Below are 226,979 nucleotides of genomic sequence, written 5' to 3'. Positions count from 1 at the left end.
GGGCGCGCGTGCGATGTATCTCGGCTCGACGCTCTACCGCATCCATGGCACCAACGCGCCCTGGACGATCGGCAGCGCCGTGTCTTCCGGCTGTATCCGCCTGCGCAACGAAGACGTGGCTGACCTTTACGGACGCGTAAATGTCGGCACCCGTGTCATCGTCATGTAACGGCCAAACATCCGGCCAGATTAGCCGAGAATAGACGCTTCTTCGGGCGCAAATTGAGGGGCTCGTAAACGCAACACTTTGAATCGGATCGAAGTTCGGCTAGCTTCGGTCCGATTTTTGCTTTGAGGGGAATCACATATGATGAAAATTACGACGGCCTTGGCGGCCGCCGGGCTTGTGCTCTCTTTCCTGTCCACGACTGCCAGCGCACGGCCAAATGCTCCTTTGCAGTCGGGTGCTCCTGTTGTCCGCGTGGCGCAGATGCCGAAGACGGTCAAGCCGCAGTTCAAGCGCCAGCACGTTCGCCTGGTGACAGACGAAGCTCCCGGTACGATCATCATCGATACCAACAACAAGTTTCTCTATCTCGTTGAAGGCAAGAACCGCGCGACCCGCTACGGCATTGGTGTCGGCCGCGAAGGCTTCGGCTGGTCGGGCGTGGTGAAGATCGGCCGCAAGGCGGAATGGCCGGGCTGGACGCCTCCGGCCGAGATGCGCCGCCGCGAAGCCGCCAAGGGCCACATCATTCCTGCCTATCAGGAAGGCGGCGAAGACAACCCGCTCGGCGCACGCGCAATGTACCTCTACAAAGGCGGCCAGGACACGATCTTCCGCATCCACGGCACAAACCAGCCCTGGTCGATCGGCCTCAACATGTCTTCAGGCTGCATCCGCATGATGAACCAGGATGTCATGCATCTCTACGATCGTGCGCCTGTCGGCACGAAAGTGATCGTCGTCGGCCCCGGCGACAAGCAGGGCGAAGTTAGCTTCGACGATCGCGGCATCGACGTGCTGCGCACGCTCTTCGGCGGCTGATAGAAGATCAAGGCGGCGGGTTTCGACCGGCCGCCTACTTCGAACCGCAGCTGACCTTGCCGCTTGCGGAAAGCGGCTTGGTCGCACCAACCGCGGTCAGCTCGTAGGTGCCCGAGAAGGCAGCGCCCTTGCCGCGTTCGCTTGCTGCGACGACCAGATTGATCGTCTGCTCGCCGGCGTTCTCCCCACCATCGTAAAGCACTTCCAGGCGAAGCTCGCCGGCGTGAGACCAGCGATTGGTCAGGCTGTCGGAATCAAGCGTGATCTTCTTCAGGGACTGCGGCGCGTCGGCGCTCTTCAGCATGATCGCCCCCCGGAAATGGTTGAGCTTGTGGCCGCCATCGGCCTCGAAGCCGCTTTCGACCGTGAAACGCACATCCTTGTCGTCGGCCGAACAGAAGAAGCGGCTATCCGCATGAGCAGCCTGGGCAGCGCCGAGCAGGACCGCCAGCGCAAGGATTGTACGACGCATTTCCATCTCCTGAATCGCCGGTGATCGGCTGCGCTAACGTTGCGCAATATCTCTTAATTTTTCAGGTACGTCGCCGCCGTGCGCCCAGTCGAGAAGCTCAACGGTGTGGAGGATGGGGATGGAGGTCGCGGTTGCGATCTGCGTCATGCAGCCGATATTGCCCGTCGCAATGACATCGGGCCTGGTCGCCTCGATATTCTTGACCTTGCGCGCCTTCAACGCGGCCGAAATATCGGACTGCAGGATGTTGTAGGTGCCCGCCGACCCGCAACAGAGATGGCCTTCCGCGGGCTCGCGCACGGTGAAGCCCGCAGTCTTCAGCAACAGCTTCGGCGCTGTCGTGATTTTCTGGCCGTGCTGCATCGAGCAGGCGGAGTGATAGGCGACCGTCAGCCCCTTCGGCATTTCGGCTGGAATATCTAGTGAGGCAAGATACTCGGTTATGTCTTTCGCCAGTTCGGAAACACGCCGGGCTTTTTCCGCATAGGCAGGATCGAGCCGCAGCATATGGCCGTAGTCCTTGATCGTGGTGCCACAGCCGGACGCAGTGATCACGATGGCATCCAGACCGCCGGTCTCCACCTCGCGCATCCAGACGTCTACGTTGGCGCGGGCGCTATCGAGCGCCTGTTGCTCGCGACCCATGTGATGGACGAGCGAGCCGCAACAGACTTCTCCCTGGGGAACAATGACCTCAACGCCGAGGCGATTGAGAAGCCGGATGGTGGCTTCGTTGATCGCGGGATCGAGCACGGACTGCGCGCAACCCGTGAGGATCGCGACGCGGCCGCGTTTCTCGCCGGCTGGCTGATGCAAGCCTGAAGTTTCGAGCTTGGAGGGTCCGGGTATCGCGCTAGGTGCAAGGGCGAGCATCGCGGCAAAGGGCTTGAGCGCGGGGCTCTTTTGCAGAGCGCCGGCGAACGGGCGGCCAAGTCGGGCAAGCTTGAGGGCGGCACGGAACCGGGCGGGATAAGGCAAGACAGCGGCCAGCAGACTGCGGATCAGTCGATCGAGGAACGGGCGCTTGTAGGTTTTTTCGATATGGACCCGCGCGTGGTCGACCAGATGCATGTAATCGACGCCTGAAGGACAGGTCGTCGTGCAGGCGAGACAGGATAGACAGCGATCGATATGGGTGACGACCTCGGTATCGGCAGGTCGATCATTCTCGAGCATGTCCTTGATCAGATAGATCCGGCCTCTCGGGCTATCGAGCTCGTTGCCAAGGGTCACATATGTCGGACAGGTGGCCGTGCAGAAGCCGCAATGCACGCATTTGCGCAAGATGCGTTCGGACTCCGCGACATGCGGATCTTCCAACTGAGCGGGGGTGAAATTGGTCTGCATGGCTCAGCTCCCCGCCATCTTGCCCGGGTTCAGGATACCGGCGGGATCGAACTTCTCTTTCAGTCGGGCGGACAGGAGCTCCACCGCTTGCGGCTGCGGCTGAAATGCCGCGGTCGCGGCGCGCATCCGTTGCGGTGCCCGCAAGAGCGCGGCATGACCGCCGCCGAGCGCCTTCAGAAACCGGCGGACAAGGTCAGCCTCGGCATCGGCTTCCATTCGCATCCAGACCAGACCACCCTGCCAATCGTAAAATGCGTCGACACCGGTCTCCAGCCGCAGTGCCGCGACGAGCTGATGCCCGACGCTCGGCGCGGTCGAGACCCGCCATACCGGCCGCGGCGTGCCGTCCGCATAGGGTAGAACATCACGAATTTCCCGCCACAACTGCACGCTCTCGTCCCTGCTGAAGCGCGTGACCGTGCCGAAGGCAGCCATCGCGGCGGCGAGCTTCGTTGCCCTCGCTTCGACAGAACCGGGCAGCCCCTCGATGCGCAGAACGGTCGCCTCGCTCCCCGGCAGCGTTCCGTCGAGGAACTTCCAGGTCACGGTCATCGGCAGGTGCGCGGCACCGGATACCTCGACCGGCAGAGCCATGGCCGCTGCCATCGCAAGCGCGGCCTCGGCATCATTGAGGCCTTCGATCGCGACGGTGGCCTCGTCTTTCGGCCTGGGCGGGACGCGGAAGGTGACTTCGGTGAGGAAGCCAAGGGTGCCGTAGGAGCCCGCCATCAGCTTGACCAGATCAAGGCCGGTGACGTTCTTCATGACGCGGCCGCCCGCCTTGATCGCCTCGCCCTTGCCATTGATGAAGCGGACACCAAGAAGGCTGTCGCGTGCGGCACCCGCGATGAAGCGGCGCGGGCCCGATACATTGGCGGCAAACACACCGCCGATCGTCGGCTCGCCTGTCGTTGCCATTACCGGCCGGTGATCCATCGGTTCAAACGCCATCATCTGCCCGTTGCGGGCAAGAGCGTCCTCGATTTCCGCCAGAGGCGTCCCCGCCCGGGCGGTCATGACCATCTCGCCCGGATTATAGGCGACGATGCCAGCAAGGTTGGTGGATCGCAGGCGGCTTTCGGCCTCCACCGCGTTGCCAAAACCGGAGCGGGTGTCGCCGCCACAGATCGCGAGCCTCCGGCCGCTTGCGGCATGCTCACGCACGATGGCGGCAGCATCCTCTTCGCTGATAGGAAACAGATCGATCATGCGGCGGGGCGTCCCTCGAGCGGGAAGACCTTCGACGGGTTGAGTATCCAGCCCGGATCGAAAGCCGCGCGCGCCGCCATCTGCTGTGCCAGATCCGCCTCGGAAAACTGGTGGCGCATGAGATCGCGCTTCTCGATCCCGACCCCGTGCTCACCGGTGAGACAGCCGCCGGCATCAACACAAAGCTTCAGGATGTCCATCCCCGCAGCTTCGGCGCGGGCAGCATCCTCGGGGTCGTTCGCATTGAACAGGATCAGCGGGTGCATGTTGCCATCGCCGGCATGAAAGACGTTAGCGACGCGAAGCCCGTAGCTGTCGACGATTTCGGACGTCCGCTTCAGCACGAAGGACAACTGGCTGAGGGGAACCGTGCCATCCATGCAGATGTAATCGGCGATGCGGCCGGTGGCGCCGAAGGCCGACTTGCGGCCCTTCCATATCAGCGCCGCCTCGGTTGCCGACTGGCATTCGCGTACGGTCTTCACGCCATGCTTGCGCGCAATCTCGACGACGTTCGCCAGCATGTCGTCCATTTCGGCTTCCGACCCCTCGACCTCGACGATGAGGAGCGCGCCGACATCCAGAGGATAGCCGGCGCCGGCAAAGGCCTCGCAGATCTCGATCGCCGGCTTGTCCATGAATTCGATGGCGACCGGGATGATGCCGGCCGCGATCACGTCGGAGACACACGCGCCTGCCTCCTCCGAGGTCTCGAAGCCGAAGAGCACGGGACGCGCGCCTTCCGGCTTCGCGATCAGCCGGACCGTCGCCTCGGTGACGATGCCAAGCTGACCTTCATGGCCGCAGACGAGGCCGAGCAGATCGTAGCCGGCCGCATCCAGGTGCTTGCCGCCGAGATCGATGACGGTGCCGTCGGTCAAGACCATCCTGACGCCGAGCAGATTGTTCGTCGTAACGCCGTATTTCAGACAGTGCGCGCCGCCGGAGTTCATGCCGATATTGCCGCCGATCGTGCAGGCAAGCTGGGAGCTCGGATCGGGAGCATAGAAGAAGCCATCGGCGGCAACGGCGTCGGAGATATTCAGGTTCGTCACGCCGGCCTGCACGACGGCGGCACGGTTCGGCAAATCGATATCGAGGATCTGGTTCATCTTGGAAACGCAGACGACGACAGCATCTTCCTGCGGGATCGCGCCACCCGAAAGCGAGGTCCCGGCGCCGCGCGGAACCACCGGCACGCCATAGCGATGGCAGTATTTCATGACAGCAACCACTTCGGCGGTGCTGCGCGGCAGGGCGACCGCCAGCGGCACGCGCCGGTAGGACACAAAGGCATCGGTTTCGAAAGGAACCAGCCCGCGCGCTTCGTGGACGAGGCATTCGGGCGGCAGGAGGTCGGCAAGATCGGCCACGATCTGCTTGCGGCGAGCGATCACATCGGCACGGGGAGCGAGAAATGAAATGGCGTCCGACACGGCTCTCTCCCTTGCCTGGCAGCGGCGAAATCCTGGCGCATCCTCCCTGCGCGCAAGGGCTTCGGCTTAGCACTTTCCCGATTGCGGCGCAAATGCTAAGCACTTATGCCAAAAGAATAAAATATCAGGGTAACATGACCAATCTGGGTGATCTCGAGATCTTCGCCAAGGTCGCGGCGACAGGCAGCATGTCGCTTGCCGGGCGGGCACTGGGCTTTTCGCCGGCCGTCGTTTCAAAGCGCATAAAGCGGCTTGAAGACCGGTTGGGAACACGGCTGCTGCAGCGAACGACGCGGCAGATTTCGCTGACGGAAGCCGGACAGGGCTTCTATGACCGTGTTCTCGGCATCCTCGCCGGGCTTGAGGAAGCCGAGTTCTACATTTCGGGTCGCTCGGCGCAAATGCACGGGACGCTGAAGGTTTCCGCCCCGACATCCTTCGGACGCATGCACATCGCTCCGCATCTCAAGGCATTCATGGAGGAGCATCCGGAGCTGGCGATCAACCTCGTGCTCAGCGACGAATTCAGCGACATCGTGGGCGGCGGCTTCGACCTCGCCATCCGCATCGCTGAACTCACCGATTCCAGCCTCGTGGCGCGGCGCCTCGCTCCGGTGCGCCGGCTGCTCTGCGCGTCCCCGGATTACGTCGCGACCCACGGCATGCCTCAGAGTATCGACGAATTGAAGCAACATCGCTGCCTGCCCGCCCACAACAATGATGTCTGGCGGCTCGAAGGACCGGATGGTGCGCTCTCGATGCGGCCGGAAGGAATGCTGGTGACCAACTCCAGCGAGGTCATCCGCGAGGCTGTCATCGCCGGGCTCGGAATTGCCCTTCGCTCGACCTGGGACATCGGTGAGGAGCTGAAACAGGGGCGATTGGTGCAGGTGCTTCCAGCTTACGAAGGATCCCGCAATGTCACCCTCTCGGCGGTCTATCCAAGCCGCCAGTTCCTGCCGGCAAAGGTTCGGCTGTTCATCGACTATCTCGCAGAACTCTACGGTCCGACTCCCTACTGGGAGCGATGATTGAACGGTGGCGTCATCCGGCAAGCCGCTCGATGACGAGGTCGAGCAGCGCGCGCAGCCGAGCGAGCCGTCTGATGTCGCGGTGATAGCCGAGCCACGTATCGCGGCCGGGCGGTGGCTCTCCGAGATCGACCCGCTCGATCGTCGATATCGCGTCGCCCAACGGGCGCGGCAGGACGGCAAGCCCGGCGCCGCCGGCACAGAGGCTTGCCTGCACATCGCGATTGTTGCTGCGAAGCACGATGTCCGCCTTTGGCAGGAGGCGCTTCAGCCATTGCACATCCGGCATGCTTTCAAACGCTTCGTCCATGACGACGAGACGCGATCCCTCACCATCGAAGGCGACCGGGTGATCGATGCCCTTTCGGACATAGAGGCCATATTCGATGCGTAACAGCCTTCGCGAAATCACGTCCGGCTCCGAGAACGGTGCGATGCGGAAGACGAGATCGGCCTCGCGACGCGACAGGCTCAGCAGGCGGCTGTCAGTCAGCAACTCCACCACCACCTTTGGATAGGCCTGCGAAAACTCAGCCAGAACCGGCGACAGGACATGCGTCCCGAACCAGTCGGACGACGAGACGCGCAGAAATCCGCTCAGCTGTCGTCCCTGCCCGACGAGCTCGCGTTCCAGGGAAAGCGCTTCCTCCTCCATGCGCTCGGCGCGGGAAAATACGATCGACCCCTCGTCGGTGAGGACGAACCCGTCAGGTGTTCGCTGAAAGAGCGTTTGCCCAAGCGACGCCTCCAGCGCACGCAGCCGCCTTCCCATGGTCGGCTGCGTCAAACCGAGCGTTCGGGCCGCCGCGCCGAGCGTGCCTGACCTGGCGATCGCCAGGAACACTTTCAGATCGCTCCACTCCATCCCACCGCCAAACAATTTTGCATGAATTTCAGACAATCTCTTTCATTTCCATTCCGTTTTCAACGGTCCATCTTGTTGCCATCCAACGAAAAGGAAAAACCAGATGTCCACGGAAACTATGATGAAGGCCGCGTTGCTTGACGCCCCAAATGCAGACTTCCGCCTTGCCGAGGTTGCCCGGCCGGTCGCCGGCGAGGGCCAGGTGCTGGTGCGGATTGCTGCAAGCGGGGTCAATCCGCTCGACACCAAGATCCGGGCCGGCAAGGCGGCGCACGCCCGTCATCCGCTTCCCGCTGTTCTCGGAATAGACATGACCGGCATCGTCGAAGCCGTCGGCCCAGGTGTTTCGGGCTTTCGCCGCGGTGATGAGGTCTATGGCATGACCGGTGGCGTCGGTGGCGTCCAGGGTTCGCTGGCAGAGTTCGCCGCCGTCGACGCACGACTGATCGCGCCGAAGCCGCACAATTTCTCGATGCGCGAGGCCGCTGCGCTGCCGCTGATCGCCATCACCGCATGGGAAGGTCTCGTCGACCGCGCCCAGGTGAGATCCGGCCAGCGCGTCCTCGTCATCGGCGGCGGAGGCGGTGTCGGGCATATCGCGGTCCAGATTGCCAAGGCGAAGGGCGCCGAGGTCTATGCCGTCGACAGCGCCGGCAAGGCGGAGTTTCTCCGCAGCCTCGGTGGAACGCCCATCGATCGAGCCACGGAAAGCGTGAGCGACTATGTTGCGACCTACACCGGCGGCCGTGGGTTCGATATCGTCTATGACACGGCAGGCGGGACCGGACTCGACGACGCTTTTCAGGCCGTCGGTCGATTTGGCCATGTGGTGACGGCGCTCGGCTGGGGCACGCACGCGCTGGCGGCGCTCTCCTTCAAGGCTGCGAGCTACTCCGGTGTCTTCACGCTGCTGCCGCTGCTGACAGGCGAAGGCCGCGAACATCACGGAGAGATCATGAGAGAAGTGACCAGGCTTGCCGAAAGCGGAAAGCTGGTTCCTAAACTCGATGACCGGCGGTTCGGCCTTGCGGACATCGCCGCAGCTCATGCCCAGATCGAGAACAAGCAGGCGAACGGCAAGCTGGTGATCGATATCGCCTGATGCGATCCGGCTTCTACCGTGCCAGATCGAGGTAGGCGCTGGCGACGGCAGCGTCGATGTCGGCAGGCACCGGCACGACGCAGGCATCAGCACCTGCGCCGCGCCGGGCGATACGTTCGAGGCACCTGGCCTGAAGCGTGAAGCCGAGATCCATCGATTCCACCGAATTGCCGAGTGGTCGCGGGCCGGCTAGATTGGCCATGTGGCCGCCGCCGAGGATATGGATCGCACGACCATCCTTCAGATGCAGGGTTTCGATGCCATCCACCGCGTAGACGCTACGGCCTGCGACGTCGGGATGGTTGCGGAAGGCGGCAACGTCGATCTCGGTCGGGAAGTGCCCGCCATTCATCAGGATGACGCCATCTTTCAACAGCGGCAGATCCTTGGCGGTGACGATATCGGGGTGACCGGTCACTGTGACCAGTACGTCGGCAGAGCTGATGGCCTGTTCCCACAGCGGCGTCAGAAACCCGTCGAGATGGGCTTCCAGCAACGTCACGGGGTCGATATCGACAACGCTGACCTGCGAGTAGGCGTTCCGGAAGCAGGCGGCGGTGCCCTTGCCGCAGGCGCCGTAGCCGAAGACCGTCACGCGCTTGCCGTTGGTGGAGCGGTTGGTGAAGCGCATATAGCTCTCGAACAGGCTCTGGCCGACGGCGTGCCTGTTCTCCGCAAACTGCTTGATCGGGCTGTCGTTGATGACAAGGATCGGCATGCTGAGCTTGTCGCGCAGCGGCATCAGCCGGGTGCGGCCGGATGTCGTCTCCTCGGTGCCGCCGAGCAGCTCCGGATAGGGACGCTCCGCGGCGATGGCGAAGAGATCGCCGCCATTGTCGAGCAGCAGATCCGGCTTTTCGGCAATCACTGCCTCCAGGCTTTGGTGATGGGCCTCGGCGTCCGTCGTCTGCGTGGCGAAAACGGTGAGGCCCTCGGCGCGGAGGAAATCAACGGTTGCCGGCTGCGTACTGTTGAGGTTGCCGGTGCAGACGAGACGCGCACCCCCGGCCTTCAGCGTCATCAGAAGTGCCACCGTCTTCGGCTCAAGATGGATGCCGGTTCCGATCGTCAGCCCTTCGAAAGGTTGCGTTTCACGAAATTCGGTCGCCGTAGCGTTGAGCAGACGGCAGCTGCCGCCGATCCAGTCGATGCGAGTTGCCTGTCTTTCCATGGTCGTTCCTTTCGCGGTCGGCCATTGTTAAACGGATCGGCGTTTGAAAGGCACGGACATTTCCGTTTCTCGACAGAAAAAGCGTCCCCAATCCGGCCACCAACATTAGCCGGCAACCTTTTTTGGGCGGATAAGCCGTAGAATCACCACAGTATTCAGATATCGGTGCATCATCAAAAAGCGCGATTGATTGCGACAAGGCAAAGGAACATATTAGTTCCTGTGCATGCGACGGAATCAGACTATTCGATGACGGTTTCCTTAAACCGAAATCAAAACGAAACCATTTATTGGTATGTTTGAAGCCTCCCGCGAAAGCAAAGCAATAAACAGGGATCGCGCAAGCTTCCTGCAAGATACTGACAGGACGATAAACACAGCAAACCGTAAAGGTGACCCGACCATTGACTCTTCTTACCCGCCTGGCCTCCGATGTGCAGCTCATGTTCCGGCGCCCCCCGCGCCAGCAATATGCCGCGCTTTGTTACCGGGTAAGCAAAAAGTCCGGTTCGCTGGAGGTCCTGCTGCTGACGAGCCGTGACACCGGCCGCTGGGTGATCCCGAAGGGCTGGCCGATGGACGGTAAGACCTCCTACGAGGTGGCCGCCCGCGAAGCCTACGAGGAAGCCGGCGTCCGCGGCACGGTCGAGAGCGAAACAATCGGCTGCTATCACTATCCAAAGGTTCTCAAGAACGGTCTCAAGGTGACCTGCAAGGTTCAGGTGTACGTGCTCGAGGTTTCGACGCTGGCGAAGAACTTCAAGGAGAAGGGCGAGCGCCGCACCGAATGGGTGTCCTGCGAGGAAGCGGCGAAGCGCGTGCAGGAGTCTGAACTCAGCGCCTTGTTCCTGCTGTTCAAGCGGCGCATGGCCGACAGGCTGACACAGTCCATGCCGGAGCAAATTCCCGCGGAATGAACGCCACCATCTTGCGCTGCCGGACTCGGCAGCGTTAAAGCAGCGTTCAACAACAGGGAACAGCATGGCGGACCGTCCAACAGTCCTCAGGAAACGAACGCTCGACAAGGATCTCGACAAGCTTACGCATGTCGAGGATGCGTCGAAATACGTCTCGCGCAAGCTGATCGCCCCCGGTATCGGCATGGTGTTCCTTGGCCTCGCCATGCTGTTTGCGGGCGTCTACGTTCTTGATCGTCCTGGCGCCGGGCTGGTCATCGCAGCCGCCGCGCTTGCCGCGTACATGGCCATGAACATTGGCGCGAACGACGTGACCAACAACGTCGGCGCTGCTGTTGGCGCCCGCGCCATCACGATGGGCCAAGCGCTTATCATCGCCGCCATCTTCGAGATCCTGGGTGCGACGATATCAGGTGGCGAGGTCGTGAAGACGATCTCGTCGAGCATTGTCGATGCGGTCCAGATTCCGGCCGGCACGCTCGGCTGGATCATGATGGCGGCGCTGATGGCCGCCGCATTGTGGATCAACCTCGCGACCTGGATGAATGCGCCAGTCTCGACCACGCACTCCATCGTAGGCGCGGTTATCGGCGCCGGCATCGGCGCTGTCGGTCCGGAGCCCGTCAACTGGCGTGTCATGGCGGAAATCACCTCAAGCTGGATCACCTCGCCGTTGATCGGCGGCGTGATCGCAGCAGGCCTGCTCTACCTGGTGAAGACCTTCATCATCTACCGCGAGGACAAGATCTCGGCCGCAAAGCGCTGGGTGCCCGTGCTGATCGCGATGATGATCGGCGGTTTTACGAGCTACATGGTCCTTCAGCTCGAGACCGCCCATAGCTTCTCGTCACTGACCATCGTCCTGTTGGGTTTGGCGGCCGGAGTGCTTGGCTGGCTTGTCGTCGCCCCGTTTGTGCGCAGGCAGGCGGAAGGACTCGAGAACCGCAACAGTTCGCTTCGGGTTCTCTTCCGGCTGCCTCTGATCGGATCGGCGGCCCTGCTTTCCTTCGCCCATGGCGCAAACGACGTTTCCAACGCCGTCGGGCCGCTATCGGCGATCGTGCGCGTCTCTATCGGGCATCCTCTCGGCGAGAGCGTGGCGCCGCCGCTCTGGGTCATGCTCATCGGCGCCTTCGGCATCTCGGTCGGTCTATTGCTGTTCGGCCCACGCCTGATCCGCCTGGTCGGTGAACAGATCACCAAGCTCAATCCGATGCGCGCCTACTGCGTCGCATCGTCGACCGCGTTCACGGTTATCGTCGCGTCGTGGCTCGGCCTCCCCGTCAGTACCACGCATATCGCTGTCGGCTCGGTCTTCGGCGTCGGCTTCTTCCGCGAATGGTACACGCGTCACTCCAAGCAGCGGCTCGCCTATCTCAAACGGCGAGCGGAGGTCTGGGTGATCGACGAGCCCGAGGACCCGAATACCCACGAGGTCCGTCGCCGCTATCTGGTCCGCCGCTCGCATTTCATGACGATCATCGCGGCCTGGGTTATCACCGTGCCGGCATCCGGTGCGCTTGCGGCGGTGCTTTACTGGCTTATGGTCTTCCTCTTCGTCTAAGCGGGATATTCTTTATGCGCGCCAATTTTCGGATGCAGCGGCTCTTCGTTGACGCACCTCTGTCGCTCGGCAACGGCGTGGAAGTCAGCGCCGACCAGTACAACTATCTGGCCAATGTTCTGCGCATGGCCGATGGCGCCGAGCTTCTCGTCTTCAACGGGCGGGACGGCGAGTGGAAAGCCCGCGTTGCGTTTCCGACGCGCAAGCGCATCGTGCTTGTGCCGGAGGAACAGACACGGCCGCAGCCTGCGCCTTCAGACCTGCATTATCTCTTTGCGCCGCTGAAGGTCGGCCGCCTCGATTATCTTGTCCAGAAGGCGGTCGAAATGGGCGCCGGCGTTCTGCAGCCTGTGATGACGCAGCATGTTCAGGGCAAGATCACCAGCCTCGACAAGCTGAAAGCCAACGTCATCGAGGCCGCCGAACAATGCGGGATCCTCGGCATCCCCGACGTTGCCGCCCCTGTCCGGCTCTTCGATCTCCTCGACACGTGGCCGCGTGAGCGGCGCATCATCTATTGCGACGAAGGCGATGCCGGGCAGAATCCGCTGCCGCTTCTCGCCAAGGTGTCCGAGCGCAAGCTGGCATTGCTCGTTGGGCCCGAGGGCGGCTTTTCGGAAGAGGAGCGTGCGCGGCTTCGCAGCCTGGACTTCGTGACCGCAATCCCTCTCGGGCCGCGAATCCTGCGTGCGGATACCGCTGCGGTTGCAGCACTCGCCGTCATTCAGGCGTCAGTCGGCGACTGGAACTGAGGGCCGTGATATTCCGAGCAAAAGCGGCTACTAAATTTTTGAAGAACCGTTGAAACAATTTCACTTGCAACATACGTGGGACGGGCCCTAATCACCCTTCCCTATCCGCCCAATTCCGGGCGCCTTCCGATACAGGTACTTTGAATGGCTCGCGATACCACCGACCAGACGCCGCTCTCTTCGGTTCAGGAGCTGACCGATTATCTTGCTGCCGGCAACAAGCCAGAAGAGGCATTTCGGATCGGCACCGAGCACGAGAAGTTTGCCTTTTTCCGGGCAGACAACACGCCTGTTCCTTATTTCGGCGAAAACAGCATTTCCGGCCTGTTGAGGGGCCTGCAGCAGAAGAGCGGATGGGATCCGATCGTCGACGACGGCAACATCATCGGCCTTGGCGCACCGAACGGCATGGGCGCCATCTCGATCGAGCCCGGCGGTCAGTTCGAACTGTCCGGCGCGCCGCTGCAATCGATTCACGAAACCTGCAAGGAATCGAATACGCATCTGGCGACGCTGCGCGAAATCGCCGAGCCGATGGGCATCCGGTTTCTCGGAATTGGCGGCAGCCCGAAGTGGACGCTGCAGGAAACCCCTGTCATGCCGAAGTCGCGCTACGGCATCATGAGCCGCTACATGCCGAAGATCGGCACGCAGGGTCTCGACATGATGTACCGGACATGCACGATCCAGGTGAACCTCGACTTCTCGTCCGAAGCCGACATGCGCAAGAAGATGCGCGTCTCGATGAAGCTTCAATCGCTCGCGACAGCCTTGTTTGCCTCGTCGCCATTTACCGAAGGCAAGCTCAACGGATTGCTTTCCTGGCGCGGCGACATCTGGCGCGATACGGACAACCAGCGCTCCGGCTTGCTCGACTTCACCTTCCGCGATGACTTCGGCTTCCACGACTACGTCGAGTGGGCGCTCGACGTTCCGATGTACTTCATCGTGCGTGACGGGCGCTATCACGACTGTACGCATGTCACCTTCCGGCAGTTCATGAACGGCGCCCTGAAGGGTGAAGTCGCTGCCTGGGAGCCGACCATGGGCGACTGGACCAACCATCTGTCGACGCTGTTCCCCGATGTCCGGCTGAAGCGGTTCCTGGAAATGCGCGGCGCCGATGGCGGACCATGGCGGCGCATCTGTGCGCTGCCGGCCTTCTGGGTCGGCCTCCTCTATGACGACGCAGCGCTCGAGGCTGCCGACATGCTGACCAAGGACTGGACCTTCGACGAAGTGAACGCGCTACGAAACGCGGTTCCTGCCCAGGGTCTGCGAGCCCGGTTCCGCGGCCACGAACTCTATGACACCGCCCGCGAAGTCATGGCTGTCTCTAAGGCTGGGCTGAAGGCACGCGGCAAGCTTAATCAGGAAGGCCAGGACGAGACGATCTTCCTAGGTCCGCTCGACGAAGTGCTGGCCAAGCGCGCCACGCTCGCTGAGGATCTCGTTGCCCTCTACAGCGGTCGCTGGAACGGTTCCGTCGAGCCTGTCTTCACGGAATACCAGTACTAGAGGAACTGCCGAGGAGCAGCGCCGGGTTTCCGGCGCTGGCTGCTTAAAGCCTTCAATAAAAAGCCGTTTGCGCATTCCTTTTTCCGGCTATAGTGACGCAATCATGCGTCGCAAACCGGGGGATTTTCCATGCTGCCACTCTTCGACATGATGATGCAGGCACAGAACGGCGCTGCAATGGACGCGGTTTCCAAGCAATTCAACCTCGCGCAGGAGCAGGCCACCAAGGCGATGGCAGCCCTGATGCCGGCGTTTTCCGCAGGGCTCAAGCGCAACAGCAACAATCCCTATGACTTCATGGGCCTGATGCAGTCGGTCGGTTCCGGAAACTACGCCAAGTATTTCGAGGACATGAGCAAGGCCTTTACACCTCAGGGCATTTCCGACGGCAACAATATCCTGGCGCAACTCTTCGGCTCGAAAGAGGTTTCACGTGCTGTTGCCGCGCAGGCTGCGCAGATGACCGGCATCGGCCAGGAAATTTACAAGCAGATGCTGCCTGTCATTGCCGACACGCTGATGGGAGGCCTGTTCAAGCAGTCGATGGGCCAGATGTCGGCGCCGGTCAATCCGTTCGTCAACACGGCGATGGGCGAGACAATCCAGCGATGGCTGGAGAGCACCGGCTTTGCGCCGAAGGCAAAGGCGGCGCCTGAGCCGAGCATCTTCGACAATCCCTTTACCCAGGCGATGCAGCTGATGTTCAGCGTGCCGAAGCCCGAGCGGGAAAACGCGCCGGTCAATCCATTTCTGGACAATCCGTTCGCCAAGGCATTTCAGGAAATGATGGGCAACGTCGGCAAGCCCGCCCCCGAAAAACAGACCGAACCCAAGGACGAGGGAACGGCAGCCACAGAGAGCTACGTCAACATGCTGAGCACCATGTTCGACAGCGGGCTCGAGGTGCAGAAGAGCTACCAGAAGAACATGGAAGCGATCTTCGAGAGCTATATGCCGAAGCCTTCCTCGCCGGCCCCGAAGGCATAAAAAAACCGGAGACGGCTGGGAGGCCGATCACCGGGCAAGAGGCAGGGTTATTGGCTATCACCCTGCGGGGAAAACTCGCGGAACCTACTCGTCGTTGGTTCGTAGAAGTGCGTTGCGGCCGCGGTTGCGGGCAACACGGGAGAGATCGTCGGACGGATCTTGAAAGAAGGTCGAGGCAAGGAACGCCGACGTCAGATCGGCGCGCGAAAGTCCGATGTCCTTCAGTTGATTGTCGTCGAGATCATGCAGCCGGTTGATATCCATGCGGTTGCGGAAAGCGCGCACAACGGATGCCAGCCATGCATAGACGTTCACGAGACGCTGGGAAGACGTCGTCGTCGTCTGGGTGCAGTCGAGTTCCAGTATCCGGTCTGTCGTGCGCATAGGGTTTCCTTTCGTTAAGCGCGCAACAATCCGCCCCTCCCGCGAGGTCGAGCGGAAAGGAGGAAGGTTGAATTTCTGAAGCGGACAGGCAGGGCGTCTGTCCATACATGCCTGATTTGCAGCCCGAAGATGCCAAACCCCTATTGATCAGTCCAACGAATGTTTCTAATGATTATCATCAGAGAACTTTATGGGTGACCTGATGTCCGCGCCTCTTGATATTGATCAGTTGCAGACTTTCATTGCGATTGTGGATTCCGGCAGCTTCACCAAGGCGGCCGACAGGGTCTACAAGACGCAATCGGCCGTCTCCATGCAGATGCGACGGCTGGAAGAGCGCATCGGCAAACAGCTTTTCATCAAGGATGGCCGCGGCAACCGCCTGACCGCCGAGGGCGAAAAGCTGCTGAATTATGCGCGGCGCATGATCCGCCTCAACAACGAGGCGATCGCGGCCTTCGACGACAACCGCCTCGAGGGAACGCTGCGCATCGGCACGCCCGATGACTACGCCGACCGCTACATGCCTGAAATCATCGGCCGCTTTGCAAAGACGCATCCGAACGTCGAGCTCTACATCGTCTGCGAGCCCTCGGTGGACCTCGCGGAGCGCATGCATCGCGGCGAACTCGATATCGCGCTGGTGACGCATAACCCGCGCGAGCGCATGTCCGATGTCGTGCGGACCGAGCCACTCTGCTGGGTCGGCTCCGCCAACCATCCGATCCGTGACGATGCACCGGTGCCGCTTGCGGTCGGTCGCCGTGACTGCCAGTGGCGCCAGCTTGCCTGCTCGGCGCTCGACGCCGTCGGCCGCGAACATCAGATCCTGTTTACCAGCTGGTCCTGCACCGTGGTCGCGGCCGCCGTTCTTGCCGGCATGGCGGTCTCCGTGATGCCGGAATCGGCGTTGCGCACCGGCATGAAAGTGCTGAGCCAGGCGGACGGGTTCCCCGCCCTTCCCCGGTCCAGATCGGCATCATGAAGCGGCCGGGTGTTTCGATTTCGCTGATGAACGCGATCACGGCGCACATCACCGCCTGCCTCGACAACATCACGCCTGCCGTCGTCGACGACAATCTGGAGCCGGATGTGAAGAACGCCTACGGGCGGGCTCAGCCCCGCCTCAAGGTCGCGAACGTCGTACCGAGCTGGTAGGTCTCAGGCAGCCATCGGAGCGAAGAAGGACGTGCGGATGACGTTCTTCCACTCGTCGAGAATGCGCCGGGCGAGCGATGCTTCCGTCACGACGGCAAGCCGGATCGACGCTCCGATCAGATGGCTGAAGAGATAGGTGCGCGCTTCCATGTCGGCATTCGCGAGTTCGGGAGCGATGCGACGAACCGTATCATGGAAAATCCCGGCGATCCGGCCGCTGTGCTCGATGTTGAGTTTCAGCAGATCCTGGTCGGTCTCCGTTCCCATCCAGATGCCGAGATAGGCGGCATCGTTGCGATAGTCGTCGTAGTGCCAGTCGATGGTGCTTGCCAGCACTTCGAGCGCATCGTCGACAGACGTGACATCGGAAAAGGCGTTTGCAATTCTACACTGGATCGCCAATGCGTTCCGGTCGAACAGCGCCTTAACGATCGCGGCTTTTTCGGGGAAATATTGATAGACGGAACCGATCGGGACATTGGCGGCAATTGCCAACTCCGTCATGCGCATCGCGTTCACGCCCTTCTCGGCAATGATTGTTTCGGCTGCTGACAAGATCAGATCCAGCCGCTGAATACTGCGTTCCTGCTTCGGCTTCCGACGGAGGCCAATGCGATCCAAACTTCCGACCTTCATGTCGTTCCCATTTGTTCTATGTGGAGCGACGGAAGTGGTTCATGCCGGCGCCGTTTGGCCGATATGGCATCTCAGTTCTTCACGACTCGTAAACGCGATAGTTCGGATTGTATGCATCGGTAAAAGCTAAATCAAATCTGCGCGATACACCCGAATTTGGTCTCTGTTGACGCGTGCGTCTGGTCAGGAAAATGCGCTTTTCGGCATGCTAATTCGGGCTCCCGATGGCGGCCGCGGACTGATTCGCTGATGGTCCGGAAACCGGCAACGTTTTCGGACGCTGACCGACGTGTCGCGGCCGCGCGTTTGTCGCTTCGCGGGTTGACCGACGATAATTTCCAGTCGTATCTACCCATGGACAACGATTGGAATAAATTATCATGCTGACCCTTCGACAGATGCGCTACTTCGATGCCCTCGCGACGACGCGCCACTTCGGCCGCGCCGCCGAGATGGTGCACATCAGCCAGCCCGCGCTGTCGACGCAGATCATGGAGATGGAAGACTATCTCGGCGCCAAGCTGGTGGAGCGCACCCGCCAGAGCACGATCCTGACGCCGAAGGGCGAAGAGGTGCTGCACCACGTCCGCTCGATCCTGCATCAGGTCGACCTGCTGGAGCAGACGGCTCGAAAAGGCGGGGGAACGCTGGAAGGGTTGATCCGGATCGGGATCATTCCGACGGTGGCGCCCTATCTCGTTCCGCAGTTCATCCCGCATCTTCGCGCGAGCTACCCTGATGTCGAGGTGGAGCTTCGCGAAGCAGTCACCGATCGACTGATGGCGGATCTCTCGGCCGGCAAGCTTGATGCCGTCATCGCAGCGCTGCCGCTCGACATCGAGGGCATCCAGACACGACCTCTGTTTACCGACCGGTTTTTCATGGCCGTTGCGGATAATGGCGAAGCCGTGCTGATGTCGCCGCTGACCGAACACGAGGTGAATGTCGACCGGCTGCTGCTGCTGGAAGAAGGACATTGCCTGCGCGATCAGGCGCTCGCCGTCTGCAGCGCCGGCAAGCGGAGCCTCGTCAATTTTGGGGCAACGTCGATGGCGACCCTCCTGCAGATGGTATCGCACGACATGGGCATGACGCTGATCCCAGAGATCGCCATTCCGACAGAAACAAGCCGCAACTCCATCCGCATCGTGCCGTTCGCCGATCCGCAGCCCGCCCGCGAGATCGGCCTTGCCTGGCGGCGCAGTACCCATCGCGGCAAAGAGATGGAAGCGCTGGCAGAGACGATCGTTGCCGTCGCCCCTGCTCCGCGCGACGCGGTCGCCTGATCAGGCGAGGTTCTTCTTCAGGAATTCGACCGTCCTGCCCCAGGCGAGATCGGCTGCCTTCTTGTCGTAGCGGGCAGACGACGTATCGTTGTTGAAGGCGTGGTTGACACCGTCATAGACGAAGATCTGGAAGTCCTTGCCGTTGTCCTGCAACGCTTTCTTGTAGGCATCGATGCCGGCGTTGATGCGCTCGTCCAGACCGGCATAGTGGAGCATCAACGCCGCCTTGATGTTGGGGACATCAGCGGCCTTCGGCTGGGCGCCATAATAGGCGACACCCGCTTTCAGCTCCTGCGACTTGGTGGCGAAGTCATTGACCAGCCCGCCACCCCAGCAAAAGCCGATAACCCCGACCTTTCCGTTGGAATTGTTGAGCTTGCTCAGATAGGCAAGCGTCGCTTCGGCGTTCGCCACCGTCGCCGGACGGTCGAGTGCGCTGAACATCTCGCGCGCCTTGTCCTCGTTCTCAGGTGTTCCGCCTTGTGGCGAAAGAAAATCCGGCGCCAGCGCGATGAAGCCCTCGAGGGCCATGCGGCGGGCGACGTCCTTGATGTGCGGATTGAGGCCGCGATTCTCGTGGACTACGATGACCGCGCCGAGCTTGCCCGATGCGTCTTTCGGCTCGACCAGATAACCCTTCATTTCGCCGGATCCGCCGGGATAGGTTACGTCCTTCGCGACCAGCCTGGGATCCTCGGCTGCAATCATCTCCGCGCTCGCCTTGTTGGCGGCAAGCATTGGGGCGATGACCGCCGCCGCGCCCGCGGAGCCGGCCAGCTTCGTCAGCTTGTCCATGAAGTTGCGGCGGTCGAGGGTCAGATGCGTGTATTCGTCGTAGGCGTTGATCATCGCCTGCGTGATTTCCGGCTTGTCCATTTGGGGGCCTCCTGTTCCCTACCCAGAGTTTCCGAGGGAAAACATAGGACAGCCACGGGTAACGCGATTACAAAACTGCGTTACCTCAACGCCCCACTGACTGCTCAGCCGTTGGGAAAGGTCATCCAGACCGCAAGCCAGATCCACATGACGCCGAGGACAACATAACCCGCGCCAAACAGCGGGCTGCGATAGCGCATGTTGTTGCTGGTCACATGCACGGCCGCATGGAGATAGCGAAGGGCCACGAAGATCCAGGCCAGCACCACGGCAACGATGTTGTCGGCTTCGGTGATGTAGAGCAGAACGCAGCAGGCATAGAAGAGCACCGGCAATTCGAACTGGTTGGCGAGGCTGTTCTTCACAAACAGGCTTTCCTGGGGCTCCGACCGGTTCTCGCGGTAGTCGGAGATCTCAACCTTTCCGGCGCGAACCATCCGCATGCGGCGGAAACCGAGGAGCATGTACAGTCCATAGACCAGCGCTGCGTGGGCTATAATGGGCCAAAACATCTCGTAGCCGGTCATATGGTCTTCTCCTTAACGCCTTTGCTTTGAGCTGTGCGCTGTAGAGGAAAAGAGATGGGCTTTCCAGTCACATGGTGGAGATTGCGGCAATGCGCCCCTCACCCGGCGTCAGCGGTCCTCTCGCGGGCCAAGGGCCATGTAGCGAATGATCGCGAAGCGCACGATGAGGATCAGGCAGACGGCGAGGCTGGCGAACTTCAGCTTTGTCATCCACGGCAGGATGGCAGCGGCGAATGACGCCGAGGTACTGTCTCCGAACGCGATCAGGCTCGATATGTTCTCGCCATAGTCCGTAACACCGTAGACGAACGGCAACGCATAGATCGCCTTCAGCACCAGAGAACCCGTCGGGCGCGCCTGATCCGGTATTGCTGTCCGCAGCCGCAGAATGACGAGAAAAAGGAGCGTCGCCAGGAGGGCTGGAAAGATCAGCTCAGGGCCAAAATACATCGCCCTCAGCAGATTGTCGGCGACCTCGTTCTGTTCGAGCAATCGCTGCATCCGCCCGACGGTCAGTTCGTCGTAACCGGCGAAATAGACATCCAGGACCGCCTGGCCGGTTTCGTGCTTGAAGGGGACGACAAAGCCGAATGTCGTCCACGCAAGCACGCCCAGGCAGAGGGCTGCGAGCAGCGCGATAATCCAGAGCGGAATACGGCTGCCCGCGTTCATTCTCAGCCGCCAGCGCTCGGATAGTTCGGGCTTTCGCGGGTGATCGTCACGTCGTGCGGATGGCTCTCACGGAGGCCAGCGCCGGAGATACGCACGAAGGTCGCGCGCTCCTGGAAATCCTTGATGTCCTTGCCGCCGACATAGCCCATGGCCGCCTTGAGGCCACCTGCGAGCTGGTGCAGGACGCCGGATACCGGACCCTTGTAGGGAACCTGGCCTTCGATGCCTTCAGGCACGAGCTTCAGCGTGTCGCGCACTTCGGCCTGGAAGTAACGGTCTGCCGAGCCGCGGGCCATGGCGCCGACGGAGCCCATGCCGCGATAGGCTTTGAACGAGCGGCCCTGGTAGAGATAGACTTCGCCCGGGCTTTCATCCGTGCCGGCGAGCAGCGAACCGATCATCACAGCGGAAGCGCCGGATGCGATCGCCTTGGCGACGTCGCCGGAGAACTTGATGCCACCATCAGCGATGACGGGGATATCCTGCGCGCGTGCTGCCTCGACGGCCGACATGATGGCGGCGAGCTGCGGAACGCCGACGCCGGCGACGATGCGCGTGGTGCAGATGGAACCGGGACCGATACCGACCTTGACGGCATCGGCACCGGCATCGATCAGCGCCTTGGTGCCATCAGATGTCGCAACGTTGCCGGCCATGACCCGCACGGAGTTGGAGAGCTTCTTGACCCGCGCCACGGCATTCAGAACGCCTTGCGAGTGGCCATGCGCGGTATCGACAACGAGAAGGTCGACGCCCGCTTCGATCAGGCGCTCGGCGCGATCGAAACCATCGTCACCGACGCCGACGGCGGCAGCAGCGCGGAGACGGCCCTGGGCGTCCTTGGATGCGTTCGGGTTCAGCTGCGACTTTTCGATGTCCTTGACGGTGATGAGACCGACGCAGCGACCTTCGCCATCCACCACCAGAAGCTTCTCGATGCGATGCGAGTGCAGCAGGCGCTTGGCTTCCTGCTGGTCGACGCTTTCCTTGACGGTGACGAGGTTTTCGCGCGTCATCAGTTCGTAGATCTTCTGCTTCGGATCCGAAGCGAAGCGAACGTCGCGGTTTGTCAGAATGCCGACGAGACGGCCGGTCTTTTCAACGACTGGAATACCGGAGATGCTGTGGATCTTCATGAGCGCCAGCGCATCGGCGAGCGTCGCGTCAGGACCGATCGTCACCGGGTTGACGACCATGCCGCTTTCGAACTTCTTGACCTGGCGGACCTGCTCGGCCTGCTCGGCAGGCGTCAGGTTCTTGTGGATGACGCCGAGGCCGCCGGCCTGCGCCATGGCGATGGCAAGACGGCTTTCCGTGACGGTGTCCATGGCCGAGGAGATGATCGGAATGTTCAGCTCGAAATCGGTTGCGATGCGGGTTGCAACGCTCGTCTGACCCGGCAGAACCTCGGAATGACCGGGCTGCAGGAGCACGTCATCGAAGGTGAGTGCGTCCAAACCGGTTGGCGTTTCTATGATGCGAGCCATGGCCAATTTCCTTCAATTAAGAAAAATGCAACGCCTCCCGGAACGAATCGTCCGCACCGGCGGTGTGCAAGGGTTGCTTTGGAAGTTGGCGAGGGCTGGTAACACGTCTATGACAGGAAGGGAATAGCAAAAAGCCCGGCGTCTCCGCCGGGCCTGGTATGGCTGCCATGCAGCGACTTCACAGGTCGAACTGATAGGTCTTCGGAACGAAGCGATAGCCGTCTTCATAGGTCTCCACGAAGCCGACCGAAGGGAACGGCATGTGGTAGCCGATAAAGGCGATCTTCTCGGCGGCGATCATGCCGAACACCTTGCGACGGGTGGCGGCGGCCTGGGCTTTGTCCATATCGAAACGGACCTCCCAGTCTGGCTTCTGCAGCGACAGGATATAGTGGTTGGCGGTATCGCCCGTTGCCACGAGGCGCTTGCCCTCGGATTCGACGTGGAAAACCATGTGGCCCTGCGTGTGACCGGGTGCAAGCATCGCCGTGATACCGCCTGCAATGGTCCCGCCATCGCCAATGAACGTCGCCTTTTCGGCAAGGGGCACCACATTGGCGAGAACCGCCTTGTGGCCGCCTTCGGCCGGCGTGCCCTCGCGAGCCTTGTCCGTCCAGAAGTCATACTCGATCTGGCCGATGACATAGCGGGCATTCTTGAAGGCAGGAGCGCCGCCTTCCAGCAGACCGCCGATGTGATCGCCGTGCAGATGGGTCAGCGCGACCACCGTAATGTCGTCAGGCGAATATCCGGCTGCCTTGAGCCCGGAAAGAAGCAGCCCACTGCCGCGGGCGCGACCGCCTTCGCCAAAGCCGGTATCCACAAGGATCACATCCGAACCGGTGTCGATCAACGTCGGAGCGTAAGAGTTGACGAACTTATCAGCCGGCAGGAAATTCTTCGTGAGCAGTTCCTGGACGGTCTCCGGCTTCTGGTTGGTCCCGAAGGTTTCATAGGGTTTGTCGGCAATCGTTGCGCCGTCCTTGAAGACGGTGAACTTGTAGGAGCCCAGCTTGAACTGATTGAACTGGGGCTGCGGTGTCGCATCCATCTTGGCGTTATCTCCACTTGCGGCCATCGCGGCCGTTCCTTTCAAAATCATCGGCGCAGCCAGCAGGCCAATGCCTGCAGCAAACAGCGTACGCCGTCTCATCCCCAGCGGTGCGGTCATGTCCCCATCCTTCCAATAACGTGCGGCGTCTTCGCCGCACCCCCCAAAATCGGAACCGGCCCGCCGCTTATCGCAACGAGCCGAAACAAACAGATGTCAATTTCGGGCACTACAACCTGAGCGCAAGCCGTCTCACGCAGACGTGATGCAAACGTGTTGCCGAACGGGAATGAAGGGTTGGCAGCGGCGCTACCTAGGACTACAGAGCACTGGCTTTCCGAGCCGCCTTCGCAAGACCTTCAAGGCATTCGCGCATGAACCGCATCGTTCCGCTGATCCTCGCCGTCGCTCTCTTCATGGAGCAGATGGATTCCACCGTCATTTCGACAGCCCTTCCCGCCATCGCCAACGATCTCCACGTCGGGCCGATCACGCTGAAGCTGGCGCTGACCTCCTACATGGTGTCGCTTGCGGTGTTCATTCCTGTTAGCGGATGGATGGCGGACAGGTTTGGCGCCAAGCGCATCTTCCGCCTCGCCATCTGCGTCTTCGTCGTCGGGTCGATCTGCTGCGCGGCCTCGTCCGGCCTGATCGAGTTCGTCGTCGCCCGCTTCCTGCAGGGCATGGGCGGAGCGATGATGACGCCGGTCGGACGCCTGGTGCTGCTCAGAACAACAAAGCGCAGCGAGCTGGTTTCAGCAATGGCGTTGCTGACCATTCCGGCACTGGTCGGGCCGCTTGCCGGACCGCCACTCGGGGGCTTCATCACCACCTACTTCACCTGGCACTGGATCTTCCTGATCAACGTGCCTGTCGGCATTATCGGCGTCTGGCTCGCAACGATCTTCCTGCCGGAAGTCGAAGCGACCGCGCCGCCGAAGCTTGACGTCGTCGGCTTCGTGCTGACGTCGTTTTCGGCGGCCGGCGTGGTCTTCGGTCTCTCCGTCGTCAGCCTGCCAGCACTGCCGCCTGTGATCGGCATTACGGCAACCGTGATCGGTCTCGCTTGCGGATTTCTCTACGTGCGCCACGCCAAACGGCATCCGGCGCCGATCCTCAACTTGAAACTCTTCAAGAACCCGACGTTCCGGGCATCGACCACGGGCGGCACGCTGTTTCGTATCTGTATCGGCGCCATGCCCTTCCTGACGCCGCTGATGCTGCAGCTCGGTTTCGGCCTGACGCCGTTTCAATCGGGCCTTATCACCTTTGCCGGCGCGATCGGGGCGATCACTACCAAGTTCATGGCGCGTCGTGTCTTTGCCGCGGCTGGCTTCCGCACGACGCTGCTTTCGGCGGCGGCTGTCACGACCATCGTCACCGTAGCGACCGGCTTCTTTACGCCGCAGACGCCGCATCTGGTGATTATCGCGATCCTTCTGGTCGGAGGCTTCTCACGGTCGTTTTTCTTTACCGGCGTCAATGCGCTGGCCTTTGCCGACATCGACGATGCGCAGGCCAGCCAGGCGACGTCGATGAGTTCTGTCATGCAGCAGATCAGTCTGGCTCTCGGCGTCGCCGTTGCCGCCGCGATTCTGGAAACCTCGATCTACTTCCGTGGCGAAGCGCTGCAGGTGGCCGACTTCCACGTCGCATTCTATGTGATAGCGATCCTGACGGTCGTGGCGACCATCCCCTTCATCCGGATGGACAAGAGCGCCGGCGCGCTCGTCTCCGGCCATCGCGCCGCGCGGGTGACGCCGGCGACGATCGAAGCCGAACAGCAGGCCGTGAAGTAAGCTATTCCGGGTTCTCGCAGACGGCGCTTAGCTTGTTGCCATCGGGATCACGGACATAGGCAGCGTAGAAATTGGCGTGGAACGGCCGCAAGCCCGGCGCTCCCTCGTCAACGCCACCGGCCGCCAGCGCCGCGGCATGAAACGCATCGACATCGGCGCGCCGCTCGGCGTGGAGTGCCACCATCGAGCCGTTGCCGTTCGAGGCCCGCCTGCGGTTGAATGGCGTTACAATCCACAGCCGGCAGCGCGTGTCGCCGTCGGCGGAGTAGCCGATCTCCTCTTCCGAGTGGCGTTGGCGTCGATAGCCGAGAAGCGGCAGGACGATATCGTAGAACCGCCGTGCCTGATCGATGTCGTTGGTTCCGAGGGTAACGTATAGAAGCATGATGGCCGGGCATTCCAAGTCTTGGGAGATCATCATCGCCCAAGAACAGCCCAAAGATCAAGCTTCCGTAACGTCAGGTTCGGCTTGCCGCCCCTTGAAGTGCTTCGCGAGCAGGAACATTTCGACTGATTCGGCCCGCGACGATGCCGGCTTGACGTGGACGACCTGCTTGAAATGCCGCTTCAGCATGTTGAGAAGGTCGCGCTCGGTGCCGCCCTGGAAGGTCTTCGCCAGGAAATGGCCACCCTCACCCAACACTTCGACAGCAAAATGGGCAGCCACCTCGCAAAGATGCATGGTGCGCAGGTGGTCGGTGCGGTGGTGGCCGGTCGTCGGCGCCGCCATATCCGAAATCACCAGATCCGGCGTACCGCCAACGGATTCGATCAACTGTGCCGGTGCCGAGGGGTCGAGGAAGTCCAGCTGCAGGATCTTGACGCCCGGCAGCGGAGCCATCTCCAGGAAGTCGATCGCCGCGACGCGGACATCCTCATCCGTGGACCCCGTGACCTTGGCAGCGATCTGCGACCAGCTGCCAGGCGCGGCGCCAAGATCGATGATGCGGCGCGCGCCCTTCAGGATGCTGTGCTTCTCGTCGATCTCCAGCAGCTTGAAGGCGGCGCGTGCGCGATAGCCTTCCAGCTGGGCACGCTGGACGTAGGGATCGTTGATGTGACGCTGCAGCCACTGCCGCGACGACGCCTTCATCTTCTTGTTCTTGACGCGCTGGCCGAGTTTGCGGCCGGTGCGGTTGCCCGCAATCGTTGGCTTCGCCATTGCCTGTCCCCTATTTGCCGCGCTGGCCGCGGCGGTTGCGGTGGCGCCGCCAGACGCCGTCGTCCGCCATCATGTCTGTCAACAGGCCTTCCCTCAAGCCGCGATCGGCCACCCGCATGCGCGGGCTCGGCCAGCGGCGACGGATCGCCTCGAGAATGGCGCAGCCGGCGAGCACCAGATCGGCGCGATCCGGCCCGATGCACGGATTGGCCGCGCGGCTTTCGAAATCCCAGGACAAGAGCTTTGCCTGCATGGCCGAAACCTCGTCGTCGGAAAGCCAGATACCGTCTACCTTGCGGCGGTCGTAGCGAGGCAGATCGAGATGAACGCCCGCAAGCGTCGTGACCGTTCCCGATGTGCCGATCAGATGAAAATCATCCGCGTGACCGATGTCGATCGCGGGCAATCGAAGCTGGAAAGCATGCCTGCCACTTCCACCACCATGCCTTCAAAGACATCCGGCGTCACATCCCGGCCGCCATGGCGTTCCGACAGCGTGACGACGCCAACGGGCAAGGAGGTCCAGTGGGTGATGTGATTGGCGAGGCGATTGAAGCGGCTATCGCCGATACGGATGACCGCGATCTCAGAAGAGCCGCCGCCGATATCGAAAAGAACGACCGACCGCGTTTCACGACCGACGAGCGACGAGCAACCGGAAACGGCAAGCCGTGCTTCGGTCTCGCGATCGATGATCTCGAGCTCGAGGCCGGTTTCGGTGATGACGCGCTCAAGAAACTCAGCGCCATTGCTTGCCTGCCGGCAGGCCTCGGTCGCGATTAGCCGCATGCGGCGGATTTCGCGATTCTTCAGCTTGGAGGCGCAGACGCGCAATGCCTCGACCGCGCGATCCATGGCATCGTCGGAGAGCCGGCCGCTTGCCGCGAGCCCTTCCCCGAGGCGTACGATCCGCGAGAAGGCATCAACGACACGAAACTGCCCTGGCCGCGTCGGCTGCGCAATCAGCAGGCGGCAATTGTTGGTGCCGAGATCGAGAGCGGCATAAAGCTCGTCCGGCCAAGGATGCTGCGCCGGTGTGGACCGCTGCTGATCGCGCTCTGTCGGCCGCTGGGTGCGCCCCGGTGTTTCCGCGGGACGGTTGTCACCGCCAGATCGCGCGACGGGAGCCGATTGCTGCGGCTGTACCTGGGCGGCAGGCTTCTGCTGAGCGAGAGGCCGTCCCTGCAGGCCGCGCTTGCCGCGATGCTTGCGACGATTTCGACGGCTGGGTGACGATTCGCCGTCATTGCGCGCAGGCTGGCCAGCCGCGACAATCTTGTCTTCACCCTGAGGTCTTTTGGACGCAACGTCTGGAGGTCCACCCGCACCACGGCGGCGCTTGCGCTTTCGGGCCGGATTCCCGGCGACATTATCTGTTGGGCGCGCGGTCTCTCCGAGTTCACCGGAGGAGACATGCTGGGCGGGATGAGCCGCGTTGCGGGAATGCCCGCCTCGCTTGCCCTTGCGGCGCCGGGATTTCTTGCCATCCCCGCGACCTGCCGCCGACGCCCCGTCAAGTTGCGGCTTCACACCGCCTTCGGGTCTTTCACGTTCGTTATCCACCGCGCCGCGCAAGTCCAGAAAGGTATGCAGCTGGCGCTCATTCGATTTTGCGTTGCGGCAAGAATACCAGTGCCGGGCCGAAACGCCAACCTCTTTTTAGGATGCCTTTACAAAGGGGTTACAATCGCTCCACAACAAGGTTCGATTTTTTTCAAAACAGGTATTTGCATTCCGCCAAGTTTTGTTTATAAGCGCCGCACACCAGCGGAGCGCTTCGAGCGCCGCACCTGCTGGGGAATAGTTCAATGGTAGAACGACGGACTCTGACTCCGTTAATCTTGGTTCGAGTCCAGGTTCCCCAGCCAAATTTCTTCTTAAATAAAGCTTTTCGGAATGGCAGGCCGCGGGCCTGATGTGGTTTAGTGCATCATCGTGATTTGATGCCATCATTCGGAAAACCGCCATGTCAGATACCGTTATCGATCGCTTTCTCCGCTACGTCGTGATCGACACCCAGTCCGATCCACAGTCTTCCTCACAACCTTCGACTGAAAAGCAGAAGACCCTCGGCGCCATGCTGGTGGACGAGCTTTTGCAGATGGGGCTGGAAGATGCGCATCTCGATGAGCATGGTTATGTCTACGCAACAGTTCCCGCCAACGTCGGGAAGGCCGTGCCAACCATCTGCTTCTGCTCGCACATGGATACGGCGCCGGATTTCAGCGGCACAGGCGTCAAACCGCAAGTCCTGCGCAACTATCGCGGTGGCGATATTGTTCTGACGGGCGATACTCAGCAGGTCATCCGGGTGAGCGACCACCCCGCGCTCAGCGATCAGATCGGCAATGACATCATAACCACCGACGGCACGACGCTCCTCGGCGCCGACGACAAGGCTGGTGTTGCCGAGATCATGACCGCCGCAAAGTTTCTTTTGGACCATCCCGAAATCCCTCGTGGGACAGTCAAGTTGCTGTTCACACCTGACGAGGAGATCGGGCGCGGTGTCGACAAGGTCGACCTCGCCAAGCTCGGTGCGCAGTTCGCCTATACGATGGACGGCGAGACGGCTGGCCACATAGAAGACGAAACCTTTTCCGCTGATGGCGTCCAGATCACCATTGTCGGCGTCGCCATGCATCCGGGTTTTGCCAAGGGGAGGATGGAGAACGCTGCCAAGATCGCTGCGTCGATCGTCGACCGGTTGCCCAGGGACATCGCCCCTGAGACCACAGCAGGAAGGGATGGGTTCATTCACCCGACCGGCATCGAGGGATCCATGGAGAAGGCGACGATCAGCCTTATCGTTCGTGATTTTACGGAAGATGGTCTGGCTGCGAAAGAAGCTCTGCTCGAGAGCATCGTGAAAGACGTGCTGTCCGGTTATCCCGGCTCGACCTACAGCTTCGAGGTCAAACAGCAATACCGCAACATGAAGGCGATCCTCGACCGCCATCCTGACATCGTCGACAATGCGATCGAAGCCGTTCGCCGGGCGGGCCTCAAGCCTGTGAGGGGCAGCATTCGCGGCGGCACAGACGGTTCGCGGCTGTCGTTCATGGGGCTGCCCTGCCCCAACATTTTCGCCGGCGGCCATGCGTTTCATTCGCCGCTCGAATGGATCAGCCGGCAAGACATGGAGAAGGCGGTTCAGACGATCGTCGAACTCGTGAAGGTCTGGGAAGAGCGCGCCTGAGGCGCGCTCCCCGTTCGGACATAATCTTAGCTGCGCAGGCCAGGTGCTTCCTGGCCAGTGCTTGCCACATATTCCGTGTAGCCGCCAGGATACTGATGGATGCCGTCAGGCGTCAGTTCCAGCACGCGGTTCGACAAGGCCGCGAGGAAGTGGCGGTCGTGCGAGACGAAGAGCATCGTGCCCTCGTATTCGGAGAGCGCCTTGATGAGCATTTCTTTCGTGTCGAGGTCCAGGTGGTTGGTCGGCTCGTCGAGGACCAGAAGGTTCGGCGGGTCGAAGAGCATCTTGGCCATGACCAGGCGGGCTTTCTCGCCGCCTGACAGTACGCGGCACTTCTTCTCGACGTCGTCACCGGAGAAGCCGAAGCAGCCGGCAAGGGCTCGCAGCGGCGCCTGGCCCGACAGCGGGAAGGACTCCTCCAGCCATTCCAGAACGGTAAGCTCGCCGTCGAGAAGGTCCATGGCGTGCTGGGCGAAATAGCCCATCTTGACGCTTGCTCCGATCGCCACGCTGCCCGTATCCGGTTCGGCGGAGCCCGCGACCAGCTTCAGAAGCGTCGACTTGCCGGCGCCATTGACGCCCATGATGCACCAGCGTTCCTTGCGCCGTACCATGAAGTCGAGCCCTTCATAGATCACGCGGCTGCCGTATTTCTTGTGGACGTTCTTGACGTTGATCACGTCTTCGCCGGAGCGCGGCGCAGGCAGGAACTCGAAGGCGACTGCCTGACGGCGCTTGGGCGGCTCGACGCGATCGATCTTTTCGAGCTTCTTGACGCGGCTCTGCACCTGCGAGGCATGCGATGCGCGCGCCTTGAAGCGCTCGATGAACTTGATTTCCTTGGCAAGCATCGCCTGCTGGCGCTCGAACTGCGCCTGCTGCTGCTTCTCGTTCTGGGCCCGCTGCTGTTCGTAGAAGCCGTAATCGCCGGAATAGGAGTTCAGCGATCCGGCATCGATCTCGATGATCTTGCCGACGATGCGGTTCATGAACTCGCGATCGTGCGAGGTCATCAGCAGGGCGCCCTCGTAGCCCTTCAGGAATTCTTCGAGCCAGATCAGGCTTTCGAGATCCAGGTGGTTGCTCGGCTCGTCGAGCAGCATGACATCGGGGCGCATCAGCAGGATGCGGGCGAGCGCGACGCGCATCTTCCAGCCACCCGACAGCTTGCCGACATCGCCGTCCATCATTTCCTGGCTGAAGCTCAAGCCCGCCAGCACCTCGCGGGCACGCCCCTCGAGCGCATAGCCGTCCAGTTCTTCGTAGCGTGCCTGCACTTCGCCGTAGCGTTCGATGATGCGGTCCATTTCATCGAGCTTGTCGGGATCGACCATCTCGGCTTCCAGCTGCCGCAGTTCGGCGGCAACGACGCTGACGGGGCCGGCGCCTTCCATGACCTCTGCGACCGCGCTGCGGCCTTCCATCTCGCCGACATCCTGGTTGAAATAGCCGATCGTCACGCCCTTGTCGGCGGAGACCTGGCCTTCATCCGGCGTCTCGTCGCCGGTGATCATTCTGAACAGGGTCGTCTTGCCGGCGCCATTTGGGCCGACGAGGCCGATCTTCTCGCCTCTGTTGAGGGCAGCCGACGCCTCGATGAAGAGAATGCGGTGGCTGTTCTGCTTGCTGATATTTTCGATACGAATCATATAAGGAGGAATTCCGGAAAAACGCGTTTGGGCGCCCTTATGCCATGCAATTGGCATGCTGTCCCGTGCTTTTGCGCAGTGCACAAGAGACAGCGACGGCTGCCAGCGGCTCAAACGATCTTCCCACGACGCGCCGACACTGCTACGTTCCATATTTGTTCCGAGTCGTGCGCATTGCGGCTCGGGCGACATGAAGGAAAAGACATAGATGCAGGCAGCCGCCTATCTGGACAAGCTGAACGACCAACAACGGCTGGCTGTCGAACATGGAATTGGCGAAGGCAAGGCGTCCGGACCGCTGCTGATCATTGCCGGCGCCGGCTCCGGCAAGACAAACACGCTTGCCCATCGGGTCGCGCATCTGATCGTCAACGGCGCCGATCCACGCCGCATTCTGCTCATGACCTTCTCCGGCGTGCCGCTGCCGAAATGGCGCGGCGGGTCGATCGCATTTCCAGACAGGTACTCGGCGCCCAGGCGGGTGCCCTGAGCGAGGCGCTGACCTGGGCCGGCACCTTTCACGGCATCGGCGCCCGGCTGCTGCGGATCTATGCCGAGCAGATCGGCCTGAACGTCGATTTCACCATCCACGATCGCGAGGACAGTGCCGACCTGATGAACCTCGTCCGGCACGAACTCGGGTTTTCCAAGACGGAGAGCCGTTTTCCGACCAAAGGCACCTGTCTTTCCATCTATTCGCGCGCGGTGAACTCCGAGGCGCCGTTGAACGAGGTGCTGAAGACCTGGTATCCCTGGGTATCAGGATGGGAAGAGCAGCTGCGGGAGCTGTTTGCCGGTTATGTCGAGGCAAAGCAGTCGCAGAACGTCCTCGATTACGACGACCTCTTGCTCTACTGGGCGCAGATGGTCAGCGACGACGAGCTTGCGGCCGACATCGGCGGGCGCTTCGACCATGTTCTCGTCGACGAATACCAGGATACGAACAAGCTGCAGTCCTCGGTGCTGATGGCGCTCAGGCCGCAGGGACATGGGCTGACGGTCGTTGGCGACGATGCCCAGTCGATCTATTCGTTCCGGGCAGCCACGATCCGCAACATCCTCGACTTTCCGAAATCGTTCTCCCCGCCGGCCGATATCGTCACGCTCGACCAGAATTATCGCTCGACGCAGACGATCCTTGCGGCGGCAAACGGGGTGATCGATCTGGCGCGCGAGCGCTTCACCAAGAACCTGTGGACCGACCGGCAGTCGGAGGAGCGCCCGAAGCTTTTGACGGTCAAGGACGAGACCGACCAGGCCAACTACATCGTCGAACAGATCCTCGCCAATCGCGAGGTCGGGATGCCCCTCAAGCAGCAGGCCGTGCTGTTCCGTACGTCAAGCCACAGTGGCGCGCTGGAAGTGGAGCTGACGCGCCGAAACATTCCTTTCGTCAAATTCGGCGGGCTGAAATTCCTGGACGCCGCTCATGTGAAGGACATGCTCGCCGTCCTCAGGTTTGCGCAGAACCCGCGAGACCGCGTCTCCGGGTTCCGGCTGCTGCAGATGTTGCCCGGGATCGGGCCGCAAACGGCGAGCAAGATACTGGACACCATCGCGGCCGATCCGGAGCCGCTGGTCGCGCTTGCCGAGATACCGCCGCCCGCAAAGACCGGAGAGCATTGGCCAGCATTGATCCAGCTGCTTGAGGGATTGCGTCGATCCGATGCCGCGTGGCCGGCCGAAATCGCTCAGGCCCGCACGTGGTACGAGCCGCATCTCGATCGCATCCACGAGGATGCCGAGACGCGCAAGGCCGATCTGTTGCAGCTCGAGCAGATTGCCGCGGGCTATGCCAGCCGCGAGCGGTTCCTGACCGAACTGACGCTCGACCCGCCGGATGCGACGAGCGACCAGGCCGGCGTACCGCTGCTCGACGAGGACTATCTGATCCTCTCGACCATCCACTCCTCCAAGGGGCAGGAATGGCGGGCGGTCTTCATGTTGAATGTCGTCGACGGCTGCATCCCGTCGGATCTTGCCGTCGGAACCACTCACGAGATCGAAGAGGAGCGACGGCTGCTCTATGTCGGGATGACCCGCGCCAAGGACAGCCTGACGCTCATCACGCCGCAACGTTTCTTCACCAGCGGCCAGCACGGCCAACGCGACCGGCATGTTTATGCGTCACGCACGCGCTTCATTCCGGTGACGCTGCTGCAGTATTTCGAGGCCGCCAGCTGGCCGCTCGTCAAGGCCGCCTCGACGGAACGGAGCACAAAACAGATCAGGGTCGACGTCGGGGCGCGCATGCGAACGATGTGGAGATAATCGGGACGGCGGCGGCTGTTTATGCCGCCACCCTGTTTTCGACGTCGCCGGCGATCTCCTGCATCCTTTCCGGCGAGGCGTGGCCGATCAGCATGAAGGCATGCGAGCCGCTCGACCAGTAGACCACGTTCATGCCTTTTCGCCCTTCCATGCGGAGCGGCTGCGCCCCGTCATCGGTGCGAACTATGCAGAGCGCAAGCGGACCCGTTTCGGGATCGAGATAGGCTATCTGGGCAAGCGGCTTGCCGTCATATTGCAGGACAAGCGCACGCTTGAATTCGACCCCCGACAGCGCGACCGAGGCCGGCGACAGGGACAGACCGAGCTTGTCGCGGATGATGGCGAGTTCGGCGGTCTGCGTCTCGATACCGGGCGTCGGGCCCGAAAGGGTATCGGCCGTGTAGAGATCGATATATTCGGCGACGACCGCGCGCCATTCGCTGCTTTCATCCCGGTCGAGATGCCGGCGCAGGCCGATGTAGCTGCGGTCGACGACAATGCCGGCAACGAGGCTTGCAGCGAGTGCGCCGAGGAAGGCGCGGCGTCCCACTTTTGCAGGCCGGGCCTCCGGCAAAGGTGAAAGCTTGGCCAGCATCGCCTGCAAATCGTCATGAGGAGCGGCGGCGAGAAGCGGAGCGAAAGCCTGATCGAAAGGAAGACTGGCGCGCGACAGGAATTCGACGCGTTCGGCAACACCGCCATCGGCTGCAATCAGAGCTTCGATCCGGCGGGCCTCATCCGGGGGAGTTCGCCATCGAGGAAGGCAGTCAGTTCTTCATCGGAGGGGTATTTTCTTTCGTCGCTCATCCTGCTGCCTCCCCTCCTGCGAGACCCTCTGCGAGCTTGGCGCGGGCCGCAGCAAGGCGGCTCATCACGGTTCCGATCGGGATATCCAATATTTCCGCCACTTCCTTGTAGGACAGGCCTTCCACATAGGCCAGGAAGACCGCCGCGCGCTGCGCGTCGGGCAACCCGTTCACCAGACGCAATATCTGACCCCTCATCACGTGGCCTTCGACCTCGCGGGCGCCGTCGACCACGAGAGCGTCTTCGGCATCGACAAAACCATGCCCCTGACGCACCCGCATCGAGCGGATCTCGTTCAGCCAGATCGAGTGCAGGATCGCAAACAGCCAACGGTCCAGCCGCGTGCCCGGCTGGAATTGGCCAGCTCGCTCCAGCGCACGCATGCACGTCTGCTGCACGAGATCGTCGGCCACATCACGCCGGTGCGACAGGACGAGGCCGTAACGCCACAGCCGGGTGAGGTGCCCGGCCAGCCCGCCCCTGATATCCGCTTCGCTTGCGATGACTGCCTCCGCCACGGGTTTGCCGTCAGGGCCCGCAGATACAACCTGCGGGCCTCGTCTTGCAGGACTATAGGCGGGAAACTCGGTGTAAGCGACCGGCATCGAAAAGCTCCCTGCGCACCGTATTTCCGCTCGGTCGATCAGATCTTCGAAGGATCGGCGATTGCTTCGTTCAGATCGCGATATTCCTCGCAGTCCGTACCGCAGATCGTCTTGATCGTGCTCAACTGGTCCTTGGCGAGGTCGATCTGACCCTTGATGACATAGGCCTCGCCGAGATACTCGCGCACCTTCGCGTAGCCGGGGTCCAGCTGGACGGATTTGAGATAGTAGGAAATCCCCTCGTCCGTCCGTCCGAGCTTGCGCGTTGCGTAGCCGCGATAGTTCAACGCTTCGGCAGTGTTGGGATTCTGCAGCGTGTCTAGCATGGCAAGAGCCTCGTCGTAGCGCTTGGCCTTGGCGAGAGCATAGGCGTAATCGGCCCGATTTTCGTCGGTGACGTTGGCGCTATGCTGCTTGACGCATTTCTGCGTCTTCTTATCGTACATCTCACCCTTCTTGCACACCGGCATGGTCGCGCCGTCATCGCTTCCACCCGCCGCGAAAGCAGGCATCGACAGGGCCAGAGCCGCCATGCAGCCGCCGGCGAGGACGGACGCAATCTTAACGCTCACAGTCGTCATGGATTCATCTCCTTTGAATCGAGTTGCAGCGAATGAACACGCGGGCGGCGATTTTTATTCGCGGGCGGCGCGCATCATTTCCATCACGCCTTTGTGAGCATCTCCGGCGAATAAAGAGCCGGGCGAGGTGTTTGCTGTCTGCCGGGAGCAACAGGAGCATTTCGTGGACAAAAACGTGAAACTGCTCAGTATCGCCACAGCGGTGCCTGAGCACATCATCCAGCAATCAGACGCGGCGGAAACGGCCGCACGACTGTTTTCAGACCGCTTTCAGGATTTTCGCCATCTCGCGAGCGTCTTTACCAACGCCGGCATTCGAACCCGGCACGCCACGCGTCCGCTTGACTGGTTTGCCGAACCGCATGGCTGGGAGGATCGCATGTCCGCCTATGTCGATATGGCGCGGCGCCTGTTCGCGGAGGCGGCGGCGAAAGCACTCGCTGACGCCGATCTGGCGGCTGAAGACGTCGATTGCATCGTCACCGTCTCGTCAACGGGGCTCGCAACACCCAGCCTCGACGCCCAGCTTGCGCGCCAGATGGGGTTCCGCGCCGACATCGAGCGCGTGCCGGTCTTCGGCCTCGGCTGCGCTGCCGGGGTTTCGGGTTGGCGGTCGCGGCGCGGCTGGTGAGGAACCGGCCCGGCGCTACCGTGCTTTTCGTCGCGATCGAACTCTGCACGTTGGCTTTCCGGCTGGACGAGCTGACGCGCGCAAACATCATCGCGACAGCGCTTTTTGCCGACGGCGCGGCCGCCTGTGTGCTGAGAAATGGCGGCAATGACGGCCTCATTGAGATCGAGGCGACCGGCGAGCATCTGTTCCCCGACACGCTCGGATCATGGGCTGGAAGGTCGATGACGGCGGGTTCGGCGTGGTGCTAGCGCAGTCTCTGCCACCGTTTGTCGAGGCAGAGCTTGGCGGAGCGCTCGATGCCATCCTCGATCGCAACGGGCTTTCGCGGGATGACATTGGCCGGTTCATCTGCCACCCAGGCGGAACGCGCGTGCTGGCAGCCCTTGAGACAGTTCTTTGTCTGCCGACGGGAACTCTCGATGTCGAGCGCGAGGTTCTGGCCGAATATGGCAACATGTCGTCGCCAACTGTGCTTTTCGTGCTGGAGCGGGCGTTGCGACAGGGATTGCCAGAGCGATCCGCGATGCTGGCGATGGGGCCGGGCTTCTCGGCAAGCTGCATGACGCTACGGAGGGTCGCATGATGTCTCCGGCGATCATCCTTCTCAGCTTCGTCACGCTGCAGCGGCTGGCGGAACTTGCACTTGCGCGACGCAACACTGATGCTCTCCTTCGAAAGGGCGGCCATGAAGTCGGCGCGCGCCACTATCCGTTGATGGTCACGCTCCACGCGCTCTGGCTTGCCGGGCTATGGCTGCTTGCGCCCGGACACAGCGTCAATCCCATCTGGCTCGTGATCTTCTGCCTGCTGCAGGCGGGGCGGATCTGGGTCATCGCGTCTCTCGGTGAACGATGGACGACACGGATCGTCATATTGCCGGGGACGCCGCTGGTTCAGCGGGGACCTTACCGGTTCATGTCACATCCGAACTACGCAATCGTGGCGGGCGAGATTGCCACCCTTCCGCTCACTTTCGGCCTACCGTTCTATGCTCTCGGCTTCTCGCTGCTCAACGCCCTTATGCTCCGCGTCCGCATCGCTGAGGAAAGCACCGCGCTCAAGCGGGAATGTTTTTGAAATAAAAACGAAATTCCGTTTGCACGCCAAGTTTTCCGGAGGCATCTTCCTCGCCAGAACAGGATGAGCTGCACGGAAAATGACGAAGACGGTAATTGTACTTGGTGCCGGCATTGTAGGCGTATCGACTGCCATTCATCTGCAACGCCGCGGGCGACAGGTTGTACTGATTGACCGCAAAGCTCCGGGACGCGAAACGTCCTTCGGCAATGCCGGCCTCATCCAGCGTGAAGGTGTGGTTCCATACGGCTTCCCACAGCAACTCGGCCTTCTGATCCGCTATGCCTTCAACAACCGGATCGATGCGCACTATCATCTCAAGGCGCTGCCGAAGCAGCTCTCCTTCCTCGCGCGCTACTGGTGGCATTCCAACGCCAAGCGCCACGAGATCATCTCGAAAGCCTATGCGCCGCTGATCGAACACTCGATTTCCGAGCATCACGACCTGATCGAGGCGTCGGGCGCGCAGCACCTGATCCGGAAGAACGGCTGGATCGAGGTGTTTCGCACGCCGGAGAAGCGCGACGCGGAATTCTCCGAGGCGGAGCGGCTGCAAAGGGAATTCGGCGTCGGCTTCGATCGGCTCGACACCAGCGATCTGGCGCGGCTGGAGCCGGACCTGAACCTCGGTTTCGTCGGTGCGCTGAAGTGGACGGACCCGTGGTCGGTCACCAATCCGCAGGCGCTGACCGCAAGCTACCTCACATACTTCGAGAGCCTCGGCGGACGCTTCATCACGGGCGATGCGAATTCCTTCGGCAGATATGGCGCCGGCTGGAAGGTGGCGACCGACGAGGGCCCCATCGAAGCCGACGAAGCCGTCATGGCGCTCGGACCATGGGCAGCCGTCGCCACGCGCCGGCTCGGCTACGCCTTCCCGCTCGGCGTCAAGCGTGGCTATCACATGCATTATTCGGCCAAGGGCGACGCGGTGCTAAACAACACGGTGGCCGATACCGAGCTTGGCTATCTGATGGCTCCTATGGAAAACGGCATCCGGCTGACGACGGGGGCCGAGTTCGCGGCGCTCGACGCGCCGAAGACGCCGGTGCAGCTCGACCGCGCCGAAAAGGTGGCGCGCACGGTGTTTCCGCTTGGCGAGCGTCTGGATCCGGAACCGTGGATGGGAGCACGCCCGTGCACTCCGGACATGATGCCGATTATCGGCAAGGCTTACAGGCATGATGGATTGTGGTTCGCTTTCGGCCACGCCCATCACGGGCTGACGCTGGGGCCAGTCACCGGCCGAGCGCTCGCGGAACTACTCACCGGCGAGAAACCGTTTATCGATATTTCGGCCTATTCGCCGAAGCGCTTCGCCTAGAGCGCCATGCGTCCTCAAGGACGCACAAAGGACGCTCTATTTTACCGGATCTAGGCAAGCAGCTTCCTGAGATCGCGAAGAGCCGTGGCGACAATGCCATCGATCGTGTCGTCGATATCCACCGTTACGACACCCGCCTCGCCGGTCGGCACCTCGAGCGTTGCAAGCTGGCTTTCGAGCAGCGACAAGGGCATGAAGTGGCCCTTGCGCTCGCCCATGCGTCTTGTCAGCAACTCCCTGGAGCCGGAGAGATAGACGAAGAAGAGATTACCACCGACGGCGTTGCGCAAACGGTCGCGATAGATACGCTTCAATGCCGAGCAGGACACGACAATGCCCTGCCCGCTCGCGATCGACGCTTTCATCGCATCGCCGATCAGATCGAGCCAGGGCATACGGTCATCGTCCGTTAGTGGAATGCCCTTCGACATCTTCTCGACATTCGAAGCAGGATGGAGGCGATCGCCCTCGACGAAACCGACGCCAAGCAGCTCAGCCAGCTTTTCAGCTATCGACGTCTTCCCTGAACCGCTCACCCCCATGACGATAACGGCATGGGGGTGGTTTTCGATCTCTGGCATTGCTTCGTCTCGCTCGTTAAGCCGGCCCGATCGGACGCGGCAAACGCGCCCTACGATGCAGCCGACAGGGATGCATTCTTGCGAGCCAGGCGTGCCTTGATGGTATCGACATCGGCACGCGGCGTGGCCGCAAACAGGGTCTTTGTATAGCTATGCTGCGGATCACTGAAGACCTGATCTCGCGACCCGTACTCGACTGCCTCGCCGTAATACATGACCATGACGTCGTCTGCCATGTAGCGGACGACCGAGAGGTCGTGGCTGATGAAGACGTAGGTCAGGTTCAGCTCGTCCTGCAGATCGGCGAGCAGGTTCAACACCTGAGCCTGCACAGACAGGTCGAGCGCCGAGACCGGCTCATCCAGTACCAGAAGCCGCGGCTTCAGCATCAGCGCGCGGGCAATCGCGATGCGCTGGCGCTGACCGCCCGAGAACATGTGCGGATAGCGGTTGAAGTGGACGTCCTGAAGGCCGACCTTCTTCAGCATCGCCATCGCCAATTCGCGGCGTTCGGCCGCCGGCGTGTCGGTGTTGATGATCAGCGGCTCCATCAGGATATCGCCGATCTTCTTGCGCGGGTTCAGTGAACCGTAGGGGTTCTGGAAGACGATCTGCACCTTGCGGCGCATCTCGGGCGTCAGGTCACCGGCAGCGATATCAACCTTCTTGCCGTCGATGAACAGCTCGCCGCCGCTCGCCGGATCGATCATGGTGATGATGCGCGCCAGCGTGGACTTACCGCAGCCACTTTCGCCGACGATCGCCAGCGTCTTGCCCTGCTCCACCTTGAAGCTCACGCCCTTGACGGCGTGCACGGTCTTCTCTTTCTTGAAGAGGCCGCCCGGCAGGTAGTAGTTGCGGACGATATTCTTTCCTTCGAGAACTGACGTCATTGGGCAGCTCCCTGCACAGCCTTGGCTGGATTGAAAAGCTCGCCGATCGTCGGCAGACGGTCGCCTGTCGCATTGTCGGGCAAGGCGGCGAGCAGTGCGCGGGTATAATCGCTTTTCGGCGCTTCAAAGAGCGAGAGCACGTCGGCCTCCTCCATCTTGCGACCCTTGTACTGGACGATCACCCGATCGGCCGTCTCGGCGACGACGCCCATGTTGTGCGTGATCATGATGAGACCCATGCCGTGCTCCGTCTGCAGGCGCATCAGGAGATCGAGGATCTGTTTCTGAATGGTGACGTCGAGCGCGGTCGTCGGCTCGTCGGCGATGAGAAGCTTCGGATTGCAGGCAATCGCGATGGCGATCATCACGCGCTGGCACTGGCCGCCCGACATCTGGTGCGGGAAGTGGCCGAGGCGTTCCGCAGGATTGGGAATGCCGACGGCCTCGAACAGCTCGACAGCACGCTTGCGCCGCGCGGCCTTGTCCATGCCCATATGGATTCGCAGAACTTCTTCGATCTGGAACCCGACGGTGAAGCAGGGATTGAGGCTTGCGATCGGCTCCTGGAAGATCATCGACATATCCTTGCCGATGATGTTGCGCCGCTCGCGCGCGGACATGCCAAGCAGGTTGCGGCCGTCGAAGACCATCTTGTCGGCGGTGACCTTTGCCGTCCACGGCAGGAGACCCATCGCGGCGAGCATGGAGACCGACTTGCCGGAACCGGACTCGCCAACGATGGCAAGGACTTCGCCGGCGTGAACCTTGAGCGATACACCATCGACGGCGCGGAACGCACCGGTCGAGGTCTGGAACTCGACGACGAGATTTTCGATTTCGAGAAGTGCCATATCAGGACCTCTTCAGTTTGGGATCGAGCGCATCACGCAGACCGTCGCCCATCAGGTTAATGGCGAGAACGGTGATGAGGATGCAGAGACCCGGGAAAGTAACGAGCGACGGCGAGCTCTGGAAGAATTCGCGTGCGTCGGCAAGCATCGTGCCCCACTCGGATGTCGGCGGCTGCGCGCCCATGCCGAGGAAGCCGAGAGCGGCCGCATCGAGGATCGCCGCCGAGAAGGCGAGCGTTGCCTGGACGATCAGCGGTGCCAGGCAGTTCGGCAGGATCGTCTTGAACATCAGACGCAGCGTGCCTGCACCGGCGACACGGGAAGCGACGACATATTCCTTCTCGCGCTCGCTGATGACGGCGGCGCGGGTCAGGCGGACGAAGTGCGGCTGGTTGACGATCGAGATGGCGATCATGGCGTTCAGCAGGCCCGGGCCGAGCACCGCGACCAGCACGAGTGCCAAGAGCAGCGACGGGAAGGCCAGGATGATATCCATGACGCGCATGATGATCGTGTCCGTGCGGCCGCGGAAATAACCGGCGATCAGGCCGAGCAGGACACCGGCGACGGCCGACAGCGAGGCGACGACGAGACCGATGAACAGAGAGAAGCGCGTGCCGAAGATCAGGCGGGACAGCATGTCGCGGCCGACGGCATCGGTGCCGAGCAGATAGGCGCTGTTGCCGCCTTCCGACCATGCCGGCGGCAGGCGCTGGAAGCCCGACGGTACATTCGGATCATGCGGGGCGACGACGGATGCGAAGATCGCCAGCAGCAGAACGAAGAGGAAGATGACGAGGCCGATGACCGCGCCCTTGTTGCGGGAGAAGTAGTACCAGAACTCCGACAGGCCGGAGGGAGTGGCAGAGGTTGTGTTTACCGTGCTCATGAGCCGCTCCTAGTGCCTGATGCGTGGGTTGATGAGACCGTACATGAGGTCGACGATCAGGTTGACGAGCATGATGATGGCCGCGATCAGGAGCAGACCGCCCTGGACCACGGTGTAGTCACGCTTGAACACCGCATCGACCATCCACTTGCCGATACCCGGCCAGGAGAAGATGGTTTCCGTCAGGATGGCGCCGCCGAGGAGGACACCGACCTGCAGGCCGATCGAGGTGACGACGGGGATCATCGCGTTGCGCAGCGCATGGACGCCGACGACACGGAGCGGCGCAAGGCCCTTGGAGCGGGCGGTACGAACATAGTCTTCGCCGAGCACTTCGAGCATGGCCGAGCGCGTCTGGCGCGCGATGACGGCAAGCGGAATGGTGCCGAGCACGATGGTCGGCAGGATCAGCGAAACGAAGGCCGACTTGAATGCGCCGGCCTGGCCGGAAAGCAGACTGTCGATTAGCATGAAGCCGGTAACCGGCTTGAAGAAATACATCAGCGAGATACGGCCGGACACGGGCGTCCAGTGCAGCGTATTCGAGAACAGAACGATGAGCAGCAGGCCCCACCAGAAGATCGGCATCGAATAGCCGACGAGGGCGACACCCATCACGCTCTGGTCGAACCAGGTTCCTCGCTTGACCGCGGCAAAGACGCCGGCGGGAATGCCAAGCACGATGGCGAAAATGATCGCACAGAGCGAAAGCTCAAGCGTCGCCGGGAAGAGCGCGCCGAACTCCTGCAGAACCGGGCGCTTGGTGACGATCGACGAACCGAGGTCGCCCTGCACCACGTTACCGAGGTAATCCAGGTACTGAACGTAGACGGGTCGATCGAGGCCGAGATCGTGCATGACCTGGGCATGGCGTTCCGGCGCCATCACGCGCTCGCCCGACATCAGCATGACCGGATCGCCGGGCAGCAGTCGGATGAACGAGAAGGCGATGAGTGAAACGCCGATGAAGGTTGGGATCAGGATCGCAAGGCGTCCGATGAGAAATCGCAACATTGGCAAGTGTCCATAGTGTTCCGGCGGTCAGGTATCAAACCTGACCGCCGGCCAGCCCGGGTTGCCGGGCATCTTTGCATATTTTTGATTACTCGGCGATATCAACGCCGTCGAAGCGGTGAACGCCGACCGGATCCTGGACGTAGCCAGAAACCTTGGCGCTCATCGGCACGAATTCCGTGGAGTGATCGAGCGTCGCCCACGGAGCTTCCTTCTTGAAGACAACCTGTGCTTCTTCGTAGAGCTTGGTGCGCTCGCCGAGATCAGCGGTCTTCTTGGCCTTCTTTACGAGGGCGTCGAATTCCTTGTTGCACCACTGAGCGCGGTTGTTGCCGCCGACAGCTTCGCAGCCGAGCAGGGTGTCAAGGAAGTTGTCCGGATCGCCGTTGTCGCCGGTCCAGCCGAGGATCGCAGCGCCGTCACGGGCCTTGTCCTTGGAGAGCTTCAGGTATTCGGCCCATTCGTGGGTGACGATGTCAACCTTGACGCCGACCTTGGCGAGGTCTGCCTGCATCAGTTCAGCGGCGCGACGTGCGTTCAGCATGTACGGACGCGAAACCGGCATTGCCCAGATCTTCATCGAGAGATCCTTGACGCCAGCCTTTTCGAGAGCCTTCTTGGCTTCTTCGGGGCTGTATGGATCATCCTTGATGCTGTCGTTGTAGGACCACATCGTCGGCGGGATCGGGTTCTTGGCAACCTGGCCAGCGCCCTGGAAGACAGCATCGACGATCGCCTGCTTGTTGATCGCCATGTTCAGCGCCTTGCGCACTTCAGGCTTGTCGAACGGAGCCTGCAGCGTGTTGTAGGCGAGGTAAGCGACGTTAAGGCCCGGCTGTTCCAGAACCTTGAGGCTCGAGTCTGCCTTCAGGTCCTTGATGTCAGCCGCGTTCGGGTACGGCATGATGTGGCATTCGCCGGCCTTGAGCTTCTGAGTACGGACGGAAGCGTCAGGCGTGATCGCGAAAACGAGATCGTCGATCTTTTCCTTGCCCTTGAAGTAGGTCTCGTTGGCCTTGTAGCGGATGACGGCATCCGGCTGGTAGGCAACGAAGGTGAACGGACCGGTGCCGAGCGGCATCTGGTTCATCTGTTCCATCTTGCCGTCAGCCTGCAGCTTGTCGGCGTATTCCTTCGACAGAACCGACGCAAAGTCCATTGCGAGGTCGGCGAGGAACGGAGCTTCCGGATGGTTCAGCGTGAACTTGACGGTCAGGTCGTCGACCTTTTCGACCGACTTGATCAGTTCAGGGAAGCCCATGCCGGCAGCGTATTCGTAGGAAACGCCTGCGACGTACTTGGCCCACGGGCTGTCGGCCTTCAGCTGGCGCTCGAACGAGAAGACGACGTCGTCAGCATTCAGATCGCGGCTCGGCGTGAAGAACTCGGTGGTCTGGAACTTGACGCCTGGACGCAGCTTGAAGGTGTAGCTCGTGCCGTCGTCGGAAACCGTCCAGCTTTCTGCCAGGCCCGGCTCGATTTCGGTCTTGCCGTGCTTGAATTCGACGAGGCGGCTGTAAACCGTACGCGAGGAAGCGTCGAAGGTGGTGCCTGCAGTGTAGATGCCGGGATCGAAACCTTCCGGTGAGCCCTCGGAGCAGTAAACAAGCGTTTTTGACCAGGCTGCGGATGCCATGGCCGAAGCCAGGACCGTCGCGGCCAACAAGACAGACATCTTTTTCATGAGATCGTTTCCCAGGTTTGTTCTTTTATTTGAGATGCCGGGCATCCGCCCGGGATCGGCGGCAGATGGAACGATATTTATCTGCTGAAATCAACGACCAGATTGGAAAATTTTTCCAGCTGGACAACTTTAGTAATTTTCCGCCGAAAATGGGCCGTATTTCGAAATATTCGCACTGGATAAGTCCAGATTTTGTCGCATTTGGTATAATTTCGCCTACACGGGCGACAAAGCGGCACAAGCTTGCCGCGAACTGGACAAGCCTACCCTGGAAACAAAACAACCGCAGGCACCCAAGGCGACTGCGGTTGCGAAATGCTAGAAACGGAAGCTTAGGCCGCTGGTGCGGGAACTGCCGGCTTGCGGTACGCCTGCTCGCCGGTAAGGCCGAGGAGGAAATTGATCTGCGGGCGTGCCTTGACAAGATCGTCGATCGAATACTGGGTCAGCACGTCGAAGAAGGCGTTCAGTGCCTTTCGAAGCGCGGAGTTCAAGCCGCAGCTATCGACCAGCGGGCACTCGACCACGCCGTCATCCTCGAAGCATTCCGCCATCGCGAAGCTATCCTCGGTAACACGGACGATGTCGAAAAGGCTAATGTCTTTGGCAGGCCTGCCAAGACGAACACCGCCGTTGCGACCTCGGACGGTTTCAACCAGGCCGGCCTTGTTCAGGGGCTGCAGGATTTTGAACAGAAAGAGCTCGGAAACGCCGTAAGCTCGGGCGATTTCGGGGATACGGCTGAGATGCCCGTCGTTGGCCGCGCAATACATCAACATGCGTACCGCATAGTTGGTCTGTTTCGTCAAACGCATGCCGATCTCCAGAATCGTTCCCGTGTAGGTCGTCTATATAGTGGCTTTGGTAGTTTTGAACAATTCCAAAATATGAAATTCGCAATCACGTTTATGCGGCCCCTCGCCGCACAACCCAAAAACAAAACCGGCCCCACGAAGGAGCCGGTCGCAATGGGTTGAGGCTAGTTCTATTACTTCATCGTCGGCATGACGAATTCGGCACCATCCTTGATGCCTGAAGGCCAGCGAGCCGTGACCGTCTTGGTCTTGGTCCAGAACTTGATCGAGTCCGTGCCGTGCTGGTTGAGGTCGCCGAAGCTCGAAGCCTTCCAGCCGCCGAAGGAATGGTAGGCGAGTGGAACCGGAATCGGAACGTTGATGCCGATCATGCCGATGTTGATGCGCGAGGCGAAGTCGCGGGCCGCATCGCCATCGCGGGTGTAGATCGCAACGCCGTTGCCGTATTCGTGCTTCATCGGCAGGTCGAGAGCTTCTTCGTAGTTTTTCGCGCGGACGACCGAGAGAACCGGTCCGAAAATCTCGGTCTTGTAGATCTCCATGTCGGGCGTGACGTTGTCGAAGAGCGTGCCGCCGACGAAGTAGCCGCCTTCGTAGCCCTGCAGCTTGAAGCCGCGGCCGTCGACGACGAGCTTGGCGCCTTCCTCGACACCCTTGTCGATCAGGCCGCTCACGCGGGCCTGTGCTTCCTTGGTAACGAGCGGGCCGAGATCGGCCTTGTCATCCGTGTATGGACCGATACGCAGCGCCTCGATCTTCGGCGTCAGCTTCTCGACCAGACGGTTGGCCGTTTCTTCGCCCACCGGAACGGCAACGGAGATCGCCATGCAGCGCTCGCCGGCAGAGCCATAGCCCGCGCCCATCAGAGCGTTGACGGCTTGATCCATGTCGGCATCCGGCATGATGATCATGTGGTTCTTGGCGCCGCCGAAGCACTGGGCGCGCTTGCCGTTCATGGCAGCGGTGCCATAGACATAGCGGGCGATCGGGGTCGAGCCAACAAAGGAGACGGCGCCGATATCGGGATCGGTGAGGATCGCATCGACGGCAGCCTTGTCACCGTTGACGACGTTGAGGATGCCTGCCGGCAGGCCAGCTTCGATCATCAGTTCGGCAAGGCGCATCGGAACGGACGGGTCACGTTCGGACGGCTTCAGGATGAAGGCGTTGCCGCAGGCAATCGCCGGAGCGAACATCCACATCGGGATCATGGCCGGGAAGTTGAACGGGGTGATGCCGGCGCCGATGCCGACAGCCTGGCGCATCGAGTACATGTCGATTGCCGGGCCGGCACCTTCTGTGAATTCGCCCTTCTGCAGGTGCGGAATGCCGCAAACGAATTCGCAGACTTCAAGACCGCGAACGATATCGCCCTTGGAGTCTTCGACCGTCTTGCCGTGTTCGCTCGACAGGAGGACTGCGAGTTCATCCATGTGCTTGTTCAGAAGTTCGACGAACTTGAAGAAGACGCGGGCGCGACGCTGCGGGTTGGTGGCAGCCCACTTCGGCTGCGCGGCCTTGGCGTTCTCGACCGCGGCGCGGAGCTCGGCGTTGCTCGCCAAGGCGACCGTCGCCTGCACTTCGCCGGTTGCCGGGTTGAAAACGTTGCTCGAGCGACCGCTGGTGCCAGCGACATGCTTGCCGCCGATAAAATGACCGATCTCACGCATGGGTGTGCCTCCTCTAGATTTATTGGATGCCGCACAATCGCACTTCAATTTACACAAATCAATGAACTGATATAAGGAACCGTTGTGCAAAAATTAAAGCTATGGGCGGCGCTGTGGCTCCTGAGGAGCTATATAGAGCGCCAGCCAATTTGAGAGGATGGTCTCCGTGAGCGCAAAGCCTATCGTCAGAATGGCCGAGATCGAGATCGATCCGGCCCAGCTTGAAGCGTACCGCGCGCTGCTTTCCGAGGAGATTGAAGCGGCGGTTGCCCTGGAAGACGGCGTTCTTTCGCTCAGCGCCGTCGCGATCAAGGATAGCCCCCACAAGATCCGCATCCTCGAAGTGTACGCGGATCGCGACGCCTATGAGGCGCATCTGCTGACGCCGCATTTTCTGAAATACAAGAATGGAACGGTGGGGATGGTGACATCACTGACGCTCGTCGATGTCGAGCCGATCGCGATGGCGGCCGAGGCATGAACTGGGACGACGTCCGCATCTTCCTTGCCGTCGCCCGAACCGGGCAGATCCTCGCGGCCTCCAAACGGCTGGCGCTCAACCACGCCACGCTGTCGCGACGCCTGACGTCTCTCGAGGAGTCTCTGAAGACGCGGCTCTTCGTTCGCCGTACGAATGGATGCGAGCTTACCACTGAGGGTGAGGTCTTCCTGGTTTCGGCAGAGCGGATGGAAACGGAGATGCTGGCAGCGCAGGCCAATCTTGGCCGCACCGATACCGCGATTGCCGGCACCGTTCGTGTCGGAGCGCCCGACGGCTTCGGCGTTTCGTTCCTCGCGCCGCGTATGGGCCGGCTGATCGAGCGCCATCCAGAGCTGAAGATCCAGCTGGTGCCGGTGCCGCGCTCCTTTTCGCTGTCGCAGCGCGAGGCCGATATCGCCATCACCCTCGAACGCCCCCAGCAAGGTCGCCTCGTCTCGTCCAAGCTTACCGACTATACGCTCGGCCTCTATGCCTCGCGCGACTATCTGAAAAAGCATGAAGCGCCCTTCGATGCCGATGCGCTCAAGACGCATCCCCGGATCGGCTATGTCGAAGACCTCGTTTTCACGGCCTCGCTCAATTTCAGCTCGGCAGTGATGCGCAGCTGGGATGCCTCATTCGAGATTTCGACCGCGATCGGCCAGACGGAGGCCGTGCGCTCTGGCGCCGGCATCGGCATCCTCCACGACTACATCGCGCGGCAATACCCTGAACTCGTACAAGTGCTTCCCGACGTTTCCATTCACCGGGCCTACTGGACGACCTATCACGAGAGCGCACGGGATCTCGTTCGTGTCCGCACCGTGGTCGATTTCCTGCAGGAACTCGTCAGCGCCGAGCGCAACATATTTCTCTGAGCGTTCGGCAGAGGCTCAAGACTGATCCTTTGCATCAGCGGCTTCCGCCGCTCTGACCGGCATCGCGTCGATGATCGCAAAGAGCTCCCCGCTACTGACTGGTTCACGAACGTTAAGCTTGACGGTCCCGTCCTTGCCGACGAGAACCGCTGCGAACTCACCGGCCGACAAGCCGATCAGTTCCTGTTCGAGAACTCCGGCATCGAGGCTCTCGGCAGCGCCAAAAATGGCGCGCACACTGCCTTCTGCGACCTTCAGGACAACAACATCACGCTCGCTCAGACCCTCCCGGTCGGCGAGCAGCATATTCTCCTGGCGGGCCGCGCGCGCGTTGTCGGTATCTGGGAAGATCACCACCACGCGGTTTTTCCATTGAAATTGCTCAAGACTGCCAACGGCCGCATAGGCGGCGTTCGTCTCATCAACCTTGGTCGCGCCATATAAGAGTGTCTTTGACATTCGATATTCTCCCGCTGCTGACGACAACGCTGCCCCGTGGGAACGGTTCCATGGTCAGGCCAGTTGGGAAAAGCGCCACTTGGTGCTCCGGCAAGGAAACCGGTTTAGAAGACGGTCGGCATTGCCGGACCGAAAGGTGGCAGGGGCGGCCGGAAAATCCAGGCCAGCCCCATTGCATGCATTCACTCGGGAAGCAGTTCCGTAATCGGTAGCTGCAGCGCTGCTGCGATCCGCTTCAACTTGGCGGGATCAGCATCGGCGCCGCTTTCGACATCCTGGATCTCGCTGACGACCAGGCCACAGGTGACAGCAAGATCGTCAATCGAGTAACCAACGGCCTCGCGAGCATTCTTTATAGCAGCTGCGATATTAATGGTGGATACGACCGTGGCCTTGGTTTCATCCAGATTGTTGAGCGAAATGGACATCCAAGTCTCCTTCTAAAATCACTCTGAATTAACCCCCGCTTAAGAAATGGCATTCTCAATCACATTTTGCAACGCAATATGACGGCTGACAACCAAATTGTGATGCATTGAAACGATTAGCGCGCGATCTTTTCCCGCTTACGCTTCTGATCGGAAGATGCCCGCTTGCGGCATCAATAACCCTACATCGCTTGGTGGGTAGGGATCATATATTCGTTGCAGCGCAGGGGGTAGAGGCGTAGGATTTGAGGTGCGGCGCCGCCAATCACAAAAAGCAGATTTGGGCGCGGAAGGGCGACAAGACTGCGTTTGTGGAGGCAGATCCCGCCATGTTCACCATGCGACTGAGACAACAACAACCCGACCGAAGCCCGGAGGGAATGCAATATGTGGAGCCGCGCCTGGCGCGGGCGGACGTGCTGGCCCTGCTCTCGGATCCCGCATGCGCGCATTCGTGCCTCGAGATGGCCGAACAGGCGGCGCACTCGATCAACGGGAGTATGGGGGCTGCCCATCTCGGCACACGGCCTGTCGGCATGATCACCGCGCCTGAAGAGATCGACCTGATGGTGTTGCGCGAGATCTCGGAAGGGTCTTCGCGGGAGCGCTTCGAACATGTGAGCAAGGTGTTTCGCGCATGGCGGCGCAACTCTCCGGAACGGCGGACCTTGCCGATGGGCGACTATAGCGGTGATATGGAGCGCTGCATGGCGCGCGAGGTTCACGACAGCTCGATCGTGGTGGCAGCCTATCACGGCAACCTCGACGCTCGGGATGCGTTCTACGACCTCATCTTCAATGAACAGAAGCTGGTGCTGGTGCCGCCGCGCGGCGGCTATAGTGGCAACCTGCTGCGTCACGTCGTGATCGCCTGGAAGCCGCAAAATCATGCCCAGCGCGCTGTCATCGCCTCAAGGCAATGGCTGGCAGCAGCGGAACGCGTAACGATCCTCTGCGTCAACGATACGCCGGCCGCCGTATCGCAAAACAAGGCAAAGGACCTGATGGCTGAGATCGGCATCGGGGCTGAGATCGTCGCCGTCAATTCAGGAGGCCGATCGGTCGGCGAAACGATTCTCGATTTCGCCTGCGCCGAAAACGCCAGCTGCCTGCTGCTCGGCGCCTTCAAGCACAGCTATTTCCTCGAACTGCTGCTTGGACGGGTCACACGCTATCTATTGCAGAACGCGCCAATGCCGTTGCTGATGAAGCATTAAGCCAGTCAAATCGTGATGAAAAGTGGAAGAATGGTACGGTTGGGGGGTCTCGAACCTCCGACCTCAGGTGCCACAAACCTGCGCTCTAACCAACTGAGCTACAACCGCACAAATCGCGTCCGACGCGACGGGGCTCACATACGAGGACTTGAGAATTAATTCAAGCCCTATCTCCCCTCAATATACAAAAAGGCCGGACGAACGGTCCAGCCTTTTGTTGTCTCGGTGATTAGATCAGGCCGCCTTGAAGGACGCCATAACCTTTTCCGCGGCTTCCTTGCTCGGCTTGGCGAGCTTTTCGGCAACCTGCTTGGAGGTCTCTTGCATCGACTTTGCCTGCTCGATCGTCAGCTCGGTCTGCTTGCGCAGAAACGAGGTCTGGAGTTCGATCAGTTCGGCAACCGACTTGACGGACAGAAGAGCGTCCATGTGCGTCAGGGAGTGTTCGGCGTTCACGCGCAGCGCGTCGATGGCCTTATGGCCGATCTCAGCAACGCCAGCCTGGGCCGTCTGCACGGTCGTTTCCAGCGTCTTACCGGCTTCCTCGCCCGCGACCTTCATCTTCGCGTAGGCCTCGCGGGACTGCTGAGCCCCCTTCTCGGCGAAATCACGGAAAGAATCCGCGAACTTTGCAGGGTCGAAGGAAGAGATCGAAAAAACGTCGTCGATTTTCGCCATGGGTCTGCGCTCCTTTGGTCTGGGCATGGGCTAAGCCTCATTCGTTAGATGACCATTATATATAGCAGATCCTTGTGCATTGCAATATCATTGTGCACTGCACAACGCATTAACCTTTCCGCTCGAAACTCCGGGCCTCTGCTGGACCCTCATGCAGCCTGTCGTTATTAATAGAGCGTTAATTTCAATGCCCGAAGCCCGAAGGTGCGAGCATGCCGGCAGTCCAGTATCCGTTCATCGATATCGCCGTTCACCCGCGCGTGAGGGAACGTTTTGCGCGTGGCGAAGCGCTGGTCCTGCTTTCCGCCGATCTCACCCGCGCGCTGTGGGCCAACGGTTCGGGCGCCGAGCTTTTCGGGTATTCTGCCGTCTACGACCTTGTCGAACAGGGCATCAGCCGAACAGACATTACCTTTCGACAGCTTGAGGCAACCGCGCGGCAACTTGCAGCCGTTGGTGACAGCCGCAACTTCATGATCCGCATCGCGGAAGGCTTTCAGCGCGTTGCCGTCCAGGCCGGCGTCGAACTTCTTAATCTCTCCTCCGGCGAACAGGCCATTCTGGTCTTCCTACCGGCTTCGGCGAAACCGCCCTTGCGCGACAGCGCCAAGCGGATGCTGAGCGGTCTCGACGACCCTGACACCCATATGGCCGTGATCGGCGACGATGGTGAAATCATCGCCTCTTCGCCTGGCTTTGCGTCGCTCGGCGTCACCCAGCAGACGGCACGTTCGCTGGCGATTATGGCTGGTGAAAGCGCGCATGGTCTCGTGAAGCGACCGGTCGCGACGGGTAAAGGTTATCTTCCTGCCGCGGTCGGGCGAATCAGCGACACACCACCGCTCAATCTTCTCTTTGCCGTCGAGACCGTTCTCGGACGACTCGACCCGATGGAAGCGCCGGACTTATCCACAAGCGCCGTTAACCATGTTGTTGACGCGCCCGCACCCGACTTCGCCGATGCGATCGACGCCGTTGCCGGGATCGAGGACATAGAGGACGAACCGGAAGAGCGTATCGACGCTAGCGACGATGCCGCCGAGGCCTCTGTCGTTGCTGAAGAAGCCGTCGAAGCAGAGCTAACGGAAACGGCACCTGAGGTGATCGAGGAGCCTGTGCTCGAGGTCGTCGAGGAGCCTGCCACTGACGCTACGGATATTGTCGTCGATGACGCTGCGGATGAGTCGGCAGAGGTTGCAACCGAAGCCGAGCCGATGCCATCAGACATCGAACTCACTGCGGATCAGGCGACGGATCAGCCGGCCCAGGCAGTGGCCGAACACGAAGACGAGATCACCGTAGTCGATCTCGCAGCGTCGGAAGCACCGGCCGTGCAGGCAGCATCCGACAATACTGCCTTCGTGTTCAGGCCGAACAGCCGGGCGACCCGCTTTGTCTGGAAAATCGATGCCGAGGGGCGTTTCAGCGAAGTCTCGGACGAGTTCGCGGAAGCCGTCGGCCCGCATGCTGCCGACATCATCGGCGTTGCGTTCAGCGACATCGCCGCCCTCTTCAACCTCGATCCGGAAGGCAAGATCGCCGAAGCGTTGGCGCGCCGCGACACGTGGTCGGGAAAGACGATCAACTGGCCGATCGAGGGAACGAGCCTGGCCGTTCCCGTCGATCTCGCAGCCTTGCCGACCTATACGAGAAGCCGCGAGTTCGACGGCTTTCGTGGTTTCGGTGTCGTGCGCCTCGCCGACGCCGCCGAGGATCCGCTGGCACTCGGCCTGACCTTCCTGGCGCAGGAGCCGACGCCGCCGGAACTGGAACAGGCGAAAGCGGATGAGGACCTGCCTGTCGAAGCGCAGTCCGAGGAAGAGACCGCGCCGGTGCAGGTCGAAGACGAGACGCCTGACGTCGTTGATACCGTCGAACCGGCTGAGGAGGAGTCTGTTTCCGCGAAGCCGGAACCCGATACCGCACGGCCAGAGACTATCGCTCCGGAGTTGGAACCCGTTGCCGCACAGCCAGAGCCTGTCGCCGAAGCACCTGTCCCCGAGGAGCAGCCGACGGAGGCGCCTCGCGTCGAGCCGCCGGCGCTCCGGATCGTAGAAACGCCGAACCGCTGGCTGACCGACAAGATCGTTCAGCTTCACGGCGCCGGGCCGACGCTGACCACGGCTGAGCAGGCAAACTTCCGCGAAATCGCCAAGCGCCTCGAGGCCTTCGGTGTTCGCGCATCGGAAACCGATGAGGATGCTCCGGCTGGCGAGAATGCTGCTTCTGGGGAAGAAAGTCACGCTGCCGAGCCTGTCGCACCGCTCGAGGAAATTGCTGAGCCGTTGGAATCGATGTCCGACAATGCTGCACAGGCGAGTGCTGACGAAGAAGACGATGTCATCGAGGGCCTTGAGGAGACCGTCAGCCAGATGGATATTCTGGCGAGCTTCATTCCGCCACGGGTGAAGATGACGGACGGCTTCTCCGCTGGTGTGATCGACCAGCTGCCTGTTGCCGTTCTCATTCATGCCGGCGACGACCTGATCCATGCCAATCCGGAGTTCATGCGGCTGACCGGTTACGGCTCGCTCGAGGAGCTTTCTGATGTCGGCGGTATCGACGCTCTGCTGCAGCGGCACGAGCTAACAGGAAACGCACGCGGCGGCAGCGCCATGATGCTCGTCACCGCCGAAGACGAACTGGTGCCGGTTTCGGCACGGCTGCAGTCCATTCGCTGGGAAGAATCCAGCGCACTGATGCTGGCGCTGATGCCGACCGCAAACGATGGAACGGTGCCGGCGAAGGATATCGCACCGGCGGAGCCCCGCGCCACCGATCGGATGGTCGAAAAGGTTGCCCGGCTGCAGGTTGAAGTCGAGGAGCTGAGATCGATCCTAGAGACCGCCACTGACGGCGTTGTCGTCATCGGCAGCGAGGGCGACATCCGCTCGATGAACCGTTCGGCCAGCGCTCTTTTCAACTACGATGAAGAAGAGACGCGCGGCAAACCCTTCGTCATGCTCTTCGCTCATGAAAGCCAGCGGGCCGTGCTCGATTATCTCAACGGGCTCTCCGGCCACGGCGTCGCGAGCGTCCTGAACGACGGTCGCGAAGTGATCGGGCGCGAGGCTGCCGGTGGTTTCGTGCCGCTTTTCATGACGATGGGCCGCCTCACCTCGTCGAACGGTTACTGCGCCGTCATCCGCGACATTACCCAGTGGAAGCGCACCGAAGACGACCTGCGCACTGCCAAGAGCGCGGCCGAAACCGCCAATGCCCACAAGACGGATTTCCTCGCACGCGTCAGCCACGAGATCCGCACGCCCCTCAATGCGATCATCGGCTTCTCCGACATGATGGCGACGGAACGTTTCGGCACGATCGGGCATCCGCGCTACGTCGAATATGCCAACGACATCGGTCGCTCAGGCCGTCATGTCCTCGATATCGTCAACGATCTTTTGGATATCTCCAAGATCGAGGCAGGCGAAATGGACCTCGACTTCGATGCCGTCAAGCTCAACGAGGCCATTTCGGAAGCGGTATCGCTGCTGCAGCCGCAGGCAAACAGCCAGCGCGTCATCATCCGGACGGCACTGTCGCAGGCCATTCCCGATGTCGTCGCCGATCTCCGCTCCATCAAGCAGATCGCGCTCAACATCCTGTCGAACTCGATCCGTTTCACGCCGTCGGGCGGTCAGATCGTAGTGTCCACGTCCTATGAGGCCAACGGCAGCGTTGTCCTTCGCATTCGCGACACCGGCGTCGGGATGACCCGCAGTGAGCTCGATCAGGCGATGAAGCCTTTCCGCCAGGTGTCGACACAATCGCGCCATCGCGGCGAAGGGACCGGGCTTGGCCTGCCGCTGACCAAGGCAATGGTCGATGCGAACCGTGCGATCTTCGCGATCAGTTCGACGCCGAACGAAGGTACGCTCGTCGAGATCGCCTTCCCGTCGCAACGCGTTCTCGCAGGCTGAACGAAAAAAGGCAGCCGAAGTGGCTGCCTGTAAAGTTCAGTGCTGTTCAACAAGGGCTTAGTCGTTCAACATCATGTTTCGGGAGCCGGGGCTCCAAGCTGCCTCGTTCATCAGCAGCCCCAAGTTACATTCACCTTTGACAAAGGTTTCTTAACGAAAAGTTGCCGCTGCAAGGCAGCTTTTGAAGGTCAAAGCTTGTAGTTTCGTTCGCATTTTAACAACTAGCCGCGCAGTTCCGGAAGTGCGGCGAAGAGATCCAGCGCCTCGGGATTGGCGAGCGCTTCCTTGTTCTTGACCGGGCGGCCATGCACGACTTCGCGAACGGCGAGTTCGACAATCTTGCCGGATTTGGTCCTCGGAATATCGGCGACCGCGATGATCTTCGCAGGCACGTGGCGTGGCGATGCGCCGGTGCGTATCCGCGTCTTGATCGCCTTCACCAATTCGTCCGTAAGGGCAACGCCAGACGCGAGACGCACGAACAGGATCACGCGAACGTCATCGTCCCAATCCTGACCGATGCACAGCGCTTCGGCCACCTCGCCCATCTGCTCGACCTGATTGTATATCTCCGCCGTGCCGATCCGTACGCCGCCCGGATTGAGCGTTGCATCCGAGCGGCCGTGAATGACGATGCCGTCGTGCTCCGTCCATTCGGCGAAATCGCCATGGCACCAGATATTGTCGAACCGCTCGAAATAGGCGGCGCGATATTTTGCGCGATCGGGATCGTTCCAGAACATCACGGGCATGGATGGGAACGCCCTCGTGCACACGAGCTCCCCCTTCTGTCCACGCACCGGATGGCCTTCGTCATCCCAGACGTCCATCGCAAGGCCGAGGCCGGGGCCCTGTATCTCGCCGCGCCAGACGGGCTGCAGCGAATTTCCAAGGACGAAGCAGGAGACGATGTCCGTACCGCCGGAAATCGAGGCCAGCTGAATGTCCGTCTTGATCCCCTCGTAGACGAAGGTGAATCCCTCGGGCGACAGCGGCGAGCCGGTTGATGTCATTAGCCGCAAGCTGGAAAGATCATGGGAGTTGCGCGGAACAAGCCCGCTCTTACGCACGGCGTCGATGTACTTCGCGGACGTGCCGAACACGGCAAATTTCTCGGCTTGTGCGTAGTCGAACAACACGTTGCCATCAGGCGCGAACGGCGACCCGTCGAACAGGCAGAGCGTTGCGCCAACGGCGAGGCCGCTGACCAACCAGTTCCACATCATCCAGCCGCAGGTCGTGAAGTAGAAGAGTTTTTCGCCCGGCTGCAGTCCGCAATGAAGGCGATGTTCCTTGAGATGCTGCAGCAGCGTGCCGCCCGCCGAATGCACGATGCACTTCGGCACGCCCGTGGTCCCCGACGAGAACAGGATATAGAGCGGATGTGAAAACGGTAGGCGGACAAACTGCAGGTCGGAGGGGGCATAGGGAGCAATGAACGCGTCGAGCGTCCTCGCGTTCGGTGTTTGGTGCGCGACCGCCTCGGCATCGCCGGCATAGTGAACAACGACGACAGGACTGCCGAGCCCCCTGGCGACCGCCACTACCTTTTCCTTCACATCCTGAAGCTTGCCGCCGTACCAATAGGCATCGCAGGCGACGAACAATTTCGGGCCGATCTGGCCGAAGCGATCGAGCACGCCCTGCTCCCCGAAATCGGGCGAACAGGACGACCAGATCGCCCCGATGGACGCCGCCGCCAGCATGAAGGCTACGGTCTCCGGCATGTTCGGCATCATTGCCGCAACACGATCGCCGGCGCCGATACCCTCGGCGCGCAGAGCCTGCTGCAGCCGCGACACCAGATCGCGAAGTCTGTCCCAGCTCCAGCGATCCTCCACCTTGTCCTCGCCGCGGAAGACGATGGCGTCACCATGGCCTTTACCGGCGAGCAGGTTTTCGGCGAAATTCAGGATCGCATCGGGAAAGAAGCGGGCATCGATCATGGTTTCGTCGTTGATCAGCGTGCGGGCACCGCGATCGCCTATCACGCCGCAGAAATTCCAGACAGCGTTCCAGAAATGCTCCCGCTCGGCGACGGACCAGCCGTGGAGATCGGCGTAGCTTTCCAGCCCGAGACCGTGCGCGTCGTTGCAGGCCTGCATGAAGGCATGCATCGGAGAAGCCTTGATCGAGGCTGGCGAGGGCATCCAGAGTGGCTTATCGTCACGCATCCAAGCTTCTCCTGTTCCGTCGCCTATATATCATGCTGCAGCGCGCAAGAAAGGTGGAAACCGGAGGGCAAAGGCGATCGATTTGCAACTGTCCGGCAATTGATATATCCGGCATTTCAGTAGATTAACGGACGAGCGCCGAAAAACGGGCGAAGCTTATGACGACGTCTCGACAGCCGCAGTGGCGGAAGAAAATGAAGCCTGTGTCCCGTTGGTTGCCCGGTATCGCCAGGCTCGCCACAGTGGTGCTGCTCGTCGCGCTGACCGTGTTCGTCTCGCTTCGCGTGGCCGGCCCCTATCTCATCTCCACCGGCATGGTGCGCTCGGGCATCGAAGACGCGCTGTCGAAATGGATCGGCTACAATGCCGAGATCGCAGGCAGGCCGGTCGTCGAATTCTGGCCCACGCCGCGCATCACGCTCAGCCAGATCTCCGTTCGCCAGAAGACCGACGAGAAGAAGCTGCTTGGAACGATCGAGAGCCTATCGGCCGAATTCAACCTGATCGATGCGATCAGAGGCAAGGCGAGCTTCCACGAATTCCATCTGCTGCGGCCCAACCTCCAGCTGACCCGCGAGAAGAGCGGCATGATCGACTGGACGAACGAAGGCCAGCTCGCCAAGGCGATCAATGCCGCCGGAAGCGACGGCAACCAGGAAAAGCTCGATCCCAGGCTGGACGCACGCGTCGGAACGATCACGGTCGAGGACGGCACACTTAATGTTACCGACGTCGCCAGCGGTAAATCCTATCACTTCGAGGGCGTGACTGCCGATGTAAGCTGGTCGAAGCTTTCCAATCCGCTGAGCGCGGTTCTTATCGCCCGCACCAACGGCCTCGACCTGAAGCTGGACTTCTCCTCGCCAAGCCCTCTGCTGGTCTTCGGAGGAAAGCGCGCGCCGATGACTGCCTCGTTGGCATCCAATCTGTTGACTGCGCGCTTCGACGGCGTTGGCAGCATTACCCATCTTCTCGGCTACTCCGGCAGCATGGCGGTGACCATTCCGGACCTCCCGGCCCTGCTCACCTGGGCAGACCGTTCGTTGCCCGGCGTTGCAACGCTCAAGGCTTTTTCGATCGAGAGCGACATGGTCTCGGCGGATAATGGCTTCCGTTTCAACAATGTCAGCATGGGGATGAACGGGGCGAGCGCCACCGGGGCCATGGATGTCACCTTCATGCCCGGCAAGCGACCGAAACTTGGCGGCACGCTCGCTTTTGACGAGATGAACTTCCGGTCGTTGTTCGATGCTTTCGCATTGCGCCTCGCGGCAGGCGAAGCCGGCGGACCGCCGGATGGCGGCGCGTTGCAGCAGCTGGATCTCGATCTTCGTTTCTCGGCGAAACGGGCGGATATTGCCCCATTCGAGCTGACAAACGTCGGCGCCGGCATCATCGTGTCCAGCAACGAGGCCAAGTTCGATATCGGCGACAGCCAGTTCGAGGGCGGATCGCTGACCGCGCATCTGGAAGCGACCCGCGGCGATTTCGACGGCGGCGGTAAGCTTCAACTCTCGATCAGCGGCGCCGATTTCGCCAACCTGATCGAGCGACTGCAGCTGAAGGGACCGCTTCCGCTGACGACAGGCTCGCTCGATCTGTCCGTCCGCACGGCACTTCCGCTTTGGAAGGCCGGACCTGCCGATGTGACCGGAACGATCGGATTTCACGCGCTCTCCGGATCGCTCCCGGGCTTCGATGCCGAAGCCATTCGCAGCAAGGCGGCGACAGGGGAATTTTTCGACCTCAGCGCCGTATCGCACCGGTCATTTGCCTTCGACAAGTTCGACATGGCTGCCGACCTGTCGGACGGCGTCGCAACCATTCGCAACGCCGTGATAGATGGACCGGTCGAGACCATCGTGCTGACCGGCGTCATCCCTTACAAATCAAGCGGACTGGCTCTTTCGGGAGCCATCGGCGCCACGCAGCCAAGCGCGAGCCAGAATTTCCCCGGCCTGCCGTTTTTCGTCGGCGGTTCCTGGCCGGACCCTGTGATTTCCATGGTTCCGGCCTCCACCCAGGGCACGACAAAGTAATCAGGGTGCGTTGGCCGCAGCCCGCTCATCTCGTTCGCGCTGCAGTTCACGGCGCTTGGTGATCGTCGATGCGACGATGACGCCGATGGCGACGATGCCGATAAGGATCGTGCACACCGCATTGATCTCAGGCGTCACGCCAAGACGAACCTGGCTGTAGATCTTCATCGGCAGGGTGGTGGCGCCCGGTCCCGACGTGAAGCTCGCAATCACCAGGTCGTCGAGCGACAGCGTGAAAGCCAAAATCCAGCCGGAGAGAACGGCCGGCGCGATGATCGGCAGCGTCACCTCGAAAAACGTCCGGACCGGCGGCGCTCCGAGGTCCATCGCGGCCTCCTCGATCGAGCGATCGAAGGTCAGCAAGCGGGACTGCACGACCACGGCGACGAAGCACATGGTCAGGGTCGTGTGCGCCAGCGTGATGGTCCAGAAGCCTCGGTCGAAGCCGACGGCGACGAAGAGCAGCAGCAGCGACAGGCCGGTGATAACCTCCGGCATGACGAGCGGCGCATAGACCATGCCCGAGAAGAGCATCCGGCCGCGGAACCGCGTGTAGCGAACCAGCGCGAGCGCCGCAAAGGTTCCGAGAACGGTCGCGGCGGTCGCCGAGAGCAGGCCGACGCGGATCGTCACCCAGGCGGCATCGAGAAGCGCCTGGTTATGAAAGAGCGAGGTGTACCACTTGGTCGAGAAACCGCCCCATACCGTGACCAGCTTCGACTCGTTGAACGAAAAGACGACGAGAAGAACGATCGGAAGGTAGAGAAAGGCAAAGCCAAGCGCCACGGAAGCGATGTTGAAACGGGTCCACTTCAGCATGGCCTACTTCCCCTGCTCGTCGGCTTTGGCTTGCGCGTTCTGGAAGAACACGATCGGAATGACGAGGATCAGAAGCAGGATCGTCGCCACGGCCGAGGATACCGGCCAGTCGCGATTGGCGTTGAACTCGTTCCACAAGGTCTTGCCGATCATCAAGGTCTGCGATCCGCCGAGCAGATCGGGAATGACGAACTCGCCGACAGCCGGGATGAAGACCAGCATGCAGCCCGCAACGACACCCGGAAGCGACAGCGGGAACGTCACACGCCAGAAGGCCGATATCGGCGTGCATCCGAGATCCTGTGCTGCCTCGATCAGCGTTCCGTCCATCTTCTCGAGCGACGAATAGAGCGGCAGCACCATGAACGGCAGGTAGGAATAGACGATACCGATATAGACCGCGATGTTGGTGTTCAGGATGATCAGCGGGCTGTCGATGATGTGCAGCGACTGCAGCAGCTGATTGAACAATCCTTCCGGCTTGAGGATCGCGATCCAGGCGTAGACGCGGATCAGGAAGCTCGTCCAGAACGGCAGGATCACGAGCATGACCAGCGTCGGGCGAATGGTGCGCGGCGCCTGCGCCATGCCATAGGCGATCGGATAGGCGATCAGCAGCGTCAGGAACGTCGATACGCCGGCGATAATGACGCTCGACAGATAGGCGTTGAAATAGAGCGGATCGTCGATCAGATAGTGATAGTTGTCGAACGAGAACGCCGACAGTTTCTCGGATATGCCGGCCCAGCCATCGGACCAGAAGAACACAGGCTCGTAAGGAGGCATCGCGATCGCGGTGGTCGAAAGCGAAATCCGGAAGACGATGAAGAATGGCGCCAGGAAGAACAGCAGCAGCCAGACGTAGGGAACGATGATAACGAGGCGGTTGTAGAAGGCGGAACCGAGCTTGCCCATATCTCAATCCTTCAACAGGACGCCGGCGTCTTCGGCGAAGCTGATCCACACTTCCTGGTCATAGGTGAACGGATCCTCGACCGCCCGCTGGGCATTCAACAGCGAGGCCTTTACGACCTTTCCGCTCTTCAGCTTGATATGGAAAACCGTCATATCGCCGAGATAAGCGATGTCCCAAAGCTCGCCCGATGCAGCGTTCACGCCGGGATTTGCCGGAGGCGTTCGCGTTACCTTGAGCTTTTCCGGACGAATGGCGAAGCCGGCGGCGCTGCCGACGGAGGGAGTGTCGCTGCTTGCGACCTTGACCATCATACCACCGTCAGCGGCAATCTCGACGGTGCCGGCCGCGGCCGCGGTAACCTTGCCGTCGAAGATGTTCACATCGCCGATGAAGTCGGCAACGAAACGCGAGTTGGGCGCTTCGTAGATTTCGGCGGGCGTGGCAACCTGAATGACCTTGCCGTGGCTCATGACCGCGATGCGATCGGCCATGGTCATTGCCTCTTCCTGGTCGTGGGTCACGACGACGAAGGTCAGACCGAGGTTCTGCTGCAGGTCCATGAGCTCGAACTGGGTTTCCTCGCGCAGCTTCTTGTCGAGTGCGCCCAACGGCTCGTCGAGCAGCAGCACCTTCGGACGCTTGGCAAGCGAGCGTGCCAAGGCAACGCGCTGGCGCTGGCCGCCGGATAGCTGGTTGGGTTTGCGCGAGGCGAACTTTTCCAGCTTGACCATCTTCAGCATTTGCAGGACGCGCTCGCCGATCTCGTCCTTCTGCATGCCATCCTGGCGCAGACCGAAGGCGATGTTCTTCTCGACGGTCATGTGGGGAAAGAGGGCGTAGGACTGGAACATCATGTTGACGGGCCGCCGGTAGGGCGGCGTTCCGGCCATGTCGGTCCCATCAAGAACGATTTCGCCTGCCGTCGGCTGTTCGAAGCCTGCAAGCATGCGAAGAAGCGTCGACTTCCCACAGCCCGAGGCACCGAGCAGCGCAAAGAACTCGCGGTGATAGATGTTCAGCGACAGATCATCGACGGCGGTGAAATCGCCGAACCGTTTCGTCACATTCTTAAACGAGATGAAGGGCTTCGACGTCGCGTCCGCCCACGGCGCAAACGAGCGACGGATATTGCCAAGTGACTTCATAATGTTCCCCGAAGTATGAAATTTCGAACCGAAGTTCCCCGCAATCGGCTTAAGAAAAGGCCCGGGCGTTGCCGTCCGGGCCTGTCGATCGATTACTGGCCAGTGACAACCTTTGTCCAGAGCCGGGTCGCGGTGCGCTGCGTTTTCGGATCCCACGGCGAGATCGTGAAGAGCTTCTTCATGGTGTCGGCATCCGGATAGATCGCCGTGTCCTCCAGAACCTCCTTGTCCACGAACTCCTGCGACGCCTTGTTGCCGTTGGCGTAGAAGACGTAGTTGCTGGCCTTGGCAATGACTTCGGGCTTCATCATGTAGTTGATGAATTCATGCGCTTCGGCGACGTGCGGCGCATCGGCCGGGATCGCCATCAGGTCGAACCACATCTGCGCACCCTGCGACGGAATGGAGTAATCCACCTCGACGCCGTTCTTCGCCTCTTCGGCACGGTCACGCGCCTGCAGAACGTCACCCGAATAGCCGAACGCGATGCAGATATCGCCATTTGCCAGAGCATTGATGTATTCGGACGAATGGAACTTGCGGATGTAGGGACGGACGGAGGTCAGCAGCTCTTCGACCTTCTTGAAGTCCTCAGCCTTTGTCGAATTCGGATCGAGGCCGAGATAGTGCAGTGCCGTCGAGATCACATCCTTCGGCGTGTCGAGGACATAGATGCCGCAATCCTTGAACTTGGCAGCGATCTTCGGATCGAAGATGACTTCCAGACCTGGCTTCACATCCGGGCCGAGGATCTCGGCGACCTTCTTGACGTTGTAGCCGATACCGTCAGTGCCCCACATGTAGTCGACGGCATATTCATTGCCCGGGTCGTAGGACGCCGTGCGCTGCTCGATGACATCCCACATGTTCGACAGGTTGGGCAGCTTCGACTTGTCGAGCTTCTGGAACACGCCTGCCTGGATCTGGCGCTGGAGGAAGTCGGCCGTCGGCACGACGACGTCATAACCCGTGCCGCCTGCCAGCAGCTTGGTTTCAACGGTCTCGTTGGAATCGAAGGTGTCGTAGACGACCTTGATGCCGGTTTCCTTGGTGAAGTCCTCAAGGATCGAACTGTCGATATAGTCCGACCAATTGTAGATGTTTACAACCTTCTCCTGCGCAAGCGACGGCGCAGCAGAAAACGCAGCCACGACGGCAGTGGCTGCCAGTCTCGCGATTGTTGACCTCATGATCTCTCCTGTTTGTGAGGCATTTGCGTGCGACAAACACCCTTATTACGGCTTGTGCCCTCTGGTTTTGCACGCAGACTAGAAAGGATTTCAAAAGCCGACAAGCGCAAAATCCTGCACTCTCAATGATTTCACCGTCACTGGAAATCGAAGCCGCTCAAGCCTGCCGCCATCTCGTCGAGGCCGAGGGGACGCGTCACCGGAGGCTCCGCGCGCGACAGACAGCCGCGCCGCTCGCAAAGGCGACAAGCCGCTCCGATCGGCACTGCGGATTGCCCTCCGATGGCACCGTAGACCGTTGCTTCTCCGAGCGATGCGTCGCAGCCTACGAGGACTGCCGTGCGCCTCACTCTTTCGCCAAACGGAACATTCGGCCCCTCCAACGTCCGGGCAACCGTCAGATAGCGTCCGCCGTCCGGCATCTCGACCGTCTCGGCAAGGATCTGGCCTGGCTGCAAGAAGGCCGCATGCATGTTCAGCTTGGGACAGCCGCCGCCGAACCGCACGGAGGGAAACCCTTGCGCGCCAGCGCTGCGCAGACGGTGCCCCGCGGCGTCTATCTCGATCAGGAAGAATGGAATTGCCTGCGCCGCCGGACGCTGCAGCATCGTCAACCGCGTCGCGGCCTGGGCGAAGGACACGTCGAACCGCACGCGGAGAAGATCGATGTCATAGCGGGTGGCCTGTGCAGCGGCGAAGAAGGGGGCGTAGGGCATCAACAGGGAGAGCGCCGCGTATCGGCCGAGTTCGAAGCGGGCCAGCCTCTTCGCCTCGGGCGAGGAGAGGACAAGACCATCGAGTTCGACCGCAAGCGCTTCCCGAAGCGCAAGCGTCGCGACCTCGATGGCGATCTCAAGCGCCTGATCGGCCTGTGACAGGCGCTCCGAAATGAAGAGCCGCATCGAATGGCGATCGAAGCGTCGACGCAGATCCGGCATGACGTGAACAGGAAGGACACGCACACCGATGCCGCGCTCGGTGCGCAGCCAGTCGCGGAGCGCGGAAGGCAGGTCGCGGGCGCCTGAGAACCCCGCCAGAAATGTTTCGGCCGCGGTCTCGATCTGAGGAAAATAAGCTGACCGCCTTTCGAAGAGATCGCGCACCTCGTCGGCCGGGAGGCGCGCGCCTGTGATCGGCACGGTTCCTTCGCCTGCAGTCAGCGACGTGAAATCGGAGAGGCGCGCGGCCTGCTCCCGATAGGCCCGATAAAGCTTGACGATACCGCTTGCAGCGTTGGGTGCGGCTTCGGCAACCTCCACCAGTTCCTGGTCGCCGGGCAATTCGCTTGCCAGCAAGGGATCGGCGAAAACTTCCTTCAGCTGATTGAGATTGCCAGCGCCGTCATCGCGCAACTCTTCGAGATCGACCTTGTAGACGGCGGCCAGTTTGATGAGCAGCTGCACCGTTAGCGGACGCTGATTGCGCTCAATAAGATTGAGGTAGGATGGCGAGATGCTCAATGCCTCGGCCATCGCCGCCTGCGTCACGCCAAGGCCGTTGCGGATGCGCCGCACCTTCGGTCCGGCGAATATCTTTCGTTCCACGCGACAATCCTTTACAGCGACAGAGCCTCGCCGAATTTACAAATATTGACAACAATACCTGAGCATTCTGTCAAGTTCTTTGCATGTAAACCCGTTTACCCCCAGCAGCTCACTTATATTTCTGGCCTTTCCTCTCCGATTTGTAAATCCTGTCAATCAGCCAACGAGACGGCATTTCTGCAATGGAGGATAAAATGACAGGTTTTGACAAAATTCACCGTGATATTCCCGAGGGCCGCTTTGATGGGATCGAGCGCCCCTACTCGGTCGATGACGTCAAACGCCTGCGCGGATCGGTGACGCTTCGCCATACGCTGGCCGAGATGGGCGCGAACAGGCTCTGGCAACTCCTGCACGACGAGCCGTTCATCAATGCACTCGGCGCGCTCTCGGGCAACCAGGCAATGCAGATGGTTCGCGCCGGCCTGAAGGCGATCTATCTTTCCGGATGGCAGGTCGCGGCGGACGCGAACACGGCGTCGGCGATGTATCCGGATCAATCGCTTTACCCGGCAAACGCCGGCCCCGAACTCGCCAAGCGGATCAACCGCACGCTTCAGCGCGCTGATCAGATCGAGACCTCCGAGGGCGAAGGTCTCTCCGTCGAGAACTGGTTTGCGCCGATCGTTGCGGATGCCGAAGCCGGTTTCGGTGGCCCGCTCAATGCATTCGAGATCATGAAAGCCTACATCGAGGCCGGGGTCGCCGGCGTCCATTTCGAGGATCAGCTGGCGTCCGAAAAGAAGTGCGGCCATCTCGGCGGCAAGGTTCTGATCCCGACCGCAGCGCATATCCGTAACCTCGATGCCGCGCGTCTTGCTGCCGATGTCATGGGCGTACCGACGCTCGTCATTGCCCGCACCGACGCGGAAGCCGCAAAGCTGCTGACATCCGATATCGACGAGCGCGATCAGCCTTTCGTCGATTACGCCGCCGGACGAACCGTCGAAGGCTTCTACCGTGTCCACAGCGGCCTCGAGCCCTGCATCGCACGTGCCGTCGCCTACGCGCCGCATTGCGATCTGATCTGGTGCGAGACGTCGAAGCCGGATCTCGATCAGGCACGGCGGTTCGCGGAAGGGGTGCACAAGGTTCATCCCGGCAAGCTGCTTGCCTATAACTGCTCGCCGTCGTTCAACTGGAAGAAGAACCTGGACGACGCGACGATCGCGAAATTCCAGCGGGAGCTCGGAGCCATGGGCTACAAGTTCCAGTTCATCACGCTGGCCGGCTTCCATCAGCTGAATTTCGGTATGTTCGAACTGGCGCGCGGCTATCGTGATCGGCAGATGGCGGCCTATTCCGAGTTGCAGCAGGCGGAATTCGCTGCCGAGGCGAACGGCTACACGGCCACGAAACATCAGCGCGAAGTCGGCACCGGCTACTTCGACGCGGTCTCGATGGCAATCACCGGCGGGCGGTCGTCGACCACCGCTATGAATGAATCCACCGAACACGCACAGTTCAAACCAGCAGCTGAATGACCGAAGGAGGAGAAACGGCCATGCCTACGCTCGCACGTGTCAAGGAACGCGCAGAGGAACAATCAACCACCATGACGGCAGATCAGCAGAGCATGATCCGAATGCTCGCAAACGACCTGCATCGGCTGAACCTGTCGGTCATGAAGGCAGTCGATGCCGGCGTCTCCGTCGAGCTCGTTCGCTCGGCCAGGCATCACGGCGGCGACGGAAACTGGGGAGACCTGCTGATCCCGGTCATTGTCGCCAGCCGTAGCTGACGAGGCCGCGATGGCTGCGCGGCGCCTGAACTAGTTTCGCGTCGCCCGCTTTCCGGCGATCAGATCCGCGTAGCCCTTGAGCAACCTCGTCATTCGATCGGCAACGGTCCGGATTTCCGGCCGGTGCCGATCCTCGTTGTTCATGACGATCCACTGACGATGACGCAGCTCCGGAAGCTCGTCGCCAAGCCGCTGCAGTTCCGGATCAAGGTCACCAACGAAGCAAGGCAACACCGCCTTGCCAACCCCTGCCCTGACGAGTTCCGGCAAGGACCGCGGTCGGTTGACCGTCGCGACGATCGAGGCCGCCGCATTTCGGTACGGCCAGCGGAGATAGTTGGAGATCGCGTCGTCCTCGCTAACGGCAACCCATCGCTCCTCGCTCTCACTTGCGTTTCGCCGTGCGTAGACAGCATAGGCGACCTCGCCGAGCAGGCGGGCGGCCAGATTGCCCTCTTCCGGCTCGAAGGCGCGAATGCCGATATCGCTCTCGCGGTAGCTGAGGCTCGCGCGCGCTTCACCGATGGTCAGCGATACTGCGAAGGGATCGCCGGGGTTACGGATGGCGGAGAAATTCGTTGTCAGAAGCCAGGCGACCCAGGTGCCCGCCGCGACCTTGACCGTTGCAGCCGGCGTGCCGGCGAGCCGCCACGCTTCGACCTTGCGCGCAGCGGCCTCCATGTCCTGCAGATGCTCGAGCAGTGCCAATCCGTCGGGCGTCGGCCGATAGCCGGTCTGGCTCCGCAGAAACAGCGCCTTGCCGATTTCCTGCTCCAGATCGAGCATCCGTCGACCGATCGTTGCGGGGCTCAGGCCGCTGGCGGTACTTGCCCCTGTCAGGCCGCCGAGACGGGCAACCTGCAGGAAGAGCTGAAAGGAATCCCATTGCGTGCTTTTCATGAGTGAAAAACATAATGAGATATCTCTGGTTTATGAAGCAGATTTTGAGGGATAACCAAAGCGATGTTCCATCAAGAGGACATCACCATGATTGAGTATATCGCCTTCTCGTTTCTCGCCGAACGCCAATTCACCCCCAGCGACCGGCAAACACCGGCCGCCGAACAGGCCTTCTACGATACTGTCGGCCAGTCGCTGCCTGTCCGGCTTGCCGCGTTTCTCACGTCGTCACGCCTACGTCGCCGGAAGCGTTCATCAGCAAGTGGACAGGAATGCGACTGCGTCACGCGGCATTCCTGGCGAAGTAATCGGCCGGCGTCGAGGCATCGATGCGGAACTGGCGGATCAACGTCATCAGCGTATCGGCCTCATGGGCGAGCTGTCGGCTCGCCTGTGTCGTATCTTCGACCATCGCCGCGTTCTGCTGGGTCATCTGGTCCATCGCATTGACCGAACCGTTCACTTCCTGCAGCGCTGCGGACTGATCCTGGCTTGCCGTTGCGATCGTTTCGACATGCTTGCTGATGGCGATGATTTCCTGGCTGATCGAGGCAAGCACGGCACCCGTCTTCTGCACCAGCGTCGAGCCGGCGGTGACCTCACGGGTCGACTTCTCGATCAGTCCCTTGATTTCGCGAGCCGCATCGGCCGAACGCTGGGCAAGTTCGCGAACCTCCTGCGCCACCACGGCGAAGCCCTTGCCAGCCTCGCCGGCGCGCGCTGCCTCGATACCGGCGTTCAGAGCCAGAAGATTGGTCTGGAATGCGATGTCGTCGATGACTTCGATGATCTGCTCGATCTGCTTCGACGCCTGCTCGATGCGATCCATCGCCGCGATCGCGTCGCTGACGACTGCGCCGGAGCTATCGGCGGTCTTCTTTGTTTCCGAAACCGCGTCGTTTGCCTCGCGGGCGCGCGCTGCGGACGAACGGACCGTTACCGTGATTTCCTCGACGGCTGCCGCCGTCTCTTCCAGGCTTGCAGCCTGGGCTTCGGTTCGCTTCGAAAGCTCATCGGCGGACGAACGCATTGCTCCTGAATTTCCGTGGATCACGGATGCGTTGTCGCGGATCCGCGAGAGCGTATCCTGCAGACGGACCAGCGACGCGTTGAAATCGACACGCAGCTGTTCGAGACGGCCGACGAACGGCGTCTGGATGGTCTGCGACACGTCTCCCTGCGCCAGGCGTCCGAGGCCCATGGCGAGTTCGGTGACGGCGAAATCGATCTGGCCATCGAGGGTGCGTTTCTCGGCGTCGTTGCGGGCGCGCTCGGCGTCGCTCAACTGGCGCTGTTCGGCAGCCTGTGTTTCCAGCAACTGACGCGCACGGGCGCTGTCCTGGAACTGGGCCAGGGCGCGACCGATGGCGCCGAATTCATTCTGCTTCTCGACACATGGCACGGCGCCGTCGAGCTTTCCGGCAGAGATCCCGTGGATGGTCGCCGTTAGGGCTTCAAGCGGGCGGACGGAAGCGCGTACGGCGAAATAGGCCAAGATGCCCATCAGCGCGAGCACGCCGACACCGACACCCACGACCAACGTCAGCAGCTGGTTCAGGCTGCTGTAATAGACTTCCATCGGAATGCCTATGAAGAGGACACCGATATTGGCCCCGGATGAATTCTTGACCGGGAAGTAGCCGGTCATGAATTTGCGGCCGAACAGATCCGCCGGGCCATAATAGGCTTGGCCATTTGCCAGGACGGCCTGCGCGGGATGATTGGCTGCGAGTTTCGTGCCGACGGCCCGGTCGCCGTTTTCCTTCTTCACGTTCGTCGAGACGCGGACGTAATCGCCACCTTGGCGCTCGAACACCGTCGCGACGCCGCCAATGGACTGGGCCGTGCGGTCGACAAGCGCGTGATCGCCGAGCGAGGGGAGCTTTTCTTCGGTCAGGCCGAGAAGCGCGTTGTCGCTGACATCGACCTTCGCCGCCGGATCGGCAGCACCGTACAGCACCGCCATGGCCCGGCTCGCATCCTTCGCGTCGGAGACGGCGCTCGTCATCACGTAGGAGCTCAGATTGTAATAGGTCACAGAGACGATGGCGACGGTACTGAAGATCAGCAAACCGAGCGCGATGGCGACAATCTGACGAACGATGGATGCGGAGAAGAGCCGGAGCATGGATACCTCGAGAAACAGATGGCATCGACGCTAGCGAAAGAAATTTAAGAAAACCCTGAAAATTGACGATTGTCAAAATTCAACATGGGCACGGCTGCTGAAAAAAAGAAAAGGCCCCGCAATGCGAGGCCTTTCGTCTTTCAGTGGCGACGTTGATTACGCCGCGCGGTAGATCGTGCGGGGTGCCCCGCCTTCGATCTTGAACTGCTGGATCAGGTGCAGCAGCGCATCCGCCTCGTCGGCAAGACCGCGGCTCGCGGCCGTCGTTTCCTCGACCATTGCCGCGTTCTGTTGCGTCATCTGGTCCATCTGATTGACGGTGGCATTGACCTCCTGCAGCGCGCTCGACTGGTCGTTGCTTGCGCGGGCGATCATTTCCACATGCTGGCTGATCGTGACGATCTGCGCGCTGATCTTGGCAAGCACTGTGCCGGTCTCCTGAACGAACTGCGAACCGGAGTTCACTTCCGTCGTCGACTTGTTGATCAGCCCCTTGATTTCCTGAGCTGCCGCCGCGGAGCGCTGAGCAAGCTCACGGACTTCCATGGCGACAACCGCAAAGCCCTTGCCCGCCTCGCCGGCGCGCGCCGCTTCGATACCGGCGTTGAGCGCAAGCAGGTTAGTCTGGAACGCGATCTCGTCGATGACGCCGATGATCTGCTCGATCTGGCGTGAGGCGCCCTCGATCCGGCCCATGGCGTCGATCGCATTGTTGACGACGGTGGCGGAGTCGTCTGCGCTGCGCTTGGCTGCGCGGACGATCTGGTCCGCATCCTTCGCGCGCTCGGCGGACGAACGCACCGTTGCCGTGATCTGATCGACGGCGGCGGCGGTTTCCTCAAGCGAGGCTGCCTGCTGTTCCGTGCGCTTCGACAGGTCTTCGGCAGACTGCGCCATCTGGTTGCCGTTGCCCTGGATCATCTGAACATTGTCGCGGATCTGGCTCATCGAGGCCTGCAGGCGCAGCATCGAGCCGTTGAAGTCCTGACGCAGCTGTTCGAGGCGACCGATGAACGGTGTGTCGATCGTGGTCGAGATATCGCCTTGCGACATGCGCTCGAGGCCGGCGGCGAGTTCGTTGACGGCGAACTCGATCTGTCGATCCATTTCGCGCTTCTCGGCGTCGTTGCGCTGACGCTCTCTGTCGGTCGCGGCGCGCTCTTCCTCGCTCTGCTCCTCGATACGGATTTTCGAGATCGCATTGTCCTTGAAGATGCCGAGAGCACGCGCCATGTCGCCAATCTCGTCGCGACGCTGTTCGCCGGAAATGCTGGTGTCGAGGGCGCCCTCGGCGATACGCCGCATCGCCGCCGTGATCTGGCCGATCGGACGCTGCAGCGTCAGAACCAGCGCGATGCCGCCGATGATCGAAAGAACGATGCCGAGGCCAGTCGTCAGGACCGAGATGCCGTTGGCCTGGGTGCGCTCGGCACCGGCGGTCTGCTTCTGCAGCTCGGCGAAGGCCGTCAACTCACCCCAGACGCTATCGAGCTGCTGACGCGCCGAAGCATAGTCGGCAACGCGCTGGTCGATCGTGTCGACGAGGCTCTGCGCATCCTTGTCCATCGAGGCGAGCGCCGGCGACATCGCGGCAACGATATCTTCCGCGAAATTCATGCCCTTGGCGCTGGCAAGCAGCGTATTCAGATTGGTGCCGAGCGTCGCGATTTCCTGATGCAGGCGGACGCGATTTTCCTTCGTCGGCTTGGCGGCAAATTCGCCGAGCACGAGCTGCAGGGAATAGATCGCGCTTTCAAGCCGGCGTGTGTCCTCGAGCACGGAATTGGTCTGCGCGATGCGGCTGTCGAGCTCCACGAAGGTCGTGGTGGCTTCGCGCATCATCTGCGTGGCCGTCAGCTGTGTGTAGGTCGACATTTGGCGGAAGCGCGATACGAGGCGGCCGAGATTGGCGATCGCCTCATCCGTGCCTGCATCGGCGGCGGTCGCCTGCGCCTTCACGTCGCTGATCGTCTGCGACAGCGATTGCGTCATGCTCTTCTGGTTCTGCGGAACCGAAATCTCGATCAGGCGCTGCGCCTTGGAAATCGCGGGGACCGCATCGGTCACGACCTTCAGCTTGTCGGCTGGAGCTTGCGCCTTGCTGAAATCGGCCATGACGCCGGCAAGGGTATCTCCACCCTTCAACAGGCGATCGGCGGCGCGCAGCGTCGCGGTCGCATTGCCTTCGTCCTTACGGATATTCTCTTCCAGCTGCTGGGCGTCGTAGTTAACGTTGAACCGGCTGCTGATCATGACCTTCTGCGCGTCGTCGATGCTCTTGCGCAGGGAAAGTTCCTGCTCGTGAAGCGTCCAGAGCTTGCCGACGGTATCAGAAATCCCCGCCGTTCCGTCCTTTGCCGCCTGCAGGTTGTCGCGTCCGGCGTTTTCGCCGATCTGCTTCAGGGTCGAGCCCAGCGTATCCTGCTGCGTACCGATGTCGCTGTAGAGCTTGTCACGCGCATCCTGGCTGGTGATGCGCAGGAAGTCGTCCATCGAACCGTAAAGATCCTTGAACCCGCTCAGGGACTGGAGGACGCTGTTGGAAATCTCCATGCGCCCCTGCAGCAAGCCTGAGGCATAAAGACCCGTAAGGCCCACCGCTGAAATGCTGACAACAAAAGGCAGTACAAAGATCAATACTTTTGTCTTGATCTTAAAGCGGGAAAGAATCCTATCAATAAACATGGCGGTTCCGGCCTTCCATACACCACTCCTCCCATCGATGCCGTTCAACGACATCGACCGAGTGCATCGAGCTGCTTTTTTTGGAACAACGGGGATTCCCGGACGCTAGCCCGGACGGCAATCATTGCCATAGCGCTCAACGCCAAGCGTCAAGCGTCCCTATAAATCATCCACCAACTGTCGCAGAGGAGATATTAATTTTCGGATAAGCGTATATGGCAGAAACCGGCATTCAAATCGATTTATCGACCAGATGGCGGCCATTGTTGCCGCCAAACCAGCGTATCGACCTTCCGGAGTGTGCTAGAAAACGCGCGCGAGGAGAAGCGCGGCGATCGCGGAGAAAGCACTGAGAGAAAGCACCAGGTATCGCAAGGCCGTCACGCGGCTGTCAGGCTTGGTCTGGGCAATTGCAATGGCGCGTGCGCGTCGTGTGTTCCTGTTCATCGGCAGAACCTCACTTCTCTCTGACACAACAATCCAACAAAACAGTTGGTACGTAAAGCTTTATTTAGGAAGCTCATTTCAGCTGTCATTGAGGCAGGATGGCGCACCCTCCTTAAGAACTATTGAATCTATACCCTCGCTTTTGCCTCTACAAAGATTCACCGGCGGCAAAACCCGATGCCCAGGCCCATTGGAAATTGTAGCCGCCGAGCCATCCGGTCACGTCGACGCATTCACCGATGAAATAAAGGCCGGAAACGCTCTTCGCCTGCATCGTGCGGGAATCGAGAGCCGCGGTGTCGATGCCTCCGAGCGTGACCTCGGCCGTCCGGTATCCTTCCGAGCCCGACGGCTTGATCTTCCAATTCTGCGCAGCGTCAGCGAGACGCAACAGAGCCTTGTCGGAGAGATCGGCCATATGCCCGGCAATGCCCGCCCGCTCGGTCAGATATTGCGCCAGCCGCTTCGGAAGAATCTCGCCCAATGCCGTCTGCGCCGATTGCCGGCCATTGGTTTTCTTTGCCGCCTTCAGATGCTCGAACAGATCGACGTCGGGCTCGATATCGACGGTGATGTCGTCACCCTCGCGCCAGAAGGAGGAGATCTGCAGGATCGCTGGACCACTGAGGCCCCGATGGGTGAACAACAGAGCTTCCCGGAACCCCGTCTTGCCGTGGCGGATTTCGGCGGGCGCCGATATGCCCGACAGTTCGGAAAGGTTTTCGAGCGTTGCCTGATCCAGCGTCAGCGGCACGAGGCCAGGCCGCGTTTCAACCAGCGGAAGGTCGAATTGCTCGGCGATGCGATAGGCAAAACCGGTCGCGCCCATCTTCGGAATGGATTTGCCGCCGGTCGCGATGACCAGCGAGCTGCACTCATATGCCCCTTCGGAGGTCGAGACGCGGAAGCCATCGCTGCTGCGCTCCACATCACCGATCTCGGTGCGCAGATGCAGCGTTGCGCCAGCGGCCCGCATCTCGTCGAGAAGCATGTGGATGATGTCCTTGGCACTGTCGTCGCAAAACAGCTGGCCAAGTGTCTTCTCGTGCCAGGCGATACGATGGCGATCGACCATGGCAATGAAATCCGACGGCGTGAAGCGCGCCAGCGCCGACTTGCAGAAATGCGGATTGGCGGACAGGAAGCTTTTCGGGCCGGCATGGATATTGGTGAAATTGCAGCGCCCACCGCCTGAAATGCGGATCTTTTCGCCCGGCGACTTTGCATGATCGAGAACGACAACCGAGCGCCCGCGCTGGGCAGCGCGAATGGCGCACATCATGCCGGCGGCGCCCGCGCCGATGACGATCACATCGCTTTTTCGCTGCAAAACCATTTCCCTTGTCGAAAGACGTCTTCTTTTTCCATCAATGGGCGAAAGTCAACGTGCCCTCCCCCCTCGCCAATTGCCAAACTCTGGTTATGATGCCGCCGAGATCAACGCAAACCGGTGTGTCATGTCCCCAAAAAAGACGACGCTGAAGCCTGCCAGAAACGTATCCGCCTCGAAAAAAACACCCCCGGATCCCGGACATCAGCGCGGCGTTGCAAACTGGAAGGAAGCAGCACAGTTCTTGCGGGCACGCGGCATCGAAGACATCGAATGCATCACGCCTGACCTCGCGGGCGTCCCGCGCGGCAAGATGATGCCGAGCTCCAAGTTCACCTCGAACACTTCTCTTGCGCTGCCATCGGCAATCTATCGCCACACCATCTCCGGCGAATATCCGGATGAAACGGAAAGCTTCCGCTACGAGCCGCGCGACAGCGACCTGAAGCTGGTGCCTGACCTTTCAACGCTTTCGGTCGTTCCCTGGGAAACCGACCCGACGGCGCAGGTGATCTGCGATATCGTCAGCGTGGATGGGGAAGAAGTCCCATACACGCCGCGAAACGTGCTGAAGCGCGTGCTGAAGCTTTATTCCGACCGCGGCTGGAAGCCGATCGTCGCGCCCGAGATCGAATTCTATCTCGTCGCCAAGAACGATGACCCTGACTATCCGCTGCATCCGCCGAAGGGTCGCTCCGGCCGCTCTATCCTCGGTGGCCAGGGCTATTCGATCGCCGGCATCAACGAGTTCGACGAACTGATCGACGACATCTATCACTTCTCGGAAAAGCAGGGCCTCGAGATCGATACCCTGATCCACGAGGAAGGTCCGGCGCAGCTCGAAATCAACCTTCGTCACGGCAATCCGATCGAGCTTGCCGACCAGGTGTTCCTGTTCAAGCGCACCATCCGCGAAGCGGCGATGAAGCATGGCATCTATGCCACTTTCATGGCCAAGCCGATGCAGGGGCAGCCGGGTTCGGCAATGCACATCCACCAGTCCGTGGTCAACAGCGAGACGGGCAAAAATATCTTCTCGAACCCCGATGGTTCGGCCTCCCGCGAGTTCTTCCACTTCATCGGCGGCCTGCAGAAATACGTGCCGAGCTCGATGGTGATGCTGGCGCCCTATGTGAATTCGTATCGACGGCTGACGCCCGACATGTCGGCGCCCGTCAACAACGCCTGGGGCTACGACAACCGCACGACGGCATTCCGCGTGCCGGTGTCCGATCCGCAGGCAAGGCGCGTGGAAAACCGGCTGCCGAGTTCGGATGCCAATCCCTATCTCGCGCTTGCGGCCTCGCTTGCTTCCGGCCTGCTCGGTATCATGAAGGGCATCGAACCGACGGCACCGACAGAGGATACGGCCAACGAGGGCTCGATCGACCTGCCGCGCGGCCTGCTGGAAGCGGTCGCGCTGATGGAAGACGAGGAAGCCTTCGAGGAAGTGTTCGGCAAGGAGTTCCTTGGCATCTATGCTGGCGTGAAGCGTGGAGAGTTCGAAACCTTCATGCAGGTGATCAGCCCCTGGGAGCGCGAATTCCTTCTGCTGAACGTGTAGGGAGGGCTCGGTCATGACATCGCAGGAGAGATGGCAGAGCCCCATTGCGCCCGGAATTTCGTGGTACCAGGCAACATCGGGCGAGCGGCCGACCTATTCAGAAATGGACGGGTCGAAGACATGCGACGTCGCCATCATCGGCGGGGGCTACACCGGCCTGCAGGCGGCTTACAATCTCGCCAAGTCGGGCGTCTCGGTAATTCTGATCGAGGCCTGCAGGTTTGGCGACGGCGCCTCCGGCCGGAACGGCGGGCAGCTCGGCACCGGCCAGCGCTGGTGGCCGGAAGAGCTTGAGGAAAAGATCGGCTACGAGCGTTCCCGCGCCCTGTTCGATCTCGCCGAGGCCGCCAAGCAGCACCTCCTCGACTTCGCCACGCAACATCAGATCGACATGGACTACATGCCGGGTCAGATGAACGTGGCGCACAAGGAGAGCTACAAGGCAGACTATTACGAGAACGCCGAGATCGCGGCGATGCGCTACAACTATCCGCATCTGCGCTTCATGGACAAGACGGAGACGCAGGAGCGGCTCGGTTCGACGCGCTACTTCTGCGGCGTTCGCGACACCGGGACCGGCCACATCCACCCGCTGAAGCTGCTGATCGGGCTCGCCCGCGTCGCGGCCAATGCCGGAGCGCAGATCTTCGAGATGACGAAGGCTTCGGCGATCCTGCGCGGCAGCAACAAGGTGATGATCGAGACGTCGCGCGGCACGATCACCGCCGACAAGGCGCTGATCGCCTGCAACGGCTATATCGGCAACCTGGAGCCGGTGACGGCAAGCCACGTGATGCCGATCCGCTCCTTCATCGGCGCCACCGTGCCACTCGACAAGCACCCGGAGGTGCTGCCCGGGGCGGAGGCGGTGGCTGATTCACGCTTCGTCGTGCGCTATTTCCGCAAGTCGAAGGACGGACGGCTGCTGTTTGGCGGTCGCGAAGCCTACACGGCCGACAATCCGCGCGACATTACCCAGCACATCCGCCGGCAGATCGCGGAGATCTATCCGGCGCTCGGCAATATCGAGATCAGCCATGCCTGGGGCGGCTCGGTCGGCATCACCATGCCGCGCCAACCCTTCGTGCGCGAGGTCATGCCGGGCGTGACATCGATCGGCGGCTATTCCGGCCATGGCGTTATGTTGTCCAACTATTGCGGAAAGCTCTACGCGGAAACCGTTCTTGGAAAATCAGCGGATCTCGATCTTTTCAAGTCGCTCGATATTCCGGCCTTTCCGGGAGGTCCGGCGATGCGTGCACCCCTGCTTTTCCTGGCGCTCTCGTGGTTTGCGTTGCGCGACAAGTTTTAGTCAGATTGCGGATTTCATCGCGCGGCAATTCGATCTAAAACCTGTTTCCGAGAGATTCATTGCATCGCACACTGGCTTTTTTAAATCGATTAGATTAAAGAGCCAATAACCCGTCTGATTGAGAGACAAGCTCATGAGCAGCCAAATCATCCCCGTTGAACCCTTTGATTATGTCGTTTTCGGCGGCAGCGGCGACCTTGCGGAACGCAAGTTGCTGCCAGCCCTCTACCATCGTCAGATCGAGGGCCAGTTCACCGAACCCACCCGTATCATCGGCGCTTCGCGCAGTCCGCTGACGCATGAAGAATATCGCAAGTTCGCCCAGGACGCTCTCAAGGAGCACCTGAAGAAGGGCGAATACGACGAGGCTGAAGTCGAGAAGTTCCTGAAGCGCCTGTACTACGTGCCAGTCGATGCGCGTTCGGATGCCGGCTGGGATCAGCTGAAAAAACTGCTCGACGAAGGCAAGGATCGCGTTCGCGCTTTCTATCTCGCTGTTGCACCGGGCATTTTCGGCGACATTTCGCAGAAGATTCATGACCACAAGCTCATCACCAAGTCGACGCGCATCGTCGTCGAGAAGCCGATCGGTCGCGACCTCGCCTCCGCGCTGTCGCTCAACGACACGATCGGCAAGGTCTTCAAGGAAGAACAGATCTTCCGCATCGACCACTACCTCGGCAAGGAAACGGTGCAGAACCTGATGGCTCTGCGCTTCGCCAACGCGCTTTACGAGCCGCTGTGGAACGCCAACCATATCGACCACGTGCAGATCACGGTGGCCGAGTCGGTCGGCCTCGAAGGTCGTGCGGGCTACTACGACACCGCCGGCGCACTGCGCGACATGGTGCAGAACCACATCATGCAGCTCGTCTGCCTGGTCGCGATGGAAGTCCCTTCCTCAATGGATTCCGAAGCCGTTCGGGACGAGAAGCTGAAGGTGCTGCGCGCGCTGAAGCCGATCAACGCTTCGAATGTCGAGGTCAACACTGTCCGCGGCCAGTACCGCGCCGGTGCTTCGGCGAGCGGTCCGGTCAAGGGCTACCTTGAAGAACTCGAAGGCGGCGTTTCCAACACCGAGACCTTTGTTGCCATCAAGGCAGAGATCGGCAACTGGCGCTGGGCCGGCGTTCCCTTCTACATCCGCACCGGCAAACGCCTTGCCGGCCGCATGTCTGAGATCGTCATCACCTTCAAGCCGATCCCGCACTCGGTCTTCGACCAGTCGGCCGGCCGCATCAACCAGAACCAGCTGATCATTCGCCTGCAGCCTGACGAAGGCGTCAAGCAGTCGTTGATGATCAAGGATCCGGGCCCTGGCGGCATGCGCCTGCGCAACGTCTCGCTCGACATGAGCTTTGCGGATGCCTTCCAGGTTCGCAATCCGGACGCTTACGAACGGCTGCTGATGGACGTCATCCGTTCCAACCAGACGCTGTTCATGCGCCGTGACGAAGTCGAAGCGGCATGGCAGTGGGTCGACCCGATCCTGAAAGGCTGGGAATCCACCGGCCAGAAGGTTCAGGGCTACACGGCCGGCACCTGGGGCCCCAGCCAGTCGATCGCGCTCATCGAGCGTGACGGCCGCACCTGGCACGACAACCTCTAAGGATCAAGACGATGGCAGCGACGATGCATGCTTTTGCCGATGGCGCAGAACTGGCTCGCAAACTGGCCGACAACGTCGCTGCGTCGCTTGCCGCAGCAATCACCGCTCGGGGAACGGCAACCGTTGCCGTCTCCGGCGGCTCGACGCCGAAGCGCTTCTTCCAGGAACTTTCGACGCGTGATCTCGACTGGGCCAAAGTGACGGTCACATTGGTGGACGAACGCTTTGTCCCGGCCGACAACCCGCGCTCGAACCATCTGCTGGTTGCCGAAAACCTCCTGCAGAACAAGGCCAAGGCCGCGAATTTCCTGCCGCTCTACCAGGCGGCGGCGTCGGTCGAAGATGCCGCGAAACTGGCGAGCGATGCCACCGCCACGATCGGAAACCCCTTCGATGTTGCGATCCTCGGAATGGGGGGCGATGGCCACACCGCGTCGTTCTTCCCCGGCGGCAGCAACCTGAAAGCCGCCCTCGACCCGAAGACGCCGCGTGGTATCATTACCATGGAGGCTGACGGCGCGGGTGAACTGCGGCTGACCTTCACCTTCTCCAGCCTCCAGGATGCAAAGCTGCTCGTGCTTCATATCGAAGGCGACAGCAAGAAGGACGTCCTGACGAAGGCTGAAGGCGCGGGCGACGAGGCAGAGATGCCAATCCGCGCCATTCTGCGACGGGCAGCGAGCCCGGTCGAAGTCTACTGGGCTCCGTAGAACTCAGCAGCCGCCGCGAACGAAAATTTGAAGAGCAACGAAGGCAGGATACCTCCCATGTCCGCTAATGCACGCATTTCTGCGATCACCGCCCGTATTGTCGAGCGATCGAAGCCGACGCGCGAACTTTATCTGGAGCGCCTGCGCAATGCGGCTTCGAAGAGCGTAAACCGCTCGGTTCTCGGTTGCGCCAATCTTGCGCACGGCTTCGCGGTCTGTTCCCCCGCCGAGAAGGATGCACTTGCGGGTGACCGTGTGCTCAATCTCGGCATCATCACCTCCTACAATGACATGCTTTCCGCGCATCAGCCGTTCGAGAGCTATCCGGCGATCCTCCGCGAGGCAGCGGCGGCGGCAGGCGGTATCGCACAGGTGGCCGGCGCTGTTCCCGCGATGTGCGACGGCGTCACCCAGGGTCAGCCAGGCATGGAGCTTTCGCTGTTCTCCCGCGACCTGATCGCGATGGCAGCCGGCGTTGGCCTGTCGCACAACATGTTCGATGCCGCGCTCTTCCTCGGCGTCTGCGACAAGATCGTACCGGGCCTCGTCATCGCCGCCCTCTCCTTCGGCCATTTGCCGGCGATCTTCGTGCCGGCCGGTCCGATGACCTCAGGCCTGCCGAACGACGAAAAGTCGCGCGTTCGCCAGCTCTATGCCGAGGGCAAAGTCGGCCGCGCCGAACTGCTGGAAGCCGAGTCCAAGTCCTATCACGGTCCCGGCACCTGCACCTTCTACGGCACGGCAAATTCCAACCAGATGCTGATGGAGATCATGGGTTTCCATATGCCCGGCTCCTCCTTCATCAATCCGGGCACGCCGCTGCGCGATGCCTTTACCCGCGAAGCCGCCAAGCGCGCGCTTGCGATCACCGCGCAGGGTAATGAATACACGCCGGCCGGCGAGATGATCGACGAGCGCTCGGTCGTCAACGGCGTCGTCGGTCTGCACGCCACCGGCGGCTCGACGAACCACACGCTGCACCTCGTCGCGATGGCGCGGGCGGCAGGAATTCAGCTGACCTGGCAGGACATCGCCGAGCTCTCGGAGATCGTACCGCTGCTGGCGCGCGTCTATCCGAACGGGCTTGCCGATGTGAACCACTTCCACGCCGCCGGCGGCATGGGCTTCCTCATCAAGGAACTGCTGAAGCAGGGCATGGTGCACGACGACGTGCGTACCGTCTTCGGCCACGGGCTGCAGGCCTACACCATCGACCCGCGTCTCGGCGACAACGGCGCGATCGTGCGCGAGCCGGCGCCGGAGAAGAGCGTCGATCCGAAGGTGCTCGCCAGCATCGAAACACCCTTCCAGGCCAATGGCGGCCTGAAGATGCTTCGCGGCAATATCGGCAAGGCTGTCATCAAGATTTCCGCCGTGAAGGCCGACCGGCATGTCATCGAGGCGCCGGCGGTGGTCTTCCACAGCCAGCAGGAACTGCAGGACGCCTTTAAGGATGGCAAGTTGAACAAGGATTTCATCGCTGTCGTCCGCTTCCAGGGGCCGAAGGCCAACGGCATGCCGGAACTGCACAAGCTGACGCCGCCGCTCGGCGTGCTTCAGGACCGCGGTTTCCGCGTCGCGTTGTTGACGGACGGTCGCATGTCGGGCGCTTCGGGCAAGGTGCCGGCAGCAATCCACGTGACGCCGGAAGCCGTCGATGGCGGTCCGATCGCCCGCATCAAGGACGGCGACATCATTCGCCTCGATGCGATCGCCGGCACGCTTGAGGTGCTTGTCGACGCCGCTGACATGGCAGAGCGCGAGCCGGTCGTTGCCGATCTCTCGGAGAACGAATTCGGCATGGGCCGCGAGCTTTTCGCACCCTTCCGCCGCTCAGTCGGCGCTTCCGATCGCGGCGCCAGCGTTCTCTTCCACTAGACCGCAAGGCAGATCAAAACGACAAAGGCCCGCGAGACAGCTCGCGGGCCTTTTGCTTTTCGGCAGTCGGAAGAAATCAGCCGCGAATATCGAGGACGCGATCGCGATGGGCCGGATGCGTGCTGTAGACGAAGATCTTGTTCAGTTCCTTGTCGTTGACCAGACGCAGGAAGCGAACCTCGACCGTGTTGTTGGCGTTCACGCGCATCAGCATGCAGCCTACCTTGGTGATCCGCGCATCCGGGATATCGAGATAAAACTGCTTCGGCAGGTTGAAATGCGTCAGGATTGCCAGAACCGCGCCGCTCTTCGAGATACGGATGATGTCGCACCGGCGGGACGCCATGTGCATGACACCCTTCTCGGTATATTCGATGCGCGCGGCGTTCATGGTGTCCTCCATTTTGAACCGCGCTTCGCGGTCGTACATGAAGGATTCCTCTTTGTTCAGAAAATGTCCGGAAGGCATTTGATTGGATGCAGCCACAGCCGTATTCCCCACGATATTCAATCAGGAAATACTAACGTCCGTTACTTAACAGATCGTGAGAAGCAACTGCAATCTCCTGCAGTTTCGGCTACTACCGGAACAAGGCGAACCGCCATGGCACAGCTGATCGGAATGCAGCAAAAAGCCCGAAAGCGTCCAGCGCTTCCGGGCGATCTCAGCAAAAACGACTGCTTACTTGCGGTAGGTGCGGCCGTCGGCGTCAAACAGATGCAGCTTCGTGCGATCGGCAGCGAAATGCATCTTCTGGCCCCGCTTCACGTCATAGATGCCCGGCAGCTTGACGATGATCGGCTCGCCCTGAACCAGACCTTCGATATAGAGCAGCGTGACTTCGCCGAGTGCCTCGACGATCGAAACCTCGCCTTCGAAAAGATAATCGTCCATCGGACCTGCGATCCGCAGATCCTCAGGGCGGACGCCGAAGCTGGCGGTCTTGCCCTTCTCCGAAGCCGCGGTCGAAATATCGAGCGTGACTGACTTGCCGCCTGTCAACGTTACCGTCGTGGCCGTTCCCGTTTCGGTGACCGTTGCCGGGATCACATTCATGGCGGGCGAGCCGATGAACTTTGCGACGAAGAGGTTGGCGGGGCGCTCGTAAAGCTCCAGCGGTGCGCCAACCTGTTCGATATTGCCGGCCGACAGAACCACGATGCGGTCCGCAAGCGTCATCGCCTCGACCTGGTCGTGGGTGACGTAGATCATCGTGGTATCGGCCATCTGTTCGTTCAGACGGGCGATCTCGATACGGGTCGCGACGCGAAGCGCGGCGTCGAGGTTTGACAGCGGCTCGTCGAAGAGGAAGACCTTGGGGTTACGGCAGATGGCGCGGCCGATGGCGACGCGCTGGCGCTGACCACCCGACAGTGCCTTCGGCAGGCGGTCCAGGTATTTCGTCAGCTGCAGGCTCTCGGCCGCCGCGCGCACGCGCCGGTCGATTTCCTGCTTGCTTTCACCGGCGATCTTCATGCCGAACGCCATGTTGTCGTAGACAGTCATGTGCGGATAGAGCGCATACGACTGGAACACCATGGCGATGCCGCGCTTCGACGGTGGTACGTCGTTGACCAGCTGGCCATCGATATACATGTCGCCGCCCGTGATGTTCTCGAGGCCGGCGATCATGCGCAGCAGCGTGGACTTGCCGCAGCCCGACGGACCGACGAAGACGACGAATTCGCCTTCCTTGATCTCCAGATCGATGCCGTGGAGCACGTCCACGGAACCATAGGACTTGCGAATGTCCTTGAGCGTCAGTCCAGTCATCTAGTTCCTCCTCCAGATTCCCTTAAGCAAGGCGAGCGAAATACGCTCCCCAAGCCGGCATATCGATCTTGTCGCCATAGTTATTGCTGACGAAGCCGTGACCCGTCAACGCTTGCCAGTCGCCCGCGGGCAAAACAACGTTGCTTTCTGCAGGGCTCATGTTGAAGACGCAGAGCAGCTTCTCGTTGCCGTATTCGCGGACGAAAAGCAGGGCATCATCCTGCGGTTCCATGAACTCGATCTCGCCCTTCGCGAAGGCCGGATAGAGTTTGCGGAAGGCCAGGAAGCGACGATAGTGCTCAAGCACCGAACTCTCGTCTCCCTGCTGAACGCTGACGGCGCGCAGGATATGCTCGACCGGCACCGGGAGCCACGGCTTGACAGTCGAGAACCCGCCTTGGGCGACCTGGCTGTCCCACACCATCGGCGTGCGGCAACCATCGCGCCCCTTGAACTCGGGCCAGAACTGGATGCCGTAGGGATCCTGCAGGTCTTCGTAGGCGAGATCGGCTTCGGTCAATCCGAGCTCTTCGCCCTGATAGATGCAGACGGAGCCGCGCATTGTCATCAGCAGCGAAGCGTATTGCTTCGCGAACGCATCGCGATCGGCAACCAGCGAACCCCAGCGACTGATGTGACGCACGACGTCGTGGTTGGAGAAAGCCCAGCAGGCCCATCCATCAGGCGCAGCCGCCGCGAAGTCCTCCATGACCTCCTCGACGCGCTCGGGCGAGAGTGGATCGGGCGCCAGGAATTCGAAGGCGTAGCACATGTGCATCTTGTCGTTGCCGGACGTATATTCGCCGACGATCTCCAGACCGCGCTGGCTGTCTCCGACTTCGCCGACTGCAGCGATTGCCGGGAACTCCTCGAGGACGGCGCGGAACCGCTTCAGGAACTCCAGGTTCTCCGGCCGGTTCTTGTCGTAGATATGCTCCTGGAAGTTATAGGGATTGACGGCCGGAGCCGTCGAAGCGTTGCGGCGCTCCGGCGCCAGAGCCGGGTTGTCGCGCAGTTCCTTGTCGTGGAAGTAGAAATTGATGGTGTCGAGGCGGAAGCCATCGACGCCGCGCTTCAGCCAGAAGCGGACGACGTCGAGCAGGCGATCCTGCACTTCCGGATTATGCAGATTCATGTCCGGCTGCGAGGTCAGGAAGTTGTGCATGTAATACTGCATGCGCGTTGGATCCCACGCCCATGCGGAGCCGCCGAAGATCGACAGCCAGTTGTTCGGCGGCGTGCCGTCGGGCTTGGAATCGGCCCAGACATACCAGTCCGCCTTGGCATTGGTTCTGCTCGACCGACTTTCGACGAACCAGGGATGCTGATCCGAGCTATGCGAGATGACGAGATCGATCATCACGCGGATGCCGAGGCGATGTGCCTCTGATATCAGCGTATCGAAGTCGACAAGCGTGCCGAAGATCAAGTCGACGTTTTCATAGTCGGAAACGTCGTAGCCGAAGTCGCGCATCGGCGAGGTGAAGAAGGGCGAAATCCAGATCGCGTCCGCGCCGAGGCTTGCCACGTGCGGAAGGCGGGCGGTGATCCCCTTGAGATCCCCGATACCGTCGCCGTTGGAGTCCTGGAAGGAGCGCGGGTAGATCTGATAGATCACCGCACCGCGCCACCAGTCCTTGTCGGCCGTCAAAATGGATTGGGATGCCATGCTCATGTTTCCTGTTGGATGCTCTTGGATGTTCTTGGGTTCTCAACCGCCCTTGACCGAACCCGCGAGCAGACCGCGCACCAGATAACGCTGCAGAGAGAAGAACACGAGCAGCGGTACGATGATGGTGACGAAGGCCGACGCCGTCAGGATTTCCCAGTTGCCACCACGCGAGCCAAGCAGCGCGTTCAAGGCGCCTGTGAGCACGAGATGATCCCTGTCGGTACCGAGGAAGACCATGGCGACAAGCAGGTCGTTCCATACCCACAGGAACTGGAAGATCGCGAAGGACGCGAGCGCGGGGAAGGATAGAGGCAGTACAATACGGGTGAAGATTTCGAAATCGCTGGCGCCATCGACGCGGGCGGATTCGATGATCTCCTTGGGAAGGCCGGCGATATAGGCGCGAAGCAGGTAGATCGCGAGCGGCATGCCGAAAGCGGTGTGCGCCAGCCAGATGCCGGGATAGGTCTTGGACGGCGTGTCGAGCAGCATGCCGACGTGATTGTAGAGGCGCAGAAGCGGGATCAGCGACATCTGCAGCGGTACGACGATCAGGCCGACAACGAGGGCGATCAGCAATGCGCGTCCCGGAAACTCCATCCAGCTTAGCGCATAGGCGGCAAAAGCCGCGATGAGGATCGGGATGATGGTCGCCGGGATGGTGACCGTCAGCGAGTTGATGAAGGACTGGCCGATCCCCTCGCTTGTCAGAACGTTGCGATAGTTCTGCAATGTGAATTCGGCCGGCGTGGCGACCGAAACGTAGACGCGTCGACCGCCGTCATCCGGACCAAAGGCTGCGGTCTTCGTGTAACGATAGGTACCGTCGCTGTTGACCGTGAGGGTGAGGCCATCGCCAAGGTCTGCTGTCTCGCCGGCCTTGTAGGCGGACGGCTGCTGGACACGCGTACCAAAGGCATTGATCGAGCGACCCTGCTGTCCCTCCAGGACATTGCCTGAAATGACATACAGCGCGCCGTCCTGTTGTTGTTGGTCCGGCTGCCCAAGGCGAGAAGCCACCGTTCGCGAGGAACCGGCGAAGGCCGTCCACCAGCCCGATGCAACCAGCTGGTCCTTGTCGCGCAGGGCGCTGACGAAGATGCCGAGCGTCGGGATCAGCCAGAGGATGACGATGACGAGCACTGCGAAGTGAACGAACAGACGGGCCGGGCCGATCTTGAAGAAATCTCGGGTGAGCGTCATCTCAGTGGCCTCCCAGCTCGCGATTGGCGCGGCGAACGTTCCAGATCATGATCGGCGTCACGGCCAGCATGATGATCAATGCGATGACCGCGCTTCGGCCGGAATCGCCGCCGCCGCGGAAGAGCCAGTTAAACATCAGGTTGGCGAGAACCATCGTGTTCCATTGACCGTTGGTCATGGTGAGCACGATGTCGAAGACCTTGAGCACGAGAATGGTGATCGTCGTCCAGACGACGGCGATCGTACCCCAGACCTGCGGAACCATGATGCGCCAGAAGATCTGCCAGCCATTGGCGCCGTCGATGACGGCAGCCTCGATCGTTTCCTCGGGAATGCCGCGAAGGGCTGCGGACAGGATGACCATGGCGAAGCCGGTCTGGATCCAGATGAGGATGACCATCAGGAAGAAATTGTTCCAGAAGGGCACCGAAATCCATACCTGCGGCGTGCCGCCGAACAGCTGCACGATCGCGTTCAGGAGACCGATCTGCGTGTCGTTGCCACCGCGATACTCGTAGATGAACTTCCAGATCACGGACGCGCCGACGAAAGAGATCGCCATCGGCATGAAGACAATGCTCTTGGCGATATTGCCCCACCAGATGCGGTCAGTCATCACGGCGATGACGAGGCCGAAGAAGGTGCAGGCAGCCGGCACGACGGCGAGCCAGAGGATATTGTTGAAGATCGACTGACGGAATTCACGATCGGTGAAGGCCCACTGATAGTTCGCGAAGCCCACGAACTGTTCGCCTGACCGGTCGTAGAACGACAGGATCAGCGTCGCGATGACGGGATAGACGAGGTAGACGACAAGCAGGAAAAGCGCCGGTCCGATGAAAAGCCAGGGACGGATCATCCCGCGGCGATTCAGGTTGCGCGCTGCTGAGTGGATATCACCGTCCCTGACGGGTAGACACCAATCCAGTATCTTGTTCGAGAAATAGAAATAGGCCGAGCAGGCAAATACTGCCACGACCACCACCCCCAAAGCGGAAACTATCTGCGATAGCATTCGTCCCTCCCCTGCTACCCCTGTCTATCTGAAGGGTTTGCGTGCCTCCGGCTGTCGCTCGGCGACATCAGAGGCGACAGTGGCCGGACACCTTCAGTATCCGGCCACGTATTTCGGCCATGCCGCCAAAGCAGGCGGCATGGGACCTCAGGCGATGTTACTTGATGGCATCCCAGGCGCTCTGGATTTCCTTGGCGGTGTCTTCAGCAGACTTGCCACCAACGAAATCGACCATGCCGGTCCAGAATGCGCCCGCGCCGATCTTGCCCGGCATCAGGTCGGAACCATCGAAGCGGAAGGTGGTCGCGGTCGTCAGGATCTCGCCTTCCCTCTTCATCTGGTCGTTGGCGTAAGCCCCGGCGTTCACACCCTTATACGGCGTGAGGAAGCTCGACTGCGCCATCCAGACTTCGTGAGCGATCGGCGTCTTCAGGAAGTCGACGAAAGCACGCGCCGGCTTGGAGTCCTTGGTGATCGTGACCAGCGTGCCCGCGCCGAGAACCGGCTTGCCGAGGTCGGCATGGGCTGCGTAGGTCGGCATGTAGAAGAAGTCTGCATCCTGGCCGAGCTTCGTGCCTTCTGGGAAGAAGGACGGAATGAACGAAGCCTGATGGTGCAGGTAGCACTTCGGCGGAACGCCAAAGAGACCCTTCGGGCTGTCGCGGAAGTCGGTCGCAGCTACAGCGGCGACACCGCCATCAACATACTTCTCGTTCTTCGCGAACGAACCGAATTCCTCGATCGCAGCCACGACGGCCGGATCGGTGAACTTCACTTCGTTGGTCGTCCACTTGTCGTAAACGTCAGGCTTCTGCTGACGCAGCATGATGTCTTCGATCCAGTCGGTTGCCGGCCAGCCGGTCGCACCGCCAGAACCGAGACCGATGCACCACGGAACGCCGCCATCCTTGACGATCTGGTCCGTCAGGGCATGGAGTTCTTCCATTGTTGTCGGAACCTTGTAGCCAGCTTCCTTGAAATTCTCCGGAACATACCAGACGAGCGACTTCACGTCGGCCTTGTACGGGAAGGCGTAGAAGGCTTCCTTCCCATCCTTGCCCTTGTAGGTGCCGTAGCCGACCCAGCTGTCGCCGGCGCCGTAGTTGTCCTTCAACCACTTGGCATTGTCGTCGCCGAGCGGCGTCAGGAAGCCCTTGCCGGCGAGATCGGCGAGAAGGCCCGGCTGCGGCAAGATCGCTACGTTCGGCGGAGAACCCGCCTGCGTGTCGATGACGATCTGCTGCTCGTAGTTCTCAGACGAGGAGTACTTCACGTCGATGCCGGTGGCTTCAGTGAAGTATGCCAGGATGCTGCGGAACAACGCCTCGTCCTCACCGCGCCAGGGACCAAAAATGGTCATTTCCTGGCCCTTGAGGTCGGCATGCGCCGCCTTGAAGTCGTCGTAGCTCTTCCAGTTAAACTTGGAGTCCTGCCCGGGGGCGAACTTGAGATCGGCGGCAGACGCAGCGCCGGAAAGCAGCGCCGCGATCGCAACGCCCATCAAAAACGTCTTCTTCATGTGATCAACCTCCCATCACAATCCCAACCGCGCTCTGACGTATTTCCAAAGCGCTTTGACAAATCACTCATTTCACTTTCCAAGGAAAAGAGTCAAGCTATTTTGCATATCCGGCCGTGGAGCCCCTAAATATCGCAGTGCAGCGCTACTTCACCGGGAATATGGAGCGATTTTTCTTGAGTCAAGCGGGGCAATTGCTAACATAAGTAAAAGCGCTTTGGATGCCGTTTGGGAGAGACGGCTTCAAGGCGCGCTGGAGGAAGCATAACACGTGAATCTCAAACAGCTATCGGAATTGCTGGGCCTGTCGCAGACGACGGTCAGCAGGGCACTCAACGGCTATCCCGAAGTCAATGAAGCGACCCGGGAACGCGTTCTGCGCGCCGTCAAGGAGACCGGCTACCGGCCGAACAAGGCGGCCCAGCGGCTGGCGACCGGCAAGGCGGGCTCGATCGGCCTGGTCATGCCGACCGCCCCCGGCGACTATTCGGACGTGCATTTCGGCGAGTTTCTGACCGGCCTTGGCGAGGAGGCCGTTCGTCACGACTTTCATTTCGTGATCATGCCGGCTGACGCCAATGACGAAATGGGAGCACTGCGGCGGCTTGCGATCAGCGGCAATGTGGACGCATTGTTCGTTGCCTACATGCGGGGACACGATCCGCGGGTGCCGCTGCTGAAATCGCTGTCAGTGCCCTTCCTCGTCCACGGCCGATCCTTCGGTTCGGAGCCGGATTACCCCTATCTCGACATCGACAACGAAGGCGCGTTCTACGATGCGACGAAGCTGCTTTTGCAGCTCGGCCATACGCGGTTCGCTCTGATGAACGGGCCGGAGCCCCTCGATTTCGCGATCCGTCGCAAGAAGGGCGTCATCGCGGCGCTGGCGGAGCGTGGTCTGGAGCTGCCCGAGGAGTGCATCAGCCACACGCCGATGACCGATGAGCCGGGGCAGGCTGCCATGGAACGCTTTCTGCAGTTACCGGAGCGGCCGACCGCGGTGCTCTGTTCAAGCACGGTGCTTGCGCTTGGCGCTATCCGCGCGGTGACGCAGGCAGGCCTGAAGCTCGGCGAGGACATATCGCTGATCGCGCATGACGACGTGCTGCCGCATCTGAAGCCCGAGAATTTTTCGGTGCCGCTGACGACCACGCGGTCGCCATTGCGGGCCGCCGGAGTCCGTATTGCCCAACGCCTGATCGGCACGATCAAGCAGGAAGGCCCGTTCCCCGAGCAGGAGTTGTGGAAGACCGAGTTGATCGTCCGCGCCTCGACGGGCGCGGCACCGTCCCGCTGATCAGAAGACGGGCGGAGTCTGCCCGGCCGAGCGATGCGCGGCGATCACGGTGTTAGCCATCAGCATGGCGATCGTCATCGGGCCGACACCGCCAGGGACCGGCGTGATCACCTCGGCGACATCAGCCACCTCGGCAAATGCGACATCACCGACGAGGCGCGTCTTGCCCTCGCCCTTTTCAGGGGCGGCAATCCGGTTGATGCCGACGTCGATAACCGTTGCGCTCGGCTTGACCCAATCCGCCTTGACCATTTCCGGACGACCAACCGCCGCCACCAGGATGTCGGCGTTGCGGCAGACCGCCGGCAGGTCCTTGGTGCGTGAATGCGCGATGGTCACCGTCGCGTTGGCATTCAGCAGCAGCTGCGCCATCGGCTTGCCGAACAGGTTGGAACGGCCGACGACGACGGCATTCAGGCCAGACAGATCCTCGCCATGGGTGCGGCGCACGAACACCATGGCGCCTGCCGGCGTGCACGAGACGAGACCGGTCTCGAGATCACCGGTCGCAAGCTTTCCGGCATTGACCACATGCAGGCCATCGACATCCTTTTCTGGACGGATCGACTGGATGATCGGATCGGATTTCAGGTGCTTCGGCAGCGGCAGCTGTACCAGGATGCCGTGGATCGAAGGATCCTCGTTCAGCGAGGCGACAAGGGTGGCAAGCTCTTCCTGGCTGGTTTGCTCCGGCAGCGTATGCTGCACGGACTTGAAGCCGCACTCCTTGGCCATCTTGCCCTTCGAATTGACATAGGCGTGGCTTGCCGGATCGTCACCGACGATGACCACCGCCAGACCCGTCGCCACGCCGCTCTGCTTTTGCAAAGCCGATGTCGCGGCCTTCACCGTCTCGATTACAGAAGCTGCAACCTGTTTGCCGTCGATTACTGTCGTCAAGACCGTCTCCTGCCCTTGCCTTCGCCATTCTAGCCAGCGGCGTTCGGCACGATTTGCCTGCGAACGCCGTATCCTGCCTGAAATAGGAAATGCAAGGACAATCGTGGCGCCGAAACGCTCAAGACCCCGCGGCGTATGATTGCAGCTTGCTGCGCATTGTGGCGATTTCCGAGCGGACGACATCGACCTCATTCCGCCGTGCCGTAACGACCGGCTCTGGAGCGGGTGCGACTGGATCGATCAAAGGTTCGGCGACGACAGGAATTTCGGCAAGCGTCGCGGCATCATGCTCCGCATCTACGGGCCGTCTGCGCCACATCAGCGCGAGCCCGAAGGCAAGTCCGGCCGACGCGCCGAGCAGCGTTGCCACCACGGAGATGCGCCCCTCATTGGTCGGGAAAACCTGTGGCACTCCTTGCATGACGATCTGGCTCGTGGTGGGAACGCCGGCGGTCAGGATTCCGTCCTCGAAGCGTGCGCGAGCCGCGCCAGCCTTGTCACGCAGCTCGGTCAACTTGGCGAGATCGACCCCGGTGTCCTTGCTTTGCGCAATCAGCGCGTTGCGCTGGTCGCTCATCCGCTTTCTCGCGACGACGGCAGCCTTGGCATCGTCGGCGGAATCGCGAGCCAGCCTGCCGAGCTCTTCGCTGATGGCGTCGCGCAGACCATCGACTTCGCCCTGCTGCGCAACCAAGCGCGGATGCCGGGGTCCGAGATTTGCCGATAGCTGGGCCAGCGTCGACTTCGCGGTCGCGTAGCGGGTGCGCCGGTCCTCCAGAGCAGGTGAGCCGATGTCGGCGGAAATCGCGCCCGTCAGGACATCGCCGAGCTTTGCCGTCCGGAGGCGGTCCGACCGCTCCTTGGCGGTTACGATGCGCTGCTCTGCTGCCTTCAGATCGGCGTCGAGCTGCACGATCTGCTGCTGCAGATCGCCGGCGACCTTTACGTTGCCCTCTCCGCTCTTTGTCGTGAAGGCCGCGAGTTCGGCCTGTGCTGCATCGTTCGCCTTCTTCAGCGCCTGGTCACCAGCCATTCCGGCCGTTGCCGGAATAGAAATGATCGAGCCCAGGTAGTTTGCGACCCGGGCCGACTTGCCGGCACTGCCCGTCGTGACGGTAAAGTCCACCGTGCCGATCGCCTTGTCGGTGAAAACCTGCATGGCCGAGGCAAGGGTGGCCTCTGCCCGCGAGACCTGGTCGGATGCCGTTCCGTTGGCGGAGAGAAGATCGACAGCGATATGCAACGCATCCGGTTGGGTGCCGGCGAATTCGGGATCGTGGTCGAGTTTCAACGCGCCGACGACGGCGGCGATCGTCTTCGGAGAGGTCAGCGCGCTCTGCGCTGCGGCAACGTTTTCCGGACCACCCTTTACGGTGAGGATGCCCCGGGCGACATATTCCTCAGGGTCGGCAGGCACCATCGTGCCGGCTGCAGCGCCGAGAAAGCAAAGTGCGCCGACGACGGCAAACGGCCAGATGGAGCGCCTTGGAGGTTCTTTGCGAACGGCAACCGGTCTGACGTCGTTCGCAGCCAATGGCATGACCGGCGGCCTCAGCGCCAGCGGCTCGCTAACCACGACTTCCGGCAGCGCCTGCTCGTCATTGGCCGCTTCTATGCGCTTGCCGAGAATTGTTTCGATCCGATTGAGAAGCGGCAGGGAGGCAATTTCCGCCTGCTGCTCGGCCCGCTGCGCCTGCAGCGTGCGTTCGATCAGGCGCAGGAGTTCGGCTTCCGGTGGCGCGGTCGTTCCGTGCGTGGGCCCCGCAGCGGCTTCGCCAAACGGGCGGCCTGCTTGCGCGGGCGTACGGGCGGAAATGTTCGGGCGTCTCGAATAGGTGTCGCGCATCGCCAGATCTCATGCGTGGAACGTTCGATCCCCATCAGGCGAGATGGTTAATCGACCTTAAACATTCCTGGCAAAGAAATGGTTAATGCTCAGCGCGCACGTTCGTTCTGGATGGCCTTCAGCCCGGCGTGCCGGCGAAAACGGTATCGCACGACGTGATAGAGAAACACCGGAATGCCGATCACATAGCGCCGCCACAGACGGGAAGGCTCCTGCAGGAGCCTGTAGGCCCATTCCATGCGCATGGCGCGCACGATCTTCGGCGCACGCGGCACGCGGCCGGACACGAAATCGAACAATGCGCCGACGGTCATCACCAGGCGCGCATGATCGGTACGGATGTGGTGATGCGCCCATTTTTCCTGCAGCGGCGTGCCCATGCCGATAATGAGGATATCGAGCTTCAGCCGCTCGACCTCGCGGATGACCTCGGACGGATCATCCTTGTCGAAGAAGCCATCGGAAACGACGACGAGTTCGTGCCAGGGGGCGTGCCTGCGGAAATTGACGGCAGCTCTCTCGACAACGTCGCGCTGGCCGCCGATCAGGCCGATGCGGCGCGGCTGCTCCATGAAGGTGAGGAGTGCCGGCACGAAATCGGTGCCGTTGAGGTTGGCCGGGAACGGTGTTCCGTGCGCCACCTTCGACGCGATATTGAGACCGATACCATCCGGCAGGACCAGATTGCGAGCCAGGATGGAGCGATACTCCTCATCGCGCAGCGTCATCAGCATGTTGTGCGCGTTGACGAAGGAGATCGAGGTCTGCCCGACCGGCATCGACAGGAGCTCATTGATGAAGACGAGCGCGTCTTCCCAGCCGAGATCGCAGACGGGAACATCGAAAATGACGCGACGCGATGATAACACCGCAAAATTCGCGATGAGATTCATGCCTGCTTCCTGGCGATAGTGCTTCATTCGTCGAGCATCCCGGGGACAAGAGACAAGTGCCTGGGATGCCAACGCGAGCCCATCAGGGAAGTTTATAGCAGGCGCGTTTCAAGCAACCTTTAGAAAAACCCTTTGAATTCTCTGACAGAAATCAGGAAATCATTAACCAAAACGGGATGACCCAAGCAAAAACGGCGCCCGAAGGCGCCGTTGAATGCTGCTATTCCGTTGCCGGGTCCTTCACGGGCTCCGGAGGGACGACATTGACAGGCTTCACCGTCTTCTTCTGCTGCCCCGACGCATTGGCCGCGACATCGGCCTTGGAGAGGTAATCGAGCTGCTCGAGCATGACCTGGGCGATGTATTCACCGCCGAGATGCTCGTTCATGTCCTTCTTGATCATCTCGCGGAAGGCCTGCGGATCGAACGACTTCATGTTGCCGACATCGACCATCTTGTTGCCGACGAGCAGGGTGAAGAGCTCATCCGTGGTCATCTCGGTCAACGGCAACGAAGCGCCCTTGACCATCTCCTTGTTCATCATGAACGACACTTTTCCCAGGAAGTATCCTGCGACAACGCCGTCCTTGACGATCGGTACCGTGATCGACTCGCCCTTCACAAGTTCCAATTGCGCCTGCTTGGAGGTCTCAGGCGTGGCTGCCGGCGCCGTCGCCATGTGCACCGAGAAATAGACCGATGCCAGCGTGATCGCGCAGACCCAAATGCCTGTGAGAACGAGTTTGATCATCAGTTGTCACGCGATGCGAATTGCTCTTGAGAATAAGTGCCGTCAGCGTCGGCATCCTGAACGGCGTTCTTCAGAAGATCGGCAACCGTACGCACGGCTTCCAGGTGCGCTTCGACGCGACGAGCGTTCAGAGCGAGTTTGTTCTTCAGACCATGGAGCTGATCGAGATGCGAAGCGGCGAGCTCCTTGGGATCGGTATCCCGGAACAGCATCGACAGTTCGTACAGGCAACGACTCTTGTGCGCGTTCGACACCTTGAGATCGAACTGCGGATCGTTGCCGATGCGCGTGTTCTCATTGTCGATGATCATTTCAAGGCGTCCAAGAACCGATTTGATCCGGTATTCGTTCGAGATTATTTCCATTTTTGTCCTCGATTGTCTCAGGCGTCGTTGCTGGTTTTGTTATCGGCGGTGGTGGTGCCGAATGTCTTGCGCTGGAATTCGTCGACCATGCTCATCGCAACCTTGCGGTCGTCCTGATCGGTCGAGGCGTTGACCACTTTGCCTTCCTGCTTGCGCAAGGCGTCGTGATAAAGCTGCTTGGCGACACCGATGCCGTCGCCCTGCGAAATGACGTTGCCGAGCTGCTCGGCCATCATGCCTTTCCAGATGTCACCGGTGGCACCCTTGCCGTAGACCTCTTCGCTCTCGCTCGGCAGCATGTTCTTGATGAAGTTCTGCAGCACCATCGATTCGAACTTGCGATAGGTATCCGGAATCTTCTCCGAGGAGGTGGCGCGATTCTTCGTATCGCTCAGCCCAGTCTTGCTGGTCGCGCGATCGAGAATGTCGACAGCGGAGGTGAAGCCATTGCCTGCTTCCGCAAGGCTGTTTGCCGCGAAAGCCGCTTGATTTGCCTTCAGTTTTTCCTGGGCCGCCTGGACTTCGAGCGGGTCAGCCGCCTTGACGACATCCAGGACCAGATCACTCGGAGGTGAAATAGCCAAGTCACAATCCTCTTGATTTAAGATCGTGACGATTATGATTTTTGAAGCTTGCTGGAGGCTGGCGTACCGAATTTTTGATCGATGATATCATAGACTGCGTTGTCGTCGGCTTCCCGGCGTTCGGCATCGAGGGCTTCCTTCATACCCTCCTCCAAGCGGTCGCCCTTGGCGCGCTCCTGCCGGGCGCGCATCTCGTGGACCTCCTGCATGCCGGTCAACTGCTTGTCCTTGATGCCGAGCCGGTTGAATCGGTCGGCATAACCCTGGGAAAAAGCACTGTGCACGGGGTCGAGCGATCCTAGCGCCTGGATGACGACATCCATCTGCTCGTTGACTTCGGCACGCTGACGGCTCGTTTCCGCGAGGTCGTGTTCGGCCATCTGCTCAAGATGGCGCTGGACCGCCACGAGACGCTTCAGCTTCTGTGAGCGGGTTTGTTCGGCCATCCCCTCACCTTCCGATAAAGACCGTGGCGAACGACTGCCCGAACTGGCTGATCAGCGCCGCGACCGAGAAATAGAACAGGAAAAGGCCACCAAGCAGCAGATAGGGCGTCGAGATGAAGTAGACCGGGATCTGCGGCGCCAACTTGTTGATGAAGCCGATCGCAATGTTGAAGAGCAGTCCGTAGATCACGAACGGGCTTGCCAGGCGCAGCATGATATAGGTCGTGTTGGACAGCGTATCGGTGAACGAAATCAACGTGCTGCGCATCTGCATCATGCCGCCGAAGGGCATCGACGTGTAGGAATCGATAAGCGCCCGGAAAACGATGTGGTGGAAGTCCATCATGAAGAGAATCATCATGCCGGCAAAGGTGACGAAGCCGGACAAGGCGCTTTCCGACGTATCTTCGAACACATCCTGCGCGCTCGGCTGGGAATAGCCGATCATCATCGCAAGGATGCTCGCGGCGAACTGAAGGCCAAGCGTGTAGAGACGCGCCAGCATTCCATACATCGCGCCGATCAGTGATTCGCTGAAAATGAAACCGATATAGGTGGCACTTGATGTGTGGACGGCCGGATAGACCGTGTCCCAGAGAACGGGCAACACCGAAAGGGAAAGCGCCCCTGCCATGAAAACCCGTAGAACCTGCGGCACGCGGGCCGACGAAAAGCCAGGCATTACAAGCACGCAGCCACCGATCCTGCAGAAAATCAGGAACAGCGCAAGGACGGTCCCTTGCGGGTCAGTTATCATGAAATCGAGCCCAAAATCTTTATCTCGATGCCCTTGGCAAGTTCGACATGTGAGAGAACCGGCAGCGTTGCGAACAGCCGCTCGACGATCATGCGAACATAGGACCGTGTTTCAGGCGAGGTGACAAGGGCGAAAGGCAGACCGCGATCCATGAATTCACGGATAACTTCGGTGGCCTGCTCGCTGAACTCTTCAAGCAGCCGCGGATCGATGTCGAATTCGACGACTTCGCCCTTGTTGTCGCGCTTGAGAGCCTGATGGAAAGCGAGGTCCCACTTGCTGCCGAGTCTGAGAACGCGCAGCACGCCATTGTCAGCCAGATCACCACACAACTGCTGCGCCATGCGAACGCGAACGTGCTCCACGATCTGCTCGGTCTTGCGCACATGCGGCGCCAGTTCGGCGACGGCTTCGAGGATGAGATGCAGATTGCGGATGGAAACACGCTCGGCAAGAAGCAGTTTTAGGACCGCCTGCAGACCCGAATAGGACATGTGCGAAGAGCAGATCTCGTCCGCGAGCTTCTTGTATTCCGGGTCCAGGCGATCGATCAGGACCTTCACGTCCTTGTACGACAGCAGCGCCGGCAGGTTGTTGCGGATGACTTCGCTCATGTGCGTCAGAACGACCGAGACGTTGTCGATCGGCTGGAAGCCTTCGCGCTTCAGATCTTCCGAGAATGCTTCGAGGATCGAGACCGCCGGCATGCCGAACGCGGGTTCGCGGATCTCGTCGCCCGGGATGCTCGGGCGGCGGCCGGAACCCGTCACGACGAGAACTTCGCCGACGCGCAGCATGTTGGAAGCGATCGTCGTGCCGTGGACACGGATCTGATAGGACTTTTCCGGAATGGCGATGTCGTCGGTGACCTTGATCTCCGGCACGACGAAGCCGTACTGCGTCGCGAACTTCTTGCGCATCTTGCCGACACGGAAGGCCAGTTCCTGGTGCGCGCCGAGGAGTCGCGTCGAAACCATCTTGCCAAGCGCAAGCTCGATTTCCGAGGTGCGCAGGACCGACTTGACCGAGTCCTTCTCGAGTTCCTTGTTCTGGACGACCTTCTTTTCCTCCTGCTCGCGACGCGCCTTGTTCTCGGCTTCAACCTGGCGCGGGATGAACCAGCTGCCGAATGCAAGCAGGCCGCCAAGGAACATGAAGGGAATGAAGGGCAGACCCGGCATCAGGGCGAGAATGACCATGAGCACGGCAGAGACCGAAAGCGCGCGCGGGTATCCGCTCAGCTGATCGACGACGGCCTTGTCGGTCGAGCCGACGTTGCCGCCGCGCGAAACGAGAAGGCCCGCTGCCAGCGAAACGATAAGGGCCGGCATCTGCGATACGAGACCGTCACCGACGGAAAGCTTGACGAATACGTCGGCGGCCTGGCCGATCGGCATGCCATGGCGGAAATAGCCGATGATGATGCCGCCGAAAACGTTGATTGCGGTGATCATCAGGCCGGCGATCGCATCACCGCGCACGAACTTGGACGCACCGTCCATCGCACCGAAGAAGGAGCTTTCTTCCTCGAGCTCCCGACGGCGACGCTGGGCTTCCTTCTCGTCGATGATGCCGGCCGAAAGGTCGGCGTCGATCGACATCTGTTTGCCGGGGATCGCGTCCAGGGTGAAACGCGCGCCGACTTCCGCGATACGCGTCGCACCCTTGGTGATAACGATGAAGTTGATGGTGATCAGGATGAGGAAGACGATCAGACCGATGACGAAGTCGCCGGACATGACCAGGTTCGCAAAGCCGGCGATGACGCCGCCGGCGGCGTTATGACCCTCGTTGCCGTGAGACAGGATGACGCGCGTCGTCGCAATGTTCAGCGACAGTCGCGTCATCGTGGCGATCAGCAGAATAGTAGGGAAGGACGAGAATTCGAGCGGCCTCTGGATCCACAGCGCCACCATCAGGATCAGCACCGAGAATGCGATCGAGAATGCCAGTCCCAAATCGATCAGGAACGGCGGGATCGGCAGGAACAGCACGCAGATGATGACGATGATGCCCATCGCAAAGCCGACATCGCGCAGACTGGGGCCGGACTTCGGAAGGGGGAGTGCAGGTGGTTGCGCCATGTCGATTCCGTCTCTTCATGAGAGGAGTGGGCATGATGCCCACCATTCGGATCGACTGTTAAATGGCGAAGCTTGCGCGAGGGTGGCTCAGAAGCCAGACTGAATGCGCGAGAATACCAGATTGGTAAAGATAGAAATCTGCGATCCGACGAACGGCGCGGAGATACCGATGGTCACGAGAACCGCGACGATCTTCGGCACGAATGTAAGGGTTGCTTCCTGCACCTGTGTCAGCGCCTGGAAGAGCGCAATGACCAAGCCGACCACCATGGCAGCGGCAACGGCCGGTCCTGCCGAAACGAGGACGGTCCAGATCGCCGCCTGGAACATATCGAGTGCATCAGCTTCATTCATCAGGCAACCTCATATCGCCTTTCGGTCCGCCCCATCAGGGTCGGACCGTTGTGTTCAGTGGTTTACAACTCAACCAGACGTCGATGTGTCTGCCGGTGCGGAATCAGACAGAGTGATTCCCGCCTGTACGAGGATATTATCCCCATTCGTCGTCGTCGCAATGATGCCGTCGGAATAAACCTTGACCGAAGCAACCGTGCCCTTGACGGTGCCGTCGGCGCTGGTCATGTACTTGCCGATGTAGCTGCTGCCCTGCGTGAGGCTCGAGCTTGCCAGCAGGCTGTCCAGCTTGGTGTTCGTCTGGATGGTCTGCTCAACCTGCGAGAAGCTGGCAAGCTGCGACATTTGCTCGCTGGCATCGACCGGATCCGTCGGATCCTGGTTCTTCATCTGCGCGATCAGCAGCTGAAGGAAGTTGTCGTAGTTCAGCGTTGCGGACTGCTGCGCGCTCGACGTGCTCGATGAGGACGAGGTGCTGGACGTGCTGGAAACACCACTTACCGCCATGGTGCAATCTCCTTACGAATCTGCTCGACCATCGTCGGCGGCATTTCGTGATTGTTGAGGATGTTGTCTTCGATCGCGTACAGGCCGCGGATAGCCTTGAGAGCATCGAATGCACGTCCTGTCGACACGAGACCGTCGATACGCTTCAGCTCGGCCAGAACTTCCTCGTTGCGGAAGCAGGTCAGAAGCATGGTGATCGACTTGCGGAACATCGCGGTGGACTGTTCCTTGCCTTCCGGATTGATGAGGATCATCTGCGCAATGAAGTAAAGCTGGCGCAGAGGCGTCGTCGCATCTTCCGGCTGGAGAACGTGGTTTTCGAGAAGGAACGTGACATCATTCAGGAATTCAAGCGCGACCTTCCGGTCGACGCGCAAAACCGCACCATTGATGAAGATCTTTTCCCCGGCTTTAAGCGATATGCGAAGTGTACTTTTCATTTAAGTCCATCCCTGATGATGGTGGTAACGTCAATGATGCCTTGGTAATTCGTCGATAGGCGCCGCCTGATCCGATCGCATTCCTTCAAAATCCAGATAGCGATCGAAATCAGATTTGCCCGCAGCTGTATTTCCAACTGGTTGTCCGGATGCTTGAGGTCCTCGATGAAACTTACCCAAACACGCCGGGTGTAGAACAATGCATCGATGGCCTCACGGCTGTACTTCTCTTTGTCCCTCGCAATCGAGAGCAGTTCGATCGACCGATCGAGGACTTGACGCTCCCGCTCCTTCGCGTCGGCCACCGAGTCCTGCATGACCTCGGCATAAGAGAACTGATACATTCATGCATCCTTCTTTGTATTTCTAACCTTTGATCATCAAAGGTAATTCACGAGGCTCAACTGCTGAATTTTCGATACGATCGTGTAAGCGGTTTCGAGCTGAGTCTGGAGCGTATTGACGAGGGTCGAGGCTTCAGAGGTATCGACCCCCTGAAGATCGACAAGCTTGTTTTGAATAATGCTCGACTGAGCATCTAGCGCGTCATTTGCTTTTTCAACGCGCTCTTGTGACAGACCGAGCTGGCTGGCCTGCGTAACGATGCCCGTCGTCGCCTGGGCGGCGTAACCGATCGCCTTGGAGGTCACCGTGCCCAGCGCGTCAGCACTGATGCCCTGACCCGCCAAGGCCGAAACCGTGATCGACGCCAGCGCAAAGTAGCGCATGCCTTCGGAGTTCGAATTCGTCGATGAGGTCACGACTTCGGAACTGCCGATGCGGCTGGTCATGTTCTGGCTGGAAGCGCTCGACCAACCGGTCGTCGGATCAGTCCAGTTTGCCTCAGAGAACATCGGCTCGACGGTGCCGGTGATGAAGGTTTCCATCTCCGAACCGGTGAGATCGCTAACCGACTTGCCGAGTCCGGTCGCGTAGGTGCCAAGTGCCGCGGTGATGTTGGCAGTTACCGTCGCCGACTGGTCCTTCAACGGCTGCACATCGGTATTGATGCCGGAGAACAGATACTCGCCGTTCAGCATGGTGTTGCCGGTGTCCATGAGCTGCGACAGTGCGTCGCCTGCGGACTGTATGGCCACCGTGATGCTGGTCTTGTCCTGGCTGCCCTGCAGCGCGGTAAGCTTTGAAACCAGCGCGTCGCCCGTCGTCTTCATTTTATCGAGGCCGAGCTGCGAGGCTTCTAGCCGCGCGGAAACGACGGAGTTGCTGCCCTTGAGAGCTTTGATACGGCTGATTTCGGCCGTGAAGTTCACGCTCTTGGCGGCACCGGAACCCAGCGACGCTCCGATATCGGCATAAACGCCGGTGGTTGCCTCGAGCGATGCCTTGACCAGCTGCTTCTGCGATTGATTGATCGTCAATCGCATGGCGTTCTGGATGGCTGAACTGGAGATAAATGAACTCTTCATGGCTTAACTCGCTATGTCCAGCAATGATTTCAACATCTCGTCGACCGCATTGAGAATCTTCGTGGCCGCCTTGTAGGACTGTTCGATATCGAGCAGCAGCGTCAGTTCTTCGTCGAGATTGACGCCAGTCTCGTTTGAGTAGGCTTCCGTGGAGCGCGAGAGCGCTGCGGAGGTATTTTCGGACGCCGTGGTGGCGTCGCTGCGATACTGTTCAAGCCAGCCCAGCGAATTCTGCGCATAGCTGAGAATGTTGACGTTCGACGACAGCCCCGCATCCGACGAGAAGGTCTGCGCGGTGTTCATCTTCGTGAAAAGCGCGTCGAGATTGTCCGAAAAGCCGCTGCTGTTGGTCGTGTTCAGGTTCGTCAATCCGCTGATCGAACCGTCGCGCAGCTTCATCGGGTCGCCGCCCTGGTTCGTGATGACCGCGGTATTGACCGAAATCGTCGCCGAAATCCCGGCGATCACGTCAGGTGTGGTCGGAACGTCACCGTCGGCACCAGCAGAGGTCTTCCATACGAAGAGGCCAGGAGCGGTTGTTGCCGGCGTGCCGCCGTCGCTTTCCGAGAACATGGAAACGAGCGACTTGGCAATTTCGTCGAGCTGCGACTGGAATTTCGGTGCGATGTCGTCGCGAACCTGCAGAAGCGACTGAAGGCTTCCCTGCGATGACGTCGTCGATCCCGTTCCACTCGCCAGCAGGACGCCGTCGATGTAGACGCCATTGCCCTTGGTCTGCGCGGTATAGGTATCCTGCGCGACGAAGGTCACGGTGCGCGGGATCGTGTCGAAGACCACAGTGCCGTCGGTGGTGTACAGCGCCATATCGCCGTTGGAGCGGTCGACCGCGTTCACGCCGACGATGGACGAAATCTGTTTCAGGATCTTGTCGCGCTCATCGAGCGCGTCGTTGGCGTCTCCGCCTGTCGACGTCGCGCTCTTGACCGCATCATTTGCCGTCTTGAACTGCGCGAGAAGCGTATTCAGGGTCGAAACCTGCGTCCCGATCTCCTTGTCCGCGCCCTGGCGCACGGCTTGGACGGACGTCGATGCGTTGTTCAGCGAATTCGCGACGTCCTGAGCGGCGGTTATGGCGCTCTGCGCAGCAATCGTGCTGCTGGGAGAGGTACGGAACGCCTGGAGCTTTTCCTGGAACGTCTTGAGATAGGTCGCAGGCGACGTCTCGTAGTCGTTGCCGCCCATGATCGACTTCAGATCGGTCAGGCCGGACAGCAGAGTTTGCTGTCCGCTGTCCTGCGCGCTGGCCTTCAGCCATTGCCGCATCAGCGCGTCTTCCTGCGCGCGGCTGATCTTTACGACCTGCGCTCCATTCAGAGACGTCGTGATCATCGCCTGACGGCGCACGTAGTCGCTGTTGCTGGAGTTCGAGATATTGTTCGATACCACACTGCTCTGAGTGCCGGTATTGTTGAATATGCTCTGTGCCGTATTCAGTGCCGAAGTGAGCGACATGGCTACCCGTACCTTACATTATCTCTTGAGGTTGACGAGCACGTCCATGATGTCGGAGCCCGTCTGGAAGACCTTGGAATTGGCGGTGTAGCTGCGCTGTGATTCGATCATCTCGGTCAGCTCGCCGGCGAGGTCGACGTTCGAGCTTTCCAAGGCGCCCGACTGGATCGCGCCGAAGCCGTTGGTCTGCGGGAAGCCCGTGACCGTAACGCCCGACTGACCATTGGCGCTGTAGACGTTGCCGCTCATCAGCGTCAGATTGTCCGGGCTGGCGACAGTCGCGAGCGGAACGCGGTAAACCGGCTTGGACGTGCCATCCGAATACTTGGCGTAAACCGTGCCGTCCTTGTCGATCGTGACGCTCTTGACCGGGCTGGCTGCTTGGCCGTTCGGCGTACCCTTGCCGGAGAATTCGGACGCGAGCTGCGTAAAGCCGCTCACATCCATATCGATCGAACCGCCCGTGACGGTATCGGTGATCGTCAGCGAGCCGGCTGAGGTCATCTGGCCGTTCAGGTCGAAGTCCAGCGTGGCAGAGCCGACGGCTGCAGACGAGTAAGGGAATGAAGAAGTGCTGCCGGTGGCGGCGTCTGCATGTCTGTAAACGGCGACTTCCCAGCTTCCCGACGTCGTTGCCGTCGCGCCGGCGGTCTTGGTGAAGTAGAAGTCGTACTGAACAGTGTTGCCGAGCTTGTCGTAGCCGACCATCGACATCTGCTTGGTGTCGCTCGTGACCGAAGCCGAGTTGTCGAGCGGCGTGTCGGTCGTTGCCGTGTCCACAAGCTTGGCGTTCGAATTCAGGTTGCCCGAGAAAGTGCCGGTCGTCGATTCGATCGCGGTCAGGCCGGACTGGGCCACGTTGATCGGAACGAGGCCGGAGAAGCCGTTGACGACGACGGCGGGTGCGCCAGCATCGTAGGAGTAGCCCATCAACGTGAAGCCGGCGGAGTTAACCAGGTTGCCCTGATCGTCGGTCGTGAAATCACCAGCGCGGGTCAGTACCGGCGTGCCGTCTGCGCTCTGCACGATGAAGAAACCATCACCGGAGATCGCCAGATTGTAGCCCGAGGTCGTGTAGGAAATGTCGCCCTGTTCGGAAACGGACTGGCGAACCGAGGTCTGAACGCCGCCGGAGTTGTAGTTGCCGGCCGTGGAAGGGAGCACCAGCGAAGAGAAGGCGGTAGAGACGGCCTTGTAGCCCGTCGTATTAGCGTTCGCGATATTGTCCGCGACGGTGCTCAGGCGGTTTGCCTGTGCGTTCATGCCGGACACTGCCGTCTTCATGCTGCCGAAAATGCTCATCTGAAAACCTCGATTCCCTTGGTAGGCTTAAGAGTATTTGCCGGGCCTTGCGTGAAGCTGTCTGGCAATCGGCAGCTTCTGAAATAAGGGCGAAAAATTTGCCGCACGTCAGCCCGGGCCTTTAAAAAATCAATTCCAATCAATGCAGTAGCCAAGGAAGCGCTTGGAATCGACCGGGTCGACACCGAGCTTCTTGCGCAGCTTTTTACGGAGCTTCGAAATGTGGCTTTCAACGACGTTCTCTTCGACTTCCTCGTCGAAGATTCCGTAGATGGCGTTGAAGATCTGGGTCTTCGTGACGCGGCGACCGCGGTTGGCGATCAAATATTCCAGGATGCGGCGCTCGCGGCGCGGCAGTGCGAAAACCTCGCCATGGATCTCGGGATCGCGACCGTCGGAGAAGACGCGGATCGCGCCGATATCCGTGTGGCTGGAGATCGCCTTGAGGCGACGGCGAATGGCCGCTGCGCGAGCAAGGATCTCGCGGGATGTACGGGCTTGCGCACCACGTCGTCAACGCCGCAATCAAAAAGCGCGAGCGTGTTTTCAAGCGACGGCTGGTCGCTCACCGCAATAACCGGAGCCTGCGTGCGATCGCGTATTGCACGCGGCAGCTCGAACGTCTGCTGACCCTGTCCGATCAAAAAGGCTTCGACGGCCGCGATATCCGAGTCCGCAGCCGTTTGAACCCATTCCCCGAACTCTCTCGGGTCAAATCCTGTAGAGGGAATTCCTTCCCTTCCGAAAAGTGATGTGTAGCCATCCTTCACGAGCTCACGCTCATCAACCACTACGATCATTCGTCCGCCTCCGAATCACTTGTGGCACCTCGATGACCTATGGGTACGAATCGCGGGATTCCGGGACAAGGTGTAGGAACTCACAGGCGGGAATTAATAATTGATTAAGAATTGGGTCCCGATTTGATCTACATGTAGTGGGTGCGAAAAGTTATTCACACAAATCTTTCGTGGAAAAGTTAACAGCTGGTTAAAAGTGACTTGCCTTGCCACATTGTGGCGAATTCTCGCCACATTATGTCACATTTCCGATTTGTTCTATTTTCGCTATTTCTGATTGAGTCATGCCTTACAGAAATTGCTCGCATTCGGAGTCCATTTTCCGTAGCCGGTCGCGACCAGATTTGCGATCACGCGGCAGACATATTGCTTCTGCGCGGGGTCGTTGTTCGGCCCGGCGTGATAGCGGGCAACCGCCATGGTCCAGGTCTCGTGCCGATCGTGGAGATTACGCAGGAATTTGGCCGCGTACTCCACGTTCCGGCGCGGGTCGAACATCTCCTCGGTCGAGTGGAAATTCTCACCGTGGTAGTACTGGTTGATCTGCATGCAGCCGACGTCGATCAGCTTCGCTCCCGATCTGCGGGCAACGGCGAACTGCTGCAGTGCCGCGTTTTCGGACGGCGGAAAGAACGCCTTTCCCTCGATGTTGAGGGCATACGGATAGAGCGATCCCTTGCGGCCGGTTTCCGTCAGCCCCACGGAATAGAGTATCCCTTCAGGGATGCCGTACTTGAGGGCTGCCGACTGGATCTCCTGCTCGCAGGCGCCGTCGCTGGCTAGTGCGCTGCTAGAGGTAGACACCGCCAGTGCTGCTGCCGCCAGCGGCGCCAGAAGAAGCGCCTTCAACGCCGCTTTCACCTGCATCATTGAAGCCTCCGGTATTGCGCTGGGCCTGTTGGTTCTGCCGCTCCTGCGCCTCGCCACCCTGGCCCTGGGCGAAGGCCTGCTGCTGCGATCCGCCATTCTGTGTGTTCGCCTGGCCGGCATCCGATGTCGGCGTTGGCGCCATGCTGATGGTCACGCTGTCGACGGCGTAGCCCTGTGCGCGCAGTGCCTCCAGCATCTTGCCATGATCTTCCTTGAGCTGCCGGTAGGCAGCTCCAGTCGATACCTTCAGATCGACGTTCAGCGCGTCGCCCTGGAGGCGTAGCGTGGCCGTTACCAGACCGAGATCGATCGGGTTCATCTGGATCTTCAGCGTATTGACGACCTTGCCGGTGCTGCTCAACTCGGCCGCGTTCGAAAGCGACGAGCTTGCCTGCATCGCATGCGCCCATTCTGAATCGCCGGAGATGGCCGCCGTCACCGCTGCAGAATTGGTGTTCTGCGCGAGGCCTATAAAGCGCCGGGAATCGAGAACCGTCACAGTGTCGACAGACGCTTTTCCGTTGGCTTCAGCGGCATCGGTGTCGATGCCGAGATGCATATCCATCGACGCACCGCGATTATCCGCCCGCGTCAACCGGAAGGTCTGCTGAGTGGTGTCCGTTGCATCCGTCGGCAACTCGACTTCATCGGTGCTGGTCGTTTTCGCCGTCAGGGCACCGATGTCAGCAATGGCATCATCCTTTGCGCGCTCACCGGTCACCTTTTCCTTCGGATCGATGGTAGATCCACCGGCGGCCTTCTGACCTGCCAGCACGGAGGCGTCGGCGAGAATCGATGTCGCGCTGTTGGATTGGGTCTGCTTCAGCAGGCTCAGCACGTCGGAAGCTGCACTGTCATCGTCGGCAGCATCCTTGCTTTCAGATTTTGCCGGTTTGCCGCTGGCTTTCGTCTCGTGCTCATCACCAAGCTTCAGATCGGCTTCGGCATCCTTGTCGCTCGCGGCGCGCTTGCCCGTTTTTCCGTCAGCCTTGCCCGTCTTCGGGGTGTCCTTGTCGACGACGATGGCCTTCATCGTTTCTGGCTGTACCTCGGCCTGGGCGGCAAGCGACGCGTCGTCGAGATCGATGACCGGTCGCGTCGTGGGGCGATGGTTCGCATTCACGGCTGCGGTGTCGTTCGGATTCTGTGCATTTGCAGTCTGGCCGCTGGCCGCACCGCTATCCTGGCGGTTCGCGCCGCCGGCCTTGTTCAAGACGTCGGAGAAACCGCTGTTTCCGTCTGCGGCGCCCTTGCCGGTCGGACGACCGGATGTGACGGCGTCCGCGCCAGAAGCCCCTGCAGAAACACTGATGTCCACCATGTCAGTTGCTTTCTTTGTTCAAAAGGCCATCGATCTCATCGAGCTTCGATCGACTTGACGTGACAAATGAGCTGAATGAAGGGTCGGCATCCTGTGGCCCCTCTGCGGTCGTCCCGCCTGCCGATGCCTTTTCTCCGACAACAGGCTCGGGCGCCGCCTCGGAGGGCGCCTGCGGATCGGTCGCGGCCTGTTCAGAAGTCATTTCTTGCCCGCTAGATTTAGGGGCCGTGGCTTGTGTCAGGCTTGCCGGGTCCGGCGGAGTAAGTACCTGTTCGGCCACAGCTCTTGCCGCCGCTCTCAATGCCTTGTCGCGCGGCGACAGGTCGGTGTCGGGGATCGTGCTGATGTCCTTGGCCGCGATGTCGATCTTGTCGGTCGGGATAGCCGCCATGCCACCATAGAAGTCCGCCAAGGCGCCGAAGGCGTTGCTGGCGTTACCAGCCAGCGACTGTGCTTTGCCCGCCGCCATCCGCGCCAGCTCGCCCTTGCCCGAAATGGCCGCGGCGCGCGCGATGCGCAGATAGACTTCGCGCTGCCGCGCCTCGTCCATGAAGGAAAGAATGTCGATGACGTCGTTCGGCTTTACCTGATGATCGTGCTCGACCAGCAGCCTCACGAAGAGATCGGCGAACTGGCTCGCATAAGGCGAATGCAGGAAACGGCGCACATAGCGCTGGGAATAGTCCAGCCCCTTGTCGACCATTCCCGCATCGACGCAGATGGCGACGGAGCGCCGCAGTGCGGCTTCCTCGACGATCGTGCCGGGCGCATTGAGACGCGCCTCATCGTAGAGTTTGAGCGCTTCGCCCGGGCTCTTCGCAATCGTCACGTTGCCGCCGACCAGCGCGAGATAGGGCCCGATCTTCTTGTCTTTGTATTCGTTGGCCGTCTCGACCAGCGTCTTGGCGACCAGCAACCCCTTGCCGCTCAGATATTTGCGCAGCACGTCCGTGACACGATTGTCGAAGTAGCCGTTGACGTCACGGGCAACCAGGAATTCCAATGTCTGCGGATTGCCGCCGCTCATCGCGTAGACCAGCGCCGCATCGACATTCCGATCATCATCGAACACGGACTGATCGACAGACCTCAGGCGCTTGTCGATGGTGTTCAGCATGAAGCGCTGCATCTCCGCCGCCGAATGATCGCCGAGCACGACCGAATCCTGCACGAACTGCAGCGAGCGGAGCATCTTGTAGGGGACGATATCTTCCTGCTCTTCCGCGACGGCCGCGACCGGCCCCGCGGTTGCGAGGCCGATGAGAAGGGGCAGAAGATACCGGCGTTGCCGACGACCCATCGATTACCCCTGATCCGCCTGGACGAGAATTTCGATGCGCCGGTTGGTGGCGTTGAACGGGTCGGCCGCATCCTTGAGCTTGCGATCGGCAAAGCCGGAGACCTGCGAAACCCGCTTCTCTTCGACGCCCCCGCGCACCAGCATGTAATAGGCCGCCTGGGCGCGATCCATCGAAAGGCGCCAGTTCTCGTTCTCACCCTTGTACTGCCGGCCATCCGTATGGCCGCGGATCACGACCGCGCCGGGCTTGCCCTTGAGCACCTCGCCGATCTTCTCCATTGCCAGCACCATTTCCTTGCGCGGCACGGCCGAGCCCACGTTGAACATGGAATCTTCGCTCTGATCCGACAGGCTTACGAGCAGACCGCCCTCGGCCGGCGTCACCGTCAGGCCTTCCGCGAGCTTCCCGGCAACGCCGCCGATCTGCTTGGCGATCTCGGCCTGCAGATCCTTCGCCTGCTGCTGTTCCTCGACGGCCTTCTGCTCTTCGGTCATCTGCTCGTTTTCGATGCCGTCCTTGTCGAGCTTCTTCGCGGCCGCCTCATTGGGCTTCGTCTCGGATTTCTCGGCCTGTTCCTTTTCGGCCGCCGTCTCGCTTTCCGGCTTCTGCACTTCAGCCTTCGCAACCTCGGTCGCGGCTTCAGCCGGATCAGCCGGCGTATCGCTTGCGGCCAGCTGCGCCTTGTCGGCGTGCGTTACTTCAACCTGCTTCGTCCAGAAATCGGGATCGAAGGGATCGCGATAGGCTTCGCCGCCATCGGCACCGGTGGCCGGTCCCGAATCCGCTGCACCGCCCTCGCCCTTGGCGCTGACGTTTGCCTGCTGACCGACTTCCTGCGCGATCTCGGCGAGAACGGAATAGGGGTTTTCGAAGAAGTCGGCTTCCGAGTAGTTGGTCTGGTCACCGGAGGTCGAGGTCTGATCTTCGCCGGTCGCCGCTGCGGCGCCATTGTTCGGCTGATCTTCCTTTTCCTTCGATTTATCCTGCTTCTCTTCGCCGTCTGCCTGATCGACCGGCTTCTTCAGCCCCTTCTCGGTCGGCTTCTCATCCGCGAGCTTGATCGGGTTGAAATAGGTCGCGACGGAGGCCTTCGTCTCCTCGTTTGCAGCGTTGACAAGCCACATGACGAGGAAGAACGCCATCAACGCGGTCATGAAGTCGGCATAGGCAATTTTCCACGCACCGCCATGCGCGCCGTCGTGATCACCACCACCATGCCGCTTGATGATGATGACCTCGTTCTTGCCGTGGTGATGGTTTTCGCTGTCACTCATTCCAGAACTTTCTTCAAGCTCGCGGCCCAGGCCGACATGCGGGTCATCAGGACCGCATCGCCGAATTCGGCAGTCAAATCGATATCCGTCGTCTCAACATGGCGGACAACGCCGGCATGCTCTCCGAGCGCTGTGCGCAGCGTCTCGAAAAGCGCGGTCGGTCCCTTCACCACCACAGCACCAGCTTCACCGGCTCCGATCGCCGTGCGCAGTTCGGCTGCGAGCTCGACTGCGGCGCGATGCGACAGTGCCTCGGTCATCACCGGCGCCAAAGCCTTCGTGACGGCCGCACTGACGAGATCGGCAAGCTCGTTCGAAATGGTCAGCATGCCTGATGCGACGAGGCTCGCCACCTCATTCTCGTAGTGGCTTCGAAGCTCTTCGATCTCGCGCTGATGCACTTCGGCGACGGTCTGTGCTTCGAGCTCGTATTTCTCGGCGAGCGCCGCGGTCGCCTCTGCGTAACCGTGATCGTATGCTTCACGCCGCAGAGATTCGGGATCCAGCGTCGGCTCGGCCTCCACATCCACCTGGCTGGTAAAGTCCTCGGCGAAATCGAAGGTGTCGACGGTCGGCGCCACCACGACGGGCTCGCCGAAGTCCTTTAGGTAACGAGAAAGCAGAGCACTCACCGAAACCACCTCGTCTCTGCAGAAACCTGCGACATGCCGCGCCCTACTCTGGATCCGCCACTGCACCGACGCCGATCGCGCCTGTGCCATTCTGGTTCGACCCTAGGAAGCCAAACTTGTGCGAAGATGAAGGGGGCGGTCAGCGTGGTCCGCGACCGACCACCCTACTGCAGCAGAATCATCACCTTGCTTGCCGCGGTATTCAGAATCGAGATCGCCTGAACACCCATCTGCTGCTGTGTCTCCAGCGCCTTCTGGCGGGTCGAGGCCTCGTCCATGTCGGTATCGACAAGAGCGCCGACGCCTTTGTCGATCAGGTCTGAAAGATTGGCCGTGTAATCAACGCGGTCGCTGATTCGAGCGCTCATCGTTCCGAGGCCGGCCGCCGTCGTCGTCAGGGACGACAGCATGGAATCGACCACTGAAAGCATGTCCGAGATCTGGTCGTTCGTGGTGTTCGCGTCGAGCTTGATCTCGCTACCGCTCGCGCCAGTGGTCGAGCCGGCGTCCAGCAGGTAGTAGTCTCTCGCCGTCGAGCTGCCGTCCGGGTTCAGCGTATTGGCGTCGATCGACTTCGTTAGGAGACCGCGGCTGGCGTCCTGCGTGTCGATCATTACCGCCTGATCCGACGGGTAGCTGATGAGCTGCGGCTGAAACGCGCCGTTGGTACCTCGCGTGAAGCCGCCGATAACGCTTCGCGACGTCGGCATGCTCGCATCCCGGTTCAGCAACCAGTTCTCGCCGGCGATGTTGCTCGTCGTCACCGTCGTCTTCATCTGGTTCTTCAGCTCGGTCAGCGTCGTGTTGAGCTTTTCCTTGTCGACGCCGGCTTCCTTCGCGCTGACGAGGGTCGCGCGGATATCGCCGAGCTGGTCGATCAGACTGTCCATTGCAGTGTAGGCGGTATCGACCTTCGAGGCGCCCACGCCGAGAGCATCATGGATGTTCTGGAGAGAGCTGCTGTCAGACCGCAAGACGCTAGCGAACGACCAGTAGGTGGCATCATCGGCGGCCGTTTCCACCCGGTAGCCCGATGAAACCTGCTGTTGTGTCTCAGCAGCTTCCTTGTTGATGATGCGCAGTGCGGCCAGCGCATTTACCTGCGCGCTACTCGTGATCTTGTAGGTCATAATCTGGCTCTAAAATAGGGAACGGGACAAGGCCGGAGACCGGCAGCGACTGACCTGGCGTCATGCCCCGGCCAGCTTTCCTGTGCCGGTTTGTCGCTTAGACAAATCAATTATTAAGCGAGGTTAACCAAGCCACGCGACCAACGCAAGACCTCGGAAATCGCCCGCGCAAGCCTCGCGCAATCTTGAATATCGCTTCAAAAACAAAGGGAAAGCCGCACCATAAGATGCGGCTTTCCGGACCGGCGCAAGCGAGCGCCCGGTAACGCTATAGAGGAGCTTAGCCGCCTCAGCCCTTGAACAGGGTGAGGACGTTCTGCGCGCTGCTGTTGGCGATCGAGAGCGACTGGATGGCCAGCTGCTGCTGCGTCTGGAGCGCTGTCAGCTTGCTCGATTCTTCTTCCATGTCGGCATCGACGAGACGGCCGACGCCCGAGTCGATGGAGTCGCTGAGGTTCGAAACAAAGCTTTCCTGCAGGTCGATGCGGGTCGAGATCGACCCCAGCTGCGAGGCCGCCTTCGTCATCGCCTTGATGCCGGATTCGACTGTCGTCAGGGCGCTGTTGATGGCGTCGGTGCTGAAGGTGCTGATGTTCATGCCGTAGATCGAACCGACCGTGCCGGTTGCGGTTCCGAGAATGCCGCTTGCCGTGTCGATGCCGCCCGAACCGTCGCCGCCGAAGAGAACGTTGCCCATCGAGGTGTCGTCGAGCACGTATTCGGTGGTCTGTACGGAGACCTGGCCGTTGGCATCGCGGATGAAGGACGAGACGACGCTCTTCGTGGTGTTGCCGGCTACCCAGTTTTCACCGGAGAAGGAAGCCGACTGGGCTACGCTAAGGAGCTGCTGCTGCAACTGAGAGATTTCGTCCTGGATCTTCGTCTTGTCGACGCCCTTTTCGGTCGCGGCAACGATCTTGGCCTTGATCTCGCTGACGATGTCGATCGCGCTGTCCATGGCCGAATAGGCCGTGTCGACCTTGGCGGCGCCGAGGCCGAGCGCGTCGGAGACGGCCGACAGCGCCTTGTTGTCGGAACGCATGGTGGTTGCGATAGACCAATAGGCCGCATTGTCCTTGGCCTCGGCGACACGGTAACCGGACGAAACGCGGTTCTGTGTGTCTTCGAGGTTGGAGTTGATGCTGCGCAGCGTCTGGAGGGCAGACATTGCGGCGACATTGGTCAAAATGCTGGTCATGAAAAAGCGCCCCTCAATGGCAAGAATAAAAAGGGACATTCCGGTCCGCGCCGGGAACGGTGGATCAGCTTCATGCCTGCTAACCGCTTCTTAAGCTTGGTTAACATACCGTTTCGTTGGCTGTAGAAAACATAACTATAGTTAACGAGTGGTTAACGGGCATAAAAAAAGCCACGCTCGGGGAGCGTGGCTTGTCTTGGAAGCCGCCGGAAACCGGCGACCAATCTCTCGATAAATCGCTGATAAGCTTCGCTTATTAGCCGCGGAACAGCTGCAGGATGTTCTGCGAAGAAGAGTTCGCGATCGACAGCGACTGGATCGCCAGCGACTGCTGGGTCTGAAGCGCGGTCAGCTTGGAGGATTCTTCTTCCATATCGGCGTCGACCAGGCGGCCGATACCGGAGTCGATCGAGTCGCTCAGCGAGGAAACGAAGTCCGTCTGGATGTCGACGCGGGTCTGCAGCGAACCGAGCTGCGAGCCGAGGGTCGTCATGTTCTTCAGAGCGGTTTCAACGTCCGTCAGCAGGTTGTCGATGTCGCCCTGCGTCGTGTTCGCACCGATCGTGAAGCCGTAGATCGACTTGCTGGAAGCCGTGCCGGTCGCGCCGAGGATACCGCCGGCCGTGGAGCCGTTGAACAGGGTGTTCGTTGCGCCGAGCGAGTAGTCGGTCGTCTTGATCGAGACGGTGCCGTTGGTGCCACGGACGAAGGAGGAAACGACGCTGACGGTGCCGCCTGCGTTGTTGACCCAGTTTTCGCCGTTGAACGAAGCAGACTGGGCAACGCTGTAGAGCTGTGCCTGGAGCTGCGTGATTTCGTCCTGAAGCTTGGTCTTGTCGACGCCCTTTTCGCTGGCTGCGACGAGCTTGGCCTTGATTTCGCCGACGAGGTCGATCGAGCTGTCAACAGCCGTGTAAGCGGTGTCGAGCTTTGCAGCACCCATGCCGAGGGCGTCGGAAACAGCCGAAAGGGCCTTGTTGTCCGACTTCATGGTCGTTGCGATCGACCAGTAAGCAGCGTTGTCCGACGCCTTGCCGACGCGCAGGCCAGACGAAACGGCGCTCTGCGTGTCCGACAGGCTGCTGTTGACGCTACGCAGCGTCTGGAGAGCCGCCATTGCAGAAGTGTTGGTCAGAATGCTGGTCATTTAAAGTGCCCCTTTTGGCAGAATGTATACGAAGGGACATTCCGGATTCAGTACCGGGAGCGACGGTCAGCATCATGCCTGTTAACCGGTCTTTTTCGCTGGGTTAACTCGCCGCTTCGATAGGCACATAAGAACCCAAGATGGTTAAGAAAGACTGAACTGGAAAATGAAAATGGTTAAAAATTTCCGTGGGTTAACGTTTGTCTTGTTAACCTGGCGTTAAAACATTTGCGGCCGGGCAATGCCCGGCCGCAAACTGTGTCTGACTGCTTTCTGACCGCTATTAGCGGAACAGCTGCAGGATGTTCTGCGAAGAAGAGTTCGCGATCGACAGCGACTGGATCGCCAGCGACTGCTGGGTCTGGAGCGCGGTCAGCTTGGAGGATTCTTCTTCCATATCGGCGTCGACCAGGCGGCCGATACCGGTGTCGATCGAGTCGCTCAGCGACGAAACGAAGTCCGTCTGGATGTCGACGCGGGTCTGCAGCGAACCGAGCTGCGAGCCGAGGGTCGTCATGTTCTTCAGAGCGCTTTCAACGTCCGTCAGCAGGTTGTCGATGTCGCCCTGCGTCGTGTTCGCACCGATCGTGAAGCCGAAGACCGACTTGCTGGAAGCCGTGCCGGTCGCGCCGAGGATACCGCCGCTCGTGGTGCCGTTGAACAGGGTGTTCGTTGCGCCGAGCGAGTAGTCGGTCGTCTTGATCGAGACGGTGCCGTTGGTGCCACGGACGAAGGAGGAAACGACGCTGACGGTGCCGCCTGCGTTGTTGACCCAGTTTTCGCCGTTGAACGAAGCAGACTGGGCAACGCTGTAGAGCTGTGCCTGGAGCTGCGTGATTTCGTCCTGAAGCTTGCCCTTGTCGACGCCCTTTTCGCTGGCTGCGACGAGCTTGGCCTTGATTTCGCCGACGATGTCGATCGAGCTGTCAACAGCCGTGTAAGCGGTGTCGAGCTTTGCAGCACCCATGCCGAGGGCGTCGGAAACAGCCGAAAGAGCCTTGTTGTCCGACTTCATGGTCGTTGCGATCGACCAGTAAGCAGCGTTGTCAGATGCCTTGCCGACGCGCAGACCAGACGAAACGGCGTTCTGCGTATCCTTCAGGCCATTATTGACGTTACGCAGCGTCTGGAGAGCCGCCATTGCGGAAGTGTTCGTGTTAATGCTTGTCATGAGTCTGTCCCCTGGAAACAAGATACAAAATGAGGACATACCGGACTTGTGTACCGGCGATGACGGACCAGCTTCATGCCACTCGGTGCCGTTCCAATTGAGCAACCAAACCCGTCATGTCGAGGGACAATCTCGCAGCCATTTCTTGCCAACTCATTAAAAGCGCTTTCAAATCCAGCGCTAGTGGTAGGGTGGTTAACAGCCCCCTAAAATCTAGGGTCAGCCCGCTCGCGAACCACGGCTCCTGTTTCAAGCAAGGTTCACCTGTCTAAGGTGATGCAAACTAGGTGCAGAATCCGCCTGATGGTCCGTCGGCCGTGTTGCGCCTTTTGATGAATTTCCGGAACGGAGCGGATCTTGAATACCAACATCTCGTTTGCAGCGGCGTCCAAGGATTATCAAAAAGGGCAGTACCTCAAGTCGCTCGAAGTCCTGAACAAGCTGGTCGATACCCAACGAGACGTCAAAACATACGTCCTGCTGGCCAAGAACCTCCTGAAGCTTGGCTTCAAGGCGGAAGCGGCCAGTGCCTATTCGCTTGCCGGCGAGCTCGATACCCTGGCAGAGTCACCCTATACCCGTGAGGCAGCCCTGCTCTACTTCGCTGTGGGCGACGAGGAACAGGCACTGTTGCAGGCGCTCAGGATCATGTCCCTGGCGCGCTCCGATGCCGATGTCGCCTACGTGCTCGCCTCCATTCATCTGAAGCAGGGCCGGAAGGATCTCCTCAGCCCCTATCGCAAGGTGATTTCGGAGAGCAGCAACCCGGAGCATGTTCGCTTCGCCGTGCATCTGCTCAGCGACGACATTCTCGACATCACGAACGAGACGCTCGTCGGAAACCTGTTCAAGAAGTTTCCCGACATCCTGCCGCTGCGGCTTTTGAAGCTGGTCTTCTCGCGAGAAGTCTGCGACTTCGACGTCGCGGCCAAGGAATTCCTGCCGATCAAGAAGCTGCTTGAGGACGGCAATCTCAGCTTCCTCGGTCGCGACAATCCCTTCTACAATCTGCATTGGTGCGAAGATGAGAAGCTGAACGCGCTTGCTTCGCACAATCCGGCAATCCAGCTGAAGGAAGCCGCCGAGCGGCGCAAGGCCGTGCCGCATGCCTGGGGTGACAAGATCCGTATCGGCTACCTTTCGTCCGACCTTTGGGCCGGCCATGCAACGATGAAGCTGCTGCGCCGCGTGCTCGAACTGCACGATCGCAACAAATTCGAAATCACACTCTTCTGCCACACGGACGAAAAGTACCTGGAACACGAAGCCGGAAGGATCGATCGTTCGAGCTGGGGCGATGTCTGCATCGTCCGCGACATGGACGACGAGGCTGCTGCACGCGCGGTCCGCGAGCGGAATATCGATATTCTCGTCGACCTGAAGGGTCACACCTTCGGCGGACGTTCGCGCATCCTGAACTACGGCGGCGCGCCGATACAGGCGGCCTGGCTAGGCTTCCCGGGCAGCGTCAACGATGTCGATCTGGACTATCAGATCGGCGACCGTTTCGTGCTGCCGGCATCGAGCGAAGCGAATTATCACGAGAAGCTCGTCCGCATGCCCGATAGCTACCAGCCGAACGACTCGGAGAACCGCCCGAAGCCGAAGCCGATGAGCCGCGCGCAGGCGGGACTGCCCGAAGACGCTTTCGTCTTCGCTTCGTTCAACGCAAACCGCAAGATCAACACCGAGGTTCTCGACATCTGGTGCCGGATCCTGAAGCGGACGCCGAACAGCGTGTTGTGGCTGATGCTTTCGTCGCCGCGCACGCAGGCGAACCTGCTCAACTACATCAACAAGCAGGGCATCTCGTCCGAACGGATCATCTTCTGCCCTCGCGTCAGCTACGAGGAACATATCGATCGCCAGCAGGCGGCCGACCTCGGCCTCGACACCTTCCCCGTAAACGGCCATACGACCACGTCGGAACAGCTGTGGGGCGGCCTGCCGGTTCTGACGGTCAAGGGTACCAACTTCGCTTCGCGCGTCAGCGAGAGCCTCCTGAATACCATTGGGCTGCCGGAACTCGTTGCACTCGACAAGCAAGCCTACGAAGACATGGCCGTCGAGCTGGCCACGGATCCGGGCCGGCTTGTCGAATACAGGCAGCGCATCCGGGAGAACGCGGTCATCAAGCCGCTCTTCGACGCCGATCGCTTCCGCCTGCATCTGGAGAAGGCCTACGAGATGATGGTCGAGCGCGAGAAGCTCGGGCAGGCGCCAGACCACTTCGACGTGCCGGCGCTCCCGGCCCGCAGTGAGCCCTTCTTCAGCTTCGACTAAAGCTACGCAGCAATACAAAAAGCCCCGCCGGCCAGTGCCTGTGGGGCTTTCTGTTTGAGCAATTTCAATGAAACCGAAGCCGGCTCTTGGAGAAGACGTCTTATCTCAGTGGAACGAGCGAACCAGACTTCCGACGAGAAGGTTCCAGCCGTCGATCAGGACGAAGAACAGGATCTTGAAGGGCAATGAAATGGATGTCGGCGGCAGCATCATCATACCCATGGCCATGGTGATTGTTGCCACGATCAGGTCTATCACCAGGAACGGCAAGACCACGAGGAATCCGATTTCGAAGCCACGACGGATTTCGGAGATCATGAAGGCCGGAACAAGCACGCGGTAGTCGGTCTTTTCGCCTGTCGCGACCTCCTGGCCGCGTTCCCGAGCGAGATCGACAAAGAGCGCCAGATCCTTTTCACGGGTGTTCAGGCTCATGAACGTGCGAAACGGCTCGGCGATGCGCTCGATCGCCTGCTGCTCATTGATCTGGTTGGAAAGGAGTGGCTGGACGCCTGTCTGCCATGCCTGATCAAAGGTCGGCTGCATGACGTAGAAGGTCATGAACAGCGACAGCGACAGCAGGATCATGTTGGACGGCGTGGACGCGAGGCCCATGCCGGAGCGAAGAATCGAGAAAGCGATGACGAAGCGCGGAAAGCTCGTGACCATGATCAGGATGCCCGGCGCGACCGAAAGAACGGTCAGCAGCCCGAAGGTCCTGATGATCCATGCTGCAACCGAACCGTCGACCGGCAGGTTCAACAGGTTCGTCGGCAGTTGCTGGGCGTGCGCCAGCTCCGGTGCCGCCATCATGGCAGCAAAAAGCAGAAGGAATCGAATCATTCGATGACGAAGGTCCTGAACATGACCTTCGATACGCGGCCCTGCGCGCGAAGGTCAACACGTTCCTGGACGTCATCCCTAAGATATTGAAAGCCGCGCGGGCCTTCGATCTGCTGCAGCGAAACGGTGCGGATATAGGCCATGATATCCTGATGGATATCCTCGGCCAGCTTGACATCAGGCGGCCCGTTGAACATCAGCGCGACCTCCAGTCGCACCCAGTTCTCCGACGGGTAGGCGAGGTTCGAGGTGATAGGCTCGAGCTGAACGATGTTGTTTGCTTCCGTCGATATATGCGGGAGCCCGCCCTCGCCTTCCTTCTTGGCCGAGGCCTCCTTGGATTCCTTGGCCTGCTCTTCCTGAACCGCAGCCTTGACGTTCGGCGAAACCATGCCGCCGACCACCCAGCCGCCACCGGCGCCCAGGAGTGTCAGCACGGCCACGCCGATGATCGTCATCATTGCGGCCGATTTCTTCTTCGGTTGGCCTTCGGCGGCCTCTGCTTCTGCCATGGGTCAGCCTCAGAGCGGCGAGAAGAGATCGATGGCCTGCTGGCCACGAGGCGGCTGCTGCACTTCCATCAGGCGACCACGGCCGCCATAAGAGATACGCGCCTCGGCGATCTTGTCGTAGGAGATCTGGTTGTCGGCATTGACGTCCTGCGGACGCACGATACCGGCCACGTTGAGAATCCGGAGTTCCTGGTTCAGCCGGACTTCCTGCGAGCCGCTGATTACAAGGTTTCCGTTCTCAAGAATGCCGGTGACGACTGCTGCGACCATCAGCTGCAGCTTGTCGGTGCGCTCGATCTTGCCCTTGCCGTCGGTGCTGGTATCGGAGCCGTAGGTCACATCGGTCTTCGATGAGGGGTTCCAACCGAGAATGTTGGCCGCGACGTCCCAGTTCAATCCGCTGCTGTTTTCGCGACTGCGCTTGCTGTTGTTCTCAAACGAGCCCTTGTCGTTGATCTGGATGTCAACGGTCAGGATGTCGCCGACGTTGAGGGCACGGGAATCCTTGAAAAGAGCGGCCTGCGAATCACTCCAGAGCGAATAGCCCTGCGCCACCTGGTGCGGCTGTTTCGGATACATCGACATCTGCTGCGTCTGACCATAAGCAAGACCGCTTCCGATCGGGCTCATCGCGGGCGCGCGACCGATCTCGTTGACGGCTTGCGGCGACTGGCAGCCGGCGAGCATGGCCGCGGCAGCTATGGCGACCGGGAAGTATTTCTTCATGATGGATCCTTCGAGGTATTTGGATCGGACGCGCTGGCGATGATGTTGGCGATGACGGCAGCCTTTTTCGGATCCATCTCGTTGAGGATGAGGCTCGACTGCGTCGGGTTCAGCCGCATGATGACGGCGGCCGCCACTTCGATCCTCATTTCCTGCAGCTGCGTTGCGGCAGCGTCCGGCTTCATTTTCTTGTAGATGTCTGTGAGACCAGCTTCTGCCTGCTTCAGGAAGTCGTCGCGGCGCTTCAGCCAGTCCTGGTATTCGTCCTTGCGCTTCTGCATTTCGGCGATGCGGCCATCCACATCGGTGCGCAGCTTCTCAAGCTCCTGCTTCTGCAGGAGATAACGCTGGTCGCGCGCCGGGTCGGCGATGTTCGTGCAGAACTGCTTGATTTCCTCTTCGGACGTCAGCTCGCCTCCGGCAGGGGTGCGGGCCTCCTGCGCGAAAGCGCCCGGGATCGTCAGCATTACCAACGCGACCGCCGGCAAGGCGACACGCCGCAGCAGATCGGACACCACCGTGTTCTGGCCACCCATCTTCACCATCATTGCAGTACGAGCTCCGCTTGCAGTGCCCCGGCGGACTTGATGCCCTGGAGGATCGCAATGATGCCGTCAGGCTTCACGCCGATATTATTGAGGCCGGCGACAAGGGTCTTGAGATCCGGACCGTCGAGCAGCGCCACCTTGCCACCGGTCTTCTGCGCGGCGATATCGGTCTGCGGCTGAACTGCGGTCACCCCTCGGGAGAACGGCTCAGGCTGGATGATCTGCGGCGTCTCGGTGACCTGAACAGTCAGGGTGCCATAGCTCACGGCAACCGGTGAGACGCGCACATCGGCGCCGATGACGATGGTGCCAGTTCGCTCGTTGACCACCACCTTGGCCGGCGTATCGGTCTCGACCTGCAAGTTTTCGATGTCCGCCATCAGGCGCGTCAGGTCGGCTTCGCGCGGCTTCTGGACGATGACTTCCTGGGCATCCTTCGCATCGGCAACCGGACCGCCGAAGCGGGACCTTGCATAGCCGTTGACGACATCGGCAATGCGAACCGCCGTCGAGAAATCGGGGTTGCGCAGCTGCAGGACGAGGTTGACGGAATCCTTGAAGCGCGAAGGCAGTTCACGCTCGATGATCGCGCCACCGGGAACGCGGCCGGCTGTCGTCACGCCTTCGGTAACGCTCGATGCCTGTCCCTGCGCCGTAAAGCCGGAAACGACGATCGATCCTTGCGCGACGGCGTAGATCTGGCCATCGGCGCCCGAGAGCGACGTCATGATGAGCGTTCCGCCGCGCAGCGACGTTGCATCGCCGAGTGAGCTGACATTGACATCGATGCGGCTGCCGGGGCTCGCGAACGGCGGCAGGTTTGCCGTGACCATGACGGCAGCAGTGTTCTTCGCGTTACCGCCCTGCGTGGAAATGCCGAGGTTCTGCAGCATCGCGCGCATGGACTGCTCGGTAAACGGGGACGATCTGAAGCCGTCACCCGTGCCCTGGAGACCAACGATCAGGCCGTAGCCGATCAGCTGGTTGTCTCGGCCCGCCTGAAGGGAGGCAATGTCCTTGATGCGCGACTTCATTGCGGCAGCCGGCGCCACATTGACGAAGGTCGATGACACAAATGCGAGAGCGATGAAAAGACGGGAGATTATCTTCATTTTGCGGCCACGTGGATTGTGCCGTCGGCAAGCACCGTGCCGCTGACAATGACGCCGGAATCCATGTTGCGAACGCGGACCATCTGTCCGGTCATGCCGTCTTCAAGAGGCGAACCGGCTGCGGAGATCATCATCGCGCCGAGCGTGAAGACCAAACGGATCGAAGAGCCGCGCGTCACCGTGTACGGTTCGCGCAGGCCCGACAAGGAGATCGTCCGCCCCGGCAGGAAGGTTCTCTTCGAAATCATTCCCTCGACCTGTCCGACCGACTTTGCATAGTCGCCGACCAGATTGGGGTTTGTGACTTCGACTTCCTGCACCTGGGCGCTCGAGATTGTATCGCCGGGGTAGATAATCGTCGTCGGCACCACCGCGAGACCCCTGCCGGACGCCCAGGCGTTCGGCGCGGATAAGGCGGCGATAACGATTGCGATGGCGGATGCCCATCCGCGAACGGTTCCAACCCGGCAAAACATCATGTTTCGGCTCTTCCCTGCTACTTCAGGTTCTTGCTGACGACGGAGGCCATCTCGTCGGCTGTGGTGATGACCTTGGAGTTCATTTCGTAGGCGCGCTGTGCCGAGATCAGCTCGGTGATTTCCTTTACCGGGTCGACGTTCGACGACTCGAGATAGCTCTGCTTCAGGTAGGCGTAGTTTTCATCACCGGGCGTGCCGACGACCGGCTGTCCGGACGCTGGCGTTTCGGCAAAAAGGTTATCGCCGAGAGGCTGGAGACCGGCTTCGTTGACGAAGTCGGCGATCTGCAGCTGGCCGAGGGTGGTCGCTGCCGTTGCGCCCGGAAGCTTCGCGGTGACTTCGCCCGAGCGGCTGATCGTCAGTTCGGTAGAGCCCGTCGGAATCGTGATCGTCGGAGCGACGGTATAGCCGTCGACCGTCACGATCTGGCCGGTTTCGTTCTTGTTGAAGGCGCCGGCGCGGGTGTAGAGCGTCGTGCCGTCCGGCGCCTGGATCTGGAAGAACCCGCGGCCCACCAGCGCAACGTCAAGATCGTTGCCGGTCTGCGCCAGCTCACCCTGGATGTGCAGGTTGCGAACGGATGATGTCTGAACGCCGAGACCGATGTTGGCACCCTCGGGAACGATCGCCTGGTTGGCGCGGTTCGACACGCCCTTGGCACGCTCGGTCTGGTACAGCAGGTCCGTGAATTCGGCACGGGCACGCTTGAAGCCGGTCGTGTTGATGTTCGCGATGTTGTTGGCGATGACTTCAAGATTGGTCTGCTGGGCATCCATACCCGTGGCAGCAATGGCAAGCGCTCTCATGGCTTCGTCCTTAAATCAACTACATCTGCATCTTGGTGACTTCGAGGAAGGACGAAACGACCTTGTCTCGAATGGCGATTGCCGTCTGGAGCGTCTGCTGTGCCTGCATGACGGCATCGACAACTTCACGGGTGGTGGCGGTACCCTTGATGCCCGCGAAAGACATGCTTTCCGCGTTCTTCAGGGTGTTGACCGCGCCATTGGCGACGTTGCTGAGCACCGAGGCAAAGCTGCCGTCGCTAGCCGCGCTTTCGGCCGCGGAGGAAGGTGTCGTCTTTCCGAGATCGACGCCCGCGAGATCGCGCGTAACCGACAGGGAGCTGATATTGTTTACAGTGTTGATCATTATTGGCTCTTCAGAAGGTCGATCGTCGAGGAGATCAGGTCACGGGACTGCTTGATGGTCTGCAGGTTTGCATCGTAGGAGCGGTTCGCTTCGCGCATGTCCGCCATCTCTACGAGCATGTTGACGTTTGGCAGCTTGACCACGCCCTTCTCGTCAGCGGCGGGATTGCTCGGATCGAATTCGGTCGTGAATTTCGATTCGTCGACGCCGAGCTTCTTGACGTTGACGGTCTTGACGCCGGATGCGCGATCGACTGCCTCGCCAAATGTAATCGTCTTGCGGCGATAAGGGTCGGCACCTGGCGTATCACCGGTCGAACGGGCGTTCGCGATGTTTTCCGAAACGATGCGAAGGCGCGTGGACTGCGCCTCGAGGCCCGATCCGGCAATTTTGAGGGCTGCTGACAAAGGATCCATAATTAGCTCTTCACCGTCATGAGCATCAACCGGTTGAACGAGCTGACGAGCGAGGTGTTCAGCTCGTACTGCCGCTTGATTTCACCGGACTTGGAGAGTTCTTCCGCGAGACCGACAGTGTTGCCGGACTCCTGCACGCCGATTTCCTGATCGAGATTCGCGTCCTTGACGTCGATGTCGCTCTTCGTGCTCAGGTCGTTGCCGGTCAGATGCGCAGGTTGGTGCGCGCCATGGTAACGTCCGACTTGTCGAGAACGGCCTCGAAAGGCGTGATGTCCTTCGCGCGGAATTTCGGCGTGTTCGCATTCGCGATGTTGCCGGCAACAACCTCCTGCCGGATCGTCAGCCATTCCGCCTGCCGCGAGGCCAAGTCGAACAGTTGAATCGGTTGCATGGGAACTCTCCGTTTTTACTGTCGCAAACCTACGGCGGTAATCTTGCGTTAACCTTACGGAAGAGCGGGTTCTTTGGCGCCGATGTTTCATGCACCCTGAAACGACGAAAGCCCCGCCTGGATTGGGCGGGGCTTTCGGATGAAATCTGGTCGAGCGGGTCAGTTCCGCTGATAGACATCGCCTTTCGACGTCACGATGACCCACTTTCCATCACGCTCTTCAAGCGTTGCCAGACGACTCTCATCCGGGAGGATCGAGCCGACGCGGACGACATACATGCCGGAGTTGTCTTCGATCAGCGCCCGGCCGTTGGCGACATGGAGAAGGCGGAAGCTCGACTTGCCAGGGAATGGCTGATCTTCCGCCGGGATTCCCTTGTCATCTTCCTTGCCGAGGCTTGAGACCGTCGCCGTCGTCAACGGATCGACGGGCAGCTCGGGTTTCTTCTCAGGCGGGTTCTTGTTCGCCATCGCGAGCGGTGACACACTGAAGACGTTGCGGGCAGGCCAATCCGGAAGCTCGCGCGTCCGATCGCCCTGCGCGACGTTGATGCCGAACTTGTCCTCGTTAAAGAAGACGTACCAGGGGAAGAATGCCGAGGCGCCCGCCAGCAAGAGACCGGTGACGGTCAGCGTCCGGTCGAGCATCGTCGTCCTGCGGCCTTTCGGCTTCAGCGGCGCGATCTTTTCATCATCGTCGAAATCGGTCACGGGTCGCCTCTCTATCTGCGAATGCCGGGCTGGTTGCCGGCGCCGGCGGCAGCCTTCAGAGCGCTCGCCAGATCGGCGAAGGCATCCCTCGAATCAGCATCTCCCGGGGACTGTTTCAAAACATCGTAAATAATCGGTACCTGCTTCACCGCCATGTCCAGATCCGGGTCGGCGCCCTGGCGATAGCCGCCGATCAATCTGAGGTCGCGCGTTTCCTCGAAGCGGTGAATCAGCGTCTTCAGGCGCGAGACGAGCTTCTCCTGATCGGGCGTCCAGGCCTTGCGGGCGAGACGCGAGATCGACGCCAACGGATCGATCGGCGGATAGCGCCCTTCCTCGGCGAGGCTGCGCTGCAGAACGATATGACCGTCGAGAATGCCGCGAGTGGAGTCGGCGATCGGGTCGTTGTGATTGTCGCCATCAACCAGAATGGAGATGATCGCCGTGATCGTTCCGGTGCCTTCCGGACCCGGGCCGGCGCGTTCCAGCAGTCGCGGCAATTCGGTAAAGACCGATGCGGGGTAGCCGCGTGCAATCGGCGGCTCGCCAGAGGCGGTCGCGACTTCACGGATGGCGTGTGCAAAGCGCGTGACGCTATCGACGATCAGCAGAACGTTCTCGCCCTGATCGCGAAAATGCTCGGCGATCGTCACGGCTGTCAGCGGCGCCATCTTGCGCAGCATCGGACTTTCATCGCTCGTGGCAACCACCGCGATCGACTTCTTCATGTTGGCGCCGAGCGTGTCCTCGATGAATTCGCGCACTTCGCGGCCGCGCTCGCCGACAAGCGCGATGACGACCTTGTCGAAGGCATCCGCCCGCGCAAGCATCGAAAGCAGCGTCGACTTGCCGACGCCCGAGCCGGCGAAAATGCCGAGGCGCTGGCCAAGGCAGAGTGGCGAAAAGATATCGACCGCACGCACGCCGGTCTTGAAACCCTTCTCGACGCGCTGACGCGTCATCGAGGGCGGCGCATTGTTGGAGATCGAGCGACGCGTCAGCCCTTCGACGACAGGACCGAGACCATCGATCGGCTCGCAAAGCGAATTGATCGTGCGCCCGCACCAGCTGTCCGATGGCGCGATGCGAAATGCGCCCTTGCGAATGACTGTGTCGTGAATGCCGATCGGCTCGCCCGGTTCGATCGGGCAGACATAGGTAAGATCGGGCTCGACGCGGACGACTTCACCGAGATGCACCCCGGTCGCCGACTTGTGGGCAACGAACTCGCCCAGGCGGACGTGCCGCGACAGGCCGGTGACGGTATAGTGCCCGGCAGCGATAGTCTGTACGTGCCCGCCGGGCGCGACCAGAAATTCCGGTTTTGCATAGCGCGCGACAAGACTGCCGAGATGCGCAAGCTTCGGCGAGAGAACGTCTTCAACGAGAGGCGGATTCGACATGCGTCAGACCTTCTGGCTTAGCGGCTGCCACCGAGCGTCTTGATTGCCTCGTTGAAGGAATCCTCGCTGTCCTTGGTGAGCGAGGTCATGCTTTCGAAGGCGCGGTTGACTTCGATCAGCTGGGTGATTTCGCGCATCGCGTTGACGTTGGAGTTTTCCAGGTAACCCTGCTGGACGCCGACATTGAAGCGGTCGGTAACGGCGCGCGGCGTATCCGTCGTCATGACGCCGCTGTTTTCGTAACGCAGGTAGCCCTTGCTGATATCGGCCTCGAACAGACCGAGAGAGCCGGCCTGTTTGCCGTTCTGGTAGATCATGCCGTCCGAGCCGACTTTCGGTTCGCCACCAGCCTTGTCGAGCTGGATCGGCGAGCCGCCGGCATCAAGGACCGGATAACCGCGAACCGTCACCAGTTCGCCGGAGTCCTTCAAGGTGAAACGGCCGTCCTTCGTGAGGACCTTGCCGGCAGGCGTATCGATCGAAAACCATGCGTCGCCCTTGATCGCAAAGTCGAGCATGTTGCCGGTGTGCTGAAGTTCACCGCTATCGCCCGAGAGGTAGTCGTTGCCCTGGGAGACGTAAGCAACCTTGGCATTGATCTTGTTGCCGGTCTCGCCAAGAAGCTCGTTGAACTTGACCTCGGTGCCCCGGAAGCCCGTCGTGTTCACGTTTGCCATGTTGTCGGCGATCGTGGTGAGGCGACGTTCGAGTGCGATCTGCGACGACAGCGAAACATAAAGACCGGATTGCATCCAGATAGGCTCCTGGCATTGGCGATGAACGGTACGAAATCCGGGCGCTTTTAAGATTGGTTCGGCGCGGATCTCGCTGAGGCGGCATCTCAGAAACGGGCACGGATGCCCATTCGTCACCTTCAACCTGACAGCAAATCCTTGTGCGAAACTGGCATGCGAAAAGCTTGATCTGCAAGGCAATCATCAGCCTCACGCAAGCCAGCGCTCCTATCCCTTCGGTTGAAAATAACGATCAGGTTTGGACTGACGATGAATATCATTATCGGATTTGTGATTGTTTGCGGCTGCATCATCGGCAGCTTCATGGCCATGGGCGGTCACCTCGACGCGCTCTGGCAGCCCTTCGAGCTCGTCATCATCGGCGGTGCTGGCCTGGGAAGCTTCATCATGGGCAACCCCATGAAAGTCGTCAAGGATTCCGGCAAGGCGCTGGGCGAGGCCTTCAAGCACACCGTGCCGAAGGAACGCAACTATCTCGATACGCTCGGCGTTCTCTATTCGCTGATGCGCGACCTGCGCACGAAGTCCCGCAACGAAATCGAAGCACATATCGACAATCCGGCCGAGTCCTCGATCTTCCAGTCCGCGCCAACGGTTCTCAAGAACAAGGAACTGACGGCCTTCATCTGCGATTACGTCCGCCTGATCATCATCGGCAATGCCCGATCGCACGAAATCGAAGCGTTGATGGACGAAGAAATCAACACCATCCTCCACGACAAGATGAAGCCGTATCACGCGATCCAGACCATGGGCGACGCGTTTCCGGCCATCGGTATCGTCGCGGCGGTTCTCGGCGTCATCAAGGCCATGGCGCACATCAACGACTCACCGGAAGTGCTCGGCCACCTGATCGGCTCGGCCCTCGTCGGTACCTTCCTCGGTATTCTTCTCTCCTACTGCGTCTGCTCGCCTATCGTCTCGCAGATCAAGATCGTTCGCTCGAAGCAGCACCGCCTCTATGTCGTCGTCAAGCAGACCCTCCTGGCCTACATGAACGGCTCCGTGCCGCAGGTCGCCCTGGAGTACGGCCGCAAGACGATCTCGGCATACGAGCGTCCGTCCATCGACGCTGTCGAGCAGGAGATGATGAACCCGGGCGGCGAGAACAAGGCGGCATAAACCCATATGAACGCTCAACTCAAAACAAAACCCGTCATCGACGAAGCCCTGCTGGCAAAGCTGACCGGTCGGCTCGGCGACAAGGCGACGGTCGAAAAGCTCTGTGCCGCCTTCGGCGACGTCTACTGCGAGTTCCTGCCGGACGTCATCAAGAGCGAGACCGGCCTCGACGTCGAGGTTGCCTATCTCGGCTGCCACAGCGGCCACAGGAACGACCTAATCGCGGATCTCGGCGACAGCCATACGCTCGTCAACGCCTCGCTGCGCAACTGGTCGCAGGACATCACACTTGCCTGCGGCAACGGTTTCATCATCACCCTGATGGAACATCTGCTCGGCGCATCGCCTGACACGGTCGAGCAGCCTGCCGATCGTATCCTTTCGGTGATCGAGCTTGAGCTGGCAGTGACGGTGTTCGAGAAGATCGCCAACGTCCTGCGCTCGGCAGTCGACGCGCCTGGCGGCTTCGAACCCGCCCTCGAACTTCCGCATGCGATCGAAGACAGGCCGAAGCCCGCCGAGGACAAGCCGGACGAATTCGCAGCCGCGATCAACATGTCGATCAAGCTGTCCGGCATCACGTCCGAGTTCGCGCTGATCGTACCGCAGTCTGCGCTTCTGAAGACGACCGTTACGGCACCGCGCGCGAAGAATCAGTCTGCCAAGTCATCGGAGTGGACCGACCAAATCACGGAACAGGTTCGCCGTTCCCAGGTCACTCTCGACGCAAAAATCCGTCTGCAGGAGCTGACGCTTCGCACCATCTCGAAGCTCGCGGCAGGCGACGTAATACCGTTCCACGACAATGGAGACGTCCGTGTCGACGTCAGCGCCAACGGCAAGGAACTGTATGTCTGCGAGTTCGGACGGTCCGGCGAGAATTATACCGTCCGGGTCAAGGATACGATCAATTCGGATGACGACCTCATCCGGCACCTGATGAATTAGTCCATTTACACCTGCCTGCCTCAAGGCAGGTTGAGGCAAGTTTCAACTGGAATAGTGATTTCATGGCGACGAAGAAGACACAGCAGAACAGCGATCTCTCACCAGAGCTCCCAGGCAACGAGGCCGAGCTCGATCAGGCTATCGACGACCTGCGCGGCGTTCTCAAGACCGATGCGGACGGTGGTCTGCCGGAGTTCGGCGACGATGCCGCGTTCGGAGGCACGGATCTCGCAGCTTTCGGCGGTGACCTCGGTGGTTCCGACGACAATGCGTTCGGCGGCGATTTCGGCGGTTCGTCCGATTTCGGTGATTCGTCCTTCACGACGTCCGGCGGACAGCCGGCGCCGCTCGGAAGCGCGATGCAGTCGAACCTCGACCTGATCATGGACATCCCGATCGATGTTCAGATCATGCTCGGAAGCAGCCGGATGCAGGTTTCGGGTCTGATGAACCTGAACGAAGGTGCAACGATCGCGCTCGACAAGAAGATCGGCGAGCCGGTGGAAATCATGGTGAATGGCCGCAAGATTGCTCGCGGCGAGATCACCGTTCTTGAAAATGACGACACGCGTTTTGGCGTAAAACTGATAGAAGTTCTGAGTACCAAGAAAGCCTGATCCCGGTGCAGGGACGGAGAGGTTAGACCATGATGGACTTTGACGATTTCGGCGGCGCTCTAGCCGAGAAACCGTTGACCCAGGCTGAAAAAGCAGCAGCCGTTCTCCTCGCTATGGGGAAAGGGGTTGCAGGCAGACTGTTGAAATATTTCACGCAGGCAGAGCTGCAGACGATCATCGGATCGGCCCAGACCCTGCGCGCCATTCCGCCGGATGAACTTCTGCAACTCGTTGCGGAATTCGAAGACCTCTTCACCGAGGGCGCCGGTCTGATGGATAACGCGCGGGCCATCGAGAGCATTCTCGAAGAGGGCCTTACACCCGACGAAGTCGACAGCCTGCTTGGTCGCCGCACGACTTTCCAAGCCTATGAAACGTCCATCTGGGACCGCCTCGGCGAAGGCGATCCCGCCTTCATCGGCAAGTTCCTGCTGCGCGAGCATCCGCAGACAGTGGCCTATATCCTCTCCATGATGCCCTCCTCCTTCGGCGCCAAGGTTCTGATGCAGATCCCGGACAGCCGCAGAGCCGACATCATGAACCGTACCGTCAACCTGAAGGCAGTCAGCCCGAAGGCGGCGCAGATCATCGAGAAACAGGTGATGTCGCTGCTGGCGGAAATCGATGCCGAGAAGAACGCAATCGGCTCGACGAAGGTTGCCGAACTCATGAACGAGATGGACAAGCCGCAGGTCGATACCTTGCTCACCTCGCTCGAATCGATCAGCCGCGAATCGGTCAACAAGGTCCGCCCGAAGATCTTCCTCTTCGAAGACCTCATGCTCATGCCGCAGCGCAGCCGCGTCATGCTGCTCAACGATATCTCCGCGGATATCCTCACGATGGCGCTTCGCGGCGCCTCGGGAGAGATGCGCGAAATCGTTCTCGCCTCGATCAGCCCGCGCCAGCGCCGCATGATCGAATCGGATCTGCAGAGCGGCACTACCGGCATCAATCCTCGCGAGATCGCGATTGCCCGTCGCGCCATCGCGCAGGAAGCGATTCGCTTGTCGAACTCCGGCCAGATCCAGCTCAAGGAAACGGAGGCCGGCGGCGCCGAGGCCGCCTAAGGCGCTCTTGTTGTGCACAGAACGACTGCGGGCGGTTCGGCCGCATTGATCGGATGTCCCGTCCCAGCTATTTTTGAAAAGGCCGCGCTCAGGTGCGGCTTTTTCTTTTTGATGGAGAGCAGCGACCTTGGCCGATGACGACAAGGACAGCAAAACAGAAGACCCGACCCAGAAAAAGAAAACCGACGCCGCAGACAAAGGTAATGTGCCTTTCTCACGCGAGCTGCCGCTTTTCGCCACGGTCCTTGCCAGCTACGTCTACCTGATATTCTTTCTGCCCGACGCACTCACTCGCACGGGCGCGGCGCTGAAGGATATCTTCGAGCAACCGGACCAGTGGAAGATCGAGACCGGGCCCGACGTTATGTCGCTTTTTGTCCATCTCGGCTGGGTTTGCGCCGCCCTCCTGGCGCCGGCAATGATTCTGTTCATGGCCTTCGGCGTCGCGGCTTCGGTCGCCCAGAACATGCCGCGACCGGTTCTCGAACGCATCCGGCCGCAATTCTCGCGAATCTCGCCTGCCAAGGGCTTCACGCGGATGTTCAGCCTGCCTGGCCTGATCGAGTTCGGTAAATCGCTCGTCAAGATCTTGATCGTCGGCGTCGTCATGTTCTTCATCATGAAGAGCGAGTATTTCAGCGCGATCGACGCGATGTTCTCCGACCCCTCGACCATCTTCACCCGAATGATGTCGGGCATGCAGAAGATTACCATCGTCGTTCTCATCGCAACGGCCGTGGTGGCGATCGCCGACTTCTTCTGGACCCGCTATCACTGGTTCTCCGAGCTGCGAATGACGCGGCACGAAATCAAGGAAGAAAACAAGCAATCCCAGGGCGACCCCTTCGTCAAAAGCCGCCAGCGCTCGGTGATGCGCGACCGCGCACGCCGCCGGATGATTGCCGACGTTCAACGCGCCACGCTTGTCATCGCCAACCCGACCCACTTTGCCGTGGCGCTGCGCTATGTGCGCGAAGAAAACGACGCTCCTGTCGTCGTTGCCAAGGGACAGGACCTAATTGCGTTGAAAATCAGAGAGATGGCCGAGTCGAACGGAATTCCCGTTTTTGAAGATCCGCCGCTCGCACGCTCCATGTTTGCGCAAGTCTCGGTGGATAGTGTGATCCCGTCTGTATTCTACAAGGCAGTCGCCGAACTCATTCATCGGGTTTACGCGGCGAAAGCCAAGAACCAACGGGTAAGATAGCCGAATGAAAAAATGCCCCTACTCTACCCAGCGCGAGAGAATTCTTGCTGAAGCAATCAGCCCCGTGGCGACGGAGCTTCGTCTCCTCGATGCCTCGGACCTGATTTCGATCCTGCGCTTTGAGTACTACGGCAATCTTTCCGATCTCGTATCCTCGGCAGCAGAGATGTTCTTCCATCCCGGCACCGTCAATTTCGGCCATGGCGGCAGCTATACGCTGGAATGGGGTGGCAAGCCGGAGGTCGTTATCGATCTCGAGATCAAGCCACGCGGCGTCACCGTTTACGCCCAGCTGACGCTCGCCGCCGAACACGCCGGCATCGAGATCAACCACATCGCGTTCGAAAACCCTTCCGTCGATCCTGACGAGAACACGGCTTTTCTGGAACGGAGCCTACTGCAATCGCGCTACATCGCGCCATCGCTCCAGGCGCTCGCCAGCTAACCTCAAATCACCGTCGCTAATCTGATCTCAGCTGATATAGCCGAGCCGGATTGCCTTTGCGATTGCCTGAATTCGGTTGACCGAATCCAGCTTGATGGTTGCCGAGCCGAGATAGGCATTGACGGTGTGAACCGAGAGGCCGAGCTTCTCGGCGATCTCTTCGCTGATCCGGCCGTCGCCAGCAAGCTGCAGGCAGGCAATCTCGCGCTCGCTCAGGGCCTCGGCGGCGCTGACGCGCCGCTCGTCGAGCGAAAGCAGGTCGATCATGATGTGGCAGGCACGTCCGTGCAGCTCGACGATCATGTCGCTCGGGGGATCGAGATCATCGCCGGCGAAGATGACGAAGCCGTTGCCGATTGCGCCCAGCCGAACCGGGAACGCCATGCCGGAGAATGGCACGAGACCGGCCGCCAGGCGCTCCACGAACGGCGCCATTCCCGATGCACCGGGAACGCCAGCATCGTGGCTGCCTGCCCAGGTGAGCGGCAGCAGCGACTTCTCGATGTGTTCGAGCAGAGCGTCGCCATGGGCGTCGACGAAGCCCTTGCAGGCACCAGCGTTGGTGGCACCCCAGTTCTCAAGCTCGCAGACCAGGCGCTGCTTGGCAGGAAGGCCAGATCCATTGACGCGAAAGACAGCGAAGTTCTGCGCGTCGGCCAGCTTCTGCATGGCGATCAACCGCGGGAAGAGATCGGAGCGGCTCGTCACTTTGCCGACGCGCACGCCCCGTGATGTCTCTGGGGTGCCGATTGTCCTGCTGGATGGTTGCGCCATTGGGCTGTCCCCTTAAACGAGATTGTTACGGACAGCGAAGGCAATGGCTTCGGAACGTGTTTTCGTTGCCGTTTTCCGCATGACGCTGGTGATGTAGTTGTTGATTGTGTTGCGCGAGATGCCGAGGATCATGGCGATTTCGTCGCTGGTCTTGCCCTCTGCGATCCAGAAGAGGCATTCCAGTTCGCGATCCGTCAGTTCGAAATCCCGATCGCTCTTGGCCACGCCGCACTGCAGCAGGCTGGTGAAATAGGCCGTCAGCAGGCCGACGTCCCGCAGCCGCTCCTGCGAGAGGATGAAGCCATCATCGAACAGGAACATCAGGGCGAGCCGCGAGCGGCCGATATTGAAGAGGAGAGAGCAATACTGCTGGCTGGCGCCATCGGGAACGTCTGCGGTCTCCGGCAGCAGCGCAAACTGCGGTCGGAAGAGCTGCATGCACTTCTCGAGCTCCGTCGCCCGCGCAAAGCCGCCCACAAACGTTTCCGCCAGATTGGTTACCAGATCGAACGGCCAGTCGGACGACACCACGAAGTCGAGGCCAGCTTCCTGCACGAGGTCAGCGCGCGCAAGCAGGTAATGCGATGCGCCCACATAGTCGGTCAGGATCCGAAGCCCAGGCTGCAACCTACCCGTGCCGACAGCCTCGCTCAACTGACAAATAAGTTCGTCGCGTGATGACAAGTTGGTTGCGGCAAGGCCAACGAAGTTTGCCGTGTGCGTATCGCTCTTGAGAGCTTGCAATATATGCATGTCCATTGGCAAATCCTGCGGCTGAAAACCATCACGGCACAAATTCGATCCGCGGTTTTTTAAACAGATATGCAGCTTCTCCGCGAATCATCCAAGATTACGACAGGCACTAAAAAGTACCATCTCCGAGTTCTTGGGATTTACTTTGGCTACATTTTGTGCGCCGATTCGCACATCGATCTAAATCGTTAAAAGCATATTAAAATTAGGATGATTCTAGGTCGGCTGGCAATACGATTCGCGTTTGACGCGAATCGCGCCCTGTGGATGGCGACAATTAAGCAACAAAAAAGGGCCGGTTTCCCGGCCCTTTGCTTAGGCAGCGTTCTCGACTGCCCATTTCCTGAGGATTTTCGCGGCGCGCTCCTCGTTGATTTCGACCATCCTCGAAAGCTTGCGCTCCGGGCCTTCCTTGACGCGGCGGTTGAAGTTGCCGTCGTCGTCGCCAAGGCTGAGCAGATCTTCCGTGCTGTCGAAGCCGAAGTCCGATCCGAAGCCTTCCATGAGGGCGCCGGAACCTTCGCCGCCAACCGCAGGTGCGAAATCGGGCAGCTCCAGGCCGGCACTTTCCACCGAGGTGTCGCCACCGATCGAGGCGCCGCCCGTCATGCTGCGGACCATCGGACGGACACCCATCCAGATGACGAGGAATGCGACGGCGACGAAGGCCAGCGAGTTGATGATGCCTGCGAGGTTGCGGCTCAGCATGTCCATGACGCGGACGCCGCTGCCGGTGTCTTCGAGAAGCTGGTTCTCGAGGAAGTTCATCGCCGTGACGGTAACAACGTCGCCGCGGGTTCCGTTGATGCCGGCAGCCGACGCCACGATCTTCTGCATCTCAGCGAGGTAGGCGTCGATCTTCGCCTGGTCGGCCGGTTCGCCAACCATCTGGGCGATACGGCCCTTGTTGACGACGACGGCGATGGAGAGCTTGTCGACGCGATAGCTGTTGCGCGTGGTCGCGGTCGTCTTGCTGTTGATCTCGTAGTTGGTCTGCTCTTCTTTCTTGTCAGACTTGTCCTGCGATTCCGGTCCGTTGCTACCACCCGAGTCCGGTGCGGCCTGCGGAACGTTCTGCTCCACGGTCGTTGCGTTGTCGGACTGCTTCTGCTGCGACTGCGAGGCTTCCTTGGTCGTGCGGATGGAGCGCTCGACCTTGGATTCCGGATCGTATGTCGTTTCCTGGATCTGCTGGCTGTCGGTGTTCAGTTCCGCGGTGACGCTGGAACGGAAGTTGTCCATGCCGAGGAACGGTGCGAGCGCCTTGTCGATGTTGGACTCGACCTCGCCCTGGACGTTCTGCACGATGGTGAGCGAACGGTTCAGGGTGTTGTTGCTCGCGTCGTCGCCGGAGGCGAGAAGCTGGCCGGCCGAATCGAGAATAGTGACGTCGCCGACATCGAGGCCGGGAACGGCGGAAGCGACGAGGTGACGGATGGAGCTTGCGGCGTTGCGGCCGGTCGCGGCGCTGGCGCGGATCATGACAGAAGCCGTCGGCTTCTGTTCAGCCTTCCGGAAGTTGCCGACTTCAGGCATGACGATATGAACGCGCGCTGCCATGATGCCGTTGATCGACTGGATCGTACGGCCGATTTCGCCTTCGAGGGCGCGGACGCGCGTGACTTCCTGCATGAAGGACGTCAGGCCGAGAGAGCCGACGTTGTCGAAGAGTTCGTAGCCGGCGTTGGCGCTGTTTGGCAGACCACGCTCCGCGAGAAGGAGGCGCGCCTTGCCGGTCATGCCGGCCGGAACGCTGATGCTGGCGCCATCAGTGCCGGTCTGAAAGGCAATATTCGATTCGGCGAGCGCCATGCTGATCTGGTTCAGATCGGCAGCGTCGAGGCCGACATAGAGCGTTTCCTGCGCAGGCTTGTTGACGAGAAGGGCCGCAGCCAAAATGAGAGCGACGGACACGACGCCTACGCCGGCTAGCGCCAGCAGCTTGTTCCGCCCTAGTGAGCTGAAGTTCTTAAAGACCTGAAGTAATTGATTTAACAGATTCATTCTGTTCTCGCACGATCGTCATCGACAAAGCTTGGCCTATTGCCTCATTCGGCTATAGACCTCGAAACTTGTGCGAGCGTTTCGTGATCGTGCGAGAAAGTTTAATCAGAAGAAGTCAAAGTCGCCTGCGGCCTTGTTGAGCGGCTGCGAATGCCCATGACGCATGGCACCGCCCAGCGCACGCTGCATTTCGCTCAACTTCACCAGGCTGAGGGCCGTCGCGACATCGACTACCCAGCTCTGCGGTATTTCGCCGGTGATGGTGTCGATGAACTCCGCGAGCCCGCGCGTCTTCTGGACGGCGAGGTCTATGCCCTGCATGACTTTCATGCTTTCGGGAGAATTGAGAAACGCGGCGCCGCCGCCGAGCTCCAGAAGTTGCGGTTCTATCCGTTCGATCAGGTAGGCGACATCATGCAACTCCGAAACGATCCGCATGAGAACGTCGGGGAGCGCTTCTGAAGGCGATGGCTGGTCCGTTTGGGTATTGAAGGTCATCCGTGTTTCGCCTCAGAAGAATTCGATGCTGCTTTCGACCGGCTTTTGCGGAGCCACCGGGCGCTGTTCGAGCGCGACGGTTCTCTGTGTTTCCGCACCCGTCAGGGGGTATTGCCGAGCCCGGCCGGAAACCGGCCAGTACTCAAGTTTGCGTCCGTGATCGCCACCCGTGCTGGAGCCCACGACAGGAATGCCTTCATCCTTCAGGAACTGCACGGCAAACGCGGCATTCTGCTCGCCGACGTTCGAGAACGTCGAGATCGTCTTTGCCCCGCCGAAGATCTTGGCCTCCAGGCGGTCGCGCCGCGCGCCCTGCTTCAAAAGACCGTTGATCAGCAGTTCCATCAGATGCACGCCGTAGCGCGTGGCATCGCCGCCGGTCATCGGCGTGTTGGCAGTGCCCGGCAGAAGAAAGTGATTCATTCCCCCAACGCCGGCCACGGGATCCCGAAGGCATGCAGCCACACACGAACCAAGAATGGTCGTCAAGACCGCGTTCGGATCATTCAGGACCTTCCATTCGCCCTGAATGATGTGCACGCGGCGGGCCGCAACCTCGAGATTCATTTCAATGCTCCAAATACGGCTTCGATAGCCGCTTTCATCTTCTCGATCGTGAAGGGTTTGGCCAGCACGTTGTTGGCGCCCAATGCCGCAGCCTTTGTCACCAAGGCGCGGTCGCCCTGAGCTGTGAGGATGATAAAGGCCGCCTTCTTCGTCGTTGGGTTGCTTCGAACAGCCTGCAACAGCCCGAGGCCGTCCATCTTCGGCATGTTGAAATCCGAGATGACGAGGTGATGGGGCTGGGCGGCCATGATCTTCATGCCCTGTTCGCCATCGCCGGCGGCGGTGATCTGCTTGAAGCCGAGCTGGGTCAGCGCGTCGCTGAGCAGCAGACGGCTGGTGACCTGATCGTCGACGATCAGAACTTTGATTTTCTCTGCGATTGACATTAGTCAGTTCCTTCCTTTCGGGCGGCTGTCATTTTTAAGATTTCTTCGCCGATAGCGTTGAGGGGCAATTGCTGCTCGACGGCACCAAGTTCGTAAGCGACCCTGGGCATTCCGTAGACCACCGAGGTCTTTTCGTTCTGGCCAAGGGTGCGTGCGCCGGCGTGGCGCATCTTCAGGAGCCCCGCGGCACCATCGCGCCCCATGCCAGTCAGAATCACACCGACCGCGTTGCGGCCGGCCAGTTCGGCAACCGAGTCGAACAAGACGTCGACGGACGGCCTGTGACCGTTGACCGGATCGCGCTCGACAAGACGGCAGCAGGGAGCGTGCGCGCTCGTGACCTGCAGGTGGCGTTCGCCGCCCGGTGCAAGATAAATCTTGCCGATCTCGAGACGCGCGCCGTCGGTCGCTTCCTGCACGACAGGAGCACAGAGCCGGTTGAGGCGCTCCGCGAAGCTCTTCGTGAAGGTCGGCGGCATATGCTGCGTAATCACGGTCGGCGGGCAATTCGCCGGGAACTTCTGCAACACGGCGATCAGAGCCTCGACGCCACCGGTCGACGAGCCGATCGCAACGATCTTGCGTCCAACGCGGAAGTCCGCAACGGCGGGCGGCGGCGTAGCGGGCGCGGGCTGCGTATATTGACGGCGCTGCGACCGGGCAGCCGCCTTCACCTTCTCGGCGAGGTCGCCAAACGGACGTGCATCACCCGGCAGAGGCTTGCCGACGCAATCGAAGGCGCCGATTTCGAGTGCGGCCAGCGAGGCGTCGGCGCCGCGGTGCGTCAGCGTCGAGACCATGATGACGGGCATCGGGCGCAGGCGCATGATCTTCTCGAGGAAATCGAGGCCGTTCATGTTGGGCATCTCGATGTCGAGCGTTACGACATCGGGATTGAGCTTCTTGATCGCCTCGCGTGCCTCGAGCGCATCACCCGCCTGGCCGATGACGCTGACCTCGGGGTCGGCGCTGAGCACGGCGGTAATCAGGCCGCGCATGGTGGCGGAGTCATCGACGACGAGAACACGTGCCGGTACGCTCATGCCTTCCTCCCCACACCCTTGGTCGTGTAGCGATAGGTCGTGATGCCGATGTTGTCGAAGACGTTCTTGGCGTCGCCGGACACGCGCTCGGAATGGCCGATATAGAGGTGTCCGCCTTCGGGCAGCAGCTCGGCGAAGCGCGACCAGATTTTCATCTGGGTCGGCTCATCGAAGTAGATCACGACATTTCGACAGAAGATCACGTCGAACTTGCCCTTGAACGGCCACTGCGCCATCAGGTTCAGTTCGTTGTAGGTAATCAGCCGCTTGACGCGGTCGTCGACCTGAAACTTGCGCCGTCCCTGGACGTTGACTTCGCTGAACCACTGCTTGCGCATGGCAGGCGACACGGTTTCAAGCGCGCTCTCGTCATAGGCACCGGCACGAGCGATCGCCAGGATCTTCGGGTCGATATCGGTCGCCAGGATCTTGAAGTCGTAGTCGGCGATATTCGGCATCATCGACAGAACCGTCAGCGCGATCGAATAGGGCTCCTGCCCATCCGAGGAGGCAGCAGACCAGATGCGCACACGGCCACCCGTCTTGGCGCGATGCAGCAGCTCGGGCAGCACGTGATCACGAAGATGCTCGAAGTGATGGTTTTCGCGGAAGAAGCGGGTGAAGTTCGTCGTCAGATGCGAGAGCATCTCGCGACGTGGGGCTGCCCCGCCGGCGACGACACCAGTGCGCAATATTCCCGGAAGCCCGACAGGCCGAGATTGCGGATGTGCTTCGACAACCGCGAGTAGACGAGCGAGGCTTTCGTCTCGTTCAGGTAAATCCCGGCATCCGAGTAGATCATCGCGGCGATTTCCGTGAGGTCGCGGCGGGTCAGCGGATACTCGCCGCTCGCCAGTACCTCGTCCGGGCTGCCTTGCCGCGCATCCTTTGCACTCATGACATTCATGCAGCTTCGCTTTCGATATCCGGGAAAATCGCCTCGAGTTCGAGGAGGCAGATCATGCGCTTGTCGATCGCCAGGATGCCACGCGCGAACTGGCGCTGCAGTTCGGAAGCGATCTCAGGCGTTGGCTGCACATGTTCCTGGTTGACCGTCAGAATGTCGGACACGGCATCGACCAGCAGGCCCACCACCTTGCTGCGGACCTGCGCCACGATGATGACGTGGCGTGCAGTCGGTTCAGCGGCCTTCATGCCCAGGCGGGCCGAAAGATCGATGATCGGCAACACGGCGCCGCGCAAATTGATGACACCCTTCATGTAGGAAGGCGAGTGCGGCATGGCCGTTGCCGGCGTCCAGCCGCGGATCTCGCGAACCGACATGATGTTTACGCAAAACTCCTGATCCCCGACACGGAACGCGATCAGTTCGCGATCCGTCTCATTCAGACTTTTTACGGCGTACGACATTATCTCAACCCACTGCTGCCAGTGATACGTCCTGCTTCAGCGCTTGACCGCGCGAAGCACCGACCACTGCATCGACGTCCAGAATGAGCGCCACGCGGCCATCACCAAGGATGGTTGCGGCAGCGATGCCCGGAACATGCGTATAGTTCGCCTCGAGGCTCTTGATGACGACCTGACGCTGCCCCTGGATCGCATCGACCATGAGAGCGCGCTGCCCGCCACCTTCGGATTCGACGAGAAGGGCAACGCCTTCCACCGGATTGGCCTGGGTGGCGCGGAAGTTCAGGATGCGACCGACATCGACCAGCGGGCAGAAGCTGTTGCGGATCGAGATCAGGCGATGGCCCGCCCCGAAGGAGTGGATCGCGGCGGCTTCCGGCTGCAGTGTCTCGACGATAGCCGTCAGCGGCACGACCAGCGTCTGGCCTGCGACCGTAACGACCATGCCGTCGAGAACGGCGAGCGTCAGAGGCAGGCTCATCGTGAATACGGAGCCCTGGCCCGGCCTGGAGGTGATGTTGATACGGCCGCCGAGTGCCTGGATCGAACGCTTGACGACGTCCATGCCGACGCCGCGGCCGGAGATGTCGGAGATCTTGTCGGCCGTGGAGAAGCCCGGCGCGAAGATCAGGTTGTCGATTTCCTCATCCGTCAGGTTGGCGTCCGGCGAGATCAGGTCGTTGTCGATGGCCTTCTGCTTGACGCGTTCGCGGTTGATGCCCGCGCCGTCGTCCTGCAGTTCGATCAGGATGCGGCCGGAACGATGCTTCGCGGTCAGCTTGATCGTGCCCTCGGGATCCTTGCCGGCGGCGGTGCGCTTTTCCGGGCTTTCGATGCCGTGGTCGACGGCATTGCGGATCATGTGGGTCAGAGGCTCGGCAAGCTTGTCGATGACCGTCTTGTCGACTTCGGTGTTTTCACCTTCAGTGACGAGGCGGATCGACTTGCCGACCATGTCTGCGACTTCGCGGACGATACGCGACATGCGCTGGAAGACCGGCTTCACCGGCTGTGCGCGGATCGCCATGACCGAGTCCTGGATCTCGCGGGTGAGCTGCTGCAGCTCCTCGAGGCCCATGTTGATCGAAGACGTGCCGGTCGTGTCATTCTCGATGACGCTCTGCGAGAGCATCGCCTGGTTGATGACGAGCTCGCCGACGAGGTTGATCAGGCGATCGACGCGGTCGAGGTCGACGCGGATCGTCTGACCGGCACCGGCGGCGGCGTTGTTCTGCGCAGCTGCGGCTGCATTTGCGGCAGCAGCGCTAGCGGTTTCCTTCTTTTCAACACGAGCCGCGGCAATCTGTGTGACGTTCGACGCTGTTTCGGCGGCGGCCACGGCAGCAGCTGCGTCGCTCTTCGGCTGTGAGACCGTGGTTTCAGCAGCGCCGTCATCGAGGATCGACAGATCGAAGGGAACCGGGATCATCGGCAGCTCTTCGGCGTCGGCGACAGCCGCCTTGGCTTCGGCTGCGGTGATCTGCAGGTCGCAGTCCCACTCGGCGAACTCGAACACCGTGCGGATCGCGTCCTCGCCCTTGTCGGTCTTGAGCGTGACGTTCCAGTAGAAGTAGGCGGCTTCCGGGTCGAGCTCATCGAGGCCCGGCAGCTCATCCATGTTGCAGTAGACGCTCATCTCGCCGAGACGCGAGAGATCGCGGAGCAGCAGCGTGGCGTCGTTGCCCTTGGAGTAGAGGTCCGAACGCGGCTTGAAGACGATTTCGTAGGCCGGCAGGTCGGAGCCCGCCTCCTCTTCGCCGCCGAAGTCATCGAAGGAGAAGGGAATTGGTTCGAACCCACTGTCGTCGGTCGGCTTCGGCGCAGGAGCGGCGGCAACAGGAGCCGCCTTGGGGGCCGGAGCCTCCGCGGCTGCGGAAGGCGTTGGCAGCTCGCCGTTGGCGAGCGCTTCCAGTTCCTTCACCAGGCCGCGGCTACGGCTTTCGTCAACGCTGCCGCCATCGCGGGCAGCGTTGGTCAGATCGGCCAGGACGTCTGCTGACTTGAGCATGACCTTCAGGACATCCTGGGTCGGCTCAAGCTTGTTGGAACGAACGCAATCAAGTGTGGTCTCGAAGACATGCGCGAAAGCGACGAGATCATCCAGACCGAAGGCGCCAGCGCCGCCCTTGATCGAATGGACGGCACGGAACACCGCATTGACGGTTTCCGGATCGCGATCGCCATCATTCATTTTCAGAAGACCGGATTCCAGTTCGGCGAGCTGTTCCTCGCACTCCTGGAAAAAGATCTCTTTGATTTCGTTCATATCCATAGGAGAAATTCCTGGGTTTAAGCGGTTACACGCTCAATCGCATCGATCAGCTTGGCAGGGTCGAAAGGCTTTACGATCCAGCCGGTCGCACCGGCCTGGCGCGCGCGGTTCTTCTTTTCCGCGTCGCTTTCGGTCGTCAGGACCAGGATCGGGATCGCGCGATACTTGTCGTTGCGGCGAACGCCTTCGATGAAGCCAAAACCGTCAAGGCGCGGCATGTTGATGTCGGTGACGATGACGTCGGGGTTGGATTCTTCCAGAACCTCGAGGCCTTCGATGCCGTCTTCGGCCTGGATCGTCTCGAAGCCCGCATTGTTGAGGGTGACGAGAAGCATGTTCCTGATCGTCCGTGAATCATCCACGGTAAGCACTTTTTTCTTCATTGCCGGATCTCCTTGGCGAGCAGATGGTGGATATCGACACCAATCAGCTGCATGGTTTTCTGAAATGCGTCCGAAGCCTTGCTGAAGGTGAACGCGAGGTTGTCCTGGTCCCAGGTCTTGGCGGCCGCCATGAGAACCTGCGCGCCGAGGGTGCCGACGCGCTCGACAGCCGAAGCATCAATGGAAAGGTCGCTGCCACGCAGCGACAGAAACTTGTCACGCATGGACGATGCTTCGTTTAGGTCGATGATCGCTGACAGGTTCAGCGTCTTCCCATTCTTCTTTGCTGCCATCAGCTTTCCCTTGTCCCCTGATCTTGGCCCCTCAAAGCTGAGCCGCGGTCATATTCCATTGTTTTAGTAAACATTTCGCCCTCCACCGAGGCCGATAGCCGGGCGGATGAAGTCCAATGAATCGTCCTGTTCCTCGAACGCCGCGACGGCTGGCTGCGGCTCGATGACGCGCCTCGCCTTCTGGTCGGCCTCTGCCTGCCGGCGGGCGATGCGGAACTCGCGCACCGTCTTGCCGAGCTCGACGATAACCGTATGCAGATCGTTTGCGCCGCCGGCCGAATGAAGCGCCGCACCGGCCGAACTGCCGAGCCGCGCACCCAATCCCCTGACGTCGGACACCACGGTATCGAGCGCATCCGCATGTTCGCCGGCCTGGCCAGCGACGGTTGCGATTGCCGAGTTGATCTCTGTCACCTGGCGAACGATGTTGCCGATCGAATCCTGGGTGCGGCCAACCATCTGGACGCCGGCGTCGACCTGGGATTTCGTCGTACTGACCAAGGTTTTGATCTCGCGTGCCGCGTCGGCGGAACGCTGCGCAAGCGCGCGCACTTCCTGGGCAACGACTGCGAAGCCACGACCGGAATCGCCGGCGCGCGCTGCTTCGATACCAGCGTTGAGCGCAAGAAGGTTCGTCTGGAAGGCGATCTCGTCGATCGCGCCGATGATCTGGCCGATGCGCTCGGCGGATTTCTCGATATCGGCCATGGCGGATATCGCCCGACCGACGACCTGTCCGCTCTCCTCGGCGGCATGGCGCGTCGAGGCCGCAGCCTGCTCTGCGGCGCGGCTATTGGCTGCACCGCGGCGCACGCTGTCGGAAAGACCCGACAGCATGGAGGATGAGGCGACCAACTCTTCGGCATGGGCCGACGTGTCGGCTGCAATGCGCCGGCTTGCATCGCCAAGCGCCTGGACCGAGGTTTCGGCGGTTGCCGTGCGCTCGCTGATGCTTGTGAATTCGTGCTGGAGCGTATCGAGCGCGCCGTTCAGCGCTTCCGCTATCTCGCGATGGGCACTTTGCGGTTCGACTTCGGAGCGAACGGTGAGGTCGCGTTCCGCCAACCCGGCGATCACGTCGGCAAAAATGCTGACAACTTCAGCCTTGTCGGCGCTACGCTGGTCGGCAAGCTGCCGCTGCTGGGAAGCGCGCAAAGCATTGAAGCGCAGTGAAACGGCTATTTCGACATCAACCATGACGAGACGGATCACGGCCGTCATCAGGTCGGTGATCTCGCGTGCCCGACGCTTGGCGCCCGGCAGGAAGGGGCGTCCGGCAAGGTCGCTGGCGAGGCCCGAGACAATATGCTCAAGAACGACACCGTGGCCGGCGACATGCCAGCGCGGGTCGAGGCCCATCTTGCTTTCGGAATCGGAAAGGACTTTCACCCGCTCGGCATAGAGGCTGTCAAAGCGGGCATCCGTCAGCACATCCCAATGGGACGTCTGCAAATCATGAAGGCGTTCGACCTGCCGTTCGCTCTCGAAATTCCGGGCCGCGTCCGGGAAGGACTGGAGCCGCTGGAAGAGATCACGCAGGCCGACGGTGAGATGCTGCTGCAGAAGCAGGCGGTTGCGGCGCACGGTATCGCATTGATCGGCATCCAGGCCGACAAAGCGCAGGCGATCGCGCAGGCTACCTGCCTGTGCTCCTCGAGCCTGATCCGATGGCATGTCCTGCCCCAACGCCTGTCCCTAACCATGTGTCCGGACGCGCTTACGCCCGATCTGAAATCGCCTGCTTTGTCCAATGGTACACGGATAGGGTGGCAGCCCGACACCGGCCAAAGCGGCGACCACGGCTTCCCGATCAATGCACACTGCAAAGCTTCTTGAGAGATGGATACCGGATCGACCCGGTACGGCGGTACGGCGTCATGCCTGGTGGGGACGAGTCAAACTTCCCATTCCGACGTATCGTGCAATGTTTATGGTTAATTCCTTGCGTGAAAGTTAATGCGCATTTTATGAACACCTACTTTCGGAACGATGCGAATAACCATCTATGAATTACTGGGGCGGGCGTTGCCGCCTTGCTACAAGTTCGAAGCAAGCTTCGTGATATATGCCTCCCAATACCCTGACATGACGTCAAAAGGATTGGGCAATGATTGTTCTCGGACTGGGCTCCTGCTTCCTCGCCATCTCGGTTCTGGCGGCGGTCGCGATTCTCGAAAGCTTCGCAGCCAGCCGGGTCGCCCCTTCCCTTCGCGTCCTTTGAATTTCCGTCACAATTAATCGCTACGAGGGCGCCGGCCCTTGGCGCCGTGGTCGTGCCGATCGGAGATCGATCGGAGGCCGGTTCAATTGGAAATCCGGCTGATGTCTGCACGGCAAGGTCTTTTCGTCATCATCGCCTTCACGCTGTGGCGCGTGATTGCGCTTCACTTCGACACGACTGATCTGTTCGTCGACGAAGCGCAGTACTGGCTTTGGTCCCAGCATCTCGATTTCGGCTACTATTCGAAGCCGCCGATGATCGCATGGGTCATTCGCCTCATGACCGATCTCGCGGGATCGACGTCGATCTTCTGGATCAGGCTTTGCGGCCCGCTCGTGCACATGGCGACGGCTGTTGTTCTGATGAAGATCAGCAGACGCTTCATCGGGCCTGAGGTCGAGGGCTGGGTCGGAGCAACCTACATTACCCTGCCGGGCGTCGCCTTGTCGTCGGTGTTCTTTTCGACAGACGTTGTGCTGCTGCTCTTCCTGGCGATAGCGCTGTTTGCCTATTTCGGACTGCGCGAACGCCGGTCCGTAGCACTCGCGCTGGCAATGGGGCTGGGCGTCGGCTGCGCCTTCCTGTCCAAATATGCGATACTCTTCGTCGTTCCCGGCGGTCTTCTGGCACTGATCCTGTTGCCGACGGCCCGGATCTCCTGGCGCGATTTCTTCATAGCGGTGCTTACCGCCCTGCTGGTTGCTGCGCCCAATCTCTGGTGGAACGTCACGCACGATGCGACGACCGTCAGGCACACGACCGATATAGCGCACTGGGGCACGATCGGAATTGACCTTCGCCGCGGCCTTGAGTTCTTCGCCGCACAGTTCGGCGTCGTCGGGCCGATCGTGTTCGCCGCGATCCTCTGGGCAACCTATCGCGCCCTCAGGGGACGAAGCAACGCGTTCGAACAGCTGCTGATCTGGCTCTCGGTTCCGATTGTCGCGCTGATCACGCTTCAGGCGCTGATCGCCAAGGCTTATGCGAACTGGGCGGTAACGGCTTATGTGGCCGGAACGCTGCTTGCTGTTTGGCTGCTGCAGCGCCTGTGGCCGAAGGGCCTGCGCATTTCGCTCGGCATCAACGGTGCCGCAAGCGTCCTTTTCCCGCTGGCCACCATCTTTGCGCATCAGCTCGTCCTGCCCAATGGCGACGAGGTGATGAAACGCTACCTTGGCCGGAGCGAAATCAGCCGGGAAGCGGCCGATCTTGCGCGGCAGTCTGAAGTCTCGATCATCGTCAGCGACAACAGGGATCTGCTCGCGGACATGTTCCATACGCTCAGGGACCAGCCACTGACGATCTTTGCTCGGCCGCCGCAGGGCGCCCCGGAGAATTACTACGAGCAGACGTTCGCGCTGCCGGCAACCATCAGCCAGGATGTTCTCTTCGTGACGACCGAGCCCTTCAACTGCCCTTCCGGACAGCAGGTGATCCGGTCATGGCAGGGGACAGACGGCTACTATCGCGGCAAAGCCATCTCTGCATACAAGCTTTCGTCGAGCTGCCTTTCGGTCAACTAAGCTCGGCGCCCTGAGCGCACGAGACCAGGAAATTGCCATGGGCATGGTTGACCGGCTGGCTCAAGTGCATCATGACAGTGTGCGCTATGAAGACGAGGCCGAGACTGCTACAATCGCAGCCGAGGAAACGCCTTCTCCCGATAAAAAATGAGAGACTTTTGCGCCGTTGAGCCGGTACGAGGCTGAAAATCCAAACGATCACGAGATGAGGCTCGATGCGCGCCGCATGAGCAGTCGCGTTGCGCTCTCTCTGGTCGTCGCCATTTTCGCCTATCTTGGCCTGTTGCTCGGCGGCAGCCTCGTGATCGGCCCAACGCGCGGCCCGAACTCTGTCTCCTCGTCCAGCAAGGATGGCCAGCCGCTGCAGGTCAGCGTGCGAGACGTCGTCCGTGGCATTCTGGCCGCCGAGCGCAAGGCGACACCGAAATATGCTCCTTACGATTCCGGCAATGCCGTAGTCGGAGCAGTCCCTGGAATTGCGCTCCTTTCGTTTGGGGCGCCCGCCCATCCCGTCGCCTTCCATCCGCAGCTTCGCGCCGCCGATGGCAAGGCCTACGATTCGCACGGTCCTCCGGCGATAGCGGCATGAATGCGCGCCAATGCGGCGCTTTCCATTGCTTTTAAGACACGCCGCCTGTGCGAGGAGCGCAGGCTCAAGCGTTATCAAGGATAAACAACAACATGCGTAATTCACCATGGCTGGTGTTCACCTATACGGTGATCATTCTCCTCGGCATTCTGATCGCTTTGCCGAACGCACTGCCGCAATCGACGCTCGACCGTCTGCCCTCGTGGCTGCCACACAACCGCGTTTCGCTCGGTCTCGACCTGCGCGGCGGCTCGCATCTCGTTCTGGAAGTCGACGAAGCGGACCTGACCCGCGAACGTCTGCAGTCTCTCCTGCAGGATGCCCGTCGCGTCCTTCGCGAGAAGAACATCCAGACGAAGTCGATCGTCCGCAATCAGAACCAGATCGTCGTTACCCTGAACGATCAGGCCCAGACCGACAAAGCCGTCACGCAGCTGAAGACGCTCGGCAACGCCATTGCCACCGGCCTCAGCGCCGGCCAGTCGGATCTCGCCGTGACGACCAGCGGCAGCAATATTCTCGTGGCCTTCTCACCGGCTGGCATCGCGGCCAACGTCGACTCCGCCGTTCAGCAGAGCCTTGAAGTCATCCGTCAGCGCGTCGACCAGGTCGGCGTTGCAGAACCGACCATTCAGCGTATCGGCGGAAACCGCGTTCTCGTGCAGCTTCCGGGCGCACAGGATCCGTCCCGCCTTCGCCAGCTTCTCGGCTCGACCGCGAAGATGTCCTTCCACATGCTCGCCCCGAACAACCAGCCGGGACCGGGCGTGACGATGCTCAAGGACGAGCAGGGCAACAGCTATCCGGTTCTCGATCGCGTCGAAATCTCGGGCGACCGCCTGTCGGATGCCCGCGTCTCCTTCGACCCGAACACGCATGAGCCTGTTGTCAGCTTCCGCTTCGACAGCGCCGGCGCAACCCGCTTCGCCGACATCACCCGCCAGAACGTCGGCAATCCGTTTGCCATCGTTCTCGACGACAAGGTGCTGAGCGCGCCTGTTATCCGCGAACCGATCACCGGCGGCTCCGGCCAGATCTCCGGCAGCTTCTCGGCTGACAGCGCAACGACGCTTGCCGCCATGCTGCGCGCCGGCGCCCTGCCCGCCAAGCTCACCGTCATCGAAGAGCGCACCGTCGGTGCCGACCTCGGCGCGGACGCCATCAAGATGGGCATCTATTCGGGTCTCGTCGGCTTCGTGCTCGTCGCGGCCTTCATCTTCATCCTCTACGGCAAGTGGGGTTTCCTCGCGAACTTCGCGCTGCTCATCCACACGATCCTGACCTTCTCGGCACTAACGCTCGTCGGCGCAACGCTGACGCTGCCAGGTATCGCGGGTGTCGTTCTCGGTATCGGCCTTGCGGTTGACGCGAACGTTCTCATCAACGAGCGCATCCGTGAAGAGACGCGCAAGGGCAAGAGCGCCTTTGCCGCCATCGACACCGGCTTCCGCCGCGCTTACTCGACGATTATCGACGGCAACATGACGGCGCTGATCGCAGCGGCGATCCTGTTCTGGTTCGGCACCGGCCCGGTCCGCGGCTTCGCGGTCACCATGGCGCTCGGCCTGATCATCTCGATGTTCACATCGGTCGCCTTCGTTCGCGTCACAATGATCGAGATCACCCGTCGTCGTAAGCTCAAGGTTCTGAACATCAAGCCGCTGATCCCGATGATGTTCAACCCTTACGGCCGCCACATCCAGTTCATGAAGGCGCGCTTCTTCGGCGTGACGGTTTCGGCGCTTCTGTCGATCGCCTCTGTCGTCCTCTTCATCCATCCGGGCCTCAACTACGGCGTCGACTTCCGTGGTGGTATTCAGATGTCGGTGAAGACCGCTGAAGCAAGCGATCTTGGCCGCTTCCGCGAAGGCCTGAACAGCCTTGGCCTCGGCGAAGTGTCCCTGCAGTCCTATGGTGACAACAACACCATGGCCGTGCGTGCGCAGCGCCAGGATGGTGGTGAGGAGGCGCAGACTGCCGCGGTTGAAAAGCTGAAGGCGGAGATCGTCAAGATCGACCCGTCGGCAACCGTCACCGGCACCGACGTCATCGGTCCGAAGGTGAGCGGCGAGCTCGCATGGGCGGGTATCCTGTCTGTCGTCATCGCCAGCTTGGCGATGCTGTTCTACATCTGGTACCGCTTCGAATGGCCATTCGCAGTCGGCGCCATCGTCACGCTCATCCTCGACGTGACCAAGGCGATCGGCTTCTTCGCGCTGACCGGCCTCGACTTCAACCTGACGGCTATCGCGGCAATCCTGACGCTCGTCGGCTACTCCGTGAACGACAAGGTCGTGGTCTATGACCGCATGCGTGAAAACATGCGTCTCTACAAGTCGATGCCGCTGCGCGAAATCATCGACCGGTCGATCAACGAGACGCTGGCACGAAGCCTCTACACCAACGCGACGGCCTTCCTCGCCCTGCTGCCGATGGCAATCTGGGGCGGCAGCGCAGTCGAGAGCTTTGCTGTTCCGATGGTCTTCGGCATCCTCGTTGCCGGCGCATCCTCGGTCTTCATCGCAGCGCCGATCCTGCTCTTCCTCGGCGACTGGCGTCGCCGCCACGCCAAGGCAGCTGTGACAGTTCAGGCCAACGACGCGGAAATCCTTCCGCCCGAGGCAGGACGCAAGTCCGCAAGCTAAATTCAGGTTGTTATCGTGAAAAACATGCGGGCGCCGATTGCAGAACCGGCGCCCGCTTTTTATTGTCCGCGGCCTGGGGTTGGAGGATCGAACATGTCGCAGCCGACATCGGAAGAGGAACGGATCAAACGCTTTCTGGCAATTGCATCACACGATCTGCAATCGCCGCTGCGGCACATTGCGATGTACGCGGAAATCCTGCTGGAAGACCTGGAAAGCTCGATCGATGCGGACCAGGTAAAGAGCCTGCGGACCATCCTCGACAAGGCGCAGGCAGCGCAGAAGCTCACCAAGACGCTCATGAGCTTTGCGGCAGGAGCGCCGCAGATTGCCGTCTCCGATGTCGAGCTTGATCCGCTCGTCGCCGAAATCTGGCAGGAGCTGGAGCAGCCAAACGCAACATCCGAGGTAGCGCTAGAGGTCGGATCCCTCCCTAAAATTCGTACCGATCGATCGATCCTCCGGCTCATTCTGAAGAACGTGATTGCCAATGCCTTGACCCATCACGGCGACGGGCCGGTACAGGTGCGGGTTGACGCTGACGTAGCCGGTTCGCAGTGCGCGATCCATGTTTCCGACAACGGGCCTGCCATCGATCCCGCAACAAGGGACAAGATCTTCGACGCTTTCTGGGCGGCGCCCACCGAAGGAATAACGCCAGGGCTAGGCCTCGGGCTTGCCGTTGTCCGTGACCTCGCGACCGCACTGGGCGGGGACGTACATCTCGACCACTCCGGCGAGCCAGGAAACCGCTTTACGATAACGCTGCCGGGCGCGCGCTAGCTGTTGTAATCATCCTTCCAGAATTCAGGCACATCGTAGTCGACATATTCGCGAATGATGTGTTGCAGCGTGTCGGCGTCGATCTCGTCCTTGCCGACCCGGAAATCGACACCGTAATCCGGGAATTGCTGAAAATAGCTATCTGAGACGTCGGTGGAAACCACGCCGATCGGACCTGTGTAGCCGCTGCCGCGCAGTTTGGGCACGCTTTCGCGGAAATCGGAATTCGGCAAAAGCCGGTTATCCAGAAGAATGAGATCGAACTTCACGTCACCAAGCTTGGTGAGGGCATCGTCCACCGACTGGGCATAGTCGAGATTGATCTGCGGCTCCGTCTGATCCGCGATCTTTTTCTTGAGTGAGCGAAACTCAATAAACTCATCGTCGACGAACAGCACATTGACGGCCGATCTCTGGCTGACTGCACGCTTCATGCCGTTCTCTTCCTCAAGAAACCAGACCCATGCGCAAGGCGATCGCGACCATGTGCACGCGATTGACCGCATCGAGTTTGCGGACAGAAGCCGCGATATGGGAGTTCACCGTATGCTCGGACAGCCCCAGAATGATGGCGATCTCCGCCGAGGTCTTGCCCTCGCTCGTCCATTTGACAACCTCGTTCTCACGCTGGGTCAGGCGGCCGGACATCTCCTGCGCCAGGATCTCTTCGTAGAACTTGCCGAAGATGCGCATGGTATCGAGCAGGATTTCGGCAATCTCCGCTTCCTCGGGCGGCTGCCGCGCACCGCTGAAGGCGACGCAGTAACGACGCCCCTCCGGCGTGAATAGCGGGATTAGCAGGAAAGAGTTCGTGTCGAATTCGTTCAGCACAAGGTCAGCCGGGTAGTTCTCCGGCAGGCTGCCCTTGCCGGTCAGCGGTGTCGCCAGAAACTGGGCCGCATTGGTTTTCACCCGGCCAAGCGCCTGGGACAACGCATAGATAAACAGTCCCGACCGGCGCTCCGGCACATTCGTGATGACCATCTCACGGGCGCTGAATGGCGGGGATACCTCCGACACGCGGGCCAGGGCAAACGTCTCGAACTGGTAGTGGTGCGCCTCGGCTTTCAGCAGGCGAAAGAAATCCGTTCGATTGATCGCCCGCGCCAGTTCGGGGCCGGTATGAAACGGAATTGCTGCTGCGCTACTCATCCCACCCTACCTGGTTCATCCGATGACATAGGCTTATCCCAAGATTTGGGGATACCCGTCCTAAATCGGGACAGTTAATAGCATCTACGAGACTATGGAGGAAAGAGATAGGAACGGGGGCGATCACGAGGGGTCGGTACGCCCAGACCAAATCTCACCGAAGTCTTGCATCTTTCCGCATTCAATACCCCTTGTTTGCGGAGGGCGGTGCCAATGTAGGCATCGGAGAGAGCCGACAGCCTGACAGTCAAGGGGTTGGCTGAGTTTGTGGCGGCAAACACGGGGCGATCGGCTCTCTCACTATCTTCTTGCTTAGCATGATCTTAGACAGCGGTCGGCGCGTGTCAATCGCGGCTGCAACCGATGCGATATGGCAACGCTTTTTTCACCGCGCGGCTACCGATTTCAGGTCCAGCGGTTTTTCCATGAAGAAATCCGCGCCGGCGGCCATCGCTCGGTCATGGTCCTCCCTCGCATCCGACCCCGAACACACACCCAGCCGCATAGCGTTGAAGCGGTTGTCCGCCCGCAGTCGGGAAATCAGGCTTATTCCGCTTTCCAACGGCATATAGAGATCCACGATAAGGATATCCGGCAACGACTTTCCGTCGGCAAGCAGGGCCTCCAGGGCTCCTTGGGCCGCCTGCGTCGTGGAGAAGCAGGTAAGGTCGATATCCAGCTGCCATTTATCGCGCGTATATCTCGCGTAGAACAGATCGTCGCTGCTGTCGTCGACGTAAAGTACTGCTGGCATCGCACCTCGCTTCAACTGCCTTGTCTCAAACTACATCAAGAGAGGCGCTGCCATATGATACGGATCAAACTCCGGCAGTTTTTGGGTGACGTGTGGAAACTCGCAGACCATGGCTATTGGTTATTGCATAATTTTGGCTTCCAACAATAGATACACCAAAAGGTTGGGAGAACAGCGAAGTGGCCAAGCCGTTCAGCGGCCGAGATAGCGGCACCGAAAGGCGCCAGCAACGCCACCGCCTGACGGTAGCGATTCTCGGCGCGGTCATGCTGCTGCTCGGTGCCTCCGTCGTGAACGGCTGGGTCTGGCAGATCCGCGAGCTTCTGACAATTGTGCCCAGCTCGTCGGCGATGGCGCTGACGACGGCAATCTGCTTTTCGATGGCCGGCTGCGGCCTGATCTTTTCCGTCCAGCGCGGAGAGCGGTCGCAGATGTCGGCCTTTCTGCTGTTTTCGCTCGCGACGGCGCTCAGCGGCACGCGGCTGATCGAGCTGGTGTTCATCGGCCATCATGTGCAGATCACCGAGCAGTTCCTGGCAAGCATGATCGTCGAACCGGATTTCGCGGCCGCGGTCGGCGGAGGCATGGCGCCGAATACCGCGATCATTCTGTTTCTCGCCAGCCTCTCGCTGGCATTGACGCCGCCAGATCGAAACATCAGGGCGCCGCTGGTCGAGGAGCTGATCGGCTATGTGGTCATGGGCCTCGGGTTGGCGGCGCTTGCCGGTTACGCGGTGGGAGCGGAATATATCTATCGCTGGGGGCCGAATATCGGCATGGCGTTTCAGACTGCGGTTGGCGTGGTACTTCTCGGGTTGGCGATGCTGGTGCGTTCATGGTGGCTTCAGCCGCAGGGCCATGGCGACATGCCGGTCTGGTTCCCGGCCGCCATCTGCATGCTCGGCCTACTGGTCGATCTCTATACGCCGCTCGGTGTTGCCAGCGGCGTGCTCTATGTCCCGCTGGTTCTCACCTCCCTGTGGTTCAGTTCGCGTTCCGCGCCCTTCTCGCTCGCGTTTGCCTGCTCCATCCTGATCCTGCTTGGCTTCTTCGCCATCAACCGCCAGGGCGATGGCTTCGTCTATGAGGCGACGAACCGCGCGATCACCATCACGACCCTGTGGCTGGTCGCGATCTTCATCTCCTACTTCCACCGCAACAGTGCCAACCTGACAGCCGAACGCATCCGCTTCGACAGCGTCACACGCAACACGCCGAATGCCGTGATCACCGCCGACACACAAGGGCGGATCTCCATGTTCAATCCTGCCGCCGAAGCGATGTTCGGCTACGACGTGGCTGATGTCATGGGGAAGAACGTGAAGATGCTGATGGCGGAGCCCTACCGGTCCGAGCATGACGGCTACCTCTCGCATCACGCACGAACCGGCGAAAAGAAGATCATCGGCACGACCCGCACCGTTACGGGCCGACGTAGCAATGGAGAGGAATTTCCGCTCGATCTTTCGGTGAGCACGTTTACCGCTGGCACGACCGTTACCTATGTCGCCATCCTTCGCGACATCACTGAACGCGTCGCGCACGAGGAACAGCTGAAGACGATGTTTGGCCAGTTGCAGGCCTATACGGCTGACCTCGAGCGGAGCAATGCGGACCTCGACGAGTTCGCCTACATCGCCTCGCATGACCTGAAGGAGCCGTTGCGCGGGATGCACAACCATTCCCGCTTTCTCCTCGAGGACTACGAAAAGGTTCTCGATGAGGACGGCGTCAGGCGTCTCAACCGTATCGTGCGATTGAGCCAGCGCATGGAGAAGCTGGTGAACGACCTGCTGTATTTCTCGCGTATCGGCCGCCAGCAACTTGCGATCAAGCGCACCGACGTCGAGGCCATCGTCAAGGATGTGGTTTCGACGATGGAACTCTATCTTGAGGAACGGCACGCGAAGGTCGTTGTCGAAGGGAAGCTGCCCGCCGTCGTCTGTGATGCGCTGCGGATTACCGAGGTCTACCGTAACCTCATCACCAATGCCGTCAAATACAACGACAAGCCGGAGCCCCTTGTCACGATCGGCCATCTCGATCAGCTCCGCGATGACAACGGCCTCGTGACGAAAGACGTCTATTTCGTCCGCGACAATGGCAAAGGCATCCCCAAGGAATTCTACGAAGACATTTTCCGCATTTTCAAACGGCTGGAAAAGTCTCAGGAATCCGATGACGGAACCGGGGCTGGACTTACCTTTGTCCGCAAGATCATCGCTCGCCACGAGGGCGACATCTGGCTAGACTCCGAAATCGGCCAGGGCACCACTTTCTATTTTACACTCGGGCACAAACGCGAGAACCAGCATGCCGCAGCGTGAAACACAACCGATCCTCATCGTCGAAGACAGCGAGGACGATTTCGAAGCAACCATTCGCGCCTTCAAGCGAGCGAACCTGAAGAACCCGGTGCACTGGGCCTCCTCGGGCTACGAGGCGCTCGAACTTCTCGAGAAGATGCCGCGGCCTGGCCTGATCCTCCTGGACCTGAACATGCCGGGCCTCGATGGGCGCAAGACGCTGGAGATGATCAAGTCGAACGACACATGGCGCAAGATACCGGTCGTCATCCTCACCACGTCTGACGATGAGCGCGACATCGAGGGTTGCTACGCACTCGGCGCCAATACCTATGTGCAGAAGCCGGTCGACCTCGACGGACTTTTTGCAGCCATTCAGCGCCTGAAGGAATATTGGTTCGAGATTGCCATCCTGCCTTTGGAGGGCTGACGACTGTGGCAGACGACATCCCGGTCCTGATTATCGACGACAACATCGATGACCGCGAAGTGTATCGGCGGATGCTCTCGCGTGTGCCGGGCGCGCGCTACAGCGTTTTCGAAGCAGAGAATGGCGACGAGGGCCTTGCGCTCAACGAGCAGAAACGTCCGGCCTGCATTCTTCTCGACTACTCGCTGCCCGGCCGGAACGGCGTTGGTGTGCTCGAAGAGATCCTGAAGCGGGATCCGATGGCAAACATCGTGATGCTGACCGGCCAGGGCAGTGAAACGATCGCAGTCGAGGTCATGAAGGTTGGCGCGCGCGACTACCTGACAAAGGACATGCTCTCTCCGGAGGGGCTGCATCGCTGCATCCAGGGCGCCATCATGCACGGCGACCTGGAAGCTAAGCTTGAGTACAAGCGGCAATCCCTGGAGATCTTCACGCGCGCGATGGCGCATGATCTGAAAGAGCCGTTGCGGACCATCAGGTCGTTTTCAAAGCTGCTGCAGGTCTCGCCGACGCTGTCGGGCGAGGACCGGGATTTGCTCGACTATGTCCTGAACGCCGCCGGGCATATGGAAGACCTCATCGTGAAGGTCTCGGGTTTCACCAAACTCGAGGCCTCCAGCGATCTGGAGCTGAAGCCGGTGCAACTCTCCTCGGTTCTTGCCCGGGTGGAAAGCAACCTCAGCGAACAGATCGGCAGCCGGGGCGCGACGATCTTGAGGCAGACGACGCTGCCTGAGGTCATGGGTGACATGACGCTGCTCGTCCAGTTGCTGCAGAACCTTGTCTCCAACGCCATCCACTACTGCGATTCCGATATGCCGCACGTGCAGATCTCGGCCAGCATCGACAGCGCGATGTGCCGGCTCTCGATCGGCGATAATGGTCCCGGCATCGATCCCGAGTATCGCGAACTGATCTTCCAGCCTTTCAAGCGGCTGGTCGGCCGCGGCATCGAAGGGACCGGGCTCGGGCTCGCCATCTGTCGCCGTATCGCGCAGCTGCATGGCGGCTCGATATGGTGCGAGCAGAGACGTGAACGCGGTAGCGTCTTCGTCTTCGAAATTCCGCTCGCCTCGCCGGTCGAGCAGCCCTCGTCGCCAGCCGCGGAGAGCGGCAAGCCGATCCAGCGCCCTGCCGATCCGGCACGGGTTGCCGAGGTGCTGCTTGTCGAGGACAGTCCCGCAGACGTCCAGATCCTCAAGATCAAGTTGATGAAGCGGGAAAAGGTCGCCTTCAACCTTCATGTCGCGGCCAACGGCCGTGATGCCATGCGGCTGCTCGAAGCGCGGCTGGCAGACCACCATGCGCCCTCGGTCGACCTGATGCTGCTCGACATCAACATGCCGATCATGGACGGTTTCGAGGTTTTGAGCGCCATGTCGGCGGATCGCCGGCTGAGCGATATCCCGGTCTGCATTCTCAGCACGTCCAGCGACGAGGACGACATGGAACGCGCCAAGGCGCTCGGCGCGTGCGCCTACATGGTCAAGCCGCCAACATTGCAGCAGCTCGAACTCGCGATCGAAAACGTCGACACGCTCGATTTGCAGCCAAACGGTGATGCCCTAGTTCTATGTGCAGAACGTTCACAGCAACCTCCACATTCGGCAGCATGACGCTTATATCGACCCTACTACTGGCACTCATCCTTTCTCCCATGCAATCCGGACTGCATTCAATGGTCTCTGGTATCCATCACGTCACCCTCATCACCCGCAAAGTGCAGGCAAACGTCGACTTCTACGCCGGCTTTCTCGGAATGAGGCTGGTCAAGCAGACCGCCGGATTCGAAGATGCATCGCAGTTGCACCTCTTTTATGGGGATGCGCTGGGAACACCTGGCTCGCTGGTCACTTTCCTCGTCTGGGAAGACGGATCGCAAGGGCGTGCGGGACATGGCCAGCTCAGCGAACTGTCGCTCGCGATCGATCCGGCCAGCATCGGCTATTGGCTGACCCGCGCGATGAGTTTCGGCTTTCGCACCGAGGGCCCGGCTGATGAATTCGGCGAGCCCGTGCTTCGGTTGAAGGATCCCGACAACATCATCGTCAAGCTCGCCGGTACGCGGCAGGTGGTCTCGCCGGCAGTGTGGGATGGCGCCGGCATTCCCGCCGAGCATGCAATCCAGCGCGTCCGCGGCGCGACCATGCTGACGGAACAACCGGCCGAGACCCGCGCCTTCATCGAGGGCCATTTCGGTTATCGCTTTGCCGCCAGTCACGGCAACATCGATCGTCTGGCCTCCGAGACCGGAGACATCATCGACGTTCGCAATGCGAAAGGATTCTGGGCGGGTGCGCTGGGAACCGGAACCTTCGACCATGTCGCCTTCCGGGCCGCCAACGACGAGGTTCTCGTCGGCGTGCACAATGCTCTCGAGAAGGACGGCATCCACACCACCACCATGCATGACCGGAAATATTTCCGGTCGCTCTATGTGCGCGAACCCGGCGGTTCGCTGATCGAACTGGCAACCGACAAGCCTGGTATGACGGTTGACGAGCCCGAAGCCACGCTCGGGAGCAAACTCTTCCTCCCCAAGGACCCGATCACCGATCTCAACGACCTGAAGGTCGCCTTGCCGCAGTTCTCCATGCCCGGTGAGCCGCGCGTCAACTATCGCGACCTGCCTTTCGTCCATCGCTTCTACACACCGCCGGATCCAGACGGCAGCGTCCTCGTCCTGCTGCACGGATCGGGCGGCAACGAAACGACGCTGATGCCGCTCCTCCACAAGGTGGCGCCACGCGCAACGCTGCTTGGCGTCCGCGGACGAGCAACGGAAGAAGGCATTCCGCGCTGGTACAAGCGAATCACGCCGTTTTCCTTCGACCAGCAGGACATCAAGAACGAGGCCGAAGCCTTCGCCTCCTTCATCGAAGGCGCTGTCAAATCCTATGGCCTCGATCCGAACAAGCTTGTCTACGTGGGCTATTCCAACGGCGCCAACCTTTTGAATTCGCTGCTCTACCTGCATCCAAACCTTGTTCACAAGGCCGTGCTCCTGCGTTCCATGCCGGTACTGACGTCTTTCCCGACGACCGATCTCAAGGGCACCGACCTCCTTGTGATCAGCGGCAAGACGGATGCCTATGGAAATATGCGAGCGAGTTGGAGAATCGCCTGAAGAAATCCGGCGCCACTGTCGATTCGAGCATTCTTCCCACCGGCCACGAACTCGGGGATTCGGATGTTCCGGTCATCCGCAAATGGCTTGATGGCGGCATTCAGTGAGATGAGCCCTCGAAATCGCCGAAGTTAGTCGGCGATTTCCTGTCAGTACGAGCACCGCTCGCGCTTTCGGAAACTAAACCATCTTCTGCAATTCTTGCGATACCGGCCGCTAAGCTTGGAAAGCACATGGGCGCGACGGCATTTCCCGCCGTTCGCAGCGCAGCGTAGAATATACAAGTATCGCTTCGTCCGTCGCGACTTGCGACGAAGCAAACCATCGCATCGAAGAGAACAATTCCTCTCTCGCGATATTTATATTTCCAAGATTTTATCTTCATCGGCGATCGTCGCGACTGTTATTGGAACAGTCGATCGCCGTTCTATTCAGAAGCAATATATCGGCTAGAAATCACCACATTCTTTTGTTTTTTCAACGCCATGTACTATTTTGCTGCAACGCAAAATGCTCCTTGTCGAACGCGGATGTGCGCCCTATCCTCCGCTTCGACATCGATCGCAGAAGGGGAAATTGCATGCCTCCTCAGCCCGTGGACATCAGCCTGATTATCTCTTCGAGAAATCGGGCATATGGACTGACGAACTGCCTGGATGCCATTTCTGTCGCCGCGCGCCAGGCAAGCTACTTGCGGCTGGAGCTCGTTTTCGTCGACAACGGCTCTAGCGATTCTACCTCGGACGTTGTGCGCGAATGGGCTGCAAACGCACCGATCAAGACCACGCTCGTCTACGAGGCAAAACCCGGCCTCGCGGTCGCTCGCAACAGCGGAATGGGCGCGGCTACCGGTCGCGTCCTCGCCTTTACCGACGACGATTGCGAAGTGTTCCCTGATTACTTCACCAGCATCGCCGCCCTATTCGCGGCCGATCGCGAACTCGTGATGCGCGGCGGTCGCATCGAGCTTGGAGATGCAAGAGACCTGCCGGTGACCATCAAGCCGGAGCTGGAGCCGGCTGTACTCAGCAGCGATCTTCACGCCGGCGGCTTCATCCACGGCGCTAACATGGCCTTCCCCCGCGCCATCGCCGACAAGGTCGGGCTCTTCGACACGCGTTTCGGCGCTGGTTCGCCCTTCCGCTCGGGCGAGGATACTGATTACGTCCATCGCGCCTTCAACGCCGGAATACGGGTCGAATATCTGCCGGACTTTGCCGTCAAGCATTTTCATGGACGCCGCGAGCTCGGCGATGTCAAGAAGCTGCAGAGCGGCTATGCCTTCGGCAACGGCGCGCTCTACGCCAAATATCTGTTCGACCGTCGGTCGAACATGCGGGGCATGCTGCGGTGGGATATCCGGCAAGCCGCGCTGGAAGCCATCGGCAAGCGCAAGCTCGATGGCGATCTCGGCCTTACCTATCGCAGCCAGCTGCGCGACAACCTGACGGGGATGATCGCCTATTGGCGCAGCCCACGACTACAGAACCCCGCCTGACAGAACCACGCCTGCACGATCAATGCGCGCTCGTCGCGCCTATTCGAATGGACAGTGAATGGCAGATACGGCAATCGCCCACGCCGAACTGAAGAAGAAGACCGCCCTCTCCGTTCTATGGTCGGTCATCCGGGTTGCCTGGAGTACGGTGGCAACCTTCATCATCTTCGTCATACTGGCGCGTATTCTCGGTCCCGGCGATTTCGGGACCTTTGCGCTTGCCAGCCTGTTCGTCGAGATCGGTCGCGTTCTGGCGTATGCTGGCCTGGGTGATGCCATCACGCGGCAACTGGATCTCGACGAGGAACTTGCGGACACCGCCTTCTGGGCGACGATTGCCTTCAGCGCCATCGTCGCCGCTGTCGTCTTCGTCTTCGCGCCCTATTACGGCGATCTCGTCCGCGACCCGAAAGTGTCGGAGATCCTGCGCTGGCTAGCGCCGCTGCTGCCGGTGTCGTCGCTTGCTGTGATCCACAATGCGCGGCTGGCGCGCGAATTCGGACACAAGAACCTCGCAGCCCAGGCGATCGCCGCCAGCCTGCTTTCCGGCATCACCGCCGTTGCCTGCGCCTTCATGGGCTGGGGCGTGTGGGCGCTAGTCGCCCAAACCGCCGTCAACGCCGTCGTCACGGTGCTGCTCGGCTGGGTCGCCTATCCCTGGATGCCGAGGTTCCGCTTCAACGTGCCGCTGTTCCGCTCGGTCTTCCTATTTTCCATCAGCCTTGTGGTCACGCAGTTGATGTGGATGCTGCTTGCCCGCGTGCAGGACATTTTCATTTCGCGCTGGTATGGCCCGGTCGAAGTCGGCCGTTATCGTATCGCCTGGCGCCTGATCGAGCTGATCGGACAGGCTGTGCTGGCGCCGATCGGCAGCGTTGCACTGGTGACGCTGTCGCGCCTGCAGAACGACCGTATCGCCTTCCGCAACGCCTACAACAAGATTGTCGGCGCGGCCGCACTCGGCACCATCCCGCTGCTGCTTGGTTTCGGGGCGCTGTCCAACGACATGATCGCCATGCTGTTCGGCGACAAGTGGGGCAACGCCGGCGACATCGCCACGGTGCTCGTGCTGATGGCTGTGCCCTTCGTGATGAACTTCTTCGCCTCGTCGGCGCTGTCGGCGGTCAACCGCGCGGAATCGATCCTCTCGGTGGCAGCCCTGCAGCTTGCCGCGACGCTGGTGCTGACCTGGCTGCTCGTGCCCTACGGCGTGGTTGCCGTCGCGGCAGGCTATACGCTGCGAGCCTGGCTGACGCTGCCCTACCAGCAATATGTGCTGGCCCGCTTCGCCAGCATCGATGCGATGAGCACGCTGAAGGCCGTGGCGCTGCCGCTCTGCGGTTCGCTTCTGATGGCCGCCGGCGTCTGGCTCGCTCATCCTGTCATCGTCGAGCATATCCAGAACCGCTGGCTGTCGCTCGGCCTCAGCATCGGCCTCGGCGCGGTGATCTATCTGGCCTTCCTGCCGATCTTCGGCCGGTCGGTCATCCGCCCCTACATCGCGCTTGCAATGTCGCTCAATCCGTTTCGCAAACACGCGCAGGCCTGAGCCCGCGCACTACTTTCGGACCTCTTGTCCCTAAAACAAGGAGCCTTCAATGGAATCTAACCTGACGATCATCAACCGCCTGCAGGGCGTGATCGAGAAGAACCTGGCGGACGTTTTCGACCCCTCGGAGCGTTATGCGCTGCTCGACTTTCCGAACCACTACAATATCGGCGACAGCGCGATCTGGCTGGGTGAACTTGCATATTTCGACAAGAAGCGCTCGCGCCCGTCCTATGTGACCGAAATCCCGACCTTCGACGAGGACCGCATGCTCGGCGCCATTGGCGACGGCCGGATCTTTCTGCATGGCGGCGGCAACTTCGGTGACATCTGGGCGGGCTACCGCCTGTTCCGCGAGAACATGCTGGAGCGGCATAAGGGACGGCCGATCGTGCAGCTGCCGCAGACCATCCATTTCAAGGATCAGGCCAACGTCGACAGCACGGCGCGCGCGATCGAGAAGCATGGCCAGTTCACGCTGCTCGTGCGCGACAAGAAGAGCCTGGCGTTTGCGCAGCGCTGGTTCCAGTGCGAGACGCGTCTGTGCCCCGACATGGCCTTCTGCATCGGTCCGGTCGCCAAGCCGGTGCCTCAGCATGAGCTGCTCTTGAACCTGCGCGAAGACCAGGAAGTCGGCACGCCGCAGGACCTGACAGCGGCGACACAGCGCCCGGGAACGGTGAAGTCGGATTGGCCGGATGAGCCCGCCGATTTCCAGAAGCAGACCAAGCACGCGGCAATCCTGAAGGGCCTGCTGTCCGGCAAGATCGGCGGCCGCGCCCGCATGACGGAACTCGCCTACCGCGAGCGCGCGCAGCAGCGCTTCGACCGCGGTGTGGCGCTGCTCGGCTCGGCACGGCAGGTCATAACCGACCGCATGCACGGCCATATCATGTGCGTGCTGATCGGCGCGGACCATTGCGTGCTCGACAACAGCTACGGCAAGACCAGCAGCTTCATCGAAGCCTGGAATACCTGCAACACGGAAAAGGCGGAGCTGGCAGCGACTGTCGACGAGGCGCTGGCCATTCTCGACGCACGGCGCATGCAGACACGGGCGGTCGCCTGATCGCAATCAGCCTCGCCGGGCGATCATGATCCCGGCGAGCACGACGACGCCGCCGAGCGCCTGCATGAGACCGATCGGCTCGCTGAGCAGGATCCACGCAAGGATGGCGGCGACGACGGGCTGCAGCAACAGCGTCAGCGACGAGAATGCAGCCGGCAGGTAGGCAAGAGCGTAGGCGATCGCCACCTGGCCGCTGGCGTGGCTTATGAACGCCAAGCCAAAAACTATGGACCAGCCGTAGGCCGTCGCCGGCAGCATGTGATCTTCGAAGAAGAAGCCGAGCGGAAATACGCAGACTGCCGCTGACGCCGTGCTCCAGAGCATGATGCGGATGGTGTCGAAACGGCTTCGCAGGCGACCGATCGAGAGAATGTAACCCGCATAGAAAACTGCTGCGATGATCGCGACCCCATCGCCGCGCAGGTCGCCGTTTCCGAGAGCGGACGGCCCGCCTTTGAGGATGACGACGCCGGCAAGGGCAAGGGCAAGGCCGATAACGAAGATCCGGCTAACCGAGGCGCGGAAGAACAGCAACCCGATTACCGTCACGAACACGGGCGCCAGATTGGCGAGCAACGTGGCGTTCGCGACCGATGTCATGGTGATGGAGAGATGCCAGGCGGCGAGATCCATCGCCAGAATGACGCCGGGAAGCACGAGCAGACCGCAATCCGTCAGGTTAGCGGGCTTCGGTCCCGCATCCTTCCCGCCTCTGATCAGAGAAAAGGCGAAGATCGGAATGAGCGCAAGCGCCACACGCCAGAAGGCGGTCGCCATCGGCCCGACCTCCGACAGACGCACGAAGATCGGCGAACCGCCAATCGCGGCGCCGCCGAGAATGAGGGCGGCCAGAGCGAAACGGTTGGATGGAGACGACGGGGATGCGGCGGAAACGGCTTGAGACATGCTTTCGGTGCTTTCCGCGCCGCCTCGATCGCAGCGACGCCAGTTGCAGCCGAGTAGCAGATACGACTGGGCGATGATAGCCGAAGAGCGACAGGCGCGGCGCTATTCCGCCACGCGCGACCGATAGGCATCAGTCGGTCGAGGTTCTAGCCCGAGACCACGGTGGAAAATTCGGGATTGCCGCGGATCGTGTTGCTGACCGTGCAGATTTCATCTTCCGCCGCGTGGGCGATTTTCGAACGCATCTCGTCATCGAGATCGCCCTTGATGGCGAAGGCGATGTTGAACTTCTGTACCCGGGATAGACCTTCGGTCGCCTTCTCACCCGTAACGTCAGCGGTGATCTCGGTGATCTTGTCGAGAACGCCGAACTGGCTTGCGGCCATGCGCGCGCTCAGCACGAGGCAGGCGGACAGGGACGAATAGAGGAGATCGAGGGGATTGAATCCCGGCTGTGAGGGGCCGGTGACGATGTCGATTTCGCCCTTCGTCGCCGATGTAACATGTGGAAAACCCGTGCGGCCGAGAACAGCCGTTGCGCCAACGGGACGAGTGCGAACCTTCAAATCGGCCATGGAGAACCTCTTACGACAATCAGGACGTTAGATAGGATCTTCCTGCCACCACTGCAACGTACTTCCTCCGGTATCGACAGGCGTTTTGCGCGTCGAATCGATTCGCGCAGACGCGCGATGGTCAAGGTCAGTTTCCCATCCCTATTTTTCGGGATAGCTCCGGGTCAGCTTCGGGATGCAATATGCGAATGCACTAAAACAGAAATGACTCATTGGAGTTATCCATGCGAGCACTTGAGACCGTTGCTGTTGCACCCACCATCATCATCGATGCCGAACCCTTCGGTTACATCCGGAAGGTCTTTGTCGATGACGAGCCCTGCTGGGGTTTGTTCGATTCCGACGGAGATGTAATTTTCGTCGGCGATGCAGCGAGCGATTGTCATTCCTACGCCGTCAGTGAGCAGATCCGCATCCAGGTCATCCACTAGGCAAAACCCGACCGACCCGCCTATGCGGGCCTGCCGGGTCATACATATCGGCACTCGCTTCAGCGATAGGACTGCGCAGACGGCGTCACGGCGACCTGTTCGCCCGTGAAGATGATGACGGCGAAGAGCAGGACGCCGATGAACGTTATGATGGACGCGACCGCCACGACGGGTTCCATTGCCATGTTCCCGAGCAGGAACATATAGAGGCTCGGGATCATCAGCACGAGGCCGGCCGTGTAGACATAGTACTGGATCATGGCGAGCCGCCGCTCGGCCTTGCGCGGATTGAGCGCATGATATCCCCCGAAGATCGCCATCGTCACCCAGCCCAGCAGATTACAGTGTGCGTGCGCCCCGATGACGCTGTGGTCCTGTGAAATGGCCATGTTCAGACCCATTCCTATCCCAAGGATAAGAAACAGGATTGCCGTCTTGAAATATAGCTGTGCGATCCGTGGCATAGTTTTTCCCCTCCTCTTTGGGAGGGACAGTATTACCATTGTATCGCCCCGATGAGAATGGAGACCAGTTATCCACCGATGTCGCTCTTACTGTGCGTTTTGATGACACATCCCTCGTTCCGTCAGGACTTCATTAAGACCAAGCTGCTATGATGATGCCACAGCCAATATGCGGGGCATGAGATGAGAGACATCTACAAGCCGTTTGTCACCGACGACGATCCGGATCGGGATATCCGCTGCCAGGACGCCATGCAATTTGCGTTTGAGGATCTCGTGGCGGCGTCGACGGCTGCCACCTGGGGCGAGCGGGAGTGCCTGCAAGCAATCATCTGCCTCGCGGAGGAACGCCTGCAGACGCTGGCGGCCAATGACGACGCTAGGGCTCTACTGGATGTCCTGAGACAGATGGCGAAGACGTCAGCCGCCTGAGACGATCAGGCGGCGTGACCGGCGGCGAGATAGCCGACCAGGGAGTCATCAGCCCCATCCGCCAGTATCTGCGCCTGTACAACCGACGTGTTGTGAGATGCCATGAGAAGCAGGCACAGCGAAACAGCGCGCGGAACCTCCAGCTCACCGGACGCCCAACGGCGGCTGGTCAGCTGGTCCACACCGAACAGCTTTTCCACGGCGGCAGCAGTCAGTCCGACCACTGCAATAGCGGCTCTGTATTCCGACGCTTTCATTTGGCTGTTCCCGGCGCGTTTTTCGCGCACTAATCTTCGAAGTCGCTCACTTTAGTTTCGTATTATTTTCGCGATTTATCATATACGACATTTTCTGTCTATAGAGCGACATTTCACCAGGAGAAGTTAGTGGATCGACGGATCCGTGTCTTCAAGAAAGGTCCGGATGCCTTCGCGTTCGACGGTTGCCAGAAACTCGTCGAAGGCTTCGCGATCGGTCGCAAAACCCTCTTCCCACTCGATCAGATCCTCGTCCTGCGTCACGACTTCGAGCTTCCAGTCGCCGTTGGTTCCGGCCGGACGGGAGATATCGACCAGCACAGTGACATCGTCATCGGTGAACTCGCCGGACAGTTCCGAATGCTCGATCTTCTGCTTCTTAGCCATGTCGTTGCCGCTCCGAATCCGCCGCCAGATGAACCATCCCCCAGCACCTACAGGCTTGCACCGGCCGGAGTCCAGCGGGGGCGACGGCAAATCACGCAAACCGCGATTGAACTCACAATGAGAACACCGGAAGATAAGAAATCTGCTCAGAAAATCGGATCTAAGGTAGTGGTGCCCAGACGCGGATTTGAACCACGGACACGCGGATTTTCAATCCGCTGCTCTACCAACTGAGCTATCTGGGCATTCCTGCTTCGGCACATCTCTCGTACTTGAGAGCTGCGGGGGTTTGGTTTTCCCCGGAAGCGAGCGGGGTTATAACATCTTGTTCGGCCATGGCAAGCGCCAAATGAGAGTTTTTTGACGGGCCTGTGAATTTTCCGAATTACTGAACGAATTGAACGGCTTCCCGAGTGGGAAACATGATCAGTTCTCGTCGGGGTACTCGGCTTTCGTCTCATCTTCCGCAACAGGTATTGCGTAGGAACCTTTCAACCAGCGCGCAAGATCGATTTCTCGGCAACGGTTCGAGCAGAAAGGATAGTGCTCGCGCTGCGAGGGCGTGCTGCACTCCGGGCATGGGCGCGCCTTGCGCAGCGGTTCGATCTTGGCGCTCTGCCTGGTTTCATCGGGCATGGTTCATCCTTCGGGTTTTCGACCCGCCGGCTTCAAGCCTCGGGCCACCGGCTGTGGACGTCGAAGCCCTCGCCGGTCAGAAGCAAAATGGTCTCGTAAAGCGGCAAACCGACGACGTTGGTATAGGAACCGACCATCTTCTGCACGAACGTGCCGGCCAGCCCCTGGATACCGTAAGCGCCGGCCTTGCCGCGCCACTGGCCTGACGCCAGGTAGTTCTCGATCTCGAAACCGGACAGCCGCTTGAACCGCACCTTGGTCTCGACGATCTTCTGACGGACCTTGCGATCCGGCGTTATCAGACAGACGCCCGTGTAGACCCAGTGACTGCGTCCGGAGAGCAGGTAGAGCGACGCGGACGCTTCGTCCGCGAACTCGGCCTTGCCGAGGATACGCCGCCCAACGGCGACGACCGTGTCGGCGGCCAGGATATAGCTGCCCTTCCAGGTCATGTCGCCCTTGATCGCCGCCAGCGCCGCTTCGGCCTTTTCGGTCGAAAGGCGGCGCGCCAGAGACCGTGGATGCTCGGACTTCTTCGGCGCCTCGTCGATATCCATCGGCATCAGGCGCGATGGTTCGATGCCCGCCTGGTTCAGCAGATCGACCCGACGGGGCGAGCCGGAAGCCAAAATGAGCTTGTATTTGAGCGCCATGAAACCTCGACCACCGGGCGAATGAAGGCGAAAGCCCTGAGCTTTCGGTCCGCGTTTACTTGAAACGGTAGGTGATGCGGCCCTTGGTGAGGTCGTACGGCGTCATTTCCACGAGCACCTTGTCGCCCGCCAGAACACGGATGCGGTTCTTGCGCATGCGGCCTGCCGTGTGGGCGATGATCTCGTGCTCGTTTTCGAGCTTCACGCGGAACGTCGCATTCGGCAGAAGTTCGGTGACGATACCCGGAAATTCGAGGACTTCTTCTTTAGGCATATAAGGGTTTTCTTCCTACAGGTTGAATTGGCGGCGGTAGCCGCGCCAAAATTTGGGCGGAAACTACACAATCAGCGGGGGTTTGTGAACCTCGTTGATTGGCTTTCCGTTATTTGTTTCACGCCGATTGCGCGGCAATACCATTTCTGTTGAGTAGCCGGCTCTCGATGAGATCGCGCAGATGGTCGCGGACCTCCCGGTAGCTGTCCAGAATCTGCTCGCGCGTGCCTTGCGCGACGGTCGGGTCCATCGTCGGCCAGTAGACCACGTCGACCGCGTTCGACCGCGTCAGCTCCAGCGCCGCATGATGGGCCTGCGGAGACAGCGTGATGATGAGATCGAAGTAGTCATCCTCGAGCTCCTCCAGCGTATGCGGATGATGACGCCCGAGAGACAGACCAATTTCATCGAGCACTACATCGACGAAGGGATCACGCTCGCCGGCGCGGACACCTGCCGAGCGTATATAGGTGTTTCTAGGCAGAAGATGACGCGCCAATGCTTCGGCCATCGGCGAGCGGATGGCATTCATGCCGCACATGAAGAGAACCGCGCCCGGTCGTATCCCCTCGCGTCTTTCGGCTTCCGGTTCCATCGCTGTCATCCGCGCCAGTAAAGCACGCAGACCAGCGTGAAGAGCCGCCGGGCGGTATCGAAATCGACGTCGATCTTGCCGTTCAGCCTATCCTTCAGCGTCTGCGAACCCTCGTTGTGAATGCCGCGCCGACCCATGTCGATCGCTTCGATGCGGCTCGGCGACGCCGAACGGATCGCTTCGTAGTAGCTTTCGCAGATCATGAAGTAGTCCTTCACGATCCGGCGGAACGGGGTCAGCGAGAGGATATGCGTGGCGACCGCCTCGCCGCCCTCGGTCGTGATGGAGAAGACGAGCTTGGCATTCGCCAGCGAGATGTTGAGACGGTAGGGGCCGCCGGCGTGACCCAGCGGCGTGAAACTGTTTTCCTCGATGAGGTCGAAGATGGCGACGGCGCGCTCATGCTCGACATCGGGCGTCGATCGGCCGATGGTGTCGTCAAGAACGACGTCGCAAAGCCGGTAATCGCCCGCCGCCATCCCTTACCTTTCCAGATTGAGACGGATCGCGACCGACCGTGCATGCGCGTCGAGGCCCTCGGAGACGGCAAGCGCGATCGCGGCCGGTCCGAGCGTGCGAAGCTGCTCGGGACCGAGGCGCAGGATCGAGGTGCGCTTGACGAAATCGAGGACGGAAAGGCCGGAGGAGAAGCGAGCCGAGCGCGCCGTCGGTAGCACGTGGTTCGAGCCGCCGATATAATCGCCGATCACCTCCGGCGTATGCGCGCCGACAAAGATCGCGCCGGCATTGCGAACACGATCGAGAAGCGCGTCCGGATCGGCAACAGCCAGTTCCAGATGCTCCGGCGCGATGCGATTGGCGAGCGGGATGGCATCCTTGAAGTTGCTGACGAGAATGACAGCGCCGAAATCACGCCAGCTCGCAGCGGCCGTATCCGCGCGGTTGAGGGTCTTCAGCTGCCGTTCGACAGCGGCTTCGACCAACCGGCCGAACTCGGCATCGTCAGTCATCAGGATGGATTGTGCGCCAGCATCATGCTCCGCCTGCGCGAGCAGGTCGGCGGCGATCCAATCCGGATTGTTGTCCTTGTCGGCAATGACCAGGACCTCTGACGGCCCGGCGATCATGTCGATGCCGACAGTACCGAAGACATGGCGCTTTGCAGCCGCCACATAGGCGTTGCCGGGGCCGGTGATCTTGGCGACCGGGGCGATCGTTTCAGTGCCATAAGCAAGGGCGGCGATCGCCTGAGCACCGCCGATGCGATAAATCTCGGTGACGCCCGCAAGCTTTGCCGCGGCCAGTACCGCCGGATTGACCGCGCCACCGGTCGCCGGAACAGCGATGACGATACGATCGACGCCTGCGACCTTCGCCGGCACGGCATTCATCAGGACCGAACTCGGGTAGCTTGCAGTGCCGCCTGGGACATAGAGACCGACAGCCTCGATCGCTGTCCAGCGGGATCCGAGGCCGACACCCATGTCGTCCTCGTAGATATCATCCTTCGGCAACTGCCGGCGATGGTGCGACTCGATGCGCACGGCGGCAACCTTGAGGGCTCCGAGAACTTCGGCGGGCACCGCCTCGACAGCAGCATCGATTTCCGCTTCACTGACACGCATCGGCGTCGTCGCGAAATCGATGCCGTCGAACTTCTTCGAATATTTGGCAAGGGCGGCGTCGCCGCGCAGGCGGACATCATCGATGATGGCGCGCACGACCGTATTCACGTCTTCCGAGACTTCCCGCTTCGTCGTCAGGAAGGCGGCAAACTGCCGCTCGAAGCCTTCGGATTGCTGATCAAGCCAGAGTGCCAACGCCGATATTCCTTTTCGTATGCCGATCGATGCAGATTACGCGCCTGGATGGCGCGGCTTGGAGCCGGTTTCCCATGCTCCGCCGATATCCGCAAGCTGAACTTCAATGCATTCGACGTCGAGGGCAATGGTTGCCGTGCCGGCAAGAGCCAGTTCGATCGTGCCATCAGGCCCATCGCCCTTCTGCTCGAACCTGATGGCGAGCAGCGACAGGACTTCGTCACGGTTCTTCTGGTCGATGCCGACGGAGCGAACGGCGATGACGCGTTTGAAGGCGAGAGCGGCGCGACGGCGCTCGAAACCCTTCCGCTTCTTTCCGGCTTCTTCCCAGACGAACCGATTGGCGGCGATCGAGAACTGCTCGTCGCGTGGCGACCAGGCGATGTCTGCAACCTTGAAAACGCTGTCCTGCATGTGCGCAGAAACGACGGCCAGATCTTCGCTATCGAGCGCCACAAGCTTCAGGTCGGTCATTCAGGCTGCATCCCTTGTCGCATGGGCATCGCCAGGATTGGCGATGCCGTCAGACAAGGGACATAAGGCGCGCAAACGCAATGCGCAACCAAGATCAAAGGCGAAGGAAGACCTTCGCTTACTCGCTGACGCGTTCGACGATCGCGCCGCAGCGGGTGAGCTTCTCTTCGAGACGCTCAAAGCCGCGATCGAGATGATAGACACGCGACACCATCGTCTCGCCTTCGGCGGCAAGGCCGGCGATGACCAACGAAACCGAAGCGCGCAGATCGGTGGCCATGACAGGCGCGCCCTTCAGGCGGGAAACACCTTCGATCTTGGCCGTCTGGCCCGAAAGCGAAATCTTCGCGCCGAGGCGGGCCAGCTCCTGAACGTGCATGAAGCGGTTTTCGAAAATGGTCTCGGTGATGTGCGACACGCCCGTCGAGCGGGTCATGAGCGCCATGAACTGTGCCTGCAGGTCGGTCGGGAAGCCCGGGAACGGATCCGTGACGACATCGACGGGCTTGATGCCAGCGCCGTTGCGACGGATGCGCATGCCGTTGTTGGTCGCCGAAACCTCCGCGCCGGCACGGCGCAGTGTTTCCAGTGCGGTGTCGAGCAAAGCTATGTCGGTGTTCTCGAGAACGACGTCGCCGCCGGTCATGGCAACGGCCATTGCGTAAGTGCCGGTCTCGATGCGGTCGGGCAGAACGCGGTGGCGCGCACCCGAGAGCGAGGTAACGCCTTCGATCGTGATCGTGCTTGTGCCTGCGCCGGAGATCTTGGCACCCATGGCAATCAGGCAGTTGGCGAGATCAACCACTTCAGGCTCGCGGGCAGCATTGCCGATGACGGTCGTGCCGCGGGCAAGCGTTGCCGCCATCATCATTACGTGGGTGGCACCGACGGACACCTTCGGGAAGGTGTATTTCGCGCCGATCAAGCCGCCCCTGGGAGCGGTTGCATTGACGTAGCCACCGTCGATCTCGAGGTTGGCGCCGAGCGCCGTCAAACCTTCGAGGAAAAGATCGACCGGACGCGTGCCGATGGCGCAACCGCCAGGCAGCGAGACTCTGCACTGGCCTTCACGCGCCAAGAGCGGACCGATGACCCAGAAGGAAGCGCGCATCTTCGAGACCAGCTCGTAGGGAGCGGTGGTATCGACGATGGTACGGCAGGTGAAGTGGATGGTGCGGGAGTAACTATCTTCCTGGCGTTCGCGACGACCGTTGACCGACACGTCGACACCGTGATTGCCGAGGATACGCAGCAACTGCTCGACGTCGGCCAGATGCGGCACGTTTTCGAGCGTCAGGGTATCGCTGGTGAGCAGCGACGCAATCATCAACGGCAGGGCGGCATTCTTGGCGCCGGAAATCGGAATGATGCCGTTAAGCTCATTACCGCCGACAATTCTGATACGATCCATGTGCGCTTACGGGCAATGCCCGCCTTTCCGAAAGGCTGTCTTTAAAAGGATGCGGGTGTTTAGACGAAATTAGCGGGGGCTTCAATTCGCCGTGAACCGAACATTACGATTCGTCCATTTTTGCGGCAGGAAGCCCATTCGTCTCATCGGCCTGCCCTGATCGGCGGGCGCGGGTCTGCTGTTTTCTGCGGGAGAGGTTTTCCCGAAGTTTTTCGGCAGCCCTTTCACGGCGCAGTTTCGCCTGGCGTTCGATCTCCGCTTTGCGGCTGTGCTGGCTGTTTTCAGTATCTTCGCTCATGCCGGAGACTTAACCGAATTCGCGCGGATCCAAAAGTGGATACGTTTATTCTGCACGAGAATGGAAATTGAAGCTTGCGCTCATGCAAAAGCTGTGGCAATAGCCGCCCCGTTCACGCAATGCAGCCGCTTCGGTTGCGCGTCGCACCTGCTGCCGTAGCTCAGTGGTAGAGCACACCCTTGGTAAGGGTGAGGTCGGTGGTTCAATCCCACTCGGCAGCACCAGTTTTCTTTCTAAAAAAATCGACGCGATAACAGCCCTCCGGGCTGCCGTTCGCTCCGTCGCGCGCGCAGATTTCGCGCAAGAGGCCGGCCCACGCTGGCATCTCTCCGTCTCCTAAAATGACCGTTTCATGAACGAGACCATCAGCTTAGGTTCATGGCCGTCCGTCTATCCTGGAAACAATCACGCAACTGATGCGTTGAACCAGGGCTACATAACGGAGGTCCAAATGAGAAAGCTAATTACCGCAGCCGTCATCGCCATCGGCTCGCTCGCAGCGACAGCGGCACCATCCTTTGCCGACAGCTTCAGCGTTACCGTCGGCCAGCCCGGCTATCATCATCGCCCGTACTATGGTCATTCGGACAGATACTATCATTCGCGCGACTGGTACCGCCATCGCCCGGTTCGTTACGATTGCCGGACCAAGACCGTCCGCTATCACGAGCATGGACGCGTCGTGACCAGAACCACGCGCGTCTGCGATTGATCTCGAAGGCCTCTCCCGAACTGATAGGGGGAGGCCTGTTTCCCACAATCCACAGCGAACATTTCCCATTTGCGGGTTTTTGAATTGTCGCTAAAATACCCCTGCGCACTTGTTCGCAGGAGGAGCGAGCGCGCCGCGCATCTCAGGCGTGAACAAATGGAGGAGTTCGCCGATGGCAAACGAAAAATGGAACGACCCGATCCGCGTGGGCTTCGAGACCGTCGGTGCACATACCGTGTCCGGGCCGTTCGATGCATTGAAGTGCCTGTCGGAATTTTGGCCAAGCGTGCGCGGCCTGAGGTATCTGAAGGCTCGCAGCACATGCCGTGCCGCACTTGATGGCCGTAAGACCTTGGAGGAAGCGCGCGCTGAATTCGTTGCAGCGGCTGAGGAAGCAAAGCTCTCGCTTCATTAGTCACAGCTTCTTTGCGCTGCAGAACCGTCTGTTTTCGTTCAAACTGTATCGAAACAGGTCGATGGTTTATTTTCGTTTAACCGTCGCGGAATGCAATGGTTCACACCCCAAAATTGGGCATTGTCTCCACGAGCCCGAGGTCGCTAGAACGAACTCAGCCATCATGATGATGGTCAGAGGCTCGTCACCCTCTGCTCTAACCAGCAGACGAGCCTCGTCGGTTCTCTCTCAAAATCCAATGATTTAGCTAAACGCGGAAGAACCATGGCGGCTTCGACGCAATGGCGCGCAAGTGCCGTCAGCCAATGGTTAACGACCGGCAAACAATCAGCACTCCGACGCCGTGCTTTCGACCTCGATATAGCCGACGCCAATGATCGTTCCGTCCATTGCTCGAATGAACGACGGGACGTAATGGGCACCCTGCGGCACACAGGAAACTGGGCCTGCGTATTGCGCGAGTACGACGTCATCGCGCTGGATCGCGGAGTAGTCGCTGGAGAATTCTAGCGAGGCGGATGCCGGAAGCGTGAAGGCTGCGATGGCCGTGGCGAAGGCAGGTATTCCCAGCTGAAGGAGGCGTTTCATGCACTTCTCCTTTGTTTGACCGCAACATTAACTGAGAAATGCCAAGTTTAGTTCCCTCGTCCATTACCTCTTTTGCATATTCAAACGCTCTTCTCTTTTGAGGATGGAGTATTGCGGCCGGGAGCGACACTATGAAAAGGTATGAAGCCGCCTACGCAATATAAGCATGTTCTCATATTCATGATCCAGCACCGGTATTTTGGACAGAATGATCCGCTGCCTCTTGGCGCTCTTGAGAGCGGTGCCATATTACGGAGTACGGCGCGCAACCTGGATGAATACGATGAAAACGCTGCTTTCGATTCTCATGGCGGCCGCCGTTCTGGCAGGCTGCACGACCGGCGAAACCGAAGAGGTCAAGCCGATCCCCGGCAGCATCACCTATAATGGGCAGCCACGCACCAAGCTCACCAAATCACCGCCGGGCAGCGTGATTCACAACTCGTTCTACGATCAGACCGGCAGCAAGGTCTTGGAGACCTACATCCTGCAACCTGACAGGACGCTCAAGCTGACCCGCCGCGAGATCATCCCCGACTTTCCAATGTAGGCGACAGGCAATCGATCGAGGGGCCTACAGCGACAGCGGGATGTCGACGGGTTGGAAAAACGCGTCGATCGTTTCGGCCTTGACCTCATCGAGTCTTGCCGGCGACCAGCTGGGATTCCTGTCCTTGTCGATTACGGCCGCTCGTATGCCTTCGTAGAAATCGGGTGACTTCAGTATCTGCAGGCAGGCACTGAACTCGCGGCGCAGGCACTCCGCAAGGCTCCTACTCTGCTTGCCCTCACGCAGAAGGCGCAGCGTCAGAACGAGGCTCGTCGGCGATCGCGTGGACATGGCGTGCAGCGTTTTGTCGGCGAAATCCGAACCGTCGGCATGGAGCGCTTCCGCTATGGCGCGCACGCTGTTCAGCCGGAAAGTGCGTTCGATCACGTCATGATTGGTTCTGAGCGGCCCCTTCCCCGGATCGGTCCCGAGGTTCTTGAGGACACTGTCGACGTCTCGCGAAACTGCTCCGCGCGGAAGTTCCGCAAGCGTCTCGATCAGTTCGGGCAATTGAAACGACGCTACCTGCACATCGGCAAGGCCGGCGTGAATGACGTCGGCAGGCCCGACTTCGAGCCCCGTCAATCCCATCCAGGTGCCGATCTCGGCAGGGGCGTGCGCCAGCAGCCAGGTCGCGCCGACATCGGGGAAATAGCCTATCCCCGTTTCCGGCATCGCAAATCGTGTGCGCTCGGTCACGACCCTATGACGGCCGTGCGAGGAGAGGCCGACGCCTCCTCCCATCGTGATCCCGTCCATCAGCGCCACGTAGGGCTTCTCGTAGGTCGCGATGCGGTGGTTCAGACGAAACTCGTCGCGCCAGAAGTTCTCCGCCAGCGGGGTACCCGTTCGTCCGCTTTCGTGCAGGGCACGGATGTCGCCGCCGGCACAGAAGCCGCGCTCCCCCTCTCCCATGACGACGACGGTTGCGACCGCGGGATCGGCGGCAAATGCATCGAGCGCTGCGGCGACGGTACGAACCATATCGAGCGTAAGGCTGTTCAACGCACGGGCACGATTGAGGCGAATGATGCCCGCCGTTCCGCGCCGTTCGAGGAGAACGTCGTGCTGGTCGGTCTTGTCGTGCATGGTGCCTCCCGAAACATTCGCCGAATATCCGGGCCGACAGACTTCGCTCCAATCGACCGACAGGAGCGGTTGGGTAGCCCGGCTATAAATCTATAGCATTCAGCGATTTAGTCGATGCCCGGCGATGCAGAACGGGGGACGATCGACCGCTCAGAACGACGCCGCGGCGAGCGCACGGCGGATGCCGTGAAGATCCTCGACATTGCGGTTCATCAGGAAGAGCTCCCAATCAAGCGCGCTGCGCACGATCGTCTCGAGAGAGTCGCATCGAGGCTCCCACTCCAGCACGCGACGCGCCAAGGCCGCATCGGCAACGACGCTTGAGGAGTCACCGGGGCGACGCTGAGCCATATGGATCTTGAAGGAGTATCCATGGAGACGCGTCACCATGTTCAACACGTCGAGCACGGAATAGCCCGTTCCGTAGCCGCAGTTCGCGACCAGCGAGCCCTTGCCACGGCGCAGGTGCTGCAGCGCCTTCAGGTGTGCCGCCGTCAGGTCGCTGACGTGGATATAGTCCCGGACACCGGTTCCGTCGTGCGTCGGATAATCGAAGCCGTAGACATGGACGCTGTCGCGCTTGCCCAACGCCGCCTCGCAGGCAACCTTGATCAGATGCGTTGCTCCGGCGGTCGACTGACCGCTGCGTCCTTCGGGATCGGCTCCCGCGACGTTGAAGTAGCGCAGCGCCACATAGTTGAAATCATAGGCCGAAGCGCAGTCGCGAAGCATGAATTCGGTCATCAGCTTTGACTGGCCGTAAGGGTTCTCCGGATTGAGCGATGCGTCTTCCTTGACGGGCTCGGACGTTTTCTGCGGCCCGTAGACGGCAGCGGTCGAGGAAAAGACGAAGTGGCGCACGCCGGCGCTGACGGCGGCACTCAGCAAGGCGCGTGTCTTGCCGGAGTTGTTGTCGTAATAAGCGAGGGGGTCAGTGACTGAAACAGGCACGACGGCCAAGCCGGCGAAGTGAATGATGGCTTCGATATCGTTCTCGATAAAGATCGTCTTCAGAAGAGCGGCATCGGCGACGTCGCCGAGATAGAACCGCGCAGCCGGCGCAACCGCCCACCGAAATCCGGTGGAGAGCCGATCGAGCACAACCACATCCTCACCCGCATCCAACAATGTCCAGACCATGTGGCTGCCGATGTAGCCGGCGCCGCCCGTGACCAGAATTGCCATATCCGTACTCCCCGTTCTATCCGGGGATCATCTGAGGCCTGTTTCCTTTCCGAATCTCCTACCGGACGGGCGTTCCGAGCCTATCCGGCGGTTAAGTTTCCGGATGTGGTTAGAAGCGGATTTCCCTCATTCCTACAATTTTATCAATGTGCGGTTTTTGATGCGTCAGAGCGGATCAAAGCTTCAGAATGTAGTCGCACAGCCGATCGGCGGCGACCTGTATCTGAGCCGGATCGCGAAGGAAGCAGGCGCGCAGGAACAGCTCCCCACCCGGCCCGAACGCGGTGCCCGGCGCCAGGCCGACGCCCGTCTTGTCGACGATGTCTATTGCCGCCTTGCGGCTATCGGTGACGCCGTCGATCTTCAGGAAGGCGTATAGCGCACCGTCGGGCTTGAGGGTCTCGACTCGATTGGTCGCAATCAGCGCATCGCAGAGGATGTCGCGCGACCGTTTCGCCTTTTCGATGTTCTTCTGAACGAAAGCGTCGCCTTCATTGAGAGCCGCGACGGCGCCTCGCTGCATGAACTGCGCGACGCCTGACGTCGAATACTGAATAAGATTTTCGATAACCTGGCCTGTCTGCGGCGGAGCGACGATCCAGCCTACCCGCCAGCCGGTCATCGACCAGTTCTTCGAGAAGGAATTGACGAACATCACCTTGTCGTCGACATCCATGACATCCAGGAACGACGGCGCGCGGCCGCCCGGGAAGTAATAGCGGGCGTAGATCTCGTCCGCCATGATCCAGAGACCGTGCTTGCGGGCAAGTGCCAGGATGGCGGCGAGGTCTTCCCGCGTCGCGGTCCAGCCTGTCGGGTTGGACGGCGTATTGATGAACAGCGCGCGGGTCTTGTTGGTAGTAGCCGCTTCGATGCTATCGAGATCGATCGCCCACTTGCCAGCCTCGAAACGGAGCTCGACGCCAACCGAACGGGCGCCCGCGATCTCGAGTGCTGCCGCGATGTTCGGCCAGGCCGGCGTCAGGTAGACCAGCTCATCCCCGGGAGACGTCATCGCCTGCACGGCGATCTGGATCGCCTGCATGCCGGAACCCGTGACGTAGAAATGGTCTACAGGAAGGTCGATGCCGAAATGACGCGCGTAGTAGGCTGAAAGTGCCTGGCGAAGTTCGGGAATGCCGCGCTGGTACGTGTAGAAGGTCTCGCCTCCGGCTAGCGCATCCATCGCAGCCCGGTTGACGAAATCAGGGCTTGGAAGATCGCCTTCACCGACCCAGAGCGGCAGCAGGCCTTCACGGCCACGGGCATAATTGACGACTTCGACGATCCCGCTTTCTGGCGCGGAGATGGCGCGCGGGCTGAGGCTATTTACGATCGACATGCATTACTCCGGTTTACGCCTTCTTAGATCAATTGCCGGCGCAAATCTCATGACAATCGGTGATGCAATATCGATTTCCGTGATGGATGGCCCCGCGACGATGGCGGGGCCGGCAGCTTGCATCAGACCTGAGGACGCTTGGCGAGCAGATCGCGGATTTCAGTCAGCAGCGCGACATCGGCAGGCGGTGCGGCCGGAGCTTCCGGAGCGGCCTTCTTCTGCTTTTCGACCTGGGCCTGCATCATGTTCACGCCCTTGACCATCAAGAAGATGATCCAGGCGAGGATAAGGAAGTTGATCAGGACGGTGATGAAGCTGCCGTAAGCCAGAACCGCGCCCTGCTGACGAGCCGCGGCAAGCGTCGGAGCATTCACGCCGGACGCCAGGCCGACGAAATAGTTGGAGAAGTCGAAGCCGCCGAAAATGGCGCCGACGATCGGCATGATGATATCGTCGACAAGCGATTTCACGATGCCGCCAAACGCACCACCAATGATCACACCGACAGCAAGGTCCATGACATTGCCGCGGGCGATAAATGCTTTGAACTCGTTGAGCATCCGATCCGTCTCCCTTTGATGCAGTTGCAGTGACAGGTCATTGTTTTTATTAGCTACATGTTCGATGCAAATATTCAATTGCTAATTACAAATATCGCCCCGCGCTGCGGTATCTTTGACTTAATGCCTAGACGCCCCCCAATTTTCAAAGGGTTGGAATTGCCGTAGCATCGACGTATCCGGGAGAACCGGCGCAGCGGCGCCGGCGGAGGGTCAATGTTACCAGGTTGGGTCATAGTCGCGTCGGCGTTCGGCTACCTGCTACTGCTGTTTGCAGTGGCAAGCCATGGCGATCGCCGTACCCGGCACTTCGGGTGCCGGAGGGCGGCCGGCCGATCGTCTATGCACTCAGCCTCGCCATCTACTGCACGTCCTGGACCTATTTCGGCGGTGTCGGCCTCGCATCCCAGCGCGGGCTCGAATTCACCGGCATCTATATCGGCCCCATCCTCGTCTTCACATTGGGCATGCCGGTGCTGCGGCGGATCATCGAGCTCGCCAAGGCAGAGAAACTCACATCGGTCGCAGACTTCATCGCTGCCCGCTACGGCAAGAACTCCACCGTCGCGACGATCGTTGCGCTGATCTCGCTTGTCGGCGCGATCCCCTACATCGCGCTGCAGCTGAAATCCGTTTCAAGCACTGTCACGGCGCTGCTCAACCCATCCGACTACGGGATCGGTAGCGGAAATCTGTATTTCCTCGATCTGCCGCTGCTGGTCACGCTGGTTCTCGCGTGCTTCGCCATCATGTTCGGCACCCGCCATACCGACGCCACCGAACATCAGGATGGCCTGATCCTTGCCGTCGCGATGGAATCCGTCGTCAAGCTCGTGGCGTCGTTGACGGCGGGCATTTGCGTGATCTGGTTTCTGTTCGACGGTCCGGCCGATCTATGGCGCAAGGCTGCTGACAACACGCTGGCGCTCTCGGCGCTCAGCTATCAGACGCCGCTCAGCCGATGGATTACGCTGACGCTGCTGTCGGCGTTTGCGATCATCATGCTGCCGCGGCAGTTTCATGTGACCGTGGTCGAGAACAGGACGCCGAAAGAGTTGCGGTTGGCCGGCTTTCTCTTTCCGCTCTACCTCGTCGCCATCAATCTGTTCGTGCTGCCGGTGGCGCTCGGGGGGCTGCTGACGTTCGGCGGCAGCGGCAATGCCGATCTTTACATGCTGTCACTGCCGATCGCCGGCGACATGCCCCTCGTCTCGCTGGTGACTTTCATCGGCGGCTTCTCGGCCGCAACGGCGATGGTGATCGTCGCTTCCGTGGCGCTTTCGATCATGGTCTCGAACGATATCGTGATGCCGATCTTCCTGCATCGCAAGCTCGCCGGTCGCACCGGCCAGCGAGAGGATTTCGCCAAGACCCTGCTCAACATCCGGCGCAGCTCGATCTTCGCCGTGCTGCTGCTCGGCTATGCCTATTACCGTTCGACCGACAGCACGACGGGCCTTGCTTCGATCGGGCTGCTTTCCTTTGCCGCCATCGCGCAGATGGCGCCGTCGCTGTTCGGCGGCTTGATCTGGCGTCGCGCCAATGCGCGCGGCGCAATACTCGGGCTGACGTCCGGCTTCGTGATCTGGATCTACCTGCTGTTCCTGCCTTCGCTCGGCGGACCCGATTACTCGTCGGTTGCCAGCGCCGTGCTCGGCTTCATCTTTCCCGGCACCACTATCTTCAGCGCCCCGAACGCCGACCCGCTGGTCAATGCCACGGTGATGAGCCTTCTGGTCAACACCGCATTCTTCGTCATCGGATCGGTAACGCGCAACGCACGACCGCTGGAGCGCATCCAGGCGGGCATCTTCGTCAAGCGGCAATCGCGGTCGCAATTTGCGACGCGCGGCTGGAAGACCCGCATCAGCGTCGGCGATCTCAAGACGACGATTTCCCGCTACCTCGGCGAAGAGCGGATGGAGCGGTCGTTTCGAACCTATCAGCAGAACTCCGGCCGCCGGCTGGAAGACGATCAGCCTGCCGACATGGCGCTCATCCATTTCACCGAACAGTTGCTCGGCAGCGCGATCGGGTCCTCTTCCGCCCGACTGGTCCTCTCTCTCATCCTGCAGAAAGTCGAGGATGCATCGGCCGATACCGCCTGGCTGCTCGATCAGGCGAGCGAAGCGTTGCAGTATAATCAGGACATGCTGCAGACGGCACTTTCGCAGATGGATCAGGGTATTGCCGTCTTCGACAGCTCGAACCACCTGACCATCTGGAACCGTCGTTTCCGGCAATTGCTCGATCTGCCGGAGACTGCCGGACAGGTCGGCTTCCCGCTGTCGGAGATCGTGGCGATCCTCAGCCAGCGCGGCGATCTGCACGACAGCGATGTCAGCCAGACGGTTCGGCATTTCCTGACGCTCGACAAGCCGTTCTCACTGGTTCTGGCCGGCGGCGAGCGCATCATCGAAGTGCGCTCGAATGCGATGCCGGACAAGGGCATCGTCGCCACCTTTACCGACATCACCCAGCGCGTTGCCGCCGACATGGCCCTGAAGCAGGCCAACGAAACACTGGAGCAGCGGGTTGCGGAGCGCACCGCCGAACTGACACGAGTGAACCATGAACTCGGCGAGGCCCGCGCCACCGCCGACGAAGCCAACCTTGGCAAGACGCGCTTCTTTGCGGCGGCCGGCCACGACATCCTGCAGCCGCTCAATGCCGCGCGCCTCTACTCGTCAGCGCTGGTCGAACGCATGGGGCAATCGGAAAGCAGCGCGATCGTTCGCAACATCGACTCGGCGCTGGAATCGGTCGAAAGCATTCTCGGCGCCGTTCTCGACATATCCCGCCTCGATACCGGGGCCATGCGTCCGCGGCTCACGACGGTTCCGCTCGCCGACCTGCTCGAGCGCATTCACACCGATTTCGCGCCGATCGCTCGCGAAAAGAACCTCAAGCTCGTGGTCATGCCGACATCGCTGAAGGTGCGATCGGACCCGAACCTTTTGCGGCGCCTGATCCAGAACCTCGTCTCGAATGCGATAAAATACACGATCAGCGGGAAGGTCCTCGTGGGTGCGCGACGCCGCGGCAAGCATGTGGTCATCCAGGTCGTCGATTCCGGCATCGGCATTCCGCCATCGAAGTTCAAAACCGTGTTCAAGGAGTTTGCACGGCTTGACGAAGGTGCCCGCACGGCCTCCGGTCTAGGGCTCGGGCTTTCGATCGTCGACCGTATCGCCAGGGTGCTGAACCACCCTGTCGAACTCAGATCGACGCACGGACGGGGCACGGATTTCCGGATCGTGATGGCGCGCGAAGCCTCCCGTTCCGCCGACCTACCGGCTCCGGTCCGACCGACAGAACGCACGGCTCAAAACCTTCAAGGGCTAAAGGTACTCTGCATCGACAACGAACCGCATATCCTGGAAGGCATGGCACTATTGATCGGCGGCTGGGGATGCGTCGTTCAATCGGCGGATTCGCTTGCCGGTCTGGCGCAGATGGATTCAGTCGGCGGGGCGCCCGATCTTGTCATCGCGGACTATCACCTTGGCGACGGAACCGGGGTGGAGGCGATCCTTGCCGTTCGGGAGCGCTTCTCCACCTACGTGCCAGGCCTCGTGATCACGGCGGACCGCACGCCTGAGGTTCGGGTCGATGCCGAGCGTCATGGCATTGGCGTGCAGCACAAGCCGGTGCGCCCGGCCGCCCTAAGAGCCTATATCACGCAGATTTCGGCGCAGAAGCGCGCTGCCGCGGAATAGCCGCCGGACGCTCGGCCATCACGTCCGCGACGAGGCCATCCACGCGTCTGCTGGTCGGCGCCTCACCGAACAATACCCCATAGAGGATCGGGGCCACGACTCGATCCATCAGCACGTCGGCAGACGGAAAACTTTCGCCGCGTTCGGCGGCGCGAACGCCGATCAGCTCCATCTGTTCGCGGGTGAAAGCGTGACACTTGCAGGCGTTGGCATTGTCCTGGGCGGCGAGGACGTCGCGGATCATTTCGCGTCCGGGACCGGACGACATTTCCTCTGCATATTGCTCCGCCCATGCCTGCAGGTCGCCCTTTGCGCTGCCGGTATCGACAGGCTGCATGTCCGGACGCAGCCGCTCGACCGCCACATCCGCCAGCAATTCCTGCAAGTCACCCCAGCGCCGGTAGATGGTGGACGGCGTGACGCCTGCTTCCGTCGCAATCAGCGGAATGGTGACCTCGGAGCGGTCCATTGCATTCAGTAGCGTGCGCACCGCCTTGTGCACCGATGCCTGCACCCTGGCACTGCGACCGCCCGGTCGAAGATTTTCCTTTGCCGTCATTGCCGACCTGCCTGCTTGTTTCGATGAGCGTTCAAAATCTTTGAACATCCCATTAACGCAAATAATTTGCTTTTAGAGTCACGCACGCTTACATCACGCAAACGCAACGATTTAGCTTTAAGGGAATATAGATGCTGTCCTCCCGCAAATCCAGAGAAACTCCTCACTCCCCGAAAAACCCCGTCGCCTTCCACGCGATGACGCTCGGGACGTTTTTCGGTGCTTCCGCGGCACCCACTCCCCTTTACCGCATATACCAGGAGAGCTTTGCCATCTCGCCTGTACTCATCACGCTTGTCTTTGCCGTCTATGCCTTTGCGCTTCTCGGGGCATTGCTGATCGCGGGCTCGATTTCCGATCATCTCGGCCGCAAGCCCGTCATCTTCGGCGCCCTTGTTATCGAAATCCTCGCGATGGGTCTTTTCGTCGTTGCAAGTGGCCCCGGGTGGCTGATCGCAGCGCGCATCGTCCAGGGCCTCGCCACCGGGGTTGCCGGCGCTTCCATCGGCGCGGCGCTGGTCGATGTTGACCGTGCCAAAGGCCAGCTCGTCAACTCCATCGCGCCGCTCTCGGGATGGCGATCGGGGCGATCGGCACCAGCGCGCTCATCCAGTATGGCCCCTTTCCGCTGCATCTCGTCTATGCCCTGCTGCTGGCCGCCTTCGTCGTGCAGGCGCTGGCGATCTGGGCAACGCCGGAGACGGGCGGAAGGCGCCCAGGCTTCTGGAATGCGCTGAAGCCCAGCATCGCGGTCCCGCCGCAGATCAGGCGTCCCCTATCCCTGGTGACGCCGATCAACATTGCCAACTGGACGTTGGGCGGCTTCTATCTCTCGCTCGTTCCGTCGCTTGTGGTGACCACGACAGGCAATCATGCGCCGCTGACGGGCGGTGCTGTCGTGGCGGCACTCATGGCCTCGGGCGCCGCCACCGTCTTCCTCCGCCGCGGCAAGACCGCAAACGCAAACCTCGTGATAGGAACACTCACAACCACGCTCGGCATCCTGACAGTCGTGGGTGGTGTCCACCTCGCCAGCGTCGCCTTGCTGCTGCTCGGAACGTTGCTGACCGGTGCCGGTTTCGGCACCAACTTCCTCGGCGCGCTCGGCACGATCATGCCGCTCGCACAGCCGGAGGAACGGGCAGGACTGCTTTCGGCCTTCTACATCCAGAGTTACCTTGCCTTCAGCCTGCCGGCGATCCTGGCGGGGTTTCTGGCCAAATCGGTCGGTTACACGCTCACGACAGATATCTATGCCACGGCCATCATTCTCGTCAGCATTTCGGGGTTGCTGGCAATCCGCAGCAGCCGGGAGAAGCCCGCGGTCGCGACCTGAATTCAGCCGGCAATAGCGCCGTCTCGGTACTGCGCGGAGGGGTCCACAGCCACCATTTCCCATTGCTCTCGGCTTCTCGAGTTGCACAAATTCGTAGTCGGCTTATGCTGTGTAAAGGCGCGTGCGACAGCCGCGAGGCAGCGATGGCCTCTTGCATCGGAATGGAGTGGGACGATTGAGCGTAGCCTTTGTGAAGGAAGAGAGTGCGGAAACCGCGTCGGAGACATTGCTCCCCGACAGGCCGATTTCGCCCCACCCCAACCTTGTGACGAAGGCAGGTCTTGATGCGCTCGAGCGCCAGCTGAAAGAAGCGCGCGAGGCCTATGATGCCGCGGGCTTCATCGAGGACATCAACGAGCGGCGGCGACAGACCGCAGGCCCTATGCGTGATCTCCGCTATCTCACGGCGAGACTTCGCACCGCCCAGCTCATGCCCGATCCAACGACTTCGGACGTGGTCGCGTTCGGAAGCACCGTCACCTTCAGCCGGGACGACGGACGTGTCCAGACCTATCGGATCGTCGGCGAGGACGAGGCCGATCCGAAAGCCGGATCGATCTCATTCGTGTCTCCAGTGGCGAGGCTTCTCATCGGCAAGGGGGTCGGCGATGCCGTCGAGACCGGCGGGCAGGAAATCGAGATCATCGCAATTTCCTAGGAATATTGATACGCCATCAACGATTGCGGAAGACCGTGCAGGGAACACCGGCGGCGCGAATGGCGCCACAGAGCTTTGTTGCATCGCCCCGCGTTTCCTGGCCGATCCTCGCCGCATAGCGCGGTCGATACCCGAAGTTTCCGCCGCGCTGGCGGACGATGAGCGCGCGCTGAGCGTTCAATGGCGCAGGCAGCTTAGCCAGAGACACAAGAAACAGGCGATCGGCGACGGCAGGATTATAGTGCGCCGCGAGCTGCACGCCCCAGGGCGCCCAGTCGGCGGAGCCTGCCAGCACGGGATCGTTCATCTGTCTGGTCTCGGCAAGCGTGATGCAGGCATCGCGAAACGGCTTTCCCTCCTGCAATGCCGGTGCAGCGTTTTCCGGCGGATTGTCCCGCCACGCCTCGACGATATGGCCCGTGATTGCAAAGACATAGTCCCGGGTTTCGATCGGCAGGCGGCCGGAGGCAAGGAAGCGGGAGAGGCCCGCCTCGCCGGCATTATAAGCTGCGGCCGCGAGGCCGAGGTTGCCGAAGCGGATCCTTAGTTCGTCCAGGTACCGCGACGACGCATCCAATGCCTTCACGACATCGAAACTGTTTTCCAGCGCGCGGCGCCGTGCCGTGGCCGGCATGAACTGCGCAATGCCCTCTGCGCCTTTCGGGCTGACTGCTTCCGGCCTGAACAGGCTCTCGCGCCATATCAACCGCGCGAAGAAGGCCGGGGGCAGGTTGCGGCTCGTGGCAAAGCGATCGATGACCTCGCAGAGATCGGCGTTGAAGTGATCCTTCCGGATGCAGAGCGTCGCGCCATCATCAGCGTTGCCGCTATAAAGACAGGCCGCATCGATATCCCCGGGCTCTGCCCGTGCGACCTCGGGTTCGCGCATGATGCACGCTATCGAAATCAGCGCGACGGCCAACCGGGTCACGCGGCATGTCGTCATTGGCAGACCTCAATCAGCATCGGGGCTGCGCGGCAGATGCCGGCTTATTGCTCAAGGCGGATTTCCTGTCGAAATCTTGGCAGCAAAAAGCGGCGCGGTCAATCTTCGAGGGAAATTTTCTGCTTTGAAGCGGAAGCGCCGTCGAGACAGGCGGTACGGTATTTTCAACGAACCGCCGCGGTTGTAGTCATGACCGGCATCCAACCACGAGCGTGACGCAACCGAATGAACCAGAGCCTCGCCTATATTGCCATCGTCGTGCGCGACTACGACGAAGCCATTGAATTCTATGTGCAGAAGCTCGGCTTCGTCCTCGTCGAGGACACCTACCAGCCGGAGCAAGACAAACGATGGGTTGTCGTGAAGCCGCCCGGCGACGGAAGCGCCTCGCTGCTACTGGCGCGCGCCTCGACGCCTCACCAGCAGGAGTACATCGGCGATCAAGCGGGCGGGCGGGTTTTCCTTTTCCTGCGGACGGACGACTTCTGGCGCGATTATCGCAGCCTGATGGGAAAGGGCGTGGAGTTCGTGCGCGAGCCGAAGGATGCCGACTATGGCATCGTCGCGGTGTTCCGGGATCTCTACGGAAATCTGTGGGATCTGGTCGAGTTTACCGACGGTCGGGACTGAGCCCTCTGTCCTGCAGGAGAGGCGCCACGGCATAGCCGTGGCCCAGGTATCGCGTCGAGGAAGGCGGCTCACGCCGCCGCCTTCTCCTTCGCATAGGGATCGAAGCGGCCGTAGAAAGTCTCGCCCTTCGCCGCCATGTCCTTCAGCAGTGCCGTCGGCTTGAAGTGTGCGCCGTAGGTTGCGGCAAGCTTCTCGCAGAGGTCCACGAAGGTCTTCACGCCCATGCCGTCGATGTAGCTGAGCACGCCGCCGGTGTAAGGGGCGAAGCCGAAGCCGAGGATGGAGCCGACATCGGCCTCGCGCGGATCGGTGACGATGCCCTCCTCGATGGTGCGGGCCGCCTCCAGCGCGATGGTGACGAGGAAGCGCTGCTTCAGCACTTCGATATCGACTTCATCAGCCTTCTTCTGCGGGTAGAAGGTCTTCAGCTCGGGCCAAAGCGACTTCTTCGCCGGTTTCGCCGGATAGTCGTAGAAGCCCTTGCCGTTCTTGCGGCCGCGGCGGTCGAGTTCGTCGACCATCTTGTTGATCAGCGCCATATGCTTGGGATCGACGGCGGCCTCGCCGAGATCGGCGACAGTGGCCTTCAGGATCTTCTGGCTGAGATCGATCGCCACTTCGTCGTTCAGCGACAGCGGCCCGACGGGCATGCCCGCCATCTTGGCGGCATTCTCGATCATCGCAGGCGGGACGCCCTCGATCAGCATGTCGTAGGCTTCGTGGATGTAGCGGAAGACGCAGCGATTGACGAAGAAGCCGCGTGTGTCGTTGACGACAATCGGCGTCTTCTTGATCGCGGCGACGTAATCGAGTGCGACGGCGAGCGCCTTGTCGCCGGTCTCCTTGCCAAGAATGACCTCCGTCAGCATCATCTTCTCGACCGGCGAGAAGAAGTGCACGCCGACAAAATCGGCGGGCCGCTTGGAGTTCCTGGCAAGGCCCGTGATCGGCAGGGTCGATGTGTTTGAGGCGAAGATGGCCCCTTCAGGCAATACGGCTTCAACCGCCTCGATCACGGCCTTCTTGACCTCACGGTCTTCGAACACCGCTTCGATGACGAGATCGGCATCCTTGAGGTCAGAATAGTCGGCGGACGGGAGGATGCGCGACAGCAGCGCCGCACCTTCGTCCTGCGTAAGGCGACCCTTACCGATCAAGTCCTTCACCAGGCCTTCACCAACACCCTTGCCCTTGGTCGCCGCTTCGATGTCGCGGTCAATGAGGGTGACGGGGATGCCGGCGGCGGCGGTCACATAGGCGATCGAGGCTCCCATGAAACCGGCGCCGACGACGCCCACTTTCTTCAACTCCGTTTTCGGGATCCCGGCGGGGCGGCGGGCCCCTTTGCCGAGCTCCTGCATGGAGATGAAGAGCGAACGGATCATCGAGAAGGCTTCGTTGGTCTGCAGGATCTCGGTGAAATAGCGCTGCTCGATCTTGAGGCCGGTGTCGAACGGCACCTGCAGGCCTTCATAGACGCATTTGAGGATGGCAAGGGCGGCCGGGTAGTTGCCTGCCGTTTCGCGGCGCAGGATCGCGGGGGCTGCCGGCCAGAGCTGCGCTGCCGCAGGCGTCCAGATGCCGCCGCCGGGCGCCTTGAAGCCCTTCTCGTCCCAAGGGGCGACTGGCTTGAGGCCGTCCTTGATCATCTGCTTGGCCGCCGGGATCAGCTGGTCCGGCTCGACCACCTGATGCAGGAGGTTCATCGCCTTGGCGCGCGCCGCTGTCAGCGACTGTCCCGTCGTCATCATCTGCAGAGCCGACTGGGCGTCGGCAAGCCTCGAGATGCGCTGCGTGCCGCCGGCGCCCGGGAAGATGCCGACCTTGACCTCGGGCAGCGCGATCTTCACCGACTTGGCATTCGAGGCGACGCGGCCGTGGCAGGCAAGCGACATTTCGAAGGCGCCGCCCATGCAGGTGCCGTTGATCGCTGAGACCCAGGGCTTGCCTGATGTTTCGATCTTGCGGAACAGGCCCGTCATGCGACCGACGAGATCGAACAGCTTCTGCGCCGCGCCATCGGGGTTGGTTTCCTTCTCATGCTGGTAGAGCGAGAACATCGACTTGATCATCGACAGGTCCGCACCGCCGGAGAAGCTCGACTTGCCCGAGGTGATGACCGCGCCCTTGGTGGCGCTATCGGCAACCACGGCATCGACAATGGCGTCGAGCTCGTCCATCACCTCTTCGGTGAAGACGTTCATGGATTTGCCGGGCATGTCCCAGGTGACAAGGGCGATGCCGTCCGCGTCGGTTTCGACGATGAAGTTCTTGTAGGTGGTCATTGTGGGATTCCTCTTCCCTGAATTTCCCAAACTGTCAGAAGGCGCCTAGAAGGTAGCAAAGGGTGGCGATCAGACCGATCGGTACGGCCAACGCGATCCAACCGGCGACCCGGCTTCGTGCGGCATCCCGCTTCGACAAGATCGGTGGTCCTTTGCGGGCAGCCTGCGCCATGTCCTTCTCAAGATTGTGCTGTGCGAACTGCCGTTCGATCTCGTTACGTTCATTTTCGTAGACGTCACGGTCGATCGGCATCTCACGCTCCCTCAGACGCGTTCGATGATGGTCGCCGTGCCCATGCCGGCGCCGATGCAGAGCGTGACGAGCGCGGTGTTGAGGTCGCGGCGCTCCAGCTCGTCCAGCACGGTGCCGAGGATCATCGCGCCGGTGGCGCCGAGCGGGTGGCCCATGGCGATCGCGCCGCCGTTGACGTTGATCTGGTCGTGCGGGACCTCGAAGGCCTGCATGAAGCGCAGCACGACGGCCGCGAAGGCTTCGTTGAGCTCGAAGAGGTCGATGTCGGCAAGCGTCATGCCCGTGCGCTTCAGAAGCTTTTCGGTGACATCGACCGGGCCGGTCAGCATCAGTGCCGGGTCGGAGCCGATATTGGCGAAGGCTTTGATGCGGCCGCGGGGCTTGATGCCCATGCTCTCGCCGCCGGCCTTGGAGCCGAGCAGCACGGCGGCCGCGCCATCGACGATGCCCGAGGAGTTGCCGGCATGGTGGACGTAGTTGAGGCGCTCGACCTCGGGATGCGCCTGGATCGCGACGGCTTCGAAGCCGCCCATCTCGCCCGGCATCTGGAAGGAGGGGTTCAGCGCTGCCAGCGCCTGCATGTCGGTGCCCGGACGCATGTGCTCGTCATGGGCAAGGATAACAAGGCCGTTCTGGTCCTTGACTGGGATGACCGAGTTCTTGAAGTACCCCTTCTCCCAGGCATTCGCAGCGCGCTTCTGACTCTCGACCGCATAGGCGTCGACGTCGTCGCGCGAGAAGCCATACTTGGTGGCGATCAGGTCGGCGGAGACGCCCTGCGGCATGAAATAGGCCGGGAAGTTCACCGACGGGTCCATGAACCAGGCGCCGCCGGACATGCCGAGACCGACGCGCGACATCGACTCGACGCCGCCTGCGATGACGATGTCGTCGGCGCCCTGGGCGATCTTCGCCGCGCCGAAATTCACCGCGTCGAGACCGGAGGCGCAGAAGCGGGAAATCTGCATGCCGGGTGCCTTGGTCGAATAGCCTGCCTCGAAGGCCGCCCCGCGCGGGATGACCGCGCCGGCTTCCATGACAGGATCGACGCAGCCCATGACGATGTCGTCGACAGTGGCCGTATCAAGCCCGTTGCGGTCGCGGATCGCCTCCAGCGTCTTGGCCGCAAGGCGTACCGACGGTACCTCGTGCAGCGAGCCGTCCTTCTTGCCGCGACCGCGTGGCGTGCGCACGTGGTCGTAAATGAAAACCTCGGTCATTCCTCTATCTCCCTATCGGCGCGGGCGCCGTTGAACTCAAAAGGCCTCGGCGGCCAAGGTCATCATCGTTTCCGCGCCGGTTTCGATCCGGGCCTTGCGCAGCGCCGTTTCCGGCATGATCCGCTCCATGAAGAAGCGGCCGGTGATCAGCTTGTTGCGCAGGAATGTTTCGCGATCGGTTTCTCCAGCGGCAAGGCCATCGTTCGCAGCCTTGGCCATCTTCGCCCACATGTAGCCGAGCACGACGAGACCGAAGAGGTGCATGTAGTCAGTCGAGCCGGCGCCGGCATTGTCGGGTTTCGCCATCGCGTGCTGCATGAACCACATGGTCGCCGCCTGCACGTCGTTCAAGCCCTTCTTCAGGTTCTTGGTGAAGAAGGTCATCTGTTCGTCGTTGCGGTTCTCCTCGCAGAAATCGCCGATTTCCTTGAACAGCGCCATGACGGCGCGGCCGCCGTTCTGGCCGAGCTTGCGGCCGACGAGATCGAGCGCCTGAATACCGTTGGCACCCTCGTAGATCATGGCGATGCGCGCATCGCGCACATACTGGCTCATGCCGTGCTCTTCGATGTAGCCGTGGCCACCGAAGACCTGCTGGGCCATGACGGCATGGTCGAAGCCCTTGTCGGTCAGCACGCCCTTGAGGATCGGGGTGACGAGGCCGAGGATGTCGTCGGCCGTCTGTCGCTCCTTCTCGTCCGCCGAACGGTGGGCGATGTCGGATTTCAACGCCGTCCAGAGCAGGAAGGCGCGACCGGCTTCGTTGAAGGCGCGGATCGTCATCAGCGAACGGCGGATATCCGGATGCACGATGATCGGGTCGGCCTTTTTCTCCGGTGCCTTCGGGCCTGAGAGCGAGCGGCCCTGGATGCGCTCGCGGGCATAGTTGACGGCGTTCTGGTAGGCGATTTCGGAGATTGCCAGTCCCTGCAGGCCGACGCTGAGACGCGCCTCGTTCATCATCACGAACATGGCGCTGAGGCCCTTGTTCTCGGCGCCAATGAGGAAGCCGGTTGCCGCGTCATAGTTCATGACGCAGGTGGCGTTGCCGTGAATGCCCATCTTGTGCTCGATCGCACCGCAGGAGACCTGGTTGCGCTCTCCGACCGCGCCGTCGGCCGTGACCATAAACTTCGGCACGATGAACAGCGAAATGCCCTTGGTGCCCTCGGGGGCGCCCTCGATGCGCGCCAGCACCAGATGGACGATATTGTCCGTCATGTCGTGCTCGCCGGCGGAAATGAAGATCTTCTGGCCTGATAGTTTGTAGCTGCCGTCTGCCTGCGGCACCGCCTTTGTACGCAGCAGGCCGAGATCGGTGCCGCAATGCGGCTCGGTGAGGTTCATCGTGCCGGACCATTCGCCGGAGACCATCTTCGGCAGATAGGTGTGCTTCTGCTCGTCCGAGCCATGAACGAGGATCGCCGCGATCGCACCCTGGGTGAGCCCGGGATACATCATCAGCGACATGTTGGCAGCGGAGGTATATTCGCCGACAGCCGCATGCAGTGCGTAAGGGAGGCCCTGTCCGCCGAATTCCTCGGGAACGGCAAGCCCGATCCACCCGCCCTGGCAATAGGCGTCGTAGCCGCCCTTGAAACCGTCAGGCACGGAAACCGATCCGTCTTCGTGGCGCACGCAACCTTGCTGATCACCGGAATAGTTGAGCGGGAAGAGCGCTTCCTCGGCGACCTTCGCAGCCTCGCTCAAAATCGCCTCGATCATGTCAGGCGTGGCGTCCGCAAACCCCGGGAGATTGTTGTAGCGTTCCAGGCCGAGCACGTCGTTCAGCACGAAGAGCGTGTCGTTAACCGGGGCCTTGTAGACTGGCATCGTTCGAATTCCTCCAATTCGGCACGCCGGACGAGACCGGCATATGAGAGTCTCTTACAAAATATTGACGTTTGCGTAAACGTCAAATGTTTGATGCATCCGAATTTGCAGAAATGATCCGCCGCACTGTCGGATCGAGCCGCGCCATACCGTCCTTGTGCTGTTCGGACATTTCGCCGAAGAGCAACGAGGAGGACAAATCATGCTCAAGGTCACGTCGAACCTGTGGTTCGAAAAAGATGTAAAGCAAGCCGTCGAATTCTATGTGGCTACAATTCCGAATTCGTCGGTGGGACGTACAACCGTGCTTCCGGTCGAAACGCCGAGCGGCCCTCTGGGCAGCGTCATCGTCGTCGAGTTCAACCTCGGACACCAGGATTTCGTGGCGATGCAGGCCGGACCTCTCGATGCCTTCAATCACGCCTTCTCGATCTCGGTCGAATGCGAAACGCAGGACGAGATCGACGGGATATGGAGCGCCTTCCTGCAGAATGGCGGCGTGGAGGAGCAATGCGGCTGGCTTCGGGACCGATGGGGCCTCTGCTGGCAGATCGTGCCGCGGGTGCTGTCCGACATGATCGCCAGTCGGGATCTGGAGCGCGCAAAGCGCGTCACGGAAGTGATGATGACGATGGTCAAGCTCGACATCGCCAAGCTGACGGAGGCCTACGGTTGAAGAGACAACACTCCCGTAGCGGCGCCTGCCGCCGCGGGACATATTGTTAAAATGACATACTATAAGGGCGCTATCTTTATCGAATGCCGGTGTATAGAAGTAAGCACCCACCGAAATTGCGGACGCCTGATGACTTCCACAGCCGCCTTCTATCGTTCCAGTCTGATCATGCTTGCCATTGGAGTGCTTATTCTCCTCGGCATTGTCGGCTCATCCATCTGGCTCGTACGCGCCAACAACAATTACTCCGAGGAGACGGCCTCGCTGCGCCGTGTTCGCAGCTCGATCGTGGGTCTCCTGACAACAGTGCAGGACGCCGAAACCGGCCAGCGCGGCTATCTGCTATCGAACGACCTCAGCTATCTCGCGCCATACGACAAGGCTCTGAAGGATCTGCCCGAACGCAGGAAGGCTTTGGTTGACAACCTTTCGCCGCTACCTGGCTACGCGTCGCAACTCGATGCGCTGAACACCGCCATTGAAGGCAAGCTGCACGAGCTCTCGACCACCGTTGCGCTTGCAAAGGAAGGCAAGCTTACCGACGCGATCGCCATCGTACGCGACGATGCCGGCCGAGAATACATGGACAAGGTGCGCTCGATCATCGGCGGTTACCTTGAGCAAACCGACGACCGGTTGCGGGTGCTCGTGCAGGCCCAGCTCTCGGCCGCCAGCAATCTGCAATGGGTGACCGTCGGCGGCGCGATCGCCATCCTGATTGTGCTCGGCGGCGCAATCCTGATCATCGTCCAGCACGTGCGCGACCTGCAGACGGCGACCGATGAAGTCGAATTCCTCAACGTCGGCCTTGAATCGCGCGTTCGCGAACGCACGGAGGAAGTCATCCGCGCCAATCAGGAAATCCAGCGTTTCGCCTACATCGTCACGCACGACCTGCGCGCACCGCTTGTCAACATCATGGGTTTCCTCAGCGAACTCGACACGGCGATGAAGTCGGTTTCGACATACATTCTCGCCGACGACAAAACACCCACGGAAGAGCAAATCCGGGAAGCACGGCTGGCGGTCGAAGAGGACCTGCCCGAGGCGCTCGGTTTCATTCGCTCCTCCACGCGGAAGATGGATTCGCTGATCAACGCCATCCTGAAGATCTCCCGCGACGGGCGCAGGAAGCTGCAGCCGGATCGGATCGATCTGAAGTCTCTGCTGGAGACTGCAGCCGCCAACGTTCATCACCAACTGTCGGAATCCGGCGGCAGCGTGGACATTCGCGTCCGCACGAGCCCTGTTGTCACCGATCGTTTCTCGCTTGAACAGATTTTCGGCAATCTTTTGGATAACGCTGTGAAGTACCAGATGCAGGGCCGGCCTCTGGCGCTCGAGGTCGATGCTCGTCCTGATGGACCGGGCCGCGTGCGGATCGACTTCAAGGACAACGGCCGTGGCATCGGGCCTCAGGACCTCGAACGCGTGTTCGAGCTGTTTCGCCGGGCCGGAGAGCAGGATCAGCGCGGTGAAGGTATAGGCCTTGCACATGTGCGCTCGTTAATACGAAATTTGGGCGGAGACATTACGGTCGAATCCGAACTCGGCCAAGGCAGTACCTTCATTCTGACGCTGCCATCCGACCTCACGAAAATTGTCCGGAGTATGGAACCATGAAAGCCACGGGTCAGGAAGTCACGATTGTGATGATCGAGGATGACGAGGGGCATGCCCGTCTCATCGAAAAGAACGTGCGCCGCGCCGGCGTGCACAACGAAATCGTGCCCTTCACTCTCGGCAAGAGCGCGCTCGACTATATCCTCGGCCCGAACCGTGATGGTGTCGTCAGCAAGGATCGGTATCTCCTCGTGCTGCTCGACCTCAATCTGCCTGACATGTCGGGTATCGATATTCTGGAGAAGATCAAGAGCAACGAGCATACACGCCGCCTGCCTGTCGTCGTGCTGACAACGACCGACGACGAGCGGGAAATCCAGAAGTGCTATGATCTCGGCGCCAACGTCTATATCACCAAGCCTGTTGACTACGATGGTTTCTCCAACGCCATCCGCAACCTCGGCCTTTTCTTCTCCGTTATTCAGGTCCCATAAAGAGTAGCCAAAATCTGTGCGCATCCTTTACGTTGATGATGATCCAGCCCTCGCCCGCCTCGCCACGCGGGTTCTTGCGCGCAGCGACTTCGAAGTCATTCATGCCCCCTCGATCGAAACCGGCCTTGAACTTTTTGCGGCGGAGGAATTCGAAGCCGTGGTTCTCGACCACTACTTCGAGAACCAGACCGGCCTGAACTTCCTCGAGGCGATTGCCGAACGGGGCAAGATGACGCCGGTGCTCTACGTCACCGGATCGAGCGATGCGGATGTGGCGATCCGGGCGCTGAAGGGTGGCGCGGCAGATTACGTGGTCAAGACAGCGACCGACGACTTCTTCCCCCTCCTCACCAGCGCGCTCGAACAGGCGCTGGAAAATGCACGGCTCCGCCGGGAGAAGGAAGAAGCCGACCGGCAGCTCATTCTCGCCAAGGAACGGGCGGAATTGCTGCTGGCGGAAATGAACCACCGCATCGCCAACAGCCTGTCGCTGGTTTCGGCGATGATCCGCATGCAGATGCAGATTGCCGACAGCGAGGAGACAAAGACGGCGCTTAACGAGACTCAGAACCGCATCACCGCGATCGCCGGCGTGCACCGCAGCCTTTACACCTCTGAGAATGTCGGCGAGGTGCAGCTGGACGTCTATCTCGGCCCGCTGCTCGCGGAACTGCAGGGCACGAATGCCGCTGCCCGGGGGACGACTCTGTCGACCGATCTGTGTCGGCTCTCCACCACCGCCGACAAGGCAGTGGCACTTGGTGTCATCCTGATCGAACTGGTCACCAACGCGATGAAATACGCCTACCCCGGTGGTAGCGGCGAAGTTCGCATCAAGCTCCAGACCCAAAACGGCAATGCCACGCTGTCAGTGGAAGACGACGGCATCGGCTATGATAGCACAAACGGGCCGAAAGGCACCGGGCTCGGTACTCGCCTGATCAACGCGATGTCGATCACGCTCGGCGCCACCGTCACCTACGGCCGTGACGACAAGCCCACGGGCACATACGTCGCCGTCAACTGGCAGCAATAGTCAAAATTGCCATCGCTCGAAAGCGGCATTGTCCAAGCCATCGCAGAACTTCAACTCGACAACGAGAAACGATTTATATATATTTTTCAATACGATACGAAAATCATCACTGAATGATCGATCTCCGGATTTGCATCGTGCGTAATCCACGCTAGATTTTGCTGGCTAACCGACGAAAAAGCTTAGGAGGAGCGATTTCATGAGACGGACGTGGCCTGAAGAGTTCAACTCCATTCTCGACGGTGCGGAAGAGGTGACCATCGATCTGCCCGCGGTGGTTCACGATGACGGCTCGCGCAGCGAGGCTGTCAGCCGCAAGGCGCTCAAGGTGCGCATCCCGACCGAGGACTACGAACGCATCTGGCCCCTGGCGGAAATGCGTTACCGGCTCAGCGGCAAGCATCTGGGCGAAGCGATCACGCTGATCACGACAAATCCGCACTATCATCGCTGGCATCCGGCCGACGGCGGCGGCGAGGAGCGCGTCTCCGACAGCGGACGGCATTACACGACGAAGTACGTCGTCCTTCATTTCCTGCTCGACGACGTCCGCGAAACGGCGGCTGCATAACAGCCGCCGCCCTCAGGCGGCGTCCAGAGCCTGCGCAAGATCGGCAACGAGATCATCTGGATGCTCGATGCCGATCGACAGCCGGATGGTCGACTCCAGAACGCCAATCCGCTGACGGACGTCAGCCGGCACGCCCGAATGCGTCATGGTGGCGGGATGGCTTGCCAGCGATTCCGTGCCCCCGAGGCTGACGGCCAGTTTGAAGATCTGCAGGGCGTTCAGGAAGCGGAAGGAGGCTGGCTGGCCACCCGCGATATCGAACGAAAAGGTCGATCCGGCGCCCGTGCATTGCGCCGCAAACGTCCGGCCAAGCGGCGAATCCGGCTTGTGATACGGCAGGTAATGGATCTTCTCGACCTTGGGATGGTCGCGCAGGAAATCCGCCACTGCCTGAGCGTTGCTGTTTGCCCGCTCCATGCGGATCTGCAGCGTTTCCAGCGAGCGTCCCAACATCCAGCACGAATGCGGATCAAGCTGCGTTCCGATCGCGCCGCGCAGAGCCTTCACCTGCTTCATCACAGCCTTTGGGCCGAGTGCTGCGCCGGCGATCAAGTCGGAATGGCCACCGACATATTTCGTCAATGAATAGAGCGAGATATCGGCGCCATGTTCGATCGGGCGCTGGAAGACCGGGCCGAGCAAGGTGTTGTCACAGGCGATGATCGGCCGATGGCGCTGACGCTCGGCAATGACGTCGGCAACGCGGCCGATCAGCGCAACGTCGACAAGGCTGTTGGTCGGGTTGGCGGGCGTTTCGATCAGGATGACGGAAACGCGGCCCTTACCCATTGCCTCCTCGGCTGCCGCCAGCACGGAGGCTTCGCTGACGCCATCGGCAAAACCGACTGCGGCGACGCCAAGGTTCAGAAAGGTCTTCGCCAGCAGCGTCTCGGTACCGCCGTAAAGCGGCTGCGAGTGCAACACGGCGTCGCCCGGGCGAACGAAGGCAAGCAGGGTCGTGGCGATTGCCGACATGCCGGACGAAAACAGCGCGCAGCTCTCCGTGCGTTCATAGACGGCCAGCCGGTCCTCGACGATCTCGCTGTTCGGGTGATTGAAGCGGGAATAGACGAGGCCTGCGCCCGTGCCGGCCGGCGGCTCGCGACGGCCGGAAACGTAATCGAAGAAATCACGGCCATCTTCGGCAGACTTGAATACGAAGGTTGACGTCAGGAAGACCGGCGGTTTCACCGCGCCCTCCGAAAGCTCGGGATCGTAGCCATAGTTCAGCATCTGCGTTTCGGGGTGCAGAGCATGGTTGCCGATATGCGTCTTGGAGGGATGCGGGGCGGTCATGGTGATCTCCTGCGTCAATGGCGTCTTGTTCTGACAAATTATATCAAAGTCTTCGACCTATCCTTGCTATTTCACGCGCGCTTCTCCTTCATGAAGCAATCGGATGCGGAAAAAGCAGATATATGGCGCAGAAAATTGCTGATGACATGGACCGGAAGATTCTGAGGGAGCTGACAAGCGATGCGAGGCTGCCCAACAACGAACTTGCCGAACGTGTCGGCCTCTCGGCTTCCGCCTGCCTGAGACGTTTGCGCCGTCTCGAGGAGACCGAAATCATCCAAGGCTACACCACACTTGTCGACCCCGCCGTCGAAGGCTGGACGATGACGGCGCTTGCGTCGGTGCGCCTCAGCCGTCAGCACGAAGACGAGATCCGCATGTTCGAGAATGCCGTTCTGGAGTGGGACGAGGTGCTCGAATGCCATCTCGTTACCGGTACCCGCGACTATGTCCTGAAAGTCATGAGCGCGGGGCTCGATCAGTATGAGCGCTTCATCAAGGAGAAGATCGCCAAGCTGAAGTGCGTCGACACGATCGAGACGAGCTTCGTGATGAACACGATCAAGGCGCGTCGCATCTAGGCGCTGGCTCGCCCAGCGTGCAAAAATCGCGCACGAAGTCACAAACGTTAAAAAAATCTCACGCCGGTTAACGGGTTGTTTACCACGTTTCGTGAAAGGTGCCGTTTGAGCATTGGCTATCTGCATTCGTTTTTTCAAGTCTCGCGTTTCTTGAATGCCGCTAAGCCGTACAGGTTGAGGAAAGCCTAATTGATTACCTCCTCATGAATAGTGCTCTGGTTCGCATTTCGATGCGGCCGCTGACGGAAAAGCCAATGATCGACCCTGACGAGGGTTCGAACAGTCGAAGCGAGCAAGAAGATGAACGGATCGCGATCACAAACCACACGGCATTCCGACAGGGCGTCGCTTGATGCGCTGAACCGCACCATCGAGGGGCTTGAGGCCCGCATCGAGGGCTTGATCGGCAACAGCGTGCGCGACCAGGCCCCACGCCCCGCGGCACCCGCCCGCGAAGCGCCGACCTACGCGCCGCGCGCACCTTACGCGGCAGCCGAGCCACGGCCCGACCCGATCGCCGAAATTCGCCAGCGCCAGCGTATGCTGGAAGCAAGCCGCGAGCGGCCGGCCGTTCGCGAGCCTCTGTCCTACCCCAATCGCGAACCGCAAACCTATGCCCGCGAACCGGCACGCAGCTACGCGCCTGCACCCGAGCGTACTACCGCTCCGGCTCCGCGCCCGGCAATGCCGCAGGCTGCCGCCCCTGCCCCCAGCCGCCCAAGCGCTGAAGATACGATGACCGAGATTGCCCAGGCGCTGGTCAATCTGCGCCAGGATCTGAAGCGTGACATTTCCGAAGGCGTGACCCGCGAAATGAACGCACTGCGCGGCGAACTCAAGGAAATCAAGGCAAGTGCCACCGACCGGCATTTCGCCGATGACATCCGTGCGGACATGGGCCGGCTTGCCGAAAGCATCGACCAGCTGACGCGCCGATCGAGCGCACCCGATGCGCAGAACCTGCGCGGTGAGTTCGAAGAGCTGCGTTCTCTGATGGACGGGCTTGCACGCGAAGATTCGATCCGTCACATCGAAGACCGCTGGGACGGCTTCGAGACACACCTGCAATCCGTCGACACGGCGGGCCTGCAGGAAGAGCTCGTCGCTCTCGCCTACCGTCTCGACGATATCAAGCGCAACATTAGCGGCATGGGCGAGAGCCCGGCGGTGCGCGCGCTCGAAGACAAGCTTATTTCCATTGCCACGGCCATGGAGCAGTTTGCGAACATGATCCAGCCGTACGACCGCTCGATGTCGGACCAGTTTGCAGCGGTCGACAGCCGTCTCGACGAGATCAGCCGCGCGATCGCCGCATCGAGCCGGACCGCTGCCAGCGGAGACCCGGCGATGATGCATCGCCTGGAAGGCCGACTGAACGGCCTCGCCGAACAGATCGAAATCATGGGACACAGCGTTGCCAGCCGCTCGGCTCCGACAGACAATCTGGCCGACCGGCTGGAAGCACTGACGGCGCGTGTCGAGGAGCTTGCCAATGCGGAGTCCACCTCGCGTCTGGACGAGCGCCTGGAGCATCTCTCCTACCTTCTCGAGCAGAGCCAGCGGGCATCGCCGCTGCCGGAACTGACCGGCGCGCTGTCGGATATTTCCCGCAAGATCGATGCGCTCGAGCATGGTTCCGTCAACGACGTGCTGGCACAGCGGCTCGACTACCTCGCGCGGCGAATCGACGAGATGGAATTCCAGCCGCTGCAACCGGTGCAGCCTGTTATCGATGAGCGCGCGTTCCACCGGATCGAAGATCGCCTCAGCGATATCGCAGCGCGGCTGAACGAGAGCACGGCAGCGCCGGCAACGGACGCGACCGCACTGCGCAATCTCGAAGACCAGATCGCCAATCTCTCGGCCCTGATGAGCGAACCCCGCCAGGCCGAAATCCCCGCCGACCTCGACCGCCGGATGGGCGCCATCGAAGACTACATGGCGACAAGCGACGAGTACATCGTCGAGGCTGCGCGCCAGGCTGCCGAAGCCGTCGTCGAAGCCTATGCCCGCAACGGCGGCATTCAGGCCGGCGCGCCGGCGGATATCTCTGCTCTCAATGCGCTCGCGGCCGATCTCCGCAATCTAGAGGATCTCAGCCGCAGCGGCGAGGAACGGACACACCGGACCTTCCAGGCGCTGCACGAGACGCTGGTACAGATCGCCGACAGGCTTGACGACATGGAAAGCCGCACGGCACGCCCCGCGGCGCGCATGCCGGCCGCCGATGTCGACTTCCATGTCGATCCCTATTCCCTCGTGCCAGCCGATGCTGACGAACCGGAAAAGCCTGCCGTCTTCGGAACCCGCACGACACCTGTCGCCCAGGAAGCCGAGCCTACCCGCGAACCCGTAGCCCCTGCTATGGCAGCCACCGAAACGAGCGCGATCGCCATCGAAGCTGCGACCAAGCCTGCGGCAGCGGCCGTTCCGGGCAAAGGCAGCCTTCTCGTCAGCCTCGGAAAACGCCTGCTGCCCGCCAAGAAGGCGAAGACCGGCGAGCGCGCAATCATCGACCCGACCCCGTCGATCGATCCGGTTGACGTCATGCCGCCGGAAGCCGCGAACGAGCCGCTCGAGCCGGGCTCCGGCGCACCCGATGTGAAGAAGATCCTGGAGCGCGTACGCGCCAGCCAGAATGCCGCCCGTACCAATCCGAAGCCAGCAAGCGAAACCGAGCGCGCCGACTATATCGCCGCCGCTCGCCGTGCGGCACAGGCCGCCGCCATGGAAGTCGATGCCGGTGGAAAGTCCGGATCCAAGGGCGAGAAGAAGGCCAAGAGCAAGGATGCGGCCGCAAAGGGCGGTGCATTTTCCCGCTTCCGCCGTCCAATCCTTCTGGCCGTCGGCGCTGTTCTCCTCGCGATCATGGCCTTTCCGCTTGCGCGCACCCTGACGAGCGGCACGCCTGCTCCGTCGGCCGAGGTGGCAACGATCGCCGAACCGCCCGCAGCCTCGCCGTTGCCTGTCGACAGCGAAACGGCACCCGATCAGAACCAGGCTGCTCTCCCCACCGCAGCGGAAGCACCGAAGACTGATGCGCAGGCCCCCGCAACCGCTCCCGAACAGATTCCCTCGGAACATCTGACCGCCGCCGCACCTTTGAACGGTGAAGCCGCCACCACGCTTGCCCCCTCGGGCACGCCGCAGGATGCATCCGCCTTCGTGTCGAAGGACACGGCACCGGCCGCCGCCGCCATGGCCCCGGCTCCGGCAGCAGAGACCATCGCCATACCCGACACCATCCAGCCAAAGTCGCTGGCAGATGCGGCCAAGGGCGGCGACGCTCTGGCTCTCTTCGAGATCGGCGCGCGCTACAGCGACGGCCGCGCCGGCATCACGGCTGATCCGAAGGAAGCGGTGAGCTGGTACCAGCTCTCTGCCGACAAGGGCTTCGCACCAGCCGAGTACCGGATGGGCAGCATCTACGAGAAGGGCACCGGCGTCGAGCGCGACATCAACAAGGCCCGGCAGTACTATGAGCAGGCTGCCGATCAGGGCAATGCCAGCGCCATGCACAATCTGGCCGTCCTCTACGCCTCCGGCGCTCTCGGCCAGCAGGACTATGCGAAGGCCGCGAACTGGTTCACCAAGGCTGCCAACCTCGGCATCACCGACAGCCAGTTCAACCTCGCAATTCTCTGCGCCCGCGGCAACGGGGTCGCGCAGGATCTGACGGAATCGTACAAGTGGTTCGCGATCGCTGCCAAGGGCGGCGACAAAGACGCGTCGCAAAAGCGCGACGAAGTAGCCAACGCCCTGAAGCCGGATCAACTGGAAAAGGCGCGCGCCAAGGCCGATCTCTGGAAGGCCGAGCCTCTGAACACGAAGACCAACGCGGTCGATGTTCCGGACGAATGGAACGGCACGGCAACCAAGACTTCGACCGTCGACATGAAGCGGGCGATCCGCAACATCCAGGCGATCCTGAACAACAATGGCTTCGACGCTGGTCATCCGGACGGCGAGCTCGGTGCAAAGACGGTTGCCGCGATCAAGAGCTTCCAGAAGTCGATCGGCCAGGAGCCAAGCGGCAAGATCAACGACGATACGGTCAAGGCTCTTCTGGAACGCAACAAGGCGCCAGCAACCAAGGCCTGACATAATCAGCGTACCAAACGCCCGCTAGTGCAAACTGGCGGGCGTTTTCACGTCTTTTGGCCGCAAGCGGTGCTTTTTCGGCAACGTTGGCACCGCAATCTTGTCGATGCCATCGATGCCCCTACTTGATCCCCGCCGGAGCGATCCTCTATGCGTGGGTTACGCCGGGGAGGCGCTTCGCGTGAAGCAAGGGATTGTCGCATGATGGAAATTTTCACGTCCGCCGGTTTGCTGGCGCTTCTACAGGTCATCTTGATCGACCTGGTTCTAGCCGGCGACAACGCAGTCGTGATCGGGCTTGCCGCAGCCGGGCTTGCGCCCGACCAACGGCGTAAAGCCATTCTCGTCGGCATTCTCGCCGCGACCGTGCTGCGTATCGCCCTTGCCAGCGTCACCGTGCAACTGCTCGACATCATCGGCCTTTTGCTTGCCGGCGGCATTCTGCTTCTCTGGGTCTGCTGGAAGATGTGGCGCGAGCTACGGGCCGGCGGCAACGACGATGCGGATGTCGGCGACGCGAGCCAGGCGCCGCGCAAGACCTTCTTTCAGGCTGCCACGCAGATCGTCATCGCCGACGTCTCGATGTCGCTCGACAACGTGCTTGCCGTTGCCGGTGCCGCGCGCGAGCATCCGACGGTGCTCGTCATCGGCCTTATCCTGTCGATCGCCATGATGGGGGTCGCGGCGAACTTCATCGCGCGGCTGCTCAATCGCTACCACTGGGTCGCCTATGTGGGTCTGGCGATCATCCTCTACGTCGCGCTCCACATGATCTATCGTGGTGCGATCGAGGTCTGGCCGCACGTGGCACCGCTTGCGGGCGCCGCCGGCTGATCGTTCGGCGGACGGGCTTCAGGGGCCGTTCACGAGATCCAGGATCAGGGCCTGGATGTTTCCGCCCTGCCCCATCTCGACGCGGTCGAATTCGCGGCCGCGTTCACGTTGCCTGTCGGAGAGTTCACCCAATCGTTTCGTGAGCTCGACACGGATCTTGCGGCAATCGGGATCATCAGGCGCGGAGAACCCCACGCTCATCGCTTCTATGTCATGGACCATCTCGGTGATGATCGTGCCGTGAACCTTCTCGTGTTTGCGCACGCCATTCAGAAAAGTGTCCCAACTAGCCTTCACGGCCGGGGAAAGCGACGTCGAGGGTTTCGGCAGCGTGTAGATCAGCACCAGCTTCGGCTTGGCGGAGGCAAGCACGCAGGCGCCATCGCGCGGCTCGTATTTCCGTTGCCAGGTCAATCGGAACGTCGTGTGCGCGATGGTGCGAACCCGGCCGCCGACCTCAGGCCCTCGTTCCCCGATCGAGCCGTATAGTTCGGCTCCGGTCTTGCCCGAGATCGAATAGGTTCGGACCTCCTCCGACGGCTGCCATTGCGCCGATGCCGTTGCAGGCCCGAATACGCATAGAAGCGCCATGAATAGAATTCGTGCGCCTGCCTTCACGCTACCCCCAAATCGGTTCGAAATCCGGGGCAATCTAAGACCGAAGCCCACGGCATTCAACGGGTGCCGCAAGCTTCTCCAGCCTGTCTTAAAAACCTAAAAAAGCCTGATTATTCAGAATTCTTCACATATGAGGGGAGCGCATGTCGCTGATCGAAAGCCTATGGCAACGATTTCGCCGTATGATGCCTCTTTCGAAGGGAATACGGGAGCGCGTCTGCCGATCGGGCAGATCAGGGATCGGGGTCGGCTGTGACAATCTATCTGCCCATCGCAGAATTGTCGGTGAACATCTTCATCATTCTCGGCATGGGCGCCGCGGTGGGCTTCTTGTCCGGCATGTTCGGCGTCGGCGGCGGCTTCCTGATCACGCCACTCCTGATCTTCTACAACATCCCTCCCGTCGTCGCGGTTGCCACCGGGGCAAACCAAGTCGTCGCGTCCTCCATATCAGGCGCGATCACGCACTTCCGGCGAGGAACGCTTGACGTCAAGCTCGGCGCCGTCCTGCTTGTCGGCGGTCTGACGGGGGCTACCGTGGGCATCTGGATCTTCTCGCTCTTGCGGCGGATCGGCCAGCTCGACCTCTTCATCTCGCTGCTCTACGTCGTTTTCCTCGGCACCGTCGGTGCACTGATGCTGCTCGAGAGCGTCAACGCGATGCGCCGCTCGGCAAAGAACATCCCGCCGGCCGCGCGCAAGCCCGGACACCATCACTGGGTTCACCGTCTGCCGCTGAAGATGCGCTTCAAGAAGTCGAAGATCTTCCTGAGCGTCATACCGATCGTGGCGCTGGGCTTTGCGATCGGCATCCTCACCTCGGTCATGGGCGTCGGCGGCGGCTTCATCATGGTTCCCGCGATGATCTATCTGCTGCGGATTCCGACCAACGTCGTGGTCGGCACGTCTCTCTTCCAGATCATTTTCGTCACCGCCTACACCACGGTCGTCCAGGCCGCGACAAACTTTTCCGTCGACATCGTGCTCGCGCTCATTCTGATGATCGCCGGCGTGATCGGGGCGCAATACGGCGTGCGGGTCGGCCAGAAGCTGCGCGGTGAGCAACTGCGCGCCCTGCTCGGCCTCCTTGTCCTTGCCGTCGGCCTTCGTCTTGCCGTTGCTCTCGTCGTAACGCCGGCCGACATCTATTCCGTCGTGATGGGAGGCGGGAACTGATGCGCCTTCTCGCCGCCGCTCTGCTGCTGTTGCTGCTGCCCGGCATCGCCGCCGCGCAGATTCTTCTTCCCGGACAGGCGACGCAGGCGTTAACAGCCGAAGGGCTGGAGATCGGCACGTCGACCAGCGAAATCGCCATCACTTCGGATTTCCATGGCGCCGACCTTACGATCTTCGGCGCGGTGACCAACACCGACAGCCTGTTGCTGGCGATCGGTCAGTATGACGTGGTGGTGGTCCTCGAGGGCCCGCGCGAGAATGCCACCGTGCGCCGGAAAGAGCGGGTCTTCGGCATCTGGATCAATACCCGGTCGATGACCTTCGAAGCCGTTCCGCATTCCTATTCGATGTCGAGCTCACGGATGCTCGATGACATCACCACCCCGCTCGACTTGACGGAACAGGGGATCGGCATCGACCACATCCCGCTGTCGCCGGTCGGATTTGTCGGCAATGCCAGCAACCTCGGTGAATTCCGGCAAGCGTTCCGGCGGCTGCAGGAAAAAGGCGGACTCTACGACCGCGATCCGAGCGGCGTGCGCTTCGTCAGCTCCAACCTTTTCAAGGCGAGCCTGCGTTTGCCCGCCAACATCCCGAACGGTGTCCATACGGTGCGCGCCTATCTCTTCAAGAGCGGGAAGTTCGTGACCGACAAATCGGTGCCGCTACGCGTCATCAAGACCGGGATCGAACAGATGATCACGGATGCCGCGCACGAGCGGCCGATCTCATACGGCGTTTTCGCCGTGTTTCTGGCCCTGGTGACCGGCTGGAGCGCCAGCGTCATCTTCCGCAAGGACTGAGCAACCGGCCTTTTTCGCCAACACGTCGAGATAGGCCTTCGTCAAGCCGGCCAGGACCGATGGTGTGCCCGGCGAAAGCTGCTTGCCGAGATGTTTGGCCCGCAGCTCCTCCATGAAATCGTTCCAGAGTGTCTGACCGCCCTTCTCCAGCAGCTCGGCGCGGATCGACAGCTCCTCGGATACCGGCAGATGCTTGCGCCCCCAAGCCCCCATCTGCGCAAACAGTGGAACGAGGTCGATCGCCATGTCGGTCAGGCTGTAGATCGCCTTCTGCTTATGGGTCGGGTCGTCCTCGCGGGTCAGCAGGCCGCGGTCGACCAGACGCCGCAAGCGATCAGCAAGGATGTTGGACGCAATTCGTTCCTGCGAATTCTGCAGCAGCTCGCGGAAATGGCGACGGTTGCCAAACATGATGTCGCGGATCACGATCAGGCTCCATCGGTCGCCCAATATCTCCAGCGTCAGATTGATGGGGCAGCCCGATCGGTGAAGCTCGTCCATTGCATCTCCAAAACTGCTTGCATTTTGCCATCAGTCAAACTAGCTTTCAACTGCTTGCAAAACGCAATCAGTTTGGAGGAGACGGAGATGCGAAAGCTTGTGGTCTGGAATCTGATGACGCTCGACGGCTATTTCGAAGGGACGAAGCCGTGGGACATCGACTTCCACAATCTTGCCTGGGGTCCGGAACTCGAACGTTACTCGGAGCAACTTGGCGAAGAAGGCGATCTGCTCGTTTTCGGACGAAAGACCTACGAGGGCATGGCTGCCTATTGGCAGACCGCCGAGGAAGAAGAGACGATCAAGTCGTTCATGAATAGCATCGCGAAGCTCGCCGTCTCCCGCACGATCGAGAAGGCCGACTGGAACAATTCGCGCGTCGTCCGTGATCCGGTGTCGGAACTCCGGAAATTGAAAGCGGAAGACGGAAAGACCATCTTCATCTTCGGCAGCGCCGAACTTGCGGATTCGCTCCTCAAGGAAGGTCTCGTCGACGAGATCCGGGTTTGCCTCGTACCGGTTATCCTCGGCGGTGGCAATCCACACTTCAAGCCCGCCTCAAAGCCATGCCCGCTTCGTCTGCTCGAGTCTTCGGTGACCGCCAAAGGCGCCGTCATTCTGCGCTACGAGCCGGTCGCGGACTCGGCGTGATTTCATTGGCTCGGGCCGGCGTGTTGTCGGCCCGCCGGACTCTTGCCGCTGCATGAACACAGCTTCGCCTTTATCTAAAAACCGCCCATTAAGATTTACCAGTTAGTAATCTCTCAGACATGAGAGGTTTCCTGTAATGCGTATCCGTACCCTCCTGGCGCTTGTGCTATTGGGGCTCCTTGCCAGCTGCGCCACGGCTCCCCGCCAGACCCGCAACATCTGCGCCGTATTCGAACAGCGCGACGGCCTTTTCACCAGCTGGCAGCGTGCCGCTGAAAAGTCAGAGCGGAAGTACGGCGTTCCGGTGCCGATCCTCATGGCAACCATGTACGTGGAATCGGGATTCCAACCCAACGCCCGGCCACCGCGCACAAAGCTCTTCGGCTTCATTCCCTGGACGCGGCAGTCGACAGCCTACGGCTATTCGCAGGCGCTGAACGGCACCTGGGATCACTACCAGTCGGCAACCGGCAACTGGGCGGCACGGCGGACAAACTTCGCCGACGCGATCGATTTCATCGGCTGGTATCATTCGCAGAACAGCCAGGTCACCGGCATACAGCTGAACGATGCCTACAGCCTCTATCTGGCCTATTACTCAGGACCGAAGGGTTATATGCGCGGCGACTGGCGCTCGAACGCGCAGCTGCAGAAGACCGCACAGCGATTTGCAAGCATGGCGGCCAACTACCAGCAACAGCTTCAGGGGTGCAACTAACGCACCCCTGCCTGCTCGACCGACATCGCGCCGGTCGAGCTCGTGCAATGTCGATCAGGCAGCCTGTGCGGCCTTATCGATCGGGTGCTGGGTGCGGAAGCCGACAGCAAGCCGGTTCCAGATGTTGATGGTGCCGATCGCGACGGTGATCTTGGTGATCTCTTCTTCCGTGAAGTGCGCCTTCAGGGCTTCGAAATCGGCATCCGGTGCGCCGGTTTCGGCGATGCGGGTGACGGAATCGACCCAGCCGAGCAGCGCGCGTTCCTTGGCGTCATAAACAGGCGATTCACGCCAGACGCACATCAGGTTGATCCACTGTTCGCTAAGGCCGTCGTGCCGGGATTCCTTGACGTGCATGTCGACGCAGTAGGCGCAGCCATTGATCTGCGAGGCACGCAGCTTGATCAAGTGGATGAAGCGGCGCTCGAGGCCCGACTCTTGAACATATTGCTCCAGTGCTGCGACGGCCTTGTAAGCGTCCGGCGATGCCTTGGCGAAGTTGAAACGTGCTTGCATGATTCATTCTCCTTCTGGTTTTCAGGGGCTCAACGAGCCGTTCTGCGTTCATTGATTTCGAGGAAGGCGCAGCCGCGGGCGGCGATACCGCCGTCGTCTTCAGCAGTGAGCTGCGCCAGGATGTCGGCGATGCTGGTCTTGGCGAGTTCGGCACGATAGACGCGCTCGGCTCGCAGCATCGCCGCGCTGACTTGGCATGGTTTGGTGAAATAGCGGCCCGGCAACTGGTTCGGTCCGCGCTGACGGATCTCGCTGCAGCGGAACGCGGGCTCCGGTCCTTCGACCGCGAGCACGATGTCGAGAAGGCTGATGTCCTCGGCCGATCTCGCAAGGCGATACCCGCCTTTCGGCCCAGGCACCGTGTTGACGATGCCGGCGCCGGAGAGCGCCTGCAGATGCTTCAGGAGATAACTCGTCGAGACCCCGTGAAACTCCGCCAGAGCCGCGGCGGAGAGAACGCCGCCTTCCGAAAGGCCGGCGAGCATCGCAACGCTGTGTATCGCCTGCTCTACCCCGTCACCGAGTTTCATCGGACCATCTCCTTTAATCGTGGATAAAATTTATCCGTGATTATCGACGATGTCAAGAACGTTTTCCGGGGCTGGCGGATACGAACGATCCCGCACTCGCACGGGGGTTGTTAAGCGATAAGGATTCGCTAAAGTCGGCACCGTTGGGCAAAAACAATTCCAATAAGGGAACAGCAATGAGAAAGACGATTTTCCTGGCGGCCGCTGCCTTGCTTGCAGCGACGCACCTCGCATCCGCCGAAGATACGATCCGCATCGCAACGGAGGGTGCATACCCTCCCTTCAACTACGTCGAATCCGACGGCAGCCTGAAGGGACTCGACGTCGACATGGCCAACGCGCTTTGCGAGGAAATGAAGGCCAAGTGTACGATCGTCGCGCAGGACTGGGACGGCATCATCCCCGGTCTTCTGGCCAAGAAGTATGACGCCATCGTCGCCTCGATGAGCATCACCGAAGAGCGCAAGAAGCAGATCGACTTCACCAACAAGTACTACACGACGCCGCTCGCCGTCGCCGTACCGAAGGACAGTCCGCTGAAGGGCGTCAGCGTCGAGGACATGAAGGGCAAGGTTGTGGGCGCGCAGGCCTCGACCACGCAGGCCGACTACCTCAACGACGTTTACGCCAAGGGCGGCGCTGAAGCGAAGATGTACCCGACGCAGGACGAGGCTGTGGCCGACCTGCAGAACGGCCGCATGGACGCGCTGATCTCCGACAAGTTCGTTGTCGTCGACTGGCTGAACAAGGCCGGCAAGGATTGCTGCAAGCTGCTCGGCGACGTGCCGGGCACGGAAACGCAGGCCGGCATCGGCATCCGCCAGGGCGAGACCGAGCTGAAGGAGCGCTTCAACAAGGCGATCGACGCACTCGTCGCCAACGGGAAGTACCAGGAGATCACCAAGAAGTATTTCCCCTTTAACATCTACTGATCGCTTGTCGATCCAATCGCGCGGAGGCCAAAAGCCTCCGCGCCCTTTGATCAAGTTCATCTGATGAAAACAGACATCCTCGTTCTCGGTGCCGGCATTGTCGGCGTCAGTGCGGCCATTCATTTGCAGGATCGCGGCCGGTCCGTCGTGCTTGCCGATCGCGGCGAGCCGGGCGGCGGCACCAGCTACGGCAATGCCGGGCTGATCGAGCGCTCCTCCGTCGTTCCCTACGCGTTTCCGCGACAGCTCGGCGCCATTGTCAAATATGCGCTGAACAATTCGTCGGATGTCCGTTATGACCCGGCCTACCTGCCGCACATCGCCAAATGGCTGGCGCGCTACTGGTGGCATTCGTCGCCGACCAATCTGGAAAAGGCGACACGGGCGCTGTTGCCGTTGATCGAAGCCAGTGTCACCGAGCACGACAAGCTGATTGGCCGCGCCGGCGCCTCCGACCTCATCCGCGAGCGCGGCTGGATGTCGTTCTACAAGAACCCGCGCCGTTTCGAGGCTGCCCGTGCAGAAGCCGAGAGCCTGTCTACCCATGGTCTGGCAATCCGCATTCTCGACGCCAGCGAGTTTCTGGCGCTGGAGCCCGCCTTTGCCACAAGCGGCAACAGCATCGCTGGCGGCGTCCACTGGCTCGACCCGAAGACGGTGACCGACCCACAAGCGCTGACGGCAGCCTATGCGGAACTCTTCACGACTACCGGCGGCAAGATCGTCCGGGCCAATGCCTCCGCTCTGCGCGAGGAGAAGAACGGTTGGTCGATCACAACAGTTGAAGGCGAGACTATCGAGGCCGGCGAGGTCGTCGTCGCCCTCGGTCCGCAATCCGGGCTGATCTTCCGCAAGCTCGGTTATCCGCTGCCGCTGGCGGTCAAGCGCGGCTACCACCGACACTATGCACAAAGTGAGGGCCAGCCGCTTGGCCATTCCGTCGTCGACGAGGAAGCCGGCTACGTGCTGGCGCCGATGGCCAATGGCATCCGGCTGACGACGGGCATCGAATTTGCCGCGCCCGATGCGCCCCCGAACACCATCCAGCTCCGCCGCGACGAGAAACATGCCCGTGCACTCTTCCCGCTCGGCGAGCCGGTGGAAGCGACGCCGTGGCTCGGCCTGCGGCCGTGCCTGCCCGATATGCGGCCGGTGATCGGTCCGGCGCCACGCCATCGCGGCCTCTGGTTCAATTTCGGCCACGCGCATCACGGCCTGACGCTCGGTCCGGCCAGCGGTCGCTTACTGGCAGAGCAGATGGCCGGCAACGAAACGTTCGCCGATCCCAAGCCCTTCCATCCGCATCGTTTCCTGTAGCGCGCGGCTACGCCATTCTATTTCGGCTATCGGTGCACTACCTTTAGCCCCGTGGACCAGATCGAATCCGAAGCCCGCATTGCCCTGCCCCCGCCTTTCACCCGCTGGTTCGCGGACAAGGGATGGCGCCCGCGTGCCCATCAGCTGGAATTGCTGGCACGCGCAGAGGCTGGCGACAGCACGCTGCTGATCGCGCCAACCGGCGCCGGCAAGACGCTCGCCGGCTTCCTGCCGTCGCTGACCGATCTGACCCGCCGCGGCAAGATCCCGCCCGGCTCGGCGTTTACCGGTATCCACACGCTCTACATCTCGCCGCTGAAGGCGCTCGCCGTCGACATCGAACGCAACCTGATGAAGCCGGTGGAGGAAATGGGGCTGCCTGTCACGGTCGAGAACCGCACCGGCGACACGCCCGTTGCCAAGCGCCAGCGCCAGAAGCTGAACCCGCCGGACATTCTGCTGACGACTCCGGAACAGGTGGCGTTGCTGCTCGCCAACAACGAGGCCGAGCGTTTCTTCAAGGATCTCAAGTACATCGTTTTCGATGAGTTACATTCGCTCGTTGCCTCGAAGCGTGGCCACATGCTCTCGCTCGGCCTTGCCCGCCTGCGCCGGCTGGCGCCCGCCCTGCAGACGATTGGCCTTTCGGCCACCGTCTCCGACCCGATGGACCTGCAGAAATGGCTGGTCGCGCAACGGGAAGGCGAGGACCATCACGCCGGATTGGTCATCGTCGAAGGCGGCGCCAAGCCCGATATTTCGATCCTCTCGACCGAGGAGCGCATCCCCTGGTCCGGTCATTCGGCGAAATATGCGATCCCCGACGTCTACAAGCAGCTGCTTGAGCACCAGACGACACTGCTCTTCGTCAACACCCGGTCGCAGGCCGAGATGCTGTTCCAGGAGCTCTGGACGGTGAATGAGGAGAACCTGCCGATCGCGCTGCATCACGGTTCGCTCGATGTCGGGCAGCGCCGCAAGGTGGAGGCCGCGATGGCGGCAAACCGGCTGCGGGCGGTCGTTGCTACCTCGACGCTTGACCTCGGCATCGACTGGGGCGATGTCGATCTCGTCGTCCATGTGGGTGCGCCAAAGGGTGCGTCGCGGCTTGCCCAGCGCATCGGCCGCGCCAATCACCGCATGGATGAGCCCTCGAAGGCGATCCTCGTGCCGGCCAACCGCTTCGAGGTGATGGAATGCCAGGCCGCGCTCGACGCGAACTATATCGGCGCGCAGGACACGCCGCCCGTCGGCAAGGGTGCGCTCGATGCACTGGCACAGCATGTGCTCGGCATGGCCTGCGCCGAGCCATTCGACATGCTGGAGCTCTACGATGAGATCACCAGCGCCTCGCCATATGCGGATATCTCCTGGGAGACCTTCGAGCGCGTCGTCGATTTCGTTGCGACGGGCGGCTATGCGCTGCGCACCTATGAGCGCTACGCCCGCATTCGCAAGACCAAGGAGGGACGCTGGCGCGTTTCCAACCCGCAGGTGGCGCAGCAATACCGGCTGAATCTCGGCACCATCGTTGAAAGCCCGATGCTCAACCTGCGCATGGTCAAGCGCGGCGAAGGCGGCCGGATCGGTCGCGGTGGTGCGACGCTCGGCAAGATGGAGGAGTATTTCTTCGAGCAGCTGTCGCCCGGCGACACCTTCATTTTCGCCGGCAAGGTGCTCCGCTTCGAGGGCATCCGCGAGAACGAGGCGCTGGCTTCGCAAGCCTTCTCGATGGACCCGAAGATCCCCTCCTACGCCGGCGGCAAGTTTCCGCTCTCCACCTATCTGGCCGATCAGGTGCGTTCGATGATCGCCGATCCTGATCGCTGGCACCATCTGCCGGATCAGGTGCGCGACTGGCTGGCGATCCAGAACGAGAAGTCGATGTTGCCGAAGCGCGACGAACTGCTGATCGAAACCTTCCCGCGCGGCAGCCGCTGCTACATGGTCGTCTATCCCTTCGAAGGGCGGCTGGCGCACCAAACGCTCGGCATGCTGCTGACGCGGCGGCTCGAGCGGGCCGGCGCCAAGCCGCTCGGCTTCGTCGCGACGGATTATTCGCTCGGCATCTGGGGCTTCGAAGACATGGGGCTGATGATCCAGAACGGCCGGCTCAGCCTCGCCGATCTCTTCGATGAGGACATGCTGGGCGACGATCTCGAAAGCTGGCTCGACGAATCCTTTCTCTTGAAGCGCACCTTCCGCAATTGCGCCGTGATTGCAGGCTTGATCGAGCGCCGTCACCCGGGCAAGGAAAAGACCGGGCGACAGGTCACGGTGTCGGCCGATCTGATCTACGATGTGCTTCGAACCCACGAGCCGGATCACATCCTGCTGCAGGCGACACGGCAGGATGCGGCGACCGGGCTTTTGGATATTTCACGGCTTGGCGATATGCTCAGGCGAATCAAGGGCCACATCACGCATCGTGCGCTCGACCACATCTCGCCGCTGGCGGTTCCGGTCATGCTGGAGATCGGCAAAGAGCCGGTGCATGGGGAAGCGCATGACGCAGTGCTGGCGGAAGCGGCGGATGATCTGATTGCCGAGGCACTGGCCTAGATAATGCCGGATCGCTATCCGGCTCGCACGATAACGAGCGCTGCCTGAGGAAGCGCTTAAGGATCAAGGATCGACGAGATTGATGAACCGCCTGGCGCTTGCGCGTGAATTGAACGGAGTGGCCACGCTGCCTGGCGTTGAGACCGCCGTGCATGGCGTTGCTGCCGTCTGCGACCCGCTCGGCGCGCTCTACATGCCCGATGCCGGCATTCTCGTCGTATCCGATCTGCACCTGGAAAAAGGTGCGGCCTTCGCCCGTCGCGGCATGATGCTGCCGCCCTACGATACGCTCGCAACGCTGACCGTGCTTTCGGCCGTCATCACCCGCTACGACCCGAAGCTGGTGGTCTCTCTCGGCGATAACTTCCACGACCGCGTCGGCTCGGCGCACCTGCCAGAAGCATTCCGGAGCCTGATTGCGGAAATGGCGCGCGGCCGCGAATGGATCTGGATCAACGGCAACCATGATCCCGCCGGCACGGTCGACCTGCCAGGCGCCTCCGTCGACGAAATGCACTATGGCGGGCTGACCTTCCGGCATGAACCGAAAGGCGGCCTGCAGAAGGGCGAGATTGCCGGGCATCTGCATCCGGCCGCGACCGTTCGTCGTCGTGAGAAATCCGTCCGCCGCCCGTGCTTTGCCACCGACGGCGCCCGACTGCTGATGCCGGCATTCGGCGTCATGACCGGTGGCCTCGATCTTCGCCACAAGGCGATGAAGGGCCTCTTCGACCACAATGCGCTGATCGCGCACCTGCTCGGGCGCGACCGGATCTATTCCGTCAGGTTCGGCAATCTCGTCGGCTGATTGCGGCGCGTCTCAGAGCGCGATGTAGCGGTCTGCCCGGTGATTGATGGCGACGAAGAGGTTCAGCACCACCGCGCCGAGAACCGAATAGAACACGACAGGCGGCGTGGTGACGAAGAAGGCGGCGGCAAGGACGCAGAGATCGATCGCCATCTGCACCAGGCCGGCGCGGATGCCGAACCGCTCCTGCATGTAGATGCCGAGGATGCCGACGCCGCCGAGGCTGGCGCGGTGACGGTAGAGCGCCAGCAGGCCGAAGCCCAGCAAGACGCCGCCAAGAAGCGCTGCCCACGCCGGGTGAATGGCGGAAATATCCATGACCTTCGGCTGCAGGTTCGTCATCAGCGAGGTGAGACCGATGGCAATGAAGGTCTTCACCGTAAAGGCCACGCCGAGGCGCTTCCAGGAGAGATAGAAGAACGGCAGGTTGAGAAGGAAGAAAGCAAGGCCGAAATTCAGGCCAAAGGCATAGTGGAGCAGGAACGCGATGCCGGCGGTGCTCCCGGTCAGAAGCCCGGCGCTCGCCAGCATGTAAAGCCCGAGCGCAGCAATCAGGCTGCCCGAGAAAATCCCCTGTACGTCCTCGACAGGCGTATGGCGGGTGGCGCTGGTGTTCCAGAAACCAAGGGCATTGATGAGCTGTGCCATGTCGTTGATCCCCAAACGGCAGACGAGTTCAAGAACGCCCGGGAAACCCGAGCGACGCGGAATGTAGATGAAGAATGAATTCCGCTGAGGCTCTTGCGACAATCCTACGCGGCGAATTGCTAAAGATTATCAGGGGATTTCGCCGGGCAATCAAGCGAAATACGTAAGCAATGCTGACCTATTATCACTTCGCAAGAATCGTTCCGTTACGCTGGCTTATGCGTAAGGAACAGAATGCCCGAAATGACATTCGCGCCATCTTTGCGAATGGGCGTTTTGTTCACGGTGACAACTTCCAGACCGTGACGGTCGCACAGGGCCCTTACGTAGGTTTCCGAATGCGCATATCGCAGCGACGGCGCGAGGTGGAAGCCCTCTCCTCCGCCGGCATCCTCGACGGAAAGGGCGAAATCGGCACCCGGTCCCGTCAGCGCAGCGACCGCCTCGAAGACGCTTTCAAGATTGCCGAGATACATCAGCACGTCGGCTGCCGTGACCAGATCGGCGCGATGCAGCGCGCCATCGGCAAAGAGGCCTGTTGCTTCCGGTGGCAGCGAGAGATCGGCCTGCGCCAGATGATCGTAGACATGCTTCTCGGCTGCTTTGGCGAGCATGTTCTGTGACAGATCGAAACCCTCGAGCCGCGCGACGTGGTCGCGGATCTCTGGTCCCATAAGGCCGGTGCCGCAGCCGAGGTCGACGGCGAGAGCATAGTCGCGTCCGGTCGTCGCAACGAGGGCGGCGAGCTTTGCCGGAACGCTGTAGTCAAGCTTCTCGACCAGCGAGGTTTCGAAGCGATCCGCATAGTCGTCGAACAGGCGCTCCACATAGCTGCTCGGCGGCTGGTCGGGCGTCTCGATGTCGCCAAGCAGCGCAAGCTTGAGCCCCGCGCCGAAGATATCGTCCGGGCTTGCCGCCAGGGTCTGCCTGTAGGCCTCGATCGCGCCAATCTTGTTGCCGGCCTTCTCGCGGTAAGCTGCCAGCCGGTACCATCCGGCCGCCCAACCCGGCACGAGCTCCAGCGCCTGCTCCATGAGTTCGGCGGCGGCATCCGGCTCACCGCTTTCGTCGAGCATCTTGGCATAGTCGGCGCGGCGATCGGCGATGACGTCGCCTGAAGTGAGCTGGTTCGGCTGCATGGTGAAGACCTGTTGGGATCGGCCCGCATTTGGCTGCGGCCACAAAAAAACTCAAGTCCTATTTCAGAGGCGAAGGCGCCAGACCTGAAAAAGGCTTGCGAGCGACGATTCGCGCCCGTATTTCAGGGATGAACAGGAGATGGTGCATGTCCGATCAGGTGAACAAGTTTCTCGGCGACTCGCTCGGCCGTACGTTGGTCAAGCTTTTGGTGGTGTCGCTGATCGTCGGCTTCATCATGGCCGTCTTCGGTTGGGCACCGCTCGATTTCGTCTACGGCGTCCGCAATTTCATTCTGGAAGTCTGGCATCGCGGCTTCTCCGCACTCGGCCGCGTCGGCGACTACCTGCTGCTCGGCGCCACCGTCGTGATCCCGATCTTCCTCGTCATCCGTCTCTTCAGCTATCGCCGGTAACATGACCTCTTTCATTCTCTCACGTCGCGGTCTGCTACGCGTCTCCGGGCTTGCGCTTGTCGCAGGCGTTGCAAGCTGCGCGACCGCGCCGCAAAAGCCCTCGACGCCTTCCGATGGCGAGGACCAGACGGCTGCTGCCTTGCCGCTCGTCAACCAGTTGCGCGCCAAGAATGGCCTGCCTCCGCTCTCGATCGACCCGGCAGCCACGGCTGCCGCCTTGTTCCAGGCCAAGCGTATGGCATCGGCGGGCAAGATGAAGCATGTGATGGGCATCGCCGATGGTTTCGGGCCGCGCGTCAAGGCGAGTGGCGTCCGGCTGCCTGCCGCCGAGAATATCGCCGCCGGTCAACAGTCGGTCCCGGCCGTTGTGACCGCTTGGATCAACTCCCCGCATCATCTGGAAAACATGCTCGGCAGGTATAACGGCATCGGCGTTGCCGTTGCGCACAATCCGGCTTCCAGAAACGTGCCTTACTGGGCAATGGTACTGTCGACCTGAGGCGATTCTTGCCTCATCTGAATAGAGGCAGGCATGGATACCGGCAGTCGCGAAAACGGATTGGCATTCGACGTAACGCACCGGCTGGTGCTGTCGATCGCCATTCCAATGACGCTCGGCTTCATCACGACGCCGCTGCTCGGCCTCGTCGGCACCGGTGTCGTCGGCCACATGGGTCAGCCGGACGCTTTGGCGGGACTGGCGATCGGCGCCATGCTGTTCGATCTTATCCTCGGCAGCTTCAACTTCCTGCGCGCTTCCACGACCGGACTGACGGCTCAGGCGTTCGGACGGCATGACCGACATGCCCAGCAAGGCGTCTTCTGGCGAGCGCTGATCTCGGCACTCGGCTGCGGCGCAGCGCTTCTCTGTCTTTCGCCGCTGCTTCTGGCGGCGGGATTGAAGCTGATGGGACCGGAGAATGCCGTTGCGGCGGCCACCAGCACCTACTTTTCCATCCGCATTCTCGCCGGGCCGGCAGCACTTGCCAACTATGCGATCCTCGGTTTCGTGCTCGGACGCGGCCAGGGGAGCGTCGGCCTGCTGCTGCAAACAATCATCAACGGCACCAACATCGTGCTGGCAATCTTGCTCGGTCTCTGGCTCGACTGGGGCGTGGCTGGCGTCGCCTGGAGCACGATGGTCGGCGAAACGGCGGGGGCAGTTGTTGGCCTGCTCATCGTTCTCAGCGGTTTCGACAGTGCAGAGCGACCAACGCGCGCGGAGATCTTTTCACGGCACCGGCTGGCGGAACTCTTCGCGCTGAACCGCGACATTCTGATCCGAACGTTCGTGCTCCTAGCCGCATTCACACTGATGACGCGGATCGGCACAAGCTTCGGGGCGGTGACGCTGGCGGCCAACGCGGTGCTGATGAACTTCTTCCTGCTGTCAGGATATTATCTCGATGGCCTTGCCAACGCCGCCGAGCAGATCACCGGACGGGCGATCGGGGCGCGCTACCGCCCTGCCTTCGACCGCGGGCTGAAGCTGACGGCACTCTGGTCTTTCGGGCTTGCCGGTATCATTTCCGTATTCTTCCTGCTGGCTGGCCCCTGGCTGATTTCGGTGCTCACCACGTCGCCCGAAGTCCAGCAGGCAGCCGAAGCCTATCTTCCCTGGGCCGCCGTCACCGGGTTGACGGGCGCGCTGGCCTTCCTGATGGACGGCGTGTTCATCGGCGCCACATGGTCGACCGACATGCGCAATAGGATGTTGATGTCGTTTGCCGCCTATCTGATCGCGCTCGCAGTCTTCGTGCCGCTGTTTCGTAACCATGGCCTATGGCTGGCGATGAACGGCTTTTTGCTTTTTCGCGGCGTATTCCTGGCGATGCTCGTCAGGCCGCGGGCAGATCAGACGTTCCGGGCCGCCCAGTAGTCCGTCTTCGTGTCCCTGAGGTCGCGGATTGACTTGACCTGCTCCCGATCAAGCAGCTTCGAGAGGCCGCGAACGATCGTTCCCGGCAGGCCCGGGCCTTCGTAGACCATGCAGGAATAGAGCTGCACAAGATCGGCACCGGCCTTGATCTTCTCCAGCGCCGTTTCGGCTGATGAAACGCCGCCGACGCCGATGATCGGCATAGCACTGCCGACGCGCTTGCGCATTCTGGCGAGAACAGCAGTCGATTTGTCGAAGAGCGGCTTGCCGGACAGTCCTCCCGCCTCCTTCGCCTGACGCTGATCGCTTAGACCCTCGCGCGACAGCGTGGTGTTCGAAACGATCAGGCCATCCAGAGCGTGCGACAACGCTTCGGCAGCGATGTCGTCCATGCCTTCTTCCGTGAGATCGGGCGCGATCTTCAGGAAGACCGGGATCTTTCTGCCTGCCTTCTCGGCTTCGGCGTCGCGGGCGGCAAGCACTGCCGACAAGAGAGCTGCCAGGCTTTCGCGCGCCTGGAGATCGCGCAGGCCGGGCGTGTTTGGCGACGAGATGTTGGCGGTGAAATAGCGCGCCACGGAGTAGAAGCGGCGGATGCCGAGGACATAATCGCCGATGCGATCTTCGCTATCCTTGTTGGCACCGATGTTCACGCCGATCATGCCGTTGCCGCGAATGCCCGACAGCCGCGCCAAGGCAGCGTCATGGCCTTCATTGTTGAAGCCGAGGCGGTTGATGACGCCCTCATCCTCGACCAGTCTGAAGATGCGGGGACGCGGATTGCCGGGCTGCGGCTTCGGCGTCACGGTGCCGATCTCGGTGAAGCCGAAACCGATCCTCAGCAGTGCTTCCGGAACTTCAGCATTTTTGTCGTAGCCGGCTGCCATGCCAATCGGATTGATAAAATCGAGCCCGGCAACGGTCTGCCGCAGGCGTGGATCCGGCGCGATCCGGCAGGCCGGCACCGCACCTGTTTTCAGCGCGGCAATCGACATGCCGTGCGCGGTTTCAGGGTCGAAGAGAAAAAGACCCTTGCGGGCGGCGTGCTTGAAAAGATCGATCATGGTGCAAGGTCCGGAAAAATATGCTGGCCGGCGACATCGAGGGGAAGCGGCGCCTCCCACAGCACGGCCGACAGTGGCAGCTCCGCATAGAGATGCGGGAAGAGAGCGCCGCCGCGCGATGGCTCGAAGACGAGCTCGTCGCCGAACTTGCCGCTGTCGACGGCAACGAGCATCAACCCGGTCTGGCCGGCGAAATAGAGCGCCGCCGTCTGCTTGACCTGTGTGGCTGTCGAGAAGTGGATATAGCCGTCCGTGAGGTCGATCGTAGCCCCGCGAAAAACACCGGCGGCCTTCGCCTCCTGCCAGAGCGTTTCCGTCACGATCTTGTAAAGCGTGGGTGTCAGGGTCATGATGGCCTCAGAATGGCTGGTCTTTCCGGGCTTTGCCGCAAAGCGACGGCGATGTCCACGCCTCGCCGCGAAAAATGCGGCAGCCACCGAGATTTCCGGAGGAAACCATGAGAAATATCGCAATCGGCCTTTTCATTCTTCTTCTGCCGCTCGGCGCTTATGCCGCCGAGGCGGACACGTCGCGGTTCCAACTCGAGCGTAGCGGCGACCATTTCGTGCGGCTCGACAAGCAGACAGGCGCGATGTCGCTCTACGAGGAGAAGGACGGCGCGCTCGTCTGCCGCATGGCCGCCGATGAGCGCGCTGCCTACGAACAGGAACTCGACCGGCTTTCGGCCCGCGTCACGGCGCTTGAGAACAAGAGCATTGTCAACAAGGCGCTGCCTCGGACGCCGAAATCGACCGCTCGATCGGCATCATGGAGCGCTGGATGCGCAGCTTCATGGGGATAGTGAAGGAATTCCAAAGTGAAGACCAACGCAATGCCCTTCCGCAAAAGACCTGATTTGATATAGTCAGATCGGAATTGAGGCATGGAGCGTATAGGGAGTACGCGCCATGCGGGGCAATCGAGCTCTTGGGAGGGAGTGATCGATGCAGGAACAGACAATCATCATCGCCGACGATCACCCGCTTTTTCGGGATGCGCTTCGCCAGGCGGTGATCGGTATGGAAGGCCATCCTGATATCGTCGAAGCCGGCGATTTCGCCGCTGCCCGAATGGCGGCCGGCACACATCCAGACGCCGAGCTGATGCTGCTCGATCTTTCGATGCCCGGCGTCAGCGGCTTTTCCGGCCTGATGGCGCTGCGCTCCGAGTTTACCGGCCTGCCGATCGTCATCATTTCCGCAACGGACGACGCGACGACCATCCGTCGCGCCCTTGAACTCGGCGCATCCGGGTTCATCTCGAAATCATCTGGCATCGAGGACATCCGCCACGGCATCCAGACGGTTCTTGCCGGCGATATCGCCACGCCCGAAAGCTATCGCGACGGACAGGAACAGGATCCTGATGTCGCCGACCTGATCCACCGGCTGCATACGCTCACGCCACAGCAGAGCCGCGTGCTGACGATGCTGGCAGAAGGCTTGCTGAACAAGCAGATCGCGTATGAGCTCGGTGTTTCCGAGGCTACGATCAAGGCGCATGTCTCAGCCATCCTGCTCAAGCTGAATGTCGACAGCCGCACACAGGCCGTGATCCAGCTCGGCAAGATCAACATGGCGCTCGTCGCCTGAGAGGAAGAGGATTTTATTCCTCTCGTCTCTTTACTCCCGTAAAGCTTGCAGCTAATATTTCAGCGGATTGAAATATCTCCGCATGCAGGCGCACGGATTGAAACATGCTGTCACACGAGCAGATCTGGGGAGCGATCGACAGGCTTGCCGAACGGCATGACCTGACGCCGTCAGGTCTTGCCCGACGTGCAGGCCTCGACCCGACCTCGTTCAACAAATCCAAGCGACTTTCTGCCGATGGACGTCTTCGTTGGCCATCAACGGAATCAATTGCCAAGGTACTGGATGCGACAGGCGCCAGCATGGAGCAGTTTCTGACCTTCATGCGGCCCGCCAAAGGCTTTTCCTCCCTCCCCGAGGGTGCGTTTCCGCCGCAGGGCAGCTCCATTCCCCTTCTCGGCTTTGCGCAGGCGGGTGCCGGCGGCTTCTTCGACGACGGCGGTTTTCCGGCCGGACAGGGCTGGGATGTCGTCGAGTTTCCCGCCGCGCCATCGCAGAAGGCTGGCGTCTATGCGCTGGAAGTCCAGGGCGAAAGCATGATGCCACTTTATCGCGACGGTGACGTGCTGATCGTCGAGCCAGGCGCCCAGGTTCGCCGCAACGACCGCGTCGTCGTCAAGACGCGTGAGGGCGAGGTGATGGCGAAGGTGCTGCTGCGCCAGAGCCCGCGTTCGATAGAGCTGATGTCGCTGAACCCTGAGCATCCGAACCGGACGATCGAGCTTTCCGACGTAGACTGGATTGCCCGTATCATCTGGGCGAGCCAATAGGAAAATCTTCCATGCGTCCTGCGACAATACTCACGTCTGTTGCGGGGATCGGGATTGTGGTCGCACTGATCGCCACCGGTGGCCAGCGTCTGCGGACCGATACGCAGCAAACGGCGGCGGCCGACGATGAAGCAACTTCACCCCCGCTTATGGAAGCAGCGCCTGCCCCGACCACCGATCCCGCCGCCAGCATGAACGCCCGGCCCATCGATGACGCAAGCCAGTTCTACCCGGCCAGCGTCGATGGAAAACCGTTGGAACGCGTGGCTGCGGCAATCCCGGAAACGCCGAAAGTGAAAGCGGACAACGGCGTTGATCTACCGCGTCCCGTTGCCGAGAGCGCCGGCATTCTCGGCTTCGGCGACCGTCGTCTGCAGCTTGCGGGGATAGAAGCGACACCTTCAGACAAGGTCTGCAATGGCACCGACGGAGGAGAATGGCCTTGCGGCATGCTGGCGAAGACCAATTTCCGGCTGTTTCTGCGGTTGCGCACGGTGCATTGCGACCTCGACAACGCGAGCTGGAGCGGAACAACAAGCGCATCGTGCAAGATCGGCGCGCAGGACATTTCGCGATGGCTGGTGGAAAACGGCTGGGCCGCACCGTCGGAGGGTTCGTCCCTGGCGGACATCGGAAAGACTGCGAAGGACGAGAAGAAAGGGATCTATGGCGATGATCCGCGCAAGGGCGATCCGCTGACACCAGCGACGGAACCACTGCCGGAAGGGCCGTCCGATCCCTTGTAATGCCGCCGGCCACTCCCTAAACTCTGTGTCCAACAGAGAGGACCTTTCCCGCATGAACAAGCCGCTTTCGCCCCACGACGCACTGATCTACGTGATGGTGATGGCCTCCGCCGTCGACAGCACGATGAATGATCGCGAGATGGAAAGAATCGGCCAGTTGATCGGCTTTCTGCCGGTCTTCAGAGGTTTCGACGACGACAAGCTTATTTCGGTGGCCCGCGACTGCGCCGCCCTTCTCGCTGGACCCGAGGGGCTCGACATCGTGCTCGAAACCGTCAAGGACACGCTGCCGGTCCGCCTCTACGACACGGCCTATGCGCTTGCCGTGGAAGTCGCTTCGGCAGATCTTTCCGTCAAGGCCGAGGAACTGCGCCTGCTCAGCCTGCTTCGCGATCGCTTCGGTCTGGACAAGCTCACTTGCGCCGCCATCGAACGCAGCGCGATCGCACGCTTCCGCAAGGGCTGATCAGCCGTTTCCGCTCAATAGAGGCCGTAAGGGAAATAACGCAGGTAGATTTCCTGGAGACGGCCGCTGCGTGACAACGCGGCCAGCGCATGGTCGAAGGCCGCTCGCAAGACATCGTCCTTCTGGCGCAGCATGATCGTCATGCCCTCACCGAGAAAGCGTTCCGAGGTGTAGGGGCCATCGAAGAGTGCGCAGCAATTGCCTGAGGCCTGCGACGCCACCCAGAAGGAAAGCTGCAGGGAATCTGCAAAGGCTGCCTCCACCTTGCCATCCTTCAATGCGGTGAGCAGCGCCTCCTTGCTGTCAAACGCCACGGCCTTCACCTTGGGGAAATAGGCAGCCAGCATCGCTTCGTGAACCGTCGCCTTCACGACGCCAACCGGTCGGTCCGCGAGGGCAGCGGCGCTTTCCCCCTGAAGCGGCGCCTTCAGATTGCGCGCAAAGCGAGCTGGCAGCATCAGGTACGGACGTGAAAAGGCAAACTGACTGCGCAGCTGCTCGCTGACCGCAACACCCGCGATCACGGCATCACCCTGCGAAGCCGCGAGCGCGTCCTTCAGGTCCGCGAACGGCAGAGCCTGGATCTGGCACTTGTCGGCAATCTCCAGTTCGGCGCAGATCTCGCGAGCGAGATCGACGTTGAAGCCGGAGAGCTTGCCGTTCTGATCCATGAAATTGAATGGCGGAAAATCGACCGAGGTCAGGAAGCGAAGGCGTACCAGCGCAGACAGATCGGGCTTGGCCAATCGCTCCCTGGAATCAAAGAGGAGCGGCAAGGATGGCGCCGATTGCTGCGCAAGCAGCATTTTAGGGGTGAGAAATGCAACCACTGACAGCCATAAGAGAAAAACCCCTTAAGATTGAGAGATGCCGGTTTTTTCGCACCATTATGATCCGCCTCGGGGATGAACATGCACTGCCACAACTAACGACGGTGTATCAGAGTCATGCGTATCGGGGAATATGCGCTGGGTGGGCTGGAAGCCGACCAGGCAGCGCCGCACACTATCGCTATAGCGTCTCGCGACCAGCCCGCTCCGCAAAGGGCGGCGTTCGATTCGTTCCAGGTGGAAATCGATGCGCTGCTCAGGTTCGGCATCGGGAAGCCGATCATCGCACGCGCAGCGATCGCCGCTCGGAACAATGGTACGACCGTAGAGCGTGAACTGCTTGCAAGCGGCACGGTCGATCCCGACAGTTACTATGCCGGCTTGGCGCGAGCGTTGAGGCTCTCGTTTCTTCCGCCATCGACGCTCCGTTGATCGCCGACAGCAAGACGCTGGACACGCAGCTGATCGATGCGCGCATGGTCAGGCTCAACCATGTCAGCGGCGCCGTTCTGGCAATCGTGCCCGAGATCTCGAAACTCGACGAGATCGCCGCATTCATGCGCGACCGCCCGACGCTCTCGGAGCGAACCGTCATCACGACACCCTCGGCACTGCGGCAGGCCGTCTGGCGCTGCGGCGCCGAGCGTCGCGTCAAGGAGAGCGCCCGACACCTGTTCGATACACGAGCCGGGTTCAGCGCGCGGATCGTGCTTTCAGGCAAGCAGGGTTTTCTGGCAGGGCTCGGCCTCTGTGCCGCAGCCGCCGCCTTTGCGTCCGGTGTAGCGACCGGGCTCATCGTGCACTTGACCGTCTCAATGATCTACATGGGGGCAATTCTGCTGCGTGCGCTCGCTCTTGGCCATACGCGCAAATCGGCAGCCATACCGCAGACAACCGACCGACTGCCGGTCTATACGGTGCTCGTTGCCCTCTACAAGGAGGCCGAAGTCGCCGGCCAGCTTGTGGCGGCTCTCAAACGGCTGAACTGGCCGGCCTCAAAGCTCGACATCAAGCTCATCTGCGAAGCCGACGATCACCCGACCATTGCCGCCCTGCGGGCCGAGGAGCTCGGACCGCAATTCGAAATCGTCGAGGTGCCGGCGATGCAGCCGCGCACCAAGCCCAAGGCGCTCAACTATGCTCTGGCCGCCGTGCGCGGCGAGTTTCTCGTCATCTACGACGCGGAAGATAGACCGCATCCGGATCAGTTGCGCGCCGCACACGCCGAGTTCGTGGCAAGTCCGCTGACGTCGTCTGCCTGCAGGCGCCGCTTGTGACCACCAACGGAAGCGCCTCCTGGATCACCGCCTCCTTCGCGCTCGAATATGCCGCGCTGTTTCGCATGCTGCTGCCGATGCTGGCGAGCTACCGCCTGCCGATGCCGCTTGGCGGCACGTCGAACCATCTGCGCGTCACGGAGCTGAAGCAGCAGGCGGATGGGATCCGCACAACGTCACCGAGGACGCTGACCTCGGCATGCGGCTCTGCCGGCTCGGATACCGCTGCGGCGTCATCGACTGCCCGACGTATGAAGACGCGCCGACGACGGCGAAGGTCTGGCTGAACCAGCGGACCCGCTGGTTCAAGGGCTGGCTGCAGACCTGGCTTGTCATGATGCGTTCGCCGCTCGTGCTCCTGAAGGAGATGGGACGCGGGCATTCACCGTTTTCCAGTTGCTGATCGGTGGGATGCTGATCTCCTCCCTCGCCCATCCTTGGCTCATCGTCCTGTTGATGACAACCGCCACCTATCTGCTGCTCGGCTTTCCGCCACCCGGCAGCACCGAACAAATTCTTTTCACGCTCGACATCGCCAACACGATAATGAGCTACAGCCTGTTCTACCTGCTCGGTCGGCGCGCGATGCTTCGGGATGAACGACAGCAGATCGGCCGGCGCTGGCTGGCGGTTCCCGTCTACTGGCTGATGATCTCGCTTGCGGCCTGGCGCGCAGCCCTTGAGCTTCCCTTCAAGCCGTTTTTCTGGAGCAAGACGCCGCACCTGCCGACCGTTACAAAAGGCAAGTTGCATCCCGCTCGGTTCCATTCAGCCAAAAGCGGAAACGCTTAAAAATTTCGTTGGACATCCCTCGGCCGTTAGGTCCGCATTAAGCAATATCGACTCTATTCGAGACCGACGACGCCGGCCCTTTTCTGACCGCGACGCATGATGCGCATGTCGAGCCACTCCAGGCATTTCCCTGCCCCTTCAGATCGCCCTTCTCGTTTTCAAAAATGCCAGTTCAGCGCAACGCTGGACCTCAAGTGGATCTCCATGCTGAAACATCTCAAAATCCGCACCAAGATCATATCGGTCGTCGCACTTCTTGGCCTGATCTCGATCGGCGGCCTCGTCTATACCGTCAGCGAATTCCGTGGCGCCGACGCCGCCTACAGCGCCTTCATCGACCATGAAGCGCTCGCCGCCATGCAGGCTTCGCGCGCCAGCGCGTCAGCCAATGCCGCCGTGCTGCAGGCAACCTTCATTGTCAACCTGACGCCTGACACGCCGGAATTCAACGCGGCCCTCGCAGCACCGAACAGGTTCACCCAGGCTCGTGAGCGCCTGCAGCAGTCCGCCCAGCTTGTCCCGAGCCGCAAGCCGGCCACCGACGAGCTTATCGCAAGCGTGGACGAGATGGAGACGCTGGCCGCCAAAGCCACTCAGCTCGCGCAGGCAAAGGACAAGCCGGGCGCACTTGCTGTCGTCGCTGATCTGAACGCCAAGCTCAATCTCGCAACGCCGAAGCTGATCGCCAACAACGATGCGCTGATGTCGCTTCTCAACGATGGCGGCGACGAACTCTCGGCCAACGTCAACGGACGCATCGATCTCTGTTTCGCGCTGATCGGCATCGCCGTCCTCGGCGCGATCGGATTGAGCGTATGGATCGCGCAGGCCGGCATCTCCTCGCCTATGGCGAAGCTGCGCGAACGCATGACGCGTCTTGCCAAGGGCGAGACGGCAAGCCCGATCGACGGGCTCGATCGCCGCGACGAAATCGGCCAGATGGCGGAAGCCGTTGCCGTATTCCGCGACAATGCGATCGAACGCGGCCGCCTCGAAAACGAGGCAGAGCGAAACCGCAATCTCGGCGACAGCGAACGGCGCGAGCGCGAGGCGCAAAAAGCCACGGAAGCGGCTGACCTGTCGCGCGCCGTTGGCGCCCTTGGCGATGGTCTCCGTCGCCTGGCCGCAGGCGACCTCGCATCGCAGATCAACACGCCGTTCGTCGGCGATCTCGACGCACTGCGTCAGGACTTCAACAACTCGGTCTACAGGCTGAACGAAACCATGCAGACCGTTGGCACCAACGCCCGCGCGATCATGGCCGGCTCAAGCGAAATCCGTGCGGCCGCCGACGAACTCGCCAAGCGCACCGAACAGCAGGCAGCCTCCGTCGAGGAGACCGCCGCTGCGCTGGAAGAGATCACAACGACGGTCAAGGACGCTGCCAAGCGCGCAGAGGAAGCTCGCTCGCTGGTCGCCAGGACGCGGAACGGCGCCGAGAAATCCGGCAATGTCGTGCGCAAGGGGTCGATGCGATGCAGCAGATCGAGCAATCTTCTGTCGAGATCGGCAATATCATCGGTGTCATCGACGACATCGCCTTCCAGACGAACCTGCTGGCGCTCAACGCCGGGGTCGAGGCCGCGCGTGCCGGCGAGGCGGGCAAGGGTTTTGCCGTTGTCGCGCAGGAAGTGCGTGAACTGGCGCAGCGCTCGGCCAATGCCGCCAAGGAGATCAAGTCACTGATCACGACCTCAAGCGACCACGTCCAATCCGGCGTTTCGCTCGTCGGTGAAACCGGCAAGGCGCTGGACGAGATCGTCCACGAGGTGCAGGAGATCAACCAGCATGTCAACGCGATTGCGGAAGCCGCACGCGAGCAATCGACCGGCCTTCAGGAAATCAACACCGCCGTCAACACCATGGATCAGGGCACGCAGCAGAATGCCGCAATGGTCGAAGAGAGCACGGCTGCCAGCCACAGGCTCGCGACCGAAGCGGCAACGCTCGGCAATCTGCTTGATCAGTTCAAGCTGACTGGTACCGGTGGCATGGCAACAAACTTCGTACCGACGAGCGCGCGCTCTGCGCCTGCTCAGGTAGCCACTGCTCCACGGCCGGCCACCCAGCCAGTCGTCACCCGCAAGGCGCCGGTCCGCGTCGCGACACCCGGCGTTTCGCGACCATCCTCCTCGCCAGCGCGTGCGCTTGGCCAGAAGCTCGCAAGCGCCTTCGGCAGCGCCGAGCCCAGCAAGGATGCAGACTGGACGGAATTCTGATCGCATCATCGTAGATGCATAAATGAAATGGGCGGCCAGTGGCCGCCCATGTTTCGTTCAGCAGGAGCCGAATATGATGTC

General features: G+C 60.8%; 212 protein-coding genes, 4 tRNA genes and 13 pseudogenes (1 of these 229 running past the window's edge). 89 read left to right on the top strand and 140 right to left on the bottom strand.

From position 1 onward, the window contains the following. Positions 1-169, top strand: the end of a protein-coding gene (locus FZ934_RS01120) for a L,D-transpeptidase (RefSeq protein WP_153269557.1). Its footprint begins 578 nt before the window's first position; only the last 169 of its 747 coding nucleotides appear in the window; the start codon falls outside the window, past its left edge; its stop codon occupies positions 167-169. Between the two features lie 138 nt (positions 170-307). Then, positions 308-988, top strand: a complete 681-nt coding sequence (locus tag FZ934_RS01115) for a L,D-transpeptidase (protein ID WP_153269556.1) — start codon at positions 308-310, stop codon at positions 986-988. Between the two features lie 34 nt (positions 989-1,022). On the opposite strand, the gene FZ934_RS01110 is transcribed toward FZ934_RS01115, so the two are convergent. The 4 genes from FZ934_RS01110 to FZ934_RS01095 are packed head-to-tail and all read right to left on the bottom strand — an operon-like array spanning position 1,023 to position 5,452. Beyond that, positions 1,023-1,460, bottom strand: coding sequence for a hypothetical protein (locus FZ934_RS01110; protein ID WP_153269555.1), 438 nt, complete (start codon positions 1,458-1,460; stop codon positions 1,023-1,025). A gap of 33 nt (positions 1,461-1,493) precedes the next feature. Then, positions 1,494-2,807: a glycolate oxidase subunit GlcF gene (glcF, locus tag FZ934_RS01105; protein ID WP_153269554.1), complete on the bottom strand. Its 1,314-nt coding sequence runs from the start codon at positions 2,805-2,807 to the stop codon at positions 1,494-1,496. Positions 2,808-2,810: 3 nt separating this feature from the next. Next, positions 2,811-4,016, bottom strand: coding sequence for an FAD-binding protein (locus FZ934_RS01100; RefSeq protein ID WP_153269553.1), 1,206 nt, complete (start codon positions 4,014-4,016; stop codon positions 2,811-2,813). Continuing rightward, the gene (locus FZ934_RS01095; protein WP_153269552.1) at positions 4,013-5,452 is read right to left on the bottom strand and encodes an FAD-linked oxidase C-terminal domain-containing protein; all 1,440 of its coding nucleotides are present in this window, start codon (positions 5,450-5,452) and stop codon (positions 4,013-4,015) included. The genes FZ934_RS01100 and FZ934_RS01095 overlap by 4 nt, the downstream gene beginning before the upstream one ends. Positions 5,453-5,586: 134 nt before the next feature. On the opposite strand from FZ934_RS01095, the gene FZ934_RS01090 reads away from it, so the two are divergent. Then, positions 5,587-6,483 carry a LysR family transcriptional regulator gene (locus tag FZ934_RS01090; protein ID WP_153269551.1) on the top strand — a complete coding sequence of 299 codons (897 nt, stop codon included), beginning with the start codon at positions 5,587-5,589 and terminating at the stop codon, positions 6,481-6,483. Positions 6,484-6,496: 13 nt separating this feature from the next. Here the strand turns inward: FZ934_RS01090 and FZ934_RS01085 are convergent, their stop codons facing one another. Next, positions 6,497-7,348, bottom strand: a complete 852-nt coding sequence (locus tag FZ934_RS01085) for a LysR family transcriptional regulator (RefSeq protein ID WP_153272329.1) — start codon at positions 7,346-7,348, stop codon at positions 6,497-6,499. Positions 7,349-7,451: 103 nt separating this feature from the next. On the opposite strand from FZ934_RS01085, the gene FZ934_RS01080 reads away from it, so the two are divergent. Further along, positions 7,452-8,450: a zinc-dependent alcohol dehydrogenase family protein gene (locus FZ934_RS01080; RefSeq protein WP_153269550.1), complete on the top strand. Its 999-nt coding sequence runs from the start codon at positions 7,452-7,454 to the stop codon at positions 8,448-8,450. 13 nt (positions 8,451-8,463) lie between these two features. Here the strand turns inward: FZ934_RS01080 and FZ934_RS01075 are convergent, their stop codons facing one another. Next, the gene (locus FZ934_RS01075) at positions 8,464-9,621 is read right to left on the bottom strand and encodes an adenosylhomocysteinase (protein ID WP_153269549.1); all 1,158 of its coding nucleotides are present in this window, start codon (positions 9,619-9,621) and stop codon (positions 8,464-8,466) included. Between the two features lie 404 nt (positions 9,622-10,025). Between FZ934_RS01075 and FZ934_RS01070 the strand changes: the two genes are divergently transcribed. From FZ934_RS01070 to FZ934_RS01050, 5 genes are all read left to right on the top strand, one after another. Continuing rightward, positions 10,026-10,538 (top strand): NUDIX hydrolase, encoded by a 513-nt coding sequence (locus FZ934_RS01070; protein WP_153269548.1) that lies wholly within the window; start codon positions 10,026-10,028, stop codon positions 10,536-10,538. Positions 10,539-10,602: 64 nt separating this feature from the next. Beyond that, positions 10,603-12,102: an inorganic phosphate transporter gene (locus FZ934_RS01065; protein ID WP_153269547.1), complete on the top strand. Its 1,500-nt coding sequence runs from the start codon at positions 10,603-10,605 to the stop codon at positions 12,100-12,102. Between the two features lie 14 nt (positions 12,103-12,116). Next, entirely contained in the window at positions 12,117-12,854 is a 738-nt protein-coding gene (locus FZ934_RS01060; RefSeq protein WP_153269546.1) for a 16S rRNA (uracil(1498)-N(3))-methyltransferase, read from the top strand. A 144-nt stretch (positions 12,855-12,998) separates the two neighbouring features. Further along, a complete protein-coding gene (locus FZ934_RS01055; RefSeq protein WP_153269545.1) occupies positions 12,999-14,372 on the top strand; it encodes a glutamate--cysteine ligase in 1,374 nt (457 codons plus the stop codon). A gap of 129 nt (positions 14,373-14,501) precedes the next feature. Beyond that, positions 14,502-15,359: a DUF937 domain-containing protein gene (locus FZ934_RS01050; RefSeq protein WP_153269544.1), complete on the top strand. Its 858-nt coding sequence runs from the start codon at positions 14,502-14,504 to the stop codon at positions 15,357-15,359. 84 nt (positions 15,360-15,443) lie between these two features. Here the strand turns inward: FZ934_RS01050 and FZ934_RS01045 are convergent, their stop codons facing one another. After that, positions 15,444-15,743 (bottom strand): DUF1127 domain-containing protein, encoded by a 300-nt coding sequence (locus FZ934_RS01045; RefSeq protein ID WP_153269543.1) that lies wholly within the window; start codon positions 15,741-15,743, stop codon positions 15,444-15,446. 202 nt (positions 15,744-15,945) lie between these two features. Between FZ934_RS01045 and FZ934_RS01040 the strand changes: the two are divergent. Then, a pseudogene (locus FZ934_RS01040) lies at positions 15,946-16,901 on the top strand (LysR substrate-binding domain-containing protein). 3 nt (positions 16,902-16,904) lie between these two features. Here the strand turns inward: FZ934_RS01040 and FZ934_RS01035 are convergent. Beyond that, positions 16,905-17,537, bottom strand: a complete 633-nt coding sequence (locus FZ934_RS01035; protein ID WP_153269542.1) for a TetR/AcrR family transcriptional regulator — start codon at positions 17,535-17,537, stop codon at positions 16,905-16,907. A 380-nt stretch (positions 17,538-17,917) separates the two neighbouring features. Here FZ934_RS01035 and FZ934_RS01030 point away from each other — a divergent pair, with 380 nt between their 5' ends. Then, positions 17,918-18,823, top strand: a complete 906-nt coding sequence (locus tag FZ934_RS01030; RefSeq protein ID WP_153269541.1) for a hydrogen peroxide-inducible genes activator — start codon at positions 17,918-17,920, stop codon at positions 18,821-18,823. Here the strand turns inward: FZ934_RS01030 and FZ934_RS01025 are convergent, their stop codons facing one another. The 5 genes from FZ934_RS01025 to FZ934_RS01005 form a co-directional block, all read right to left on the bottom strand. Then, a complete protein-coding gene (locus tag FZ934_RS01025; protein ID WP_153269540.1) occupies positions 18,824-19,699 on the bottom strand; it encodes a dienelactone hydrolase family protein in 876 nt (291 codons plus the stop codon). A gap of 104 nt (positions 19,700-19,803) precedes the next feature. Continuing rightward, positions 19,804-20,226, bottom strand: a complete 423-nt coding sequence (locus FZ934_RS01020) for an MAPEG family protein (RefSeq protein WP_153269539.1) — start codon at positions 20,224-20,226, stop codon at positions 19,804-19,806. A gap of 108 nt (positions 20,227-20,334) precedes the next feature. Further along, positions 20,335-20,898, bottom strand: coding sequence for a hypothetical protein (locus tag FZ934_RS01015; protein ID WP_153269538.1), 564 nt, complete (start codon positions 20,896-20,898; stop codon positions 20,335-20,337). Positions 20,899-20,900: 2 nt separating this feature from the next. Then, positions 20,901-22,385, bottom strand: coding sequence for an IMP dehydrogenase (gene guaB / locus FZ934_RS01010; protein ID WP_113571336.1), 1,485 nt, complete (start codon positions 22,383-22,385; stop codon positions 20,901-20,903). Positions 22,386-22,563: 178 nt separating this feature from the next. Next, positions 22,564-23,556 carry an MBL fold metallo-hydrolase gene (locus tag FZ934_RS01005; protein WP_153269537.1) on the bottom strand — a complete coding sequence of 331 codons (993 nt, stop codon included), beginning with the start codon at positions 23,554-23,556 and terminating at the stop codon, positions 22,564-22,566. A gap of 254 nt (positions 23,557-23,810) precedes the next feature. On the opposite strand from FZ934_RS01005, the gene FZ934_RS01000 reads away from it, so the two are divergent. Next, a complete protein-coding gene (locus FZ934_RS01000) occupies positions 23,811-25,235 on the top strand; it encodes a DHA2 family efflux MFS transporter permease subunit (RefSeq protein WP_153269536.1) in 1,425 nt (474 codons plus the stop codon). Position 25,236: 1 nt separating this feature from the next. Here FZ934_RS01000 and FZ934_RS00995 read toward each other — a convergent pair whose 3' ends face one another. The 3 genes and pseudogenes from FZ934_RS00995 to FZ934_RS00985 all read right to left on the bottom strand — a co-directional run bounded on the left by FZ934_RS00995 (position 25,237) and on the right by FZ934_RS00985 (position 27,960). Next, a complete protein-coding gene (locus tag FZ934_RS00995) occupies positions 25,237-25,620 on the bottom strand; it encodes a VOC family protein (protein WP_153269535.1) in 384 nt (127 codons plus the stop codon). Positions 25,621-25,677: 57 nt separating this feature from the next. Then, complete coding sequence (locus FZ934_RS00990) at positions 25,678-26,397, bottom strand: RlmE family RNA methyltransferase (RefSeq protein ID WP_153269534.1); 720 nt, start codon at positions 26,395-26,397, stop codon at positions 25,678-25,680. Positions 26,398-26,407: 10 nt separating this feature from the next. Next, positions 26,408-27,960, bottom strand: a pseudogene (locus FZ934_RS00985) (Ppx/GppA phosphatase family protein). 231 nt (positions 27,961-28,191) lie between these two features. On the opposite strand from FZ934_RS00985, the gene FZ934_RS00980 reads away from it, so the two are divergent. Both FZ934_RS00980 and pepT read left to right on the top strand, forming a co-directional pair. Further along, positions 28,192-28,265: transfer RNA gene (locus FZ934_RS00980), tRNA-Gln, on the top strand. Positions 28,266-28,363: 98 nt separating this feature from the next. Next, positions 28,364-29,596, top strand: a complete 1,233-nt coding sequence (gene pepT / locus FZ934_RS00975) for a peptidase T (protein ID WP_153269533.1) — start codon at positions 28,364-28,366, stop codon at positions 29,594-29,596. 26 nt (positions 29,597-29,622) lie between these two features. On the opposite strand, the gene FZ934_RS00970 is transcribed toward pepT, so the two are convergent. Then, on the bottom strand, positions 29,623-31,245 hold the full coding sequence (locus tag FZ934_RS00970; RefSeq protein ID WP_153269532.1) for an ABC-F family ATP-binding cassette domain-containing protein: 1,623 nt from the start codon (positions 31,243-31,245) through the stop codon (positions 29,623-29,625). Between the two features lie 208 nt (positions 31,246-31,453). Here FZ934_RS00970 and FZ934_RS28625 point away from each other — a divergent pair. Continuing rightward, positions 31,454-33,516, top strand: a pseudogene (locus FZ934_RS28625) (ATP-dependent helicase). 19 nt (positions 33,517-33,535) lie between these two features. Here the strand turns inward: FZ934_RS28625 and FZ934_RS00960 are convergent. The 3 genes and pseudogenes from FZ934_RS00960 to FZ934_RS00950 all read right to left on the bottom strand — a co-directional run bounded on the left by FZ934_RS00960 (position 33,536) and on the right by FZ934_RS00950 (position 35,509). Next, a pseudogene (locus FZ934_RS00960) lies at positions 33,536-34,323 on the bottom strand (anti-sigma factor family protein). Further along, positions 34,320-34,928 carry an RNA polymerase sigma factor gene (locus FZ934_RS00955; RefSeq protein ID WP_153269531.1) on the bottom strand — a complete coding sequence of 203 codons (609 nt, stop codon included), beginning with the start codon at positions 34,926-34,928 and terminating at the stop codon, positions 34,320-34,322. Before FZ934_RS00955 ends, FZ934_RS00960 begins: the two are co-directional and overlap by 4 nt. Before the next feature lie 38 nt (positions 34,929-34,966). Then, complete coding sequence (locus FZ934_RS00950) at positions 34,967-35,509, bottom strand: tetratricopeptide repeat protein (protein WP_153269530.1); 543 nt, start codon at positions 35,507-35,509, stop codon at positions 34,967-34,969. A 163-nt stretch (positions 35,510-35,672) separates the two neighbouring features. On the opposite strand from FZ934_RS00950, the pseudogene FZ934_RS00945 reads away from it, so the two are divergent. The 3 genes and pseudogenes from FZ934_RS00945 to FZ934_RS00935 all read left to right on the top strand — a co-directional run bounded on the left by FZ934_RS00945 (position 35,673) and on the right by FZ934_RS00935 (position 38,544). Further along, positions 35,673-36,726: pseudogene (locus FZ934_RS00945) on the top strand (type III polyketide synthase). Next, entirely contained in the window at positions 36,723-37,220 is a 498-nt protein-coding gene (locus FZ934_RS00940; protein WP_194273743.1) for an isoprenylcysteine carboxyl methyltransferase family protein, read from the top strand. The pseudogene FZ934_RS00945 and the gene FZ934_RS00940 overlap by 4 nt, the downstream one beginning before the upstream one ends. 79 nt (positions 37,221-37,299) lie before the next feature. Then, positions 37,300-38,544 carry an NAD(P)/FAD-dependent oxidoreductase gene (locus FZ934_RS00935; RefSeq protein WP_153269529.1) on the top strand — a complete coding sequence of 415 codons (1,245 nt, stop codon included), beginning with the start codon at positions 37,300-37,302 and terminating at the stop codon, positions 38,542-38,544. Positions 38,545-38,594: 50 nt separating this feature from the next. Here the strand turns inward: FZ934_RS00935 and FZ934_RS00930 are convergent, their stop codons facing one another. The 8 genes from FZ934_RS00930 to FZ934_RS00895 all read right to left on the bottom strand — a co-directional run bounded on the left by FZ934_RS00930 (position 38,595) and on the right by FZ934_RS00895 (position 46,941). Then, positions 38,595-39,125, bottom strand: a complete 531-nt coding sequence (locus FZ934_RS00930) for a gluconokinase (RefSeq protein WP_153269528.1) — start codon at positions 39,123-39,125, stop codon at positions 38,595-38,597. Between the two features lie 50 nt (positions 39,126-39,175). Then, positions 39,176-40,018 (bottom strand): dipeptide ABC transporter ATP-binding protein, encoded by an 843-nt coding sequence (locus FZ934_RS00925; protein WP_153269527.1) that lies wholly within the window; start codon positions 40,016-40,018, stop codon positions 39,176-39,178. Further along, complete coding sequence (locus tag FZ934_RS00920; RefSeq protein WP_153269526.1) at positions 40,015-40,869, bottom strand: ABC transporter ATP-binding protein; 855 nt, start codon at positions 40,867-40,869, stop codon at positions 40,015-40,017. Before FZ934_RS00920 ends, FZ934_RS00925 begins: the two co-directional genes overlap by 4 nt. 1 nt (position 40,870) lies before the next feature. Then, on the bottom strand, positions 40,871-41,758 hold the full coding sequence (locus tag FZ934_RS00915; protein ID WP_113364443.1) for an ABC transporter permease subunit: 888 nt from the start codon (positions 41,756-41,758) through the stop codon (positions 40,871-40,873). 9 nt (positions 41,759-41,767) lie between these two features. Further along, the gene (locus tag FZ934_RS00910; protein ID WP_153269525.1) at positions 41,768-42,772 is read right to left on the bottom strand and encodes an ABC transporter permease subunit; all 1,005 of its coding nucleotides are present in this window, start codon (positions 42,770-42,772) and stop codon (positions 41,768-41,770) included. 88 nt (positions 42,773-42,860) lie between these two features. Beyond that, positions 42,861-44,456, bottom strand: coding sequence for an ABC transporter substrate-binding protein (locus tag FZ934_RS00905; RefSeq protein ID WP_153269524.1), 1,596 nt, complete (start codon positions 44,454-44,456; stop codon positions 42,861-42,863). 332 nt (positions 44,457-44,788) lie between these two features. After that, entirely contained in the window at positions 44,789-45,271 is a 483-nt protein-coding gene (rirA, locus tag FZ934_RS00900; RefSeq protein ID WP_153269523.1) for an iron-responsive transcriptional regulator RirA, read from the bottom strand. 173 nt (positions 45,272-45,444) lie between these two features. Further along, positions 45,445-46,941, bottom strand: a complete 1,497-nt coding sequence (locus FZ934_RS00895) for a CoA-acylating methylmalonate-semialdehyde dehydrogenase (protein ID WP_153269522.1) — start codon at positions 46,939-46,941, stop codon at positions 45,445-45,447. A gap of 166 nt (positions 46,942-47,107) precedes the next feature. Here FZ934_RS00895 and FZ934_RS00890 point away from each other — a divergent pair, with 166 nt between their 5' ends. Next, entirely contained in the window at positions 47,108-47,422 is a 315-nt protein-coding gene (locus FZ934_RS00890; protein ID WP_153269521.1) for a putative quinol monooxygenase, read from the top strand. Then, positions 47,419-48,300 (top strand): LysR family transcriptional regulator, encoded by an 882-nt coding sequence (locus FZ934_RS00885; RefSeq protein ID WP_153269520.1) that lies wholly within the window; start codon positions 47,419-47,421, stop codon positions 48,298-48,300. The genes FZ934_RS00890 and FZ934_RS00885 overlap by 4 nt, the downstream gene beginning before the upstream one ends. Before the next feature lie 15 nt (positions 48,301-48,315). Here FZ934_RS00885 and FZ934_RS00880 read toward each other — a convergent pair whose 3' ends face one another. Continuing rightward, positions 48,316-48,759, bottom strand: coding sequence for a DUF4174 domain-containing protein (locus FZ934_RS00880; RefSeq protein ID WP_153269519.1), 444 nt, complete (start codon positions 48,757-48,759; stop codon positions 48,316-48,318). Positions 48,760-48,941: 182 nt separating this feature from the next. After that, positions 48,942-49,187 carry a helix-turn-helix domain-containing protein gene (locus tag FZ934_RS00875; RefSeq protein ID WP_153269518.1) on the bottom strand — a complete coding sequence of 82 codons (246 nt, stop codon included), beginning with the start codon at positions 49,185-49,187 and terminating at the stop codon, positions 48,942-48,944. 380 nt (positions 49,188-49,567) lie between these two features. Here FZ934_RS00875 and FZ934_RS00870 point away from each other — a divergent pair, with 380 nt between their 5' ends. Beyond that, entirely contained in the window at positions 49,568-50,404 is an 837-nt protein-coding gene (locus FZ934_RS00870; RefSeq protein ID WP_194273742.1) for a universal stress protein, read from the top strand. Between the two features lie 31 nt (positions 50,405-50,435). Here the strand turns inward: FZ934_RS00870 and FZ934_RS00865 are convergent. Together FZ934_RS00865 and FZ934_RS00860 are read right to left on the bottom strand one after the other, a co-directional pair. Then, positions 50,436-50,512, bottom strand: a tRNA-His gene (locus tag FZ934_RS00865). A 126-nt stretch (positions 50,513-50,638) separates the two neighbouring features. Beyond that, entirely contained in the window at positions 50,639-51,082 is a 444-nt protein-coding gene (locus FZ934_RS00860) for a phasin (protein WP_153269516.1), read from the bottom strand. 212 nt (positions 51,083-51,294) lie between these two features. Here FZ934_RS00860 and FZ934_RS00855 point away from each other — a divergent pair, with 212 nt between their 5' ends. Beyond that, complete coding sequence (locus tag FZ934_RS00855; RefSeq protein WP_153269515.1) at positions 51,295-55,005, top strand: ATP-binding protein; 3,711 nt, start codon at positions 51,295-51,297, stop codon at positions 55,003-55,005. Positions 55,006-55,226: 221 nt separating this feature from the next. Here the strand turns inward: FZ934_RS00855 and FZ934_RS00850 are convergent, their stop codons facing one another. Further along, on the bottom strand, positions 55,227-57,179 hold the full coding sequence (locus FZ934_RS00850) for an acetoacetate--CoA ligase (protein ID WP_153269514.1): 1,953 nt from the start codon (positions 57,177-57,179) through the stop codon (positions 55,227-55,229). 158 nt (positions 57,180-57,337) lie between these two features. Between FZ934_RS00850 and FZ934_RS00845 the strand changes: the two genes are divergently transcribed. Further along, the gene (locus tag FZ934_RS00845; RefSeq protein ID WP_153269513.1) at positions 57,338-59,218 is read left to right on the top strand and encodes an AsmA family protein; all 1,881 of its coding nucleotides are present in this window, start codon (positions 57,338-57,340) and stop codon (positions 59,216-59,218) included. Here FZ934_RS00845 and FZ934_RS00840 read toward each other — a convergent pair whose 3' ends face one another. The 5 genes from FZ934_RS00840 to FZ934_RS00820 form a co-directional block, all read right to left on the bottom strand. Then, positions 59,219-60,037, bottom strand: a complete 819-nt coding sequence (locus FZ934_RS00840) for an ABC transporter permease (RefSeq protein ID WP_153269512.1) — start codon at positions 60,035-60,037, stop codon at positions 59,219-59,221. A gap of 3 nt (positions 60,038-60,040) precedes the next feature. Beyond that, on the bottom strand, positions 60,041-60,952 hold the full coding sequence (locus FZ934_RS00835; protein WP_153269511.1) for an ABC transporter permease subunit: 912 nt from the start codon (positions 60,950-60,952) through the stop codon (positions 60,041-60,043). A gap of 3 nt (positions 60,953-60,955) precedes the next feature. Continuing rightward, entirely contained in the window at positions 60,956-62,098 is a 1,143-nt protein-coding gene (locus tag FZ934_RS00830) for an ABC transporter ATP-binding protein (RefSeq protein ID WP_153269510.1), read from the bottom strand. 92 nt (positions 62,099-62,190) lie between these two features. Then, complete coding sequence (locus tag FZ934_RS00825) at positions 62,191-63,288, bottom strand: polyamine ABC transporter substrate-binding protein (RefSeq protein WP_153269509.1); 1,098 nt, start codon at positions 63,286-63,288, stop codon at positions 62,191-62,193. A 137-nt stretch (positions 63,289-63,425) separates the two neighbouring features. Next, positions 63,426-64,832 carry a helix-turn-helix domain-containing protein gene (locus FZ934_RS00820; protein WP_153269508.1) on the bottom strand — a complete coding sequence of 469 codons (1,407 nt, stop codon included), beginning with the start codon at positions 64,830-64,832 and terminating at the stop codon, positions 63,426-63,428. Positions 64,833-65,026: 194 nt separating this feature from the next. On the opposite strand from FZ934_RS00820, the gene aceA reads away from it, so the two are divergent. After that, positions 65,027-66,316 (top strand): isocitrate lyase, encoded by a 1,290-nt coding sequence (gene aceA / locus FZ934_RS00815; RefSeq protein WP_153269507.1) that lies wholly within the window; start codon positions 65,027-65,029, stop codon positions 66,314-66,316. Between the two features lie 20 nt (positions 66,317-66,336). Further along, a complete protein-coding gene (locus FZ934_RS00810; RefSeq protein WP_153269506.1) occupies positions 66,337-66,573 on the top strand; it encodes an SMc00767 family acetate metabolism repressor in 237 nt (78 codons plus the stop codon). 30 nt (positions 66,574-66,603) lie between these two features. Here FZ934_RS00810 and FZ934_RS00805 read toward each other — a convergent pair whose 3' ends face one another. The 5 genes from FZ934_RS00805 to FZ934_RS00790 form a co-directional block, all read right to left on the bottom strand. Then, positions 66,604-67,473, bottom strand: coding sequence for a LysR family transcriptional regulator (locus tag FZ934_RS00805; RefSeq protein WP_153269505.1), 870 nt, complete (start codon positions 67,471-67,473; stop codon positions 66,604-66,606). A 283-nt stretch (positions 67,474-67,756) separates the two neighbouring features. Next, positions 67,757-69,601: a methyl-accepting chemotaxis protein gene (locus FZ934_RS00800; protein WP_153269504.1), complete on the bottom strand. Its 1,845-nt coding sequence runs from the start codon at positions 69,599-69,601 to the stop codon at positions 67,757-67,759. Between the two features lie 156 nt (positions 69,602-69,757). Then, the gene (locus FZ934_RS00795) at positions 69,758-72,286 is read right to left on the bottom strand and encodes a methyl-accepting chemotaxis protein (RefSeq protein WP_153269503.1); all 2,529 of its coding nucleotides are present in this window, start codon (positions 72,284-72,286) and stop codon (positions 69,758-69,760) included. A 303-nt stretch (positions 72,287-72,589) separates the two neighbouring features. Continuing rightward, positions 72,590-72,733 (bottom strand): hypothetical protein, encoded by a 144-nt coding sequence (locus FZ934_RS27695; RefSeq protein ID WP_194273741.1) that lies wholly within the window; start codon positions 72,731-72,733, stop codon positions 72,590-72,592. A gap of 148 nt (positions 72,734-72,881) precedes the next feature. After that, positions 72,882-74,069, bottom strand: a complete 1,188-nt coding sequence (locus FZ934_RS00790) for an NAD(P)/FAD-dependent oxidoreductase (RefSeq protein WP_153269502.1) — start codon at positions 74,067-74,069, stop codon at positions 72,882-72,884. A 121-nt stretch (positions 74,070-74,190) separates the two neighbouring features. On the opposite strand from FZ934_RS00790, the gene FZ934_RS00785 reads away from it, so the two are divergent. The 5 genes from FZ934_RS00785 (at position 74,191) to edd (ending at position 81,136) form a co-directional block, all read left to right on the top strand. Next, on the top strand, positions 74,191-75,627 hold the full coding sequence (locus tag FZ934_RS00785; RefSeq protein WP_153269501.1) for a glutamine synthetase family protein: 1,437 nt from the start codon (positions 74,191-74,193) through the stop codon (positions 75,625-75,627). A 13-nt stretch (positions 75,628-75,640) separates the two neighbouring features. Beyond that, positions 75,641-76,939 carry an NAD(P)/FAD-dependent oxidoreductase gene (locus FZ934_RS00780; protein WP_153269500.1) on the top strand — a complete coding sequence of 433 codons (1,299 nt, stop codon included), beginning with the start codon at positions 75,641-75,643 and terminating at the stop codon, positions 76,937-76,939. A 133-nt stretch (positions 76,940-77,072) separates the two neighbouring features. Further along, entirely contained in the window at positions 77,073-78,548 is a 1,476-nt protein-coding gene (gene zwf, locus FZ934_RS00775; RefSeq protein WP_153269499.1) for a glucose-6-phosphate dehydrogenase, read from the top strand. 11 nt (positions 78,549-78,559) lie between these two features. Continuing rightward, on the top strand, positions 78,560-79,258 hold the full coding sequence (gene pgl, locus FZ934_RS00770) for a 6-phosphogluconolactonase (protein ID WP_153269498.1): 699 nt from the start codon (positions 78,560-78,562) through the stop codon (positions 79,256-79,258). Positions 79,259-79,315: 57 nt separating this feature from the next. Next, entirely contained in the window at positions 79,316-81,136 is a 1,821-nt protein-coding gene (gene edd / locus FZ934_RS00765; protein WP_153269497.1) for a phosphogluconate dehydratase, read from the top strand. A gap of 76 nt (positions 81,137-81,212) precedes the next feature. Here the strand turns inward: edd and FZ934_RS00760 are convergent, their stop codons facing one another. The 6 genes from FZ934_RS00760 to FZ934_RS00735 form a co-directional block, all read right to left on the bottom strand. Continuing rightward, positions 81,213-81,566, bottom strand: a complete 354-nt coding sequence (locus tag FZ934_RS00760; RefSeq protein ID WP_056825711.1) for a hypothetical protein — start codon at positions 81,564-81,566, stop codon at positions 81,213-81,215. Between the two features lie 252 nt (positions 81,567-81,818). Continuing rightward, complete coding sequence (locus FZ934_RS00755; RefSeq protein WP_153269496.1) at positions 81,819-82,910, bottom strand: ABC transporter ATP-binding protein; 1,092 nt, start codon at positions 82,908-82,910, stop codon at positions 81,819-81,821. A gap of 22 nt (positions 82,911-82,932) precedes the next feature. Continuing rightward, complete coding sequence (locus FZ934_RS00750) at positions 82,933-84,585, bottom strand: alpha-glucosidase family protein (RefSeq protein ID WP_153269495.1); 1,653 nt, start codon at positions 84,583-84,585, stop codon at positions 82,933-82,935. A 36-nt stretch (positions 84,586-84,621) separates the two neighbouring features. Beyond that, a complete protein-coding gene (locus FZ934_RS00745; protein ID WP_113364472.1) occupies positions 84,622-85,785 on the bottom strand; it encodes a carbohydrate ABC transporter permease in 1,164 nt (387 codons plus the stop codon). 1 nt (position 85,786) lies between these two features. Further along, positions 85,787-86,800, bottom strand: a complete 1,014-nt coding sequence (locus FZ934_RS00740) for a carbohydrate ABC transporter permease (protein ID WP_153269494.1) — start codon at positions 86,798-86,800, stop codon at positions 85,787-85,789. A gap of 157 nt (positions 86,801-86,957) precedes the next feature. Next, positions 86,958-88,319, bottom strand: a complete 1,362-nt coding sequence (locus FZ934_RS00735) for an ABC transporter substrate-binding protein (protein WP_153269493.1) — start codon at positions 88,317-88,319, stop codon at positions 86,958-86,960. A 271-nt stretch (positions 88,320-88,590) separates the two neighbouring features. Between FZ934_RS00735 and FZ934_RS00730 the strand changes: the two genes are divergently transcribed. Continuing rightward, complete coding sequence (locus FZ934_RS00730; protein ID WP_153269492.1) at positions 88,591-89,616, top strand: LacI family DNA-binding transcriptional regulator; 1,026 nt, start codon at positions 88,591-88,593, stop codon at positions 89,614-89,616. Here the strand turns inward: FZ934_RS00730 and folD are convergent, their stop codons facing one another. From folD to FZ934_RS00600, 26 genes and pseudogenes are all read right to left on the bottom strand, one after another. Next, positions 89,617-90,516 (bottom strand): bifunctional methylenetetrahydrofolate dehydrogenase/methenyltetrahydrofolate cyclohydrolase FolD, encoded by a 900-nt coding sequence (gene folD, locus FZ934_RS00725; protein WP_153269491.1) that lies wholly within the window; start codon positions 90,514-90,516, stop codon positions 89,617-89,619. 118 nt (positions 90,517-90,634) lie between these two features. Beyond that, positions 90,635-92,362, bottom strand: a complete 1,728-nt coding sequence (locus FZ934_RS00720; RefSeq protein WP_153269490.1) for a succinoglycan biosynthesis protein — start codon at positions 92,360-92,362, stop codon at positions 90,635-90,637. A gap of 89 nt (positions 92,363-92,451) precedes the next feature. Further along, positions 92,452-93,255, bottom strand: coding sequence for a WecB/TagA/CpsF family glycosyltransferase (locus FZ934_RS00715; protein WP_153269489.1), 804 nt, complete (start codon positions 93,253-93,255; stop codon positions 92,452-92,454). A gap of 220 nt (positions 93,256-93,475) precedes the next feature. Next, positions 93,476-94,006, bottom strand: coding sequence for a hypothetical protein (locus FZ934_RS00710; protein ID WP_153269488.1), 531 nt, complete (start codon positions 94,004-94,006; stop codon positions 93,476-93,478). Beyond that, a complete protein-coding gene (locus FZ934_RS00705; protein WP_153269487.1) occupies positions 94,006-94,371 on the bottom strand; it encodes a hypothetical protein in 366 nt (121 codons plus the stop codon). Before FZ934_RS00705 ends, FZ934_RS00710 begins: the two co-directional genes overlap by 1 nt. Before the next feature lie 17 nt (positions 94,372-94,388). After that, the gene (locus FZ934_RS00700; protein ID WP_153269486.1) at positions 94,389-94,955 is read right to left on the bottom strand and encodes a rod-binding protein; all 567 of its coding nucleotides are present in this window, start codon (positions 94,953-94,955) and stop codon (positions 94,389-94,391) included. Positions 94,956-94,987: 32 nt separating this feature from the next. Next, positions 94,988-95,401: a hypothetical protein gene (locus tag FZ934_RS00695; protein ID WP_153269485.1), complete on the bottom strand. Its 414-nt coding sequence runs from the start codon at positions 95,399-95,401 to the stop codon at positions 94,988-94,990. A 4-nt stretch (positions 95,402-95,405) separates the two neighbouring features. Next, positions 95,406-96,158, bottom strand: coding sequence for a flagellar biosynthetic protein FliR (fliR, locus tag FZ934_RS00690; RefSeq protein WP_113364482.1), 753 nt, complete (start codon positions 96,156-96,158; stop codon positions 95,406-95,408). Beyond that, a complete protein-coding gene (flhA, locus tag FZ934_RS00685; RefSeq protein ID WP_153269484.1) occupies positions 96,155-98,242 on the bottom strand; it encodes a flagellar biosynthesis protein FlhA in 2,088 nt (695 codons plus the stop codon). The genes fliR and flhA overlap by 4 nt, the downstream gene beginning before the upstream one ends. A gap of 87 nt (positions 98,243-98,329) precedes the next feature. Continuing rightward, positions 98,330-98,596 (bottom strand): flagellar biosynthesis protein FliQ, encoded by a 267-nt coding sequence (gene fliQ / locus FZ934_RS00680; protein ID WP_153269483.1) that lies wholly within the window; start codon positions 98,594-98,596, stop codon positions 98,330-98,332. A gap of 69 nt (positions 98,597-98,665) precedes the next feature. Then, entirely contained in the window at positions 98,666-99,103 is a 438-nt protein-coding gene (flgD, locus tag FZ934_RS00675; protein ID WP_153269482.1) for a flagellar hook assembly protein FlgD, read from the bottom strand. Next, positions 99,094-99,543, bottom strand: coding sequence for a flagellar biosynthesis repressor FlbT (gene flbT / locus FZ934_RS00670; protein WP_153269481.1), 450 nt, complete (start codon positions 99,541-99,543; stop codon positions 99,094-99,096). Before flbT ends, flgD begins: the two co-directional genes overlap by 10 nt. Beyond that, positions 99,540-99,887 carry a flagellar biosynthesis regulator FlaF gene (gene flaF, locus FZ934_RS00665; RefSeq protein WP_056824123.1) on the bottom strand — a complete coding sequence of 116 codons (348 nt, stop codon included), beginning with the start codon at positions 99,885-99,887 and terminating at the stop codon, positions 99,540-99,542. The genes flbT and flaF overlap by 4 nt, the downstream gene beginning before the upstream one ends. Positions 99,888-99,923: 36 nt before the next feature. After that, entirely contained in the window at positions 99,924-100,970 is a 1,047-nt protein-coding gene (locus FZ934_RS00660; protein ID WP_153269480.1) for a flagellar hook-associated family protein, read from the bottom strand. Between the two features lie 3 nt (positions 100,971-100,973). Further along, on the bottom strand, positions 100,974-102,443 hold the full coding sequence (flgK, locus tag FZ934_RS00655; RefSeq protein WP_153269479.1) for a flagellar hook-associated protein FlgK: 1,470 nt from the start codon (positions 102,441-102,443) through the stop codon (positions 100,974-100,976). Positions 102,444-102,461: 18 nt separating this feature from the next. After that, positions 102,462-103,745: a flagellar hook protein FlgE gene (locus FZ934_RS00650; RefSeq protein ID WP_153269478.1), complete on the bottom strand. Its 1,284-nt coding sequence runs from the start codon at positions 103,743-103,745 to the stop codon at positions 102,462-102,464. A 129-nt stretch (positions 103,746-103,874) separates the two neighbouring features. After that, positions 103,875-104,545: pseudogene (gene rem / locus FZ934_RS00645) on the bottom strand (transcriptional activator Rem). 282 nt (positions 104,546-104,827) lie between these two features. Further along, positions 104,828-105,415, bottom strand: a complete 588-nt coding sequence (locus FZ934_RS00640) for a transglycosylase SLT domain-containing protein (RefSeq protein WP_246737822.1) — start codon at positions 105,413-105,415, stop codon at positions 104,828-104,830. Beyond that, positions 105,336-106,736: a flagellar hook-length control protein FliK gene (locus FZ934_RS00635; RefSeq protein ID WP_153269477.1), complete on the bottom strand. Its 1,401-nt coding sequence runs from the start codon at positions 106,734-106,736 to the stop codon at positions 105,336-105,338. The genes FZ934_RS00640 and FZ934_RS00635 overlap by 80 nt, the downstream gene beginning before the upstream one ends. Position 106,737: 1 nt before the next feature. After that, positions 106,738-108,036, bottom strand: coding sequence for a chemotaxis protein MotC (motC, locus tag FZ934_RS00630; protein WP_153269476.1), 1,299 nt, complete (start codon positions 108,034-108,036; stop codon positions 106,738-106,740). Positions 108,037-108,039: 3 nt separating this feature from the next. Further along, complete coding sequence (locus FZ934_RS00625; protein ID WP_153269475.1) at positions 108,040-109,311, bottom strand: MotB family protein; 1,272 nt, start codon at positions 109,309-109,311, stop codon at positions 108,040-108,042. Continuing rightward, on the bottom strand, positions 109,308-109,943 hold the full coding sequence (locus tag FZ934_RS00620; protein ID WP_194273740.1) for a hypothetical protein: 636 nt from the start codon (positions 109,941-109,943) through the stop codon (positions 109,308-109,310). The genes FZ934_RS00625 and FZ934_RS00620 overlap by 4 nt, the downstream gene beginning before the upstream one ends. A gap of 164 nt (positions 109,944-110,107) precedes the next feature. Further along, positions 110,108-111,073 carry a flagellin gene (locus FZ934_RS00615; protein ID WP_153269474.1) on the bottom strand — a complete coding sequence of 322 codons (966 nt, stop codon included), beginning with the start codon at positions 111,071-111,073 and terminating at the stop codon, positions 110,108-110,110. A gap of 289 nt (positions 111,074-111,362) precedes the next feature. Beyond that, positions 111,363-112,271: a flagellin gene (locus FZ934_RS00610; RefSeq protein ID WP_153269473.1), complete on the bottom strand. Its 909-nt coding sequence runs from the start codon at positions 112,269-112,271 to the stop codon at positions 111,363-111,365. A gap of 256 nt (positions 112,272-112,527) precedes the next feature. Further along, positions 112,528-113,418 (bottom strand): flagellin, encoded by an 891-nt coding sequence (locus FZ934_RS00605; protein WP_153269472.1) that lies wholly within the window; start codon positions 113,416-113,418, stop codon positions 112,528-112,530. A 283-nt stretch (positions 113,419-113,701) separates the two neighbouring features. Further along, positions 113,702-114,589: a flagellin gene (locus FZ934_RS00600; RefSeq protein WP_153269471.1), complete on the bottom strand. Its 888-nt coding sequence runs from the start codon at positions 114,587-114,589 to the stop codon at positions 113,702-113,704. A 357-nt stretch (positions 114,590-114,946) separates the two neighbouring features. On the opposite strand from FZ934_RS00600, the gene FZ934_RS00595 reads away from it, so the two are divergent. Further along, complete coding sequence (locus tag FZ934_RS00595) at positions 114,947-116,872, top strand: glycosyltransferase family 41 protein (protein ID WP_153269470.1); 1,926 nt, start codon at positions 114,947-114,949, stop codon at positions 116,870-116,872. 105 nt (positions 116,873-116,977) lie between these two features. Here FZ934_RS00595 and fliP read toward each other — a convergent pair whose 3' ends face one another. The 13 genes and pseudogenes from fliP to flgF all read right to left on the bottom strand — a co-directional run bounded on the left by fliP (position 116,978) and on the right by flgF (position 125,920). Continuing rightward, positions 116,978-117,715: a flagellar type III secretion system pore protein FliP gene (gene fliP, locus FZ934_RS00590; protein ID WP_153269469.1), complete on the bottom strand. Its 738-nt coding sequence runs from the start codon at positions 117,713-117,715 to the stop codon at positions 116,978-116,980. Next, positions 117,712-118,227 carry a flagellar basal body-associated FliL family protein gene (locus FZ934_RS00585; protein WP_153269468.1) on the bottom strand — a complete coding sequence of 172 codons (516 nt, stop codon included), beginning with the start codon at positions 118,225-118,227 and terminating at the stop codon, positions 117,712-117,714. Before FZ934_RS00585 ends, fliP begins: the two co-directional genes overlap by 4 nt. A gap of 9 nt (positions 118,228-118,236) precedes the next feature. After that, the gene (flgH, locus tag FZ934_RS00580; protein ID WP_153269467.1) at positions 118,237-118,953 is read right to left on the bottom strand and encodes a flagellar basal body L-ring protein FlgH; all 717 of its coding nucleotides are present in this window, start codon (positions 118,951-118,953) and stop codon (positions 118,237-118,239) included. Beyond that, positions 118,950-119,498 (bottom strand): MotE family protein, encoded by a 549-nt coding sequence (locus FZ934_RS00575; protein ID WP_153272325.1) that lies wholly within the window; start codon positions 119,496-119,498, stop codon positions 118,950-118,952. The genes flgH and FZ934_RS00575 overlap by 4 nt, the downstream gene beginning before the upstream one ends. Further along, positions 119,498-120,613, bottom strand: a complete 1,116-nt coding sequence (locus FZ934_RS00570; RefSeq protein WP_113364922.1) for a flagellar basal body P-ring protein FlgI — start codon at positions 120,611-120,613, stop codon at positions 119,498-119,500. The genes FZ934_RS00575 and FZ934_RS00570 overlap by 1 nt, the downstream gene beginning before the upstream one ends. After that, on the bottom strand, positions 120,610-121,092 hold the full coding sequence (gene flgA, locus FZ934_RS00565) for a flagellar basal body P-ring formation chaperone FlgA (protein WP_153269466.1): 483 nt from the start codon (positions 121,090-121,092) through the stop codon (positions 120,610-120,612). The genes FZ934_RS00570 and flgA overlap by 4 nt, the downstream gene beginning before the upstream one ends. Positions 121,093-121,109: 17 nt before the next feature. Continuing rightward, positions 121,110-121,898: a flagellar basal-body rod protein FlgG gene (flgG, locus tag FZ934_RS00560; protein ID WP_153269465.1), complete on the bottom strand. Its 789-nt coding sequence runs from the start codon at positions 121,896-121,898 to the stop codon at positions 121,110-121,112. A gap of 19 nt (positions 121,899-121,917) precedes the next feature. Next, positions 121,918-122,244 carry a flagellar hook-basal body complex protein FliE gene (locus FZ934_RS00555; RefSeq protein ID WP_153269464.1) on the bottom strand — a complete coding sequence of 109 codons (327 nt, stop codon included), beginning with the start codon at positions 122,242-122,244 and terminating at the stop codon, positions 121,918-121,920. Next, positions 122,244-122,660, bottom strand: a complete 417-nt coding sequence (gene flgC / locus FZ934_RS00550) for a flagellar basal body rod protein FlgC (protein WP_113364926.1) — start codon at positions 122,658-122,660, stop codon at positions 122,244-122,246. Before flgC ends, FZ934_RS00555 begins: the two co-directional genes overlap by 1 nt. A 2-nt stretch (positions 122,661-122,662) precedes the next feature. Beyond that, a pseudogene (flgB, locus tag FZ934_RS00545) lies at positions 122,663-123,054 on the bottom strand (flagellar basal body rod protein FlgB). Positions 123,055-123,213: 159 nt separating this feature from the next. Then, positions 123,214-123,765 carry a flagellar protein gene (locus FZ934_RS00540; RefSeq protein WP_153269463.1) on the bottom strand — a complete coding sequence of 184 codons (552 nt, stop codon included), beginning with the start codon at positions 123,763-123,765 and terminating at the stop codon, positions 123,214-123,216. Positions 123,766-123,776: 11 nt separating this feature from the next. Then, the gene (gene fliI / locus FZ934_RS00535) at positions 123,777-125,168 is read right to left on the bottom strand and encodes a flagellar protein export ATPase FliI (RefSeq protein WP_153269462.1); all 1,392 of its coding nucleotides are present in this window, start codon (positions 125,166-125,168) and stop codon (positions 123,777-123,779) included. A 17-nt stretch (positions 125,169-125,185) separates the two neighbouring features. Next, entirely contained in the window at positions 125,186-125,920 is a 735-nt protein-coding gene (gene flgF / locus FZ934_RS00530; RefSeq protein WP_153269461.1) for a flagellar basal-body rod protein FlgF, read from the bottom strand. Positions 125,921-126,172: 252 nt separating this feature from the next. Here flgF and motA point away from each other — a divergent pair, with 252 nt between their 5' ends. The 6 genes from motA (at position 126,173) to FZ934_RS00500 (ending at position 131,332) form a co-directional block, all read left to right on the top strand. After that, on the top strand, positions 126,173-127,045 hold the full coding sequence (gene motA / locus FZ934_RS00525) for a flagellar motor stator protein MotA (protein WP_153269460.1): 873 nt from the start codon (positions 126,173-126,175) through the stop codon (positions 127,043-127,045). A gap of 6 nt (positions 127,046-127,051) precedes the next feature. Then, complete coding sequence (locus tag FZ934_RS00520) at positions 127,052-127,993, top strand: FliM/FliN family flagellar motor switch protein (RefSeq protein ID WP_153269459.1); 942 nt, start codon at positions 127,052-127,054, stop codon at positions 127,991-127,993. A 62-nt stretch (positions 127,994-128,055) separates the two neighbouring features. Continuing rightward, positions 128,056-128,610: a flagellar motor switch protein FliN gene (gene fliN / locus FZ934_RS00515; protein WP_153269458.1), complete on the top strand. Its 555-nt coding sequence runs from the start codon at positions 128,056-128,058 to the stop codon at positions 128,608-128,610. Positions 128,611-128,639: 29 nt separating this feature from the next. Continuing rightward, on the top strand, positions 128,640-129,680 hold the full coding sequence (fliG, locus tag FZ934_RS00510) for a flagellar motor switch protein FliG (RefSeq protein ID WP_153269457.1): 1,041 nt from the start codon (positions 128,640-128,642) through the stop codon (positions 129,678-129,680). A 127-nt stretch (positions 129,681-129,807) separates the two neighbouring features. After that, positions 129,808-130,887 carry a flagellar biosynthesis protein FlhB gene (gene flhB / locus FZ934_RS00505; RefSeq protein ID WP_153269456.1) on the top strand — a complete coding sequence of 360 codons (1,080 nt, stop codon included), beginning with the start codon at positions 129,808-129,810 and terminating at the stop codon, positions 130,885-130,887. A 4-nt stretch (positions 130,888-130,891) separates the two neighbouring features. After that, the gene (locus FZ934_RS00500) at positions 130,892-131,332 is read left to right on the top strand and encodes a hypothetical protein (protein ID WP_056817581.1); all 441 of its coding nucleotides are present in this window, start codon (positions 130,892-130,894) and stop codon (positions 131,330-131,332) included. Between the two features lie 27 nt (positions 131,333-131,359). Here the strand turns inward: FZ934_RS00500 and visR are convergent, their stop codons facing one another. The 13 genes and pseudogenes from visR to FZ934_RS00435 all read right to left on the bottom strand — a co-directional run bounded on the left by visR (position 131,360) and on the right by FZ934_RS00435 (position 143,350). After that, positions 131,360-132,106, bottom strand: a complete 747-nt coding sequence (gene visR / locus FZ934_RS00495; protein WP_153269455.1) for a transcriptional regulator VisR — start codon at positions 132,104-132,106, stop codon at positions 131,360-131,362. 12 nt (positions 132,107-132,118) lie between these two features. Further along, positions 132,119-132,865, bottom strand: coding sequence for a transcriptional regulator VisN (visN, locus tag FZ934_RS00490; protein WP_153269454.1), 747 nt, complete (start codon positions 132,863-132,865; stop codon positions 132,119-132,121). Positions 132,866-133,174: 309 nt separating this feature from the next. Further along, positions 133,175-134,863: a flagellar basal-body MS-ring/collar protein FliF gene (gene fliF, locus FZ934_RS00485; protein ID WP_153269453.1), complete on the bottom strand. Its 1,689-nt coding sequence runs from the start codon at positions 134,861-134,863 to the stop codon at positions 133,175-133,177. A gap of 105 nt (positions 134,864-134,968) precedes the next feature. Beyond that, positions 134,969-135,361 (bottom strand): chemotaxis protein CheT, encoded by a 393-nt coding sequence (gene cheT, locus FZ934_RS00480; protein WP_153269452.1) that lies wholly within the window; start codon positions 135,359-135,361, stop codon positions 134,969-134,971. A 12-nt stretch (positions 135,362-135,373) separates the two neighbouring features. After that, positions 135,374-135,928, bottom strand: a complete 555-nt coding sequence (cheD, locus tag FZ934_RS00475; RefSeq protein ID WP_113364941.1) for a chemoreceptor glutamine deamidase CheD — start codon at positions 135,926-135,928, stop codon at positions 135,374-135,376. Continuing rightward, positions 135,925-136,314 (bottom strand): response regulator, encoded by a 390-nt coding sequence (locus FZ934_RS00470; RefSeq protein WP_113364942.1) that lies wholly within the window; start codon positions 136,312-136,314, stop codon positions 135,925-135,927. Before FZ934_RS00470 ends, cheD begins: the two co-directional genes overlap by 4 nt. Next, a complete protein-coding gene (gene cheB, locus FZ934_RS00465; protein ID WP_153269451.1) occupies positions 136,314-137,357 on the bottom strand; it encodes a protein-glutamate O-methylesterase CheB in 1,044 nt (347 codons plus the stop codon). The genes FZ934_RS00470 and cheB overlap by 1 nt, the downstream gene beginning before the upstream one ends. After that, a pseudogene (cheR, locus tag FZ934_RS00460) lies at positions 137,354-138,264 on the bottom strand (protein-glutamate O-methyltransferase CheR). The gene cheB and the pseudogene cheR overlap by 4 nt, the downstream one beginning before the upstream one ends. Then, entirely contained in the window at positions 138,261-138,728 is a 468-nt protein-coding gene (locus FZ934_RS00455; protein ID WP_153269450.1) for a chemotaxis protein CheW, read from the bottom strand. Before FZ934_RS00455 ends, cheR begins: the two are co-directional and overlap by 4 nt. A 4-nt stretch (positions 138,729-138,732) precedes the next feature. Then, the gene (locus tag FZ934_RS00450) at positions 138,733-141,000 is read right to left on the bottom strand and encodes a chemotaxis protein CheA (RefSeq protein WP_153269449.1); all 2,268 of its coding nucleotides are present in this window, start codon (positions 140,998-141,000) and stop codon (positions 138,733-138,735) included. 17 nt (positions 141,001-141,017) lie between these two features. Continuing rightward, on the bottom strand, positions 141,018-141,383 hold the full coding sequence (gene cheY1, locus FZ934_RS00445) for a chemotaxis response regulator CheY1 (protein WP_065689475.1): 366 nt from the start codon (positions 141,381-141,383) through the stop codon (positions 141,018-141,020). Next, positions 141,380-141,676, bottom strand: coding sequence for an STAS domain-containing protein (locus FZ934_RS00440; protein WP_153269448.1), 297 nt, complete (start codon positions 141,674-141,676; stop codon positions 141,380-141,382). The genes cheY1 and FZ934_RS00440 overlap by 4 nt, the downstream gene beginning before the upstream one ends. 63 nt (positions 141,677-141,739) lie before the next feature. Beyond that, on the bottom strand, positions 141,740-143,350 hold the full coding sequence (locus FZ934_RS00435; protein WP_153269447.1) for a globin-coupled sensor protein: 1,611 nt from the start codon (positions 143,348-143,350) through the stop codon (positions 141,740-141,742). Between the two features lie 648 nt (positions 143,351-143,998). Here FZ934_RS00435 and FZ934_RS00430 point away from each other — a divergent pair. The 4 genes from FZ934_RS00430 (at position 143,999) to FZ934_RS00415 (ending at position 149,437) form a co-directional block, all read left to right on the top strand. Beyond that, on the top strand, positions 143,999-145,420 hold the full coding sequence (locus FZ934_RS00430) for a glycosyltransferase family 39 protein (RefSeq protein WP_153269446.1): 1,422 nt from the start codon (positions 143,999-144,001) through the stop codon (positions 145,418-145,420). A gap of 226 nt (positions 145,421-145,646) precedes the next feature. Continuing rightward, complete coding sequence (locus tag FZ934_RS00425) at positions 145,647-146,009, top strand: hypothetical protein (protein WP_246737821.1); 363 nt, start codon at positions 145,647-145,649, stop codon at positions 146,007-146,009. Between the two features lie 92 nt (positions 146,010-146,101). Beyond that, complete coding sequence (gene secD / locus FZ934_RS00420) at positions 146,102-148,654, top strand: protein translocase subunit SecD (protein WP_153269444.1); 2,553 nt, start codon at positions 146,102-146,104, stop codon at positions 148,652-148,654. A 93-nt stretch (positions 148,655-148,747) separates the two neighbouring features. Continuing rightward, positions 148,748-149,437, top strand: coding sequence for a sensor histidine kinase (locus FZ934_RS00415; RefSeq protein WP_153269443.1), 690 nt, complete (start codon positions 148,748-148,750; stop codon positions 149,435-149,437). Here FZ934_RS00415 and FZ934_RS00410 read toward each other — a convergent pair. The 3 genes from FZ934_RS00410 to FZ934_RS00400 all read right to left on the bottom strand — a co-directional run bounded on the left by FZ934_RS00410 (position 149,434) and on the right by FZ934_RS00400 (position 151,343). Then, on the bottom strand, positions 149,434-149,871 hold the full coding sequence (locus tag FZ934_RS00410; protein WP_153269442.1) for a response regulator: 438 nt from the start codon (positions 149,869-149,871) through the stop codon (positions 149,434-149,436). The two genes, FZ934_RS00415 and FZ934_RS00410, sit on opposite strands and share 4 nt — an antisense overlap. Positions 149,872-149,884: 13 nt before the next feature. Then, entirely contained in the window at positions 149,885-150,589 is a 705-nt protein-coding gene (locus tag FZ934_RS00405; protein ID WP_153269441.1) for a helix-turn-helix transcriptional regulator, read from the bottom strand. A gap of 385 nt (positions 150,590-150,974) precedes the next feature. Then, positions 150,975-151,343, bottom strand: a complete 369-nt coding sequence (locus FZ934_RS00400) for a response regulator (RefSeq protein WP_153269440.1) — start codon at positions 151,341-151,343, stop codon at positions 150,975-150,977. A 266-nt stretch (positions 151,344-151,609) separates the two neighbouring features. On the opposite strand from FZ934_RS00400, the gene FZ934_RS00395 reads away from it, so the two are divergent. The 7 genes and pseudogenes from FZ934_RS00395 (at position 151,610) to FZ934_RS00365 (ending at position 161,325) form a co-directional block, all read left to right on the top strand. Continuing rightward, the gene (locus tag FZ934_RS00395; protein ID WP_153272324.1) at positions 151,610-153,670 is read left to right on the top strand and encodes a sensor histidine kinase; all 2,061 of its coding nucleotides are present in this window, start codon (positions 151,610-151,612) and stop codon (positions 153,668-153,670) included. Beyond that, positions 153,657-154,079, top strand: coding sequence for a response regulator (locus FZ934_RS00390; RefSeq protein ID WP_113365337.1), 423 nt, complete (start codon positions 153,657-153,659; stop codon positions 154,077-154,079). The genes FZ934_RS00395 and FZ934_RS00390 overlap by 14 nt, the downstream gene beginning before the upstream one ends. 5 nt (positions 154,080-154,084) lie before the next feature. Beyond that, positions 154,085-155,698: a response regulator gene (locus FZ934_RS00385; protein WP_153269439.1), complete on the top strand. Its 1,614-nt coding sequence runs from the start codon at positions 154,085-154,087 to the stop codon at positions 155,696-155,698. Between the two features lie 62 nt (positions 155,699-155,760). Beyond that, positions 155,761-157,316 (top strand): annotated as a pseudogene (locus tag FZ934_RS00380) (VOC family protein). A gap of 473 nt (positions 157,317-157,789) precedes the next feature. Further along, positions 157,790-158,707, top strand: a complete 918-nt coding sequence (locus tag FZ934_RS00375; RefSeq protein ID WP_153269438.1) for a glycosyltransferase family 2 protein — start codon at positions 157,790-157,792, stop codon at positions 158,705-158,707. Positions 158,708-158,765: 58 nt separating this feature from the next. Then, positions 158,766-160,256, top strand: coding sequence for a lipopolysaccharide biosynthesis protein (locus tag FZ934_RS00370; protein WP_153269437.1), 1,491 nt, complete (start codon positions 158,766-158,768; stop codon positions 160,254-160,256). 49 nt (positions 160,257-160,305) lie between these two features. Further along, a complete protein-coding gene (locus tag FZ934_RS00365) occupies positions 160,306-161,325 on the top strand; it encodes a polysaccharide pyruvyl transferase family protein (RefSeq protein WP_153269436.1) in 1,020 nt (339 codons plus the stop codon). Positions 161,326-161,331: 6 nt separating this feature from the next. On the opposite strand, the gene FZ934_RS00360 is transcribed toward FZ934_RS00365, so the two are convergent. Both FZ934_RS00360 and FZ934_RS00355 read right to left on the bottom strand, forming a co-directional pair. After that, entirely contained in the window at positions 161,332-162,231 is a 900-nt protein-coding gene (locus tag FZ934_RS00360) for a DMT family transporter (RefSeq protein WP_153269435.1), read from the bottom strand. A 146-nt stretch (positions 162,232-162,377) separates the two neighbouring features. Further along, entirely contained in the window at positions 162,378-162,806 is a 429-nt protein-coding gene (locus FZ934_RS00355; RefSeq protein ID WP_153269434.1) for an OsmC family protein, read from the bottom strand. A 224-nt stretch (positions 162,807-163,030) separates the two neighbouring features. Here FZ934_RS00355 and FZ934_RS00350 point away from each other — a divergent pair, with 224 nt between their 5' ends. Next, the gene (locus FZ934_RS00350) at positions 163,031-163,237 is read left to right on the top strand and encodes a hypothetical protein (RefSeq protein ID WP_153269433.1); all 207 of its coding nucleotides are present in this window, start codon (positions 163,031-163,033) and stop codon (positions 163,235-163,237) included. 59 nt (positions 163,238-163,296) lie between these two features. Here FZ934_RS00350 and FZ934_RS00345 read toward each other — a convergent pair whose 3' ends face one another. Then, complete coding sequence (locus FZ934_RS00345; RefSeq protein ID WP_153269432.1) at positions 163,297-163,701, bottom strand: hypothetical protein; 405 nt, start codon at positions 163,699-163,701, stop codon at positions 163,297-163,299. A gap of 183 nt (positions 163,702-163,884) precedes the next feature. Between FZ934_RS00345 and FZ934_RS00340 the strand changes: the two genes are divergently transcribed. Then, a complete protein-coding gene (locus FZ934_RS00340) occupies positions 163,885-164,133 on the top strand; it encodes a hypothetical protein (RefSeq protein ID WP_153269431.1) in 249 nt (82 codons plus the stop codon). Between the two features lie 5 nt (positions 164,134-164,138). Here FZ934_RS00340 and FZ934_RS00335 read toward each other — a convergent pair whose 3' ends face one another. The 12 genes from FZ934_RS00335 to FZ934_RS00280 form a co-directional block, all read right to left on the bottom strand. Then, positions 164,139-164,390, bottom strand: coding sequence for a hypothetical protein (locus FZ934_RS00335; RefSeq protein ID WP_153269430.1), 252 nt, complete (start codon positions 164,388-164,390; stop codon positions 164,139-164,141). A 126-nt stretch (positions 164,391-164,516) separates the two neighbouring features. Further along, positions 164,517-164,777 carry a hypothetical protein gene (locus tag FZ934_RS00330; protein WP_153269429.1) on the bottom strand — a complete coding sequence of 87 codons (261 nt, stop codon included), beginning with the start codon at positions 164,775-164,777 and terminating at the stop codon, positions 164,517-164,519. A gap of 169 nt (positions 164,778-164,946) precedes the next feature. After that, positions 164,947-165,022 (bottom strand) — tRNA-Phe (locus FZ934_RS00325). Positions 165,023-165,203: 181 nt separating this feature from the next. Next, complete coding sequence (gene yacG / locus FZ934_RS00320; protein WP_153269428.1) at positions 165,204-165,413, bottom strand: DNA gyrase inhibitor YacG; 210 nt, start codon at positions 165,411-165,413, stop codon at positions 165,204-165,206. A 32-nt stretch (positions 165,414-165,445) separates the two neighbouring features. Then, on the bottom strand, positions 165,446-166,066 hold the full coding sequence (locus FZ934_RS00315; protein WP_153269427.1) for a Maf-like protein: 621 nt from the start codon (positions 166,064-166,066) through the stop codon (positions 165,446-165,448). A gap of 55 nt (positions 166,067-166,121) precedes the next feature. Then, a complete protein-coding gene (gene infA / locus FZ934_RS00310; protein ID WP_003545338.1) occupies positions 166,122-166,340 on the bottom strand; it encodes a translation initiation factor IF-1 in 219 nt (72 codons plus the stop codon). Between the two features lie 118 nt (positions 166,341-166,458). Beyond that, on the bottom strand, positions 166,459-166,944 hold the full coding sequence (locus FZ934_RS00305) for a low molecular weight phosphatase family protein (RefSeq protein WP_194273739.1): 486 nt from the start codon (positions 166,942-166,944) through the stop codon (positions 166,459-166,461). Continuing rightward, the gene (locus FZ934_RS00300; protein WP_056817484.1) at positions 166,941-167,414 is read right to left on the bottom strand and encodes a UPF0262 family protein; all 474 of its coding nucleotides are present in this window, start codon (positions 167,412-167,414) and stop codon (positions 166,941-166,943) included. The genes FZ934_RS00305 and FZ934_RS00300 overlap by 4 nt, the downstream gene beginning before the upstream one ends. A 3-nt stretch (positions 167,415-167,417) precedes the next feature. Then, complete coding sequence (hisD, locus tag FZ934_RS00295) at positions 167,418-168,716, bottom strand: histidinol dehydrogenase (RefSeq protein WP_153269425.1); 1,299 nt, start codon at positions 168,714-168,716, stop codon at positions 167,418-167,420. Positions 168,717-168,752: 36 nt separating this feature from the next. Further along, positions 168,753-169,190, bottom strand: coding sequence for a DUF2948 family protein (locus tag FZ934_RS00290; protein ID WP_113364278.1), 438 nt, complete (start codon positions 169,188-169,190; stop codon positions 168,753-168,755). Positions 169,191-169,308: 118 nt separating this feature from the next. Continuing rightward, positions 169,309-170,601 (bottom strand): UDP-N-acetylglucosamine 1-carboxyvinyltransferase, encoded by a 1,293-nt coding sequence (murA, locus tag FZ934_RS00285; RefSeq protein WP_153269424.1) that lies wholly within the window; start codon positions 170,599-170,601, stop codon positions 169,309-169,311. Positions 170,602-170,704: 103 nt separating this feature from the next. After that, entirely contained in the window at positions 170,705-170,899 is a 195-nt protein-coding gene (locus tag FZ934_RS00280; protein WP_056817470.1) for a hypothetical protein, read from the bottom strand. A 149-nt stretch (positions 170,900-171,048) separates the two neighbouring features. Between FZ934_RS00280 and FZ934_RS00275 the strand changes: the two genes are divergently transcribed. From FZ934_RS00275 to FZ934_RS00265, 3 genes are all read left to right on the top strand, one after another. Next, a tRNA-Thr gene (locus FZ934_RS00275) sits at positions 171,049-171,123 on the top strand. 227 nt (positions 171,124-171,350) lie between these two features. Continuing rightward, on the top strand, positions 171,351-171,611 hold the full coding sequence (locus tag FZ934_RS00270; protein WP_113364280.1) for a hypothetical protein: 261 nt from the start codon (positions 171,351-171,353) through the stop codon (positions 171,609-171,611). A 172-nt stretch (positions 171,612-171,783) separates the two neighbouring features. After that, positions 171,784-172,026, top strand: a complete 243-nt coding sequence (locus tag FZ934_RS00265; RefSeq protein ID WP_113364281.1) for a DUF982 domain-containing protein — start codon at positions 171,784-171,786, stop codon at positions 172,024-172,026. A 327-nt stretch (positions 172,027-172,353) separates the two neighbouring features. On the opposite strand, the gene FZ934_RS00260 is transcribed toward FZ934_RS00265, so the two are convergent. Next, positions 172,354-172,614, bottom strand: coding sequence for a hypothetical protein (locus FZ934_RS00260; RefSeq protein WP_153269423.1), 261 nt, complete (start codon positions 172,612-172,614; stop codon positions 172,354-172,356). A gap of 283 nt (positions 172,615-172,897) precedes the next feature. Between FZ934_RS00260 and FZ934_RS00255 the strand changes: the two genes are divergently transcribed. Next, positions 172,898-173,164, top strand: coding sequence for a hypothetical protein (locus tag FZ934_RS00255; RefSeq protein WP_113364336.1), 267 nt, complete (start codon positions 172,898-172,900; stop codon positions 173,162-173,164). A 24-nt stretch (positions 173,165-173,188) separates the two neighbouring features. On the opposite strand, the gene FZ934_RS00250 is transcribed toward FZ934_RS00255, so the two are convergent. The 4 genes from FZ934_RS00250 to mscL form a co-directional block, all read right to left on the bottom strand. Then, positions 173,189-174,253 carry an enoyl-CoA hydratase/isomerase family protein gene (locus FZ934_RS00250; protein ID WP_153269422.1) on the bottom strand — a complete coding sequence of 355 codons (1,065 nt, stop codon included), beginning with the start codon at positions 174,251-174,253 and terminating at the stop codon, positions 173,189-173,191. A gap of 150 nt (positions 174,254-174,403) precedes the next feature. Beyond that, positions 174,404-175,438 (bottom strand): UDP-glucose 4-epimerase GalE, encoded by a 1,035-nt coding sequence (galE, locus tag FZ934_RS00245; protein WP_153269421.1) that lies wholly within the window; start codon positions 175,436-175,438, stop codon positions 174,404-174,406. Positions 175,439-175,613: 175 nt separating this feature from the next. Next, positions 175,614-176,780 carry a pyridoxal phosphate-dependent aminotransferase gene (locus FZ934_RS00240; RefSeq protein ID WP_153269420.1) on the bottom strand — a complete coding sequence of 389 codons (1,167 nt, stop codon included), beginning with the start codon at positions 176,778-176,780 and terminating at the stop codon, positions 175,614-175,616. 122 nt (positions 176,781-176,902) lie between these two features. Beyond that, complete coding sequence (gene mscL, locus FZ934_RS00235; protein ID WP_153269419.1) at positions 176,903-177,340, bottom strand: large conductance mechanosensitive channel protein MscL; 438 nt, start codon at positions 177,338-177,340, stop codon at positions 176,903-176,905. 216 nt (positions 177,341-177,556) lie between these two features. Between mscL and FZ934_RS00230 the strand changes: the two are divergent. Beyond that, positions 177,557-181,059 (top strand): annotated as a pseudogene (locus FZ934_RS00230) (PAS domain-containing hybrid sensor histidine kinase/response regulator). On the opposite strand, the gene FZ934_RS00225 reads toward FZ934_RS00230, so the two are convergent. Further along, positions 181,019-181,618, bottom strand: coding sequence for a TetR/AcrR family transcriptional regulator (locus tag FZ934_RS00225; RefSeq protein WP_153269418.1), 600 nt, complete (start codon positions 181,616-181,618; stop codon positions 181,019-181,021). The pseudogene FZ934_RS00230 and the gene FZ934_RS00225 overlap by 41 nt on opposite strands. A 131-nt stretch (positions 181,619-181,749) precedes the next feature. Here FZ934_RS00225 and FZ934_RS00220 point away from each other — a divergent pair. Together FZ934_RS00220 and greA are read left to right on the top strand one after the other, a co-directional pair. Further along, positions 181,750-182,954: pseudogene (locus FZ934_RS00220) on the top strand (MFS transporter). A gap of 175 nt (positions 182,955-183,129) precedes the next feature. Further along, positions 183,130-183,612, top strand: a complete 483-nt coding sequence (greA, locus tag FZ934_RS00215; RefSeq protein ID WP_153269417.1) for a transcription elongation factor GreA — start codon at positions 183,130-183,132, stop codon at positions 183,610-183,612. A gap of 16 nt (positions 183,613-183,628) precedes the next feature. Here greA and FZ934_RS00210 read toward each other — a convergent pair whose 3' ends face one another. Further along, a complete protein-coding gene (locus tag FZ934_RS00210; RefSeq protein WP_432443623.1) occupies positions 183,629-184,501 on the bottom strand; it encodes a transglycosylase SLT domain-containing protein in 873 nt (290 codons plus the stop codon). A gap of 282 nt (positions 184,502-184,783) precedes the next feature. On the opposite strand from FZ934_RS00210, the gene FZ934_RS00205 reads away from it, so the two are divergent. Next, on the top strand, positions 184,784-185,188 hold the full coding sequence (locus FZ934_RS00205) for a VOC family protein (RefSeq protein WP_153269416.1): 405 nt from the start codon (positions 184,784-184,786) through the stop codon (positions 185,186-185,188). A gap of 68 nt (positions 185,189-185,256) precedes the next feature. Here FZ934_RS00205 and FZ934_RS00200 read toward each other — a convergent pair whose 3' ends face one another. The 4 genes from FZ934_RS00200 to FZ934_RS00185 are packed head-to-tail and all read right to left on the bottom strand — an operon-like array spanning position 185,257 to position 190,779. Beyond that, positions 185,257-187,473, bottom strand: a complete 2,217-nt coding sequence (locus FZ934_RS00200) for a 3-hydroxyacyl-CoA dehydrogenase NAD-binding domain-containing protein (RefSeq protein WP_153269415.1) — start codon at positions 187,471-187,473, stop codon at positions 185,257-185,259. Between the two features lie 34 nt (positions 187,474-187,507). Further along, positions 187,508-187,726, bottom strand: a complete 219-nt coding sequence (locus tag FZ934_RS00195) for a hypothetical protein (protein ID WP_153269414.1) — start codon at positions 187,724-187,726, stop codon at positions 187,508-187,510. An 11-nt stretch (positions 187,727-187,737) separates the two neighbouring features. Beyond that, positions 187,738-188,946 (bottom strand): acetyl-CoA C-acetyltransferase, encoded by a 1,209-nt coding sequence (locus FZ934_RS00190; protein WP_153269413.1) that lies wholly within the window; start codon positions 188,944-188,946, stop codon positions 187,738-187,740. A 36-nt stretch (positions 188,947-188,982) separates the two neighbouring features. Then, positions 188,983-190,779, bottom strand: a complete 1,797-nt coding sequence (locus FZ934_RS00185) for an acyl-CoA dehydrogenase C-terminal domain-containing protein (RefSeq protein ID WP_153269412.1) — start codon at positions 190,777-190,779, stop codon at positions 188,983-188,985. A 202-nt stretch (positions 190,780-190,981) separates the two neighbouring features. On the opposite strand from FZ934_RS00185, the gene FZ934_RS00180 reads away from it, so the two are divergent. The 5 genes from FZ934_RS00180 to FZ934_RS00160 all read left to right on the top strand — a co-directional run bounded on the left by FZ934_RS00180 (position 190,982) and on the right by FZ934_RS00160 (position 195,119). Beyond that, positions 190,982-191,455 (top strand): VOC family protein, encoded by a 474-nt coding sequence (locus FZ934_RS00180; protein WP_153269411.1) that lies wholly within the window; start codon positions 190,982-190,984, stop codon positions 191,453-191,455. 129 nt (positions 191,456-191,584) lie between these two features. After that, positions 191,585-193,078 (top strand): sensor histidine kinase, encoded by a 1,494-nt coding sequence (locus tag FZ934_RS00175; protein ID WP_153269410.1) that lies wholly within the window; start codon positions 191,585-191,587, stop codon positions 193,076-193,078. After that, positions 193,075-193,512 (top strand): response regulator, encoded by a 438-nt coding sequence (locus tag FZ934_RS00170; RefSeq protein WP_153269409.1) that lies wholly within the window; start codon positions 193,075-193,077, stop codon positions 193,510-193,512. The genes FZ934_RS00175 and FZ934_RS00170 overlap by 4 nt, the downstream gene beginning before the upstream one ends. Before the next feature lie 16 nt (positions 193,513-193,528). After that, on the top strand, positions 193,529-194,548 hold the full coding sequence (locus FZ934_RS00165; protein ID WP_153269408.1) for a sensor histidine kinase: 1,020 nt from the start codon (positions 193,529-193,531) through the stop codon (positions 194,546-194,548). A 199-nt stretch (positions 194,549-194,747) separates the two neighbouring features. Then, positions 194,748-195,119 carry a hypothetical protein gene (locus FZ934_RS00160; RefSeq protein ID WP_153269407.1) on the top strand — a complete coding sequence of 124 codons (372 nt, stop codon included), beginning with the start codon at positions 194,748-194,750 and terminating at the stop codon, positions 195,117-195,119. A 12-nt stretch (positions 195,120-195,131) separates the two neighbouring features. Here FZ934_RS00160 and FZ934_RS00155 read toward each other — a convergent pair whose 3' ends face one another. Further along, entirely contained in the window at positions 195,132-196,415 is a 1,284-nt protein-coding gene (locus FZ934_RS00155; RefSeq protein WP_153269406.1) for a cystathionine gamma-synthase family protein, read from the bottom strand. A 122-nt stretch (positions 196,416-196,537) separates the two neighbouring features. Here FZ934_RS00155 and FZ934_RS00150 point away from each other — a divergent pair, with 122 nt between their 5' ends. The 3 genes from FZ934_RS00150 (at position 196,538) to FZ934_RS00140 (ending at position 201,931) form a co-directional block, all read left to right on the top strand. After that, positions 196,538-196,996: an Lrp/AsnC family transcriptional regulator gene (locus FZ934_RS00150; RefSeq protein WP_113364301.1), complete on the top strand. Its 459-nt coding sequence runs from the start codon at positions 196,538-196,540 to the stop codon at positions 196,994-196,996. A gap of 300 nt (positions 196,997-197,296) precedes the next feature. After that, the gene (locus tag FZ934_RS00145; RefSeq protein ID WP_153269405.1) at positions 197,297-201,097 is read left to right on the top strand and encodes a peptidoglycan-binding protein; all 3,801 of its coding nucleotides are present in this window, start codon (positions 197,297-197,299) and stop codon (positions 201,095-201,097) included. A gap of 204 nt (positions 201,098-201,301) precedes the next feature. Next, on the top strand, positions 201,302-201,931 hold the full coding sequence (locus tag FZ934_RS00140) for a TerC family protein (protein ID WP_153272323.1): 630 nt from the start codon (positions 201,302-201,304) through the stop codon (positions 201,929-201,931). Between the two features lie 18 nt (positions 201,932-201,949). Here the strand turns inward: FZ934_RS00140 and FZ934_RS00135 are convergent, their stop codons facing one another. After that, positions 201,950-202,522 carry a DUF922 domain-containing Zn-dependent protease gene (locus FZ934_RS00135; RefSeq protein WP_153269404.1) on the bottom strand — a complete coding sequence of 191 codons (573 nt, stop codon included), beginning with the start codon at positions 202,520-202,522 and terminating at the stop codon, positions 201,950-201,952. Between the two features lie 279 nt (positions 202,523-202,801). On the opposite strand from FZ934_RS00135, the gene FZ934_RS00130 reads away from it, so the two are divergent. Together FZ934_RS00130 and FZ934_RS00125 are read left to right on the top strand one after the other, a co-directional pair. After that, entirely contained in the window at positions 202,802-203,725 is a 924-nt protein-coding gene (locus FZ934_RS00130) for a sulfite exporter TauE/SafE family protein (RefSeq protein ID WP_153269403.1), read from the top strand. Next, positions 203,725-204,528, top strand: a complete 804-nt coding sequence (locus tag FZ934_RS00125; protein ID WP_153269402.1) for a TIGR02186 family protein — start codon at positions 203,725-203,727, stop codon at positions 204,526-204,528. Before FZ934_RS00130 ends, FZ934_RS00125 begins: the two co-directional genes overlap by 1 nt. Here the strand turns inward: FZ934_RS00125 and FZ934_RS00120 are convergent. Continuing rightward, positions 204,454-205,029, bottom strand: a complete 576-nt coding sequence (locus tag FZ934_RS00120) for a winged helix-turn-helix transcriptional regulator (protein ID WP_153269401.1) — start codon at positions 205,027-205,029, stop codon at positions 204,454-204,456. The genes FZ934_RS00125 and FZ934_RS00120 overlap by 75 nt on opposite strands. An 87-nt stretch (positions 205,030-205,116) precedes the next feature. On the opposite strand from FZ934_RS00120, the gene FZ934_RS00115 reads away from it, so the two are divergent. Together FZ934_RS00115 and FZ934_RS00110 are read left to right on the top strand one after the other, a co-directional pair. Beyond that, positions 205,117-205,680: a dihydrofolate reductase family protein gene (locus FZ934_RS00115; protein ID WP_153269400.1), complete on the top strand. Its 564-nt coding sequence runs from the start codon at positions 205,117-205,119 to the stop codon at positions 205,678-205,680. Positions 205,681-205,816: 136 nt separating this feature from the next. After that, complete coding sequence (locus FZ934_RS00110) at positions 205,817-206,398, top strand: transglycosylase SLT domain-containing protein (RefSeq protein WP_153269399.1); 582 nt, start codon at positions 205,817-205,819, stop codon at positions 206,396-206,398. Between the two features lie 54 nt (positions 206,399-206,452). Here FZ934_RS00110 and FZ934_RS00105 read toward each other — a convergent pair whose 3' ends face one another. Together FZ934_RS00105 and FZ934_RS00100 are read right to left on the bottom strand one after the other, a co-directional pair. Beyond that, positions 206,453-206,914, bottom strand: a complete 462-nt coding sequence (locus FZ934_RS00105; protein WP_153269398.1) for a carboxymuconolactone decarboxylase family protein — start codon at positions 206,912-206,914, stop codon at positions 206,453-206,455. A 29-nt stretch (positions 206,915-206,943) separates the two neighbouring features. Further along, entirely contained in the window at positions 206,944-207,444 is a 501-nt protein-coding gene (locus FZ934_RS00100; RefSeq protein ID WP_153269397.1) for an RrF2 family transcriptional regulator, read from the bottom strand. 176 nt (positions 207,445-207,620) lie between these two features. Here FZ934_RS00100 and FZ934_RS00095 point away from each other — a divergent pair, with 176 nt between their 5' ends. The 4 genes from FZ934_RS00095 (at position 207,621) to pdeM (ending at position 213,063) form a co-directional block, all read left to right on the top strand. Then, the gene (locus FZ934_RS00095; RefSeq protein ID WP_153269396.1) at positions 207,621-208,376 is read left to right on the top strand and encodes an ABC transporter substrate-binding protein; all 756 of its coding nucleotides are present in this window, start codon (positions 207,621-207,623) and stop codon (positions 208,374-208,376) included. A 63-nt stretch (positions 208,377-208,439) separates the two neighbouring features. Beyond that, positions 208,440-209,693 carry an NAD(P)/FAD-dependent oxidoreductase gene (locus tag FZ934_RS00090; RefSeq protein ID WP_153269395.1) on the top strand — a complete coding sequence of 418 codons (1,254 nt, stop codon included), beginning with the start codon at positions 208,440-208,442 and terminating at the stop codon, positions 209,691-209,693. Between the two features lie 51 nt (positions 209,694-209,744). Beyond that, entirely contained in the window at positions 209,745-212,255 is a 2,511-nt protein-coding gene (locus tag FZ934_RS00085) for a ligase-associated DNA damage response DEXH box helicase (RefSeq protein ID WP_153269394.1), read from the top strand. Positions 212,256-212,337: 82 nt separating this feature from the next. Beyond that, positions 212,338-213,063, top strand: coding sequence for a ligase-associated DNA damage response endonuclease PdeM (gene pdeM / locus FZ934_RS00080; protein WP_153272322.1), 726 nt, complete (start codon positions 212,338-212,340; stop codon positions 213,061-213,063). A gap of 12 nt (positions 213,064-213,075) precedes the next feature. Here the strand turns inward: pdeM and FZ934_RS00075 are convergent, their stop codons facing one another. Together FZ934_RS00075 and FZ934_RS00070 are read right to left on the bottom strand one after the other, a co-directional pair. Beyond that, a complete protein-coding gene (locus FZ934_RS00075) occupies positions 213,076-213,711 on the bottom strand; it encodes a YitT family protein (RefSeq protein ID WP_113364341.1) in 636 nt (211 codons plus the stop codon). Between the two features lie 206 nt (positions 213,712-213,917). Then, on the bottom strand, positions 213,918-214,850 hold the full coding sequence (locus tag FZ934_RS00070) for a methyltransferase (protein ID WP_153269393.1): 933 nt from the start codon (positions 214,848-214,850) through the stop codon (positions 213,918-213,920). Positions 214,851-214,996: 146 nt separating this feature from the next. Here FZ934_RS00070 and FZ934_RS00065 point away from each other — a divergent pair, with 146 nt between their 5' ends. From FZ934_RS00065 to FZ934_RS00055, 3 genes are read left to right on the top strand one after another with little or no spacing between them, the layout of a single operon-like run. Further along, positions 214,997-215,263, top strand: a complete 267-nt coding sequence (locus FZ934_RS00065) for a DUF6460 domain-containing protein (protein WP_113364311.1) — start codon at positions 214,997-214,999, stop codon at positions 215,261-215,263. Between the two features lies 1 nt (position 215,264). After that, the gene (locus FZ934_RS00060; protein WP_153269392.1) at positions 215,265-215,762 is read left to right on the top strand and encodes a CAP domain-containing protein; all 498 of its coding nucleotides are present in this window, start codon (positions 215,265-215,267) and stop codon (positions 215,760-215,762) included. A 33-nt stretch (positions 215,763-215,795) separates the two neighbouring features. Beyond that, on the top strand, positions 215,796-217,142 hold the full coding sequence (locus tag FZ934_RS00055; RefSeq protein WP_153269391.1) for an MATE family efflux transporter: 1,347 nt from the start codon (positions 215,796-215,798) through the stop codon (positions 217,140-217,142). On the opposite strand, the gene FZ934_RS00050 is transcribed toward FZ934_RS00055, so the two are convergent. Together FZ934_RS00050 and FZ934_RS00045 are read right to left on the bottom strand one after the other, a co-directional pair. After that, entirely contained in the window at positions 217,118-218,206 is a 1,089-nt protein-coding gene (locus FZ934_RS00050) for a quinone-dependent dihydroorotate dehydrogenase (protein ID WP_153269390.1), read from the bottom strand. The two genes, FZ934_RS00055 and FZ934_RS00050, sit on opposite strands and share 25 nt — an antisense overlap. Then, complete coding sequence (locus FZ934_RS00045; RefSeq protein ID WP_153269389.1) at positions 218,203-218,556, bottom strand: DUF952 domain-containing protein; 354 nt, start codon at positions 218,554-218,556, stop codon at positions 218,203-218,205. Before FZ934_RS00045 ends, FZ934_RS00050 begins: the two co-directional genes overlap by 4 nt. A 107-nt stretch (positions 218,557-218,663) precedes the next feature. On the opposite strand from FZ934_RS00045, the pseudogene FZ934_RS00040 reads away from it, so the two are divergent. From FZ934_RS00040 to FZ934_RS00020, 5 genes and pseudogenes are all read left to right on the top strand, one after another. Then, positions 218,664-219,061: pseudogene (locus FZ934_RS00040) on the top strand (hypothetical protein). 89 nt (positions 219,062-219,150) lie between these two features. Continuing rightward, a complete protein-coding gene (locus tag FZ934_RS00035; protein ID WP_153269388.1) occupies positions 219,151-219,798 on the top strand; it encodes a response regulator in 648 nt (215 codons plus the stop codon). Between the two features lie 104 nt (positions 219,799-219,902). Then, the gene (locus tag FZ934_RS00030; protein WP_153269387.1) at positions 219,903-220,568 is read left to right on the top strand and encodes a S24 family peptidase; all 666 of its coding nucleotides are present in this window, start codon (positions 219,903-219,905) and stop codon (positions 220,566-220,568) included. A gap of 11 nt (positions 220,569-220,579) precedes the next feature. Then, positions 220,580-221,314, top strand: coding sequence for a thermonuclease family protein (locus tag FZ934_RS00025; RefSeq protein WP_153269386.1), 735 nt, complete (start codon positions 220,580-220,582; stop codon positions 221,312-221,314). A gap of 52 nt (positions 221,315-221,366) precedes the next feature. Then, the gene (locus FZ934_RS00020) at positions 221,367-221,780 is read left to right on the top strand and encodes a tellurite resistance TerB family protein (RefSeq protein WP_153269385.1); all 414 of its coding nucleotides are present in this window, start codon (positions 221,367-221,369) and stop codon (positions 221,778-221,780) included. Positions 221,781-221,794: 14 nt separating this feature from the next. Here FZ934_RS00020 and FZ934_RS00015 read toward each other — a convergent pair whose 3' ends face one another. Beyond that, complete coding sequence (locus FZ934_RS00015; protein WP_153272321.1) at positions 221,795-222,586, bottom strand: transporter substrate-binding domain-containing protein; 792 nt, start codon at positions 222,584-222,586, stop codon at positions 221,795-221,797. Positions 222,587-222,727: 141 nt separating this feature from the next. On the opposite strand from FZ934_RS00015, the gene FZ934_RS27960 reads away from it, so the two are divergent. The 6 genes and pseudogenes from FZ934_RS27960 to FZ934_RS27940 all read left to right on the top strand — a co-directional run bounded on the left by FZ934_RS27960 (position 222,728) and on the right by FZ934_RS27940 (position 226,898). Further along, a complete protein-coding gene (locus FZ934_RS27960; protein WP_246737819.1) occupies positions 222,728-223,042 on the top strand; it encodes a hypothetical protein in 315 nt (104 codons plus the stop codon). Then, complete coding sequence (locus FZ934_RS27955; RefSeq protein ID WP_246737818.1) at positions 223,039-223,887, top strand: glycosyltransferase; 849 nt, start codon at positions 223,039-223,041, stop codon at positions 223,885-223,887. Before FZ934_RS27960 ends, FZ934_RS27955 begins: the two co-directional genes overlap by 4 nt. Beyond that, positions 223,884-224,174: a hypothetical protein gene (locus tag FZ934_RS28490; RefSeq protein ID WP_348649090.1), complete on the top strand. Its 291-nt coding sequence runs from the start codon at positions 223,884-223,886 to the stop codon at positions 224,172-224,174. The genes FZ934_RS27955 and FZ934_RS28490 overlap by 4 nt, the downstream gene beginning before the upstream one ends. Beyond that, a complete protein-coding gene (locus FZ934_RS28485; RefSeq protein WP_348649074.1) occupies positions 224,087-224,290 on the top strand; it encodes a glycosyltransferase family 2 protein in 204 nt (67 codons plus the stop codon). Before FZ934_RS28490 ends, FZ934_RS28485 begins: the two co-directional genes overlap by 88 nt. 8 nt (positions 224,291-224,298) lie before the next feature. Further along, positions 224,299-224,679 (top strand): hypothetical protein, encoded by a 381-nt coding sequence (locus FZ934_RS27945; protein WP_246737817.1) that lies wholly within the window; start codon positions 224,299-224,301, stop codon positions 224,677-224,679. Between the two features lie 204 nt (positions 224,680-224,883). Then, positions 224,884-226,898 (top strand): annotated as a pseudogene (locus tag FZ934_RS27940) (methyl-accepting chemotaxis protein). Positions 226,899-226,979: the final 81 nt, after the last annotated feature.

The sequence above is a fragment of the Rhizobium grahamii genome (assembly GCF_009498215.1).
In the GTDB taxonomy this organism is placed as follows: Bacteria; Pseudomonadota; Alphaproteobacteria; order Rhizobiales; family Rhizobiaceae; genus Rhizobium; species Rhizobium grahamii_A.
This window is presented reverse-complemented; position numbering and strand designations above follow the sequence as displayed.

Coding starts and splice junctions, on each gene's coding strand:
- FZ934_RS01115 (WP_153269556.1), top strand. CDS start 308: ATGATGAAAATTACGACGGCCTTGGCGGCCGCCGGGCTTGTGCTCTCT.
- FZ934_RS01110 (WP_153269555.1), bottom strand. CDS start 1,460: ATGCGTCGTACAATCCTTGCGCTGGCGGTCCTGCTCGGCGCTGCCCAG.
- glcF (WP_153269554.1), bottom strand. CDS start 2,807: ATGCAGACCAATTTCACCCCCGCTCAGTTGGAAGATCCGCATGTCGCG.
- FZ934_RS01100 (WP_153269553.1), bottom strand. CDS start 4,016: ATGATCGATCTGTTTCCTATCAGCGAAGAGGATGCTGCCGCCATCGTG.
- FZ934_RS01090 (WP_153269551.1), top strand. CDS start 5,587: ATGACCAATCTGGGTGATCTCGAGATCTTCGCCAAGGTCGCGGCGACA.
- FZ934_RS01085 (WP_153272329.1), bottom strand. CDS start 7,348: ATGGAGTGGAGCGATCTGAAAGTGTTCCTGGCGATCGCCAGGTCAGGC.
- FZ934_RS01080 (WP_153269550.1), top strand. CDS start 7,452: ATGTCCACGGAAACTATGATGAAGGCCGCGTTGCTTGACGCCCCAAAT.
- FZ934_RS01075 (WP_153269549.1), bottom strand. CDS start 9,621: ATGGAAAGACAGGCAACTCGCATCGACTGGATCGGCGGCAGCTGCCGT.
- FZ934_RS01065 (WP_153269547.1), top strand. CDS start 10,603: ATGGCGGACCGTCCAACAGTCCTCAGGAAACGAACGCTCGACAAGGAT.
- FZ934_RS01060 (WP_153269546.1), top strand. CDS start 12,117: ATGCGCGCCAATTTTCGGATGCAGCGGCTCTTCGTTGACGCACCTCTG.
- FZ934_RS01055 (WP_153269545.1), top strand. CDS start 12,999: ATGGCTCGCGATACCACCGACCAGACGCCGCTCTCTTCGGTTCAGGAG.
- FZ934_RS01050 (WP_153269544.1), top strand. CDS start 14,502: ATGCTGCCACTCTTCGACATGATGATGCAGGCACAGAACGGCGCTGCA.
- FZ934_RS01045 (WP_153269543.1), bottom strand. CDS start 15,743: ATGCGCACGACAGACCGGATACTGGAACTCGACTGCACCCAGACGACG.
- FZ934_RS01035 (WP_153269542.1), bottom strand. CDS start 17,537: ATGAAGGTCGGAAGTTTGGATCGCATTGGCCTCCGTCGGAAGCCGAAG.
- FZ934_RS01030 (WP_153269541.1), top strand. CDS start 17,918: ATGCTGACCCTTCGACAGATGCGCTACTTCGATGCCCTCGCGACGACG.
- FZ934_RS01025 (WP_153269540.1), bottom strand. CDS start 19,699: ATGGACAAGCCGGAAATCACGCAGGCGATGATCAACGCCTACGACGAA.
- FZ934_RS01020 (WP_153269539.1), bottom strand. CDS start 20,226: ATGACCGGCTACGAGATGTTTTGGCCCATTATAGCCCACGCAGCGCTG.
- FZ934_RS01015 (WP_153269538.1), bottom strand. CDS start 20,898: ATGAACGCGGGCAGCCGTATTCCGCTCTGGATTATCGCGCTGCTCGCA.
- guaB (WP_113571336.1), bottom strand. CDS start 22,385: ATGGCTCGCATCATAGAAACGCCAACCGGTTTGGACGCACTCACCTTC.
- FZ934_RS01005 (WP_153269537.1), bottom strand. CDS start 23,556: ATGACCGCACCGCTGGGGATGAGACGGCGTACGCTGTTTGCTGCAGGC.
- FZ934_RS01000 (WP_153269536.1), top strand. CDS start 23,811: ATGAACCGCATCGTTCCGCTGATCCTCGCCGTCGCTCTCTTCATGGAG.
- FZ934_RS00995 (WP_153269535.1), bottom strand. CDS start 25,620: ATGCTTCTATACGTTACCCTCGGAACCAACGACATCGATCAGGCACGG.
- FZ934_RS00990 (WP_153269534.1), bottom strand. CDS start 26,397: ATGGCGAAGCCAACGATTGCGGGCAACCGCACCGGCCGCAAACTCGGC.
- pepT (WP_153269533.1), top strand. CDS start 28,364: ATGTCAGATACCGTTATCGATCGCTTTCTCCGCTACGTCGTGATCGAC.
- FZ934_RS00970 (WP_153269532.1), bottom strand. CDS start 31,245: ATGATTCGTATCGAAAATATCAGCAAGCAGAACAGCCACCGCATTCTC.
- FZ934_RS00955 (WP_153269531.1), bottom strand. CDS start 34,928: ATGCCGGTCGCTTACACCGAGTTTCCCGCCTATAGTCCTGCAAGACGA.
- FZ934_RS00950 (WP_153269530.1), bottom strand. CDS start 35,509: ATGACGACTGTGAGCGTTAAGATTGCGTCCGTCCTCGCCGGCGGCTGC.
- FZ934_RS00940 (WP_194273743.1), top strand. CDS start 36,723: ATGATGTCTCCGGCGATCATCCTTCTCAGCTTCGTCACGCTGCAGCGG.
- FZ934_RS00935 (WP_153269529.1), top strand. CDS start 37,300: ATGACGAAGACGGTAATTGTACTTGGTGCCGGCATTGTAGGCGTATCG.
- FZ934_RS00930 (WP_153269528.1), bottom strand. CDS start 39,125: ATGCCAGAGATCGAAAACCACCCCCATGCCGTTATCGTCATGGGGGTG.
- FZ934_RS00925 (WP_153269527.1), bottom strand. CDS start 40,018: ATGACGTCAGTTCTCGAAGGAAAGAATATCGTCCGCAACTACTACCTG.
- FZ934_RS00920 (WP_153269526.1), bottom strand. CDS start 40,869: ATGGCACTTCTCGAAATCGAAAATCTCGTCGTCGAGTTCCAGACCTCG.
- FZ934_RS00915 (WP_113364443.1), bottom strand. CDS start 41,758: ATGAGCACGGTAAACACAACCTCTGCCACTCCCTCCGGCCTGTCGGAG.
- FZ934_RS00910 (WP_153269525.1), bottom strand. CDS start 42,772: ATGTTGCGATTTCTCATCGGACGCCTTGCGATCCTGATCCCAACCTTC.
- FZ934_RS00905 (WP_153269524.1), bottom strand. CDS start 44,456: ATGAAAAAGATGTCTGTCTTGTTGGCCGCGACGGTCCTGGCTTCGGCC.
- rirA (WP_153269523.1), bottom strand. CDS start 45,271: ATGCGTTTGACGAAACAGACCAACTATGCGGTACGCATGTTGATGTAT.
- FZ934_RS00895 (WP_153269522.1), bottom strand. CDS start 46,941: ATGCGTGAGATCGGTCATTTTATCGGCGGCAAGCATGTCGCTGGCACC.
- FZ934_RS00885 (WP_153269520.1), top strand. CDS start 47,419: ATGAACTGGGACGACGTCCGCATCTTCCTTGCCGTCGCCCGAACCGGG.
- FZ934_RS00880 (WP_153269519.1), bottom strand. CDS start 48,759: ATGTCAAAGACACTCTTATATGGCGCGACCAAGGTTGATGAGACGAAC.
- FZ934_RS00875 (WP_153269518.1), bottom strand. CDS start 49,187: ATGTCCATTTCGCTCAACAATCTGGATGAAACCAAGGCCACGGTCGTA.
- FZ934_RS00870 (WP_194273742.1), top strand. CDS start 49,568: ATGCAATATGTGGAGCCGCGCCTGGCGCGGGCGGACGTGCTGGCCCTG.
- FZ934_RS00860 (WP_153269516.1), bottom strand. CDS start 51,082: ATGGCGAAAATCGACGACGTTTTTTCGATCTCTTCCTTCGACCCTGCA.
- FZ934_RS00855 (WP_153269515.1), top strand. CDS start 51,295: ATGCCGGCAGTCCAGTATCCGTTCATCGATATCGCCGTTCACCCGCGC.
- FZ934_RS00850 (WP_153269514.1), bottom strand. CDS start 57,179: ATGCGTGACGATAAGCCACTCTGGATGCCCTCGCCAGCCTCGATCAAG.
- FZ934_RS00845 (WP_153269513.1), top strand. CDS start 57,338: ATGACGACGTCTCGACAGCCGCAGTGGCGGAAGAAAATGAAGCCTGTG.
- FZ934_RS00840 (WP_153269512.1), bottom strand. CDS start 60,037: ATGCTGAAGTGGACCCGTTTCAACATCGCTTCCGTGGCGCTTGGCTTT.
- FZ934_RS00835 (WP_153269511.1), bottom strand. CDS start 60,952: ATGGGCAAGCTCGGTTCCGCCTTCTACAACCGCCTCGTTATCATCGTT.
- FZ934_RS00830 (WP_153269510.1), bottom strand. CDS start 62,098: ATGAAGTCACTTGGCAATATCCGTCGCTCGTTTGCGCCGTGGGCGGAC.
- FZ934_RS00825 (WP_153269509.1), bottom strand. CDS start 63,288: ATGAGGTCAACAATCGCGAGACTGGCAGCCACTGCCGTCGTGGCTGCG.
- aceA (WP_153269507.1), top strand. CDS start 65,027: ATGACAGGTTTTGACAAAATTCACCGTGATATTCCCGAGGGCCGCTTT.
- FZ934_RS00810 (WP_153269506.1), top strand. CDS start 66,337: ATGCCTACGCTCGCACGTGTCAAGGAACGCGCAGAGGAACAATCAACC.
- FZ934_RS00805 (WP_153269505.1), bottom strand. CDS start 67,473: ATGAAAAGCACGCAATGGGATTCCTTTCAGCTCTTCCTGCAGGTTGCC.
- FZ934_RS00800 (WP_153269504.1), bottom strand. CDS start 69,601: ATGCTCCGGCTCTTCTCCGCATCCATCGTTCGTCAGATTGTCGCCATC.
- FZ934_RS00795 (WP_153269503.1), bottom strand. CDS start 72,286: ATGTTTATTGATAGGATTCTTTCCCGCTTTAAGATCAAGACAAAAGTA.
- FZ934_RS27695 (WP_194273741.1), bottom strand. CDS start 72,733: ATGAACAGGAACACACGACGCGCACGCGCCATTGCAATTGCCCAGACC.
- FZ934_RS00790 (WP_153269502.1), bottom strand. CDS start 74,069: ATGGTTTTGCAGCGAAAAAGCGATGTGATCGTCATCGGCGCGGGCGCC.
- FZ934_RS00785 (WP_153269501.1), top strand. CDS start 74,191: ATGTCCCCAAAAAAGACGACGCTGAAGCCTGCCAGAAACGTATCCGCC.
- FZ934_RS00780 (WP_153269500.1), top strand. CDS start 75,641: ATGACATCGCAGGAGAGATGGCAGAGCCCCATTGCGCCCGGAATTTCG.
- zwf (WP_153269499.1), top strand. CDS start 77,073: ATGAGCAGCCAAATCATCCCCGTTGAACCCTTTGATTATGTCGTTTTC.
- pgl (WP_153269498.1), top strand. CDS start 78,560: ATGGCAGCGACGATGCATGCTTTTGCCGATGGCGCAGAACTGGCTCGC.
- edd (WP_153269497.1), top strand. CDS start 79,316: ATGTCCGCTAATGCACGCATTTCTGCGATCACCGCCCGTATTGTCGAG.
- FZ934_RS00760 (WP_056825711.1), bottom strand. CDS start 81,566: ATGTACGACCGCGAAGCGCGGTTCAAAATGGAGGACACCATGAACGCC.
- FZ934_RS00755 (WP_153269496.1), bottom strand. CDS start 82,910: ATGACTGGACTGACGCTCAAGGACATTCGCAAGTCCTATGGTTCCGTG.
- FZ934_RS00750 (WP_153269495.1), bottom strand. CDS start 84,585: ATGAGCATGGCATCCCAATCCATTTTGACGGCCGACAAGGACTGGTGG.
- FZ934_RS00745 (WP_113364472.1), bottom strand. CDS start 85,785: ATGACGCTCACCCGAGATTTCTTCAAGATCGGCCCGGCCCGTCTGTTC.
- FZ934_RS00740 (WP_153269494.1), bottom strand. CDS start 86,800: ATGCTATCGCAGATAGTTTCCGCTTTGGGGGTGGTGGTCGTGGCAGTA.
- FZ934_RS00735 (WP_153269493.1), bottom strand. CDS start 88,319: ATGAAGAAGACGTTTTTGATGGGCGTTGCGATCGCGGCGCTGCTTTCC.
- FZ934_RS00720 (WP_153269490.1), bottom strand. CDS start 92,362: ATGCGCGACACCTATTCGAGACGCCCGAACATTTCCGCCCGTACGCCC.
- FZ934_RS00715 (WP_153269489.1), bottom strand. CDS start 93,255: ATGAATCTCATCGCGAATTTTGCGGTGTTATCATCGCGTCGCGTCATT.
- FZ934_RS00710 (WP_153269488.1), bottom strand. CDS start 94,006: ATGATCAAACTCGTTCTCACAGGCATTTGGGTCTGCGCGATCACGCTG.
- FZ934_RS00705 (WP_153269487.1), bottom strand. CDS start 94,371: ATGGAAATAATCTCGAACGAATACCGGATCAAATCGGTTCTTGGACGC.
- FZ934_RS00695 (WP_153269485.1), bottom strand. CDS start 95,401: ATGGCCGAACAAACCCGCTCACAGAAGCTGAAGCGTCTCGTGGCGGTC.
- fliR (WP_113364482.1), bottom strand. CDS start 96,158: ATGATAACTGACCCGCAAGGGACCGTCCTTGCGCTGTTCCTGATTTTC.
- flhA (WP_153269484.1), bottom strand. CDS start 98,242: ATGGCGCAACCACCTGCACTCCCCCTTCCGAAGTCCGGCCCCAGTCTG.
- fliQ (WP_153269483.1), bottom strand. CDS start 98,596: ATGAATGAAGCTGATGCACTCGATATGTTCCAGGCGGCGATCTGGACC.
- flgD (WP_153269482.1), bottom strand. CDS start 99,103: ATGGCGGTAAGTGGTGTTTCCAGCACGTCCAGCACCTCGTCCTCATCG.
- flbT (WP_153269481.1), bottom strand. CDS start 99,543: ATGAAAAGTACACTTCGCATATCGCTTAAAGCCGGGGAAAAGATCTTC.
- flaF (WP_056824123.1), bottom strand. CDS start 99,887: ATGTATCAGTTCTCTTATGCCGAGGTCATGCAGGACTCGGTGGCCGAC.
- FZ934_RS00660 (WP_153269480.1), bottom strand. CDS start 100,970: ATGAAGAGTTCATTTATCTCCAGTTCAGCCATCCAGAACGCCATGCGA.
- flgK (WP_153269479.1), bottom strand. CDS start 102,443: ATGTCGCTCACTTCGGCACTGAATACGGCACAGAGCATATTCAACAAT.
- FZ934_RS00650 (WP_153269478.1), bottom strand. CDS start 103,745: ATGAGCATTTTCGGCAGCATGAAGACGGCAGTGTCCGGCATGAACGCA.
- FZ934_RS00640 (WP_246737822.1), bottom strand. CDS start 105,415: ATGATGCAGGTGAAAGCGGCGTTGAAGGCGCTTCTTCTGGCGCCGCTG.
- FZ934_RS00635 (WP_153269477.1), bottom strand. CDS start 106,736: ATGGTGGACATCAGTGTTTCTGCAGGGGCTTCTGGCGCGGACGCCGTC.
- motC (WP_153269476.1), bottom strand. CDS start 108,036: ATGGGTCGTCGGCAACGCCGGTATCTTCTGCCCCTTCTCATCGGCCTC.
- FZ934_RS00625 (WP_153269475.1), bottom strand. CDS start 109,311: ATGAGTGACAGCGAAAACCATCACCACGGCAAGAACGAGGTCATCATC.
- FZ934_RS00615 (WP_153269474.1), bottom strand. CDS start 111,073: ATGACCTACAAGATCACGAGTAGCGCGCAGGTAAATGCGCTGGCCGCA.
- FZ934_RS00610 (WP_153269473.1), bottom strand. CDS start 112,271: ATGACCAGCATTTTGACCAATGTCGCCGCAATGTCTGCCCTCCAGACG.
- FZ934_RS00605 (WP_153269472.1), bottom strand. CDS start 113,418: ATGACCAGCATTCTGACCAACACTTCTGCAATGGCGGCTCTCCAGACG.
- FZ934_RS00600 (WP_153269471.1), bottom strand. CDS start 114,589: ATGACAAGCATTAACACGAACACTTCCGCAATGGCGGCTCTCCAGACG.
- fliP (WP_153269469.1), bottom strand. CDS start 117,715: ATGATTCGATTCCTTCTGCTTTTTGCTGCCATGATGGCGGCACCGGAG.
- FZ934_RS00585 (WP_153269468.1), bottom strand. CDS start 118,227: ATGGCAGAAGCAGAGGCCGCCGAAGGCCAACCGAAGAAGAAATCGGCC.
- flgH (WP_153269467.1), bottom strand. CDS start 118,953: ATGAAGAAATACTTCCCGGTCGCCATAGCTGCCGCGGCCATGCTCGCC.
- FZ934_RS00575 (WP_153272325.1), bottom strand. CDS start 119,498: ATGGTGAAGATGGGTGGCCAGAACACGGTGGTGTCCGATCTGCTGCGG.
- FZ934_RS00570 (WP_113364922.1), bottom strand. CDS start 120,613: ATGAAGATAATCTCCCGTCTTTTCATCGCTCTCGCATTTGTGTCATCG.
- flgA (WP_153269466.1), bottom strand. CDS start 121,092: ATGATGTTTTGCCGGGTTGGAACCGTTCGCGGATGGGCATCCGCCATC.
- flgG (WP_153269465.1), bottom strand. CDS start 121,898: ATGAGAGCGCTTGCCATTGCTGCCACGGGTATGGATGCCCAGCAGACC.
- FZ934_RS00555 (WP_153269464.1), bottom strand. CDS start 122,244: ATGATCAACACTGTAAACAATATCAGCTCCCTGTCGGTTACGCGCGAT.
- flgC (WP_113364926.1), bottom strand. CDS start 122,660: ATGGATCCTTTGTCAGCAGCCCTCAAAATTGCCGGATCGGGCCTCGAG.
- fliI (WP_153269462.1), bottom strand. CDS start 125,168: ATGTCGAATCCGCCTCTCGTTGAAGACGTTCTCTCGCCGAAGCTTGCG.
- flgF (WP_153269461.1), bottom strand. CDS start 125,920: ATGCAATCCGGTCTTTATGTTTCGCTGTCGTCGCAGATCGCACTCGAA.
- motA (WP_153269460.1), top strand. CDS start 126,173: ATGAATATCATTATCGGATTTGTGATTGTTTGCGGCTGCATCATCGGC.
- FZ934_RS00520 (WP_153269459.1), top strand. CDS start 127,052: ATGAACGCTCAACTCAAAACAAAACCCGTCATCGACGAAGCCCTGCTG.
- fliN (WP_153269458.1), top strand. CDS start 128,056: ATGGCGACGAAGAAGACACAGCAGAACAGCGATCTCTCACCAGAGCTC.
- fliG (WP_153269457.1), top strand. CDS start 128,640: ATGATGGACTTTGACGATTTCGGCGGCGCTCTAGCCGAGAAACCGTTG.
- FZ934_RS00500 (WP_056817581.1), top strand. CDS start 130,892: ATGAAAAAATGCCCCTACTCTACCCAGCGCGAGAGAATTCTTGCTGAA.
- visR (WP_153269455.1), bottom strand. CDS start 132,106: ATGGCGCAACCATCCAGCAGGACAATCGGCACCCCAGAGACATCACGG.
- visN (WP_153269454.1), bottom strand. CDS start 132,865: ATGGACATGCATATATTGCAAGCTCTCAAGAGCGATACGCACACGGCA.
- fliF (WP_153269453.1), bottom strand. CDS start 134,863: ATGAATCTGTTAAATCAATTACTTCAGGTCTTTAAGAACTTCAGCTCA.
- cheT (WP_153269452.1), bottom strand. CDS start 135,361: ATGACCTTCAATACCCAAACGGACCAGCCATCGCCTTCAGAAGCGCTC.
- cheD (WP_113364941.1), bottom strand. CDS start 135,928: ATGAATCTCGAGGTTGCGGCCCGCCGCGTGCACATCATTCAGGGCGAA.
- FZ934_RS00470 (WP_113364942.1), bottom strand. CDS start 136,314: ATGTCAATCGCAGAGAAAATCAAAGTTCTGATCGTCGACGATCAGGTC.
- cheB (WP_153269451.1), bottom strand. CDS start 137,357: ATGAGCGTACCGGCACGTGTTCTCGTCGTCGATGACTCCGCCACCATG.
- FZ934_RS00455 (WP_153269450.1), bottom strand. CDS start 138,728: ATGTCGTACGCCGTAAAAAGTCTGAATGAGACGGATCGCGAACTGATC.
- FZ934_RS00450 (WP_153269449.1), bottom strand. CDS start 141,000: ATGGATATGAACGAAATCAAAGAGATCTTTTTCCAGGAGTGCGAGGAA.
- cheY1 (WP_065689475.1), bottom strand. CDS start 141,383: ATGAAGAAAAAAGTGCTTACCGTGGATGATTCACGGACGATCAGGAAC.
- FZ934_RS00440 (WP_153269448.1), bottom strand. CDS start 141,676: ATGGCAGCAAAGAAGAATGGGAAGACGCTGAACCTGTCAGCGATCATC.
- FZ934_RS00435 (WP_153269447.1), bottom strand. CDS start 143,350: ATGCCATCGGATCAGGCTCGAGGAGCACAGGCAGGTAGCCTGCGCGAT.
- FZ934_RS00430 (WP_153269446.1), top strand. CDS start 143,999: ATGTCTGCACGGCAAGGTCTTTTCGTCATCATCGCCTTCACGCTGTGG.
- FZ934_RS00425 (WP_246737821.1), top strand. CDS start 145,647: ATGAGCAGTCGCGTTGCGCTCTCTCTGGTCGTCGCCATTTTCGCCTAT.
- secD (WP_153269444.1), top strand. CDS start 146,102: ATGCGTAATTCACCATGGCTGGTGTTCACCTATACGGTGATCATTCTC.
- FZ934_RS00415 (WP_153269443.1), top strand. CDS start 148,748: ATGTCGCAGCCGACATCGGAAGAGGAACGGATCAAACGCTTTCTGGCA.
- FZ934_RS00410 (WP_153269442.1), bottom strand. CDS start 149,871: ATGAAGCGTGCAGTCAGCCAGAGATCGGCCGTCAATGTGCTGTTCGTC.
- FZ934_RS00405 (WP_153269441.1), bottom strand. CDS start 150,589: ATGAGTAGCGCAGCAGCAATTCCGTTTCATACCGGCCCCGAACTGGCG.
- FZ934_RS00400 (WP_153269440.1), bottom strand. CDS start 151,343: ATGCCAGCAGTACTTTACGTCGACGACAGCAGCGACGATCTGTTCTAC.
- FZ934_RS00395 (WP_153272324.1), top strand. CDS start 151,610: ATGCTGCTGCTCGGTGCCTCCGTCGTGAACGGCTGGGTCTGGCAGATC.
- FZ934_RS00390 (WP_113365337.1), top strand. CDS start 153,657: ATGCCGCAGCGTGAAACACAACCGATCCTCATCGTCGAAGACAGCGAG.
- FZ934_RS00375 (WP_153269438.1), top strand. CDS start 157,790: ATGCCTCCTCAGCCCGTGGACATCAGCCTGATTATCTCTTCGAGAAAT.
- FZ934_RS00370 (WP_153269437.1), top strand. CDS start 158,766: ATGGCAGATACGGCAATCGCCCACGCCGAACTGAAGAAGAAGACCGCC.
- FZ934_RS00365 (WP_153269436.1), top strand. CDS start 160,306: ATGGAATCTAACCTGACGATCATCAACCGCCTGCAGGGCGTGATCGAG.
- FZ934_RS00360 (WP_153269435.1), bottom strand. CDS start 162,231: ATGTCTCAAGCCGTTTCCGCCGCATCCCCGTCGTCTCCATCCAACCGT.
- FZ934_RS00355 (WP_153269434.1), bottom strand. CDS start 162,806: ATGGCCGATTTGAAGGTTCGCACTCGTCCCGTTGGCGCAACGGCTGTT.
- FZ934_RS00350 (WP_153269433.1), top strand. CDS start 163,031: ATGCGAGCACTTGAGACCGTTGCTGTTGCACCCACCATCATCATCGAT.
- FZ934_RS00345 (WP_153269432.1), bottom strand. CDS start 163,701: ATGCCACGGATCGCACAGCTATATTTCAAGACGGCAATCCTGTTTCTT.
- FZ934_RS00340 (WP_153269431.1), top strand. CDS start 163,885: ATGAGAGACATCTACAAGCCGTTTGTCACCGACGACGATCCGGATCGG.
- FZ934_RS00335 (WP_153269430.1), bottom strand. CDS start 164,390: ATGAAAGCGTCGGAATACAGAGCCGCTATTGCAGTGGTCGGACTGACT.
- FZ934_RS00330 (WP_153269429.1), bottom strand. CDS start 164,777: ATGGCTAAGAAGCAGAAGATCGAGCATTCGGAACTGTCCGGCGAGTTC.
- yacG (WP_153269428.1), bottom strand. CDS start 165,413: ATGCCCGATGAAACCAGGCAGAGCGCCAAGATCGAACCGCTGCGCAAG.
- FZ934_RS00315 (WP_153269427.1), bottom strand. CDS start 166,066: ATGGCGCTCAAATACAAGCTCATTTTGGCTTCCGGCTCGCCCCGTCGG.
- infA (WP_003545338.1), bottom strand. CDS start 166,340: ATGCCTAAAGAAGAAGTCCTCGAATTTCCGGGTATCGTCACCGAACTT.
- FZ934_RS00305 (WP_194273739.1), bottom strand. CDS start 166,944: ATGACAGCGATGGAACCGGAAGCCGAAAGACGCGAGGGGATACGACCG.
- FZ934_RS00300 (WP_056817484.1), bottom strand. CDS start 167,414: ATGGCGGCGGGCGATTACCGGCTTTGCGACGTCGTTCTTGACGACACC.
- FZ934_RS00290 (WP_113364278.1), bottom strand. CDS start 169,190: ATGACCGACCTGAAGCTTGTGGCGCTCGATAGCGAAGATCTGGCCGTC.
- murA (WP_153269424.1), bottom strand. CDS start 170,601: ATGGATCGTATCAGAATTGTCGGCGGTAATGAGCTTAACGGCATCATT.
- FZ934_RS00280 (WP_056817470.1), bottom strand. CDS start 170,899: ATGAGCGAAGATACTGAAAACAGCCAGCACAGCCGCAAAGCGGAGATC.
- FZ934_RS00270 (WP_113364280.1), top strand. CDS start 171,351: ATGAGAAAGCTAATTACCGCAGCCGTCATCGCCATCGGCTCGCTCGCA.
- FZ934_RS00265 (WP_113364281.1), top strand. CDS start 171,784: ATGGCAAACGAAAAATGGAACGACCCGATCCGCGTGGGCTTCGAGACC.
- FZ934_RS00260 (WP_153269423.1), bottom strand. CDS start 172,614: ATGAAACGCCTCCTTCAGCTGGGAATACCTGCCTTCGCCACGGCCATC.
- FZ934_RS00255 (WP_113364336.1), top strand. CDS start 172,898: ATGAAAACGCTGCTTTCGATTCTCATGGCGGCCGCCGTTCTGGCAGGC.
- FZ934_RS00250 (WP_153269422.1), bottom strand. CDS start 174,253: ATGCACGACAAGACCGACCAGCACGACGTTCTCCTCGAACGGCGCGGA.
- galE (WP_153269421.1), bottom strand. CDS start 175,438: ATGGCAATTCTGGTCACGGGCGGCGCCGGCTACATCGGCAGCCACATG.
- FZ934_RS00240 (WP_153269420.1), bottom strand. CDS start 176,780: ATGTCGATCGTAAATAGCCTCAGCCCGCGCGCCATCTCCGCGCCAGAA.
- mscL (WP_153269419.1), bottom strand. CDS start 177,340: ATGCTCAACGAGTTCAAAGCATTTATCGCCCGCGGCAATGTCATGGAC.
- FZ934_RS00225 (WP_153269418.1), bottom strand. CDS start 181,618: ATGACGGCAAAGGAAAATCTTCGACCGGGCGGTCGCAGTGCCAGGGTG.
- FZ934_RS00210 (WP_432443623.1), bottom strand. CDS start 184,501: ATGCGCGAACCCGAGGTCGCACGGGCAGAGCCCGGGGATATCGATGCG.
- FZ934_RS00205 (WP_153269416.1), top strand. CDS start 184,784: ATGAACCAGAGCCTCGCCTATATTGCCATCGTCGTGCGCGACTACGAC.
- FZ934_RS00200 (WP_153269415.1), bottom strand. CDS start 187,473: ATGACCACCTACAAGAACTTCATCGTCGAAACCGACGCGGACGGCATC.
- FZ934_RS00195 (WP_153269414.1), bottom strand. CDS start 187,726: ATGCCGATCGACCGTGACGTCTACGAAAATGAACGTAACGAGATCGAA.
- FZ934_RS00190 (WP_153269413.1), bottom strand. CDS start 188,946: ATGACCGAGGTTTTCATTTACGACCACGTGCGCACGCCACGCGGTCGC.
- FZ934_RS00185 (WP_153269412.1), bottom strand. CDS start 190,779: ATGCCAGTCTACAAGGCCCCGGTTAACGACACGCTCTTCGTGCTGAAC.
- FZ934_RS00180 (WP_153269411.1), top strand. CDS start 190,982: ATGCTCAAGGTCACGTCGAACCTGTGGTTCGAAAAAGATGTAAAGCAA.
- FZ934_RS00175 (WP_153269410.1), top strand. CDS start 191,585: ATGACTTCCACAGCCGCCTTCTATCGTTCCAGTCTGATCATGCTTGCC.
- FZ934_RS00170 (WP_153269409.1), top strand. CDS start 193,075: ATGAAAGCCACGGGTCAGGAAGTCACGATTGTGATGATCGAGGATGAC.
- FZ934_RS00160 (WP_153269407.1), top strand. CDS start 194,748: ATGAGACGGACGTGGCCTGAAGAGTTCAACTCCATTCTCGACGGTGCG.
- FZ934_RS00155 (WP_153269406.1), bottom strand. CDS start 196,415: ATGACCGCCCCGCATCCCTCCAAGACGCATATCGGCAACCATGCTCTG.
- FZ934_RS00150 (WP_113364301.1), top strand. CDS start 196,538: ATGGCGCAGAAAATTGCTGATGACATGGACCGGAAGATTCTGAGGGAG.
- FZ934_RS00145 (WP_153269405.1), top strand. CDS start 197,297: ATGAACGGATCGCGATCACAAACCACACGGCATTCCGACAGGGCGTCG.
- FZ934_RS00140 (WP_153272323.1), top strand. CDS start 201,302: ATGGAAATTTTCACGTCCGCCGGTTTGCTGGCGCTTCTACAGGTCATC.
- FZ934_RS00135 (WP_153269404.1), bottom strand. CDS start 202,522: ATGGCGCTTCTATGCGTATTCGGGCCTGCAACGGCATCGGCGCAATGG.
- FZ934_RS00125 (WP_153269402.1), top strand. CDS start 203,725: ATGCGCCTTCTCGCCGCCGCTCTGCTGCTGTTGCTGCTGCCCGGCATC.
- FZ934_RS00120 (WP_153269401.1), bottom strand. CDS start 205,029: ATGGACGAGCTTCACCGATCGGGCTGCCCCATCAATCTGACGCTGGAG.
- FZ934_RS00115 (WP_153269400.1), top strand. CDS start 205,117: ATGCGAAAGCTTGTGGTCTGGAATCTGATGACGCTCGACGGCTATTTC.
- FZ934_RS00110 (WP_153269399.1), top strand. CDS start 205,817: ATGCGTATCCGTACCCTCCTGGCGCTTGTGCTATTGGGGCTCCTTGCC.
- FZ934_RS00105 (WP_153269398.1), bottom strand. CDS start 206,914: ATGCAAGCACGTTTCAACTTCGCCAAGGCATCGCCGGACGCTTACAAG.
- FZ934_RS00100 (WP_153269397.1), bottom strand. CDS start 207,444: ATGAAACTCGGTGACGGGGTAGAGCAGGCGATACACAGCGTTGCGATG.
- FZ934_RS00095 (WP_153269396.1), top strand. CDS start 207,621: ATGAGAAAGACGATTTTCCTGGCGGCCGCTGCCTTGCTTGCAGCGACG.
- FZ934_RS00090 (WP_153269395.1), top strand. CDS start 208,440: ATGAAAACAGACATCCTCGTTCTCGGTGCCGGCATTGTCGGCGTCAGT.
- pdeM (WP_153272322.1), top strand. CDS start 212,338: ATGAACCGCCTGGCGCTTGCGCGTGAATTGAACGGAGTGGCCACGCTG.
- FZ934_RS00075 (WP_113364341.1), bottom strand. CDS start 213,711: ATGGCACAGCTCATCAATGCCCTTGGTTTCTGGAACACCAGCGCCACC.
- FZ934_RS00070 (WP_153269393.1), bottom strand. CDS start 214,850: ATGCAGCCGAACCAGCTCACTTCAGGCGACGTCATCGCCGATCGCCGC.
- FZ934_RS00065 (WP_113364311.1), top strand. CDS start 214,997: ATGTCCGATCAGGTGAACAAGTTTCTCGGCGACTCGCTCGGCCGTACG.
- FZ934_RS00060 (WP_153269392.1), top strand. CDS start 215,265: ATGACCTCTTTCATTCTCTCACGTCGCGGTCTGCTACGCGTCTCCGGG.
- FZ934_RS00055 (WP_153269391.1), top strand. CDS start 215,796: ATGGATACCGGCAGTCGCGAAAACGGATTGGCATTCGACGTAACGCAC.
- FZ934_RS00050 (WP_153269390.1), bottom strand. CDS start 218,206: ATGATCGATCTTTTCAAGCACGCCGCCCGCAAGGGTCTTTTTCTCTTC.
- FZ934_RS00045 (WP_153269389.1), bottom strand. CDS start 218,556: ATGACCCTGACACCCACGCTTTACAAGATCGTGACGGAAACGCTCTGG.
- FZ934_RS00035 (WP_153269388.1), top strand. CDS start 219,151: ATGCAGGAACAGACAATCATCATCGCCGACGATCACCCGCTTTTTCGG.
- FZ934_RS00030 (WP_153269387.1), top strand. CDS start 219,903: ATGCTGTCACACGAGCAGATCTGGGGAGCGATCGACAGGCTTGCCGAA.
- FZ934_RS00025 (WP_153269386.1), top strand. CDS start 220,580: ATGCGTCCTGCGACAATACTCACGTCTGTTGCGGGGATCGGGATTGTG.
- FZ934_RS00020 (WP_153269385.1), top strand. CDS start 221,367: ATGAACAAGCCGCTTTCGCCCCACGACGCACTGATCTACGTGATGGTG.
- FZ934_RS00015 (WP_153272321.1), bottom strand. CDS start 222,586: ATGCTGCTTGCGCAGCAATCGGCGCCATCCTTGCCGCTCCTCTTTGAT.
- FZ934_RS27960 (WP_246737819.1), top strand. CDS start 222,728: ATGCGTATCGGGGAATATGCGCTGGGTGGGCTGGAAGCCGACCAGGCA.
- FZ934_RS28485 (WP_348649074.1), top strand. CDS start 224,087: ATGCGGCTCTGCCGGCTCGGATACCGCTGCGGCGTCATCGACTGCCCG.
- FZ934_RS27945 (WP_246737817.1), top strand. CDS start 224,299: ATGCTGATCTCCTCCCTCGCCCATCCTTGGCTCATCGTCCTGTTGATG.